This window comes from Streptomyces sp. NPDC030809 (genome assembly GCF_055572195.1).
Genome location: NZ_JBVIDV010000001.1, coordinates 1 through 162,258, shown reverse-complemented (window position 1 = coordinate 162,258; position 162,258 = coordinate 1). Strand labels below are relative to the sequence as shown.

The 162,258-nt window shown below is 75.2% G+C and carries 142 protein-coding genes and 1 pseudogene; 80 read left to right on the top strand and 63 right to left on the bottom strand.

The annotated features are described in order from the left end of the window. Positions 1-349: 349 nt before the first annotated feature. A complete protein-coding gene (locus tag ACZ407_RS00715) occupies positions 350-958 on the bottom strand; it encodes a phosphoribosylanthranilate isomerase (protein ID WP_468124306.1) in 609 nt (202 codons plus the stop codon). Between the two features lie 179 nt (positions 959-1,137). On the opposite strand from ACZ407_RS00715, the gene ACZ407_RS00710 reads away from it, so the two are divergent. The 3 genes and pseudogenes from ACZ407_RS00710 to ACZ407_RS00700 all read left to right on the top strand — a co-directional run. Beyond that, entirely contained in the window at positions 1,138-1,701 is a 564-nt protein-coding gene (locus ACZ407_RS00710; protein WP_468124304.1) for a TetR/AcrR family transcriptional regulator, read from the top strand. A 70-nt stretch (positions 1,702-1,771) separates the two neighbouring features. Next, complete coding sequence (locus ACZ407_RS00705; protein ID WP_468124303.1) at positions 1,772-2,398, top strand: GNAT family N-acetyltransferase; 627 nt, start codon at positions 1,772-1,774, stop codon at positions 2,396-2,398. A gap of 129 nt (positions 2,399-2,527) precedes the next feature. Continuing rightward, positions 2,528-2,749: pseudogene (locus tag ACZ407_RS00700) on the top strand (helix-turn-helix domain-containing protein); the annotation flags it as partial. A gap of 57 nt (positions 2,750-2,806) precedes the next feature. Here the strand turns inward: ACZ407_RS00700 and ACZ407_RS00695 are convergent. Together ACZ407_RS00695 and ACZ407_RS00690 are read right to left on the bottom strand one after the other, a co-directional pair. Beyond that, on the bottom strand, positions 2,807-5,257 hold the full coding sequence (locus ACZ407_RS00695; RefSeq protein WP_468124302.1) for a helicase associated domain-containing protein: 2,451 nt from the start codon (positions 5,255-5,257) through the stop codon (positions 2,807-2,809). 123 nt (positions 5,258-5,380) lie between these two features. Next, positions 5,381-6,289, bottom strand: coding sequence for a helix-turn-helix domain-containing protein (locus tag ACZ407_RS00690; protein WP_468124300.1), 909 nt, complete (start codon positions 6,287-6,289; stop codon positions 5,381-5,383). A 76-nt stretch (positions 6,290-6,365) separates the two neighbouring features. Between ACZ407_RS00690 and ACZ407_RS00685 the strand changes: the two genes are divergently transcribed. The 3 genes from ACZ407_RS00685 (at position 6,366) to ACZ407_RS00675 (ending at position 9,366) form a co-directional block, all read left to right on the top strand. Next, positions 6,366-8,120: a glycoside hydrolase family 35 protein gene (locus ACZ407_RS00685; RefSeq protein ID WP_468124299.1), complete on the top strand. Its 1,755-nt coding sequence runs from the start codon at positions 6,366-6,368 to the stop codon at positions 8,118-8,120. A gap of 76 nt (positions 8,121-8,196) precedes the next feature. Then, entirely contained in the window at positions 8,197-9,069 is an 873-nt protein-coding gene (locus tag ACZ407_RS00680) for a hypothetical protein (RefSeq protein ID WP_468124298.1), read from the top strand. A gap of 48 nt (positions 9,070-9,117) precedes the next feature. Further along, positions 9,118-9,366: a hypothetical protein gene (locus tag ACZ407_RS00675; protein ID WP_468124296.1), complete on the top strand. Its 249-nt coding sequence runs from the start codon at positions 9,118-9,120 to the stop codon at positions 9,364-9,366. Positions 9,367-9,429: 63 nt separating this feature from the next. Here ACZ407_RS00675 and ACZ407_RS00670 read toward each other — a convergent pair whose 3' ends face one another. Together ACZ407_RS00670 and ACZ407_RS00665 are read right to left on the bottom strand one after the other, a co-directional pair. Continuing rightward, on the bottom strand, positions 9,430-10,326 hold the full coding sequence (locus ACZ407_RS00670) for an ABC transporter permease (RefSeq protein ID WP_468124294.1): 897 nt from the start codon (positions 10,324-10,326) through the stop codon (positions 9,430-9,432). A gap of 95 nt (positions 10,327-10,421) precedes the next feature. Then, a complete protein-coding gene (locus ACZ407_RS00665; RefSeq protein WP_468124292.1) occupies positions 10,422-13,157 on the bottom strand; it encodes an alpha/beta fold hydrolase in 2,736 nt (911 codons plus the stop codon). 260 nt (positions 13,158-13,417) lie between these two features. Between ACZ407_RS00665 and ACZ407_RS00660 the strand changes: the two genes are divergently transcribed. The 3 genes from ACZ407_RS00660 (at position 13,418) to ACZ407_RS00650 (ending at position 18,832) form a co-directional block, all read left to right on the top strand. Next, positions 13,418-16,855 (top strand): endo-alpha-N-acetylgalactosaminidase family protein, encoded by a 3,438-nt coding sequence (locus tag ACZ407_RS00660; protein ID WP_468124290.1) that lies wholly within the window; start codon positions 13,418-13,420, stop codon positions 16,853-16,855. 146 nt (positions 16,856-17,001) lie between these two features. Beyond that, complete coding sequence (locus ACZ407_RS00655) at positions 17,002-18,288, top strand: CapA family protein (RefSeq protein ID WP_468124288.1); 1,287 nt, start codon at positions 17,002-17,004, stop codon at positions 18,286-18,288. Positions 18,289-18,340: 52 nt separating this feature from the next. Next, positions 18,341-18,832 (top strand): phosphatase domain-containing protein, encoded by a 492-nt coding sequence (locus ACZ407_RS00650; RefSeq protein WP_468124287.1) that lies wholly within the window; start codon positions 18,341-18,343, stop codon positions 18,830-18,832. 9 nt (positions 18,833-18,841) lie between these two features. Here ACZ407_RS00650 and ACZ407_RS00645 read toward each other — a convergent pair whose 3' ends face one another. Continuing rightward, a complete protein-coding gene (locus ACZ407_RS00645; protein ID WP_468124285.1) occupies positions 18,842-19,057 on the bottom strand; it encodes a dodecin in 216 nt (71 codons plus the stop codon). A gap of 331 nt (positions 19,058-19,388) precedes the next feature. On the opposite strand from ACZ407_RS00645, the gene ACZ407_RS00640 reads away from it, so the two are divergent. From ACZ407_RS00640 to ACZ407_RS00630, 3 genes are all read left to right on the top strand, one after another. Beyond that, positions 19,389-20,648 carry an extracellular solute-binding protein gene (locus ACZ407_RS00640; RefSeq protein WP_468124284.1) on the top strand — a complete coding sequence of 420 codons (1,260 nt, stop codon included), beginning with the start codon at positions 19,389-19,391 and terminating at the stop codon, positions 20,646-20,648. A gap of 239 nt (positions 20,649-20,887) precedes the next feature. Then, positions 20,888-21,730 (top strand): GNAT family N-acetyltransferase, encoded by an 843-nt coding sequence (locus tag ACZ407_RS00635; protein WP_468124283.1) that lies wholly within the window; start codon positions 20,888-20,890, stop codon positions 21,728-21,730. Next, positions 21,727-22,599 (top strand): lysophospholipid acyltransferase family protein, encoded by an 873-nt coding sequence (locus tag ACZ407_RS00630; RefSeq protein WP_468124282.1) that lies wholly within the window; start codon positions 21,727-21,729, stop codon positions 22,597-22,599. The genes ACZ407_RS00635 and ACZ407_RS00630 overlap by 4 nt, the downstream gene beginning before the upstream one ends. Here ACZ407_RS00630 and egtD read toward each other — a convergent pair. From egtD to egtA, 4 genes are read right to left on the bottom strand one after another with little or no spacing between them, the layout of a single operon-like run. Beyond that, a complete protein-coding gene (gene egtD, locus ACZ407_RS00625) occupies positions 22,494-23,456 on the bottom strand; it encodes an L-histidine N(alpha)-methyltransferase (RefSeq protein WP_468124280.1) in 963 nt (320 codons plus the stop codon). The two genes, ACZ407_RS00630 and egtD, sit on opposite strands and share 106 nt — an antisense overlap. After that, positions 23,453-24,211, bottom strand: a complete 759-nt coding sequence (gene egtC / locus ACZ407_RS00620; protein ID WP_468124278.1) for an ergothioneine biosynthesis protein EgtC — start codon at positions 24,209-24,211, stop codon at positions 23,453-23,455. Before egtC ends, egtD begins: the two co-directional genes overlap by 4 nt. After that, positions 24,211-25,515 carry an ergothioneine biosynthesis protein EgtB gene (gene egtB / locus ACZ407_RS00615; RefSeq protein ID WP_468124277.1) on the bottom strand — a complete coding sequence of 435 codons (1,305 nt, stop codon included), beginning with the start codon at positions 25,513-25,515 and terminating at the stop codon, positions 24,211-24,213. The genes egtC and egtB overlap by 1 nt, the downstream gene beginning before the upstream one ends. After that, a complete protein-coding gene (gene egtA / locus ACZ407_RS00610; RefSeq protein ID WP_468124276.1) occupies positions 25,512-26,807 on the bottom strand; it encodes an ergothioneine biosynthesis glutamate--cysteine ligase EgtA in 1,296 nt (431 codons plus the stop codon). Before egtA ends, egtB begins: the two co-directional genes overlap by 4 nt. Before the next feature lie 639 nt (positions 26,808-27,446). Here egtA and ACZ407_RS00605 point away from each other — a divergent pair. The 7 genes from ACZ407_RS00605 (at position 27,447) to ACZ407_RS00575 (ending at position 36,502) form a co-directional block, all read left to right on the top strand. Next, positions 27,447-28,475: a LacI family DNA-binding transcriptional regulator gene (locus tag ACZ407_RS00605; protein ID WP_468124275.1), complete on the top strand. Its 1,029-nt coding sequence runs from the start codon at positions 27,447-27,449 to the stop codon at positions 28,473-28,475. Between the two features lie 838 nt (positions 28,476-29,313). Next, positions 29,314-30,498: a thiolase family protein gene (locus ACZ407_RS00600; protein ID WP_468124274.1), complete on the top strand. Its 1,185-nt coding sequence runs from the start codon at positions 29,314-29,316 to the stop codon at positions 30,496-30,498. A gap of 327 nt (positions 30,499-30,825) precedes the next feature. Beyond that, positions 30,826-32,265, top strand: a complete 1,440-nt coding sequence (locus ACZ407_RS00595) for an aldehyde dehydrogenase family protein (RefSeq protein WP_468124273.1) — start codon at positions 30,826-30,828, stop codon at positions 32,263-32,265. A gap of 112 nt (positions 32,266-32,377) precedes the next feature. Further along, the gene (gene trxA, locus ACZ407_RS00590; protein ID WP_468124271.1) at positions 32,378-32,749 is read left to right on the top strand and encodes a thioredoxin; all 372 of its coding nucleotides are present in this window, start codon (positions 32,378-32,380) and stop codon (positions 32,747-32,749) included. A gap of 54 nt (positions 32,750-32,803) precedes the next feature. Continuing rightward, positions 32,804-34,255: a dihydrolipoyl dehydrogenase family protein gene (locus tag ACZ407_RS00585; RefSeq protein ID WP_468124269.1), complete on the top strand. Its 1,452-nt coding sequence runs from the start codon at positions 32,804-32,806 to the stop codon at positions 34,253-34,255. A 116-nt stretch (positions 34,256-34,371) separates the two neighbouring features. Then, complete coding sequence (locus tag ACZ407_RS00580) at positions 34,372-35,580, top strand: RNA ligase (RefSeq protein WP_468124268.1); 1,209 nt, start codon at positions 34,372-34,374, stop codon at positions 35,578-35,580. A 4-nt stretch (positions 35,581-35,584) separates the two neighbouring features. Then, the gene (locus ACZ407_RS00575) at positions 35,585-36,502 is read left to right on the top strand and encodes a phosphatase domain-containing protein (RefSeq protein WP_468124267.1); all 918 of its coding nucleotides are present in this window, start codon (positions 35,585-35,587) and stop codon (positions 36,500-36,502) included. Positions 36,503-36,577: 75 nt separating this feature from the next. On the opposite strand, the gene ACZ407_RS00570 is transcribed toward ACZ407_RS00575, so the two are convergent. Beyond that, the gene (locus ACZ407_RS00570; protein ID WP_468124265.1) at positions 36,578-37,537 is read right to left on the bottom strand and encodes a LysR family transcriptional regulator; all 960 of its coding nucleotides are present in this window, start codon (positions 37,535-37,537) and stop codon (positions 36,578-36,580) included. A 137-nt stretch (positions 37,538-37,674) separates the two neighbouring features. On the opposite strand from ACZ407_RS00570, the gene ACZ407_RS00565 reads away from it, so the two are divergent. Continuing rightward, complete coding sequence (locus tag ACZ407_RS00565; RefSeq protein ID WP_468124264.1) at positions 37,675-39,864, top strand: M4 family metallopeptidase; 2,190 nt, start codon at positions 37,675-37,677, stop codon at positions 39,862-39,864. A 102-nt stretch (positions 39,865-39,966) separates the two neighbouring features. On the opposite strand, the gene ACZ407_RS00560 is transcribed toward ACZ407_RS00565, so the two are convergent. Together ACZ407_RS00560 and ACZ407_RS00555 are read right to left on the bottom strand one after the other, a co-directional pair. Further along, positions 39,967-41,175 carry a methyltransferase gene (locus ACZ407_RS00560; protein WP_468124262.1) on the bottom strand — a complete coding sequence of 403 codons (1,209 nt, stop codon included), beginning with the start codon at positions 41,173-41,175 and terminating at the stop codon, positions 39,967-39,969. Between the two features lie 97 nt (positions 41,176-41,272). After that, a complete protein-coding gene (locus ACZ407_RS00555) occupies positions 41,273-41,626 on the bottom strand; it encodes a tetratricopeptide repeat protein (RefSeq protein ID WP_468124260.1) in 354 nt (117 codons plus the stop codon). A 134-nt stretch (positions 41,627-41,760) separates the two neighbouring features. Between ACZ407_RS00555 and ACZ407_RS00550 the strand changes: the two genes are divergently transcribed. Further along, positions 41,761-42,726, top strand: coding sequence for a pirin family protein (locus tag ACZ407_RS00550; protein ID WP_468124258.1), 966 nt, complete (start codon positions 41,761-41,763; stop codon positions 42,724-42,726). 90 nt (positions 42,727-42,816) lie between these two features. On the opposite strand, the gene ACZ407_RS00545 is transcribed toward ACZ407_RS00550, so the two are convergent. From ACZ407_RS00545 to ACZ407_RS00495, 11 genes are all read right to left on the bottom strand, one after another. Next, positions 42,817-43,650, bottom strand: coding sequence for a class II fructose-bisphosphate aldolase (locus tag ACZ407_RS00545; RefSeq protein WP_468124256.1), 834 nt, complete (start codon positions 43,648-43,650; stop codon positions 42,817-42,819). Between the two features lie 80 nt (positions 43,651-43,730). Beyond that, positions 43,731-43,976 (bottom strand): acyl carrier protein, encoded by a 246-nt coding sequence (locus ACZ407_RS00540; protein ID WP_468124254.1) that lies wholly within the window; start codon positions 43,974-43,976, stop codon positions 43,731-43,733. Further along, positions 43,973-44,944, bottom strand: coding sequence for an LLM class F420-dependent oxidoreductase (locus tag ACZ407_RS00535; protein WP_468124253.1), 972 nt, complete (start codon positions 44,942-44,944; stop codon positions 43,973-43,975). The genes ACZ407_RS00540 and ACZ407_RS00535 overlap by 4 nt, the downstream gene beginning before the upstream one ends. Further along, entirely contained in the window at positions 44,941-45,216 is a 276-nt protein-coding gene (locus ACZ407_RS00530) for a PqqD family protein (protein ID WP_468124251.1), read from the bottom strand. The genes ACZ407_RS00535 and ACZ407_RS00530 overlap by 4 nt, the downstream gene beginning before the upstream one ends. Beyond that, positions 45,213-47,603, bottom strand: a complete 2,391-nt coding sequence (locus ACZ407_RS00525; RefSeq protein ID WP_468124249.1) for a beta-ketoacyl synthase N-terminal-like domain-containing protein — start codon at positions 47,601-47,603, stop codon at positions 45,213-45,215. Before ACZ407_RS00525 ends, ACZ407_RS00530 begins: the two co-directional genes overlap by 4 nt. 31 nt (positions 47,604-47,634) lie before the next feature. Continuing rightward, the gene (locus ACZ407_RS00520; RefSeq protein WP_468124247.1) at positions 47,635-48,309 is read right to left on the bottom strand and encodes a leucyl/phenylalanyl-tRNA--protein transferase; all 675 of its coding nucleotides are present in this window, start codon (positions 48,307-48,309) and stop codon (positions 47,635-47,637) included. Then, on the bottom strand, positions 48,306-49,154 hold the full coding sequence (locus tag ACZ407_RS00515; RefSeq protein WP_468124245.1) for a hypothetical protein: 849 nt from the start codon (positions 49,152-49,154) through the stop codon (positions 48,306-48,308). The genes ACZ407_RS00520 and ACZ407_RS00515 overlap by 4 nt, the downstream gene beginning before the upstream one ends. A gap of 191 nt (positions 49,155-49,345) precedes the next feature. After that, entirely contained in the window at positions 49,346-50,986 is a 1,641-nt protein-coding gene (locus ACZ407_RS00510; RefSeq protein WP_468124244.1) for a non-ribosomal peptide synthetase, read from the bottom strand. A gap of 65 nt (positions 50,987-51,051) precedes the next feature. Continuing rightward, a complete protein-coding gene (locus ACZ407_RS00505) occupies positions 51,052-51,801 on the bottom strand; it encodes a thioesterase II family protein (RefSeq protein WP_468124242.1) in 750 nt (249 codons plus the stop codon). After that, complete coding sequence (locus ACZ407_RS00500; protein ID WP_468124240.1) at positions 51,798-53,312, bottom strand: MFS transporter; 1,515 nt, start codon at positions 53,310-53,312, stop codon at positions 51,798-51,800. The genes ACZ407_RS00505 and ACZ407_RS00500 overlap by 4 nt, the downstream gene beginning before the upstream one ends. A 90-nt stretch (positions 53,313-53,402) precedes the next feature. After that, positions 53,403-53,762, bottom strand: a complete 360-nt coding sequence (locus ACZ407_RS00495; protein ID WP_468124239.1) for a transposase — start codon at positions 53,760-53,762, stop codon at positions 53,403-53,405. 502 nt (positions 53,763-54,264) lie between these two features. On the opposite strand from ACZ407_RS00495, the gene ACZ407_RS00490 reads away from it, so the two are divergent. From ACZ407_RS00490 to ACZ407_RS00405, 18 genes are all read left to right on the top strand, one after another. After that, positions 54,265-56,499: an FAD/NAD(P)-binding protein gene (locus tag ACZ407_RS00490; protein ID WP_468124237.1), complete on the top strand. Its 2,235-nt coding sequence runs from the start codon at positions 54,265-54,267 to the stop codon at positions 56,497-56,499. 56 nt (positions 56,500-56,555) lie between these two features. After that, positions 56,556-58,397, top strand: a complete 1,842-nt coding sequence (locus ACZ407_RS00485; RefSeq protein WP_468124235.1) for a non-ribosomal peptide synthetase — start codon at positions 56,556-56,558, stop codon at positions 58,395-58,397. A gap of 14 nt (positions 58,398-58,411) precedes the next feature. Next, a complete protein-coding gene (locus tag ACZ407_RS00480; protein WP_468124233.1) occupies positions 58,412-63,070 on the top strand; it encodes an amino acid adenylation domain-containing protein in 4,659 nt (1,552 codons plus the stop codon). Beyond that, a complete protein-coding gene (locus ACZ407_RS00475) occupies positions 63,067-63,390 on the top strand; it encodes an acyl carrier protein (protein ID WP_468124231.1) in 324 nt (107 codons plus the stop codon). The genes ACZ407_RS00480 and ACZ407_RS00475 overlap by 4 nt, the downstream gene beginning before the upstream one ends. Further along, positions 63,387-66,866, top strand: coding sequence for a thioester reductase domain-containing protein (locus ACZ407_RS00470; protein ID WP_468124229.1), 3,480 nt, complete (start codon positions 63,387-63,389; stop codon positions 66,864-66,866). Before ACZ407_RS00475 ends, ACZ407_RS00470 begins: the two co-directional genes overlap by 4 nt. Positions 66,867-66,873: 7 nt before the next feature. Then, complete coding sequence (locus ACZ407_RS00465) at positions 66,874-67,740, top strand: 3-hydroxyacyl-CoA dehydrogenase family protein (protein WP_468124227.1); 867 nt, start codon at positions 66,874-66,876, stop codon at positions 67,738-67,740. 108 nt (positions 67,741-67,848) lie between these two features. After that, positions 67,849-68,139, top strand: a complete 291-nt coding sequence (locus tag ACZ407_RS00460) for an acyl carrier protein (protein ID WP_468124226.1) — start codon at positions 67,849-67,851, stop codon at positions 68,137-68,139. Beyond that, complete coding sequence (locus ACZ407_RS00455; protein WP_468124224.1) at positions 68,132-69,241, top strand: acyl-CoA dehydrogenase family protein; 1,110 nt, start codon at positions 68,132-68,134, stop codon at positions 69,239-69,241. Before ACZ407_RS00460 ends, ACZ407_RS00455 begins: the two co-directional genes overlap by 8 nt. Beyond that, the gene (locus ACZ407_RS00450; RefSeq protein WP_468124223.1) at positions 69,238-70,245 is read left to right on the top strand and encodes a 3-oxoacyl-[acyl-carrier-protein] synthase III C-terminal domain-containing protein; all 1,008 of its coding nucleotides are present in this window, start codon (positions 69,238-69,240) and stop codon (positions 70,243-70,245) included. Before ACZ407_RS00455 ends, ACZ407_RS00450 begins: the two co-directional genes overlap by 4 nt. 2 nt (positions 70,246-70,247) lie before the next feature. Next, complete coding sequence (locus ACZ407_RS00445; RefSeq protein ID WP_468124222.1) at positions 70,248-72,296, top strand: HAD-IIIC family phosphatase; 2,049 nt, start codon at positions 70,248-70,250, stop codon at positions 72,294-72,296. Between the two features lie 51 nt (positions 72,297-72,347). Continuing rightward, entirely contained in the window at positions 72,348-73,907 is a 1,560-nt protein-coding gene (locus ACZ407_RS00440; RefSeq protein WP_468124221.1) for an amino acid adenylation domain-containing protein, read from the top strand. After that, positions 73,904-75,142, top strand: a complete 1,239-nt coding sequence (locus tag ACZ407_RS00435; protein WP_468124219.1) for a tyrosine-protein phosphatase — start codon at positions 73,904-73,906, stop codon at positions 75,140-75,142. Before ACZ407_RS00440 ends, ACZ407_RS00435 begins: the two co-directional genes overlap by 4 nt. Before the next feature lie 4 nt (positions 75,143-75,146). Then, positions 75,147-77,774: an aminopeptidase N gene (gene pepN / locus ACZ407_RS00430; protein ID WP_468124217.1), complete on the top strand. Its 2,628-nt coding sequence runs from the start codon at positions 75,147-75,149 to the stop codon at positions 77,772-77,774. Positions 77,775-77,865: 91 nt separating this feature from the next. Continuing rightward, positions 77,866-78,807: a hypothetical protein gene (locus ACZ407_RS00425; protein WP_468124216.1), complete on the top strand. Its 942-nt coding sequence runs from the start codon at positions 77,866-77,868 to the stop codon at positions 78,805-78,807. Between the two features lie 54 nt (positions 78,808-78,861). Further along, complete coding sequence (locus ACZ407_RS00420; RefSeq protein ID WP_468124215.1) at positions 78,862-79,812, top strand: nucleoside-diphosphate kinase; 951 nt, start codon at positions 78,862-78,864, stop codon at positions 79,810-79,812. Beyond that, positions 79,809-80,564 carry a 4'-phosphopantetheinyl transferase family protein gene (locus ACZ407_RS00415; RefSeq protein WP_468124214.1) on the top strand — a complete coding sequence of 252 codons (756 nt, stop codon included), beginning with the start codon at positions 79,809-79,811 and terminating at the stop codon, positions 80,562-80,564. Before ACZ407_RS00420 ends, ACZ407_RS00415 begins: the two co-directional genes overlap by 4 nt. After that, positions 80,554-81,348 carry a thioesterase II family protein gene (locus ACZ407_RS00410; protein ID WP_468124213.1) on the top strand — a complete coding sequence of 265 codons (795 nt, stop codon included), beginning with the start codon at positions 80,554-80,556 and terminating at the stop codon, positions 81,346-81,348. The genes ACZ407_RS00415 and ACZ407_RS00410 overlap by 11 nt, the downstream gene beginning before the upstream one ends. Positions 81,349-81,499: 151 nt before the next feature. Next, on the top strand, positions 81,500-81,976 hold the full coding sequence (locus ACZ407_RS00405; RefSeq protein WP_468124212.1) for a hemerythrin domain-containing protein: 477 nt from the start codon (positions 81,500-81,502) through the stop codon (positions 81,974-81,976). Positions 81,977-82,040: 64 nt separating this feature from the next. Here the strand turns inward: ACZ407_RS00405 and ACZ407_RS00400 are convergent, their stop codons facing one another. Then, positions 82,041-83,702, bottom strand: a complete 1,662-nt coding sequence (locus ACZ407_RS00400) for an extracellular catalytic domain type 2 short-chain-length polyhydroxyalkanoate depolymerase (RefSeq protein ID WP_468124210.1) — start codon at positions 83,700-83,702, stop codon at positions 82,041-82,043. Positions 83,703-83,913: 211 nt separating this feature from the next. Between ACZ407_RS00400 and ACZ407_RS00395 the strand changes: the two genes are divergently transcribed. Beyond that, entirely contained in the window at positions 83,914-84,369 is a 456-nt protein-coding gene (locus tag ACZ407_RS00395; RefSeq protein ID WP_468124209.1) for a CBS domain-containing protein, read from the top strand. Between the two features lie 140 nt (positions 84,370-84,509). Here the strand turns inward: ACZ407_RS00395 and ACZ407_RS00390 are convergent, their stop codons facing one another. Then, positions 84,510-84,887: a hypothetical protein gene (locus ACZ407_RS00390; RefSeq protein WP_468124207.1), complete on the bottom strand. Its 378-nt coding sequence runs from the start codon at positions 84,885-84,887 to the stop codon at positions 84,510-84,512. Positions 84,888-84,900: 13 nt separating this feature from the next. Next, on the bottom strand, positions 84,901-85,131 hold the full coding sequence (locus tag ACZ407_RS00385; RefSeq protein WP_468124206.1) for a DUF6480 family protein: 231 nt from the start codon (positions 85,129-85,131) through the stop codon (positions 84,901-84,903). 234 nt (positions 85,132-85,365) lie between these two features. Here ACZ407_RS00385 and ACZ407_RS00380 point away from each other — a divergent pair, with 234 nt between their 5' ends. Genes ACZ407_RS00380 through ACZ407_RS00360 form a run of 5 tightly spaced genes read left to right on the top strand, consistent with a single transcriptional unit; the run spans position 85,366 to position 89,638 of the window. Then, the gene (locus ACZ407_RS00380; protein WP_468124204.1) at positions 85,366-85,542 is read left to right on the top strand and encodes a hypothetical protein; all 177 of its coding nucleotides are present in this window, start codon (positions 85,366-85,368) and stop codon (positions 85,540-85,542) included. Between the two features lie 4 nt (positions 85,543-85,546). Next, the gene (locus ACZ407_RS00375; RefSeq protein ID WP_468124202.1) at positions 85,547-86,680 is read left to right on the top strand and encodes a glycosyltransferase family protein; all 1,134 of its coding nucleotides are present in this window, start codon (positions 85,547-85,549) and stop codon (positions 86,678-86,680) included. Beyond that, the gene (locus ACZ407_RS00370; protein WP_468124201.1) at positions 86,677-87,750 is read left to right on the top strand and encodes a glycosyltransferase; all 1,074 of its coding nucleotides are present in this window, start codon (positions 86,677-86,679) and stop codon (positions 87,748-87,750) included. The genes ACZ407_RS00375 and ACZ407_RS00370 overlap by 4 nt, the downstream gene beginning before the upstream one ends. Continuing rightward, positions 87,747-88,745, top strand: coding sequence for a glycosyltransferase (locus tag ACZ407_RS00365; protein WP_468124200.1), 999 nt, complete (start codon positions 87,747-87,749; stop codon positions 88,743-88,745). The genes ACZ407_RS00370 and ACZ407_RS00365 overlap by 4 nt, the downstream gene beginning before the upstream one ends. Further along, positions 88,742-89,638 (top strand): glycosyltransferase family 2 protein, encoded by an 897-nt coding sequence (locus tag ACZ407_RS00360; protein ID WP_468124198.1) that lies wholly within the window; start codon positions 88,742-88,744, stop codon positions 89,636-89,638. The genes ACZ407_RS00365 and ACZ407_RS00360 overlap by 4 nt, the downstream gene beginning before the upstream one ends. Here the strand turns inward: ACZ407_RS00360 and ACZ407_RS00355 are convergent. The 5 genes from ACZ407_RS00355 to ACZ407_RS00335 form a co-directional block, all read right to left on the bottom strand. Beyond that, entirely contained in the window at positions 89,623-90,054 is a 432-nt protein-coding gene (locus ACZ407_RS00355; RefSeq protein WP_468124197.1) for a hypothetical protein, read from the bottom strand. The two genes, ACZ407_RS00360 and ACZ407_RS00355, sit on opposite strands and share 16 nt — an antisense overlap. 101 nt (positions 90,055-90,155) lie before the next feature. Beyond that, positions 90,156-91,121: a helix-turn-helix transcriptional regulator gene (locus ACZ407_RS00350; RefSeq protein WP_468124196.1), complete on the bottom strand. Its 966-nt coding sequence runs from the start codon at positions 91,119-91,121 to the stop codon at positions 90,156-90,158. Between the two features lie 95 nt (positions 91,122-91,216). Beyond that, positions 91,217-91,900, bottom strand: coding sequence for a UdgX family uracil-DNA binding protein (locus ACZ407_RS00345; RefSeq protein WP_468124195.1), 684 nt, complete (start codon positions 91,898-91,900; stop codon positions 91,217-91,219). Further along, a complete protein-coding gene (locus ACZ407_RS00340; protein WP_468124194.1) occupies positions 91,897-92,841 on the bottom strand; it encodes a SigB/SigF/SigG family RNA polymerase sigma factor in 945 nt (314 codons plus the stop codon). Before ACZ407_RS00340 ends, ACZ407_RS00345 begins: the two co-directional genes overlap by 4 nt. Positions 92,842-92,912: 71 nt before the next feature. Beyond that, positions 92,913-93,302, bottom strand: coding sequence for a helix-turn-helix transcriptional regulator (locus tag ACZ407_RS00335; RefSeq protein WP_468124192.1), 390 nt, complete (start codon positions 93,300-93,302; stop codon positions 92,913-92,915). A gap of 130 nt (positions 93,303-93,432) precedes the next feature. Between ACZ407_RS00335 and ACZ407_RS00330 the strand changes: the two genes are divergently transcribed. Further along, positions 93,433-94,266, top strand: coding sequence for an STAS domain-containing protein (locus ACZ407_RS00330; RefSeq protein WP_468124191.1), 834 nt, complete (start codon positions 93,433-93,435; stop codon positions 94,264-94,266). Positions 94,267-94,299: 33 nt separating this feature from the next. On the opposite strand, the gene ACZ407_RS00325 is transcribed toward ACZ407_RS00330, so the two are convergent. From ACZ407_RS00325 to ACZ407_RS00315, 3 genes are read right to left on the bottom strand one after another with little or no spacing between them, the layout of a single operon-like run. Further along, positions 94,300-95,265 (bottom strand): LLM class F420-dependent oxidoreductase, encoded by a 966-nt coding sequence (locus ACZ407_RS00325; protein ID WP_468124189.1) that lies wholly within the window; start codon positions 95,263-95,265, stop codon positions 94,300-94,302. Then, positions 95,262-95,906, bottom strand: coding sequence for a DUF6328 family protein (locus ACZ407_RS00320; RefSeq protein WP_468124187.1), 645 nt, complete (start codon positions 95,904-95,906; stop codon positions 95,262-95,264). Before ACZ407_RS00320 ends, ACZ407_RS00325 begins: the two co-directional genes overlap by 4 nt. A 52-nt stretch (positions 95,907-95,958) precedes the next feature. After that, on the bottom strand, positions 95,959-96,861 hold the full coding sequence (locus ACZ407_RS00315) for an SDR family oxidoreductase (protein ID WP_468124186.1): 903 nt from the start codon (positions 96,859-96,861) through the stop codon (positions 95,959-95,961). Between the two features lie 365 nt (positions 96,862-97,226). On the opposite strand from ACZ407_RS00315, the gene ACZ407_RS00310 reads away from it, so the two are divergent. Further along, positions 97,227-97,679: a hypothetical protein gene (locus ACZ407_RS00310; protein WP_468124184.1), complete on the top strand. Its 453-nt coding sequence runs from the start codon at positions 97,227-97,229 to the stop codon at positions 97,677-97,679. 238 nt (positions 97,680-97,917) lie between these two features. Here the strand turns inward: ACZ407_RS00310 and ACZ407_RS00305 are convergent, their stop codons facing one another. The 3 genes from ACZ407_RS00305 to ACZ407_RS00295 all read right to left on the bottom strand — a co-directional run bounded on the left by ACZ407_RS00305 (position 97,918) and on the right by ACZ407_RS00295 (position 100,564). Beyond that, on the bottom strand, positions 97,918-98,328 hold the full coding sequence (locus tag ACZ407_RS00305) for an STAS domain-containing protein (RefSeq protein WP_468124183.1): 411 nt from the start codon (positions 98,326-98,328) through the stop codon (positions 97,918-97,920). Between the two features lie 555 nt (positions 98,329-98,883). Next, positions 98,884-99,384, bottom strand: coding sequence for a DUF6098 family protein (locus tag ACZ407_RS00300; RefSeq protein ID WP_468124181.1), 501 nt, complete (start codon positions 99,382-99,384; stop codon positions 98,884-98,886). Between the two features lie 37 nt (positions 99,385-99,421). After that, positions 99,422-100,564 (bottom strand): carboxylate-amine ligase, encoded by a 1,143-nt coding sequence (locus ACZ407_RS00295; protein ID WP_468124179.1) that lies wholly within the window; start codon positions 100,562-100,564, stop codon positions 99,422-99,424. Between the two features lie 88 nt (positions 100,565-100,652). On the opposite strand from ACZ407_RS00295, the gene ACZ407_RS00290 reads away from it, so the two are divergent. From ACZ407_RS00290 to ACZ407_RS00275, 4 genes are all read left to right on the top strand, one after another. Further along, positions 100,653-101,129, top strand: a complete 477-nt coding sequence (locus ACZ407_RS00290; RefSeq protein WP_468124178.1) for a cupin domain-containing protein — start codon at positions 100,653-100,655, stop codon at positions 101,127-101,129. A gap of 211 nt (positions 101,130-101,340) precedes the next feature. Next, positions 101,341-101,811: a hypothetical protein gene (locus tag ACZ407_RS00285; protein WP_468124176.1), complete on the top strand. Its 471-nt coding sequence runs from the start codon at positions 101,341-101,343 to the stop codon at positions 101,809-101,811. Between the two features lie 85 nt (positions 101,812-101,896). Then, positions 101,897-102,607, top strand: a complete 711-nt coding sequence (locus ACZ407_RS00280) for a DUF6766 family protein (protein ID WP_468124174.1) — start codon at positions 101,897-101,899, stop codon at positions 102,605-102,607. 86 nt (positions 102,608-102,693) lie between these two features. Then, positions 102,694-105,234 carry a molybdopterin oxidoreductase family protein gene (locus ACZ407_RS00275; RefSeq protein WP_468124173.1) on the top strand — a complete coding sequence of 847 codons (2,541 nt, stop codon included), beginning with the start codon at positions 102,694-102,696 and terminating at the stop codon, positions 105,232-105,234. Here the strand turns inward: ACZ407_RS00275 and ACZ407_RS00270 are convergent. Genes ACZ407_RS00270 through ACZ407_RS00235 form a run of 8 tightly spaced genes read right to left on the bottom strand, consistent with a single transcriptional unit; the run spans position 105,185 to position 109,038 of the window. Continuing rightward, positions 105,185-105,604 (bottom strand): gas vesicle protein K, encoded by a 420-nt coding sequence (locus ACZ407_RS00270; protein ID WP_468124172.1) that lies wholly within the window; start codon positions 105,602-105,604, stop codon positions 105,185-105,187. The two genes, ACZ407_RS00275 and ACZ407_RS00270, sit on opposite strands and share 50 nt — an antisense overlap. Then, positions 105,594-105,836, bottom strand: coding sequence for a gas vesicle protein (locus ACZ407_RS00265; RefSeq protein WP_468124171.1), 243 nt, complete (start codon positions 105,834-105,836; stop codon positions 105,594-105,596). The genes ACZ407_RS00270 and ACZ407_RS00265 overlap by 11 nt, the downstream gene beginning before the upstream one ends. Beyond that, on the bottom strand, positions 105,833-106,669 hold the full coding sequence (locus tag ACZ407_RS00260; protein WP_468124169.1) for a GvpL/GvpF family gas vesicle protein: 837 nt from the start codon (positions 106,667-106,669) through the stop codon (positions 105,833-105,835). Before ACZ407_RS00260 ends, ACZ407_RS00265 begins: the two co-directional genes overlap by 4 nt. Beyond that, entirely contained in the window at positions 106,666-107,037 is a 372-nt protein-coding gene (locus ACZ407_RS00255) for a gas vesicle protein (protein WP_468124168.1), read from the bottom strand. The genes ACZ407_RS00260 and ACZ407_RS00255 overlap by 4 nt, the downstream gene beginning before the upstream one ends. Before the next feature lie 57 nt (positions 107,038-107,094). Beyond that, positions 107,095-107,343 carry a gas vesicle protein GvpG gene (locus ACZ407_RS00250; protein WP_468124167.1) on the bottom strand — a complete coding sequence of 83 codons (249 nt, stop codon included), beginning with the start codon at positions 107,341-107,343 and terminating at the stop codon, positions 107,095-107,097. Positions 107,344-107,372: 29 nt separating this feature from the next. Continuing rightward, positions 107,373-108,089 (bottom strand): GvpL/GvpF family gas vesicle protein, encoded by a 717-nt coding sequence (locus ACZ407_RS00245; protein ID WP_468124166.1) that lies wholly within the window; start codon positions 108,087-108,089, stop codon positions 107,373-107,375. Positions 108,090-108,092: 3 nt separating this feature from the next. Continuing rightward, entirely contained in the window at positions 108,093-108,635 is a 543-nt protein-coding gene (gene gvpJ / locus ACZ407_RS00240) for a gas vesicle protein GvpJ (protein ID WP_468124164.1), read from the bottom strand. A gap of 28 nt (positions 108,636-108,663) precedes the next feature. Continuing rightward, on the bottom strand, positions 108,664-109,038 hold the full coding sequence (locus tag ACZ407_RS00235) for a gas vesicle protein GvpO (protein ID WP_468124163.1): 375 nt from the start codon (positions 109,036-109,038) through the stop codon (positions 108,664-108,666). 203 nt (positions 109,039-109,241) lie between these two features. On the opposite strand from ACZ407_RS00235, the gene ACZ407_RS00230 reads away from it, so the two are divergent. Both ACZ407_RS00230 and ACZ407_RS00225 read left to right on the top strand, forming a co-directional pair. Continuing rightward, the gene (locus ACZ407_RS00230; protein ID WP_468124162.1) at positions 109,242-110,429 is read left to right on the top strand and encodes a histone protein; all 1,188 of its coding nucleotides are present in this window, start codon (positions 109,242-109,244) and stop codon (positions 110,427-110,429) included. Positions 110,430-110,433: 4 nt separating this feature from the next. Beyond that, on the top strand, positions 110,434-111,561 hold the full coding sequence (locus ACZ407_RS00225; protein ID WP_468124161.1) for an SRPBCC family protein: 1,128 nt from the start codon (positions 110,434-110,436) through the stop codon (positions 111,559-111,561). 107 nt (positions 111,562-111,668) lie between these two features. On the opposite strand, the gene ACZ407_RS00220 is transcribed toward ACZ407_RS00225, so the two are convergent. Continuing rightward, entirely contained in the window at positions 111,669-112,328 is a 660-nt protein-coding gene (locus ACZ407_RS00220) for a DUF4360 domain-containing protein (RefSeq protein ID WP_468124159.1), read from the bottom strand. A 383-nt stretch (positions 112,329-112,711) separates the two neighbouring features. Between ACZ407_RS00220 and ACZ407_RS00215 the strand changes: the two genes are divergently transcribed. Genes ACZ407_RS00215 through ACZ407_RS00205 form a run of 3 tightly spaced genes read left to right on the top strand, consistent with a single transcriptional unit; the run spans position 112,712 to position 115,468 of the window. Beyond that, positions 112,712-113,320, top strand: coding sequence for a hemerythrin domain-containing protein (locus ACZ407_RS00215; protein ID WP_468124158.1), 609 nt, complete (start codon positions 112,712-112,714; stop codon positions 113,318-113,320). A gap of 4 nt (positions 113,321-113,324) precedes the next feature. Further along, positions 113,325-114,467, top strand: a complete 1,143-nt coding sequence (locus tag ACZ407_RS00210; protein ID WP_468124156.1) for an NAD-dependent epimerase/dehydratase family protein — start codon at positions 113,325-113,327, stop codon at positions 114,465-114,467. After that, positions 114,464-115,468 carry a DNA topoisomerase IB gene (locus ACZ407_RS00205; RefSeq protein ID WP_468124154.1) on the top strand — a complete coding sequence of 335 codons (1,005 nt, stop codon included), beginning with the start codon at positions 114,464-114,466 and terminating at the stop codon, positions 115,466-115,468. The genes ACZ407_RS00210 and ACZ407_RS00205 overlap by 4 nt, the downstream gene beginning before the upstream one ends. A 16-nt stretch (positions 115,469-115,484) precedes the next feature. Here the strand turns inward: ACZ407_RS00205 and ACZ407_RS00200 are convergent, their stop codons facing one another. Next, the gene (locus ACZ407_RS00200) at positions 115,485-116,555 is read right to left on the bottom strand and encodes an SDR family oxidoreductase (RefSeq protein ID WP_468124893.1); all 1,071 of its coding nucleotides are present in this window, start codon (positions 116,553-116,555) and stop codon (positions 115,485-115,487) included. Between the two features lie 239 nt (positions 116,556-116,794). On the opposite strand from ACZ407_RS00200, the gene ACZ407_RS00195 reads away from it, so the two are divergent. The 3 genes from ACZ407_RS00195 to ACZ407_RS00185 are packed head-to-tail and all read left to right on the top strand — an operon-like array spanning position 116,795 to position 118,439. Beyond that, positions 116,795-117,424: a nucleotidyltransferase family protein gene (locus ACZ407_RS00195; protein ID WP_468124152.1), complete on the top strand. Its 630-nt coding sequence runs from the start codon at positions 116,795-116,797 to the stop codon at positions 117,422-117,424. Then, entirely contained in the window at positions 117,421-117,690 is a 270-nt protein-coding gene (locus tag ACZ407_RS00190) for a hypothetical protein (RefSeq protein ID WP_468124150.1), read from the top strand. The genes ACZ407_RS00195 and ACZ407_RS00190 overlap by 4 nt, the downstream gene beginning before the upstream one ends. After that, on the top strand, positions 117,687-118,439 hold the full coding sequence (locus ACZ407_RS00185; RefSeq protein ID WP_468124149.1) for a metallophosphoesterase family protein: 753 nt from the start codon (positions 117,687-117,689) through the stop codon (positions 118,437-118,439). The genes ACZ407_RS00190 and ACZ407_RS00185 overlap by 4 nt, the downstream gene beginning before the upstream one ends. An 88-nt stretch (positions 118,440-118,527) precedes the next feature. Here ACZ407_RS00185 and ACZ407_RS00180 read toward each other — a convergent pair whose 3' ends face one another. From ACZ407_RS00180 to ACZ407_RS00170, 3 genes are all read right to left on the bottom strand, one after another. Beyond that, a complete protein-coding gene (locus tag ACZ407_RS00180) occupies positions 118,528-118,893 on the bottom strand; it encodes a hypothetical protein (protein WP_468124147.1) in 366 nt (121 codons plus the stop codon). Between the two features lie 90 nt (positions 118,894-118,983). Continuing rightward, on the bottom strand, positions 118,984-119,820 hold the full coding sequence (locus tag ACZ407_RS00175) for an HAD family hydrolase (RefSeq protein ID WP_468124145.1): 837 nt from the start codon (positions 119,818-119,820) through the stop codon (positions 118,984-118,986). 18 nt (positions 119,821-119,838) lie between these two features. Beyond that, positions 119,839-120,369, bottom strand: a complete 531-nt coding sequence (locus ACZ407_RS00170) for a hemerythrin domain-containing protein (RefSeq protein ID WP_468124143.1) — start codon at positions 120,367-120,369, stop codon at positions 119,839-119,841. 168 nt (positions 120,370-120,537) lie between these two features. On the opposite strand from ACZ407_RS00170, the gene ACZ407_RS00165 reads away from it, so the two are divergent. The 3 genes from ACZ407_RS00165 (at position 120,538) to ACZ407_RS00155 (ending at position 123,579) form a co-directional block, all read left to right on the top strand. After that, the gene (locus ACZ407_RS00165; RefSeq protein ID WP_468124141.1) at positions 120,538-121,824 is read left to right on the top strand and encodes a cytochrome P450; all 1,287 of its coding nucleotides are present in this window, start codon (positions 120,538-120,540) and stop codon (positions 121,822-121,824) included. Positions 121,825-121,865: 41 nt separating this feature from the next. Further along, positions 121,866-122,189: a plasmid stabilization protein gene (locus ACZ407_RS00160; RefSeq protein ID WP_468124140.1), complete on the top strand. Its 324-nt coding sequence runs from the start codon at positions 121,866-121,868 to the stop codon at positions 122,187-122,189. A 448-nt stretch (positions 122,190-122,637) separates the two neighbouring features. Next, positions 122,638-123,579: an AAA family ATPase gene (locus ACZ407_RS00155; RefSeq protein ID WP_468124139.1), complete on the top strand. Its 942-nt coding sequence runs from the start codon at positions 122,638-122,640 to the stop codon at positions 123,577-123,579. Positions 123,580-123,594: 15 nt separating this feature from the next. Here the strand turns inward: ACZ407_RS00155 and ACZ407_RS00150 are convergent, their stop codons facing one another. Then, complete coding sequence (locus ACZ407_RS00150; RefSeq protein ID WP_468124138.1) at positions 123,595-124,719, bottom strand: DUF5937 family protein; 1,125 nt, start codon at positions 124,717-124,719, stop codon at positions 123,595-123,597. Positions 124,720-124,849: 130 nt separating this feature from the next. Here ACZ407_RS00150 and ACZ407_RS00145 point away from each other — a divergent pair, with 130 nt between their 5' ends. Both ACZ407_RS00145 and ACZ407_RS00140 read left to right on the top strand, forming a co-directional pair. After that, complete coding sequence (locus ACZ407_RS00145; protein WP_468124136.1) at positions 124,850-125,068, top strand: hypothetical protein; 219 nt, start codon at positions 124,850-124,852, stop codon at positions 125,066-125,068. 43 nt (positions 125,069-125,111) lie between these two features. After that, a complete protein-coding gene (locus ACZ407_RS00140; RefSeq protein WP_468124135.1) occupies positions 125,112-126,155 on the top strand; it encodes a PHP domain-containing protein in 1,044 nt (347 codons plus the stop codon). On the opposite strand, the gene ACZ407_RS00135 is transcribed toward ACZ407_RS00140, so the two are convergent. Together ACZ407_RS00135 and ACZ407_RS00130 are read right to left on the bottom strand one after the other, a co-directional pair. Continuing rightward, a complete protein-coding gene (locus ACZ407_RS00135; protein ID WP_468124133.1) occupies positions 126,143-126,361 on the bottom strand; it encodes a hypothetical protein in 219 nt (72 codons plus the stop codon). The genes ACZ407_RS00140 and ACZ407_RS00135 overlap by 13 nt on opposite strands. Positions 126,362-126,422: 61 nt before the next feature. Continuing rightward, the gene (locus ACZ407_RS00130; RefSeq protein ID WP_468124132.1) at positions 126,423-127,421 is read right to left on the bottom strand and encodes an SMP-30/gluconolactonase/LRE family protein; all 999 of its coding nucleotides are present in this window, start codon (positions 127,419-127,421) and stop codon (positions 126,423-126,425) included. Positions 127,422-127,676: 255 nt separating this feature from the next. On the opposite strand from ACZ407_RS00130, the gene ACZ407_RS00125 reads away from it, so the two are divergent. Continuing rightward, on the top strand, positions 127,677-129,077 hold the full coding sequence (locus ACZ407_RS00125; protein WP_468124130.1) for an NADP-dependent succinic semialdehyde dehydrogenase: 1,401 nt from the start codon (positions 127,677-127,679) through the stop codon (positions 129,075-129,077). A gap of 57 nt (positions 129,078-129,134) precedes the next feature. Here ACZ407_RS00125 and ACZ407_RS00120 read toward each other — a convergent pair whose 3' ends face one another. Then, positions 129,135-130,022, bottom strand: coding sequence for a TIGR03619 family F420-dependent LLM class oxidoreductase (locus ACZ407_RS00120; protein ID WP_468124129.1), 888 nt, complete (start codon positions 130,020-130,022; stop codon positions 129,135-129,137). 159 nt (positions 130,023-130,181) lie between these two features. On the opposite strand from ACZ407_RS00120, the gene ACZ407_RS00115 reads away from it, so the two are divergent. From ACZ407_RS00115 to ACZ407_RS00105, 3 genes are all read left to right on the top strand, one after another. Then, positions 130,182-131,012, top strand: coding sequence for a PP2C family protein-serine/threonine phosphatase (locus ACZ407_RS00115; protein ID WP_468124127.1), 831 nt, complete (start codon positions 130,182-130,184; stop codon positions 131,010-131,012). Between the two features lie 49 nt (positions 131,013-131,061). Next, on the top strand, positions 131,062-132,015 hold the full coding sequence (locus ACZ407_RS00110; protein WP_468124125.1) for an MASE1 domain-containing protein: 954 nt from the start codon (positions 131,062-131,064) through the stop codon (positions 132,013-132,015). Positions 132,016-132,139: 124 nt separating this feature from the next. Next, on the top strand, positions 132,140-132,496 hold the full coding sequence (locus tag ACZ407_RS00105) for a PRC-barrel domain-containing protein (protein ID WP_468124892.1): 357 nt from the start codon (positions 132,140-132,142) through the stop codon (positions 132,494-132,496). A 240-nt stretch (positions 132,497-132,736) separates the two neighbouring features. Here the strand turns inward: ACZ407_RS00105 and ACZ407_RS00100 are convergent, their stop codons facing one another. Further along, the gene (locus tag ACZ407_RS00100) at positions 132,737-133,681 is read right to left on the bottom strand and encodes an ABC transporter substrate-binding protein (RefSeq protein WP_468124124.1); all 945 of its coding nucleotides are present in this window, start codon (positions 133,679-133,681) and stop codon (positions 132,737-132,739) included. A gap of 206 nt (positions 133,682-133,887) precedes the next feature. Continuing rightward, positions 133,888-134,298, bottom strand: a complete 411-nt coding sequence (locus ACZ407_RS00095; RefSeq protein ID WP_468124122.1) for a DUF5997 family protein — start codon at positions 134,296-134,298, stop codon at positions 133,888-133,890. Positions 134,299-134,356: 58 nt separating this feature from the next. Here ACZ407_RS00095 and ACZ407_RS00090 point away from each other — a divergent pair, with 58 nt between their 5' ends. From ACZ407_RS00090 to ACZ407_RS00080, 3 genes are all read left to right on the top strand, one after another. Then, positions 134,357-135,172 (top strand): LysR family substrate-binding domain-containing protein, encoded by an 816-nt coding sequence (locus ACZ407_RS00090; protein WP_468124121.1) that lies wholly within the window; start codon positions 134,357-134,359, stop codon positions 135,170-135,172. Positions 135,173-135,292: 120 nt separating this feature from the next. Further along, positions 135,293-135,688: an STAS domain-containing protein gene (locus tag ACZ407_RS00085; RefSeq protein ID WP_468124119.1), complete on the top strand. Its 396-nt coding sequence runs from the start codon at positions 135,293-135,295 to the stop codon at positions 135,686-135,688. Positions 135,689-135,707: 19 nt separating this feature from the next. Further along, positions 135,708-136,238 (top strand): ATP-binding protein, encoded by a 531-nt coding sequence (locus ACZ407_RS00080; RefSeq protein WP_468124117.1) that lies wholly within the window; start codon positions 135,708-135,710, stop codon positions 136,236-136,238. Between the two features lie 56 nt (positions 136,239-136,294). Here the strand turns inward: ACZ407_RS00080 and ACZ407_RS00075 are convergent, their stop codons facing one another. After that, a complete protein-coding gene (locus ACZ407_RS00075; RefSeq protein ID WP_468124115.1) occupies positions 136,295-137,272 on the bottom strand; it encodes a SigB/SigF/SigG family RNA polymerase sigma factor in 978 nt (325 codons plus the stop codon). Between the two features lie 143 nt (positions 137,273-137,415). Here ACZ407_RS00075 and ACZ407_RS00070 point away from each other — a divergent pair, with 143 nt between their 5' ends. After that, positions 137,416-140,334 (top strand): HAMP domain-containing protein, encoded by a 2,919-nt coding sequence (locus tag ACZ407_RS00070; RefSeq protein WP_468124113.1) that lies wholly within the window; start codon positions 137,416-137,418, stop codon positions 140,332-140,334. Between the two features lie 30 nt (positions 140,335-140,364). Here ACZ407_RS00070 and ACZ407_RS00065 read toward each other — a convergent pair whose 3' ends face one another. Further along, positions 140,365-142,728, bottom strand: coding sequence for a SpoIIE family protein phosphatase (locus tag ACZ407_RS00065; protein WP_468124111.1), 2,364 nt, complete (start codon positions 142,726-142,728; stop codon positions 140,365-140,367). A gap of 163 nt (positions 142,729-142,891) precedes the next feature. Between ACZ407_RS00065 and ACZ407_RS00060 the strand changes: the two genes are divergently transcribed. Both ACZ407_RS00060 and ACZ407_RS00055 read left to right on the top strand, forming a co-directional pair. Beyond that, on the top strand, positions 142,892-143,323 hold the full coding sequence (locus ACZ407_RS00060) for an ATP-binding protein (RefSeq protein ID WP_468124109.1): 432 nt from the start codon (positions 142,892-142,894) through the stop codon (positions 143,321-143,323). A gap of 105 nt (positions 143,324-143,428) precedes the next feature. Continuing rightward, positions 143,429-143,584 carry a hydrophobic protein gene (locus ACZ407_RS00055; RefSeq protein WP_468124107.1) on the top strand — a complete coding sequence of 52 codons (156 nt, stop codon included), beginning with the start codon at positions 143,429-143,431 and terminating at the stop codon, positions 143,582-143,584. Between the two features lie 104 nt (positions 143,585-143,688). Here the strand turns inward: ACZ407_RS00055 and ACZ407_RS00050 are convergent, their stop codons facing one another. Then, on the bottom strand, positions 143,689-144,597 hold the full coding sequence (locus ACZ407_RS00050; RefSeq protein WP_468124105.1) for an ion transporter: 909 nt from the start codon (positions 144,595-144,597) through the stop codon (positions 143,689-143,691). 595 nt (positions 144,598-145,192) lie between these two features. Between ACZ407_RS00050 and ACZ407_RS00045 the strand changes: the two genes are divergently transcribed. Both ACZ407_RS00045 and ACZ407_RS00040 read left to right on the top strand, forming a co-directional pair. Further along, entirely contained in the window at positions 145,193-146,662 is a 1,470-nt protein-coding gene (locus ACZ407_RS00045; protein ID WP_468124104.1) for an APC family permease, read from the top strand. 142 nt (positions 146,663-146,804) lie between these two features. Next, a complete protein-coding gene (locus ACZ407_RS00040; RefSeq protein WP_468124102.1) occupies positions 146,805-148,895 on the top strand; it encodes a SpoIIE family protein phosphatase in 2,091 nt (696 codons plus the stop codon). A 49-nt stretch (positions 148,896-148,944) separates the two neighbouring features. Here ACZ407_RS00040 and ACZ407_RS00035 read toward each other — a convergent pair whose 3' ends face one another. Next, positions 148,945-151,674 (bottom strand): SpoIIE family protein phosphatase, encoded by a 2,730-nt coding sequence (locus ACZ407_RS00035; protein ID WP_468124100.1) that lies wholly within the window; start codon positions 151,672-151,674, stop codon positions 148,945-148,947. Continuing rightward, positions 151,671-153,737 (bottom strand): SpoIIE family protein phosphatase, encoded by a 2,067-nt coding sequence (locus tag ACZ407_RS00030; protein ID WP_468124099.1) that lies wholly within the window; start codon positions 153,735-153,737, stop codon positions 151,671-151,673. The genes ACZ407_RS00035 and ACZ407_RS00030 overlap by 4 nt, the downstream gene beginning before the upstream one ends. Before the next feature lie 197 nt (positions 153,738-153,934). Here ACZ407_RS00030 and ACZ407_RS00025 point away from each other — a divergent pair, with 197 nt between their 5' ends. Further along, positions 153,935-155,596 carry a peptide-N4-asparagine amidase gene (locus tag ACZ407_RS00025; protein ID WP_468124097.1) on the top strand — a complete coding sequence of 554 codons (1,662 nt, stop codon included), beginning with the start codon at positions 153,935-153,937 and terminating at the stop codon, positions 155,594-155,596. A 69-nt stretch (positions 155,597-155,665) separates the two neighbouring features. On the opposite strand, the gene ACZ407_RS00020 is transcribed toward ACZ407_RS00025, so the two are convergent. Further along, complete coding sequence (locus ACZ407_RS00020; RefSeq protein ID WP_468124095.1) at positions 155,666-157,105, bottom strand: Gfo/Idh/MocA family protein; 1,440 nt, start codon at positions 157,103-157,105, stop codon at positions 155,666-155,668. Positions 157,106-157,241: 136 nt separating this feature from the next. Between ACZ407_RS00020 and ACZ407_RS00015 the strand changes: the two genes are divergently transcribed. From ACZ407_RS00015 to ACZ407_RS00005, 3 genes are all read left to right on the top strand, one after another. Continuing rightward, complete coding sequence (locus ACZ407_RS00015; protein WP_468124094.1) at positions 157,242-159,008, top strand: serine/threonine-protein kinase; 1,767 nt, start codon at positions 157,242-157,244, stop codon at positions 159,006-159,008. Positions 159,009-159,105: 97 nt separating this feature from the next. Beyond that, complete coding sequence (locus ACZ407_RS00010) at positions 159,106-160,191, top strand: S-(hydroxymethyl)mycothiol dehydrogenase (RefSeq protein ID WP_468124092.1); 1,086 nt, start codon at positions 159,106-159,108, stop codon at positions 160,189-160,191. 154 nt (positions 160,192-160,345) lie between these two features. Beyond that, a complete protein-coding gene (locus ACZ407_RS00005) occupies positions 160,346-161,650 on the top strand; it encodes an alpha/beta fold hydrolase (protein WP_468124091.1) in 1,305 nt (434 codons plus the stop codon). The last annotated feature ends 608 nt before the right edge of the window (positions 161,651-162,258 follow it).

Here is a 162,258-nt window from a genome sequence, read left to right as displayed (position 1 = left end):
GGGGGGGGGGGGGGCGTGTGGCAGGGAGAATCCCGTTGCCCGGCGCCAGCCGGGTTGCCTTGGGGCTCCGCCCCAAACCCCGCGCCTCAAACGCCGGCGAGGCTGGACTTTGCCCCCGCCCGGTGGGCAGCCGCGGGCCGTCGTGTCGGGGCTCCGCCCCGAACCCCGCTCCTCAAGCGCCGGAGGGGCTGGGTTTGCCCCCGCCCGGTGGGCCGGCGCGGCCCGTTGTGTCGGGGCTCCGCCCCGAACCCCGCTCCTCAAGTGCCGGAGGGGCTGGGTTTGGCCCGCTCCGTGGGCCGCCCCGCGCCGGAGGGGCTGGACTGTGCGCGGGGGCGGATTGCCCGGTGGGTCAGGGGGTGGTGCGGGCCGCGTGGATGAAGGATTCGATGAGGGCGGGGTCCTTGATGCCGCGCGCGCTCTCGACGCCGCTGGAGACGTCCACGCCCCACGGCGCAACCGCGCGCACCGCCTCGGCGACGTTGGCCGGCGTCAGGCCGCCCGCCAGGAGCCAGCGCCCCGCGGGGGCGGTGAAGTCCGGGGAGCCCCAGTTCCACGGCTTGCCCGAGCCGGGGTCGGGGGCGTCGAGGAGCAGCAGGTCCTCGCCGAACCCGCCGCATTCCAGGGGCAGTCCCGTGGTGGCCGTGGCCCGCAGCAGCGTGCGGCCCGGCCGGCGCAGCGCCGCGTAGTACTCGGGGCCCTCGTCACCGTGCAGCTGCACGGCCCGCACCCCGCTCTCCTCCGTGAGCGCGCGCACCTCGTCCAGCGGCTGCCCGCGGAAGACGCCCACGGTCAGCACGTGCTCGGGGACCCGCTTCGCGAGCCGCCGCGCGGTGGCGGCGTCGACCAGCCGGGGGCTGGCGGCGAAGACGAAGCCGACGGCGTCGGCCCCGGCCCGCACGGCGGTGTCCACGTCCCGCTCGGTCCGCAGCCCGCAGATCTTGATGAACAGCTCACTCATGGGGCCAGTCAACCACCCGGGACGGGTCCGGCGGGCCCCGCGTTCGAGGGGCGGGACACCGGGCCGGCGGACGGGGCGGCGGACTGCGGTCCTCCGATCGGTTAACGTGCACGGTGAGTGCCACTGCAAGCGCAGTGGCCTCGGCCCTCCTCCGTACGTCCCATCCCCGAGAGGTCCCCATGCGCCACAATCCGGGCCGCCGTGCCGCGCTCCTCGACGCGGCGATCGAGGTGCTCGCACGGGAGGGCTCCCGCGGGCTCACCCTGCGTGCGGTGGACTCCGAGGCCGGGGTGCCCACCGGAACCGCCTCGAACTACTTCGCCAACCGCGCACAGATGCTCGCCCAGGTGCTGCACCGCACCCGCGAGCGGCTCGTGCCCGACCCGGCGGAGCTGGCCGGCCCCCTCGACACCGGCGCCCTGCTCCGCGGCCTCCTCGCGCGGATGCGCCGGGAGCGGAGCGTCCACATCGCCATGCTGGAGCTGCGCCTCGAAGCCACCCGCCGACCCGAACTCCAGGCCGAGCTGACCGCGTTCCTCCGCCTGGAGCTGGAGGCGAACATCCGGTTCCACCTCGACAGCGGGCTGCCCGGCGAGCGCACCGGGGTGGTCCTCCTGTACCTCGCGATGCTCGGCCTGATCGTGGACGACCTGACCGCTCCCGGCATCCTCGACGCGTACCCCGCGGAGGAGCTGATCGACGCCCTGGTGGCCCGCGTCCTGACGCCCCCCGCGGAGGGCTGAGCCCGCGGGCCGGACCGGCCCCCCGTAAGGTGGCCCCGTCGGGCAGGAGGGCTTGCGGGGGAGGCGCGACATGCCGGAGAACGCATCCGGGACGGACGGGACGGACGGGACGGACGGGACGGACGGGAGGGGCGGAACCGCCGGGAGCGCGGGGCTCGTGCTGGTGCGGCTCGCGGCGGAGCACGCCGCGGCGGTGCTCGCCTTCGAGCGCGAGAACCGGGCCTGGTTCGCCCGCTCGGTGCCCGACCGCGGCGACGCCTACTTCGCGGACTACACCCCGCGCCACGAGGCCCTCCTCGCCGAACAGGCCACCGGACTCTGCCACTTCCACGTCCTGCTCGGCCCCGGCGGCGCCGTCCTCGGCCGGGTCAACCTCGTGGACGTCACCGACGGGAACGCCGAACTCGGCTACCGCATCGCCGAACGCGCCGCCGGCCGCGGCCTGGCCACGGCCGCCGTCCGGCTCGTCTGCCGGCGCGCGTACGAGGAGTACGGCCTGACCGGGCTCACGGCCCTGGTGGCGACGGACAATCCGGCCTCCGCGGCCGTGCTGCGGCGCACCGGCTTCCGGGCCGCCGGACCGGCCGACGTCGGGGGCGCGCCCGGCCTGCGGTACGTACGCCCGCTCGGTCCGCACGACGCGCCGGGACCGGGGTGCGCCGGCGCGGAACTTCATCTTCCGCGCATCGAGCATTAGATGATCTTACGGTCGGGTGCACGCGAGTCCGCTGGTCAGGCGGCACCGGAAGGACTTTGATGGCAGGTGACGTCCGGTCGTACCGGCGTGGCAGGTCTGTCCCGTTCGTTCGCATCAGGGGGAGTACTGATGGACATCGACACCGACACCGACCACTCCACGAAGGACTCCGCTCCCACCCTCATCGGCTCCGTGCAGCGCGCCCTGCGGCTCGTGGAGGCCCTGCACGCCGAAGGCCCGGCCACCGCCAAGCGCCTGTCCCGGCTCACCGGGATCCCGCTGCCCACCACCTACCACCTGCTGAGGACCCTCACCCACGAGGGTTACGTCCGCCGCGAGCAGGGCGCGTTCCGCCTGGTCGCCGGCCTCCCGCTCGCCTCCTGAACCCCCGGCCGCCCCAGCCGCCCGCTACCGCCGCGCCGCCCACGGCTCGGCCCACCGCATGCCGAGCGCATCGAGCTCCGCCACCCGCTCCGGGCTCAACCGGGCGGCCCTGCTGCGGGCGTTGGCGATCCACGCACCCAGCCGGAACGCCTCCCCGCCGACCGTCTCCACATGCGTGCGCGGCACCCGCAGGTGCCCCTCGCGTTCCGCGAACTGCCGGGCCGCCGCGAGGTTCGCCGCCCACTTCTCCGGGTGCGGCACCCGCGGCGGCGGCCGTTCCTCCTCGCTCGCCGGGCCGATGCCCAGCATGTGCCGCAGCAGCCACTGCCGGGCGGGCCCCAGATCCTCCCAGCCCAGCCGCTGGGCCTGCACCCAGGCCCCGAGGTCCTCGCCCTGCACCACGCTCTCCCCGGCGGCCTGCGGCACCCGCCCGCCGGCCTCGGTGTGCAGCCGCACCAGGCGGAAGCAGCGCTGCCAGGAGATCGGCCAGTCCGGGCACCAGCCCGCGTCGATCGCCTCCAGGGCCTGCCGCCGCTCCTCGGACAGCGCCCCCGGGGACTCCGGGTCGCGGCGGGCGGCCGCCCGGTTGTTCTTCAGCCACACCCCGAGCGGGTAGCCGTGCCAGGTCGTGTCGAGCGGTGCCAGCAGGTGGCCGTGCTCGGCGGCCCAGGCCCGCGCGGCGGCCAGGCCCTCCTCGAAGGCCACGTCGAAGTGCGACCAGACCATCCCCAGCGCGTCCAGCCGCGCCACCCGCTCCGTCGAGAGCCGGCCGGTCTTGTGCGCGCGCCGGGCGTCCGCCACCCACTGGCCCAGCGGGAAGCCGGCCGGCAGCCCGGCCGGGGCCGAGGGGCCCTCCGGCGTCCGGTACCCGAACGGCACCCGCAGGTCCCCGTATTCCACGGCGTACCAGGCCGCGGCCGCCAGCCCCCGGTTCCAGTGCGTGGTCTCCGGGCTCAGGATGCGCAGGTTGATGAACGCGGCCAGCGCCGCCGGGTCCCGCGGCACCGAGAACTTCAGCAGCTCGCGCGCCGGCCCGCTGAGCGTCTGCCGCCCCGCCGCGCCCGCCCCGCGGCCCGTGGGCTGGTACGAGCCCGGCGCCTGCGGCTGCGCGAGGGCCTCCACCACCCGCGCGTCGTGCGCCCGCAGCGCCTCCAGCAGGCGGGCCAGGTCACCGTACGCCCGCGAGGTCAGCATGTCGTCCGGCCGCTCGCCGGGGCCCAGCAGGACGGGCACGACCAGCGAGGCCACCTTCCCCTCGCCCGGCCGGATCCGCAGCGCCCGGCCCACCGCCTGCACCAGGTCCGGCATCGAGCCGCGCACGTCCGCCCAGAACACCGAGTCGCAGGACCGCGTGTCCACGCCCTCGCCCAGGACCCGTACCGAGCTGAGGAAGGCGTTCCGGGCGGTCGCGAACTCGTCCAGCACCTCCTTGCGGTGCGCGGGACGGTGCTCCCCGCACAGCCAGTCGGCCCACACCTCGCGGGGGAACCGCGCCCGGTCGGTGCGGTGCAGCCGCTTCGCGACCTCCGGCAGGCCCGCCGCGAAGGCCTCCGCCTCCTTCGTCAGCTGGTGGAACACCAGGGTCCGGCCGAGCCCCTCCTCGGCGGCGGCCTTCACCGCGGCCGTCTGGAGCGCCGCGAGCCGGGCCCCGCGCACCGCGTCCGAGCGGGCGTCCGCCCCGAGCAGCACCGCAGCCTGGAACCCCGGGTCGGTCACGTCCACGCACACCACCTGGTACGGGGCGACGATCCCGCGGTCGATGGCCTCCGACAGGGTCAGCTCGTGGCAGACGCTGCCGAACGGGCCGTTCGGGTCGTCCTCCATCGAGGCCACCAGCTCGCCCCGCCCCGCCCCGTCGGCGCCCCGGCCCGGGCGCCCGGCCCGTCCGGCCGGCTCCTCCTCGCCCGCCTGCCACAGCCGCGGGGTGGCCGTCATGTACAGCCGCCGGGCCGCGGGCACCCGCTCGTTGTCGTGGACCACCGCCCAGGCCTTGCCGATCCGCCCGGAGGTGCGGTGCGCCTCGTCCACGACCACCAGGTCCCACGGAGCCAGCCCGGCGCGGTGCGCCCGTTCGATGGTGCCCAGGCCCAGGGAGGCGTACGTGGCGAACACCGTGACCCGGTCCGCCCCCCGGCACCAGGCGGCCAGCTGCCCGGCGTCGGTCGTGTTCGGGAAGCCGGCGTCCGCCTCCCGCAGGGAGGAGACCCCGAGCACCGGCCCGTGCCGCCCGGCCGCCCGCCAGGAGGCCGCGGACTGGGTCAGCAGGTCCAGTGAGGGCACGAGCACCAGGACCCGCCGCGCCCGCAGCTCCTCGGCGGCGCGCGCCGCCACCAGCGTCTTGCCCGAGCCCGTGGCCATGATCACCTGGGTGCGCAGCCCCCGCCGGGTGTGCGGGGCGCGCGGCGGCAGCGCCAGAGCGCGCAGCACGGCGTCGACCGCCTCCCGCTGATGCGGCCGCAGGTCCATCCGTGCCATGTCGTTCTGCCTTCTCCGTGGACGCTTCTCCGTGGACGCCTCCCGCTCACATTCTGGTGCACGGAGCGCCCGGTTCCGCGCCGGTGGGCTCAAGGGCACCCCTCTTGTCGCAGGTCAGCCCCCTCAGGCCGCCGGGTCGCCGGCCGCCGCGGCGGCCGGGCCCAGGGTCGGCGGCCGGGACGGATCGGGCACCTGGTGGGACCAGCCGCCCGGCACCGTACGGCCCTGCTGCTCGCGGAAGCGCACCGGCGCCACCCCCACCCGGCGCGTGAACAGCCGGGAGAAATAGCCGGGATCGTGGTAGCCCACCCGGCGGGCCACCGCCGCCACCGGCAGGTCCGTGGCGGCCAGGAGCTCCTTCGCGCGGCCGAGCCGGATGCCCAGCAGGAAGTCCTTCGGGCTGCATCCGGAGCCCCGCCGCACCACCGTCCGCAACTCCGCCGGGCTCATCCCGTGCCGGGCGGCGTGCTCGGCCACCGACAGCGGCAGGAACGCGTCCCGGGTCAGGGCCTGGAGCACCGGATGGCCGTCGGGTGCGGTGTCGGCGCGGGCCCGCCGGAGCACCACGAGCAGCTCGTGCACCGCGGCCGCCGACTCCACCTCCAGCAGCGGATTGCCCCGGTGCGCGGCCCGCGCGATCCGGCCGACCACCGCCCGCGCCCCCGCCGCGTCCCCCAGCGGGACCACCGGCCGGTCCGGCTCGATGAAACCGAGCTCGGTGTACGTCGCCGCCGCCGGGCCCGTGAAGTCGACGAAGCACTCGTCCCAGCCGGTCACCGGATCCGCCCCGTACGCGTGCTCCCGGCCCGGGACCAGCCAGATCAGCGCCGGGGCGCGGACCCGCAGCCGGGTCCCGTCGGGGGTGCGGTACCAGCCGCCGCCGGCCGACACCACCACCGCCACGTGGTGGTCGAGCGTGCGCGGCCCCACCGGCGGCAGCGTCCCGTACTGGAGGCCCACCCCGAGGCAGACCAGCCCGAGCCGGTGGTGCACCGGTCCGGGCGTGAAGTACCGCATCCACGTGTGATACACCGGCCCGTTCCTCCGTCCATGCATGGCCGATCTTTGTCCATGGACCCGCGGGCCGCCAGAGGGAGAAGCTGGGGCGGTGAGCGAATTCCGAGTGGGCGAGGAACACTTCGAGCTGGACGGCCGGCCGGTGCGGCTGCTCTCCGGCGCCCTGCACTACTTCCGGGTGCACGAGGAGCTGTGGCGGCACCGGCTCGCGATGCTGAAGGCGATGGGCCTCAACTGCGTCGAGACGTACGTCCCGTGGAACCTGCACGAGCCGCACCCGGGGGAGTACCGGGACGTGGCCGCCGTCAGCCGCTTCCTCGCCGCCGTGCACGAGGCGGGACTGCGCGCGATCGTCCGGCCCGGCCCGTACATCTGCGCGGAATGGGAGAACGGCGGCCTGCCGTACTGGGTGACCGGGGCCCTGGGGAGCCGGGTGCGCACCCGTGACGCCGACTACCTGACCTGCGTGGACGCCTGGTTCGCCGAACTGCTGCCCATGATCGTCCCGCACCAGGCCGACGCGCCCGGCGGCGGCCCGGTCCTCATGGTGCAGGTCGAGAACGAGTACGGCTCCTACGGCTCGGACGCCCGCTACCTGCGCCACCTCGCCGACACCCTGCGGGCCGGCGGGGTGACCGTACCGCTGTTCACCTCGGACGGGCCCGAGGACCACATGCTCACCGGGGGGTCCCTGCCCGGGGTACTTGCCACCGCCAACTTCGGCTCCCATGCCGCGGACGCCTTCGAGACCCTGCGCCGGCACCAGCCCAAGGGCCCCCTGATGTGCATGGAGTTCTGGTGCGGCTGGTTCGACCACTGGGGCGGTGCGCCCGCCCGCCGCGACCCGGCCGGGGCCGCGGCCACCCTGCGGGAGATCCTCGGGCTGGGTGCGTCCGTCAACCTCTACATGGCGCACGGCGGCACCAGCTTCGGCGGCTGGGCGGGGGCCAACCGGGCCGGGGAGTGCCACGACGGCCCGCTCCTGCCGGACGTGACCTCGTACGACTACGACGCACCGGTGGACGAACGCGGGCGCCCCACGGCCAAGTTCGAGGCCTTCCGGGAGGTGCTGCGCGAGTACGCGGAGGAGCCGCTGCCGGAACTTCCCGAGCCCCCACCGGAGTTGGGTGCACCGGCGGTGGCCGGGCTGGCTTCCTGGACCTCGCTCGACGAGGTGCTCGCCTCCCTAGGCGGCACCGAGCGGACCTTCGGGACCCCGCCCACCTTCGAGGAACTCGGCGTGGACCGCGGCCTGGTGCGCTACCGGGCCGCCGTCCCCGGCCCCCGCCGGCCGTACCTGCTCAGCGTGCCGGGGCTGCGCGACCGTGCGGTGGTCTTCGTCGACGGCGAGCCCGCCGGCCACCTCACCGAGGAGCGGCACCGGCTGCCCGCGCCGGTGCCGGGACCGGCCGTGGTCGACCTGTGGGTGGAGTCCCTGGGGCGCGTCAACTACGGCCCCCGGCTGGGCGAGCCGAAGGGGATTACGGGCGGCATCCGCCACGAGCGCCAGTACCTGCACGGGGTCCGCGCCCGCGGCCTGCGCCTCGACGCCTTCGACGACGCCGTCCGGGTTCGCGCCCTGCCCTCCGGCCCGGCCCCCGCCGGCGCCCCCGGGCTGTACCGCGGCACCGTCCGCCTCACCGCGCCCGGGGACGCCTCGCTCACCCTGCCCGGCTGGACCCGCGGCTTCGCCTGGGTGAACGGCTTCAACCTGGGCCGCTACTGGTCCGAGGGGCCCCAGCGGGAGCTGTACGTTCCCGGCCCGGTCCTGCGCACGGGCCCCAACGAGATCTGGATCCTGGAACTGGAGGCGAGCCCGGCCGACCCGTCCGTGCACCTCGACTAGCGTCCGCACCCGGCGGATTCCCCTGTTCCGTACACGCATCAATGCCGGCCCGCCGGGGAGGCGATAGCCTCGGCGGGTGGCCGAAGGGAACGGGCGGAACGAGGGCGAGGCGCGGCGGGACCGCGTGGTGGTCACCGGCCCCGGCATCGTCTCCCACGGCGCCACCGCGTCCGAGATCTGGAACCTCCTGCTCGCCGGCCGCAGCAAGGGCGACGACCGGGAGGCGCCGGCCGCCACGCTCCGGCACCGCCTCTTCGCGGATTTCCTGGACGAGGCCGCCGAGCCCTGGTCCTCGTACGAGACGACCCGTGCCGGACAGCTGTGGAACCGCCACCGAGTCGTCAACTCCTATGAGTCGAGCGTCTTCTGGCTGCTGGGGCACGGCAGGCCCCCGGTCGGACCGGACGACCCGGTCGCCCGCCTGATCACCGAGGCCCTCGGCGCCGCACCGGACGAGCGGCTCATCCACGAGCTGCGGTCCGCGTACGAGGACCCCTGGAAGCCGCGCTTCGCACGCCTGGACGTTCCCGCGGCGCGCCACCTGCCCGCCGCCTTCGCCGGGCCGAAGCGCCAGGACGGCCCCGAGGGCCCGGAGGTCCACGGCGCCTACGTGCTCTGCGCAGGCTTCGACAACGCCCCCCGGGTCGCCGCCCTCCTGCTCGAAGGACTTCGCGAAGCCTGGCCGACGGCCCCGGCCGGCCCGTCCGGTGCGGGGACCCGCCCCGGACTCGCCGAGCTGGCGCACCTGTTCGCCGTCTGGCTGGACGACCTCAGAGGCCTCATCCAGCTCTGCCTGACCCGGTCCTCGTACGCCTACGTGGACCATCCGCCCCCGCACGCGTCCTCGCCGTGCGGGGTGATCCGCATGGCCGCACCGGAGATCCCCCGCGGTCCGCAGACCCGGCTCCACCTCGATGCCCCGGCAAACACCCGGGCGCAGGCTGCCTGACTCCCCGGAGCAGGCGCCGCCGCGCCCGCTCATCGACATGGAGTTGCAGTGCAGATCATCAACACGGCCCTCGCCGCCCTCGCGGAGAACGGCGTGGAAGCGACGGCGGTCGCCCTCGGCTCGGCCGTCTTCGGGCCGCCCGTCGTCAAGCGGCTCTTCTGCGTCACGCGGGAGTTCTGGGGACCCAAGGTCACCCGCCTGCGCAGGGTGATCGCCGACCGGGTGGCGCCCTCCGAGCCGCCGGAGGCCGCGGCGGCCGCCCCCGAGGAGTCCGTCCCCCAGCCCGAGCAGGTCTGAGCCTCCCGCGCCGGCGCCGGCAGCCCCGCACCGCGGGCTGCCGGCGTCCGGCCGCCGGCGGGCTCAGGACGTGATGTCCTTGCGGGCGAACCCGCGGAAGGCCAGGGCGAAGAGGACCAGGGCGTACGAGGCGGACACCGCCGCGCCGCGCACCATGCCGCCCGGCTCCAGCTGCGGCTGCAAGGCGTCGATCCACGCGAACTGCCAGTGCGCGGGCAGGAATTCGCGCCACGAGCCGAGCGCGGTCACGGCGTCGAGGACATTGCCCGCGATGGTCAGGCCCACCGCCCCGCCGACCGCGCCCAGCGGCGCGTCGGTGCGCGTGGAGAGCCAGAACGCCAGTCCGGCCGTCACCAGTTGGGACACGGCGACGTACCCGACGGCGATCGCGAGCCGGGGCAGGGCGGGGGCCTCCAGCGTGCCGCCCGTGGGCAGGTGCAGCGGGCCCCAGCCGTACGCTGCCGTCCCCACGGCCAGTCCCACCGCGGGCAGCAGCACGATCGCGGCCAGGCTGAAGCCGAGCGCCACCACGAGCTTGCTCCACAGCAGCCGGGCCCGGGGCACCGGGGCCGCCAGCAGGTAGCGCAGGGAGGACCAGCTCGCCTCCGAGGCGACCGCGTCCCCGCAGAACAGCGCCACCGGCACCACCAGCAGGAACCCGGCCGACACGAACAGGCAGGTCGCCGCGAAGTTCACCCCCGAGGCCGTGGCCACGTCGATCAGCGTGATCCGCCCGGCGCCCCCGCCCCGGTCGTCCGAGGGCCCGCCGCCCACCGCGAACGCCACCACCAGCACGAACGGCAGGGCCGCCAGCACCCCGCCCATCACCAGCGTGCGCCGGCGCCGCCACTGCCGCAGCGCCTCCACGCGCAGCGGCAGCGTGCGCCGGGCCCGGTAACCCGGCGCCGCCTGCCCGACCGGATCCTGCCCGACCGGATCCTTTCCTCCCGGACCCTGCACCCCGGGATCCTCCACCGCCGGACCCCGTGCGCCCGGACCCTGCCCCGCCACCCCGTCCCCTTCCGTCCGCTCCGTCAGTCCACCGCCGGCCGCGTTCACGCCGGGCCTCCGATCAGGGTCAGGAAGGCGTCCTCCAGCCGCCGGTGCGGGCCCACCCCGGTCACCGGCAGGTCCAGCCGCACGAGTTCGGCGATCAGCTGCGCCGGGCCCGCGCCGTCCAGGCGGACCAGCAGCCCTTCCTCGGCCACCGCCACCGAGGCCACCCCTTCCAGCGCCGCCACCTTCCCGGCCGCCGCCGCGCCGGCCGGCGGCTCCGCCAGCGTCACCAGCAGGGTGTCGCCCCCGCCGGTGATCTCCGCCACCGGTCCCGCCTGCACCAGCCGGCCCCGGTCCATCACGACGAGATGCATACAGGACTGCTCCACCTCGGACAGCAGGTGGCTGGAGACGATGACCGTCCGCCCGGCGGCCGCGTAACGGATCATCACCTCGCGCATCTCGCGGATCTGCGGCGGATCCAGCCCGTTCGTCGGTTCGTCGAGGATCAGCAGGTCCGGCAGTCCCAGCATGGCCTGGGCCAGCGCCAGCCGCTGCCGCATGCCCTGCGAGTACGTGCGCACGGCCCGCTCCAGCGCCTCGCCCAGCCCGGCGATCTCCAGGGCCTCCGCCAGGTGCGCGTCCTCGGCCGGCCGGCCGGTGGAGCGCCAGTACAGCTCCAGGTTGGCCCGCCCCGACAGGTGCGGCAGGAAGCCCGCGCCCTCCACGAACGCCCCGACCCGCGACAGCACCGGCGCACCCGGCCGGACCGCGTGCCCGAACACCCGGACCTCCCCGCCGTCCGGTGCGATCAGCCCCATCAGCATCCGCAGCGTGGTCGTCTTCCCCGCGCCGTTCGGCCCCAGCAGGCCCAGCACCTGGCCCCGCCCCACCTCGAAGGACAGGTCGCGGACCGCGTACCGGTCCGAGCCCTTCGCGTACCGCTTGGTCAGCCCGGTGATCCGCAGCGGCACCCCGGCGAGGTCCGGGTCCGGCGCAGGCACCGGGCCCGCACCGCGCCGGTGCGCGTCCACCAGGAGGGCCGCCGCGAGCAGCACGGCGGCCGCGGGCAGGCCCCAGGTCCACCAGGGCAGGCCGCCGCCCCCGCCGGTCAGCTCCGGCGCGAGCGGCACGCCGAGCGGCCCCTCGACGGCCACCGCGTACCCGGCGGGCTGCGCGGGGGTGGCGTACCCGAGGTCGGTGGCGGCCAGCACCAGCCGCAGCCGGTGTCCGGCCGGTACGGAATGGTCCACGGCGGGCAGCGTCAGGGTGACGGTGCGGCCCCGGCCGGCGTCCGGCACCCGCACGGGGGAGACGAGCTGCCCCGGCAGCACCTGCCCGCTCCCGTCCGGTCCCACGTCGTAGACCTTGGCGAAGAGCACGGCCGCACCGTCGGGCGCGCCGGAGCGCACGCGGACGCGCACCCGGGGCGAGCCGGTGAGGTGCAGGCCCCCGGCCAGCGGGGCGGAGTCGAACCGGGCGTACTGGCCCGGGAAGTCGAGGGAGGGTCCGGGGCCGAACGCCGGGAGCCGCCCGCCGATCCCCGGCAGCGAGGAGACCGCGGGCGGGGCGCCGCCGGGCGGGTTGGCGAACTCCTGCTCCGGCCCGGTCAGGGGAACCTGCTGCCGCCGACTGCCCCCGAGTCCCGGATAGCGGGCGGCGGACGCCCCGCTCAGGCGCACCTCCCCGTCCGTGGTGTCGATCCCCCCGGTGCGCGAGACGCGGAAGGCCGGCCCGGTGTCCGCCGACCGGTCCTCCTTGAGGTGCCGGTCGAACCAGGCGGTCACCCGGGAGGCGACGCGGTCCGACTCGCGCGGCCCGCCGTCGTGCCCGCCGGCCGCCCAGTCCACCGCGACCGGCGCCCCGTTCGCGGAGATCGCCCGGGCCGCCGCGTCGGCCTGGCCGAGCGGGAACAAGGAGTCGCCCTGCCCCTGCACGAGGAGGGCCGGGACCCGGATCCGGCGCGCGACCGCGGACGGGCTGCGGCGCTCCAGCAGGTCGCGTGCGGCCGCATCGGGCCGGCCCGCCACCGCGACCCGCTCGTAGAGGGCGCACAGTTCGGCCCGGAACCGCCCGCAGCGCACGGCCGTCCCCGGGGCCCCGGCGGGGTCCGCCCCGGCCTCCGCCGCCGCGGCCCCGCCGCCGGGACCGGCTGCGGAACCCGGCCCGGACCCCGCCGGGGCCCCGGCCCCGGAGCCGAAGAGCACCCCCGCCCACTGCTTCTTGAACACGCCCTGCGGGAAGAGCGCCTCCGCCAGGTCCCAGTACGCGATCACCGGCGCGATCGCGTCCACCCGCCGGTCGTACCCGGCCGCGAGCAGGGCCGCCGCACCCCCGTACGAGGCCCCCGTCACGCCCACCCGGGGGTCCCCGGCCGCGTCCAGCCGGACCTCCGGGCGGGTGGCCAGCCAGTCGACCAGCCGGGACACGTCCTTGACCTCGTACGCGGGATCGTTGAGGCCGATCTGCCCGCCGGAGGCCCCGAACCCGCGCGCCGACCAGGTCAGGACCGCGTACCCGGCCCCCGCCAGCCGCTCGGCCTGGGCCCGCACGTCCTCCTTGCTGCCGCCGAACCCGTGCCCGAGGAGTACGGCGGGCCGCCGTCCGGGGCCGCCCGCGGTGAAGTACGAGGTGTCGATCGCGGCGCCCGGCATCCGGAGCACCCGGTCCGTGCGCCGCACCTCCGGTGCTCCGCCGGAGGCGGTGGCGCTCCAGGTCCCGGCCCCGGCGGCCAGCAACAGGGCCGCCGCACCGGCGAACAGGCGCCCGCGGCGCCCGGGCAGTCTGATCTGCATGGTCGAACACTAAACGGCCGTCCGGGCCCGGGCTGCGGACCCAGGGCGGAACCGTCCGCCCTCCCCGAGGCGTACGCGGCGGCCCCGGCATACCGCACCCGCGGTAGCCGCCCGCCGTCCACCCCGCCCCACCGGGGCGGAGCCGAGAAGTCCATGACCGCCCGCGGTTTTGTCCATGGGCCTGCGTTCGCGGCGGGGGCCAAGCTGGCTCGCCAAGCAGTGGCCGCTCGTGTGGCCCCGACGTACCGAGGGAGAACCCGATGCGAACCCCCCAGTGGGTCGCGGCAGCGGTGGCGGCCGGCCTGACGGCTCCGCTGCTCGCCGCCGTGCCCGCCTCCGGCGCCCCGGCCGCCGGCCCCGTCACCATCTCCTCCGCCGAGCTGTCCGTCCGCGTGGACCCCGCCTTCCCGCGGGTCGTCGACTACACCCGCACGGCCACCGGGGACGTACTCGGAGGCAACGAGGACCCGTTGAGCACGATCCTGGTCAACGGCACCTCGTACACCCCCGCCGTCACCTCCGCCACCGCCGCGGACCGGGTGGACTACACCCTGTCCTTCTCCGGGGTGGTGATCCGGGCCCGGCTGGCCGTCTCCGGCCCCGTCCTGGAGTTCCGCGTCACCGGCATCGAGGACACCGCCGCCCTGCGGGTGCGGACCCTGGCGGTGCCCGGGCACAACCTGGTGAGCGTGCGCAGCAGCCAGACCGGGGCGGCCCTGGCCACCGCGAAGATGCACACCGCGACCACCGGCTCCGGCGACACGTTCACGAACGTCACCGGCTCCACCCCCGTGGACCCGGCGGCCACCACCGTCATGCACGGCCTGCTCAACACCGGCCGGCTGGCCGCCGCCGTGGACTCCAACTCGTACGAGGACAAGCCCTCCGGGGGCACCGCCCGCGAGAACGGCCGCATCTCCAAGCAGGTGGTGGACAAGGGGACCTACCGCCGCGCCGGGCTGTGGAGCGGGGCCTGGGTGTACCGGGCCGAGGGCGCCGCCGACACCGACACCGAACCCCTGCCGTACGCCCGGGTCGCCGTCACCGGGGACCGCAACGGCGACGCGGCGGTGGACTGGCAGGACGCCGCGATCGCCTACCGCGACATCTGGACCCCGCCCGCCGGCTGGCAGCAGACCGCCGACCGGGTGGTGCAGCGCATCCCGTTCAACTTCGCCTCCCAGGCCACCCACCCCTTCGCCCAGACCCTCGACGAGACCAAGCGGGTCGGCCTCGCCACCGACGGGCTCGGGCAGTTCGTCCTGCTCAAGGGGTACGCCTCCGAGGGCCACGACTCGGCGCACATGGACTACAAGAACATCGGCACCAAGCTCGGCGGCGCCGCCGGACTGCGCACCCTCACCACCGCCGGGCACGTCTGGAACGCCGACTTCGGGGTCCACGTCAACGCCACCGAGGAGTACCCCGTCTCGGCCACCTTCGACCCGGCGAAGCAGACCGGCGGGCTGGGCTGGGACTGGCTGGACCAGTCGTACTACGTGGACACCCGCAAGGACGGGCAGTCCGGGGACCGGCTCCGCCGCCTCCAGGACCTCAAGGCGGCGGCCCCGGGCCTCGACTTCCTGTACGTGGACGTCTGGTACGGCGACGGCTACGTCTCCCGCCGGCTCACCCGCGAGATCAACGGCCTCGGGCTCCAGGTCGCGACCGAGTTCCCGGACTCGCTGACCGACCAGTCCCTGTGGCACCACTGGTCCGCCGACGTGGACTACGGCGGGAGCGACTACAAGGGGATCAACTCCACCATCGCCCGGTTCGTCGGCAACCACACCAAGGACGACTGGATCGCCCGGCACCAGCTGCTCGGCGGCGCCGAACTCACCGCGTACGAGGGCTGGCAGGGCAAGAAGGACTACACCGCCTTCCTGAAGACCACCTTCGCGGTCAACCTCCCGACCAAGTTCCTCCAGGAATCCCCGATCGTGAAGTGGACGGCGGACACGGTCACCCTCGCCAACGGCACGGCCGTCACCAAGTCCGGCAACTCCCGGAAGATCACCAGCGGCGGCCGCACCGTCCTCGACGGCGGGGCCTTCCTGCTGCCCCGTGCGGGGAAGCTCTACCACTGGAACTCCCAGGGCGGCAGCACCACATGGACCCTTCCGCCCGGCTGGCGCACGCCCAGGCTGTACCGGCTGACCGACACCGGGCGGCAGTTCGTCGCCGACCTCCCCGTCACCGCCGGCCAGGTCACGGTCAACGCCGCCGCCAACACCCCGTACGTGCTCTACGACGGGACCGCGCCCGCCACCCCCGACCCCGCCTGGGGCGAGGGCACCCCGCTGCGGGACCCCGGGTTCTACGCGGGCAACCTCAACGCATGGACGGTCACGGGCAGCGGCGCCGCGGTCGCCCGCAACGCGCTGGGGCAGGGCGAGCTGACCTTCGCCGCGAACAGCGCCCCGAAGGTGGCGCAGACCATGACGGGCCTGGCCCCCGGCACGTACGCGGCCTCGGTCTGGGTCTCCGTCCCGGCCGGCCGCCGGGCCACCCTCGCGGTCACCCCGGCCGGCGGTGCCCCCGTGTCCGTGTACGCCGACTCCTCGCCGCTGACCGACTCCCTCGGCGGCAGCGAGAAGAACGGTACGAGGATGCAGCGCATGAAGGTCCTCTTCGACGTGCCCGAAGGCGCCTCCTCCGCGACCCTGGCCCTGTCCGCGGCCGCCGGCTCCGGCACCGTGTACCTCGACGACGTCCGGGTCGCCCCCTCGGCCCGCACCCCCTCCGGCGGGCACTGGTACGCCGAGGACTTCGAGTCCCCGGACGCGGGCTGGGGGCCGTTCGCCTTCGGCGGCGCCGGCGGCTCCGCCACCGACCCGCGCACCCACGTCGCGCAGCGCAACGCCCCGTACACGCAGGCCGGCTGGAACGGCAAGCTGGTGGACGACGTGATCGGCGGGGCGAACTCCCTGAAGTCCCACGAGGAGCGGCAGGGGCTGGTCTACCGGACCCTCCCGCAGACCCTGCGGTTCGTGCCGGGGCACAGCTACCGGGTGCAGTTCCGCTACGAGGCGGGCTTCGGCGACGACTACCGGTTCGTGACCGGCGCGGGCAGCACCGAGAGCGCCACGGCCCTGGGCCAGGCCCGGACCCCCACCGTCTTCACCCACACCTTCACGGCGGGTGCGGACGCCTGGATCGGGGTCCGCAAGGTCACCGGCGAGGGCTCGCACAACGAGGCCGACCTGATCCTCGACGACCTGACCGTGGACGACCTGGGCGACACCGGGAGCGGCGAGAGCACCGTCCCGCAGGCGCAGATGAGCGTCAGGTCGGTGGACAGCCAGGAGACGGCCTACGAGGACGGCCGCGCGGTCAACGTGCTCGACGGGGACGCCGCCACCATCTGGCACACCCAGTGGTCCCCGCCCGCGGCCCCGATGCCCCACGAGATCACCCTCGACCTGGGCGCAGCGTACGAGGTGACCAGGCTGCTGTACCTGCCGCGGCAGAACCAGAGCAACGGCCGCATCGCCGCCTACGAGGTGTACACCTCCACGGACGGGACCACCTGGTCGGCGCCCGCCGCCACCGGCACCTTCCCGGACACCGCGGCCCGGCAGGAGGTCTCCTTCACCCCCCGCCAGGCCCGCTACGTCCGGCTGCGGGCCACCTCCGAGGCCGGCGGGAACCCGTGGACCTCCGTGGCCGAGCTGAACGTGGTGCACCGCTCCTGACCGCCCCCCGTCCGGCGGGAGCCCGCAGGCCCCGCCGGGCAACCCGTGCGACAGTATTTCCCTCTCACCGAACGTACGTGCTCCTGTGCGCCGCGTCGGCAGCGGCGCGGCGCAGCCGGTGAGCGGGGGAAACGGAAGGACATCGCATGGTGCAGGACAGCCACGGGCAGGAACCGCAGCCGGGGGAGGGCGCCGCGCCCGGGCAGCCGCCCCGCCGGCGCATCCGCCGGCCGGCGGCCGTGGCGGCCGTGACCGCGCTCGCCCTCGGGGCCGCGGGCGTGTGGCTGGTGCCGAAGCTGACGGACCGGGGGGCGGACCCGGGGCAGCGGATGGGCTCCGGCCGGGCGGCCGAGGGGGCCGGGCGGGAGTCCGCGGCCGCGGGCGGTCCGCGCACGCCCTTCACCCTGGTCGCGACCGGGGACATCATCCCGTACCCGTCCATCATCGCCAGGGCCGCGGAAGACGCCGCAGGGGGCGGCCAGAGCCACGACTTCCGCCGGATACTCGCGGGGGTCGAACCCCTCGTCTCGGCCGCCGACCTGGCCCTGTGCCACCACGAGATACCGTACGGAAGCCCGGGCGGCCCCTACACCGGCTACCCGACCTTCAAGGCCCCGCACCAGCTGGCCGCCTCCCTCCGGGACACCGGCTACGAGGGCTGCTCCACGGCCTCGAACCACACGCTCGACGCCGGCTGGGAGGGCCTCGCCCGCACCCTCGACCACCTGGACAAGGCGGGCCTGAAGCACGCCGGTTCGGGCCGCAGCGCCGAGGAGGCGGGCAGCCCCGCCTGGTACCGGGCCGGCGGGGCGAAGGTGGCGCACCTGTCCTACACGTACGGCACCAACGGCATTCCGCTGCCCGAGGGCAAGCCGTGGGCGGTCAACCTCATCGACCCGCAGAAGATCGTCGCCGATGCCCGGGCGGCCCGGCGGGCGGGCGCCGAGGTGGTGCTCGTCAGCGTCCACTGGGGCACCGAGTGGCAGACCGCCCCCGACGCGCAGCAACGCGAACTCGCGCAGGCCCTCACGGCCTCCCGCACCGGCGGCCTGCCGGACATCGACCTGATCATCGGGACCCACAACCACGTGCCGCAGCCGTACGAGAAGCTGAACGGCGTGTGGGTGGTCTACGGGATGGGCGACCAGGTGGCCAGCTTCGTCCCCGCCGACAAGAAGCGCGGCAACATGTCCTCGGTGCCGCGGTTCACCTTCGCCCCGCGGGAGGGGCACCCGGGCCGCTGGCAGGTGGCCAGGGCCGAGTACTTCACCCAGTACTCCGACATGGGTCCGCCGTTCCGCGTGGCGTGCGTGTCCTGCGGCCCGGCGCCGGAGGGCAAGCGCGAGGAGTACGCGGCCGTGGACCGGCAGGTGACGGAGGCGGTGCTGTCGCGCGGCGCGGCGGCGCAGGGGCTCACCCGCGCCACGCGCTGAACGGGGGCGGCGGGCCCGGGCGTTGTCGGCGGGCCCGCCTACGCTGGCCGGCATGACCGAGAACAGCAGCAGGCCGCTCGCCGTGTTCGACCTGGACGGCACCCTGGCGGACACCGCGCACCGCCAGCACTTCCTGGAGGCCAAACCCCGCGACTGGGACGGGTTCTTCGCGGCGGCGCCCGCCGACCCGCCGCTGGCCCGCGGGGTGGAGCTGGCCCGTGAGAGCGCCGCGGAATGCGAGGTCGTGTATCTGACGGGCCGTCCGGAACGGTGCCGTCGGGACACGCTGGACTGGCTGGACGCGCAGGGGCTGCCGGAGGGGCGGCTCTTCATGCGCGGGAACCAGGACCGCCGCCCGGCCCGGGTCACCAAGCTGGAGGTGCTGCGGCGCCTCGGGCGCGGGCGGGAGGTGCGGATGCTGGTCGACGACGACGAGCTGGTGTGCCGGGCCGCCCGCGCGGCGGGCTTCCGGGTGGTGCCGGTGGACTGGGCGGCCCAGCCGGCCGTACTGAAGGACGCGCAGGAGCGCGAAGGCCGGACCTGAGCCCGGCGGTCAGCCCTCGTCGTCGAGGCGGAAGCCCACCTTCAGGCCCACCTGGTAGTGCGCGATCGTCCCGTTCTCGATGTGGCCGCGCACCTGAGTGACCTCGAACCAGTCCAGGTTGCGCAGGGTCTGCGCGGCCCGCTCGATCCCGTTGCGGATCGCCTGGTCGGTGCCCTCGTGGGAGGTGCCGACGATTTCGGTCACCCGGTAGGTGTGGTTGGACATGGGGACTCCCCGGTCGGTGGGCTGGTGCAACTGCCTCCACGGTGCCCCACCCGGCCCGGCGGGGCGCGGCGCCCGGCGCGTGGCGGGCGCGCCGTCCGCCGTACGGGCGAGTGCTCGCGCCCGCACACACCCCCCTTCCGCGGATTCTTGTCGTGCGGCAGGAATCACGTTCGGCCAATCACCGCAGCATGGCCGTTAGGTCCCCATTGGCCCATGTTGTGGGCGTGTCGCGTGCGGTTTGTGTGAAGAAATCTCGCGCGAAACCCCTTGACCCGGGCATTGGTCCATGCCAATTTCAAGCCATCTCCGATCAATCCCGAAGGTGACATTCGTGAAGATGCGCTTCCTCGCCGTGCCCACTGCCGTCCTGGCGGCCACGGCCCTGACGGCCTGCGGCCAGCTCCCCGGTTCGGGTGGGGGCGGGACGGACAAGGTCACCGTCTGGCTGATGAAGGGCAGCGCGTCCGACGACTTCCTCGCCCGCTTCACCGAGAGCTTCGAGAAGGAGCACGAGGACATCGACCTGGACATCAGGATCCAGGAGTGGACCGGCATCGTGGACAAGGTCAACCGCGTCCTCGACGGCAAGGAGCACGCCGACGTCATCGAGGTCGGCAACACCCAGGTCGCCCAGTACGCGGAGACCGAAGGCCTCAGCGAACTCACCCTGGAGGGGCTGCGCGACTGGGGCGGCAAGGACTGGCTCAAGGGCCTCGCCGAACCCGGCAGCATCAACGGCGCCCAGTACGGCGTCCCCTGGTACGCCGCCAACCGCGTGGTGATCTACAACAAGGACCTGTTCCGCGACGCCGGCGTCACCACGCCGCCGAAGACCCGCGAGGAGTGGATCGCCGACACGCGGAAGCTCGACGCGGACGGCCGCCAGGGCATCTACCTGGCCGGCCAGAACTGGTACGTGCTCTCCGGCTTCATCTGGGACGAGGGCGGCGAACTCGCCGTCGAGGGCGGCGGCCAGTGGAACGGCGCGCTCGACACCCCGCAGGCCCTCAAGGGCATGAAGTTCTACAAGGAGCTCCAGGCGCTCGGCGACGGCCCCAAGGACGCCGACGAGGAGACGCCCCCGCAGGCGGAGGTCTTCGCCCGCGGCCAGGTCGCGCAGATCATCGGCCCGCCCGGCCAGGCCGCCCAGATCGTCAGCGCCAACCCGGAGCTCCGCGACAAGATCGGCTTCTTCCCCGTGCCGGGCAAGACCGCCGACAAGCCCGGAGCCGTGTTCACCGGCGGCTCCGACCTGATCATCCCCAAGTCCACGGAGGAGCGCCGTGCCGCCGTCGAGGTGATCACCGCCCTGGTCAGCGAGAAGTGGCAGACCGAACTGGCCCGCGAGATGAGCTACGTACCGAACAAGACCACCCTCGCCCACCTGGTCGAGGGCAACGAGGGCGCCGCGACCATGGCCGTCGGCGCCGCCCAGGGCCGCGCCACCCCCAAGACCGGCCGCTGGGCCGAGGTCGAGGCGAAGAACCCCATCAAGCCCTACATGACCTCCGTCCTCCTCGGCGAGGACCCGAAGGCCGCCGCCCGCAAGGCCTCCGCCACCCTCACCAGGGTGCTCAGCTCCGACCGCTGACCGCTGACCGCTGACCGCTGACCGCTGACCGCTGACCGCTGACCGCTGACCGCTGACCGCTGACCGCTGACCGCTGACCGCTGACGCTGGCAGCAACCGCGCGCCCCGCGGACCGTTCAGCAGCCGCACATGTACGGGCCCCCGCACCGTCATGCCGAATCCAGGCGGCGACGGGAGAAGTGGAGGAGCCAGGCCGCACGCCGGCGGACCTGGCTCCCGTGCCCGGACCTGGAGCCGCCATGAGCATCGCGCCCGCCACCCCCGCACCCCTGCCGTCCCCGCTCGCCGCCCCCCTGCCGTCCCCGGCCCCCGTGCCCGCCGCGCCGGTGCCTTCCCCCACCCCCACGCCCCCGGCCGCCCGCTACGCGGTCCGCATCGCCCGCGACGAGCACGAGGTGCGGGCCGCCCAGCGGCTGCGCCACCGGGTGTTCGCCGAGGAGCTGGGCGCCCGGCTCGACGGCCCCGAACCCGGCATCGACTCCGACCCCTTCGACGCCTACTGCGACCACCTGCTCGTCGTGGACCAGGACACCGACGAGGTCGTCGGCACCTACCGGCTGCTGCCGCCCGAGCGGGCCGCCGTCGCCGGACGGCTCTACTCCGACGGCGAGTTCGACCTCCGCCGGCTCGACCCCATCCGCCCCGGCCTGGTCGAGGTCGGGCGCTCCTGCGTCCACCCCGCCCACCGCAACGGCGCCGTCATCGCCCTCGTCTGGGCCGGCCTCGCCCGCTACATGGAGCAGACCGGACACGAATGGCTCGCCGGCTGCTGCTCGGTCCCGCTCGCCGACGGCGGCGGCCTCGCCGCCGCCACCCGCGACACCGTCCTCGCCCGCCACCTCGCCCCCGAGGAGTACCGGGTCACCCCCCTGCGGCCCTGGCCCTCCGAAGGCGTCCCGCGCCCCGCCCGCGCCGAGCTGCCCGCCCTGCTGCGCGGCTACCTCCGGCTCGGCGCCTGGGTCTGCGGGGAGCCCGCCCACGACCCGGAGTTCGGCGTCGCCGACCTGTACGTGCTGCTGTCGCTGCGCCGCGCCCACCCGCGGTACCTGCGCCACTTCCTCGCGCTCGCCCCGACGGCATGAGCGCCTGGCTGCCCACCGCCCCCTGCACCCCGCAGGCGTGCGCCCGCCACGCGGGACGCCCGGCGCCGGTACCGCAGGCCGTCCTGCGGCTCGCGGCCGCCGCCGCCGTCCTGCTGGTCGGTCTGTTGGGCGCCCCGCCGGTCCGGCGGCTGCCCGCCCGGCCCCGGCAGGCGGCCGTGCGGACCTGGTGCAGGCTGCTGGTACGGGCCTTCGGCATCCGGATCCGCAGGTCCGGCGGGCCGGGACCGGACGGCGGGCTCCTGGTCGTGGCCAACCACGTGTCCTGGCTCGACGTCCCGGTCCTCGCCGCCGCCCTCCCGGCCCGCATGCTCGCCAAGAGCGAAATCGGCCGGTGGCCGGTGCTCGGCCCGCTCGCCGCCTCCGCCGGCACCCTCTTCATCGACCGGGACCGGCTCCGGGCCCTGCCCGGCACCGTCGCCGCCCTCGCGGCCGCCCTGCGCGCCGGGGGCCGGGTGGCGGTCTACCCCGAGGGCAGCACCTGGTGCGGCCGCGGCGGCGGACCGTTCCGGCACGCCGCCTTCCAGGCCGCCCTGGACGCCGGGGTGCCCGTACAGCCGGTGCGGCTCGGCTACCGGCTGCCGGACGGGTCCACCGCCACCGCGCCCGCCTTCGTCGGCGAGGACCCGCTCACCGCCTCGCTGTGGCGGACCGCCCGCGCCCGCGGGGTGACCGCCGAGATCCGGCTGCTGCCGCGGATCCCGGCGGGGCGCCACCCCGACCGGCGGGCGCTGGCCCGGGCCGCTCAGGCAGCCGTCGCCAGCGACAGCGCGAACCGGCCCGCCTCGTCGGTCCACCACTGCGTCAGCTCCAGGCCGGCCGCGGCCAGCTCGGCCCGCACCCCCTCCTGACGGAACTTCGCCGAGACCTCCGTACGGATCTCCTCACCCGCCGCGAACGGCACCGCCAGGTCCAGCGAACGGATCTTCACCGACACCTCGTGGCGGGCCCGCAGCCGCATCTCGATCCACTCCCGCTCCCGGTCCCACACCGCCACGTGGTCGAAGTCGTACGCGTGGAAGTCCGCGCCGAGCTCCCGGTCGATGACGGCGAGCACGTTCTTGTTGAACTCGGCCGTCACCCCCTGCGCATCGTCGTACGCGGCCACGAGCGTGGCCTCGTCCTTCACCAGGTCGGTGCCCAGCAGCAGGGCGTCGCCGGGGGACAGCATCCCGCGGACCGCGGCCAGGAACTCGGCCCGCTCCGCCGGCAGCAGGTTGCCGATGGTGCCGCCGAGGAACAGCACCAGCCGCGGGCCGGAGGACGGCGGCAGCACCAGCGGCCGGGTGAAGTCGGCGATCATCGCGTGCACCCGCAGCGCCGGATGCGCGTCGAGCAGGGTCTGCGCGGCCCCCTCCAGTGCGCTCGCACTCACGTCCACCGGCACGTACAGCTCCAGGTCCGGCATCGCCTCGATGAGGTGGCGGGTCTTGTCGGAGGAGCCCGAACCCAGCTCCACCAGGGTCCGGGCCCCGCTCACGGCGGCTATCTCCCCGGCCCGCGCGAGCAGGATCTCCCGCTCGGCCCGCGTCGGGTAGTACTCGGGCAGCCGGGTGATCTCCTCGAAGAGCTCGCTGCCGCGGCTGTCGTAGAACCATTTGGGCGGCAGCACCTTCGGTTGCGCGGTCAGACCGTGCAGCACGTCCGCGCGCAGCGCCTTCTCGGCGGAGTGCTCGTCCAGGGTCCGGGTCATCAGGAAACGGCTCACGGGGTGGGCTCCTTGAGCGGGGTCAGCAGGACGGAAGTGCGGGAAGCAGTGAGCAGGGTCCGGTCCGGCACCTCGGACCAGCGGGGATCGTCGTCGTACGGCTCCGAGGCCACGACCGTCCGGCCGGCCTGCGGGTCCGACAGGTACCAGAGCGAGTCCCCCCAGGCGGTGGCCGCGATCGTCCGCCCGTCGGTGAGCAGCAGGTTCAGCCGGGATCCGGGAGAGGCCGCCGCGAGTTCCCGGACCGGCTCGGCGAGCGCGGTCCCCGGGTCCTCCCCGGCCCGCAGCCGGCGCAGCACCAGCGCCCAGACGAACGCGGAGTCCGTACGGGCGGCCAGCCGCAGCAGCTCGGCCGCCGGCAGGTCCGAGGCCAGCGGGACCGCGGACTCGGGCCAGCCGCGCACCGCCCCGTTGTGGCTGAACAGCCAGGTGCCGTCGGCGAACGGGGCCGCCGCGGCCTCCCCGTCGGCCCCCGGCAGGGTCGCGTCCCGGACGGCGGCCAGCACCGCCTCGCTGCGCACCACCCGGGCCAGGTCGGCGAAGGACAGGTCCCCCCAGACGGGTGCGGCCCGCCGATAGCGGCCGGGCACCGGGTCGCCCGGGGCGTACCAGCCGACCCCGAACCCGTCGGCGTTCACGGTGCCGTAGCGCTGCATCCGCGGGGCCCAGGACTGCCGCAGCAGGGCGTGCACCGGCTCGGTCAGCAGCCGGCCCAGCGGCACGGCCGGCCCCAGGTAGGCCAGGTGACGGCACATCAGGCGTCCCTCGCGGTGCGGAAGCCGGAGAAGATCTGGCGGCGCACGGGCAGGTCCCAGTTGCGGAAGGTGCCCCGGCAGGCCACCGGGTCCACGGCGAAGGAGCCCCCGCGCAGCACCTTGTGCCCGGGCCCGAAGAACACCTCCGAGTACTCCTTGTACGGGAAGGCGGTGAACCCCGGGTACGGCTCGAAGTCGCTCGACGTCCACTCCCACACGTCGCCGATCAACTGCCGTACCCCGAGCGGGGAGGCGCCCTCGGGGTAGCTGCCCGCGGGGGCCGGGCGCAGGTGGCGCTGGCCGAGGTTGGCGCGCGCCGGGGTGGGGTCCTCGTCGCCCCACGGGAAGCGGGTGGAGCGCCCGGTCACCGGGTCGTGGCGGGCGGCCTTCTCCCATTCCGCCTCGGTGGGCAGCCGCCGGCCCGTCCAGCGGGCGTACGCGTCGGCCTCGTACCAGCTGACGTGCAGGACGGGCTCCTGCGCGGGGACGGGCTCGGTGACCCCGAAGCGTCGCCGGACCCAGCCGCCGGGCTCCCGCCGCCAGAACAGCGGGGCCTCGATGGAGTGCCTGCGGATCTGGTCCCAGCCCTCGGCGGCCCACAGCCGCTGCTCGCGGTAGCCGCCCGCGTCGATGAACGCCTGGTAGTCGGCGTTGGTCACCGGGAGGGTGTCGATCCAGAACGGGGCCAGGTCCCGTACGTGCGCGGGGCGTTCGTTGTCCAGCGCCCAGGGCTCGGTGGACGTCCCCATGGTGAACGGGCCGCCGGGCACGAGGACTTCGGGGGCGGACACCGGCGCACCGGTCGGCGGCGCCGGGTCGGGGGCGGACAGCACCGCGGCGCCCTTGCGGAGCTGATGGGTGATCAGCATGGTCTCGTCGTGCTGCTGTTCGTGCTGGGCGATCATGCCGAAGGCGAAGCCCTCGTCGAGCAGGGCGGTGCCCTCGAAGGGGGTCTTCTCCAGCAGGTCGAAGACCCGGCCGCGGACCTCGGCCGCGTACCGGCGGGCCTCCGCGGGCGGCAGCAGCGGCAGCTTGGGCCGCTCCGCCCGGGGGTGCTCGAACGCGTCGTACAGGGAGTCGATCTCGGGGTGCATGGGCTCGCGGCCGCCCACGTTCCGCAGCAGCCACAGCTCCTCCTGGTTCCCGATGTGCGCGAGGTCCCAGACCAGGGGGGACATCAGCGGGGAGTGCTGGGCGGTCAGGTCCCGCTCGTCCACGCAGTCCGTGAGAGCGGCGGTGCGGTCGCGGGCGGCCGACAGGGCGGCCAGGGCGCGCTCGCGCAGGGCCTGCGGTGTGTCGTTCACGTTCTCGGTCCCTTTCCGTGCTCGTCTCGGTGCTCGTGGCGGTCGTACAGCTCGTCGGCGGGGCAGCGGCCGCGGGCCACGAAGCGGTCCGCGTAGGCGGCCACCGCCTCGCGCACCCGCCCGGACGCGCCCAGCCGGGGCAGGGCCTCGGCGGCCGCCCGGAAGCAGGCCCGGGCGGCCGCCCGCAGGTCGGGGTCGGCCGGGCCCTGCCGGGCGGCGGCGAGCCAGAGCGCGTTGCGCGGCGCCGGGCCGCTCCCGCCCCGGTCGGCCAGTCCCTTGACCACGCGGTACGCGGTCTCCGAGGCCTCGGGGTCGTCGAACAGGGCCGCGGCCACCGCCACCGGGACGATCCAGCCGTCCGGGCCGGGCTGCGCGTCGATCATCCGCAGCTCCAGGTGACCGCGCGGCCGCACCGGCGGGAACAGGGTGGTGAGGTGGTAGTCCAGATCGGCCGCGGTGGGGCGCCGGGGCCCGCCGCCGCGGACCCACTCCCGGAAGGTGAGCCCCTCCGGCACCTCCCACGCCCGCCCCTCGGGCCCACGGACGCACATCACGTCCGTGTCCAGGGCGTGCCGCACCCATGCCGTGCGCGGGTCGGCGTCCAGCGGCGGGGCCAGGGTGCGGCGCCCGTCGAGGTCGGTCCAGATGCCCTGCCGGGCCGAGCGCCAGCCCGCGTACGGGCCCTCGAAGGCGGGGGAGTTGGCGAACGCCGAGACGAACACCGCCCCCAGCAGGTGGGCGAGCAGCCAGCGCCTGCCGTGGCCCAGCGGGCCGGGCTCCTCGTACCCCGCGTCCAGGCACACCTGCACGGACGCGGTGGCGCGCATCATCCGCCGGCCGGCCGGGCCGGTGCGGTCGAAGAAGGTCTCCATGGCCTCGTACCGGGGGTGCCGCAGGATGCGCCCGGGGGTGGCCGTCCGGGTGTCGTGGCCCAGGCCGTGGAGGGCGAGACCGCGGGCGTCCAGCTCGGTGCGGACGGCGGTCAGGTCGGAGTCGAGTCCGTCGATGCACTCGGTGAGGGAGCGGGCGGGCAGCGAGCTGAGCTCCAGCTGGCCGCCGGGTTCGACGGTGAGCCGGGAACGCAGGGGCAGGGCCCCCACCGCAGCGTGTGCGGATTCCAGGCGATCGGGGGAGACGGGACGGTCGGGGTGGGCGGCGTCGAGCACGAGCCATTCGAGCTCGGCGCCGGTACATCGGGGCGGGCCTGTCTTGAAACAGATGCCGTGGACCAGCGCCTCGACCTCGGGTTCGCTGACCCCTCGGTCGCGGCCGCCGGGCGACTCCTGTGGCATGGCCGGATCCTCCTGTCGATGCCGTGACCGCCCCACCCAATCCGGTGCACGGGAGCCACGACAAGATCCCTTTGCGCCAACGCGGCCTCCAGCGAAAGGTGTTGGGGCCCCGGTGCGGATCGCCGGTGGATCTTCGGGAGTGGGCGGGGAGCGGATCGGGCGGGGGATTGACGCAGGTGGGCGGGGGGTGGCCGACGATCGAACGGGTGAGCGCAGCAGGCTTTTCGCCGCACGCCGGGCGCGGCTTACATCCGAATATATGGGTCCGAAATCGGTTGTTCCACGTGAAACATTCCCGGCGGGACGGCCAGGGCGGGTCCGCCGCCCGCCCGGGGTGCCCTTGACCCGGTACGACACGTTCCGCCGGTCACGGAGGGTGGCCGCTCCGGCCCGCGGCGTACTGCTCCGGCCGGGTGAAGGGCGGTCGGCGGCCGGGCGGCTTCCCGGGGCGGCCGGCGCCCTGCGGGGCGTACGGTCCCGCCGGTGACGGCCGGAACCCGTCGGTTTCGGCCTCCGGCCGCGGCGGCGGGCGCGCGCTCGGGAGGCGTTCGGCGGCTGCGCGGGGCGGCCGGGCGCCCGTGCCTTTCCGGCCATGTGCCGGACTGGGGCACTCCGCGGTTCTGGAAGGATGCGGCCGCGATGTCACAGACACCGAAACCGCAGGCGGGGGCCCGGCCGTCCATTCCCACCAGCGCGGACGTGGCCCGGCTGGCCGGCGTCTCGCGCGCCACCGTCTCGTACGTGCTCAACGACGCCGAGGCGGTCCGCATCAGCGAGCCCACCCGGCGCAAGGTCCGGGCGGCCGCCGAAGCGCTGGGCTACGTCCCGCACGCCGCCGCGCGCAGCCTGCGCGCGGGCCACAGCCGCATCGTGCTGCTGCCCGCCCCGCACGAGCCCGCCGGCCCGCGCTACGGCCGCTTCCTCGGCGAGCTCCAGCGGGGGCTGCGGCGCCTGGACTACACGGTGGTCCAGTACGGCAGCCTCGGCCTGAGCGGCGACCAGGCGGCCCGGGCCTGGGCCGAGCTGCGGCCCGTGGCCGTGCTGTCCCCGGGCGAGATCGGGCTGTCCGCGCGCAACGTCACCACCCTCAAGCGGGCCGGCGCCCGGGCCGTGATGACCCTGGGCCCCGGGCGGGTGCCCGGGGCGCACGCGCTGGTCATGGACCAGCGGGAGGTCGGGGCCCGGGCCGCCGGGCACCTCCTGGAGCGCGGACGGCGGCGCATCGGCGTGGTGCTCCCCGAGGAGGAGGGGTACGCGGTGTTCGCCGCGCCCCGCCTCGAAGGCGTGCGCGCGGCGGCCGAGGCGGCCGGGGCCGAGGCGGTCGCGCTGCCGCTGGCCTACACGGAGGAGTCCGCCGCCGGCCTTGCCGCGCGCTGGCCGCGGCTGGGCCTCGACTCCGTCTTCGCGTACAACGACGCATACGCGATGCTGCTCATGCGCGCCTTGCAGGATGCGGGCACCGATGTGCCGGGCGGCGCGGCCGTCATGGGTGCCGACGACCTCCTGCTGGGCCGGCTGCTGCGGCCCCGCCTCAGCACCGTCCGCATCGCCCTGCCCGCGGGCGACGACCTGGCCGTCCTGGTGGACCGCCTGGTCCGAACCCCCGCGGAGCCCCCGGAACGCCACCACCTGCTGACCGCCCGAACCGTCCCCCGCGCCTCCACGTAGCCCGCGGGGACGCCACCCCCACGGCCCCCCGCCCGCCGGCCGGCCGGGCGCCCCCGCGGCGCCTTGCCCGCCTGCCGGGCCGCGGCACCCCGCGGTGCTTTGCCCGCGTGCCGGTCGCGGCACCCGCGGGGCGTTGCTGGCCTGCCGGTCGCGGCACCCCGCGGGGCCGCACCCCGCACGGGCCAGGCCCCGCGCCGCGCCGCGCCGCCAACCGGGCGGTGCCCCCCGCCGCGCCGCGCCGCCGACCGGGCGGTGCCCCGCGCCGCCGGACCCGCTCGCGACGGGCCGCACTTCGCGCCTGGCCAGCACCCGTCCCCTACAGGCCTCCCCGTTCCGCACGGCTGCCCACCGGCGGGGCAAATCCCAGCCCCTCCGGCGTTTGAGGAGCGGGGTGTGGGGCGGAGCCCCAAGGCATCCCGGCTGGCGCCGGGCAGGGGGGGGGGGGGGGGGGGGACCCCCCACAACCACCAAGGAGGGGGGGGTGTTTCCCCGGTTCTTCCCCGCTGCCCCCCAGGGGGGGGAAACCCCCTACCCCTTTGGGGGGGGGGGGGGGGGGGTGGGGGACCCCCCCCCAAGGCATCCCGGCTGGCGCCGGGCACCGGGCTCCGCCCGGACCCGCGCCTCAAGCGCCGGCGGGGCTGGGGGTTGCCCCCTCGGGCTCCGCCCGGACCCGCGTCTCAAGCGCCGGCGGGGCTGGGGGTTGTGGATTCGGCCGGTTTGGCGGGCTGCGCCCGGTGGGGGTGGGCGGGCGTTGACAGCGGGGCGCGGGCGGCGGAGACTGCGGGCGCGCCCGCACCAGGGTGCGTCTGACCCGCACGGATCCGCCCAGGAGACCCCGATGAGCATCCGCGACGTGTACATCGTCGACGCCGTCCGCACCCCGATCGGCAAGTTCGGCGGTGCACTCGCCGGGGTCCGGCCGGACGACCTCGCCGCACACGTGGTCCGCTCCCTCGTGGACCGCACCCCGGAGCTCGACCCCTCCCGCATCGACGACGTGGTCTTCGGCGACGCCAACGGCGCGGGCGAGGACAACCGCGACGTGGCCCGCATGGCCGTCCTCCTGGCCGGGCTCCCCGTCGGCGTCCCCGGCGTCACCGTCAACCGGCTCTGCGGCTCCGGCCTGGAGGCCGTGGTCCAGGCGGCCCGCGCCATCGCCCTCGGCGACGCCTCCGTCGCGATCGCCGGCGGGGTCGAGTCCATGAGCCGCGCCCCCTGGGTGGTGCAGAAGCCCGAGCGGACCTTCCCCGCCGGGCACCAGCAGATGTGGTCCACCACCCTCGGCTGGCGCATGACCAACCCGCGCATGCCCGAGGAGTGGACCGTCTCGCTCGGCGAGGGCGCCGAACTCGTCGCCGACAAGCACGGGATCGGCCGCGAGGCGCAGGACGCCTTCGCCCTCGACAGCCACCGCAAGGCCGCCGCCGCCTGGTCCGCGGGCCTCTACGACGGCGAGGTCGCCCCCTACCCGGGCGTGGAGCTCGTGCGCGACGAGTGCATCCGCGAGGGCTCCACCCCCGAGGCGATGGCCAGGCTCAAGCCGGTGTTCCGGCCCGACGGCACGGTCACCGCCGGCAACGCCTCACCGCTCAACGACGGGGCCGCGGCCCTGCTGCTCACCGACGAGGACGGCCTGCGGGCCACGGGCCGCGAGCCGCTCGCCCGCATCCGCACCTCCGCCGTCACCGGCATCGAGCCCCAGCTCTTCGGCCTCGGCCCGGTCGAGGCCGTACAGCGCGCCCTGGCCAAGGCCGGCCGCGGGTTCGCCGACCTCACCACCTTCGAGCTCAACGAGGCCTTCGCCGCCCAGGCGCTGGGCTGCCTCGCCGAGTGGCCCGAGCTGGACCCGGCCGTGGTCAACCCCCGCGGCGGCGCCATCGCCCTCGGGCACCCGCTGGGCGCCTCGGGCGCCCGGCTGGCCGGCTCGGTGGCCCACCAGCTCGCCGCCGCCGGATCCGGCACGGGGCTCGCCGCCCTGTGCATCGGCGTCGGCCAGGGCATCGCCCTCGTCCTGGAGCGCTAGGCCGTGTCTTCCGGATCTTGCCTGACCCGCGACGCCTGGCACCGCGCCCCGCGGCGTTCTCGGGCAGACCAAGTACGTCCGGTACGGCGGTCTACCCTCCGCCTTGCGATGCGCGGCACCGGACGGCCGCGGCTTGACCGGCAATAGCCGAAAGACACGACCTGGACCCACGGCCTTGAGGTCCGCTGCGGCGGCGGCGAGCCGCCGCAGTGGATCATTTCAGGTCATCAACTGCCCAATAACCGAACAGATTTGGCGCTGCTCCCTCGCTAGCATGGCGCGCGATCCCGGACCCCCCGCCGGGCCAGCGAAACCGGAGGCGCCACCATGCCGCTGCTCGACCCGACGACCTGGCAGGACGCCGCCGCCCGTACCGGCGGCCCCGCCCCGGTCACCGAGCCCGCCACCGGCGACACCCTCGCCGAGATCCGCCTCGCCGCCCCCGCCGACGTCGCCCCCGCGGCCGCCCGGGCCGAGGAGGCCCAGCGCGCCTGGGCCGCCGCACCGCACACGGAGCGCGCCGCCGTCCTGCGCAGGGCCGGCGACCTGTTCACCGCGCACGCGGAGGAACTCGCCGCCTGGCTGGTCCGGGAGTCCGGCTCCGTACCCGGCAAGGCCGCCTTCGAGCTGCACGTGGCCGCCCAGGAGTGCTACGAGGCCGCGGCCCTGGCCTCCCGCCCGGCCGGCCAGGTGCTGCCCAGCGAGGCGCCCAGGCTGTCGTACACCCGCCGGGTCCCCGCCGGGGTGGTCGGGGTGATCGCCCCGTTCAACGCCCCGCTGATCCTCTCGATCCGCTCGGTGGCCCCGGCCCTGGCGCTGGGCAACGCGGTCCTCCTGAAGCCGGACGCGCGCACCGCGGTCTGCGGCGGGCTGGCCCCGGCCGCCGTGTTCGCCGCGGCGGGACTCCCCGAAGGGCTGCTGCACGTCCTGCCCGGCGGCGCCGCCACGGGGCAGGCCCTGGTGGCCGAACCCCGGGTCCGCGTCCTGTCGTTCACCGGCTCCACCGCCACCGGACGGGCCGTCGGCGAGGCCGCCGGCCGCGCGCTCAAGCGGGCCCACCTGGAGCTCGGCGGCAATTCGGCGCTGATCGTCCTGGAGGACGCGGACGTGGAGACCGCCGTGGGCCAGGCCGCCTGGGGCACCTTCTTCCACCAGGGCCAGATCTGCATGACCGCCGGCCGCCACCTCGTCCACGAGTCCCGCTACGACGCGTACGTCGAGCTGCTGGCAGCCCGTGCCGAGGCCCTCACCGTGGGCGACCCGCACCGCGACCGGGTGCACCTGGGCCCGCTCATCGACGCCCGCCAGCGGGACCGCGTCCACGCCCTCGTGGAGGCGAGCACGGCCGCCGGGGCCAAGCTCGTGGCCGGAGGCAGCCACCGGGACCTCTTCTACCGGCCCACGGTCATCGCCGGCGCCGACGAGGACACCCCCGCCTACGCGCAGGAGGTCTTCGGCCCGGTGGCCCCCGTCCGGTCCTTCCGCACCCTGGACGAGGCCGCCGCCCTCGCCGCCGCCGGCCCCTACGGGCTCTCCCTGGGCATCGTCACCCGGGACGCGGCCCGCGGCCTGGAGCTCGCCGACCGCATCCCCACCGGCATCGCCCACATCAACGACCAGACCGTCAACGACGAGGCCGTGGCCCCCTTCGGCGGGGTCGGGGCCTCCGGGACCGGGGCCCGCTTCGGCGGCGAGGCCAACCTCGACGCCTTCACGGAACTGCGGTGGACCACGGTCAGGCGCGAGCCCGGCGGGTACCCGTTCTGAGAGAGCCGGAATAGCCGGGGCCGGCCCGCGGTTGACGCGGACGGCTGCCCGCACCGGGGAAAGCGCCCGCATCCGGGGAAAGCACCCGCACACGACGAAAGAGGGACACCCCATGGCCACCGTAGAGCTCACCAAGGACAACTTCGACCAGATCGTCAGCGAGAACGAGTTCGTGCTGATCGACTTCTGGGCGTCCTGGTGCGGTCCCTGCCGGCAGTTCGCCCCGGTCTTCGAGAAGGCCTCCGAGAACCACCCCGACCTGGTCTTCGGCAAGGTGGACACCGAGGCCCAGCAGGAGCTGGCGGCGGCCTTCGAGATCCGCTCCATCCCGACCCTCATGATCATCCGCGACCAGGTGGCCGTGTTCGCCCAGCCCGGCGCCCTGCCCGAGGCCCTCCTGGAGGACGTCATCGGCCAGGCCCGCGCCCTGGACATGGACGAGGTCCGCGCGAAGATCGCCGAGGCCAGCGGGGCGGGCGCCTGACCCGTACGCCCGAACCGGGTGCACGCGCCCGCCGGTTCCCCGAGACTGGTCCCCATGACCGAAGCCGTGGAGTACGACGTCGTCGTCCTGGGCGGGGGACCGGCGGGCGAGAACGTGGTCGACCGCACCCGGGCCGCCGGACTGAGCACCGCAGTCGTCGAGGCCGAGCTCGTCGGCGGCGAGTGCTCGTACTGGGCCTGCGTGCCCAGCAAGGCCCTGCTGCGTCCGGCGCTGGCCCGCGCCGACGCCCGCCGGGTCCCCGGCCTGGCCCCCGCCGTCGGGGGAGCGCTGGACGCCCCGGCCGTGCTCGCCCACCGCGACTGGTGGACCGGGAACTGGAAGGACGAGGGCCAGCTGGACTGGCTCGGCTCCATCGGGGCCCATCTCTACCGGGGCCGGGGACGCCTCTACGGAGAGAAGAAGGTCACCGTCACCGGCCCCGAGGGCGACCACCACATCCTGGTGGCCCGGCACGCCGTGGTCCTCGCCACCGGCAGCCGGGCCCTCGTGCCCGACCTGCCCGGCGCCGCCGCGGCCGGGCCCTGGACCAGCCGCGAGGCCACCAGCTCCCAGCACGTGCCGCACCGCCTCGCGATCGTCGGCGGCTCGGTGGTCGCCGTGGAGATGGCCACGGCCTGGCAGGCCCTCGGCTCGAAGGTCACCCTCCTCGTCCGCGGCCCCGGCCTGCTGCCCCGCATGGAGCCCTTCGCCGGGGAACTGGTCGCCGACGGCCTGCGCGAGGCCGGCGCGGACGTGCGTACCGGGGTCACCGTGGAGGCGCTGGTCCGCGACGGCAGCACCGGCCCGGTCACCGTGGTCCTCGAAGGCGGCGAGTTCCTGGAAGCCGACGAGGTGCTCTTCGCCACCGGCCGCGCCCCGCGCACCGAGGACGTGGGCCTGGACACCGTCGGCCTCGAACCCGGCTCCTGGCTGCCCGTGGACGAGAGCTGCCGCGTGACCGGCACGGACTGGCTGTACGCCGTGGGCGACGCCAACCACCGCGCCCTCATGACCCACCAGGGCAAGTACCAGGCCCGCATCGCCGGCGCGGCCATCGCCGCCCGGGCCGCCGGCACCGAACCCGACACCGCCCCCTGGGGCGCGCACGCCGCGACCGCCGACCACGCCGCCCTGCCCCAGGTGGTGTTCTCCGACCCGGAGGCCGCCTCCGTGGGCCTGACCCTGGCCGCCGCCGAGCGGGCCGGCCACCGGGTGCGGGCCGTGGACCACGACCTCGGCGCGGTCACCGGGGCCGGCCTGTACGCGCACGGCTACCGGGGCCGGGCCCGGATGGTCGTGGACCTCGACCGCGAGGTGCTGCTCGGCGCCACCTTCGTCGGACCCGGGGTGAGCGAACTCCTGCACTCGGCCACGGTCGCCGTCGCCGGTGAGGTGCCGATCGCCCGCCTGTGGCACGCCGTCCCCGCCTTCCCCACGGTCAGCGAGGTCTGGCTGCGCCTGCTGGAGGCCCACCGCGACCACGGCCGGACTCCCGGCAGCGGCTGAGGAGTTCCGCCCCTCCCGCCTGTGACCTGCGACTCCTGTCGCCCGCCGGCCGCAAATTCGGTACCGGCGGGCCGCTCCCGCACGTGAGAATGACGCATCACTTACGGGAGGAACCCATGAGCCAGGACCGCCTGACTCTCCACGACCTGCTGCCCCCGCAGGAGCTGGCGCAGGCCCTCGACGCCGGGCACGTCGTCCGCAAGCGGCACCCCGGACTGCCGCTGTCGCTGTACACCTACACGCGGGTGTGCCAGTACGAGCGGATCTGGAACACCGTCACCACGCGCTGCCGCGGTCTCGTCGCCGACGACGAGACCGGCGCCGTGGTCGCGCTGCCGCTGCCCAAGTTCTTCAACGTCGGCGAGCACGAGGGCGGACAGCCGTACGCCCCCGCCCTGCCCGACGAGCCGTTCGAGGTCTACGACAAGGTGGACGGCAGCCTCGCGGTGGTCTTCCACTACGCGGACCGCTGGCACGTGGCCTCCAAGGGATCCTTCACCAGTGAACAGGCCACCTGGGCGCAGCGCAGGCTCGACGCCGCGGACACCTCCGCGCTGACCCCGGGCGTCACCTACCTCGCCGAGATCCTCTACCCGCAGAACCGCATCGTCGTCGACTACGGCGACCGCCGGGACCTCGTGCTCCTCGCCGCCTTCGACGCGGCGGGCACCGAAGTCCCGCTGTCCGCCGCCGCGGCCGCGTGGCAGGGCATCGGCTCGGTCGTCACCGTGTGGCCGGCCATGCCCCTCGCCGAACTGCTCGCCCTGACGGACTCGAACACGCGGCCCGGCGGCTCGGCGGCCACCGGCACCGACGCCGAGGGCTTCGTCCTCCGCTTCGCCTCCGGGGTGCGCGCCAAGGCGAAATTCTCCGAGTACGTGCGCCTCCACAAGGTGCTGACCGGGGTCACCGAGCGGGACATCTGGCGCAGCCACGGCATCCAGCGCTTCGCCGGCCTGCCCGCCAAGCAGCTCGCCCAGGGCCTGGGCTGCTCCCTCGCGGACATCGAGGCCTCGGGAGGCAAGCCGCTCGACGCGCTGCTGGAGCAGGTGCCGGACGAGTTCGACAGCTGGGTGCGCGAGCGGATCGAGGACATGGAGCGCGCCGCGGCGGCCCGCACGGCCGCCATCGAGGAGGCGTTCCGCTTGCTCGCCCCGCTCGCCGCCGACCGGGGCGCCTTCGCCCGCGCCGCCATGTCCCTGCCGGACCGCGGCATCCGGGCCGCCGTCTTCATGCGCCTGGACGGGCGCCCGACCGAACTCCTGGTGTGGCGTTCGGTACGGCCGGAGGCGTCCGACCCCTTCACCACCGACGAGGAGAACTGACCCCGTGCCCTTCGTACACGTCATGACCGGGCTGCCCGCATCGGGCAAGACCACCGCGGCCCGGCGGCTCCAGGAGGAGTCCGGGGGCCGGATGCGCCGGGTCAACCTGGACGACCTGCGCACCATGCTCGACCTGCCCGCCGAGCGGTACGAGCGCTCGCACGGGCACGAGCAGACCGTGCTCGCCGTACAGGACGCGGCGGTCCGCGCGGCGGTCGAGGACGGCTTCGACGTGGTCGTGGACAACACCCACCTGACCCCGCACATCCCCAAGCGGCTGAAGGCCGCGGTCACCGGCCTGGACGCGGCCTTCGTGGTGCACGACTTCACGGACGTGCCGGTGGAGGAGTGCGTACGCCGGGACGCCGCGCGGGAGCGCAGTGTCGGCGCGGAGGTCATCGGGATCCTCGCGGACAAGCACGCGAAGGCCACGAAGGGCGGCTGGCGGCTCACCGCCGACTGGCTCAACGACCGGCCCTCGGCCGAGCCGTACGTGCCCGATCCGGCGCTGCCCAGGGCCGTCCTGTGCGACATCGACGGCACCCTCGCGCTGCGCGGGGACCGCGGCCCGTACGACTTCACCCGCTGCGGGCTGGACCTGCTCAACCGGCCGGTCCGGGAGGCCCTGGACGCCTTCCGGCGGGCGGACGGGGACACCATCGTGCTGCTGTCGGGGCGCAGCGAGGAGCACCGTCCGCAGACCGAGGCCTGGCTCGCCGAGCACGAGGTGGTCTACGACGAGCTGTGGATGCGCGCGGCGGGGGACCAGCGCAGCGACGACATCGTGAAGGCGGAGCTGTTCGACGCGCACGTGCGCCACCGGTACGCGGTGCGCGTGTCGCTGGACGACCGGGACCGGGTGGTCGCGGTGTGGCGCCGGATGGGCCTGCCCACGTGGCAGGTGAACTACGGCAACTTCTAGGCCCGGAGGGCCTGCGGGCCGTGCCCTGCCGTCGTCGTGCGTACGGTGACGGGGCGCGGCCCCCTTCGCATGCGCTCAGCCGAGGACCGGGTGGAGTTCGGGCCGGGCTTCCCACCAGGCCTGGTGGAAGGCGTTGTTGCCGATGTTGGCCAGGTAGGCGCGGGCGGCCGCCCGGTAGAGCAGTTCGGCCTGGCGGGCGGAGACGGCCGAGCGGTTCCAGGCGAGCCGGATGCGGCCCGTGACCGGGTCCCCGGCGAGCGGCACCAAGGCGGTGCCGGGGGCGGCCGGGGCGGTCGGCTGGCTGAGCGAGACCGCGCGGCCCGCGGCGATCAGGTCGTAGTGCATCTTGCGGTCGGTGATCCGGTAGCGCAGTGACGGGGTGAACCCGGCCTTGGCGCAGGCGTCGACGAGCGCCTCGGGGCCGCCGTCGTCGTCCTCGATCAGGGTCATCCAGGATTCCCCGGCCAGCTCGGCGAGTTCGATCCGGCTGCGCCCCGCCAGCGGGTGGGAGGCGGACATGCGCACGCAGAAGGGCTCCTTCTGGATGAGCGTGCGGGCGGCGGTGCCGGCCGGCAGCGGCACCTCGTGGTCGTTGACCTCGCCGTAGGCGATGACGTCGTACTGGCCGGCGCCCAGCATCCGGGTCAGCGCGGTGACGGAGTTCTCCATTCCGACCGCGATGTCCTGGCCCTCCATCACGGTGTCGATCTGCTCCAGCAGCCCGTCCATGAGCACCAGCAGGATGCAGCCCAGGCGCAGCGGGGAGTCGGTGGCCACCGCCCGTGCGCCGGCGACGAGTTCGTCCATTTCGCCCAGGACGCGGCGGGCCTTGGAGAGCACGAACTCGCCCAGCGGGGTGGGCTGCACGCCGCCCCGGCCGCGGACGAACAGCTCGCCCCCGGCGACCCGTTCGATGCGGCGGAGCTGGGCCGACAGGGCGGGCTGGGACACCCCGAGACGGTGGGCCGCGCGGCCCAGACTGCCCGCCTCCGCGATCCGGCAGACGGCTTCCAAGTGCCTCAACTCCAGCTGCATTTGAGCAGCGTAAGGCCCGTGTCGCGGCAGCACCATAACCCGTGCGTTATGGCCGATGAGATGTCCCTGACACGTCATGTTCACATCCATACTCGGCGCGACCCACCCATCCGTCTCCCCCCACGAACGGAGCAGACGTGCAGTCCACCCGACTGACGGCGACCGTGGCGGCGTTCGCGCTGACCGCGAGCCTGGCCGGCGCCCTCGCCGGCACCGCAACGGCAGCGCCCGCCGCGAACCGGCCCGTGCCTCCCCAGCAGGGCAAGTCGCTCGCTCTCGCCGCCGCCGACCAGGCGGCCGCCAGCGGCCTCGACGGCCTGCGGCACGGCGCCGAAGAAGACCTCGTCCGCACCGGGGTGACCCCCTGGGCGAACGGTCTCTACTACGCCTCCTACGAGCGCACCTACCGCGGCCTGCCGGTCGTCGGCGGCGACGCCGTCGTCCTGACCGACAGCAAGGGCAAGGTCCGCGACATCGCCGCGGCCCCCGCCCCCGCCATCCGCGTCGCCACCAAGGCCAAGGTCAGCAAGGCCGCCGCGCTGGCCGCCGCCCGCAAGCAGCTCGCCCGGGTGGAGAGCGCGAGCGCCCCCCGCCTGACCGTGCTCCTCAAGGGCGGCAAGGCCGTCCTCACCTGGCGCACGACGGTCAGCGGCCGGACGGCCGGGAACGCCCCCAGCGTCCTTGACACCTTCGTCGACGCCCGTACCGGCGCCGTGGCCCGGGCCACCGACAAGATCCTGCACGCGGACGGCCGCGGCTACCACAACGGCAACGTCACCATCGACACCGCCGCCTCCTCGATGACCGACCCCAACCGCTCCGGCTTCAAGTGCGGCGGCCAGAACGGCAGCGCCTACACCGGCTCCTCGCCGTGGGGCAACGGCGGGGCCAACGACCTCGTCACCGCCTGCGTGGACATCATGTACGCGGCCCAGCGCGAGTCCGACATGCTCAAGAACTGGTTCGGCTACAACGGCATCAACGGCCAGGGCGGCATGGTCCCGGCCCGCGCCGGCCTCAGCGAGGTCAACGCCTACTACGACGGCACCAAGACCACGTACGGCCGCAACCAGAACCAGACCAACCAGCTGACCGGCATCGACGTCGTGGCCCACGAGTACGGCCACGAGATCTTCGACAAGACCCCGGGCAGCTCCGGTTCGAGCAACGAGAACGGGGGGATGAACGAGTCCACCGGCGACATCTTCGGCGCCCTGACCGAGCACTACGCGAACAACCCGAACGACACCCCGGACTACACGGTCGGCGAGAAGCTGAACTTCCTCGGCGACAACAAGCCGATCCGGTACATGTACAACCCGTCGCTCGCGAACAACGACCCCAACTGCTACAACCAGCTGACCTCGGGCACCGAGGTGCACGCCGCGGCCGGCCCGCAGAACCACTGGTTCTACCTGCTCGCCGAGGGCTCGAACCCGGGCGGCGGCAAGCCGTCCAGCCCCATATGTTCCGGCGGCCCCTCCTCCGTGACGGGCATCGGCATCCAGAAGGCCGGCAAGATCTTCATGGGCGCCCTGCTGAGCAAGACCTCCTCCTGGAACCACCCGGCCGCCCGCAAGGCCACGCTGGCCAGCGCCAAGAACACCTACGGCACCGCCGAGTGCCAGGCCGTCAAGGCCGCCTGGGACGCCATCCGGGTCCCCGCCCAGTCCGGTGAGACCGACTGCGGCGGCACCAACACCCCGGACTTCTCCCTCGCGCTGAACCCGGCCTCCGGCTCCGTCCAGCCGGGCGCCTCGGTGACCTCCACCGTCAACACCAGCACCACCAGCGGCAGCGCGCAGACCGTGCAGCTCTCCGCGAGCGGCCAGCCCAGCGGGGTGACCGTCTCCTTCAGCCCGTCCTCGGTGACCTCGGGCGGCTCCTCCACCATGACCGTCGCGGCCGCGGCCGGCACGGCCAACGGCACGTACGCCATCACCGTCAAGGGCACCGGCAGTGCCACCCACACCGTCACCTACAACCTGACGGTCGGCACCACCACCCCGCCCACCGGCTGCGACAACGCCGAGTACACCTACCGCGGCACCCTGAGCGCCGGCCAGGCCGAGGCCCAGCCGGACGGCTCGTACTACTACTCGGCCACCTCCGGCACCCACGTGGGCTGCCTGCGCGGCCCGGCCGGCACCGACTTCGACCTCTACCTGCAGAAGTGGAACGGCTCCGCGTGGGCGGACGTCGCGGTCTCCGGCAGCGCCGGTGAGAACGAGGACATCCGCTACAACGGCACCGCCGGCTACTACCGCTACGTGGTGGACGCCTACAGCGGTTCCGGCTCCTACACCCTGGGCCTGACCACCCCGTAACCGGGCCGCGTCGGCGCCGGGAGAGGGGCCCGCGCAGACCGCCCACCGCCGGGCGGCCGGATCATCCGGCCGCCCGGTCGGCGTGCTCGCACGCCCCCTTCCTCAGCCCCGCTTGACCGCCCGCAGCACGACGAACTTCGGGTCCCCCGCGACGAGTTCGCAGTTGCCGAACAGACGCCGCAGCTTCAGGTGGTAGCCGAGGTGCCGGTTGCCGACCACCCACAGTTCGCCCCCGGGCCGCAGGGCCCGCCGGGACTGGGTGAACATCCGCCAGGCGGTGGTGTCGGTCATGGCCTGGTGCGAGTGGAACGGCGGGTTGTTCAGCACCAGGTCGAGCGAGGCCTCGGGCAGCCCCGCCAGCCCGTCGCCGACGAGGAACTCGGCAGCCCCGAACGGCAGGTTGGCCCGGAACGTCGCCTCGGCCGAGGCCACCGCCTGGTACGACTCGTCGGTGAACACCAGCTCGGCGGCGGGGTTGGCCCGCGCGGCCGCGACCCCCACCACGCCGTTGCCGCACCCGAGGTCCGCGATCCGGACCCGGCCGGCGTCGCGCGGCAGGTGGCCCAGGAAGAAGCGGGTGCCGATGTCCAGCCGGTCGGCGCAGAACACCCCGGCGTGGCTGGTCACCGACAGCCCGGCCGCCAGGCCCTCGTCCGCGCCGAGCGCGTACGTGAGCGGCCACGGGCTGCCGTCCCGCTCCCCGGCAGCACCCGCCGTGCCGGGGGCCTCGGGGGTGCAGAAGATCAGCCGGGCCTTGCGGACGGCCAGGGAGGTGCGGGTCGGACCCAGGATCTGCTCGAACAGCTTCAGGGTGGAGGTGTGGATCTCCTTCACCATGCCGGTGCCCACCACGACCGTGTCCGCGTGCACGTGCGGAGCCAGCCGGTGCAGCTGGTCCTCCAGCAGGGCCAGGCTCTTGGGGACCCGGACCACCAGCAGGTCGGTCCGCTCCGGCGGGGCGTCCTGCGTGGTCAGCAGCCGGACCGCGGCCGCCGGCACCCCGGCGCGCGCCAGGTTGGCGCGGGTGGCCTGCCGGGTCAGGTAGGAATCGGTGATCTGGGTGAGCCCGGCCGCGCCGCCGCGGGCGGCGAGCGCAGTGGTCAGCGCACCCCAGCGGTCGCCGAGCACGGTGACGTGGCGGCTCTCCAGGGCGACCGGCTCCCCGTCCCCCACCTCCCCGGCGAGCTGCCGGAGCAGGTACTCGTCGGCGGCGTCCCAGGCGCGCAGCCGGTCGCGGGGGTCCTCGGGGTAGCGGCCGAGGCCGAATGCGCCCCAGGGCGTCGTGAAACGGTTCTCAGTGGTGCCTGTCATCGTGCCGCCCAGGCTATCCGAGGCCGCCCCGGGCCGCGGCACCGAGCCGCCCGGCGCCGCCCGTCACCCCCCCCGGGCCGCGGCGCCGGGCCGCCCGTCACTCCCCGGGCAGCTCGCCCGCCATCGCCGCGGCCAGCCGCAGGTGCGGGGCGGCCTCGGCGGCGCGGCCCTGCCGCTCCAGGGTCCGGCCCAGCATCAGCTGTGCGTAGTCCTCCACCGGCCAGCGCTCCAGGATCCCGCGCAGCTCGGCCTCGGCCTTCCGCAGCTGGGCCGAGTGGTAGTAGGCGCGCGCCAGCAGCAGCCGCGGAGCCAGCTGCTCGGGGGCCTCCTCGGCCAGGCCGTCGAGCACCTTCGCGGCCGTGGCGTACTCCTTCGCCTCGAAGAAGAGCCGGGCCCGTGCCCAGCGCTCGGCTGCCGTCCCGTGCTCGTAGTACGTCGTACGCTCGCTCATGGCGCCCTTCCGGCCCGGCGGTCCGCGGGTTGCGGGCCGTTCGCGGGGTCCAACCCCACGATGAAGTTGAATATTCCACCAATCAGTCCGGCCGCTCGGCTCCGCAGCGACCCCTCCGCCAGTAGGTTGTCGTCATGAGCAATCTCGATCGCCAGGCCGCCCTCTCGGTGTGCGGCGGCCGCGGCTTCGTCGTCGCCGAACCCGTCCGGGAACTCCTCACCCCCCGCCGCGTCCAGCTGGGCGAGTCCACCGAGGTCCGGCGCCTGCTGCCGAACCTCGGCCGCCGCATGGTGGGCGCCTGGTGCTTCGTCGACCACTACGGCCCGGACGACATCGCCGACGAGCCCGGCATGCAGGTGCCCCCGCACCCGCACATGGGGCTCCAGACCGTCAGCTGGCTGCACGACGGCGAGGTGCTGCACCGCGACAGCACCGGCAGCCTCCAGACCGTACGCCCCCGCGAGCTGGGCCTGATGACCTCAGGACGGGCGATCAGCCACTCGGAGGAGAGCCCGAAGCCGCATGCCCGCTTCCTGCACGGCGCCCAGCTGTGGGTGGCCCTGCCCGAGGAGCACCGCCACACCGAGCCGCACTTCCAGCACCACGCCGCGCTCCCGCAGGTCACCGCGGCCGGCCTGACGGCCACCGTCATCCTCGGCACCCTCGACGGGGCCACCTCTCCGGGTGACACCTACAGCCCGCTCGTCGGCGCCGACGTGACCCTCGCCGCGGGCACCGAGACCGCCCTCCCGCTCGACCCCGACTTCGAGTACGCGGTCCTGTCCATGTCGGGCGAGGCCCGCGTGGACGGGGTCCCGGTGCTCCCCGGCGCGATGCTCTACCTCGGCTGCGGCCGCACGGAACTCCCGCTCCGCGCGGTATCCGACGCCGCCGTGATGCTGCTGGGCGGCGAACCGTTCGAGGAGGAGATCGTCATGTGGTGGAACTTCATCGGCCGCTCCGACGAGGAGATCCGCCAGGCCCGCGCCGACTGGGCGGCCGGCACCCGCTTCGGCGAGGTCAAGGGCTACGACGGCGCCCCCCTCCCCGCCCCCGAGCTGCCGCCGACGCACCTGAAGCCGCGCGGCCGCGTGCGCTGACGGGCCTGCTCCCGCGCAGGGCGCGTGCGGCCTGCGCCCCCCCCGAAACCGGGAGGGCGAGCACGCCGGCCTGCGGAAACATGCGGAGGATCAGGAGCCGAGCGAGGTGAGCAGCCTGGTGACTTCGCCCGTGACGGCTTCCCGGGCGGGCTCGAAGCACGTGCGGGAGTCCGTCAGGGCGGGGTCCTGGTCCAGCATGCCGCGGATCGTCGCCGTGAAGACCGTGGTCAGGCGCGAGGAGATGTTGATCTTCGTCATGCCTGCGGCGATCACCCGGCCGAGTTCCTCGTCGGCCACACCCGAGGAACCGTGGAGGACCAGCGGCACCGGCAGGGTCCGGCTCAGGGTCGTCACCAGTTCCTTGTCGAGCACTGCGGTGCGCTCGCGCATGCGGTGCGAGGAGCCGACCGCGACGGCCAGCGCGTCCACCCCGGTGGACCGGACGAACTCCAGGGCCTCGTCCGGATCGGTCCGGACGCCGAAGGCGTGCGCGCCGCCCTTGCCGCCCACCTTGCCGAGTTCCGCCTCCACGAACACGTCGCGCTCGTGGCACCAGGCGGTCAGCTCCGCCGTGGCGCGCACGTTCTCCTCGTACGGCAGGTCGGAGTAGTCCACCATGACCGACCGGACCCCGGCCTCGACACCCGCACGGATCGCGTCCGGATCGGTCAGGTGGTCGAGGTGGACGGACAGGTCCGCGGGGGAGCCCTCGGCCAGGGCCAGCGTCGCGCGGAGCAGCGGCAGCATGCCGCGGTGGTAGTCGATGCAGTTCTTGCTGATCTGCAGGATCAGCGGGATTCCGGTCCGCTCGGCGGCGGCGACGATCGCCTCGCCCGTCTCCAGGTGGATGACGTTGAAGGCCAGCGCCCCGACACCGGCCGAGCGTGCGCCGTCGACGATCGACGCGGTGGGGACCAGCGGCATGGTGCGGATTTCCTTTGCTCTCTTGTCACTTGCTCTCTGGGGCCGGCCGCGGGCCGGGGCGCCGGATGCGCCCCGGCCGGCTATCCCTCGGCCGGGGCGTGCGCGGCGGTCAGGTGGGCCGCCAGATCCGTGACGGTCGGGTGGGAGAACACGTCGACCGCCCGGAGCGACGGCCAGTGCGCGCGCAGCTCGTTGACGGCGCGGACCACCATCCTCGAATCCACACCCAGGTCGAAGAAACCCGTCTCCCAGTCGATGGCGGGCACGCCCAGCAGCTCGGCGAACGCGTGCGCGATGGTCTCGCAGGCGGTTTCTGCGGCGGTCATGCCATCGCCTCCGAGAGCACCTTGCCGGCCCGGGCCACCCGGTCCAGGTCACCGGCGTCGTCCATGTTCACGATCACTCCGTCGATGCCGCAGGCGCGGTACTCCTGGACCCGGTCGGCCACCTCGGCGGGGGTGCCGCACAGGGCGATGGCGCGTACCGCCGACGGCCGGATGCCGTGCAGCCGGCCGAGCGCCTCCATGCCGCGCTGCAGTTCCGCCTCGGAGTCCGCGATGATCGCCGTGCCCAGCCAGGTCTTGGTGATCGTGCCGGGATCGCGGCCGGCGGCCTCGCACGCCCGCTCCAGCACGCCGATCTTGTGCCGCACGGTCGCCGGGCCGCCGAAGAAGTTACAGCCGTCGGCCAGCTTGGCGATCATGGGGATGGTCGTCCGCTCGCCGCTCCCGCCGATCAGGATCGGCGGGCCGCCGGGGGTGATCGGCTGCGGCACGTTCAGCGCACCCTCGATGCGGTACTGCTTGCCGTGGAAGGTGGGCGCGTGCTCGGTGAACATGGCGCGGCAGATCTTCACCGCTTCCCGCAGCTCGCGCATCCGCTGCCCCAGCTCCGGGAACGGCATGCCGTACGCCTCGTACTCCTCGCCGTGCCAGCCGGCGCCGATGCCGACGACCGCGCGTCCCTTGCTGATCACGTCGATGTTCGTGACCATCTTCGCGAGCAGCGCCGGGTTGCGGAACCCGACGGCCGACACCAGCACGCCCAGCTTCGCCTTCGACGTCAGTGCCGCGAGGCCCGCGAGGGTGGTGTACGCCTCCAGCATGGGGTCGGCGGCTTCACCCACGCTGGCGATCTGGTGCAGGTGGTCCATGGCCCAGATGCTGTCGAATCCCGACTCCTCCGCAGTCCGCGCCACCGCGACGACGTGGTCGAAGAGCCGGCTGTCCGGCACCTGGGGGAAGGCGTAGCTCGCGAACTGGAAGCCGACGCGAGTGAACGGTGCTCCGCTCACGCCTGCTCCAGCAGCCGCAGCTCCAGCAGCCGGCCGATGAAGGCCTCGACCGGCTCACGCACTTCGTCCACCGGCCGGCCGGTGTCCTCGGCCACCTGGCCGACCACCTCGCGCACCGAGCGGCGGCCGTCGATCCGGCGCCACACGTCGCGGGCCTGGGAGTCGAACACGTAGCGGCCGATCAGCGTCTCGACCAGCAGGCCGTCGTCCTCGCCGCGGCGCACGGTGACGTCGAGGGTGCGGACGAGCACCTCGTCCATCAGGGTTGTCATGCGTCTGCTCCTGTCAGCTGGTGGTTCTCGACGAATTCCGTCATCGCCGCGATGGTGGGGGTCTGGAAGGCCAGATCGAGGGGCAGCGAGAGGCGCAGCTCCTCGTTGATCCGCGCGCCGATCTCCACCGCCGTGATGGAGTCGCCGCCCAGTTCGAAGAAGTCCGCGTCGGGATCGACCGTCTTCAGTCCGAGCACCTCGCTCCACGAGGCCGCCACCACCTCGGCGATGGTCGCCGCGGAGTGGCCGGCGGGCGCGGCGGGCGCGGACTCCTGCTGCGCGGCGGGCGCCGGCTTCTCCAGCCAGTGGCGCTGGGCGGCGAAGGGGTAGGAGGGCAGGGACACGACACGGCGCGCCTCGGACCCGTAGTACGCGGCCCAGTCGATCGCCGCACCGCGCGCCCAGGCATGGGCGACGGCGTCCGCGAGCCGGTGCTCCGGGCCCAGGACCAGGCGGTCCGGGGCGAGGAACGCCTTCGGCGCCTCGGGCGCGTCCGCACCGGCGTGCAGCGCGGCCCCGAACTCCCCCTCCTCGCCGCCCGCCAGCAGCCAGTCCACGGCCGGGGCCGCGAACGGCGGGGCGTCGACCCGGGCCACGCTCACCCCGGCCAGCTGGAGGGCGCGCAGGACCACGACCACGGCGAGGGCGCCCGCCGCGGGTTCGGGCAGGGTCTCGAACACCGCTTCCCCGGCGGCTGCGCCCAGCAGTGCCGCGTACTCCGCCAGGGCAGCCGCGGTCAGCGGCTCGGCCGCCGCCTCGCGCCGTGCCATCGCAACGAGTTCGGCCCCGCGGCCCTCGACGGCGAGCGACACACGCGTGCTGCGGGCGGTGGCGAGGTGGGGTGCGCGCAGCGCCGCGACCAGGTCCTCGGAGCCGGCGAAGGAGCCGGCCCAGCGCGCGCCGTGGGCCTGCCGGGCGACCGCCAGGGTGTGGGCGGTGTCGGCGAACTCCTCCGCGGACAGCGGGCCGGCGGCCGACAGCCGGTCGGCGAGCCGGGCCTTGGCGCGGGCCAGGGCGGCGTCGTTGCGCGCGGAGAGCACCACGGCCTGCCGGTCCCGGCGCACCGGGTCGGCCCCCGCCTCCTCCGCGTCGGCCACGATCACATGGGCGTTGGTGCCGCCCAGGCCGAAGGAACTGACACCCGCGATCCGTGCGGTGTCCCGCTCGGGCCACGGCTTGGTGTCGGTGTTGACGTAGAGGGGGGTGCCGTCGAACTCGATCGCCGGGTTCGGCTCCGTGAAGTGGAGACTGGCCGGGATCACCGCGTGCCGGACCGCGAGGACGGCCTTGATCAGCCCGGCCACACCGGCCGCGGCGTCCGTGTGCCCGATGTTCGTCTTCACCGAGCCGAGGGCGACCGCACCCGCGCCCCGGTCGTCCGAGGCGAACACCCGGCTCAGCGCCTCGACCTCGATCGGGTCGCCCAGCGGCGTGGCCGTGCCGTGCGCCTCGATGTACGAGACCTCGCGCGGGTGCACGCCCGCCCGCCGCATCGCGCTGCGGACCACGGTCTCCTGGCCCGCCACGTTGGGCACGGTGAAACCGGCCCGGGCACTGCCGTCGTTGTTCGTGGCCCACCCCCGGATCACGCCGTAGCGGCGGTCCCGGTCCGCGCGCGCCTCGCCGTCGCGCTTGAGCACGACGACACCCGCGCCCGAGGCGGGCAGGGTGCCGGAGGCGTCCCGGTCGAACGTACGGCAGTACCCGTCCGCGGAGTTGACGCCGCCCGGGGCGTACACGTAGCCGTCCACGTCGGGCAGCAGCAGGCTGACCCCGCCCGCGACCGCGATGTCGCAGTCGCCGGCCGCGAGGGCCTGGCAGGCAAGCGCGACCGTGGTCAGGCCGGTGGAGCAGCTGGCCTGGACGGTCAGGCTCGGCCCGCGGAGCCCCAGCTTGAACGCGATGCGCGGGGCGAGGAAGTCCTTCTCGTTCGCCAGGGCCAGGCGCATCTCGCCGAGGTTCTCCACGGCGGCGGTGTTCGGCGCGACGTGGTCGCGGAGGTACGCGTTCTCGCCGGAGCCGACGAAGACGCCGATGACGGGTTCCTCCCGCCCCAGGTAGCCGGAGTCCTCCAGGGCGGCGGCGGCCACTTCGAGCAGCACCCGGTTCTGCGGGTCCATCGCGGCGGCCTCGGCCGGCGGGATGCGGAAGTACTCGGCGTCGAAGTTCTCGGTGCCCTCGATCCGGCCGACCGCCCGCACCAGGGGTGCACCGGAGGACGCGTCGGTGTCTGCGCCGGTGTCTGCGCCGCCCTGGCCGCGGGCGATCGACTCCACACCGGCCGTCAGATTGGCCCAGAACTCCTCCGGGCTGTCCGCACCGGGGTAGCGGCAGGCCATCCCGATGATCGCGATCGGGGTCGCGGCTGTTATGACATCGCCAGTCACGGCTTCGGAATCCTCTTTGTTCGAACGGTCATTACTCGGGCAGGACCGGCTTGGACAGCACGGCCGGGGCCCCTGCACCGATGCGCTCGAAGCGCCGGGCCGCGGCACGCGCCACCGCTGCCGGGAACGCCTCCGCGTCGATGGGCTCGAGCCCCTTGGCGGAGAAGCGGCCCAGATATGCGGGCCCGAACTGGGTGTCGTAGACGGAGAAGCCGGCGTCCGCGAGCGTCAGGACGGCCATCCCCGAGAGGAAGTTGCCGGCCTCGTCCGTCTCCGCCCGGTGGAACTTGGTCTCGCAGAAGTACACGCCGCCCGCCAGCACCCCGATCTCGCCGGCGATCAGCTCCTCGCCGTCCCAGACCTCGAAGGAGACGGCCAGTCCCGCCCGGTGCAGGGCCCGGTACTGCTCGGCCACGGCCGGGGTGATCCACTCCGTGTCGTTGGTCCGGGGGGCCTCGGCGCAGCCGCGGATCACCTGCTCGAAGTCGCCGTTGATCCGCCCGGTCCAGCCACGGCGGCGGGTGCGCTTCCACACGGTGTGCGGGAAACGGGCGTGTTCGAGGTCGAGGTAGAAGCGGGGCTCGGGGATGCGCCAGACGATCTCGTCGCCGAGGCCCCACGGCACGTGTCCGCTGAGGTACCCCGCCATGACGGCGTCGAGCGAGGTGTCGGCCGCGCCCCGGCCGTCCGGGTTCGGACCGCTCACCCCAGGGCCGCCTGCTCGAGGTGGGTGACGGTGTTGCGCGCCCAGTGGGCGACGCGCAGCACGCAGTCCCGCTCGGTCTCGCCCGGGCGGGGGCCTTCGAGGACGTTGGTGCAGTAGTCCTCGACCGTCAGACCCGAGGCCGGGGTCTCCTCGATGCGGCGCAGCAGCCACTTGTCGCTGCGGACCAGGGAGCCGGCCAGGACCAGGGCGCCGTCGGCGATCCACTGGGCTGCGGTCAGGGCGGCGATGCGGGCGCTCTTGACGTCGTCGTTCTGCAGCATGCCCGCCACGTCGGTGAGCCGGTTCTCGGCATCGATCTTCAGGGTGCGGGCCAGGGCGCGCTGGTACGAGGAGGAGGCGATCAGCTCGGCCGTCTCCTCGAAGAACTCGGCGCCCTTGAGCGGCTTGGCGATCGAGAGCCGGTAGATGAAGTCCTTGACGAGGGTGCCGGACTCGCAGAACTCCGGCTCCTCCTCGCCCAGGTAGTCGGCCAGGGCCTGGCGCGGCGCGTCGGTCGGCCAGATCTTCAGGTCGATGCGGGAGTCGCCGTAGCGGCCCATCCACGTCAGGGACGTCAGGCCGCTGTCGTCGGTGCTGCGCCACATCTCCATCGTGTCGTCGACCGGCAGGTCGATGTCCACGTCGGCGAAGGCGTACGCGTCCACGTCGCTGAACGGGTTGGCCCAGCCGGCCGCGGTGGAGCCGGTCAGGCAGATCGCCTTCGCCTCGGCGAGGCCGGGGAACTGGGCGAGCAGGCCTTCGAGGGAGACATCGGGTGCGGTCAGGTCGCCGGGCTGGTCGCACAGCACTCTGATCGAGGGGGCAAAGACGTTCTGGTCCGTCATGGGACTGTCCTCCAGGGTTGCCAACGGGGTGAAACCGGCCCTGCCGGGCCGGGGCGCCGACGGCCGCGGGACCGGGCCGCCCGGGCGCAGCGGTGCGGGCCGCCCGGCGACGGGGCGGGGGCGGGGGCCGACCGGAACGGTCCGGTGATCCGCACGTCCGCGGACCGGTCCGCGGATCCGGTGACCTGCGGTCAGGCGGCCTTCAGCAAGGTGTCCACGGCCTGCACGAACTCGCCGAACCGCGGGTTGGCGAAGATCAGCTGCACCGGCACCTTGTGCAGTACGGCATCGGAGAGCTGGGAGCACATGCGGACCGCACCGATGGAGTCGCCGCCGGCGTCGAAGAAGTCGGTCGCGGCGACCACCTCCTCGGCCGGGGTCCAGCGGGTCCAGGCCTGCCGGACGAGGTCTTCGAGGACGGGGCGCCCGGCGGGGGCGGCGGCCCCGCCGGGCGGTGCCGTGTCCGGCGCGGCCGTCCCGGCGGAGCCGGCCGCAGCTGCGCCGAGGGTGCTGAGCTTGGCGCCCTGGACGTGCTCCATGCCGGAGGTCACCTGGATGCGGTCCGGCTGCCAGGCGGGCGGCAGGGCCGCCTGCAGGTGGGCGGCGACCTGCTCGCGGAGCGCGTCCGGTTCCTGCGCGGACTGGACGATGACCAGGAGGGCGCCGGACGTGCGGTCCACCCGGGCGACCGCGCCGAGCACGCCGGGGCACTCGCGGGCGACGGCGGCCAGGGACTCCGCGTTGACGGTGACCCCGCCGCGCTTCAGACGGGTGAGGTCGGCCCGGCCGTGCAGGTAGACGTACCCGTCGGGTTCGAGCGAGGCCAGGTCGCCGGTGTCGTAGGACGGGCCGGGGTCCCCGCCGGGCAGCGGCTGCACGCCCAGCAGGAGCCGCCCGCGGCCGTCGGCCGTGCCGGCCTCCGGCAGCAGCTCGTACCGCATGAACGGCAGCGGGCCGCCGACCGGCACGGACTCGGGGTGGGCGGTGGCCTTGGGGAGTTCGTCGCAGTCGAAGACGAAGCAGGTCGGGGCCAGTTCCGACGTGCCGTACGCGTTCAGCATCCGGACGTCGGGCAGGGCTTCGCGGGCCCACTCGACGACCGGCCGCGCCACCGGCTCGCTGCCGAAGACGACCAGGCGCACCGAGGGCGGCAGCCCGCGCTCGGTCTTGCGCATGAAGTCGGCCACGCCCATCCAGTACGAACCGGGCAGGTTGACCACGGTGATGCCGTGGTCCCGGAGGAAGTCGAGGAAGGCCTCCGCGCTCGGGGCGTGCTCCCAGGGCGGGACCACCACCGTGCCGCCGGCCCGGAAGGTCGGGACGACCTCCTCGACGAACACGTCGAACCCGGCCGGGGCGAACTGCAGCACCCGGTCGGCGTCCGTGAGGCCGAACGCCTCGCGGATGTCCCGGACGTATGCCTCGAAGACGTCGTGGCCGATGGGGGCGATCTTCGGCTCGCCGGTGGTACCGGAGGTGGCCGCCAGGTACACGGCGCCGGGCCAGGCGCCGGCCGCGCCGGCGCCCGTCTCGGCATCGGCGCCGGTGGCGGTGACGGTGAACCCGCCACCGCCGGATCCGGCCACGACGAGCGCCGCCCCGGAGGCCTCCCGCAGCCGTGCCCGCCGGTCGGCGGGATCGGCTGCCGAGCCCAGCAGGGGGACCCCGCCCGCCTCCAGCACCGCCAGCAGCGCGATGACGGAGGGCAGGCCGCGGTCGCACTCCAGCGCCACCACCTTGCGGCCGGTGCCACCGGCCTCGCCGATCTCGGCGGCCAGTTCTTCCGCCCGCGCGACGACATCGGCATGCCGCCACTCGTAACCCGCAGTCACTACCTACTCCTCCACTCACGCACCGCGCCGAGGCGGCCGTTCAGATCGCTGGGCCCGCGAGGGCCTCACCGGCGCAGTGCCGTGCCGAGTTCCTCGGCCACACATGCCGCGAGGCCGGTCCAGTCCGGGCCGGAAAACAGATGGTCGGCTCCCGCCAGCTCGCGGATCTGCACGTGTCCGGTGGACTGGGCGTGCCAGCCGATGACGTCGCCGAGGCCGATCTCCTCGTCGGCCGTGCCCCGGAAGACCGTCACCGGCACGCCGTCCAGGGGCCCTTCGCGGTACCGGTACTTGGAGAGCGCCTGCATGTCGGCTTCCAGCACGGGCAGGAGCAGCTGCACGATGTCGGGCTCGTCGAGCAGTTCCCGGTCCAGGTAGCGCCGGGCGAGCTGCTCGCGGGACAGCAGCTCCTCGCCGGCCGCCTGCGCGGCCTGCGGCGGGGGCAGCTGCGAGGCCACCGACAGGTGCACAACCGCCGGGCCGAGTTCGCGGGCGAGCTCGAAGGCGATCAGGGCGCCCGAACAGTGCCCGAACAGGGCGATGCGCTCATGGGGAAGGTCCGCGATGGCCCGCCGGACCTCCGCGATGACCTCGGCCACGTCGGTCAGGGCGGGCTCGGACATCCGGTTCTCCCGGCCGGGGAGCCGTACGCCGTACACCCCTACCTCGTCCGGGAAGGCGGCCGCCCAGGTACGGAAGACCACGGCGCTGGCGCCCGCCCACGGCAGGCAGACCAGGGCCGGGCCCTCGGCGGTTCCGGTTGCCCAGGTGACGAGAGTGGAGGCGGCGGGCCGCTGCCGCAGCTCGGTGCTCACTTCGCGGCCCCCGCAGTCCGGGCTGCGTCCGCCGTGTCCGATGCGTCCGCCGCGCTGCCCGTCCCGGCCGCATCCGCTGCGCCGGCGGCCTTCGCGACGGCCGCGGCCGAGCGGATCTGCCACACGCCGGGCACGAAGAGGATGCCCACGGTCACCAGCACGAGCAGCCCGGCCGAGCCGAACATGAGGGTGTTGGCGCCCACGGCGGCCGCGACCGGGCCGACCAGCGCGAAGCCGACGGGCTTGAAGACCTGGGAGCCGAAGAAGTCGAAGGAGCTGATGCGGCCGAGCGCTTCCTCGGGCACGTTCTCGTGGAGGGCCGTGTACCAGAGCGTGTCGCCGAGTTCGGAGCAGGCCCACGCGATGACCGCCACCGCCTGGAGCACCCACAGCGGAGCGCCGAGGGCGAACAGTGCGAAGAACAGGCCGACCGGCAGGATCAGGAACTGCCCGAAGACCAGCGGCAGTCTGGGCTGCACCCGGGTGGCGACGAGGGCGCCGAGGATGGCCCCGGCGGAGGTGGCGGCGAGCAGGCCGCCCCAGGCCCCCGCACCGCCCAGGTCCTCCTTGGCGATGCGGGCGCCCAGGACCATGAAGACCGGGAAGACCGCGAGCTGGAAGACCCCGAAGGACGAGACGATCGTCCACACCCAGGTACGGGAGGTGAACTCCTTCCAGCCCCCCTTGAGTTCCTTGAGCACGGACGCGGAGTTCTCGCGCTCGGGCTCGGTGATTCGCATGAGCGTGAAGGCGATCGCGGCAAGCAGGAACGTTCCTGCGTCCGCGGCCATGCCCCACCCCTCGCCGACGGTGGCCACCAGGAGGGCGCCGACCATCGGGCCGATGATGCCGAGGCCGTTGCGCGACAGCGCCAGCAGGGCGTTCGCCTTCTGCAGGTGCTCGGGGCTGACGCTCTGCGGCACCACGCTCAGCGACGCAGGCAGGAAGAGCGCGTTGCCCAGACCGTAGACGACCTGGAGCAGGGCGACGTTCCAGATTTCGGCCGAGCCTGCCAGCACCAGGGCGCCGGAGCCCGCCTGGGCCCCGAACATGGCGAGATTGGCGCCGATCATCAGCTTGCGGCGGGACATCCGGTCGGCCCAGACACCGCCGATCAACAGCATGGCCACGGTGGGGATCTCGCGGGCCAGCAACACCAGGGCGAGACCGCCGGGGCCCGCCAGTTCCAGCATCGCGAAGGTGAGGGCCACCAGTGAGATGCCGTCGCCCAGGGAGGAGGCCGCCCTCGCACTGAAAAGCATCAGGAAATTACGTTCGGCCAGTGGGCCGCGTGGCGGCCACAGGGTCCGTGACGGCGCAGTCAAAACTTCTTTCTCCTCCCCAAGATTCCCGGACGTCGAATTGTGTTCGGCGCGGCCGGGAGGCGCCCGAGAACGATCAACATAGCCCCAGCAGTTGTGGGCCGCCACCCCCGAATGAAGGGATCCGGGAATTCCGGATGGCCTTCCTATGAGCCGCGCCACATTCCGGGAGCGACCTGTCGGTTTCATCCCCCATGGGGGGAGAAAAAGGGATGAAGCCCCCTAGAGTCCGACCATCCCGTCGCGCTGCGGAGCGTTTCGAGAGGGTTTAAGGCCATCTCATTTGGCTGTCTGCAGGGCCTGGGCGCACACCGCATCCACGGCGCGTCGCGACCAGTCGGACCCGGGCCGGCCGCCGAGCCGGTGCAGGACGAGGAAGCCCAGGTCGGTCCAGACGCCGGCGCGGGCCCACTCGGTGAAGCGGCGGTGCGCGGTGGCCCCGGACGGGCCGAACGCCGCCGCCGGGAGCCGCTGCCACGGGCATCCGGAGGTGGCGGCGAACACGATCGCGGCCAGGACCGCCCGGTCGTCGTGGCGCTTCCGCCCACCGCCCTGCGGGCGGCCCGGCGCCTCGGGCACCACTTGCTGGAACAGTTCCCACAGCTCATCCGGCACCAGCCGGTCGACAATCCCCGTCATGGCCGGGCACCTTACCCGCAGCCAAATGAGACGGCGAAGAGCGGGGGCGGATGGCCGGTCTTAAGCGGTAGGGGGCTTTCCGTTTGTTCAGATCCTGTGCGACGGGGGTAGCAGACGGGATTTCCGGCGGCTATCTTGATCGTTCTCAGGCGTGGCTCGATCTGCTCTCAAGCGGACCGGGGTGGCGTCGCGAGACGGGGGAGTGCGGCGCGATCGCTTGTGCCGCAGTCAGACCACACCTGCCATCCGTGCAGGTAGTGGACATTTTTGGCGTGCCGTCAAAGACGGCGCGCCCTGCGGGATGGCCGGCCCGTGTGCTGCCGGCAACTGCCCCGGCTGTCGCCACTGGTGTGCGCAAGCCCCTTCCGGCGTCGTTCGCAGTAGCGAGTAGTGGTTGCGATCCGGTGCGCGCGTTTACACCCTGCGACGCGTCGCCCATCGCTGCGAAGAATCACGTCCGGATCGGTCCTCACAAGGAACTGCGGATCTAGAAGAGGAAGCTGTGACCCCGATACGTTTGGCAATTGTCGGCGGCGGTCCCTATTGCACGTACGCGATAGAGAGGCTGGCCGCCCTGGTGGCCGCGCACGAAGGCCCCATTGAACTCGTCATCCATGTATTCGAGCGCACCGGTCAATTCGGTGCAGGTCGGGTTCACAGCCCTCTTCAGGCCCCCACGAGTTTTCTCAACCGGGTGGCTCGGCACGTTTCCTTCAGCGCCGACGAAAGCGTCGAGGACGCGGGCGGGCTGCTCCCCGAAGCGCTCCGCCCCAGCCTCTACGAATGGGCGCGCCGCAAATTCCGCGAAACGGGCGACGAACGCTTCGACATCGAACCGGACAGCTGGCCCAAGCGTCACCTGCACGGCCTCGCGCTGCGCGAGCATTTCGACGCGTACGTGGAAATCCTGCGCTCCCGCCCCGGCGTGACCGTCACCCTGCACCACCGCGAGGTCACGGACGTGGAGGACCTGGCCGCGCCGGGCACCGACGGCCCGCTGCGCCTCACCTCCGTGCCCGCGGGCAGCACCGCCGAGGACGCCGCCCCGCAGTACACCGAGGCCGACCAGGTGCTGCTGCTCACCGGCCACTCCTACAACGACCCCCGCAGCTTCCCGCGCACCCGCCGGTGGGCCGAGGCCGCGGAGCGCACCGCCGGCGCCGTGTTCCTGCCGAGCGCGTACCCGCTCGAGGAGCGGCTCACCGAGGCGGCCGCCGGCCCCGGCACGGTCGTCGGCTGCGCCGGGACCATGCTCACCGGCGTCGACGCCGTGCTCCACCTCACCGAGGGCCGCGGCGGGCGCTTCACCCGTGCCGAGGACGGCACCCTGCGCTACGAGCCCTCCGGCCGGGAGCCGCGCTCCATCGTGGCCTTCAGCGAGTCCGGGCTGTTCGCCTTCGCCCGTCCCCTCGACCACTCCGGCGGCCCCAAGAGGAAGCATCGCGGGGTCTTCCTCACGACGGGGGCCGTGGACCGGCTCCGCGAGACCTTCGGGAGCGCGCCCGTGCAGGTCGGTGCGGTGTCCCGCCGGCAGATCGACTACGAGCGGCACCTGTTCCCGCTCATCGTCGCCGAGATGGCGCAGCTGTACTACACCACGCTGTTCGGCGCCGACTTCGGCCGCCACCTCCAGGAGGCGTCCGCCGCCGCCCGGGAGGAGTTCCTCGGCCGGACCGCCGGCACCGCGCAGCCCGAGGAGTCCGTCCGCCTCCTCACCGCCCCGCTCCGGCAGGCCGCCGCCGAGGCCGCCGAAGCCGTCGAGGCGCTGCTCGTGGGGCGCACACCGTACGCCCGCCTCGCCGCAGAGCCGCGCGACTGGGACTTCACCGCCCTGCTGCACCGCTACGCGGACGTGGTCCTCGGCGCAGTGAACCGGCAGCGCCTGGAGGCCGTGCTCGACGACCCGGAGCGGACCGCCGCGCTCACCGCCACCCTCGTGTCGCCCAGCCGCCACGCCGTCCTGCCGTCCGGCAACCTGTTCTCCTGGGAGCGCACCCTCGAACCGATCGCCCCCGGCGACCGGACCTCCCCGGAGCAGTACCGCAAGGCCATGACCGAGTTCATGGCCACCGACCACGCATGGGCCCGGCAGGGCGTCTTCGAGAATCCCGCCAAGACGGCCGCCGACGGAGTCTGGCGCGGCCTGCGCCCGGTCATCGTGTACGCCGTCAACGACGGCGGACTGCACGCCGACGCCCACCGCACCTTCCTCGGCACCTGGCTGCGCCAGCACAACCGGCTGGCCTACGGGCCCGTACCGGACGTCATGGACCGCATCCGGGCCCTGATCGAGCACGGCATCCTCGACGTGTCGCCCGGGCCCGGCGCGCGCGTGGACGCCGACGCCCGGGGCCTGTTCGTCACCGGACCGCAGACCGGAGCCGTCCGCCGCATCGACGTCCTGGTCGACGCGCGGGTGCCGGCCTTCGACGCCTCCGCCGACATCGCCCCGCTCTACCCGAACCTGCTGCGCCGCGGGCTGGTCCGCAAGTGGCACAACCCGCACCAGCACGGCGGCGAGGGCTTCGAGCCCGGCGGCCTGGACCTCACCGACGACTTCTGCGTGATCCGCCCGGACGGCAGCGTCGACCGGCGCATCAGCGTGCTCGGCCCCGCCATCGAGGGACAGAAGTTCTTCCAGGGCGGGGCGATGAAGCCCGCGGCCAACCACCACGCCATGCGCTTCACCCTCCGCTGGCTGCGCACCTTCCGCACCCAGGCCGGCCTGGGCGGCTGACGAGGCCGAGCGCCCGCCGAGTCCCTCGTACCCGACGCTGAAGAGACGCCACCGCCATGGACACCCGCACCGACCCGAGCACGCCGGCCCCCCGCCCGGCCGGAGTGCACCACCTCATCGGACAGCACGCCCAGCAACACCCCGGCGCACCCGCCGTACGCGAGGCGGCCACGGGCCGCGAGCTCGGCTACGGGCAGCTGTGGGACCTGGCGGGGGACCTCGCCGCCCGCCTGGCCGCAGCGGGCATCCGCCCGGGCGACGCCTGCGGCATCGCCCTCGACCGGGGTGCCGACCTCGTGGTCGCCGTGCTGGCCGCGGCCCGCGCGGGCGCGTTCTACGTACCCCTGGACACCGGGGCCCCGGCGCAGCGCTCCGCCGCGCAGCTCGCCGACGCCGGGGCCCGCTGTGTGGTCACCACCTCCCAGGACGGCGGCCGGGCCGCCGCCCTGGCGCCCGCCCTGCCCGTGCTGGAAGCGGTCCGCGCCGGCGCCCCCGCCGCTCCCCGCGGGCCGGTCGACGGCGGCGCGGGCGGCGACGACCCCCTGTACGTCAACTTCACCTCCGGCACCAGCGGGCGCCCCAAGGCCGTGGTCGTACCGCACCGCGCCGTGCGACGGCTCGTGGAGAACCCGGCGTACTGCACCCTCGGGCCCGGGACACGGGTGGCGAACGCCGCCAACCCCGCCTTCGACGCCACCACCTTCGAGATCTGGGCGGCGCTCGCAGCCCGCGGCACCGTCGTGGTCATGCCCGCCGTCGCAGCCACCGGACTGGACCGCTGGCTGGAACTGCTGCGGGCGGAGCGGGTGGACGCCCTGTTCCTGACCACCTCGCTGTTCCACATGATCGCCCAGGAGCGCCCGGCCGCCCTCGGCACGCTGGCGACCCTGCTGGTCGGCGGCGAGGCGCTGACCCCGGAGGCGGCCCGCCGGGTGCTCGCGGCGGGCGGGCCGGACCGGCTGGTCAACGTCTACGGGCCCACCGAGACCACCACCTTCGCCACGTACCACGACCTCGGCGCCGACGACCTGGCCGGTGCGGACCGGGTGCCGATCGGCGAGGCCGTCCAGCAGACCGAACTGCGGGTGCTCGGCCCGGACCTGAGGCCCGTTGCGGACGGCGAGCGCGGCGAGCTGTGCATCGGCGGGCCGGGCGTGGCCCTCGGCTACCTGGGCCGCCCCGAGCTGACGGCCGAGCGGTTCACCCTGCTGCCGGACGCCCCCGGGGAGGGGGTGTTCTACCGCACCGGTGACGTCGTGCGCAGGCTCCCCGGCGGTGCGCTGGAGATCTTCGGACGGCTGGACCGCCAAGTGAAGATCCGCGGGTTCCGCGTGGAGCTCGAGGAGATCGAGCGGGCGGCGGTCGCCACCGGCCTGGCCGCCGCGGCCGTCGTGGAGAAGACCGGGGAGGGGTCCGCCGCGGTCCTCGCCGGCTTCGTGCTCCCGGCCGCGGGCGCGGGCCCGCACGACGAGGTGGCGGCCCGCCTGCAGGCCGCACTCGCCGGGGAGCTGCCCGGGTACATGCTGCCGGCCCGCTGGACCGTCCTGGACGCCATCCCGCTCGGGCCCACGGGCAAGGCCGACCGCGCGGCGCTGCTCGCCCTGGCCGCGCGCGACGCCGCGCCCGCCGGGGACCCGGCCGGGGCTCCCGCGGCGGACCCCCGGGACGGGACGTCCGCCGAGGTCCGCCGCCTGTGGTGCGAGGTCCTGGAGACCGCGGACGCCAGGGACGAGGACAACTTCATCGAAGCGGGGGGCAATTCGATCCTCGCGATCCAGCTCGTCGCGCGCATCAACGAGGGCATCGCCGCCGAACTCGGCCCGGCCGACGTCCTGCTGGCCGCAGACCTGGCCGAACTGACCGAGACCGTACGGCACCGCGCGGCGGGCCGGGGCTGACGGAGGGGGCACTCATGAGTGAACACGGCAACATGGAACTCGTCCGGCGGGGCGCCGTCGAAGCACCCCTGTCCGCCGCCCAGGAGAGCCTCTGGTTCATCGAGCAGGCGCACCCCGGCACGGCCGCCTACAACGTGCCGCTGCTGCTGCGCTGGAACGAGGCCGTCGACCGGGACGCCCTGCACGGCGCCCTGCTGCGCACCGTCACCCGGCACGAGGCCCTGCGCACCGCCTACCGGCTGCGCGACGGCCGCCCCGTGCAACTGGTCCTCGAACCGCGGCCCGTCGAGGTCCGCGTCCACCGGGCGGGCGCCCGGCCCGGCCCCGCCGAGCTGACCGGGCGCGCTGCCGCCCCCTTCGACCTGGCCGCCGGGCGGCCGATCCGCTGCGACCTCTGGCAGGGCGCTCCCGAGGGCGACACCCTGCTGATCACCCTGCACCACATCGCCTTCGACGGCTGGTCCCTCGCCACCTTCCTCGACGACCTCCACGAGGGGTACCAGGCGGCCCTCGAACCGGGCACCGCCACCGGCACGCCCGACCCCGTCGTCCAGTACGCGGACTTCGCCCACTGGGAGCGCGCCACCTGGGCGCTGCGGGACGTGGAGGGCCGGGCCGCCGCCCGGGCCGAGGAGCTGACCGAGGCCGGCGACTCGCCGCTGTTCCCCGGCCGGGGCACCCGCGGGGCCGAGGCCCGGCCGGGCGGGCACCTCGAGTTCCCCGTGCCCGCCGAGCTGTGGGAGCGCACCGGAGCCCTGGCCACGCGGCTGCGGGCCACCCCGTTCGTGGTGCTGTTCGCAGCCTTCCAGGAAGTGCTGCGCCGCTGGTCGGGCGCCTCCGACTTCCTCGTCGGCACCGTCATGGCGAACCGGCCCAAGCGCTGCCTGGAAGGTGCCGTCGGCTGCTTCGTCAACACCGTGCCGCTGCGCTGCCGGCCCGACGCGGGGCAGTCCTTCGAGGAGCTGTGCCGCGCGACGCGCACCGAGTCGTTCCGCGCCCTGGCCCACCAGGACCTGCCCTTCGACCGGCTCACCGCCCTGACCGCCGCCAAGCGCGGCAGCGGGCGCGGCCCGCTGGTCGAGGTGGCCTTCGGAGTCCAGAACATGCCGGTGCCGCGGACCGCGGGGCACGGCCGCTGGCAGCAGCCGGAACTGCTGCCCACCGGCGCCGCCCGCTACGACCTGCTGTTCCTCCTGGAGGACCGCCCCGACGGGGTGGCCGGCACCATCGAGTACGACCTCGGGCTCTGCTCCCCGCAGACCGCCGTCCGCTTCCGCGACGCCTTCCTGGCGCTGCTGGCCTCGGCCGTCGACGCCCCGCAGACACCGCTGGCCGCGCTGCCGCTGTCGGTGCGCTCCCCGCAGGTCCCGGTGCCGGGCGTGCTGTCCGGAGCGTTCCGCGACCTCGGCCGCACGGAGCCGCCCGCCGACCGCTCCCTGCTGGGCCTGCTGGCCGCCCGCCTCGCCGAGGACCCCGCCGCCGTGGCGGTGTCCTCGGACACGGACCGGATCAGCCGCGGCGGACTCGACGACTGGTCCTGGTCCGTGGCCCACGCCCTCGGGGCCGGCGGCCCGGCAGCCGCCGGCGCCGTCGTGCCCGTCCTGGCAGCCCGCGGACCGGCCCTCGCGGCCGGCTGGCTCGGCGTCCTGCGCGCCGGACGCGCCTACGTGCCGCTGGGCCTGGACACCCCGGTGGAGCGCCTCGAGTACATCCTCGGCGACCTGGGCGCGGGCACCGTGCTGGCCGACGAGGCCGGGGCCGAGGTCCTGCGCGCGACGGGCGCCGCCGTACGGGTCCTGGACCTCGGGGCGCTGCGGCACGGGCACGGCGGCGAGCGCCGCCCGCCCGAGCCGGCCGGCGGGGACACCGCCGTGGTCGTCTACACCTCCGGTACCACCGGGCGCCCCAAGAGCGTGCCCGTGCCGCACCGCGGCCTCGCCAACACCGTGCTGTGGTGGGCCGAGGACTGCGGGCTGGGACCGGCCGACCGGCTGCTGTGCGTGGTGGGCACCTCCTTCGACCCTGCGACCTTCGAGACCTTCCGGGCCCTGGTGTCGGGGGCCGAGCTGGTCTACGCCGACGACGTGCAGCGCAAGGACGGCCGGGCGCTGCTCGCGCTGCTGCGCACCACCACCGTGGCCGCCATGACCCCCGGCCTGCTGCGCGCCGTACTCGACGCGGAGCACTCCGAGCGGGCCGCGGACGGCGCGCCCGCCGGTGCGGAGCCCGCGGCGGGCGCCCTGCGGATGCTCTACCTCGGCGGGGAGAAGCTGACCCGCTCGCTGGCCGCGGAGTGCCACGCCCGCTGGGGCGTGCCCCTGCGCAACGTGTACGGCCCCACCGAGGTGTCGTGCACGAGCCTGTGCGCGCCGGTGGACCCGGACGACCCGCAGGCGCCTCCGATCGGGGTGCCGGTCTGGAACACCCGGGCCTACGTCCTCGGACCGGCCGGCGAGGAACTGCCGCCCGGCGTGCCCGGGGAGCTGTACCTCGCGGGCCCCGGCGTGTCCGGCGGCTACCTCGGCCGGCCCGACCTCACCGCCGTCGCCTTCCTCGCGGACCCGTTCGCACCGGCGGACGAGCCCGACGCCCGGATGTACCGCACCGGGGACCGGGTGACCGTCCGCGAGGACGGCGCGATCGAATACCTCGGCCGCGCCGACGAGCAGGTCAAGATCCTCGGCAACCGCATCGAGCCCGGGGAGGTCGCCACCCTCCTCCAGGAGCAGCACGAACGGGTGCTGTCCGCGACGGTCACCGCCGAGGGCGACCCCGCGCGCCTCGTGGCGTACGTGGTCCTCGACGGGTCCGGACCCCTGCCCGGCCACGAGGAACTCGTCCGCCCGCTGCTCCGCTGGCTGCCGGCCGCGGTGCTGCCGGTGGCGGTCTACCCGGTGGACGCCCTGCCGATGACGGTCAACGACAAGACCGACTTCCGGGCGCTGCGCGCGCTGCGCGCCGAGCCCCTGCCCCGGACCGGGCACGGCTCCGGGGCCGCCGCCCCGGATCCGGCGTACCGGTGGGCGAGCGACCGGTTCCTGGCGGCCCTCGGGACCGAGAGCCGTACCGGGGGAGCCGCGGCAGGTGCGGACGGCCCCGGACTGCTCGGGCCCGACGACGACTTCTTCGCGCTCGGCGGGCACTCGCTGCTCGCGGTGCGGATGCTCGCCGCCGTGCAGCGCGAGGAGGGCATCGCGCCGGCCCTGGGCGAGTTCCTGGCCCGGCCGACCGTCGCCGGCCTCACCGCGCTCCGGGACACCGCACGGGCGGCCCGCGACGCCGCGGCCGCCGCGGGGCCGCTCAGGGCGCCGGCGGAGGACGGCAGCCACCCGGCCACGCCCGTCCAGCAGCGCATGGTCTTCCTGGACCGGATCGCCGGACAGCGCAGCGCCTATCTCGCGCCGACCGTCCTGGAGTTCACCGGGGCGACGGACCCGCAGCTGCTGGCCGCCGCCGTCACGGAGGTCGTCGGGCACCATCCGGCACTGCGTTCCCGCTTCCGGCTGGACCGGGCGACCCGGCAGGTGGTGTGCACGACGGACGCCGAACTGCCCGCCGTCGAGCTGGCGGACGCGTCCGGCCTGAGCGCGGACGAACTCGACCGGGAGCTGGCCGCATGCTGCTGGACGCCCTTCGACCTCGCCGGACAGGCGCCGGTCCGGGCCCGGATCCTCACGGCCGGCCCCCGCACCCTGCTCGTGCTCGTCATCCACCACATCGTCGTCGACGGGTGGGCGCAGCAGCTGCTGCTGCACCAGCTGGGCGACGCCTACCGGGCGCTCGCCGCCGGCCGTCGCCCCGTGCTGCCGCCCGCCGTGCACCCCGCCGAGCTGGCCGCCGCGCCGGCCGCCCCCGACGCGGCCGAGCGGGCCGGGGCCCTGCTGGCCCGGCTGCGCGGGGCGCCTGCCGACATCGCGCTGCCGCGCGACCGGGAGCGTACGGCGGTCCAGGACACGGCCGCCGACGTCCGGCGGGCGCACCTGCCCGCTGCCACCAGCACCGCCCTGCGCGCCGTGCTGGCCGCGGAACGGGCCACCGCCTCGATGGCGGGCCCCGCCCTGCTGGCCGCGGTGCTGGCCGGGACGGGAGCGCAGCGGGACTTCCTGTTCGCCTTCCCCTGGGCGGGCCGGGCCACCGCGGCCGAGACGGAGGCCGTGGCCATGCTGATCAAGACCCTGCTGCTGCGGGTGGACCTGCGGACCCCCGCCACCTGGCGCGGCCTGCTGGACCGGGTCCGACAGGAGAGCGTCGCCGCCTACCGGTACGCCGACGTCCCCTTCGAGACGCTGGTCGCCGAGCTGGACCCGGGCCGGGGACTGGGCCGTCCGCCCGTCACCCCCGTCCTCGTGACGGCCGTGGCGGACCCGCCCCCCACGCCCGACCTCGGACCCGGGGTCCAGGCCCGGCAGCTCCCGCCACCGGGACTGCGCATCAAGTACGAGCTCGAACTCACGCTGCGCGACACCGGCGGCCCCATCGAACTCGAACTGGCCTATGCCACCGCGCTGTTCGATGCCTCGACCGCAGAAAAGTTGCTGAGCGACCTGGTGCAGGCGGCCGGCCGGATGGCCGCCGACCCGGACTCCCCGGTCCTGCCGCTGCACCCGCACGCCGCCAGCACGCACGCCGACCGGCCCGTCACGGGCCCGGAGACTGGAGAAGTACAGCCATGACGGACACGATGGAGGACGTACGCCGGATCTGGAGCACGGTGCTCGGCGCCGAGATCCAGGACGTGGACGTCAACTTCTTTGACGCGGGCGGCCATTCGCTGCTGGTCATGGTCCTGCAGGAGCACCTGGAGGAACTGGCCGGGCGCGAAGTGGCCATCGAGGACCTGTTCGAGCACCCGACCGTCCGCGCCCAGGCCGGTCTGCTGGCCCCGCGCACCGGGGCCGGTGGCGGGGCCGCCGCGGACGCCGGGCTCGGCGGCCGCGACCGGGCCCAGCTGCTCGGCCGCAGCAACGGCGCCATGGCGGGCGGCCGCGCATGACCCGCGCCACCGACATCGCGGTCGTCGGCACCGCCTGCCGCTTCCCCGACGGCCCGGACACCGCGGCCTTCTGGGACAACCTGGTCGCCGGCGTGGTCTCGACCCGCGAGCAGACCGAGGAGCGGCTGCGCGCCACCGGCATGTCCGACGCGGAGCTGAAGGATCCCGCATTCGTGCCCGTCGCGGCCACCGTGCCCGGCGCGGACCTGTTCGCGGGCGAGTTCTTCGGCTACTCCCCGGCCGAGGCCGAACTGATCGACCCGGCCCACCGCCTCTTCCTGGAAGTGTGCTGGGAGGCCCTGGAGGCCGCCGGGCACACGCCCCCGGGCACCGGCGCCGGGCCCGTGGTCGGCGTCTTCGCCAGCGGCGGCCCCAGCCCGTACACCGTCGCGCTCCAGGCCGCGAAGCTGCTCCAGGGCGGCCTGTCCGCCGCCGTGGACGACCTCGACCTCACCCTCGGCGGCACGGCCGACTTCATCGCCTCCCGGGTGGCGTACAAGCTGGGTCTGCGCGGCCCCTCGGTCGGCGTGCAGACCGCCTGCTCCTCCTCCCTCACCGGCGTGCACTATGCCGTGCTCAGCCTGCTCTCCGGCGAATGCGACCTCGCTGTGGTCGGAGGCGCGGCCGTCAGCGACCCGCTGGTGGGCTACACGTACGCGCCCGGCGGGGTGATGAGCGAAGACGGGCACTGCCGCCCCTTCGACGCGAGCTCCACCGGCACCGCCGCCGGAGCGGGCGTGGGCGCCGTGGTGCTGCGCCGTCTCGGCGACGCCCTCGCCGACGGCGACCCGGTGCTCGCGGTGATCCGCGGCAGCGCGATCGGCAACGACGGCGCGATGCGCTCCGGTTTCACCGCGCCGAGTGCGGCGGGCCTGGCCGGTGTCGTCGCCGGCGCCCTCGCCGTGGCCGGAGCCGAGGCGCACACGGTCCGGTACGTGGAAGCGCACGGCTCGGGCACCCAGCTCGGCGACAGCCTCGAACTCCGCGGGCTCACCGAGGGCTTCCGCACCGCGGCCACGAGCGCCGGCAGCCCGCAGCCCGCCGCCGGGGGCTGCGCCCTCGGTTCGGTGAAGGCCAACATCGGCCACGCCGGCTGGGCGGCCGGCATCGCCGGGTTCATCAAGGCCGTCCACGTGGCCCGGACCGGCACGGTGCCGCCGCACCCGTCCTTCCGGCACCCGCGCGACCCCGGCGTGCTGGCCGAGAGTCCCTTCCGCATCCCCACCGAGCCGGTGTCCCTCGGCACCGCAGGCGGCTGGCACGTCCTCGTGAACTCCATGGGGCTCGGCGGCACGAACGCCACCGTCGTCCTGGCCCCGCCGCCCGCCCCCACCCGTCCGGCCGCCACCCCGGGCGACCGGGTGCGGCTGCTGCTCTCCGCGCGGACCCGCACCGAGCTGGACGCCCTGTCCAGGGCGGTCGCCGACCGCCTCGACGAGGGCGCGCCCGCCGGCGACGTCGCCCACACCCTGCGGGTCGGCCGCCGGGCCTTCACCGAACGCCGGGTGGTGACCGCGGCCCCGGACCGGCTGGCGGCCGCCCTGCGGCTGCCCCGGCCCCCGCACGCCGCGACCGTACGCGCCACCCCCCGCCGGGTGCTGCTGGTCGCCCCGGGGCAGCCGGCCGTGCCCGCCCGGATCCTGGAGCACCTCGTCGCGGCCTTCGGCGGCCGGGCCGAGGTGGTGCCCGCCGTCCCGGACGCCGTGCCCGCCGACGCGTACGTCCTGCAGCTGGGCTCCGCAGACGCACCGCCCGCGGGCCGGCACCCCGTACTGGTCCTCGGCGACCACGGTGTGCCCGAGCCCGACGCCCTCGACGAGGCGGTCACCACCGCCTGGCTGCACGGCGCCGAGGCCGACTGGGAGTACCTGGCCCGCGGCGGCCGCGGCCGCCGGCTCGAGCTGCCCGCCTACCCGTACGAGAGGCGCCGCCACTGGGCCCTCGACCGCACTGCGCTGCCCGCGGCCGGTGCTCCCGCCGAGGCGGCTCCGGCGCCCGCGGCCCGGGTCCGTACCGGATCCGCCACCGCGGACACCCTCCTGGACATCTGGGAGGAGCTGTTCGGCACGCCCGCCATCGGCCTGGACGACGAGTTCGGCGCCCTCGGCGGCACCTCCCTGCTGTCCGTGCGGATGGGCCTGGAGATCCACGCCCGCCTCGGGGTCCTGGTCAACCTGCACCGCGCCGGCGGCAGCAAGGCCACCGTGCGCCGGCTCGCCGCCATCGTGGAGGCCGGGCAGACGGGCGACGGCGCCCACGCCGCCGACGGGCACGACCAGGCCGCCGACGGAGAGGGCGCCCTCGTCGACGCCGACCTCGCGCTGCCGCTCGGCGAGGCCGCCGCGGAGCAGGCCCCCGGCACGGACGTGCTCCTCACCGGAGCCACCGGCTTCCTGGGCGCCTTCCTGCTGCACCAGCTGCTCGACACCACCGGGCACCGCGTGTACTGCCTGGTCCGGGCCGGCAGCGAGGAGGAGGGGCAGGAGCGGCTGCGCGCGGCCGCACGGTCGTACGACCTGCCCGCCCCCGACCCGGACCGGGTCCGGGTCGTCCTCGGTGACCTGCACCGCGTGGAGGAGGCCGTCGAGGGCCACGGCGGCGGCGAACTCGCCCGCCGCGTCGGGCACGTCCTGCACTGCGCCGCCCGGGTCGTCTTCACCGAGCCGTACAGCGAGCTGCGCTCCGAGAACGTCCTTGCCACCCTCGGCCTGCTGCGCTGGGCCCGACGGCACGGCGTACGGGACTTCGGCTTCGTCTCTTCGCTCGCCGCGACCGGCCAGGCCCTCGGGGCCGGCGGCCGCACCCTGGAGACCCGCGAGCAGCCGCTCGACCCCGCCCAGGGCGGCTACGGCGTCGGCAAGTGGGTCTGCGAACGGCTGCTGGAGCGCGCCGAGTCCGAGGGCATGCGGGTACGGGTCTTCCGGCCCGGCCTGATCCTCGGCTCCACCCGCACCGGGGCCTGCAACCCCAAGGACATGCTGTGGCGGATGCTCGCCTCCGGCGTGGCCGCCGGGGTGCACCCGGTCGACGACCGCCCCATGCCGATGGCCCCCGTGGACCTGGTCTCCCGGGCCGTGGTGGACCTGCTGTTCACCCCCGGCGCCGCGGGCCGGGCCTTCCACCTGGTCGCGCCCGAGGGCTACAGCGCCCGGCAGCTGTTCACCCTGCTCGGCGAGGAGGGGCCGGCCACCAGGCCGCTCGGCCGGTCCGAGTGGCTGACCGCCGTGGCCGAGCGGGCCCGCGCGTCCGGCAACGCCGTCCTGACCAGCATGGCGCTCTACGACCTGGCCGGCCACGAAAGCGGCGACGCCACCGTGGAGGCGACGGCCTGGCAGCCCTGGCTCGACGCCGGGGAACGGCACCCCGTGCCCACCGGCCGGCTGCTGCGCTCGGCCCTGGCCCACCTGGCGGAGAAGGACCCGGACTACCGCGAACTGCTCGGCTCCCTCGTGGCCGCACCCGACCGAAGTGAGTGAGGAAGACATGACGGAACAGGAACAGCAACAGCAGGACCACCTGCTCGCCGTGCTGGGCGCCGGTGTGATGGGCGCGGGCATCGCCGCGCTCGCCCTCGGCCACGGAGTCCCCGTGGTCCTGGTCGACGTGGACGACGAGGTCCTCGCCCGCGCCGTGCAGGACGTGCGCCAGCGCATCCGCCAGGGCCAGCTGCTGGGCAAGCTGCCCCGCACCGCGCGGCCCGCGGAGCTGCTGGCCACCACCGACCTCGCCGAGGTCGCGCCCGCGACCGCGGTCGTGGAGGCCGTCGTCGAGCTGCCCCAGGTCAAGGCCGACGTGCTCGCAGCGGTGTCGGCGCTGGTGAAGCCGGGCACGCCGGTCATCACCAACACCTCCGGCATCCCCGTCGACGAACTGGCCGGGCACTGCGCACGGCCCGAGGACGCCGTCGGCGCCCATTTCATGAACCCGCCGTACCTGATCCGCACCGTGGAGGTGATCCGCGGCCCGCGCAGCAGCGGCGAGGCCCTGGACCGCGCCCTTGCGCTGCTGGCCGCCCTCGACCGGGAGCCGATCGTCGTCGGCGACGGCCCGGGCTTCGTCATCAACCGGATCCTCCAGCGGATGATCAACGAGTCCGCGCGCATCGTGCAGGAGGGCATCGCCGGCGAGGAAGAGGTGGACGCCCTGTTCCGCGGCTGCCTCGGCCACGCCACGGGTCCGCTCGCCACCGCCGACCTGATCGGCCTCGACAACGTCGCGGACAGCCTGCGCGTGCTCCACGAGCGCACCGGCGACGCCGGATACGAACCCTGCGAGCTGCTGCTCGCCAAGGTCGCCGCCGGCGACTTCGGACGCAAGACCGGCCGCGGCTTCCACACGTACGGCCCCTGAACGGGCCGCGCGGGCACGGCCTTCCGGCCGGAACCCCGTGCCCGCGCCGCCGGGTCCGCTCCCGGCACCCTTCCCACCGCACCCACGACCGAGAGGCACCCCATCACCGTGTCCACCACGTCCTCCCCCCTGCAGAGCGCCACCGAGACCGAAGCCGAACTGCTCGCCTTCCTGGAGAGCCGCGTGAAGGTGCCCGTGGCCCCCGACACCGACCTGTTCGCCTCCGGCGCCGTCACCTCCCTGTTCTCCCTGGAGCTGGTCGTGCACGTGGAAACCGTGTACGGCGTGACCGTCGGCGGAGAGGAGCTGAAGATGGACAACTTCCGCAGCGTGCGCGCCATGACCGAACTCATCGGGCGGCTGCGCGCCGCCGGCCCGACGGGCGGCGCCGATGCATGAGGCCGGCCGGCAGGCGGCCGCCCGCGTGGCGGAACTGACCGGCGGCCGCGCCGAGGAGTGGGACCGGCACGCCGAGATCCCGCGCGAGGTCATCCGGGAGCTGGGCGCCCGGGGCATCCTGTGCGCGGACGTCCCCGAGGAGTTCGGCGGTCTGGGCCTGAGCAGCCTCGAACAGGGCGAGCTGGTGGCCGCCACCGGCGAGGCCTGCAGCTCGCTGCGCAGCGTCATGACCTCCCAGGGCATCGCGGCCTGGACCGTCGCCCGGTTCGGATCGGCCGCCCAGAAGCGGGAGTTCCTGCCGCGGCTCACCGCGGGGGAGACCGCCGCAGTGGCGTTCAGCGAGCCCGCCGCCGGCAGCGACCTGGCGGCGGTGGCGACCGAGATCGTCCGCGACGGGGACGACATCGTCCTGACCGGAGTCAAGACCTGGGTGACGGGGGCGTACTACGCCTCCCTGATCGTGGTCTTCGGCCGGTACGAGAACGGTGCCGCGATGGCGGTCGTCCCCGCCGACGCGCCCGGCGTGAGCATCGAGAAGCTGCCCGACCCGCTGGGCTGCCGGGCCGCGGGCCACGCCACGGTCCGCCTGGACCGGGTCCGGCTGCCCGCCTCCCACCTCCTCGGCGGCGCCGGAATGCCGGCCGCCATGCTGGTGACCTCCCCGCTCACCCACGGCCGGATCTCCGTGGCCTGGGGCTGCGTCGGCATCCTGCGGGCCTGCCTGCGGGCCGTCGTGCGCCACAGCGCGCAGCGGCACGCCTTCGGCAGCCCGCTCTCCGAACACCAGCTGGTCCGGCGGCACATCGCCGAACTGCACGCGGCCGAGAAGACCTCGGCGCTGGCCTGCGCGCAGGCCAGCCGGGAGTGGGACGCCAGGGCTCCGCGGCACGCGGCCGCGGCCGTGCTCGCCAAGCACGCGGCCGCCGGATCCGCCGCCCGCGGAGCGGCCTCCGCGGTGCAGGTGCTCGCCTCCGCGGGGGCGGGCAACTCGCACGTGGTGGCCCGCGCCTACCGCGACGCGAAGCTGATGGAAGTCATCGAAGGAAGCAACGAGATCAGCCAGCTGCTGCTGGCCGAAGAGGCAATGACGGTGTGGGCATGACCAAGCACGACCAGCAGGGCGGGGGCGGCGCGGCCGCCGGGGCCGCCATCGGCATCGGCGCGATCCACTGCCTCCTGCCCCAGGATGCGGTGAAGGTGGCCGACCTGCCCGAGACCGGGCTCCTGGGCCACGAGGAGCAGGAGTTCGCCCGGGGCTCGGGCATCGAGACCGTCGGCGTGTACGAGGACCGCGACACCGCCGGGCTGGCCGCCGAGGCCGTGCGCGGACTCGGCCTGCCCGCCGCGTCCGCCCCCGACCTGCTCCTGCTCGTCAGCCCCCGCTCCCCGGACGTGCTGCTGGGCTCGGACGTGGGCCGGGTGCAGGCCGAGTCCGGACTCGACGGGGCGTTCTCGTTCACGGTGGACGGCCTGGGCTGCACCGGGTCGAGCGCCGCCTGGGCCCTGGCCCGCGACCTGATCGCCGCCGACCCGCGCCGCTCCGGCGCCGTCATCGCGCACGCCAGCCGCCCCACCGGCGCCGACCGGGTGCGCTACCCGGTCACCGTGATCGGCGACGGCGCGTACGCCATGACCATGGTGCGCGGGGGACGCCCGGTGCTGAAGGCGCACCGGATGGAGAGCGACGGAAGCTTCCACGACCTGTTCCGCGTCGACTACAAGTCCGCGCCCTGGTACGAGTGGCGGGAGGAGTGCCAGTCCCCGGACCGCTACCGCTTCGAGCTGGCCATGCACAGCCGGCAGCGGCTGTCCCGGCTCGTCGACGAGGTGCTCGCCGATGCGGGCATCGGCAAGCGGGACGTCGCGGCCACCCTCATGCAGAACGTCACCGCGGGCGCCTTCGACTTCTACGAGACCCTGCTCGGCCTGCCCGTCCACCCGGTCTGCCGACGCCACTTGGCCGCGTACGGCCACCTGGGCGCCATGGACGTCGTGCTCAACCTCCAGCGGCTCCTCGACGAGGGCGGGCTGGAGCGCGGCGACCACGTGCTCGTCCTGAACAACAGCCCGGTCGCCGCCTGGGCCGCCACCCTCTGGGAGATCTGACGATGTCTGACACCGCCGCCGAGCCGGCGCCGGCCGCCCCCGCCCTGGTCAAGTGCCTGGTCTGGGACCTCGACAACACCCTCTGGCGGGGCACCCTGCTGGAGGACGGCGAGGTCGAGCTGTCCGAGGAGATCCGGCGCACCGTGCTGGAGCTGGACGCCCGGGGCATCCTGCAGTCCGTCGCCAGCCGCAACGACCACGACCACGCCTGGGCGCAGGTGGAGAAGCTGGGCCTGGCCGAGTACTTCCTCGTCCCCCAGATCGGCTGGGGTCGCAAGTCCGACAGCGTGCGCACCATCGCCGCCGAGCTCAAGTTCGCCGAATCGGCCATCGCGTTCATCGACGACCAGCCCGCCGAGCGGGCCGAGGTCGAGCACGAGCTGCCCGCCGTACGCACCTACGAGGCCCACCGCGCGGCCGAGCTGACCGGACTGCCGGAGTTCAGCCCGGCCCACGTGACCGAGGACGCCGCCAACCGGCGCCGCATGTACCAGGCCGGCGTCCGGCGCGAGCGCGCCGAGGCCGCGCACACCGGATCCAGCGAGGAGTTCCTGCGCTCCCTCGACCTGCGCCTGGTCATCGAACACGCCGGACCCGAGCACCTGGCCCGGGTCGAGGAACTGACCCTGCGCACCAGCCAGATGAACGCGACCGGCATCCACTACTCGGACGCCGACCTCAAGGGGCTGCTCGCCGACCCCGGCCACGACGTGCTGGTCATGAGCCTGGCCGACCGCTTCGGCAGCCACGGCGCGGTGGGCGTGATGCTGCTGGAGCGGCTTCCGGAGCGCTGGCACCTGAAGCTCCTCGCCACCTCGTGCCGGGTGGTCTCCTTCGGCACGGGCGCCACGGTCCTGCGCTGGCTGATGGCACAGGCGCACTCCGCCGGGGTCCACCTGACGGCCGATTTCAAACGCACCGACCGCAACCGGATCATGGAAGTGGCGTACCGCTTCGCCGGCTTCGGCCAGGACCCCTGCGGAACCTGCGGCACCGCCGGCGAGGACGGCTCCGGCATCCAGCGGCTGCACCTGGAGCCCACCGCGCAGGAAGTCTCCGCCACCATGCGGGTCACCGCCCCCACCCTGGGCGCCGCCCGCCTGACGTCCGTCCACGAGTGCTACGGCCACCGCGTGGAGGCCGGCTACGACATCGCGGCCCGCGAGGCGGTACGGGACTTCTTCGGTCCGGCGCTGGACGAGGACCTGCCCGACCACGTGCGCACGGTGCGGCTGGAGTTCCACGTGCAGGACGGCCCGGCGACGGAACCCGCGAACCCGCCGCACGACCTCGCGGTCATGACCGGGGACCCGATCGTGATCGACACCGCTTCCTCCTCCTGCGTGTTCGACCCGCAGTCCCTGTCCGGCACGGTCACCCTGGCCCGCGCGGACCTCGGCGACTCCCAGGTGTGGGGACGCTGGATCCTGGAGCGCCTGTTCCTCTACCTGATCTGCCGCAACCCGCGCAGCTACCCGCTGCACGCCGGAGCGGTCGAGGCCGCCGGGCGGACCGCGGTACTGACGGCCGCAGCCGGAGTGGGCAAGTCCACATTCACCGCCTGGGCCCTGCACCGCGGCGCCCGCCTGGCGGGTGAGGACATCCTCGCCCGGAACATGGACGAGCCCGGTGGCGTGCTGTGGGGCTACCCGCGGGCCCTCTACCTCGCCCCCGACATGATCGCCCGCAGCGAGGCCCTGGCCGGCGCCTCCGCCACCGCGATCGAGGGCGGCGCCAAGAGCCGGGTCACCGTGCCGCGGGAGCTGGAGGACCGGCTGCTGACCCGCATCCGCCCGGACGCCCTGGTGTTCCTCGTCCGCGGCGAGGGCCGCACCCTGCGCGAGCTCGACCCCGACGAGGCCCTCGACCGCTGCCGCGAGGACTACGCCACCGCCAAGGACGCCGGGCAGGCCGCCGCCGTGGAGGCGGACCTGCGCAGCCTCCTCGAGGGCGTGGCGCTCTGGGAGTTCGAGGTCTCCGCCGACCTCGACGACAGCTACGACCGGCTGCACGCCGCCCTCGCCGCCCTGCCCGCGCCCGCCGCCGGGTGAAACCGGCCGCCCCCCACCCCCGCCGCCCCCGCGAGTACCGATAGGAAGGCCATGCACGACCTGAAACACGCGGTGTCCCTCTACGAGGTGTTCGCCGGGCACGCCTCCCGCCGCCCGGACGCCGTCGCGATCACCGACGGCCCGCTCGACATCACCTACGGCGAGCTGGAGCGGGCCGCCCGGGAGTACCGGGCGGGCCTGGCCCGCCACGGGGTGCGCCCCGGGGAGCTGGTGGGCATCAGCCTGGAACGCGGCTGGGAGGTCGTCGCCGCGATCCTCGCGGTCCTCGGCCACGGCTGCGGCTACGTCCCGCTGGACCCGGCCTATCCCGCCGACCGACTCGCCTTCATGGCGCGGAACACCGGCACCCGGGTGGCCGTCTCGGCCGCGGACAACCCCGCCCTGCCCCCGGAGGTGGCCCGGGTCGGGCGCGCGGACGGCGGCGGGGCGCCGGCCCCCGAGCCGGCCCCGCGGGCCAGGCCCGCCGACGTGCCGGTCTACATCATCCACACCTCGGGTTCCACCGGCGTCCCCAAGGGCGTGGCCGTGGCCGAGAGCGCCGTCCTGGACCTCTTCCGCTCCTGCACCGACGGGCTGTTCTCCTTCGGTCCGCAGGACGTCTGGACGCTGTACTTCAGCTACAGCTTCGACTTCTCGGTATGGGAGATCTGGGGCGCCCTGCTGTTCGGCGGGCGCATCGCGGTCGTCCCCGCCGACACCGCCCAGCGCCCCGCAGCGTTCCTGGAGTTCCTCGCCGAGCAGCGGGTGACCGTGCTCAGCGCGGTCCCCAGCTTCTTCAAGTACCTGCCCAAGGCCTACCAGCGCCGCCCGGCCGAACTGGCACTGCGGTACGTGGTCTTCGGCGGTGAAGCCCTGGACCGGATCTCGGTGCGCAGCTGGCTGGACCTGCGGCCCGGCGCCGAGACCCTGGTCAACATGTACGGGATCACCGAGACCACCGTGCACACCACCTTCGGGGCGCTCACCCCCGAGCGGGTGGCCTCGGACGGCGGCGGCACCTGGATCGGCAGCCCGCTCGCCCACCACCGGATGGTGCTGCTCGACGAGGACGGGGCGGAGGTCGCCGCGGGCGAGCCCGGCGAGGCGTACATCGCGGGCACCGGCCTGGCACACGGCTACGTCAACCGGCCCGACCTCACCGCCGAGCGCTTCCCGGAGCTGCGGCTCGCGGGCGAGGAAGGGCCCTGCCGCTGGTACCGCACCGGCGACGTGATCCGCCGGCTGCCCGACGGCACGTACGAATACCTGGGCCGCAACGACCGGCAGGTCAACCTGCGCGGCTTCCGCATCGAACTCGGCGAGGTGGAGGCGGCGCTGCGGGCGCAGGACGGGGTGGCCGACGCCGTGGTGGTCACCGAGGAGGCGGCCGGCGGAGAGTCCGTGCTCGTCGCCTACACCACGCTCAGCGGCGAGCGGGCGGCCACCGCGCAGACCGTGGCCGCCCTGCGCCGGGCCTGTGCGGAACGCCTGCCCGCGCACATGGTGCCCAATCGGGTCACCCTCGTCTCCGAGATGCCGCTCGCGCCCTCCGGGAAGCTGGACCGGGCCCGGCTGTCCGCCGACCCGAGCCTGCGGGTGGTCCTGGCGTGACGACCGAGATCGAGCGGAAGTTCAAGGTCGCCGAGGGCTGGCAGCTCCCGGCGGGCGCCACCGCCGAGCGGCTGAGGCAGGCGTACCTGACCCCCTCCGGAGCCCGGGTGGAGTTCCGGGTGCGGGCCGGTGAGGGCACCCGGCTGATGACGGCGAAGACCTTCGACCCGGCGTCCGGCGCCATGGTCCGCAAGGAGGTCGAGTTCCCCATCGACGAGGAGGCCTTCGAACAGCTCTGGGAGCTGGCCGACGGCGAATGCCTCAGCAAGGTCCGGTGGACGGTTCCCCTCGGTGAACACACGGCGGTGGTCGACGAGTACGACGGCGCCCTCACCGGACTGCGCGTGGTGGAAGTGGAGTTCGCCTGCGTCGAGGAAGCCCGCGCGTTCACACCGCCGGACTGGTTCGGCGCGGAGATCACCGGCAGCCCCGCCTGGAGCAACCGGGAACTGGCGTCGTCCTCGCGGACGGCGCCACCGAAAGAGGAAGAGAGCCCGATGAACCGACACGTCGCCTTCGAGCGCCTGCACAACTTCCGCGACCTCGGCGGCTACCGTGCCGCCGACGGCCGCACCGTGGCCTGGCGGACCCTGTACCGTGCCGACTCGCTGGGCAAGCTCCGGGGCGCCGACTGGGAGAAGTTCCTGGGGCTGGGCATCCGGACCGTGATCGACCTGCGCTACCCGTGGGAGATCGAGTCCAAGGGCCGGGTACCGGAGCCGGAGCGCTTCCGGTACGCCAACCTCAGCATCGAGCACCGGCCCTACGACCAGGCGGCGATCGACCCCGACCTGGACCCCTGGCGCTACCTCGCCGACCGCTTCGCCGAGGTCGCCGAGGACGGGGTCGAGGAGATCCGCCAGGTCCTGGAGGAGATCGCGTACGCCCCCGGGCCGGTCGTCTTCCACTGCACCTCCGGCAAGGACCGCACCGGTCTGATCGGCGCGCTCGTCCTCACCCTCCTCGGGGTGGACCGCGCCACCGTCCTGCAGGACTTCGCCCTCACCGAGCTGGCCACCGAGCGCCTGGCCGCGGACTGGAAGGCGGCCAATCCCGACCGCGAGCTGAAGTGGCCCGCGTACGGCCGCGCCCCCGCGGTGATCATGGAGCTGGTCTTCGCGGACCTGGAGGCGGCGTACGGCTCGGTCGAGGGCTACCTCAAGGACCGGGTCGGGCTTTCGGACGACACCGTCGGCGCCCTGCGCGCCCGGCTCCTGACCGACGGGAACGACTGACCACATGCCGGGCACGAACCTGACCGCCCAGGAGGCCGCACTGCGCGCGGCCCGCCTCGCGGTGGACACGTACGACATCACCCTCGACCTGCGGCAGGCCCCGGATGGGGCCGCCGCCTTCCGGTCCGTGACGGAGATCCGCTTCGAGTGCACCGGACCGGCCGCCGAGGTCTTCCTCGACCTGCGCGCCCCCGCGGTGCGCGAAGTGGTGCTCGACGGGCAGGCCCTGGACCCCGCCGAGGTGTTCCACGACTCCCGGATCGCGCTGCCGCGCCTGGCGGCCGGACCCCACCGGGTCGTGGTGGCGGCGGACTGCGCCTACAGCACCACCGGCGAGGGGCTGCACCGCTTCACGGACCCGGTGGACGGCAGCACGTACCTCTACAGCCAGTTCGAGGTGGCCGACGCGCGCCGCGTCTTCGCCTGCTTCGACCAGCCCGACCTGAAGGCACGGTTCAGGTTCGAGGTCACCGCCCCCGCGGACTGGACCGTCATCTCCAACACCCCGCCGGCGGACGTGGCCGACCACGGGCACCCCGACGGGGCGCGGACCTGGACCTTCGGCCGGACCGCGCGGCTGTCCACCTACGTGGTCTCGCTCGCCGCCGGGCCCTTCCACGGCGTGCACAGCGAGCACCGCGGGGGCGGCCGGACCCTCCCGCTCGGCCTCTACTGCCGGCAGAGCCTGGCCGGGCACCTCGATGCGGAGGACATGTTCGCCGTCACCCGGCAGGGCCTGGACTGGTTCCCCGAGCGCTTCGGCCACCCCTACCCGTTCGAGAAGTACGACCAGATCTTCGTGCCCGGCTTCAACGCCGGCGCGATGGAGAACGCAGCCGCCGTCCACTTCAGCGAGAAGTACGTCTTCCGCTCGAAGGCCACCGAAGCCGCCTACCGCAAGCGCGCCGCGACCGTCCTGCACGAGCTCAGCCACATGTGGTTCGGCGACCTCGTCACCATGGCCTGGTGGGACGACCTGTGGCTGAACGAGTCCTTCGCCACCTACAGCTCGTTCGCCTGCCAGACCCTCGCCCCGGGGTCCCGCTGGGCCGACTCCTGGACCACCTTCGCCAACCACCAGAAGGCCAAGGCCTACCGGCAGGACCAGCTGCCCTCCACCCACCCCGTGGCCGCGGACATCCGCGACCTGGAGGACGTGCTCGTCAACTTCGACGGCATCACCTACGCCAAGGGCGCCTCCGTCCTCAAGCAGCTCGCGGCCCACGTCGGCACCGACGCCTTCTTCGCCGGAGTGCGCACCTACATATCCGCCCACGCCCACGGCAACACCCGCCTGGGCGACCTCCTGCACGCCCTGGAGCAGGCCTCCGGCCGGGAACTGGGCACGTGGGCGAAGCAGTGGCTGGAGACCGCCGGCATCAACGTGCTGCGGCCCGAGATCGACACCGCCGCCGACGGTACGATCACCGCCTTCCGGGTCCGCCAGGAGGCCCCGGCCCTCCCGCCCGGTGCCGCCGGCGAGGCAGTGCTGCGCCCGCACCGCATCGCCATCGGCTTCTACCGCCAGGACGCGGACGGCACCCTCAGGCGCGTCCACCGCACCGAGACCGACGTCCTGGCCCGGGAGCTGACCGACGTACCGCAACTGGCCGGGCACCCCCGTCCGGACCTGGTGCTGCTCAACGACGACGACCTGACCTATGCCAAGGTCCGCTTCGACGCGGCGAGCCTGCGCACCCTCACGCGGAAGCTCGGCGCCCTCGCCGACCCGCTGCCCCGGGCCCTGTGCTGGGCCGCCGCCTGGGACATGACCCGTGACGGCGAACTCCCCGCCCGCAGCTACCTCGACCTGGTCCTGGCCGGCGCTTCGGCCGAGACCGACATCGGGGTCGTGGAGTCCCTGCACCGCCAGACGGCGTACGCCCTGCGCCACTACACCGACCCCGCCGCCCGGGAGCAGCTCACGGCCCGGTGGGCCGCGGCCGCCCTGCAGCGCAGCCGCACTGCCGCACCGGGCGGCGACCACCAGCTGGCCTGGTTCCGCGCGTTCATCGCGTCCGCCGCCACCCCCGGCCACCTCGACCTGCTCGCGGGGGTCCTCGACGGCGCCGAACCGGTCCCGGGCCTGGCCGCTGACGCGGACCTGCGCTGGGCGGCCGTGATCCGGCTCGCCGCGGCGGGCCGCCTCGGCGCAGACGCGATCGCGGCCGAGGAGCGGCGCGACCCCACCCCCGCCGGCGCCGCGCACGCGGCCACCGCCCGCGCCGCCCGCCCCGGGGCCGCGGCCAAGGCAGAGGCCTGGGAGGCCGTGGTCGGCCGCGGGGACCTGGGCAACCAGCTCCAGAAGGCGGTCATCGCCGGATTCGCCGAGAGCGCCGGCGGTGCCGGGGCGGCCGCCCTCGCGCCGTACACCCGGCGGTACTTCGACGCGATCCTCGGGGTCTGGGAGACCCGCAGCCACGAGATGGCCAAGCAGATCGTCCTCGGGCTCTTCCCGCCGCTCGCCGAAGCGGCCACGGCCGAGACCGCGGCCCGCTGGCTCGACGCCCACGACGACGCCCCGCCCGCCCTGCTCCGCCTCGTGCGCGAGCAGTACGACGACGCCTGCCGCGCCCAGCGGGCCCAGGCTGCCGACGCCCTCCGCCCGGACGGGCCCGACACGACCGCCTGAGGCCGCATCCCGTACGGCACCCACCGGCCGCGGCGCCCCGCGCGCCGCGGCCCGCCCCGATCCGGGGCAGCGCGGATTGGACACAGCACACATGCACCAGAATCTGTACGAGTTCTACGGCTACCGGGTCGTCTGCACGGCTCCGGAGGAGGCCCGGCCGGTGGTCACCCGCCTGTTCGGCCCCCCGCTGCCCTCGGGCAGCGACGGCCCCTGGCCCGGCGCACCCACCGTGCACCTCACGGTGGAGGTGACCGGTGTCCGCCGGGAGACCGTGCCCCCTCCGTACTTCCCGCCCCACTGGGACACCCTCGACGAGGTCGTCATCGACACCGGCGGCTCCACCGCGGCCATCGCACCGGCCCGGCACACCGTGCACGTGGCGCTGTCCCGGGCGGACCTGGACGACCCGATCGTGTGGGGCCGCTGGCTGGTCGAGAAGGCCTTCCTCGTCCTGACGCTGCGCTCCGGCCGCCACTACGGGCTGCACGCCGGCGCCCTGTCGGTGGCCGGCCGGTCCGCCCTGGTCACCGCGGACAGCGGGGTGGGCAAGTCGACCTTCGTCGCCTGGGGCCTGCTGCACGGGGCCCGGTTCGCCGGGGAGGACGCGATGATGCGCCACCTCGACGACCCCGAGGGCCGGTTCTGGGGCTACCCGCGGGCCGGCTACCTCGACCCGGCACTCGTCAAGAGCCGGCCCGAGCTGTCGGAGGCCAGGACCGCGCCGGTCCCCGCCCGCGACAAGCACCGCATCGAATGGCCCGCCTCCTTCGAGGACCGCCTGGCCCCGGCCGTCCGCCCGCAGGCCCTGCTGATCCTGACCCGCGAGCACGTCGAGGTCCGGCCGGTGCCCGCGGACGCGGCCGTGGAGATGCTCCGCAGCGACTTCTCGGCCGGCAAGCAGGACCCCGGGGTGCTGGCCCGCGTCGAAGACGACCTGCGCCGCCTGCTCTCCGGCCTGGCCGTCCTGCAGTTCGGGCTCTCGTCCGACCTGGATGCCAACCACGCCCGCCTGGCGGCCGTACTGCACGGCTGACACGACCCCGGCACCACCACCGCGTACGAGAACCGAAGAAGAAAGCGAACCACCATGGGCACCGTCAACTGGAGCACCCTCACGCGTATGCCGGTCAAGGCCTACCACTACGAACTCGACACGTGCTTCCGCGAGGGGTACGCCGAGCTCAGCGCCGCCTTCGGCCGGCAGACCACCGAGGTCCTGCACCGCTCCGCCCTCATGCTGGTCAAGCCCGACGGCATGGCCACCGGCAAGCTGAAGCCGATCCGCGACTTCCTGGAGGGGCACGGCTTCTCCGTGATCGGGGCGGAGATGTTCCGCTTCGACCGGCACACCGGCCGCGAGCTGTGGCGCCACCAGCACACCCTCGCCACCCTGGACCGGCTCGCCGTCAACGACATCGTGCTCCAGGCGGGCCCCACCCTGCTGCTCCTCCTGCGCAGCCGCGGCGACCACGCCGTGCCCGCGACCGTGCACCTCAGCTCCCTCAAGGGCAAGGCGGACATCACCCAGCAGGCGCCGGACAGCCTGCGCGGCGTGATCGGGCGCCCCAACCGGCTGTGCAGCATGATCCATTGCGCCGACGAGCCCGCGGACCTGGTCCGCGAGCTCAACCTGCTGGTGGACCCGGAGCCCCGCAAGCGACTGGTCGCCCGGCTCGCGGCGGGTGCCCCCGAGGCCGCCGACGAGGAACTCCTCGACCACGTGCTGCACTCGGGCGAGTTCGGCACCGCCGTCCTCGACCGGGACGGCGCCGTGCGGCGCATCGCGCAGGCCGTGCGGGACCGGGCGGCGCAGCAGCCCGACCTCGGCGGGCCGGCCGCCCGGATCCTGGCCTGGCTGGAGGGCACGGACCGCGGCGAGGTGCTGCCGTGGCGGGAATTCGCCCGCGTGCTCTCCGGCCTCGGCCTCGATCTCGACGTCTGGGACGTGGCCATGCTCGGCAGCAGCCACATCCAGGAGGACGAGCCCGACGCCGTCAAGGTGATCGGCAACCCGGCTCCGGGCTCCTGGCTCGCGTGAGCACCGCGGCACTGCACCTCCCGGCCGCCGTGGAGGCGGCGGCGCAGGACCGCACCGCCGCGGCGGGCGGTCCACCGGACGCCCGCCCCCGGCCCCGGCTCTGCCTGGTCCGTGCGGCGGACCTGGCGCAGGACTGGGGCCGGGACCTGCCCGCCCTGCTCGGCGTGGAGGAGCGGCAGCGGGCCGCCCGCTTCCATCGGGAACGGGACCGGGACACGTACGTGGCCGTCCACGGCGCGCTGCGGCTGATCCTCGGAGCCCTTCTCGGAGTGCCGCCGGCCGGGGTGCCGTTCGTACGGCATCCCTGCCCCGGGTGCGGCGGCCCGCACGGGCGGCCGGGCGTCGCGGGCGACCCCCTGCACTTCTCCGTCAGCCACAGCGGCGGCACCGGGCTCATCGCCGTCCACACCACCCCCGTGGGCGCGGACGTCGAGGAGATCGCGGACGCCGCGACCACGGCACGGGTCGGCCGGCACCTGCACCCGGCCGAGTGCGCCGAACTGGACGAACTGCCCGAGCCGGCGCGCCCGGCCGCCTTCACCCTCCTCTGGTCCCGCAAGGAGGCCTACCTGAAGGGCCTCGGCACCGGCATCTCGCGGCCGGTGTCCCTGGACTACGTCGGTGCCGGGCCCCGCCCCGCGGCCCTGCCCGGCTGGGACGTCACGGACGTGCCCGTCGGCCCCGGCTTCCGCGGCGCCGTAGCCGTCCGCCACCCCGCCCGCCCGAACCGAAAAGGCTGTCATGGCAACTGAAACCCGCTCCCTGCACGCCCCGGCGGCCGCGCGGCCCGGCGGCGCGCGATGGTGGTCGCAGCTGCGCCCGCGCCCCGCGACGGTCCCCCCGCCCGAGGCCCGGCTGATGGTCCTCCCGCACTCGGGCGGTGGCCCCAACCGCTACATGCGGCTGCTCGACGGGCTTCCGGAGACCGTGGAGGTCCTCGGGCTGACCCTGCCGGGCCGCGAACGCCGGCTGGCCGAGTCCGCCGGGGCGACGCTGGACGACGTGCTGGGCAGCCTGGCGACGGTACCGCGGCTCGACGTGCCGACCGTCGTGTTCGGCCACAGCCTCGGCGCGACCCTGGGCCTGCACGTGGCCCGGGCCCTCGGTGCGCACTGCACCGGCCTGATCGCCTCCGGCCAGGTGCCGGGGGAGCGCGACGGCTGGCTCCCCGAACACGCCTCGGACGAGGAGATCCTGAGGATGCTCGACCACGGCGGCAGCCTGCCGCGGGCGGTGGCCGAGGATTCCGCCTGGCGCACCAGCCTCCTGCGCTGCATGCGTGCGGACCTGCGGCTCGGCGCCGAGGCCTCCCACCGGGGCGCGGAGGTCCGCATCGAGGCGCCCGTCACGGTGCTGTGCGGCCGCGAGGACCGTCTCATCGACGTGGCCGCACTGGGAACGTGGGGCCGGCACTCGTCCGCCCCCTGCACCGTGCACGTCTTCCCCGGCGGTCACTTCGCCCTGTTCGACGAGGCCAACCGCGCCGTCGTGAACCGGGCCGTCGCGGCCCGGCTGGCCGCGGGCCGGACCGTCTGACCGGAGACCGCGCGGCCGCGTGCACCGGCGGGCCTGCTCCCGCCCGGGGCGCGTGCGGCCCGCCGGGCGGCCGGTGGAAGCCGCCGCGCGCGCATCTCCGGCCGTCGGCCGGGCATACGCGGGACGACCACTGCACCGACGGGAGGCGACGATGGACGCCATAGTGCTGCTGCGGGAGGACCACAAGACGGTCGAGAGGCTGTTCAAGCGGTTCGAGAAGACCGGCGACGAGGACGTGGAGGAGCGGCGCGGCATCGCCGACGAGGTCATCGGCGAGCTCACCGCCCATGCCTGGATCGAGGAGCAGCTCTTCTACCCCGCCGCCCGGGAGGCCGCACCGGACACCTCCGACCACGTCCTGGAGAGCGTGGAGGAGCACCACGCCGTGGTGTGGATGCTCTCCGAGCTCAAGGACATGGACGCGTCCGACGAGCGCTTCAAGGCCAAGATGACCGTGCTCATGGAGAACGTGCGCCACCACGTCGAGGAGGAAGAGGACGACTGGTTCCCCGACGTGCGCAAGGCGATGGGCCGCAACCGGCTCGTCGAGCTCGGCGAGCGGATGCAGCTGGCCAAGGAGCAGGCACCCCGCGACCCCCTGGCCGTCCCCAGCGCCGAGGCCGCCTGACCCCCGCGCCGGTGCCGCCCGCGCCCGCCGGTACGCGGCGGGCGCGGGCCGCACCGGCCCCGGCCTAGCGGTACTCGACCGTGAGGGTGGCCCGGGCGTCCCGGTTGAGGAACGCGTACGCCGTCGTCGCCTGGTCGAAGGCGAAGCGCAGCCGGACCTGGGTGGTGCCGGAGCGGTCGAGCGCGGCCAGGCCGGCCGCCGAGAAGGGCGTGGAGTCCCGGGTCCCGGTCCCGGCCGGGAAGGCGCCGATCTCGGCGGCGCCCGGGGCGGTCGGGGCGGCGGCCCAGTCGGCGCCTTCGAGGGCGCAGCCGCCGCCGAAGCAGCCGGTCCGCACGTCCGCCAGCAGCCGGTTGCCGGCCGGCACGGCCCACGGATCGCCCGATCCGCTGCTGCGGGTCACCGTCACCCAGGCCCCGGTGACCTCCTTCCCGGCCGGAATCCGCGAGGTGTCGAAGGACAGCACCGCGCGGTTGAACCGGCCGTCGCCGCCGCGGCCGACCGCCAGCCCGTACGCGTCCTCCAGGGTGCCGGGCGCCGCCCCCGAGCCGTCGGCGGCCGCCTTGACGTAGCCGTCCTGCGCACCGGTGCTCGCGATGACCAGCCGGCCCGCGGCGGGCGGCGGCGCCTCCCCGCGCAGCACCCGGACCATGTTCACGATGGCTTCGAGCTGCTTGCCGCCGTGCCGGGCGTAGGCCCCGTCGCCGAGGTAACCCCACCAGTTCCAGCAGCCGTTGGGATTGTCCGCGGTCGTGGTGGGGACCGCCTGCGGGTACAGCACGACCAGGCCGTTGGTGTCCGCGTACTCGTTGAGACGTGCGTTGTCCACGAAGCGGGTGCCGAACCCCTGGTACGCGTAGCCCTGCTTGCAGCCGTGCAGCGCCACGAGCACCGTGCAGGAGGCCCCGCCCGCACAGCCGGGGGGCACGTACAGGAAGCCCTGCTCGTCCATGGACAGCGCCCTCGCCGCCCCGCCGGGGGCGTACGGGTTCTGGTCGAAGCGGATCAGGGAGCCGCCGGGGCTCGCGGCGGGCGCGGCCGCCGAGCCGAGCAGATGGCCGAGCAGGTCCCGCTGGGCGTCGAAGCCGCAGTCGTTGATCCACGGGCTCCGGGTGGCGGTGCAGGAGTTCGGGCCCAGCGGACTGATCCACGCGTGCCCGGCCGCGGTGCTGCGGTCGTAGCGGGTACGCGCGCCGAACCGGGCGTAGAAGCCGGCCAGCGCGTCCACGACCGGGCGCTTGACGGTCGCGTCCCCCGAGCCGCTGAACAGGTAGACCGGGTCCCCCGCCAGCTGGGACACCGGATCGACCAGCCCCTGGGCGGACCAGTCGCGGGCGGTCTGCTCCAGCCGGTCCAGCTGGAGGTCCTGGACGGTGTCCATGCACGCGTACAGCGCCTTGGACAGGTCGTTCTGCGCACAGCCGTAGGGGCCGGAGGCGAACACCGCCGAGCCGGAGAACGTACCGGAGTACGCCACGTGCAGCTGCGTGGCCATGTACCCGCCGGAGGAGACCCCGGCGCTGTACACCGCGCCGCCGGCGGCGTACGGCCCCAGCTCACCGGGTACCGGGGCGGGCGCGGCGGTGATCGCGGTGGCCGGGGCGTCCGGGGCGGCCGGGGGCGGGTCCGCCCCGGCGGCGGCCGGAGCGAGCCCGACCGCCCCGGCGATCAGCAGGAGAGCTGCGGACCGCCGGACTTTCCGGAACCGGGCAACGGGGGACGATCGCATGGATCCCTCCGAACTGGCTGGAGCATGTCGCTCTGGATTCCGGGAGGTTAGGCAGCCGCCCGCCCCGTGCCCAGGTGGCCGGGCACCACACCGGGGGGCTCCGGCATGGGGGCCGCGCCCGCTGCGCAGCATGGCGGCGGCCGGCCGGGGTAGCCGCGGGTCAGCGAGCCCGGACGGGCCGGGCCCCGAACCGTCGAAGGGATGAGAAGAGATGACGGTGTTCGTCCAAGACGTGATGACTCCGGGCGCGTTCACCGTCCGGCCTGCCGCCTCCCTCGTGGAAGCCGCCCAGGCCATGCGGGACCGCGACATAGGCGATGTGATCGTGGCCTACGGGGAGCAGGTGATCGGCATTCTGACCGACCGGGACATCGTCCTGCGGGCCGTGGCCGAGGGCTTCGACCCCGCGCAGGTCACGGCGGGCCAGACGTGCACTCCGGGACCCGTCAGCGTCCGCCCCCAGGACCCCGCGTCCGCCGCCGTCGAGCTGATGCGGTCCTTCGCGGTCCGCCGCCTGCCGGTGATGGACGAGGGCCACATCGTCGGCGTGGTCAGCCTCGGCGACCTCGCGATGGAGAAGGACCCCGCCTCGGCCCTGGCCGACATCAGCCGGGCCGCCCCCGACTCGCCGCCGATGGACCGCCGCGTGGACCGCCGGGCGGGCTGATCCCGGCGCCCGGGCGGGCTGATCCCGGCGCCACCGCGAGGCGCGAGCTGCGCACCGGATCGACCGGCAGCAACGGATGCAACCGGATGCACCGGGCCCACGGGCCCCGGTGCATCCGGTGCGTTCACACGCCGCGTGCGCTACGCCAGGTCCCGCGCCCGGATCCGCAGGTGCACGTCCTTCTCCTGGTCGCCCGCGGCCGTCCCCTGCGCGTCGATGACGAAGGCCGTGCCCAGCTCCGCGAGGAGCCGGTCCACGGCCCCGTAGCCGCCCTGGGCCTCCACCGTCACCGGGTGCCGCAGCCGCACGGGCTCCGGCGGTGCCTGCCCGTGCGCCGTGCGCCCGCGCGGCTCGGCCACGTCGAACACGGAGGTCCAGACCGTGGCGCCGCCGCCGTGCGGACGGTCCGCCTCCGGCCCGGGCTCGCCCGCGAAGGCCTCGCCCAGGGCGGCGAACACGGCGCGCGCGTCCTCCTCGGCGCAGTCGCTGACCACGACCGTCACTTCCGTGCTGGTCATCACCGATTTCCTTTCAGAGGGCGACCACGATGCCGTACGCCAGGAAGAAGAGGGCGACGAGCACCGCGAGCGCGATGATCACGGCAAGCGGCCCCTTGGCCCAGCCGCGCGTGAGCGGACGGTACGGACCCGCGCCGCCACCGGTACTCGACTCGCCGGGCGGGGTCTCTCCCGGCGGCACCGAGGCGCCGCCCTGCAGCCCGGGAGTGGTTCGGGGGTCGGGGTCCGGAGGGTTGGTGTTCATGCGGAGCGTCTCCCCGGGATCCTCCCGGGCATGCGCGCCGGCCGGCGCCCGGCTCCGCCCCCCGTCGGCGCCTTCCGCCGCGCCCGGCTCCGCCCCCGTCGGCGCCCTCCGCCGCGCCCGGCTCCGCCCGGCGGGCATGCTCGCTCCCCCCGCGGGTAGCCGCCGCAGACCGAAGCCAGTCCGCGGTGCCACCGGCGGTCCGCGGGGGGTCCAGTCAGCAGGGAGGTGCCGGCCGTGGAAACACAGGCGGACACCCAGCCGATCAGCAGCCGCATCGCGGCCGAGCAGCGGGTGCGCACGTGCCGTCCCGCAGTGGTCGTCCGGCCGGGACGCAGCCCGGTCCCACGGGCCGCCGCGCCCGAATCCGTGCCCGACGGCGCCGAGTGGAACATCGTCCGGGGCGAGGACTAGGGCCGTGCCTTCCGCGACCCCGCCGGCCGGCCCGGCCCCGCACCCCCTGCTGCGCCCGCTCGGCACCCCGCCGCCGCCCCCCGAGATCCGGGTGGCCTCGGTGCCCGCCGGCCACGTCTACGTGCGCCACATCCACGCCGCTGACGGCTCCGACGGCGTACGGCTGCTGCCGGACCCGCACCCCAACGGCGCCCCCAGCACCTCCCAGCAGTGGTGGCCCCCCGTGATGCTGGACCCCGGCTGGGTCCGCGCCCACCACCACACCTTCGACGTCTACCACCTGCACTTCGGTTTCGACGCCCAGAGCCCGCAGCAACTGGCCGAGCTGGTGAGCCAGTTGCGCAGACACCGCAAACCGCTGGTGCAGACGGTCCACGACCTGCGCAACCCGCACCACCCCGACCGGCGGGCGCACGACGCCGCCCTCGACGTGCTGGTGCCCGCGGCCGACTGCCTGATCACCCTGACCCCGGGTGCGGCCGCGGAGATCTCCGCCCGGTGGGGCCGGACCGCCCACGTGCTGCCGCACCCCCACGTGGTGGACGAGCCGGACCTCTCCCGCCCCCGCGGGCGGCGCTCCGGGTTCGTCGTCGGCGTGCACGCCAAGAGCCTGCGGCCCAACATGGCACCCCTGCCCGTGATCCGGGCCCTGGCCCGCACCACGGCCGCACTGCCCGGCGCGCAGCTGCGGGTGGACATCCACCCCGACACCCACGACCCCGCCGCCCGCGCCCACGCCCCGGAGGTGGTGGCGGGGCTGCGCGCGCTCGCCGACGACGGACTGGTGGACCTGCGGGTGCACGACTACTTCGACGACGACGCCCTGTGGGCCTACCTCCGGTCCCTGGACCTCTCCGTGCTGCCGTACACCTTCGGCACCCACTCCGGCTGGCTGGAGGCCTGCCACGACCTGGGCACCGCCGTGGCGGCCCCCGACTGCGGCTACTACGCGCAGCAGCGCCCCTGCCACAGCTACCGGCACGGCCCCGGCGGACTGGACGAGGACTCCCTCGACCGGGCCGTCCGCGAGGCCCACGCCCACCGGCCAGCCTGGCGCGCCCACCCGCGGGCCCGGGCCGTCGAACGCCAGGCCCTCGCCGCCGCCCACCGGGCCCTGTACGAAGCCTGCCTGTCATGACCGCCCGGCTGCGCATCGCCCTGATCGCCTCGGCCCGCCACCCCATCCGGGAGCCCTTCGCGGGCGGCCTGGAGGCCCACACCTGGACCCTGGCCCGCACGCTGCGCCGGCGCGGCCACCACATCGCCCTGTTCGCCGCGCCCGGCTCGGATCCCGTCCTGGAGGCCCGCGAGCTGCCCGTGCACACCCCGCGGCTGAGCGCCGCCGCCCGCGCCGACGTGAGCATGGCCGATCCCGCGGTCCTCGCCGAGCACCACGCCTACCTGAGGCTCATGCTCGACCTCTCCGGGGCCCGCGGCGACCTCGCGTACGACGTGGTGCACAACAACAGCCTCCACTACCTGCCGGTGGCCATGGCCCCGGCCGTGCCCGCACCCGTCATCACGACCCTCCACACCCCGCCGACCCCGTGGCTGGAGTCCGCCATCCAGACCGACACCTCCCGCTCGGGGGTCTTCACGGCCGTCAGCGACCACACCGCCCGGGCCTGGCAGCCCCTCGTCCGCTCGGTGCGCGTCGTGCGCAACGGGGTGGACGTACGGCGCTGGCCGGTGGGGCCCGGCGGCGGAGAGCTGGTCTGGTACGGGCGGATCGTCCCCGAGAAGGGGCCCGCCCTCGCCATCGCCGCCGCCGAAGCCGCAGGCGCCCCGCTGACCCTCGCCGGGCCGGTCGCGGACCGCCGCTACTTCCGCGAGAGCGTCGGACCCCGCCTCGGCGGCCGCGTGCGCTACGCCGGACACCTCGACTCCGCCGCCCTCGCGGCCCTCGTCGGCTCGGCCTCCGCCACCCTCGTCACCCCCTGCTGGGACGAGCCGTACGGGCTGGTGGTCGCGGAGTCCCTGGCCTGCGGCACCCCCGTCTGCGGCTTCGACCGGGGAGCCCTCGGCGAGATCCTCACCCCCGAATGCGGCCGGCTGGTGCCCTATCCGGACATCACCGCCCTGGCCGGGGTGATCGCCGAAACGCGTGCGCTCGACCGGCGGGCCTGCCGGGACCGGGCCGAGACCTTCTGCTCGGTCGACCGCATGACCGACCGCTACGAGGCCCTCTACCGGGAGCTCCTGTCGTGATCGGCTACTACGTGCACCACCACGGCCTCGGCCACCTCCACCGGGCCCTGTGCATCGCCGAGCAGGCCCGTACCGCCATCACCGGCCTGTCGAGCCTGGAGGCCCCCGCCGGCTGGCCGGGCCCGTGGATACGGCTGCCGCTGGACACCGGGCCCGGCGCGGTGCTCGACGTACGGGCCCACGGACGGCTGCACTGGGCCCCGCTGCGGCAGCCCGGCTACCAGGCCCGGATGGCGGCCATCGCGGACTGGATCCGCCGGGCGCACCCGTCCCTCTTCGTCAGCGACGTGTCGGTGGAGGTCACCTGCCTGGCCCGGCTGCTGGGGGTGCCCGTGGTCGTGACCGCCATGCGCGGGCGCCGCGGCGACCCCCCGCACCGGCTCGGACACGACCTGGCCGTACGCCTCCTCGCCCCCTGGCCCGCGGCCTTCCCCGAACCCGGCTGGCCCGCCCGCTGGTACGACAAGACCGTGTACGCGGGCGCGTTCTCCCGCGCCGACGGCAGGATCCCGCCGCCCCTCCCCGGCCGGGACTCGCACCGGGTGCTGCTCATGCTGGGCGCCGGGGGCAGCGCCGTCACCCCCGACCAGGTGGCGCAGGCCCGCGCCGCGACCCCCGACTGGGAATGGGACCTGCTCGGCGGCCCGTCCGGGCCGTGGACCGGCGACCCCTGGCCGCGGATCTGCGCCGCGCGGGTGGTGGTCACCCACGGCGGCCAGAACGCCGTGGCCGAATGCGCCGCCGCCCGGCGCCCCGCCGTCGTCCTGCCCCAGCCGCGGCCGTACGGGGAGCAGCACGCCACCGCGCGGGCCCTGGAGGACGGCGGCCTCGCCGTCGTGTGCACCCGCTGGCCCGCGCCGGGGGAGTGGCCCGCGGTCCTGGACCGCGCGGCCGCACTCGACGGCAGCGCCTGGGTGCAGTGGGCCCCCGGCGACGGCGCCCGCCGCGCCGCCCGCACCCTGGACGAGCTGGCGGGCACCCCGTGGGAGGCGTGAGCGGCGGCGGACCGCGGCGGGCGGGGCCCGCCGGGGACCGGGTGGCGGTGATCACGCTCGTCTCGGGCCGCCACCGGCACCTCGCGCTCCAGCAGACCGGCCTCGCCCGCGGCACCCGCAGCCCCGACCACTACGTCGTCGTCACCATGGACGACCCGGAGGCGGGCCGGCGGGCCGCCCGCGGCCGCCCGCCGGGCGACCCCCTCGCGGTGCCCGTGCCCCCGTCCGGCGCGCTGCCCCTGGCCGCCGCCAGGAACGCGGGCGCCCGCCGCGCCCTCGACGCCGGGGCCGGCGTCCTGGTCTTCCTCGACGTGGACTGCGTGCCCGGGCCCGGCACCGTCGCCCGCTACGCGGCGGCGGCGTACGACGGCGCCCTGCTGTGCGGCACCGTCGCGTACCTGCCGCCCCCGCCGCCCGGCGGATACCGCCTGGGGACCCTGCCGGGGCTGGCGGAGCCGCACCCCGCCCGCCCCGCACCCGGCCCGGCGGAGCTGCGGCCCGGCGGCGAGCCCGACCTCTTCTGGTCGCTGTCGTTCGCGACCACCGCCGCCACCTGGGAGCGGATCGGGGGATTCTGCGAGGAGTACACGGGCTACGGCGGCGAGGACACCGACTTCGGCCGGCTCGCGCAGCGCGCCGGCGTGGACCTGTGCTGGCTGGGCGGCGCGCCCGCCTACCACCAGTACCACCCGGTGGAGGACCCGCCGGTCGGGCACCTGCCGGACATCCTGCGCAACGGCGCGCTCTTCCGGCAGCGCTGGGGGGAGTGGCCGATGCGCGGCTGGCTGCGGGCGTTCGCCCGCCTGGGGCTGGTCCGGGAGGACCCGGCCACCGGCGACTGGCGGGCCGTCCGGACCGCCGGACGGGCCGGCGGTCCTCAGCCCGCGCGGTGAGGCAGCGGCGGGTGGGGGACCACCCGGATGCGGTGGTGCTCCTCGGCGAGCACCCGGCCGGCGGCGTCCGTGAAGACACCCGTGACCTCGTACGCGACCTCCTCGGTACGCCCGTTCGGGATGCGCTCGGGCGGCAGGTGGATCTCGTACGGGCCCCCGGTCCGGTAGCTGCCGAGGGCGGTGCGCGCGGTGGACAGCACCACGCCCTCGCGGGCGCGGGTGTCCGTGAAGGTCAGGCCGTCGATGTCGGCGGCCGCCCGGAAGGTGAGCGCGACCGTGATCACCGCACCCGCGGGGACGTCGAGGGGCTCTCCGCCCGGCACCCCGTCGAGCGGTACGGAGATCCGGCCCGATCCGCTCACGAGCAGGGCGATCTCCTGGAGCTCGAACGAGGTGGCGGTACGGATGGTTCTCATGCTCCGCGTCTGCCCTGGCCGGAGGCGGTCAATGCCGTGGACCGGAAGCGGGCCGGACCGGGGGGCCGGCGGGCGGGCCGCGGCCCGGGCTCCGCGGGGCCTCACCGGCGCAGCGTGGTCCCCGGCGGTACGCCGTAGGCCCGGCGGTAGGCGGCCGCGAACCGGCCGCCGTGGGCGAAGCCCCAGCGGGCGGCGATCTCCGTGACGGTGGCCCCGGCCCTGGGGTCCGCATCCTGGAGGTCCGTGTGCGCGTGGTCCAGGCGCACCCGCCGCGCGTAGTCCAGCGGGGTGGTGCCCAGGTGCTTCCGGAAGGCGTACTGAACCGCCCGCGGGGTCACGCACGCGGCCGCCGCCACCTGGGCCAGGGTGATGTCGTTCTGGGCGTTGGACTCGATGAAGGTCCGGGCCCGGCGCAGGGTGTCGGGACCGGCGTCCCGCGAGTCCGCGGCCAGCACGTCGGTGTCCACGTCGTTCGGGAAGACCACCAGCGCCGTGGCCGCCAGCAGCCGCCCCGTCTCGGCCGCGACCAGGGGGGACGTGCCCCCCGGGGCCAGCATTTCGCCCCGTGCGAAGTCGGCGGTCCGCTGCCACAGCGCGGCCGTCCCCGCGCCGGTGGGGGCGAGCGAGGTGAAGTGCACCGGTCGGCTGCGCCGCGGCGAGGCGTCCTGGGCGGCGAGGCCCAGGAGCACCATGGGCAGGAGGAACGAGCACATCCCGAGGTCCTCGGTGTACAGGGTCCGGCCCTCGCCCGGCATGCCGTCCAGGCAGACCGAACCCGCGTCGAGCCGCTCGTGGCGGCTGCCGCTGAACAGGTCCGCGCCGCCGGCGGACACCCAGCTGACCGACAGCAGCCCGGCGGGCGCGAAGGCCAGCCGCAGCCGGCCGGGGAGCAGGGAATCGGCGACCGCGAAGGCTCCGGCGTCGGTCTGGGTGATGCGGTACGCCTCGGCGGCCGCCATGCGCACCTCCATGCGCACCTCCACCCCGAAAGCCGACCGGAGCCGGTTCTGCGCGCGCAGCGGGTCGAGCGTGCTGCTCGCCGTCCGCTCCGGTCCGTGGAGAGCCATGTCCTCACCGCCTCACCAGGCCTCTACCCCCGACACGGGCATGCACCTCCGGGGCCGGGCACCGGTTCCGGAGGTGCCCGGGCGACGGGCGCGTCTCACGCGGCCGCGGCATCCGTCCCTTCCAGAGCGCGGGCGGCGGTGCGCAGGTCCGAGAGCAGCCCTCGGTACAGCTCCTCGCGGTCCCGGCTGCGGAGCACCGCCGAGGGGTGGATCGTGGCCAGCCCCCGGCCGTGGTGCGGCCCGCCGTCGAGCGCGGGCAGCGGGACCAGCAGGCCGCGCCGCTCGCCCACGCGGAAGCCGGGTCCCCACAGGGCCTTGCCGGCCGTGCCCCCGAGGGCCACCACGAGCTCGGGATCCACCAGCCGCAGCTCGGCGGCCAGCCACGGCCGGCAGGCCGACAGCTCGCGCAGGGTGGGCGGCTTGTGGATGCGCCGCTTGCCGGCGCCGGGCTGCAGGACGTACTTGAAGTGCTTGACGGCGTTCGTGACGTACGCGCCGTCCGCGTCGAGCCCGGCCTCCGCCATCGCTCGGTGCAGCAGCCGGCCGGCCGGGCCCACGAAGGGCTCGCCCCGGCGGTCCTCCTGGTCGCCCGGCTGCTCGCCGACGAGCATCAGCCGCGCGTGCCCCGGCCCCGCGCCGAAGACGGTGCCCGTCGTGCCCTCGTACAGGGGGCAGCCCCGGCAGTCCGCCGCGGCCCGCCGGTGGGCGGGGAGACCGCCGCGGGCGGGCAGGAAGGGGGCGGCGTCGTAGCGCTCGGCGGCCGGGTCCACCGCGCTCACCGCCCGGGGGGCCGGGGGCCGGGGCGGGCGTCGGAGAGCAGGCCGCTGCGGAGCCGGCTCAGGTTCCGGCTGAGCAGGCGCGAGACGTGCATCTGGGAGATGCCCAGGCGCTCGCCGATCTCCGCCTGGGTCAGGTCCTCGCCGAAGCGCATCGAGAGGATCTCCCGGTCCCGCTCCGGCAGCGCGGCCAGCAGCGGTTTGAGGGACTCCAGGTCCTCGATCAGCTCGTACGCGGGCTCCTCGCGGCCCAGCGGGCCCTGCGGGCTGCCGGTGCCGGGCTCCTCGGGCTCCGCGTCGAGGGAGCGCGCCGAGTACACCCTGGCTGCGTGCCGGCCTTCGGCGAGCTCCGCCTCGGTGATGTCCAGGTGCTCGGCCAGCTCGGCGTCGGAGGGGGTGCGGCCGAGGCGCTGCTCCAGTGCGTCGGAGGCCTTGGCCAGGTCCTGACGCAGCTCCTGGAGCCGGCGGGGGACCCGCACGGCCCAGGTCGTGTCCCGGAAGAAGCGCTTGATCTCGCCGGTGATGGTGGGCAGTGCGAAGGAGGTGAACTCCACCTCGCGCGCCACGTCGTAGCGGTTGATCGCCTTGATCAGGCCGACGATGCCGACCTGCACGATGTCCTCCTGCGGCTCGCTGCGCCCCCGGAACCGGCGGGCGGCGAACTTCACCAGGCTGACGTTGAGTTCGACGAGGGTGTTGCGGACGTACGAGTACTCCGGCGTGCCCTCGTCCAGCTCGGCCAGGCGGCGGAACAGCACCCGCGTCAGGGCCCGCGCATCGGCCGTGCCGGCTTTCAGGGGCTCGGCCAGCGGGCCGGCGTCCTCGAGTCCCTCCAGGAACTCCGCGCCCAGGGCCGCCGCCTGCCAGGGCCGCTGCGGCCAGGTGCCGCCGGGGGGCTGCGGGGGGTCGGGAATGTCCGGGGAGTGTGCCGTGCGTGGAGTCATGGGTCCGCCCATCCGACCTGAGTCCGGTTCCGTCCCGCACGCCTCGTGCGGGGACAGATGTGGAACCGCGGCTACCCGTTCGCGCCCGGTCCATGCCCCGGACCCTCGGCTTCGCCCGGACCGCCCGCCCCGTCCGGCCCCTCCGGTCCGGCGGGCGGCGGACCCGCGGAGAGCAGGCCCAGCAGGCCGGCGATCTCGTGTCCGAGCTCGGCGGGATGGCGGAACCGCGATCCGGGCAGGATCGCGTAGTGGTTGCGGCGCCCGTCGGCGGCCCGGTCGCGGCGCAGGTACCCGTCCTGCTCCAGGTCGGTGACGATGGCCTGCACGGTGCGCTCGGTCAGGCCGCAGGCGGCCGCCACGTCCCGGAGCCGCACCCCGGGGTCGCGCGAGATCGCGAGGAGGACCCTCGCGTGACTGGTGAGGAAGGTCCAGCCGGGTCCGCGCGCGGCGCCTGCTGCCATGCGTCCCATTATGTCGCTTTTTTCGTGTAGTGGATCGCCTGAAATTCGTTTCCTGTAAATCTTGACGCATAAGGGCGTTCTGTCGACAATCTCAGCCAAAGAGGTGTCGAGGTAGTCCCGGGAGAGTCCCATGGCCGCCTACTCCAACCGCGAAGAGCCCGTCACCGCCCGGTACCCCACCCGCCACAGCGGACCGCTCGACGTGCAGGTGACCCGCGAAGGCGGGGGCAGGGCGGCGGTCCGCGTCACCGGGGAGATCGACCTCGGCTGCGCCGAGGAACTGCGCCGCACCCTCGACGCCGCCCTGGACTCCGCGCCCGGCGGCATCAGCCTGGACATCGCCCAGGCGGCCTTCCGCGACTCCTCCGGCCTCAGGATCCTGCTCCACGCCGAGCGCCGGGCCGCCGAGCAGGGACGCCCCCTGACGCTGTCCGCCGCCGCCCCGGCCGTCCGCAGGCTGCTCGCGGTCGCGGGCTCAGGACAGGCGACCGGAGAACCGGCCGGAGCGCCGGCGCCCCGGCCCGACGCCGCGCCGCGCGGCCGGCCCGGTCCCCGCCCCGACGGCGGACCCCCGTTCACGCTGCACAAGGTCTGCCTGGAACCACCGGAGGCCGCCGACGGCTGCTGGGTGGTGTTCCTCAGCGGCCCGGTCGGGCCGGAGGACCGGCAGGCCCTGGAGGACGCACTGCGCGCAGCCGACCCGGGCACCCCCTGCTACGTCCTGGAACTCGGCGGCCTGGAGGCGCCCAACCCGGCCGTGGCCGCGGCCCTGGCCGGGCTCGGCCGCGACCTGGCCGCACGCGGCCGGCGGCTGCTGGTCGCCGGCCCCCACCGGCTGACCGACCCGCTGGTGCGGCACGGCCGCACCTCCGCTCCCTACCTGGTCCTCCCGCTGCTCGACGACGCGCTCGCCGCGGCCCTCGCCGGGGAGCGCGAGGCCGACCCGGACCCGGACCCGGCCTGACCGCCCGGTCCGGGGCCCCGGACCGGGCGCCCCTCACAGCCCCCGCAGCGCCGGCAGCAGCCGGGACTCCGCCCACTCCAGGAACGGCTCCTGGTGGTCCCCGCCGATCTGCACCAGCGCCACCTCGCCGAACCCGGCCTCGGCGAACGGGCGTACGGCCTCGACCACGGCCTCCACGTCGTCCCCGCACGGAATCGAGCCGGTCAGGTCCTCCGGCCGGGTGTGCTCGGTGGCCCCCGCGAAACCGGCCGGCCCGGGCAGCTCGGCATTGACCTCCCAGCCTCCCGAGGACCAGCGGAACTGGTCGTGCGCCCGGGCCACCGCCGCGTCCCGGTCCCGGTCGTAGCACACGGCCACCTGCCCCACGCAGGGCTTGCCGGTACCGCCGTGCTCCCCGAAGGCCCCGACCAGCTCGCGGTCCGGCTCGATGGCCACGAGCAGGTCCCCGTACCGGCCGGCGATCTCGCAGGAGCGCGGACCGGAGGCGGCGATGCCGATCGGCGGCGGCTCGTCGGGAAGGTCCCACAGCCGGGCGTTCTCCACGTCGAAGTGGGGGCCGTGATGGCTGACGACCCCGCCCTCGAACAGGGCGCGGACGATGCCCACCGCCTCCTCCAGCATGTCCAGCCGGACGTGCGCGGCCGGCCAGCCGGCGCCCACGACGTGCTCGTTGAGGTTCTCCCCGGAACCGAGCCCCAGCCGGAAGCGGCCGCCCGACAGGATCTGCATCGTGGCCGCCTTCTGCGCCACCACCGCCGGGTGGTAGCGGAAGCTCGGGCAGGTCACGTACGTCATGAGCGGGATCCGGCGGGTGGCCTGCGCGGCCGCGCCGAGCACGCTCCACGCGTACGGGGCGTGCCCCTGCGAGTCCAGCCACGGGAAGTAGTGGTCCGAGACGACGGAGAAGTCGAAACCGGCCCGCTCGGCGCCCACCACGTGGTCCACCAGCTCCCGGGGTCCGGCCTGCTCGGTCATCATCGTGTAGCCGATGCGCGTCATGCCCGGCGCCTTGCCGCGGCCGCTGCGCCGAAACCCACCGTCCCGGCGGCCCGGCGCACCCGGCGCGCACCGGGGGCGGGGCCGCGCCGCCCGGCGGCCGGGCGCGCCCCGTGCCGCAGCTTGAGCGGCAGCACGTACCAGCACAGCACGAACCACACCATCACGGCTCCCACGACGACCAGCGCGAGGGGGCCGGGCAGGACCACGTCCAGGATGAGCAGGAGGGTGCAGGCGATGGTCAGCGCGAGCAGTACGATCCCGCAGGCCATCATGCGCCCGGCGGCCTCCACCACGTCGTGCTTGCGGCGCAGCCCGTGCAGGCAGCGGTGGATGGCGACCGGGGCGATCAGGGAGGCGGTCGAGGAGGCCGCGAACACCACCGTCACCACGTACAGGCCCCGGTCGAACGGCGAGAGCGCCTCGAACCGGGCGGTGAAGGCGATGCTCAGCAGCAGGCCGAACAGGATCTGCCCGCCGGTCTGCGCCACCCGGGTCTCCTGGAGGATCTCGGCCCAGCGCCGGTTCACCCGCTCCCGGGGCCCCTCCGGCCGGCCCCCGTCGGCAGCCGCCCCCGGCGGCGCGTCCCGCTGCCCGCGGCCGGCTGCGGCGATCGTGGTCCGGTTCGGGACGGCGGCGGTCATCGGGTCCTCCTCGGCAGGGGTGCGGTGGGGGGTGCGGGCGGCGGGCCGCCGCTCAGGGCAGCGGGGTCCCGCCGGTGGCGTTCAGCACCTCCGCGGTGATGTAGCTCGCCCTGGGCGAGGCCAGGAACACGTACGCGGGCGCCATCTCGGCCGGCTGCGCGGGCCGCCCCAGCGGGCTCTGCTTCCCGAATTCCCTCGTGTCCGGCATGGTCGCGGGGATCAGCGGGGTCCACACCGGGCCCGGAGCCACCGCGTTGACTCGGATCCCGTCCGCCGCCAGCATCTGCGCCAGCCCCTGGGTGAACGTGACGATGGCGCCCTTGGTCATGGCGTAGTCGAGGAGCGGCGGGCTCGGCTTGTAGGCCTGCACCGAGGTCGTGTTGATGATGCTCGCGCCCGCGGACATGTGCGGCAGGGCGTGCTTGCAGAGCCAGAACATGGCGTACAGGTTGGTGCGGACCACCCGGTCGAACTGCTCCGTGGTGATCGCGGAGATCCCCTCCGGCTGGGCCATCTGGTAGGCGGCGTTGTTGACCAGCACGTCGATGCGTCCGAACTCCTGCGCCGCGTGCCCGATCACCTGCCGGCAGGCCTCCTCCTCGCGGAGGTCGCAGGGCACGGCCACCGCCTGCCGGCCCGCGTCCTGCACCAGGCGCATCGTCTGCTCGGCGTCCTGCGCCTCCTCCGGGAGGTACGTGAACAGTACGTCGGCCCCCTCGCGCGCGTAGGCCAGCGCCACCGCCCGCCCGATCCCGGAGTCCCCGCCCGTGACCACGGTCTTGTGGTCCGCCAGCAGACCGCTGCCGCGGTACGAGCGCTCCCCGTGGTCGGGCACCGGGTCCATCGCACGGGTCCGGCCGGGCGGCTCCTGGTCCTGCTCGGGGAAGTCCGGCCGCGGATACAGGCCGGTGGGGTCGGGGGCGGCCCCGGCGGGGGTCGTCGCGTTGCTGTCCACGGAAACCTCCTGCGTCGAGGGGTACGGCGGACACCGTGGCCCATGGAGGGCGCGTACCCGGCGGGCGGCCCGGTAGTCGGGTCGGGGGACCGGAGGAGTCCGCCGTCCGCCTCAGGCGGGCCCGGCACGTCACCGGTCCGGCCCAAGGGGCGGATTCCGGCCGGAAATTCGCTGCACGGACGGCCGGGCCCCCTGACGAGCCGACGCGGCGCGCGGATGTCCGCGCAACGAAGCCGCCGCGGGCCGGTGCGCCGCCGGGGCGGGGCTCGACCGGCCGGATGCGGGGTACACCCGACTCGTACGGGGTGTGTGCCCCGACCCGGCACCGGGCCCGGTCCGTCCGGCCGGGGAGTGAGGTGGCGATCATGACACCGCGGAGGACGCCGCACGACGGCGCAGGCCGTGAGCGGCTGCCGGAAACCCGGGGCGGGCCGGAGGCGGGCAGCATCACGGCCCCGCTGCCCGAGATCTGCGACCTGTGCCACGGCGCCGTCCCCGAGGGGAACGCGGTGTACGGCCGCGTCCGGGACTCCTCGTTCGCCCACCCCGTCGATGCGGGGCAGGACGGACAGCGCGACATCGCGGCCTGCTCGCCCGCCCACCTGGCCGACCTTCAGCAGCGCTACCGGCAGCGGCCGTTCGTCAACCCCGAACTGTGGTCGATGAAGATCGACCGGGCGATGCGCGGCCATCCGGAAGGGCTGAGCCTCGGGCAGCTCGCCGCCGAGACGGGGCTCAACCTGATCCAGCTCGAAGCGGCCGCCGCCTGGCGGTTCCAGAACCACGGCCCGCAGGACGGCCGGCCGGAGCCCTCGTAGCGGAGCGTCGGCCCGAGGCATGCGGGGGAGCAGGGGCGGGCAGCCGCCCCGTCCCCGGCCACCGGGCCCGGAACCCGAAAGCGGAACGACGCGTTGCGCGGGCGGTATGCAGTACCCCGGAACGTGCGGGCGGCAGGCAGGCCCTGCCTGGAGCGGACAGGAGGCAGGCCCCGGCCCGGACGGGCGGACGGACCCCCGTACGCAGGCGGCACCCGCCCGGCGCCGGAGGAGCTCAGGATCAGGCCGCTCGGGAGGCGGGCGGGGCGCCGAGCGCGGCCGCGAGGTCGGCGTGCACCGGCAGCACCGTGTCGGCGGCGGTCAGCCGCAGCATCCGGGCGACCGTCCCGGTCACCCCGATCAGCTCCACGCCCCCGCCCTGCCCGCGGGCGTCCTGGCGGGCGCGCAGCAGCACGTTCAGACCGGTGGAGTCGCAGAAATCCAGGTCCCCGCACTCGATCAGCACCCGGGTCGGGCCGTGGGCGGCGAGGGTGCTGTCCAGCACCTGCCGCAGGGGCTCGGCGGTGTCGAGGTCCAGCTCCCCGGTGAGGCACAGCAGCACCGCCCCCCGGCACGGGCGCACCTCGACGGCGAACTGCTTGTCCTGTTCGTCGGGCCCCCGCTGCTGCGGATCCGGCGCCGTCGCGTCCATGACGAGAACCTCCCACGCATCGCCTGCCCGTGCGGCGCGACGTCCTTGCGGTGCACGCCCCTGCTGCCGGACTGCCGGCCCTGTCAGGACCGCGTTCACGCTGCCCCTACCCGCGGCGCGCCCCGGTATGCGGGGCGCCGCGGCCTCTGCGCAACCGCGGCACGAGCCGTTCGTCTCCCGGACGACGGACGACGGGCGCCGCGACCTGCGGCGCTGCCGGGCGTCCGGGCCGCGGCGCGAAGCAGCGAGTGCCCGTTGCGTTCGGCGGACACTCCGGCGAGGGTGTGGCGGCGCCGGCGGCGGGCAGACGGAGGGCACCTCCAACAGGCCATCGCGAAGGGGCCGCCCAGGCAACCGGGAAACCCCTCTCCGGCCCGGGCGACCCGGGCGGGCTCTGCCGCATCGGGCCGGCACCCCGCCCCTTCCCCGACGGGTGGCGCCGTACGAAGACGTACGGCGCCACCCGTTCGTCGTGCGCCCGACGCCGCGCGCCCGCCTGCGGAGGCGGGCGCGACCGGTCCGGTGCGGCCCGGGTCGGCGAGGCGGACCGCCCGCTCATCCGTGCCGGTTCAGCGGACCCCAGCGCCCCTGCTGCCGTGCGATCTCCTCCTCGGCTTCGGCGATCACCCGTTCGTCGATCCAGCCGAGCGGCTCCACCGCCCGCACGAGGGGCTCGTTGTCGGGCCCGCGCCCCGCTTCGGACCCGCGCAGCAGCCAGGGACGCACCCTGCGGTCCTTGACGCGGGGCAGGTGCGAGTAGTCGTGCAGCCTCCGGGCCACCCACGTGCGCAGCGGCCGGTCGCCCCACCAGGGCTCCACGTCCAGGGGGCTGGCGGACAGGCCCGGCAGGGCGACCCCGGTCAGGTCGTCCCGGCTGGCCAGCGCGGGCAGGTCCGTGCCCGGGCCCATCGACCAGCGCACGTACAGCCCGGGCCCGGAGGCCAGCAGGCCGGCCAGGGCGTCCAGGGATCCGATCGTGGGCAGGGCGTGCCCGCGCTGCTGCCCGTGCTCGCCGGCCACGGCGGTGCCCGGGTGCTTGCGGTTCTCGCGGCTCATGCCCGGGCGGCTACCCGGTCCGTCCCCGGCCACGCCGTCAGGCGGCCGCCAGGAGGCCGGGGTCCGCGCCCGAGGTGGCCAGGGCCAGGGCGTCCACCACCGCGCCGAGGCTGCCCCAGCGCTGCCGGACCGCGCGCTGCCGGGCCGCCCCGCCGCCGCTCACCCGGACCCGGCGGACCAGGTCCTCCACGAGCGGCAGGTCGCCCGAGGCGTCGAGACCGGGTGCCGCCCGCTCCACCAGGCGGTCCAGCACCCGCCCGACGGGGGCCTCCACGCGGGTGCCCGGGTCCAGCGCCGGACCGGACAGGCCGTGCACGGCGGCCCCGGCGTGCGCCCGGTCCAGCCATCCGTCGGGCAGTTCGGGGGCCGGCTCGCAGGCCAGGACCGCGGGGAGCAGGGCCGCGGCCAGCCCCCGCACCAGCAGGGCGAGCAGGACCACGGTGTCCAGGTCCGCGTTGGCATCGGGCACGCGCACCTCCAGGGCCGGGAGCCCGTCGGCCGGGCGCGCGTACCGGGCGGGCGTCCCGACGCCCGGCAGCCGCCCGACGAGTGCGCGCATCACCGCCTCGTACTCCGGGGTGGCGAGCACCGGCACCGGACCGGCCCCCGGCGGCCGGCGGAACCCGACCGAGCGCCAGCTCGCGAACCCGGTGTCCCGGCCGTACGCGTACGGGGAGTTGCCGGCCAGCGAGACGATCGCGGGCAGCCACGGCTGCATGTGCCGGGCCAGCTCCGCGGCCAGGATCCGGTCCAGCGGGCCCACGTGCACGTGGCAGCCGCAGACCAGGCCGCCGTCCGGCGCCCCGGCCGGGGCCGCCGAGGCCGCCGCGCAGCGCCCCCGCGGACGGGCCGCGCCCGGCGGCACCGGGGACCCCGGCCCGCCCTCGGACGGGAGGACGGAGGTCCCGGACGCGATGCTCCGGCAGCCCGCCTCCTCCGCGGCCGCCGCGACCGTGCGCCGCAGCCAGTCCAGCTCCCCGCGCAGCGAGGCGGAGTCGGCCGTGGGGCCCGTGGCCACCCCGACCTGAGCGGTGTGGAGGTCGGCCCGTATCTGGTCGCCCAGTTCGGGCCCGGCGGCGGCGAGGACCCGGTCCGCCCGGTCGGCGGGCATCCGGGTCCGGGTGTCGACCAGCAGGTACTCCTCTTTGATTCCGACGGCCAGCCTCTTGATCGCGTCCATCGCGCACTCCTCGGTCTCCCCGGCGGATACCCCCCGCCCCCCGGCCCGATGCCCGCTTGCGCGGCCCGGATCGGGGCAGTGGCAGCCCATGGAGCGACGACTGAGCCTGTCCGCTTCCGGGCCGCTGCCCGCCCCGGAAGACCTGCTGGCGATCGCCCGGGAAGTGGGCCGGGACTACCCCCGCTGGCGCGCCCGGCTGACCGATGCGGAGACCGACGGGAACTGGATCCAGCTGTACCGGGCGGACCGTCTCGGCGTGTGGGCCGTCGGCTGGCACCACATGCCGCCGGGAACCTGCTACCTGGACCACGAGCAGGTCCGGGGAGCCGTCTACGTGGCCCGCGGCACCCTCACCCACGAACGCGTCCGCCTCGGCAGTGCCCCGCACGTCCGGGCGGTCTGCGCGGGCAGCGGCTTCTGCTTCGACGAGACCTTCTACCACCGCATGCACGCCACCCAGGACGTCGGGCCCACGGTCAGCGTCCACGTGTTCGCCTCCGACCCGCTCCCCGGGGACCTGGGCGCCGCCGGGCCCTGGGGCGTGTCCGCAGACTGCGCGGCGTGACCGGCCCGGGCTCCTGGCGCCGCCGCCGGCCCCGCCGCGCTCCCTCGCCCGATCCCGCCCCCTCCGGGCCGCCCCCTGCGCCGTCCGCGCCGCACCGCGTCCCGCGCACGGGTGGTTTCCCGCCCCGCGGCGCCGCATCGGGCGCGGACCGGGGAACACCCCGGCAGCGGCCCGCCACCGGGGTCCGGCCGCCCGCAGGAACGAGGAGCACATGGCCATCACCGCGGCGCCGCCCGCCCGCCCCCCGCGGCGACCACCGCGGCGGGCCCGGCGTCCTGCACGCGTCCTGGCGCGCACCCTCGCCGGCGCGGCGGCAGCCGCCCTGCTGGCGGGCTGCGGGGCACCGGCCGCCCGCCGGGACGCGGCCCGGGACGCCGCGGAAGCCTTCGAACGCGCCCTGGCCGCCTCGGACCACACTGCCGCCTGCGCCCTGCTCGCCCCCGCCACCCGCGACGAGCTGGAGCAGCAGGAGGAGAAGCCCTGCCCGGAGGCGCTCGCCGGACAGGACCTCCCGCGCGGGGGCGGCGTACGGGCCACCGAGGTGTACGGCCGGCAGGCCCTCCTGAGGCTGGCCGCGGACACCCTGTTCCTGTCGCAGTTCCGCGGCGGCTGGAAGGTCGTCGCCGCCGGCTGCACACCGCGCGGGGAGCTCCCGTACACGTGCACGGTCAAAGGGGAGTGAGTGAGATGCGGGGCCTGTTCATCACCTGCCTGCTCGTCACCGTCGGAGGGCTGGGGTACTTCATCGCGGTCGGGGCGATGCACCGGTGAGCGCGGCGGAAGGCGGCCGCCGGGAGGAGGGGCGCCGCGGCTTCTGGCACGACAACAGCCTCACCCTCGCCTTCGGCACCGGATTCCTCCTCGTCCTGGCCGGACAGGCGCTCGCCGGGCACGCCGAGTTCAACGAGGCGCTCGCCGTGGACGGGCTCCAGCAGCTCTCCCTCGGCGAGTACCTGATGTCCTCGGACTTCGCCGTCGACGTCACCGAGAACTGGCAGTCGGAGTTCCTGCAGTTCTTCCTCTACATCTTCGGCACGGTGTGGCTGCTCCAGCGCGGCTCACCGGAGTCGAAGGAGCTCCACAAGGCGGGGCCGGAGACCGAGCGCGAGCAGCGCATGGGCGACCACGCCACGGCCCGGTCCCCGCGCTGGGCGGGCACCAAGGACTGGCGCCAGGACCTGTACGCCCATTCGCTCGGCACCGTGATGGCCTGCCTGTTCCTGCTGTCCTGGCTCGCCCAGTCCATCAGCGGGGCGGCCGCGTACGGCGAACAGCAGCTGAGGCAGCTCCAGGAACCGCCGGGCTGGGGCGCCTACCTCGCCTCGGCCGACTTCTGGAACCGGTCCCTGCAGAACTGGCAGTCCGAGCTGCTCGCGGTGGCGGCCATGGCCATCCTCTCCGTCTACCTGCGCCAGCGCGGCTCCCCGGAGTCCAAGCCGGTCGGCTCCGCCCACTCCGCCACCGGCGTCGAAGGCTGAAGGCCGGCGCGCTGCCGCGGCGGGCTTGGCCTCGGGTGCGCCGGGCAGACGCCTGGGGGCAGCCGTACCGCGGAGGGAGAACGGCCATGGACAGCCCGGAGTCCCAGGGGCGCGCGACCGACCGGATCGCCCGCCCGTGGGGTACCCGTACCCCCTACGGCAGCGGCGGGACCTGGCCCGCCCGTACGGACTGCCACCTCGCGCCCGGCGTGGCACCCGCCGAGGTCGAGGCCTGGGTGCCGGCCGCCTCCCTGCTGCACTCGAACGGGGACGCCATGGACATCGCCGTGCGCGGCGGCCGCATCGTGGGGGTCCGGGGCCGGGCCGGAGACCGCGTCAACCGCGGACGCCTGGGCCCCAAGGACCTCTTCGGCTGGCAGGCCAACCACTCCGCCGACCGGCTGCACACCCCGCTGGTCCGCCGCGGCGGCCGCCTCGAAGCCTGCTCCTGGGACACCGCCCTCGACACCCTGGCCGCCCGAACCAGGGCCCTGCTGGCAGAGCACGGCCCGGAGTCGGTCGCCTTCTACACCAGCGGCCAGCTGTTCCTGGAGGAGTACTACACCCTCGCCGTCCTCGCCCGCGCGGGCATCGGCACCAAGCACCTCGACGGCAACACCCGGCTGTGCACCGCGACCGCCGCCGAGGCCCTGAAGGAGACCTTCGGCAGCGACGGGCAGCCCGGCTCCTACACGGACGTGGACCACGCCGACACCCTCGCGCTCTTCGGGCACAACATGGCCGAGACCCAGCCCGTGCTGTGGATGCGGGTGCTCGACCGGCTCGACGGCGCCGACCCGCCGCGGCTGCTGTGCGTGGACCCGCGCCCCACGGCCGTGGCCCGGCGCGCGGACGTGCACCTCGCCCCGCGCCCGGGCACCAACCTCGCGCTCCTCAACGCGCTCCTGCACGAGGTGCTCCGGCGGGGCCCGGTGGACCACGCCTTCCTCGCGGAGCACACGGTCGGTTTCGAGGACCTGGTGCGGGAGACCGCCGCGTGCACACCGTCCTGGGCGGCCGGCATCTGCGACGTGCCCGCCGCCGCGATCGGCGCGGCCGCCGAACTCCTCTGCGGGGCCCGGCGGCTGCTGTCCACCGTGCTCCAGGGCGTCTACCAGTCCCACCAGGCCACCGCGGCCGCCGTCCAGGTCAACAACCTGCACCTGGTGCGCGGCATGCTCGGCCGGCCCGGCTGCGGCATCCTCCAGATGAACGGGCAGCCCACCGCCCAGAACACCCGCGAGACCGGGGCGAACGGAGACCTCCCCGGCTTCCGCAACTGGCAGAACGACAGCCACGTGGCAGAACTCGCCGAGATCTGGAACGTCGCCCCCGGCACGATCCCGCACGACGGGCCGCCCACGCACGCCATGGAGATCTTCCGCCTCGCCGAGGAGGGCGCGGTCCGGCTGCTGTGGATCAGCGGCACCAACCCGGCGGTCTCCCTGCCCGAACTCGGCCGGATCCGCAGGCTGCTGGGCCGCGAAGGCCTCTTCACCGTGGTCCAGGACCTGTTCCTCACCGAGACCGCCCGGTTCGCGGACCTGGTCCTGCCCGCGGCCACCTGGGGGGAGAAGACCGGCACCTTCACCAACGCCGACCGCACCGTCCACCTCGCGGAGAAGGCCGTGGAACCCCCCGGCCTGGCCCGCCCCGACCTCGACATCTTCCTCGACTACGCCCGCCGCATGGACTTCCGCGACCGCGACGGCCGCCCGCTGATCGGCTGGCGCACCCCGGAGGAGGCCTTCCGGGCCTGGCAGCGGTGCAGCGCCGGGCGCCCCTGCGACTACACGGGACTCTCGTACGAGCGGCTGCGCGGCCCGACCGGCATCCAGTGGCCCTGCACGCAGGACCGGCCGCAGGGCACCGAGCGCCTGTACACCGACGGCATCACCTGGGCCGGGCCCGACACCTGCGAGACGTACGGCAAGGACCTGCTGACCGGGGACCCGGTGGGCCCGGAGGAGTACCGGGCCCTCAACCCGGCGGGCAAGGCGGTCGTCAGGGCCGCACCGTACGTGCCGCCCGAGGAGCAGCCCGACGGGGAGCACCCGCTGCTGCTCACCACCGGGCGCACCCTCTACCACTTCCACACCCGGACCAAGACCGGCCGCGCCCCCCAGCTGAACGCGGCCGCCCCCGAGGTGTGGGCGGAGCTCAGCCCGGCCGAGGCGGCCGCGCAGGACCTGCACGAGGGCGACCTCGTGGAGGTCTCCAACCGGCGCGGGCGGATCAGGGCGCGGCTGCGGATCACGGACATCCGCGACGGGGTCGTCTTCCTTCCCTTCCACTACGGCTACTGGGACCGGCCCGGCGGCGGCACACAGGAGGGCCGCGCCGCCAACGAGGCCACCGTCACCGACTGGGACCCCGTCTCGAAGCAGCCCCTCTACAAGGTCACCGCGGCCCGGGTCGAGCTCGTCGAACGCGGCGACGGCACCCCCGCCCCCGCTCCGACCACGACGGCCTCGGCACCCGCCGACCCGGCCGGGGTGCCCGCGACCGCCGGCGGTCGCGAAGCCCTGGCGACCGAGGCCCTGGGGGCCGAGGGTCCGGGGGTCAAGCCGACGGGGGTCAAGGCGACGGGGGCAGCAGGGGGCCCAGCGGGCCGAGGTCGATGTTGAGGTCGGCGGGGGTGCAGCCGTGCCGGGCGCAGAGTTCCTCCATGGCCTCGCTGAGGGCCAGGAGGGTGGCACCGAGCTCCTCCTCCTGCTCCTCGCTCAGGTCTCCGGCGTCCACGCGCCGCAGCGCCTGCCGCTCGATGAGCTGGCGCAGCAGTTCGACCAGGGTCAGGACCAGCCTGACCAGGTCCTCCGCGGCGGTTTCGGGGCCCGTGTGCATCCGGTGCCCGGGGCCGGCGGTCCCGGCGGCGGCCGTCTCGGCCGGGGTGGCGGGCAGCAGCCGTACGGCGTCCGCCATGGCGCGGCCGACGCCCCGCAGGTCCGGCCGGGGCGGCTCGGCGGGGTGCGGCGGGCCGGGGGTCTCAGCGGGCATGGGGCGGGCCGTCCGGTGCGGGCCGGAGGTCGTCGGCGGTGCCGACGGAGCTGATGAGGGCGCGCAGGGAGATCCGGACCAGGTCGATGCCGGCGATGGACAGGACCAGGTCGCCGGTGAGGACCACCCCGCCGGCCAGCAGCCGGTCGAGCAGGTCCACGAGGGCGACCTGGCGGCCGGGCAGGGCCGGGTCGCGGGAAGCGGCCGTGGCGGGGACGCCGGGGGTGTTCACGGCGCTCCCGAGGGGGCGGGCGGGGCGGCGAAGGAGTAGGGGGCCCAGGGCCCGGTGACCTCCACGCGGATGCCCGGCAGGTCCTGCGCGGCCGCGCGCAGGGCCGCCCGGAAGCCCTCGGCCTCCGCATCGGGCACGAGGTACGCGTCGTTCAGCACGTTCTCCTCGGCCGTGCCCGCCGCGAGCGGGCCGCTCTGGACGGGATGGCGGGCGTGTCCCGCCGTGCGGCCGCGGGCGAGGCCGGCGATGCGGTCGGCGGCCAGCCGGGCCTGCGCGTAGTGCTCTTCGAGGGCGTGCCGCCGGCTGCGCCGGGACTGCAGGTACGCCCTGCCGGGTCCGGGCTCGGGGCCGCCACCGGTTCCGGGCGCCGTTGCGGACGGCCCTGCGGGCGGCTCCGGGACCGGGCGTACATAGATCTTGACTCCGTACTCGGTGCGGCCGCGGAGGCGGTCCAGCTGGGCCGCGAAGTTCCCGCCCTGCTCGCGCAGGCACTCCAGGGCCCGGTCGTGGTCCTCGTACAGCGTGGCCATCCGCAGCGGCAGGACGGTGTGGGAGGCGGCGAGCGACTCGACGACCCGGTGGTGGGCGCGCGCCGTCTCCTGGAGCCACCCGAGGTCCTCGAAGCGGGTCCGGAGCGCCTCCGCGTCCCAGTCGGCGCGCGGCACGTCGCTGATGGCGAAGGCCACGGGCCCGGGGTCGGGACCCGGCGGGTGCAGGAAGGCGACGGTGCTGCCGCCGACTCCGGCGAGTCCCGGGTCGGTGGGCAGCGCTGCCGCGGGCAGGACGGCGTAGACGTAGGTGAGCGGGGCGGCGGGGGCGGCGGGCGTGCTCATGGCCGGGGCCTGCGCTGCTCCGGGCCGGGGGAGCGGCCCTGCCGCAGGGCTTCGATCTCGGCGCGCAGCCGCCGGTTCTCGGCGGCCAGCGAGCGCTGCCCGGCCTTCCCGTCCCCGGAGGACAGCGAGGGGTCGTGCTCCCACCAGTCGATGCCCATCTCCTTCGCCTTGTCCACGGAGGCGATCAGGATCCGGAGCTTGACGGTGAGGAGCTCGATGTCGAGCAGGTTGATCCGGATGTCGCCCGCGATCACGATCCCCTTGTCCAGGACCCGTTCGAGGATGTCGGCCAGACTGGCCGAGGATCCGGACGGGTAGCCGGCCATCGCGGGGCGCGAGTCGAACGGCCGGGCCGGGTAGTCGCTCACGGCCGCCGCCCCCTCCCGGCGGGCCGGCCGCTCCCGGCGCCCTGGCGGCGGGCCCCCTCACCGGCGGCCACGGCGGAACTCCTCGATCGCGTCCAGCCGGTCCAGCAGCGCGTCCTCCTGCCGGTCGAACTCCTCCTCGCCGATCTCCCCGGCGGTCAGGCGCCGTTCGAGCAGGACGAGCTCCGCCAGGACCGGGGCCGGATCGTAGTACTCGGCCTCCGCCCGCTCCGCCACCCGCTGCGCGGCCCACACCACGGCCCGCACCGGGAGCAGGGGTGCGGTGACGAGTGCGCTGAACAGGCCCATGGTCTCTCCTCGGTACGTTCCCGGCCCGGCTAGGGCACGAAGCTGTACGGCGGCAGGGGTCCGGCCACCCGGGTGCGGATCCCGGCGTCGTTGTCCCGGGCCAGCAGGGCGTGTTCGGCCAGGAAGGCGCCGCCGCGGTCCCGGGGGACGAGCAGCGACAGGTTCAGGAAGTCCTCGCCGGCGGGCGGATGGACCACGTGCTCGTCGGCCATCGGCACCAGCGCCTGGATCAGCGCCCCGGAAGCGTTCGTACGCCGGAACTCGACCTCGGCGGCGACCAGCCTTCCCAGCTCCAGCGCCAGCCGCGGATCCGAGGCCCCGGCGACGATCTCCCTGTTCAGGCGGCGCGCGCGGGGGGACTCCTCCAGGATCTCGCGCAGCAGGAGGTCCTGGTCCCGCCAGGCCTTCACGTTGTACTCGGCGCGGCCGCTGACGCGGATCAGGGCGCCGAGGTAGGTGTCCGACTCCTCGCGCAGGACCTCGCGGACCGCGTCGTCGTCGGGGGCGGTGTAGCCGAACCGCACCGGGAGCGGGGTCCCGTCGGCCATCAGGCGGTCCAGGACCGCCTGATGGGCCGCCACGTCACGCCGCTTGGGCCGGATGTCCTCGGTGCAGTCGCTGACCACGGCGCGCAGTTCGCCCGCGCGCAGGACCCGTACGGGGGCCGGGTCCGCGCCCATCCCGGTCAGCCCGGCCACGTTGCAGGGATGGTCCCGCAGGGTGAGGGCGTGGATGTGGACGGCCATGGGTCACTCCCTGTCCCGGCGGGCGGTCCGGCGGGCGGACTGCCGGCGCCGCGGCCTCGGTCGTTCCTCGTACTCCTCTTCGGGCTCTTCGGACTCCTCGTCCCCGCCCTGCTCCTCTTCCTCGTCCTCGTAGCCCTGCTCGTCCTCGTCCCCGCCTTCGTCTTCCTCCGCGTCCTGGTCGCGGCGGCCGGTCAGCGACTGGGTGACGGCCTCCAGCGCCCCGCCGAGGGCGCCCTTGGCCTTGCCCTTGCTGCCGCCCTCGACCACGTTGCCGACGACCTCCGGCAGCTGGGCCGGGGCGCCGGGCCCCGCCTCAAGGTCCAGCCGGTTGCACGCCTCCGCGAAGCGCAGGTAGGTGTCCACGCTGGCGACCACGATCCGCGCGTCGATCTTCAGCAGCTCGATCCCGACCACGGAGACCCGGACGAACGCGTCGATGACCAGTCCCCGGTCGAGGATGAGTTCCAGGACGTCGTAGAGGCTGCTGGTGTTGCCCCCGCCGCTGCGGCTGAGGGACCCGCCCGCTCCCTGCGGCACCATCGTCATGGCGCTTCCCTTCCCGTCCCGTACGGCGTCAGCCTCCGGGCCGGTCGATCATGCCCCGGCTGTACCTCCGGGTCCTCTGGTAGGAGACCAGTTCGCCGTCCTCGTCGAGGGTGACGGTGTAGCTGCCCATGACACTGGTGGTGTCGGGGATGCGAGGCAGCTCGACCACCTCCACCACCGCCTCCCAGCCCTCCTCGGTCGGCCTCAGCGAGGACACCGAATCGGGTCTGCGGCCCAGCAGCTCCGCCAATTGCTCGACGGCGGCCCGCAGCACGGGGGCCGCGGTGCGGACCCCGTGCCGGCGTCCCGCCGCGGTCCGGCGTGCGGAACCTGCGGCGGGCTCTCCGCGTACGTCGTCCCGTTCCGGACGGCGTCGGCGGCGGGCGGGCTCTGACGCGGTCATCTGCTCCCCTCGTCAGCCGGATCTCCATGGACTTACGCCACTCCCCACCCGCGGGCCGGGCATGCGCAGCCGAGGCAATTTATTGGCATATGCGTGCATATCGGGCGCCGGTGCGAGCAGCCCTGTAGGTAACGCCCGGCCGGCCCGGCACGCAGCCGACGGTCCGGCCCGGGCGACCCGTAGCCGCTGGAAGGGGCAGGCTGATGCAGGACACGAGCAGGACCGCCCTGGCGGTGGCACTTGCGGGAGGCTACTTGCTGGGCCGGGTGAAGAAGGGCCGGATGGCCCTGTCGCTGGCCACCTATCTCGCCGGGCGCAGGTTCGGGCTCCGGCCCGGGCAGCTCGCGGCCCAGGGGCTGCGCAAGCTGGGCGAGATGCCGCAGGTCGCCGAGCTCGGCGACCAGGTCCGCGGCGAGGCCCTCCAGGCGGGCCGCAAGGCCCTCGCCGCGGCGGCGAACCGCGAGCTGACCGGCCTCGCGGACGCCCTGCACGAGCGGACGCGCGAGCTCACCCGCGGGACGGGCGGGCGGCGCGATTCCGACGAGCCGGAGGACGAGGACGGGGAGGAGCGCGAGGAGCGGCAGGAGGAGGACTGGGAGGAGGAGCCCGAGGACGAGCGCGGGGACGAGTCCGGGGGGCCGGAAGACGAGGGCCCGGAAGACGAGGAACCTGAGGAGGGGGAGGACGAGGAGCCCGAGGACGAGGAGGCGGAAGGCGCGGAGGACGAAGAGCCCGAGGGCGAAGAGGCGGAGGACGAGGAGCCGGAGGACGAGGAGCCAGAGGAGCCCGAGGACGGAGAGGCGGACGGGCGTCGGCCGCGGCGGGCGCGCAAGCCGCGTGCGGACCGGGAGGAACGGGAGGACCGGGGCAGGGCCCCGGCGAAGCCCGCGCGGAAGGCCGAGCGCCCCGCGAAGAAGACCGCGGCACCGGCCGGGAGGGCCGCACCGGCCAAGAAGGCCGCGGCTCGGAAGACCGCCGCACCGGCCGGGAAGACGGCGGCCTCGGGCGGGAAGCCCCCGGCGCGGGCCCGGAAGACCGCGGCGCCGGCGAAGAAGACGGCCGCCCCGGCCCGGAAGCAGGCCGCGTCCGCCAAGAAGTCGGCATCGGCCGGAAAGACCGCTTCCGCGCCGAAGTCCGCGGCGCCGGCGAAGAAGACCGCGTCGGCGCGGAAGTCCGCGGCGCCGGCGAAGAAGACCGCAGCCCCGGCCCGGAAGTCCGCGGCGCCCGCGAGGAAGACGGCAGCCCCGGGCCGGAAGTCCTCGGCACCCGCCAAGAAGACCGCGTCGGCGCGGAAGTCCGCGGCCCCGGCGAAGAAGACGGCCGCGTCGGCGCGGAAGTCCGCGGCGCCCGCGAAGAAGGCGGCGGCCCGCAGGCCGTCGGCACGGAGGTAGCACCATGGCCACCACCCAGCGCGCCCGCTCCGCGGGCTCCAAGGGCTCCCGAGGGGGCGGCACCACCCGGTCCGCCTTCGAGGAGCTGCTCGACGAACTCTCCGGCTACCTGTCCGCCCAGGCCGACCAGTTGGCCGACAAGGCGGCCGGCAAACTCGACGACCTCACCGACCAGCTCTACGACGCCGCCGAGAACGGCGGCTCGCTCGCCGGCATCGGCGGCCGGATGCTCCAGGGCGACTCGCCGCTCAAGGCCGCCGCGGGCAGCATGCTCGGCGGTCTCAAGGACAAGGTGAAGGAGGCCGGCGGCCGCGTCCTCGGCGGCGGCGGCAAGGGCCGCAAGAGCGGCTCCAAGCCCACGCACATCACGGAGGCCGTCGACGTCGGCGTACCGCTGCGCACCGCATACGACCACTGGACCCGCTTCGAGAAGTTCAGCTCGTTCACGAAGGGCGTGCGCAGCGTCTCCCAGAACGACGACACCACGACCGACTGGAAGGTCAAGGTGGGCCCCTCCACCCGCAGTTGGAAGGCCACCATCCAGGAGCAGGTCCCCGACGAACGGATCGTGTGGAGCTCCGAGGGCCCCAAGGGGACCACCCGCGGCTGCGTCAGCTTCCACGAACTCGCCCCCTCCCTCACCCGGGTGCTGCTCGTCGTCGAGTACTACCCGTCGGGCCTCTTCGAGAGGACGGGCAACCTCTGGCGCGCCCAGGGCCGCCGCATGCGCCTGGACCTCAAGCACTTCCTGCGCTACGTGAGCCTCTCCGACGAGGAGCCCGAGGGCTGGCGGGGCGAGATCCGCGACGGGGAGGTCGTCCGCACCCACGAGGAGGCGCTGGAGGAGGAGTCCTCCGAGGAGCAGCCGGAGGAGTACGAGGACGAGGAAGCCGAAGAGGACGAGGACGGGGAGTACGACGAGGACGACGACGGCGCCGGCGGGGACGAGGAAGACGAAGAGGCCGGCCCGGAGGAACCGGACGAGGAAGAGGACGAGGACGAAGACGAGGACGAGGACGACCAGGCGGACGCCGGATACGAGGACGAGGACGACGAGGAAGAGGAAGAGGAGGAGCCCGAGCGGCCCAGGCGCCGCAAGCCGGCCGCCCGCACCCGCCGTTCCCGGGCCTAGCCCGGACCCGGCCCGGGCCCGGGAGCGGAGGTGGGATCGTGTCGGGATCGGGACCGGGGGGCGGGGGGGGGGGGGGGGGGGAAAACCCCCCCCCCCCCGGCCCCTGGTCAGCGGTCCGGGCACTCGCGCCAGGCGAGGTGGTAGACCGTGTTGATGTCACCGTCCGTGGAGTCCATGGTCATGTAGCTCGCCGACCCCGGGGCGGACGTGCCCGGGTCCACCCGGATCTCCGTGTTGATGTTGAAGTTGCGCTGCACCCCGCACGGCGCCCACACCCACTGGGCCCAGTCGGTCTCGTCCGTGGCCTGCCAGTTGTCCTCGTAGCGGCCGTTGAACCGGTGGGAGCGGGCCGCGGTCTGCGGGGAGCCCTGGAAATAGTACGAGGCCTTCTCGGTGCCGCTCGCCCCGGGCGCGAGCGAGGCGTAGCCGCGGTAGTCGGCGCTGGCGATCGCGTACGTGAACCCCTGGGGCACGTGCACCACCAGGCTGAGCTGGCAGTTGCGGCGGGCGGCCGTGGGCGGTGCCCCGCCGCCGGTCTGCGCGAGGTACTGGCTGTACGTCACCGTGAACGCCGTGTTGTCCGCGGACACGGCGACGGCCGCCGTGCCCCGGGGACAGCCCGAGCCGTTGACCGTGGCCACGTCGATGACGATGCGGTCCGGCGGCGGGTCGACGATCGACGAGGGGCCGTGCTGGGCGGGCAGAGCGGGCAGGGCGGCGGTGAGCAGGGCACCGATCGCCCCGCTCACCAGGAATCCACCGGCCATGGGTGTTCTCCCATCCGTGCATCGCGGCGGACGGCACGCCGGAGCCCGGCGTACCGACGGGTGGGGGAGGGGTGCGGCCGGCGAACGTGCGGCCGGACGACGTCGGCCCCCGGGCGGGCGGGGACCGGGAACGGAGCCGAACGGGCAGGGGTGTGGTGCCGGGGCGCCACGGGGGAGGCCGGCCCGTGCGGAGCGGGTGCCCGGAATCCTAGGAGGCCCCGCCGGGACCGGACCAGGGCGAGGTCCGGCCAAAACCGGGCGATCTTCTGCGGCCCGCCCGCGCATGCCCGCGGGCGGACCGGGCAAGCGCGTAGCCGAAGGGCCGGACGGGCACGCCCACGGGCGGCCGGCCGGCACGGAACGAGCGGCAAGGGAGCAAGGCCATGGGGCACGGCGGAGACGTCATCGCGGAACTCACCGCGGACCACGACGAGGTCAAGGACTTCTTCCGGCAGATCCGGCAGACCACGCCCGGTGACGAACGGCGGACCCTCGCGGACAAGATGACGATCGAGCTGGTGCGCCACTCGGTCGCCGAGGAGGAGTACCTCTACCCGGCCGTGCGCGAGCACCTCGCCGGCGGCGACGCGCTCGCCGACAAGGAGATCGAGGACCACACCAAGGTGGAGGAGCTCCTCAAGAAGCTCCAGGACCTCGACGCCTCGGGCGCCGAGTTCACCGCCCTGATGCGGGAGATCGAGGACGAGGTCCTGGCCCACATCCGCGAGGAGGAGACCAGCCTCTTCCCCGCCCTGCGCCGGGCCTGCTCGGCCGACGTGCTCGGAAACCTGGGCGACAAGGTCCGTACGGCCAAGAAGACCGCACCCACCCGCCCGCACCCCGGCATGCCCTCCGAACCGCCCGCCAACAAGCTGCTGGGCCCCGGAGTCGCCCTCGTGGACCGGGTCCGCGACCTGATCACCGGACGCGGCAAGGACCACCGGGGCGACGAGGGCGACTCCGGCGGCGCGGGGCAGTCCCGGGCGGCCTGATCCCATGAAGGCCGTCATCGTCGGTGCCACCGGCAACGCCGGGACCAGCCTCGTGCGGCACCTGGCCGCCGAGCCCGCCGTGACCGAGATCCTGGGCCTGGCCCGCCGGGTGCCGGACTGGCGCCCCGACGGAGTCCGCTGGGCCGCCGCCGACGTCGCCCCCGGCGGCCCCGCCCTGGAGCCCCATTTCGAGGGCGCCGACGCGGTGGTCCACCTCGCCTGGAAGTTCCAGCCGACCCGCGACCCGGTGGAGACCTGGCGCACCAACGTGCTGGGCTCCCTGCGGGTGTTCGAAGCGGCCGCCGCGGCCGGGGTGCCCGCCCTGGTGTACGCCTCCTCGGTCGGCGCGTACTCCCCCGGCCCGCAGGACGGGCGCCCCGTGGACGAGACCTGGCCCACCCACGGCTGGCCCGGCGCCGCGTACACCCGGGAGAAGGCGTACGTGGAACGCTGCCTCGACGCCTTCGAGGCGGCGCATCCCGGTGTGCGGGTGGTCCGGATGCGGCCGGCCTTCCTCTTCAAGGAGACCTCCGCCTCCGAACAGCGGCGGATCTTCGCCGGCCCGCTGCTGCCCGGGCGGCTGGTCCGGCCGGGCCTGCTGCCGGCCGTGCCCGACCTGCCCGGCCTGAGGTTCCAGGCCCTGCACACGGACGACGCGGCCGCCGCCTACGCCGCCGCGGTGCTGCGCCCCGTCAGCGGGGCGTTCAACCTGGCCGCCGACCCGGTCGTGGACGGCGAGGCCCTCGCCCGGCTGCTGGAGGCCCCCACCGTGCGGCTGCCCCGGGCCGCGGTCCGGGCCGCCCTGGCGGCGGCCTGGCGGCTGCACCTGGTGCCGGCCGAGCCGGGTCTGCTCGACGCGGTCCTGCGGCTGCCGCTCCTGGACACCGCCCGGGCCCGCACGGAGCTCGGCTGGCAGCCCCGGCACACCGCCACCGAGGCCCTGGCCGCCTTCCTGCGCGGCCTGCGCGAGGGCGCCGGCCTGCCCACCCCGCCGCTGCACGCGGACGCCGGGCGCGGCAGGGCGCGCGGACCCCGCGGCCGGGCCGCCGCCGGAGCCGGGGGAGTACGCGAAGCCCGCCGCGGCAGCGGGACCCCCGCGGGCGGGGCCGGTCCGGGCCGGGCCGAACCGCCCGGCCGGGCGGCATGACCCGCCGCGGGCGGCTGCGCACCAGCGACCCGACGGGCCCTGGCTACCGGCGGATCCGGTGCGGCCGCGGCTTCCGCTACACCGGTCCGGACGGCCGCGCGGTGCCCCCCGGGCCCGAGCGCGACCGGCTCACCGCCCTCGTGATCCCGCCCGCCTGGCGGGACGTGTGGATCTGCCCCTGGCCCAACGGGCACATCCAGGCCATGGGCACCGACGCCGCCGGGCGCCGCCAGTACCTCTACCACGAGCGGTTCCGCGAGCTGCGCGAGGAGGCCAAGCACGCGCACGTGCGCGAGGTCTCCGCCGCCCTGCCCCGGCTGCGCCGGGCCGTCGCCCGCGACCTGGACGGCCGCGGACTGTCCCGGGCGCGGGTCCTGGCATGCGCCGCCCGCCTCCTGGACCTCGGGTTCTTCCGCGTCGGATCCCAGGCCTACGCCCGCGAGAACGAGACCTTCGGCCTCACCACCCTGCGCCGCGAGCACATCGCCTGCACCCGCGGCACGATCTGCTTCACCTACCCGGCGAAGAACGGCACCCGGCGCACCTGCCGGGTGTCCGACCCGGCCGTCCACGCCGTCGTACGGGCGCTGCTGCGGCGCCGGGACCCGGACCCCGCCCTGTTCGCGTACCGCGAGGGCGGGGCCTGGCACGAGCTGCGCGCCGAGGACCTCAACGCCTACCTGCGCGAACGCTCCGGCGCGCAGCTGACCGCCAAGGACTTCCGCACCTGGAACGCGACCGTGCTCGCCGCCGTCGCCCTCGCGGTCTCCGGGCGGGCCGAGGCCCCCCGGAAGGCCGTGACCCGCGCCGTGAAGGAGGTGAGCGGCTACCTCGGCAACACCCCCGCCGTGTGCCGGGCCTCGTACATCGACCCGCGCGTCGTCGAACTCTACGAGGAGGGCAGGACCATCGCGCCCGCCCTGGAGCGGCTGGGCGCCGCCGAGGACCGGCCCGCCACCCACGGCGCGGCCGAGGAGGCCGTCCGGCGCCTGCTCGCCTGACCGGCGCGGCCCGCGCTCACCGTCGCCGGGTACGGCGCACCAGCGCGGCCCCGCCGGCCGCCGCGGCCGCGCCGCCCGCCAGCAGGAGCCGGTGGCGGGCCGCCCAGGCCTCCGCGGAGCGCGGGTGGGAACGCGCGTCGAAGACCCCGTGCGCCCCGTAGTCCCGGCCGCCCTCCCCGTCGAGCGGCTGCCAGAGGTTGTGCGGGCGCTGCCCCGGGTCCGGCTCCCCGGTCTGCTGGGAGGCGAACCCGGTGCGTGCCAGGTAGCGGTCCAGCAGCCCGGGGGCCAGCCGGTTGGCGAGGACGGTGGCCAGGGTCGCCGCGCCCACGCAGTACTCCCGGCGCCCGGGGTGGTCCGCGGCGTACACGACGGCACGGGCGGCCACCTCGGGCTGGAAGATCGGCGGCACCGGCTGCGGGCGGCGCGGCAGCCGGGACAGGCCCCACGTGAACTGCGGGGTGTTCACGGCGGGCAGCTGCACGACGGTGATGCGCACGCCGCTCCCGCGGTGCAGCAGTTCCGTGCGCACCGCCGAAGTGAAGCCCTGCACCGCGTGCTTGGCCCCGCAGTACGCCGACTGCAGCGGGATGGCCCGTTCCGCGAGGGCCGAGCCCACCTGCACCACCGTGCCCGCCTCCCGCGGCACCATCCGGGCCAGCGCGGCCCGGGTGCCGTTGACGTAGCCGAGGTACGCGACCTCGGTGACCCGGCGGAACTCCTCGGGCCGGACCTCGTCGAAGGGGGCGAAGACGGTGGTGAAAGCCGTGTTCACCCACACGTCCACCGGCCCGAAGGCCGCCTCGGCGGCATCCGCGGCGGCCTCCACCTGCGCGGGATCGGACACGTCCGCGGTCAGCACCAGCGCCGTCCCGCCTGCCTCCGCCACCTCGCGCGCCGCCGCATCCAGCCCCGCCCGCCCCCGCGCCACCAGCGCCACCCGGTCCCCCCGCGCCCCGAAAGCCCGCGCCACGGCCCGCCCGACCCCCGCACTGGCCCCGGTGACCACGACCGTCCGGCCGCCCCTCCGCCCCGGCCGCGCCCGGTTGCGTCCCGAGGGGTTCCGGCCCGCGCTGCGGCCCGGTCGCATGCGTTCCATGAGAGGTCCTTTCGGTTCCGGCCCCGGGGGACCGGCCGACGGCAGTCCTTGTGCCCCCGGAGGGCGCCGGCCCCCCATGCCCCCGTGGGCCTGCACGCCCCGTCCCCCGCCCCGCGCCTGCCCGCCCGGCCCGCCCGCATGCCGTGCGCGGGCGGCGCGGGGGCGGATGCGTTTCCGGGTCCTCCGAAGGGGCACCCGCTATCCGTCGAAGGCGACAGGAAGGCCGATCCGTGAAGAGACCCGTGCACGAGGTGGCCGGGCCGCCTGCGGGCCGCTCGGAGCACGATCTGCCGCACGACCACACTCAGGCGATCCTGGAGACCACCAAACGCGTGGCGAGCCTGCTGAAGGCGTCCGGCGAGCGTTTCGCCCTGGCGGGCAGCGTGGCCGCGTTCGCGCACGGCGTCCCGGCCCGCTTCCAGCACGACACCGACTTCTGCGTCCGCCGCGAGGACGCCGACACCGTCGTCGCGGCCCTGGAGAGCGGCGGCATCACCATGCGCCGAGCCCCGGAGGACTGGCTCATCAAGGGCCGGGACGGGGTCGAGGAGATCGACCTCATCTTCGAGCTGGCCGGACGCCCGGTGAGCGACGAACTCCTCGACCGGGCCGAGATCCTCCCCGTGGACTCCGTACGGATGCCCGTCCTGTCGCCCACCGACCTCATGGACAGCCGCCTGGCCGCCCTCACCGAGCACTACTGCGACTTCGGCGACCTGCTCCCGATGGCCCGGACCCTGCGCGAGCGCATGGACTGGGACGCCCTCTACGCGGCCCACGGGCACGCCCCGCTGCCCGATGCCTTCTTCTACCTCCTCGAACGCCTCGGCGTCATCGCCCCACGGGAGCGCACACCATGACCACCCCCGGCACCCCCGGCCCGCGCCTGGTGGAATACCGCATCGAGAGCCTGCGCGACCGGCTCGCCCACGACGACGTGGGCGAGCTCGGCCTGCTGGTGGAGCTGCACGGCGGCACCGCCGTCCTGCGCGGCCGGGTGCCGGACCCCGGCAGCCTGGACGCCGTCCTGCGGATCGCCGCCGAGGTGCTCGAGGGCATGAGCTGGCACCACGACGTGCAGGTCAGCTGCGCGGATCCGCCCGAGCGGCCGGAGGCCGTCCCGTGATCCGGGTCGCCGCGGTGGGGGACATCCACCTCGGGCCGGGGGCCGAGGGGCGGCTGCGGCCCGCCTTCACCGCACTGCCCGAGTACGCCGACACCCTCCTGCTGGCGGGGGACCTCACCCGGCACGGCACCGAGGAGGAGGCCCGGGTGGTGGCCGCGGAGGTCGCCGGACTGCCCGTCCCGGTGGTGGCCGTCCTCGGCAACCACGACTACGACAGCAACTGCCAGGACCGGGTCACCCGCGTCCTCACCGACTCCGGGATCACCGTCCTCGAAGGGGACGCGGTCCGGCTGGACCTCGACGGCAGCCGGCTCGGGGTCGCCGGGACCAAGGGCTTCGGCGGCGGGTTCGCCGGCCGCTGCGCCACCGAGTTCGGTGAGCCGGAGATGAAGGACTTCATCCGGCTCACCCGGCGGTGCGCTGACGGGCTGAACCGCTCGCTGCGGGAACTGGCCGCGCAGGGCTGCTCCGCGCGGATCGCCCTCACCCACTTCTCGCCCGTGCCGGACACCCTGGCCGGCGAACCCCTGGAGATCTACCCCTTCCTCGGCAGCTACCTGCTCGCCGAGGCGATGGACGAGGCCGGCTGCGAGCTCGCGGTCCACGGGCATGCCCACATGGGGACGGAACGCGGCATGACCGCCGGCGGGATCCGGGTGCGCAACGTGGCGATGCCCGTCATCGACCGGGCGTTCGCCGTGTACCTGCTGGACCCCCCGGCGGACCCGCCCCGGCCCGCCGGCGGCTGAGACCGCAGGCGGGCCGGGGCGGGTCCGGGCCGGGGCGGGGCGCGGTCCACGGGGCCGTCCGCGGCCCGGGGCCACCGGCCGAAGGCGGTCACCGCCCGAAGCGGTGGCGGAGCCGGCCCGTGCGGGTGGTACGGCGTCCGGCCCGGTCCGCGTAGTCCGCGTCCACCCCGGCGTCGGCATCGGCGTCGGGGTCCGGCCCCCGGTCCCAGGCGCGGTGCCGGGCGGGCGGGTGGTACCGGCGGCGCGCGGCCGCGCCGGACACCAGCGCCAGCCCGGCACAGAACAGAAGGGCCAGGCAGATGCCGGCCGCGAACACGCCCAGGGTGTTCAGGGTGGCCAGCGGTTCGTCGAACAGCATCACCGTGTAGTCCGGCCCGCCGGAGAGGTTCTCGCTGATCACCAGGCCCACGAAGGCCCCGGTGGCGGCGAGGAGGAGAAGTCCGAGCAGCAGCATGGCCACTCCTTTCGTTGCCGTACGCGCCTGCCCGGGTCCCGGCCGTTCAATCGCCGGACCCGGGCGTTCCGGTGGGCTGGCGCAGCGTCCTCAGGCCGCCTCGGCCGCCGCCCGTCCCGTGCCGCAGACCACCTCTCCGGCGGGCTGCGCGGCGCCGAGGAGCCCGGACGCGCCCGAGGCGGCGGCGGGCCGCGGGGCGCTTCCGTCCGCCGCCCCCGGCCCGTGTCCGGCCGCCGGCCCGTCCCGGTGTCCCGCCAGCGGGCTCGCGTCGAGCCCCTGCAGCAGCTCCAGCGGGCCTTCGTAGACCGTGACCGGTCCGGCCGCCTCCAGCTCGGCACGTGCGATGCCGCCGGTGAGCAGCCCTATGCAGGGGACCCCGGCGCGGTGCGCCGCCTTGACGTCCCAGACGGTGTCACCGATGAACACGGCCTCGCCGGGCTCCGCTCCGGCGAGCGACAGCGCCTGCTCCACCAGGTCCGGTGCCGGCTTGGTGGCCTCGACCTCGTCGGCGGAGGTGGCATCGGCGATGACCTCGTCCGCGTCCAGGGCCCGCCGGATCGCCGCCACCTCGTCGGCCGAGGCGGAACTCGCCAGGACGATCCGGATGCCCCGGGCGGCCACCGCCCGCAGCAGGTCCGCAGCCCCCTCCAGCACCGGCAGCGCGTCGAACCAGGCCGCGTACAGGGCGTGGTGGGCGGCGTCCAGGGACTCGTCCTGCCGCCGGTCGCGGCCCTGCCCCAGCAGGCGGTCCAGCAGCTTGTCGGCGCCCATGCCCACCGTCCGGTGGATCTCGGCCATGGCCACGTCGTGGCCGTGCTGGTGCAGGGCCTGCCACCAGGTCAGCGTGTGCAGGTAGTTGGTGTCGACCAGGGTTCCGTCGAGGTCGAACAGGGCGGCGCGCGGCCGCCCTCGGTGCACGGTGCCCATCACTGCTCCCGGCTCCCGCTACGCGGCGACCGCATCGGCGAGCTTGTGCAGCAGCGGTGTGCGCGGGCGCTGCGGGGCGCGGTCGCGCATCTCGGCCATCCGGGCGCCGATGGACCGCAGGGCGGTACGGCCCAGCGCCGCGCGCACCTGCGGGAACCACTCGTTCTCCTCGGTGTCCATGTGCCGCACCACGGCGTCCGTCAGCACGCGCGCCTTGGCGCCGTACGACTCGTCACCGGGGTCCAGGTCCGCCAGCTCCCGGGCCAGGACCTCGGCCACGTGGTGCTCCTCGTGGAACTCCAGCACCATCGGCAGGGTCTCGGGGGCGAGCAGCCGCACCCGCGGGTACATGACCTCGTCCTCGACGAAGGTGTGGACGGTCAGCTCGTGGAGCAGCTCGTCCATGATCTCCCCGCCCCGGCCGGTCTCCGCCGCCGGCCCCTCGGCCGGGCGTGCGGACCCGCCGTTCTGCGCCGTCCGGTAGGCGCGGATCAGCTTCCGGATCCGCTTGTGGTCCTCCCGCAGCATCACGATCGCGTCGGTGGACATGGCGTTCTCCTCTGCCTCGCCGGAAGTGCTCTGCCCCGCGGCTGCCCGCTGCACGGGGGACTCACGCCGCCTGCACGGGGGACTCACGCCGCGCGGAACGGCATGCGCACCGGGGACGTACGCCGCGCGGAACGGCATGCGCACCCGCCCTCCGGGTACCCGCGCCGCATGACCCTCCTCGACCGGACCATTCCGCTGCTGCTGCGCGGGTACGCCTGGCTGCCCTCGCAGCCCCGCGACCCCGCCGGGCTGGTGCACACCAGACTGCTGGGGCGGCCCGCGGTGGCCTTCAGCGGCCCCGACGCGGTGGCCTTCTTCTACGACGAGGAGCACGTCCGCCGACGGGACGCGCTGCCCGGCCCGGTGCTGGACACCCTCTTCGGGCGGGGCGCCGTGCACACCCTCGACGGCCCGCCGCACCGGGTCCGCAAAGGCCTGTTCACCGGCATGCTGATGGACGCGGACGAGGTCGAGCGGCTCACCGCCCTGGTGCTGCGGCACTGGCGCGAGGCGGCCGCCGGGTGGGCGGAGCGCGGGCCGGTCGTCCTGTTCGACGAGGCGGCCGTGGTGCTGGCCGCAGCCGTCGGGGAATGGGCGGGTGTGCCGCTGGCCGCCCCCCTGGCCCGCGGCACCGCCGAGGACTGCGTGGCCATGGTCGATGGCTTCGCCGCCGCCGGGCCCCGGCACGCGCGGGCCCGCCGGGCCCGCGCCCGCCAGGAGGCCCGGCTCGCCGCGACCGTGGCCCGCTGCCGGTCCCGGGCCGGCACCGCCGTCGGGGCGGGCTCCGCCCCGGCAGGGGCGGCCACCGTGCTGGAGCGGATCGCCGACCACCGCGACGCCGACGGCCGGCTGCTCGACCCGCACACCGCGGCCGTCGAACTGCTCAACGTCATCCGCCCCACCGTCGCCCTCACCTGGTTCGTCACCTTCGCCGCCCACGCCCTGCACCGGGAGCCCGAGCTGCGGGCGGAGCTCCGGGCCGCCGACACCCCGGCCCACGAGACGGCCTTCGCCCACGAGGTCCGCCGGTTCTACCCGTTCGCCCCGTTCACCGCCGGGCTGGCCGCCGCCGACCTGGACTGGCACGGCCGGACGATCCCCGAGGGCACGCTGGTCCTGCTCGACCTCTTCGGACAGAACCACGACCCCGCCCTGTGGCCCGACCCGTACCGCTTCGAGCCGGCCCGCTTCCTCGGCCGCCCGCCCGCCCGCGACGCGCTGGTCCCGCAGGGCGGCGGAGACCCCCGCCACGGCCACCGCTGCCCCGGCGAGGCCATCGCCGTGCGCGTCCTGGCCGCCCTGAGCACCGAGCTGGCCCGTACGGAACTCCGGGTGCCCGCCCAGGACCTGCGGATCCCGCTCCGGCGGGTCCCCACCCGCCCGCGCAGCGGCTTCCTCTGCACCCCCCTGACCACCACCGGCCGTGCCCGCCATGACCGCGGCCGGACCGGGTAGCCGCCGGACACGGAGTACCGGCGCGACGGAAGGAGAACACCATGCCCCGAGGCTCCTCCCCGAAGAGGGAACGACAGTACGAGCACATCAAGGAATCCGCGCGCGACCGCGGCGAGTCGGAGAAGCGCGCCAAGGAGATCGCCGCCCGGACCGTGAACAAGGAACGGGCCCGCTCCGGCGAGTCGAAGACCGCCAGCCGCTCCTCCACCCAGGACATGTCCTCGTCCAAGCGCGGCGGACAGCGCTCGCACAGCGGCTCCGAGGGACCGACCAAGGAGCAGCTCTACAACGAGGCGAAGCAGCGCAACATCAAGGGCCGTTCGCAGATGGACAAGGCCGAGCTCAAGCGGGCCCTGGGCCACTGAACCCCCGCTCCGCACCGGCCGTTTCCGGCCGGTGCGCGGGCCCGCCGCCCACAACCCCCCCAAACGGGCGGCTGTACCCCGGCGGGCCCCCGCGGTACCGTCGGCAGCCGGTGGTGCCAGGACGGCCCGCCGGGGGGAAAGGCCTTTGTTCCGTGTCCGGTCGGCGCTGCCGCAGGACGCACACCGCCCGCTGGGGAACGGGCGGCGGGAACGGGCGCAGGACGTGCCGAGAAGGCGGGCCCGCGGGAACCGGGCCCGCCCGGCCGGCGGTCCGTGCACGCGTGGGGACGCGTGCGCGGAGCACCGGCCCGCGCGGTGCAGGGGACCGGCCGGGGCCCGTGGGGGCGGGCCACGGCCGGCCCCCTGCACCCGCCCGACCCGGGGTGCGGTGTGCGACGGCGCACCGCCCCCCGGCCTGCCTCCCCCTCCCTGCACTCAGGAGTGGCAGATGACCAAGCCGAACCCGCGCACCGCCCCCGACTTCGACGGCTGCCGGCACGTGCACCGGGGGCAGCCTCCTGCCCGGGAGGCCGAAGCGGCCCGGATCCGGACCGCCCTGGCCGCTGCCCGCGCCGGGCGCGGCGGCGCGCTGCTCGTCACCGGCGGGCCCGGGGCCGGCAAGACCCGCCTCACCACCGGGGCCCTGGGCGCGGCGGCTGCCGCGGACATGGTCACGGCCCGGGGCGGCGCAGGCGCGCCGGGGCCCGTGATCGCCTACCGCCCGCTGATCGAGGCCCTGCTCTCGCTGGCCCGCGCCGGGCTGGCGGCACGGCAGCCGGAGCACGACAGCGCGCCGGCCGGGCCCGCGGACCCGCCGGCCCGCCTCCACGACCTCATGGCCGGGCTGCTCGCCGACCAGCTGAACCCGGGCAGCGCCAGCCCGCCGCCCGCGGCCGTCGCCGACTCCCTCCTCGGCCTGCTCGCCGCCGCCGGCCTCGGGCGGGGCTGCCTCCTCGTCCTCGACGACCTGCACGAGGCCGACCCCGGGACGCTGGTGAGCCTGGACCGCCTGCTGGAGCAGGTCGGGAGCCTGCCGGTGCTGCTCCTGCTCACCGCCCGCACCGGCCCCGGGGCGGCCGCCGCCCTCACGGCCCGGGCCCGGCGCCGCGGGGCCGGGATCCTCGAACTGCGGCCCCCCGGCCGCCCCGACCCGCCCCGGCCTGCGATCCGGCGCACCCGGTACGAGGCCGCCGTGCCACCGGGCCGCGCCGCGGACCGCACCGGCCCGGCCGGGACCCCGGCGGGCCGGGGCGTCCCGGCCGACTGGCTGCGGGCGGCGGAGGAGTACGTCCGCACCACCGGCCTGCCGGCGGTCGCCGAAGCCTGCCGCGGACTGCTCCGCGCCGTCCCCGGCACCCCCGGCCGCACCCGGCTCCCGGGCCCGTTCTGAGCGGGCCCCGGGCGGTCAGCGCAGGATGCCCTCGATGAAGTCCGAGCCGATCCGGGCCACCGTGCCCAGGTCCAGCTGGTGCTGCACGTACCGGCCGCGGCGCCGGGTGTGCAGCAGCCCCGCCTTGCGCAGCACGGTCAGGTGCCGGGACACCTCCGGGGCGCTGATCCCGTACACCGAGGCCAGTTCGCTGGTCGTGTACGGCGAACGCGCCAGGGACCGGCACAGCATCATCCGCATCGGATGGGCCAGCGCCTCCATCCGCCGCTGCATCTGCTCCACCGAGCCCGGCTCGCGGGTCAGCTCCGGCACGCCCAGCGGGTAGTGCACCACCGGGATCCACCCCGGCGCGTGCAGCACCAGCAGGTGCGGCCACCCGAAGTGGGTCGGTACGAAGACCAGGCCGGGCCCGGCCTCCGGACCGGTGGCGCTGGTGGCGCCGTGGACCATCTTGTCGGCGGTGATCACCGTCTGCGCCTCGTCCACGCCGAGCGCGGCCGACACCTCCTTGAGCACCGCGGGCAGCCCCTTGTGCCGCAGCACCCGGGTCTTGTGCCGGGCGTCGGCCGCCTGCTGCGGCGCGATCCGCCGCCAGGTCGCCCCGAAGAAGGCCTCCTCGCAGTCCTCGAACAGCCGCCGCAGCCACGCCCGTACCCCGGCCGGATCGTCGAGCAGCCACAGCGAGAAGTCCCGCTCGCGCGGCCCGCGCGCGGCCGCCGTCTCCAGGGCCCGGGCCCGCGCGTCCGGGTCCGTGAGCGGCGAGGCGGCGCCGCCCCCGTTGTACTGCACGGGCTGGCAGTGCTCCAGGGCCGAGGTCACGAACCGCGCGTCGTCCATCCGGTCCAGTACGTCGAGCTCCTCGGCGAGCGTCGCCCCGGGCAGGCCCGTACCGCCCGGCACGCCCGCGAAGGGCATGAAGATGTCCGAGAAGGTGCTGCGCCACATGAACTCGGCTTCCAGCAGCCGGTCCGCGAGGCACGGGTCGAGCGCGGCGGAGGTCTCCGCCGCCCAGGAGGCGAGCCCGGGGTGGTGGGCGGGCTGCGCGAGCGCGTGCAGCGCCATGCAGAGCTCGCCGAGCGGCGAGGGCGCGAAGGCGATCCGCTCCTGCGGCAGCCCGGCGATGTCGATGGTCACGCTCATGCGCCCATTCTCGGCCACGCAAGGTCCGGCACGGGCCCCGGGGGGCCGCCCGGCACTGCGCTGACCTGGACGATTGACGCCGATCGTCAATCGGCGGGCGAGCCGGGGAGGACCGGTCCAGGCTGGAGTCATGAGCGCGATCGAGCAGTACCTCATCGACACCTACCGGTCCGCACAGCACCGGACCCCCATGCCCCCGCAGCCCGGCTGCGAGGACCTCGCGGCCCTGCGGTCCCTGCGGACCTACCGCCGCTTCCACGCCGTCCTCGAAGGCCGGCCGGTCACGGGCCGCGGGGCCTGGCGCACGGCCCTGCACCGGCTGCTGCCGCCCCGCCGCCCCTGCGCCTGACGGGCCGCGCGGCCCGCCCCCCCCTCGTCCTCACGGAGGCACCATGGACCCCGTGGCCGCCCTGAGCCGGATCGCCTTCCTGCTCGAACGGGCCCAGGCACCCACCTACCGGGCGAAGGCCTTCCGCACCGCGGCGGAGCGGGTGGCCGCCATGGCGGAAGGGGAGGCCGCGCAGCGGGCCGCGGCCGGGACCCTCGAATCGGTGTCCGGCATCGGCCCCAAGACCGCCGCGGTGATCGTGCAGGCCCTCGCCGGCCGGACCCCCGACTACCTCGCGGCCCTGGAGGCCGAGGCGGACGCGCCGCTCGACAACGGCGCCCTCGGGGCCGCGCTGCGGGCCGCCCTGCGCGGCGACTGCCACCTGCACTCCGACTGGTCCGACGGCGGGGCCACCATCGAGGACATGGGCCGCGCCGCGGCGGGACTGGGCCACGAATGGGCCGTGCTGACCGACCACTCGCCCCGGCTCACGGTGGCCCGCGGGCTGTCCCCGGAACGGCTGCGCGAACAACTGGACGCCGTGGCCGCCCTGAACGCGCAGTGGGCGCCCTTCCGGCTGCTCACCGGCATCGAATGCGACATCCTCGACGACGGCTCCCTCGACCAGGAGCCCGAACTCCTGGAGCGGCTGGACCTCGTGGTGGTGTCGGTGCACTCCAAGCTCCGCATGGAGCGCCGTGCGATGACCCGGCGGATGGTCGCCGCGGTGTCCGACCCCCGCGCCGACGTCCTCGGCCACTGCACCGGCCGGCTGGTCACCGGCCGCGGACGGCCCGAGTCGGACTTCGACCCGGCCGAGGTCTTGGCGGCCTGCGCCGCGTCCGGGACGGCCGTGGAGATCAACAGCCGTCCCGAACGCCTCGATCCGCCGCGCCGCCTGCTGCGCGAGGCCGTCGAGGCCGGCGTGCTCTTCGCGATCGACACCGACGCGCACGCACCGGGCCAACTGGCCTGGCAGATCAACGGCTGCGCCCGCGCGGAGGAGTGCGGGGTGACCGCCGACCGGGTCGTCAACACCTGGCCGGCGGACCGCCTCACGGCCTGGACCGGCGGCGGCCCGCCCGCGGGCGGGGATCAGGGCCGGTAGCCGCCCTGCCGGCCGCCGAACTGGCTGTTGTGCACCGCCGCGGAGTTGTACTCGGCGCGGGCGCGCGCCGCCAGGGCCGTGTGCTCCAGCTCGACGAGGGTGCCGTGCCCCTCGTCGTGCCGCCGGCGCCCGCGCCTCAGCACGGCCACCACCAGGACCACGACGGCCAGCCCCAGCAAGCCGAACAAGATCCCCAACTCGGTCATGTGCTCTCCCCCGGACGACGGCACGGACCGCGAGCGTAGCCCACCGGCCGGCGTTTCCCGATCAGTTGCCGGAGCCGCCCGCCGGCAGCGGCACCGCCACCACCGTCGAGGAGGTCGCCGGATCGCTCCAGTCCGCGTCGAAGCGGGCGTTGACCACGTACAGCCGTCCCGCGTGGACGGCTGCCGTGGTCGGCTCGTCGAAGCGCGGATCGGTGATCCGCCGGACGAACTCCGCCCGGCGGCCGTCCGCAGCGATCCGGAACACCTCCACCGCGTACTCCCAGTTCCGTACGACGTACAGGGTGCGCCCGTGCACCACCAGGCCGTCGCCGAACCCGACCGCACCCCCGTCCAGCACGGTACGGGTGGCCTCGCCGGTGCGCGGATCCACCCGGTACAGGGCCTCGGCATGGTCGGACACCACCAGCAGGGCGCGCCCGTCCGGGGTCTGCGCGATCCCGTTCGCCCCCCAGTACTCCCCGCCCGGCCTGGTCGGCGCCCAGGCGCCCGTCAGCGGCAGCGCGGTGACCCCGGCCCGCCCGGACGCCGCTCCCGGCATCAGCGGCAGCCGGTACAGGACGTCGTTGAAGGAGTCCGTGAACCAGGCGGCCCCGCAGCCGACCACCACGTCGTTGACGAAGGCGGTGCCGGTGGCGGCCTGGTGGGTGGCGAGCACCCGGCCGGTCCGGGTGTCCACCACCCGCACCTGCCCGCTGGCCCCGCCGGCCACGAGCAGCCGCCCGTACGGGTCGGTCTTGAGGCCCACCGAGGCCGGGCCGGTGCCCCTGGTGAGCAGCCGCCCGCGCCCGGTGCGCAGGTCGAAGCAGTAGAGGGAGCCGTCGATCAGGGAGCCGGTGTAGGCGAGGCCGCCGCGGCCGACGGCGATGCCCTCGGGCTGGAATCCGGGCGGGGTGGCGATCTCGGCGGGCGGGGCCTCGGGTCCGGGGCCCGCCGCCCGGGCGGCGGGGGCGGGCAGCGGGCCGAGCGGGCCGAGGAGTGCGGCGCCGCCGACGGCTGCGGCGGCGCCGAGCAGGAAGCGGCGGGACGGATGCTGTGCCACGGGAGGTGTTTCCTTCCGGCGGGGGACAGGGACCGTGCGCATGACGGGGCCACTCCAGCACACGGCCCCGGCGGACACCGGCATTCCGCCGGTTCTGTCCGGGAGCGGACACCGGACCGCAGCCTTCCGCCGGTTCCGTCCGGGAGCGGACACCGCAGCGCGGCCTTCGCCGCACCCGCCCGCCCCGCCGCGTTGCGGGGGCGGCGGCGCGGGGCGAGGGTGGTCGAGGCGACCGACCCCGAGCAGGAGGCGTCCATGGCCATCGCGACCGTGAACCCGGCGACCGGCGAGACAGTGCGCACCTTCGAGGCGCTCGACCCCGCGGGCATCGAGCAGCGCCTCGCCGAGGCGCACTCGGCCTTCCTCTCCTACCGCACCACCGGCTTCGCCGAGCGCGCCGCCCTCCTCGAACGGGCAGCGGACCTGCTGGAGGCGGACGGCGAGGAGATCGCCCGCACCATGACCCTGGAGATGGGCAAACCCCTCGGGGCGGCCCGCGCCGAGGCCGCCAAATGCGCCAAGGCCCTGCGCTGGTACGCGGCCCACGCGGAAGCCCTGCTCGCCGACGAGCACCCGGACCCCTCCGACGTGGCGGACTCCGGGGCCTCGGCGGTACGGACCCGCTACCGGCCGCTCGGCGTGGTCCTCGCGGTGATGCCGTGGAACTTCCCGCTCTGGCAGGTCGTACGGTTCGCCGCGCCCGCCCTCATGGCCGGGAACACGGGCCTGCTCAAGCACGCCTCCAACGTCCCGCAGACGGCCCTCTACCTCGGTGAGCTCTTCCACCGGGCCGGATTCCCGCGCGGCTGCTTCCAGACCCTGCTCATCGGCTCCGGCGCCGTCGAGGGGGTGCTGCGCGACCCTCGGGTGGCGGCGGCCACCCTGACCGGCAGCGAGCCCGCCGGCCGGGCCGTCGCCTCCGTCGCCGGGGACGAGGTGAAGAAGACCGTCCTGGAACTGGGCGGCAGCGACCCGTTCATCGTCCTGCCCTCGGCGGACGTGGCACGCGCCGCGAAGACCGCCGTGACCGCCCGGGTCCAGAACAACGGCCAGTCCTGCATCGCCGCCAAGCGCTTCATCGTCCACACCGACGTGTACGAGGAGTTCGCCGAGCGGTTCACGGCGGGCATGGCCGCACTGCGCGTCGGGGACCCGATGGAGGAGGGCACCGACGTGGGCCCGCTCGCCACCGAACAGGGCCGCGCCGACGTGGAGGAGCTCGTCGACGACGCCGTACGGCAGGGCGCCGAGGTGCTCTGCGGCGGACGGCGGCCCCCGGCCCTGCCGAAGGGCTGGTTCTACGAGCCGACCGTGCTCGCCGGGGTGACCTCCGCCATGCGCGTGGACCTGGAGGAGACCTTCGGCCCGGTGGCCACCCTCTACCGGGTGGACAGCCTGGAGGCCGCCGTGGAACGCGCCAACCACACGCCCTTCGGGCTGAGTTCCAACGTGTGGACGACCAGCGCGGAGGACGTGGACCGGTGCGTGCGCGACCTCCAGGCCGGCGGGGTCTTCGTCAACGGCATGACCGCCTCGCACCCTGCGTTCCCGTTCGGCGGGGTCAAGCGCTCCGGATACGGCCGGGAGCTCTCCGGCCACGGCATCCGCGAGTTCTGCAACATCACCACCGTCTGGCACGCGGCCGACCCGACCTGATCCGGACGGGCGCCCGGGGCCGGGGCCAGGCCCGGCGCCCCGCCCCGGGCCCCCGGATCAGCCCGCCCGCAGCCGCTCCAGGACCTCGGCCCCGAGGGCGAGCGCCTCGGCCGGCTCGGCCACGCACTGCTGGAAGTCCAGGAAGCAGCCGTCCGCCCCGCCCTCCCGCACCCCGGCCACCACCGCGGCCAGGCCGTCCGCCGTGTCCTGCGGCCGCGCGTTGTGGCGCAGGTGCCGGCGCAGGCCCTCCGGGTCCCGCCCGGCCGCGTCCGCCGCCCGCCGGGCCACGTCCCACAGCGCCGCCATCGGCTCCGGGGGCAGGACCACCCCGGCCCAGCCGTCCGCGCGGGCGCCGATCCGGCGCATGGCCGCCGGGCTCAGCCCGCCCAGCAGGACCGGCGGCCCGGCCGGGCGGGCCGGGCGCAGCCCCACGTACGCCCGCGGGATCGTCCAGGTCCGGCCCTCGTGGCCGAACTCCTCCTCCGTCCACATGCCGTGGAGCACGTCGAGGGCCTCGTCCAGGAGGGCCCCGCGGCGCCCGAAGTCTGCGTTGACCGCCGTGTACTCGTCCCGCAGCCAGCCCAGTCCCAGCCCGGCGACGAGCCGGCCCCCGCTGACCCGGTCGAGGGAGGTCAGGGAGCGGCCGAGGAGCAGCGGCGGGTACCACGGGGCGTTGAGCGTGCTCGTGCCCAGCTGCACCCGGGTCGTCGCCGCGGCGGCGACGGTCAGCACGGTCAGCGGGTCGAGGAAGGTGCGGAAGCCCGGCGGGTACGGGTCCTCGCGGGTGTGGCCCGGGTAGAGGTCGCCCGGGTCCACCGGGGCGAGCGAGCGGTCGCCGACCCACAGCGACCCGAACCCGGCCTCCTCGGCGGCGCGGGCGAACGCGGCTATCTCCTCGGGCCGCGCGTGGCTCCCGTACTGCGGCAGTGCGATTCCAAGATCCATCCGGCCAGTCTGCGGGCCGCCCGCCCGTCCGGGCGAAGGTTTCCGCCACCCGGGCGCGCCCCCGCCCGGCCGGTGCCCGGCCCGCCAGCCGGTGCGCGGGTCCACGAGCGGAAATACCATGGGGACGGCGGGGGAGCCGGACAGCCATCGGAGCGGTACATGACCCCGCGTCGTCCTCCCCGGTCGGCGAGCGCCGACGACCTCCTGGCCACGCTGGGGCTGCTCACCGCCCAGGCGCGGGAGGGCGCGGAACTCCAGCGGGCCCGCGTGGAGCTGGCCGAGGCCCTCCAGCGCGAGATGCTGCCGAAAGCCCTGCCCGGCATACCCGGACTGCGGACCGCCGCCCGCTACGCACCCGCCCGGGACGGCCTCGACATCGGCGGGGACTGGTACGACGGATTCCTGCTGCCCGAGGGGGCGCTCGCCTTCTCCATCGGGGACGTCCAGGGCCACGACGTGGAGGCGGCCGCCTTCATGGGCCAGATCCGCTTCGGCCTGCGGGCCGTCGCCGCGGCCGCCGGCGACCCCGGCGAGGTGCTCAGCCGGGCCAACGAACTGCTCCTGTCCATCGACTGGAGCCTCTTCGCCACCTGCACCTTCCTGCGCTTCGACCCCGACACCTGGGAGCTCCAGAGCGCCCGCGCCGGCCACGTGCCCGCGGTCTGGGCCACCGTGGACGGCCGCTACGGCATCGTCGAGGACGAGGGCGGCCTGCCCCTCGGCATGCTGCCCGGCGGCGGCTACCCCGTCACCCGCCGCCGCCTCGACCGGGCCGGGGCCTGGGTGCTGATCACCGACGGGGTGGTCGAGGGCCCGGACTTCCCCATCGACACGGGGCTCGCCGAGGTGGCCCGGGTGGTCCGCGAGGGCGCCGGGGAGGACCCCGACGAACTGGCCGCCGAGATCATGAAGGTGGCCGACTCCACCGGCCACGCCGACGACGCCGCGGTCCTCGTCCTGCGCCACGACGCGGCCGCGCCCGACGCGTAGCGCGTGTCACGCCCCGGTCTCGGGCGGGGCCCGGTGTCTCATACGGTAGGTGCCCACCGAGCGGTGGCGAGGCCTCGCCACATCCCTGCTGTGGATCTGCGCCGTCGCCTTCGCCTACGCGGTGACCGGCCTGCTGGGCCTGCTGCAGCGGGTGGAGGTCGCGGGTGCGTCCGTCACCCCGCTCTGGCTGCCCACCGGCATCGCGCTGGCCGCCCTGCTCCGGCTGGGCCCCCGCGTCTGGCCGGGCATCGCCGCGGGCGCGGGCTTCGTCATCCACACCCTCAGCGCCTTCGAACCCGTGGACCTCGGCATCGTCGCCGGGAACACCCTCGGCCCGCTGTGCGCGTACGCCCTGCTGCGGCGGACGGGTTTCCGGGTGGAGCTGGACCGGCTGCGGGACGGGCTGGCGCTGGTGTTCCTCGGCGGGCTCCTGCCCATGCTGGTCAGCGCGAGCATCGGCACCTGGGTGATCGTCCTGGACGGCGGACTGCCCCCGGACCAGGTCTGGCCCGTCTGGTGGGCCTGGTGGGCCGGGGACGCCATGGGCGTGCTCGTGGGCACCCCGCTGCTGCTCGTGCTGCCGCGGCTGAGGCCATCCCGGGACCACCTCCGGACCGCCGAGGGCGTCGCCCTGCTGGCCGCCACGGCCCTGGTGGCGGCCTTGGCCACCCGCAGCGAGCTCTCGATCCTCTTCCTCGTGTTCCCCCTGCTCATCTGGGCCGCGGTGCGCTTCCAGCTGGCCGGGGCGGCGCCCTGCGTGCTGCTGGCGTCCGTCCTGGCGATCTCCTCGGCCATCGACCACGACGGCCCGTTCGCCCGGCACAGCCTCTTCGAGGTCATGGTCAACCTCCAGGCCCTCAACGGCTCCGCGGCGCTCACCGCCCTCCTGCTGTCCGCCCTGGTGACCGAGCAGAACAACATCCGCCTGAAGGTGGAGAAGGCCTGCGAGGAGCTCGCCGAGCTGGTCGCCACCCTCCCGCGCGGCAACCGCGACACCTCCTGAACCGCGGCCGCGGTACGCGAGGCCCTGGCGGGCCGCCGCAGCAGGTGTGGCGCACGGGATCCGGGGCAGACGCGGGACCCGAGGACGGGCGATCCGCACCCCGAAGGGAAGGTCCCCCATGTCCATGTCCGCGAACATCTGGGCCTACCGCGAACTGCCCGGAGGCCTGGCAGCCGGCAACCTCACCGGGTACAAGGCGGAGGCGGAAGACGGCGGCATCGGCAAGGTCGTCTCGCACTTCGACGAGCCCGAGGGCTCGTACATCGTCGTCGACACCGGCCCGTGGATCTTCGGCAAGGAGGTCCTCCTGCCCGCCGGCACCATCTCCCGGATCGACAGCGAGGCGAAGAAGGTCCGCATCGGTCTGCTCAAGGACCAGATCAAGGCGGCACCGGAATTCGACCGGGAAGTGCACCTCCACAACGAGGAGTACCACCGCGCGGTCGGCGGTTACTACACCGGGATGGAACACCGCGCCTGACGGCGGCGCCCCGCCCGCGAGGGCGGGGCGGCCGCGGGGGAGAAGGGGCCCGGGGCCGGAACACCGGCTCCGGGCTCTCCCACGCCCGCTACAGACATGCGACCGACGTGCCGCCGTCCCCGCCGCACGGCGGGGCCTGCGCATGCGCCCGGCCTGCGCGGCGGGTCCGGCGCGCACGCAGCGCGCCGCGCCGGCCGGCGTACGCGCCCCGGCCTGCCGCGGCGCCCCGGCCGTGCGCGCTCAGGCCGCCCCGGTCGGGCCGCCGGCCGGCGGCCGGGTGCCCGCCCGCTTCGAGCCCAGCAGTTCCAGTGCCTCCGCCGTCCTGGCGAAGAAGGCCGCGCAGGCCGCGGCGCTGCACGGCACCTCCGGGTTCCAGGGCTCCACCGGGGCGTGCTCGGCCAGGGCCCGCCAGCCGGGCGCCTGCGCCAGGTCGTGCGGCTGCGCCGCGCTCGCCCGGGAGTCGGCGAGGACGAGGTCGGCGCCCAGCGCGGCCGCCGCCGCCCAGTCCGTCGTCAGCCAGTTGACCCCCGCGCCCTCCGGCGGCTCCACCATCCGGACCCCCAGCCCGGCCAGCCGGTCCAGGTCCGGCCACGTCGAGGGCCGGGCCAGGTGCACCAGGTCGGGGCCCGCCGCCGACAGGGCCAGCACCCGCAGCGGCTCCGGGCCCGCGGCAGCCGCCCGGACGGCCGCCTCGGCCGCCGCCAGCCGCCGCGCCCCGGCCTCCGGGTGCGCCTGCTCCGGTACGGCCCCGGGACCCCCGCCCAGGGAGGCCGCGAGCTCCGCGAACCGGCCGAGGATCCCCTCCAGCGGCCGCCCGCCCGCCACCGACAGGGCCACCACCGGCACCCCCAGCCGTCCGGCCGGGCCCTCGGGCAGCGCATAGGGCCGCCGGCCGTCGTACGTCACGTCCACCAGCAGATCGGGCCGGGCCTCCCGGAGGGCCGCCTCGTCCAGGTCCGCACCGCCCCCGGCGTACCACGTCCCGGCGGGCAGCCCGCCCGCCTTGGCCGGGTCCAGCCGGTCCCCGTCGTGCCCCGACCCGTAGACCGCGACCGGCCGCACCCCGAGATCCCACAGTGCGGCCCCGGCGCGCACGTACGCCGCCACCCGCAGCGGACGTCCGTCCGCCGCCGCCGTCACGCCCCTGTCATCGGTGAACCGCCATGGTGCTCCAGCGACTGCCATGCAGATCCGCCCCCTCGCCCCGGCTCCCGGACCCTGTCCGGTTTTCCGCCCCCACCTTGGAACCAGGGCGCGGGCGGGCGCAAGGGCCCGGAGGGCAGTCGCGGGGGAGGGGAGCGGGGGACGGAAAAGAAGAAGTCCCGCCGCGCAGTCGCGACGGGACGGGCGGCCGCCGCAGTCCCCTGCGGCGGCACGGCGCGGGCCGGGTGTCAGCCGCGCGGTCCGCGGCCCTCGGCCTTCGCCGCGCGCGCCGCGTTGCGCTCCTTGATCCGGACCGTCTCCTTGCGGACCTCGGCCTGGGTGGCGCGCTCCTTCTGCAGCCACTCGGGCTGCTCCTGCTTCAGGGCCTCGATCTGCTCGGTGGTGAGCGCTTCGGTCACCCCGCCGCGAGCCAGGCCCGCGATCGACACGCCGAGCTTCGCCGCGACCACGGGCCGCGGGTGCGGGCCGGTGCGGCGCAGCTCCACCAGCCACTGGGGCGGGTCGGCCTGCAGGGCGTTGAACTCGGTGCGGGAGACCACGCCCTCCTGGAACTCGGCAGGGGTGGCTTCGAGGTACACACCCAGCTTCTTCGCCGCGGTCGCGGGCTTCATCGTCTGGGAGGTCTGGTGCTGCTTCATGCCCTCAAGGGTATCGAGCATGTGCGCGACCTCTGACCACGCCCGGTAACCTGGGCGGGTGACAGGCTCGGAAGCGCCCCCCTCGTCGTTCCGGCTCGCGTACGTCCCCGGCGTGACGCCCACCAAGTGGGTCCGGGTCTGGAGCGAGCGGCTGCCCGACGTACCGCTGACCCTCGTTCCCGCGACCGTGGCCGAGGCCCCCGGCATGCTGCTCGACGGCAGTGCCGACGCCGGGCTGCTGCGGCTGCCGGTGGACCGCACCGCCCTCAGCGCGATCCCCCTCTACACGGAGACCACCGTGGTCGTGGTCCCCAAGGACCACATCGTGGCGGCCGTCGACGAGGTCTCGGCCGAGGACCTGGCCGAGGAGGTCCTCTTCCACCCGCTCGACGACACCCTCGACTGGGAGCAGCCGCCGGGCCGCCCCGCGTTCGAGCGGCCCGCCACCACCGCCGACGCCATCGAGCTCGTGGCGGCCGGAGTGGGCCTGCTGGTCGTCCCGCAGTCCCTCGCCCGCCTGCACCACCGCAAGGACCTCACCTACCGCCCGGTCACCGGCACGCCCGAGTCGCGGGTCGCGCTGTCCTGGCCGGAGGGCGAGCCCAGCGACCTGGTGGAGGAGTTCATCGGCATCGTCCGGGGGCGTACGGTCAACAGCTCGCGGGGCCGCCGCGCCCAGGCCGAGCAGGAGAAGGCCAAGGCCGGCTCCGGCCGGTCCGGTACGAAGCCGGGCGCCAAGGGCGGGGCCAAGACCGCGGGCCGGACCGGCGCCAAGCCCGGGGCCAAGGGCGGGCGCGGCGGTGCCTCCGGGGCCGGCGGGGCCCGCGGCGGCAAGGGAACCAAGGGCGGCGGCAGGCCCCGACGGTCGAGATAAAGCGCGAGGTGACGGGCGAGCGCCCGCCCGTCGGCGTATCGTCGCCGGTGGAAGGGGCCGGGACCGACCGGTCCCCCGGCCGGGAGCGGCCGGACGCGACAGGGGAGGCCGGAGCACCGGATGGCACCAGACGATGCCGGCGGCCGGGCCGGACCGGGCGCCGGAGCCGGGCGGCAGTTCGCCGCCGAGCTGCGCCACCGCGACGGCACGGCGGTCGTCGTGCTGCACGGGGAACTCGACCAGGACGATCCCGGGCCGCTGCGCACCGCCCTCGCCGAGGCGCTGGGCGGCGGGGCCCGCCGGATCGTCGTGGACTGCGGCGGGCTCACCTTCTGCGATTCGACCGGCCTGAACATCCTGCTGAAGGCCCGGCTGGAGGCGGCCGGGGCGGGCAGCCGGCTGGAGCTCGCAGCCCTGCGGCCCCCCGTGGACCGGATCTTCGACATCACGGGCGTGCGGGAGCTGTTCACGATCCACGCGGAGATGCCCGCCGAGCTGGCCGAGGAGGACCGTTGACCGGCAGGCGGGGCGCACGATGACCGAACCGGTCCGCTTCAGGGGGCAGGCCAGGAGGCTCGGCCTGTACGGCGGCTCGGGCCTGGCCCGACGCTGCCGCGACTTCTGCCGGTCGGCGCTGGCCGACTGGGACTGGCCGGGCACCGCCGGGCCCGGCGGGCTCACCCCGGAGGAACACGAGGCCGCGGTGGAGGACGTACTGCTGCTGGTCTCCGAGGCGGTGACCAACGCCAGCCTGCACGGCGGCGGGCCCACCGAGATCGTGATCAGCCTGGCCCCCGCCGACCCGGCCCGGCCGGGGCGCAGCGGGGACCTGCGGATCGAGGTGGGGGACCTGAGCCCGCAGCTGCCGGTGGTCCGCCCCGCGGGCAGCCCGGGCCAGCCCGGCGGCCACGGACTGATGGTGCTGAACCGGCTGGCCCGCAGCTGGGGGGTGACCCCCCGGGAGACGGGCAAGTCCGTCTGGATGGAGGTGGCCGCCCCGGCCCCGGCCGGGGCCGCCGGTCCGGGCGGGGCGGTCCGGCCGGGCGAGGCCGACCGCCCGGCGTGAACGCACCCGGCCCGTCCCTGTGCAGGGACGGGCCGGCGGTTGTGCGGCCGCGGCGGTCAGGCGGCGCCGGCGGGCCGCGGCTCGCGCGGCTCCTGCCCGGTCAGCCCGGTCCGTAGCCGGCCCAGGATGCGGGCCAGCAGCCGGGAGACGTGCATCTGCGAGATGCCCAGCCGGGCGCCGATCTCCGCCTGGGTGAGCTCCGAGCCGAAGCGCAGCGAGAGGATCGTGCGTTCGCGGTCGGTCAGCTCCGCCAGCAGCGGCTTGAGCGACTGCAGGTCCTCGATGCGCTCGAACGCGGCGTCCTCGGAGCGCAGCCAGCGGTCCGGCAGGCCGCCGCCCTCCGCGTCCTCGCCCGGAGGCAGGTCGAGGGAGTGCCCGGCGAATCCGTTCGCCGCCAGCCGGCCCTCTTCGACCTCCTCGGGGCTCACCTGCAGCCGTGCGGCGAGCTCCGGGGTGGTCGGCGGACGCCCCAGCTCCTGTTCCAGCGCGTCCCCCGCCTTGGCGAGGTCGATGCGCAGCTCCTGGAGCCGGCGGGGCACCCGTACGGCCCAGGTCGCGTCGCGGAAGTGCCGCTTGATCTCGCCGAGGACCGTCGGCAGGGCGAAGGACATGAACTCGCAGCCGCGGTCCGGGTCGAAGCGGTTGATCGCCTTGATCAGGCCGACCGTGCCGACCTGGATGAGGTCCTCCAGCGGCTCACTCGTACGGCGGAACCGGGCGGCCGCGTACTTCACCAGGCTCAGGTTCAGCTCGACCAGCGTGTTCCGTACGTACGAGTAGGCGGCCGTGCCCTCCTCCAGTGCGCGCAGGCGGCGGAACAGCACCGGGGACAGCGCGCGTGCGTCGTCGGTGCTGACCGACACCGGATCGGCGATCTCGGGCAGGCCGGCGAGCTCGGGGAGGTCGGCCGGGCGCTGCGGCCGCTCGTCCGCGCCGGGTCCCGCGGGGCCCGCGGCGGTGGCCTGACGGCCGGTGTCCGCGGACCGGACCGCGGTGGCGCGGCCGGTTTCTCGGATGCTCGGGTGATTCGTCATTGGACCCTCTTCGGAGATCCCCTAAGTGGAATACCCGATTCCGATGCGGCCCAAGCAGAGCGGTCCGTGCCCGGACGGCCACCGCGGGTCAGGCCGGGATGTCCGGGCCGCGGCCGCGTGCCACAGTGGAGGCGGAGGAGGCCATGGACGATGCGGGGCGGCGGCCCGAGCTGAACGACGCGGCGCTGCGGCGCCTGCTGGAGGGACTCACCGCCGTACGGGATGGCGACTTCACGACGCGGCTGCCCGAGGGGGCCGAGGGCCTGCTCGGCGAGATCGCCGCCGTCTACAACGGCATGGTCGAGCAGCTGTCTCTCGTCACCTCCGAGGTCACCCGGGTGGCTCAGGAGGTCGGCGGCCAGGGGCTGCTGGGCGGCCACGCCCGGGTCCACCGGGTCAGCGGCATCTGGCAGGAGCTCGCCACCGGCGTCAACACGATGGCCGACAACCTCACCTCGCAGGTCCGCTCCATCGCCCAGGTCGCCACCGCCGTCGCCAACGGCGACCTCACCCGCAAGATCCGGGTCGAGGCCAGCGGGGAGATCCTCGAACTCAAGGAGACCATCAACACGATGGTCGACCGGCTCTCCTCCTTCGCGGAGGAGGTCACCCGCGTGGCCCGCGAGGTCGGCACCGACGGCAAGCTCGGCGGCCAGGCCACCGTCCAGGGGGTCTCCGGCACCTGGAAGGACCTCACCGACAACGTCAACTCGATGGCCGACAACCTCACCAACCAGGTCCGCAACATCGCCCAGGTCACCACGGCCGTGGCCGGCGGCGACCTCACCCGCAAGATCGACGTCTCCGCCCGCGGGGAGATCCTGGAGCTCAAGACCACCATCAACACGATGGTCGACCAGCTCTCCTCCTTCGCCGCGGAGGTCACCCGCGTGGCCCGCGAGGTGGGCAGCGAGGGCAAGCTCGGCGGCCAGGCCGAAGTGGAAGGTGTCTCCGGCACCTGGAAGCGGCTCACCGAGAACGTCAACGGCCTCGCCGGGAACCTCACCCGCCAGGTCCGCGCCATCGCCGCCGTCACCAGCGCCGTCGCGGAGGGCGACCTCACCCGGTCGATCACCGTGGAGGCCCCCGGCGAGGTGGGCGAGCTCAAGGACAACATCAACGCGATGGTCGAGTCCCTGCGCATGACCACCCGCGCCAACCAGGAACAGGACTGGCTCAAGACCAACCTGGCCCGCGTCTCCGGCCTCATGCAGGGCACCCGCGACCTGACCGACCTGGCCCAGCTCATCACCAACGAGGTGGCACCGCTGGTCGGCGCCCAGTACGGGGCCTTCTACCTGGCCGAGTCGGACGCCCGCGGCCCCTACCTCGTCATGCGGGCCGCGTACGGGTCACCCGACGACCCCACCGAACCGCCGCGCCGCTTCCGCTTCGGCCAGTCCCTGGTCGGACAGACCGCCGGCACCCGCCGCACCCTGTCGGTGGACCGCCTGCCCCCCGGATACGCGACGGTCCTCTCCGGGGCCGGCTCCGCCGAACCCGCCGCCCTCACCGTGCTCCCGGTCGTCGTGGAGGACCAGGTGCTCGGGGCCCTCGAACTGGCCTCGCTCGCCCCCTTCACCCCCATCCACCACGACTTCCTCGACCAGGTCGTCGAGACCATCGGGCTCAGCGTCAGCGCCCTCATCGCCAGCGCCCGCACCGACGAACTGCTCGAACGCTCCCAGAGCCTGACGGCCGAACTCAGCGCCCGCTCCCGCGAACTCCAGGCCCGGCAGGGCGAACTCCAGCGCTCCAACGCCGAACTGGAGGAGAAGGCGGCCCAGCTGGCCGACCGCAACCGCGACATCGAGCGCAAGAACCTGGAGATCGAACAGGCCCGCCGGGAACTCGAAGTGCGGGCCCAGCAGCTCTCCCGCACCTCCCTGTACAAGTCGGAGTTCCTGGCCAACATGAGCCACGAGCTGCGCACCCCGCTCAACAGCCTGCTGATCCTCGCCCAGTTGCTCGCCCAGAACCCCGACGGGAACCTCACCGAGAAGCAGGTGGACTACGCGGAGGTCATCCACTCCGCCGGCTCGGACCTCCTCCAGCTCATCAACGACATCCTCGACCTGTCGAAGGTCGAGGCGGGCAAGATGGACGTGGAGGAGGAGGTCTTCCCGCTGCGGCAGCTGCTGGAGTACTGCGACGCGACCTTCCAGCCCGTGGCCGCCGCCCGCAGCCTCGAATTCCGCGTGGTCACCGGCGAGGGGCTGCCCGAGGAGCTGTTCACCGACCAGGGCCGGCTGCGCCAGGTCCTGCGCAACCTGATCGCCAACGCGCTGAAGTTCACCGAGCACGGCCACGTGGAGCTCACCGTGGAACCGGCCCGCCGGGAGGAGCTCCCGGCCGGGGTCGTCCACGACGGCCCGGTGCTCGCCTTCCGGGTCTCCGACACCGGCATCGGGATCGCCCCCGACCGGCTGGAATCGGTGTTCGCCGCCTTCCAGCAGGGCGAGGGGACCACCAGCCGCCGGTACGGGGGCACCGGCCTGGGGCTGTCCATCAGCCGCGAGGTGTCCCGCCTGCTGGGCGGGGCGATCGGCGCCGATTCGGTCCTCGGCGAGGGCAGCGTCTTCACCCTCTACCTCCCCGTCCGGCAGCAGCCGGAGCCGGACACCGCCGCCGGCCCGCACCCGGCCGCGGCGGCCCCCGAATCCGCCGCGGGCCCGGCCGGGCTGCACCCCGTGTCCGGCCGCACCGTGCTCGTGGTGGACGACGACGCCCGCAACGTGTTCGCACTCACGGAGATCCTCCGGCGGGAGGGGATGCGCGTGCTGCGGGCGGAGGACGGGCAGGCGGGTCTGGACCTGCTCGCCGAGCACGAGGACATCGACCTGGTCCTCATGGACGTGATGATGGCCGGCATGGACGGGTACGCCACCACCGAGGCCATCCGCCGGCTGCCCGCCCACGCCCACGTGCCGATCGTGGCCGTCACCGCCCAGGCCATGCCGGGCGACCGGGACAAGGCGATCGCCGCGGGCGCCGACGACTACGTCACCAAGCCCGTGGACGCCGACGACCTCACCGCCCGCATCCGCAAGTGGCTGCACTGAGCGTTCCGCGGCTGCGGGGCCTGCCGCCCGTCACGTGACCTGCACGAGCACGAGGCTGGTGTCGTCGTCCGTGTCCCCCTGCATCTCGGCCAGCAGCCGGTCCGCCAGTGCGGTGACCCCGCCCTCCGCCCGCCGCTCCACCGCCCGGGCCAGCGCCGCGAGCCCCTCGTCCAGGAGCCCGTGCCGGCGCTCGACCAGTCCGTCGGTGTAGAGGACCAGCAGGTCGCCGGGGCGCAGCGGGGTCTCCGTCTCCGTGTACTCCACCCCGGGCAGCGCGCCCAGCAGGAGGTCGTGCGGGGGTTCGAGCAGCTCCGCCTTCCCCTCGCGCAGCAGCACCATCGGCAGGTGTCCGGCACTGGACCACTGGAGCACCCGCCGGTGCGGGTCGTACAGCGCGCACACCGCGGTGGCCGTGGGGTGCCCGGACGTGTCGAGCGCCACCTCGTTGAGCCAGCCCATCAGCCGGCCCGAGGAGTTGCCGGTGACGGCCAGGCCGCGCAGCGCGTTGCGCATCGCCACCATGGCGGTGGCCGCCTCGACCCCGTGCCCGGCGATGTCGCCCACGGTCAGCAGCACCCGTTCCCCGGCGAGCGGCAGCACGTCGTACCAGTCGCCGCCCACCCGGTACTCCTGGGCGGCCGGCCGGTACCGGGCGGTGACCAGCAGCCCGGCCAGGGGAGCCGACTCGGGGGTCTCCGGCATGATCGCCCGCTGGAGCCGCAGCACCAGCTGGTGGCGCACCACCGCCTCCGCCTCCATGGCCGTCAGCTGGTCGTACGTGGCCCCCAGCGCCACCTCGGTCCGGTGCTGGGCCGACATGTCCTGGTAGACACCGGTCACCGCGACCGTGTCGGTGCCGTGGATCAGCGGCTCGGCGGCGATCCGCACGTGCCGCAGGCTGCCGTCGTCGCGGACCACGCGCACCACCGCCTGCGCCCCCTCCTGGCGGACGGTGAGCGCCTCCAGCAGCCCGGCCAGCCGGGGCACGTCGTGCGGGTGCAGCCGGGAGCCCAGGTCGCGCAGCGGCACGGGCGCGGCCGTCCGGGCCAGCCCGAACACCAGGTACGCCCGCTCGCTCCAGCGCGAGACCCCGGCGACCAGGTCGTCCTCGAACAGGGCCAGGTGGTCCAGCCGGTCCAGCACCTGGGGGAGCAGCAGCCCGGGCTCGGCCGCGGTGTTCCAGAGCAGGACGGTGCGCCCCGGTCCGATCGGCAGCGCCCGTACGTTCAGGAGCGTGTGGCCGCGCTCGTCCGAGATCCGGTCGGACCGGCGCGGCGCGGCGGCCGTCCGGGCCTGCACCAAGAGCCGCTCCAGCGCGGCGGCGTGCGAGGGGAAGGCCTCGGACAGGGGGCGCCCGGCCGGCTCGGGGACGTCGGACAGCTGGCGCACCGCCACCGGGTTGGCGTGCCCGATCCGCCAGGAGGAGTCCGCCTCGTCGAAGACGAGCACGAGCGCCGCGTGGATCAGGTTGTCCAGCAGGGCGCTGAGCACGCCGGGGACGGCGGAGGCGGGGGTGGCGGGGAAGCCGCGGGGGTCCGGTTCCGCGTCCAGCACCCGGGCCGCGGTGTCGCAGATCCCTTCGAGTGCCCGGCGCAGCGTCGTGTCGAACTCCATCGGGCCCCGCGGCCAGACCGCCAGCAGCACCCCGGTCGCCACGCCGTCCCGGCGCAGCGGGAGCACGGCCCGCGCCGCGTCGGTAGCCGGGCCGGGCAGCGGCATCCCGTCCTCGGGCCCGCGCGGCAGCCAGACCGGCGCACCGTCGGCCAGCGCCGTCCGCAGCGGCCCGGGGACGTGGGACGGGAGCCACTGCCAGTGCGTGGCCTGCATCGCGTTCCCGCCGGCCTGGGCGGCCAGCTGGAGGCAGTCGGTGGCGGTGCGCCGCCACAGCCACACCTCCGCCGCGCCCCACTGCCGCAGTCCGCCGTCGAGGAGGGCGTCGGCGGCCCGGCGGGCGTCGGAGGCGACGGCCACGGCGGCCTCGGTGCGCCGGGCCCGGCGGGCCTCGCGCAGGCGCAGCGGGTCCCGGTCGCCCGCCGGCAGTGCGGGCGCGGCGGTGGCGGAGGCCGCGGCGGCGTTCACGATGTCGGCGGCCACGTCCACCGGACTGGTCCGGGTCCGGGAGGCCAGGCGGCGCAGGTGCTCGGCGGCGTCCGCCGGGGGAGCGGACAGCTGGGCCACGAGGACCCCGGTCGCCAGGTCGAGCAGGTGGCGGTCGGCCAGCTCCGCCTGCACGGTGGCGATCTCGTCGGTGAGGGCGCGGACGGCGGCGACGAGCTCGGCGGTGGCTCCGGTGGCCCCGGCTCCGGTGGGCCCGGTTCCGGTGGGCCCGGTTCCGGTGGCGGACGCGACAGCCGGGACGGGTGCCGGACCCGGTCCCGGGACGGGCTCGGTCATGTCGGCTCCGGAGGGCTGAGAACCGTACGCAACAGGGGGGAGGCAGGGTGTTTCGCATCATACCCGCGCATGCCGGACGGGGCGTGGGGTAGCGGCCGGATGAGCGGTCCCGTGGCCGGGAAGGAGGTGCGGGACGCCCGAGAGCTCCCAGGGGGTGAGTGGTGTGGCCGCTGAAGCCCGGGCACTGCACCGGTCCGCGGGGCCGGCCGTGCCGGGCGGCGCGGCCGAGGCCCGGCGGCGGGTGCGCAGCCTGCTCGACGCGGCAGTGGCCGGCGGGGCGCAGCGGATCGGCGAGGCGGCCCTCGCGGACATCCTCCTGGTCACCTCCGAGCTGGTGGCCAACGCCCTGCTGCACGGCGGCGGGCTGACGGGCTTCGCCGTGGAGCTGGAGTGCGGGGCGGTGCGGATCAGCGTGAGCGATGCGAGCAGCGGGGTGCCCCGGCCCGCGGGCCGGGGGAGCAGCGCGGGCCACGGGGGCTTCGGCTGGCCCCTGGTCCGGAAGCTGTCGCAGGAGGTGACGGTGACCCGGACTCCGGACGGCGGCAAGTGCATCCAGGCCCTGCTGTCCCTCGCCGCCCGTCCCGGGCTCTCCTGAGGCGCAGGGGGCCGCGTGCGGTCCCGGGGCCCTCGCGGGGCGGCCGGGGCGCCGGGGGTGTGCCGGGGCGCCCGGCGGGCAGACGCGGTTGCGGAGGTACTACCCATGATTGCCGTGATTCTCGTCCTGCTGGTCATCCTCGCCCTGTTCGGCGCGGGGTTCGCCGTCGACTTCCTGTGGTGGATCGCCTTGGCGCTCCTCGTCATCTGGCTGCTCGGCTTCGCCGCCCGCTCGGGCAACGGCCGCTGGTACCGCTGGTAGGCGAAAGCCGGTGGCCGAAAGTCGGCAGCCGGAAGCGGTCGGCCCCCGCCCGCACGCCACCGGAGGCCCGACCCCCCACCGCGGGGAGCGGGCCTCCGGCGTGCTCATGAGGGCCGCGCATGCTCCAGCGGCCGGGCCGGTGCCCCCGGGGCGGGTACGGGGACACCGCGGAGCCCCGCCTCGACCTCGTCCAGCGCCTCCCGGGCCGCGGCGATCCGGCGCTGCACCTCCGCGAGCGTGTCCCCGGACGCGGCCAGCCTGCGCTGCGCCTCGGCCTCCCGCTCCGTCTCGCGCGCCTCGTCCAACGAGGTCAGGACCACCCCGATGAGCACGTTGACGAGTACGAACGAGGCCAGCAGCACGTACGAGGCGTAGTACAGGAGGGTGAAACGGGAGATCGCCAGCCCGGCGTGCACCGCGTCGCCGAATCCGTCGAGCGTGGTCAGCAGGAAGAGGGTGAGCGCCGCCCGGCCCACCGAGCCGTAGTGCTGCGGGTCGGACTCCGCGAAGCAGAGCCAGCCGATCATCGCGTAGACGTACACCACCAGGGCGCCGACGAAGAGGAAGCTGACCGTGCCCGGCAGGCTGCGGCCCACCGCGACGAGCAGCACCCGCAGCTGCGGCAGGAAGCGCGCACTGCGCAGCACCCGGGCCAGCCGCAGGATCCGCAGCACCGTCGTGTTCTCCCGGACCAGAGGGAGGAACGCCGCGGCCACCACGGCCAGGTCGAAGAGGTTCCACGGGTCCCGGAAAAAAGCTTTCGGCCGGTCGGCGTGCGCCCCGAGCCGCAGCGCCATCTCCGCCGTGAACAGGACCAGGCAGCAGGTCTCGGCCGCGCCCAGGGCGTCCCGGTGCGCGGCCGCCAGCCCCTGGTAGGTCTCCACGCCCTGCAGGGCGGCGTTGAGGAGGATCAGGGCGAAGACGAGGACCGCGAAGGCGGGATCCTCGGTGACGGCCCGGCAGCGCACCGCCAGCTGTCGGCGCAGGCGGCGGGTCGTGGTGGGATCCATCATCGGAGCTCCTTGGTACGTGGCGCCGGCCCGGCGTCCGCCCCCGGGCCGGGCCGGCCGGAGCCCCGGCGGGACCCGGCAGGGGAGGTCCGCGGGGCGTGCGGGCGCGGCCCCGCGGCGAGCCGACTCGGCCGCGGGACAGGGGGGATCGGGGTGCCGGTGGTGGCGATCATGGCAGGGCGGCGGCCCCGTCCCGGCCCTTCCTCACCCGCCCGAGGGACAGCGGCCCGGCAGGGCCATCCCATCGGGGGACCCGGGGCGGCCCGCCGCTCGCACACGTGTCAGGCGGCCGATGGCCCGCAGCACTGACGGCCGGTCCGCACTGCGGTACCCGCACGCAAAGCCGGAGGAAAATCTGCGGCCCCGTGATGCGGTTCCCGCACCTGCCGATCCCGCGGTATTAACGCAATGTTTACGCCGGGATGGCCAGCCGGGGCGTGTCGGAACGACGGAATCCGCAGCTCGTCCGCTATTGACCGGTCGCCCCCCGACCGCTTCCATGGCGGCCCGGGAGCAACCGAACCGCATCACCACCCGCCTCGGAGGCGATACCGCTCCCGCCCTCAAGCACCGCACCAGCCGATCGGAACACGCCCTGATGACCGACACGATCAGCGCGCCCCAGGCGCTCGCCCCCGCCACCGGGCCCGTACCCCAGAAGCTCAAGCGTTCCATCGGCGTCGTGGGCGGCACCCTGCTCACCCTCTCCTGCGTGACGCCCGCCTCCACGCTCTTCGTGGTCGTGCCGGACCTCTTCGCCGGCCTCGGCACCCACACCGCGCTGACCATCGCCATCGGCTCGCTGCTCTGCATCGGCGTGGCCTTCTGCTACTCCGAGCTGGGCACCCTGATCCCCAGCGCGGGCGGCGAGTACGCGATGGTCTCGACCATGGCCGGGCGGCTCGCCGGCTGGCTCGTCTTCGTGCTGTCCCTGCTGGTCGTGATGATCGTCCCGCCGGTGATCGCCATGGGCACGGCCGACTACCTCGCCCCGCTGGTGCACGTACCCGCCCCGCTCGCGGGCGCCGCGGTCATGCTGCTCGCCACCCTGGCGGGCCTCCTCGACCTGCGGGCCAACGCCTGGATCACCGGGGTCTTCCTGGTCCTCGAAGTGGTGGCCGCGGCCGTCGTCGCCGTCCTCGGCTTCGCCCACGGGCAGCGCGGCGCCGGCGCCCTGGTGCACGGCGAGGTGGCCGCCGGGACCCACGGCAGCTCCGGGGTGACCGCGATGATGGTGGTGTCCGGCCTGGCCATCGCCCTCTTCATCACCCAGGGCTTCTCCACCGCCGTCTACCTCTCCGAGGAGCTGGAGAACCCGCGGCGCAACGTCGCCCGCACCGTGCTGGCGACCCTGGCCATCTCCACCGCCGTGATCCTGGTCCCGGTCATCGCCATCACCGTCGGCGCCCCCGACCTGGCGGCCCTCACCAGCGGGGACCTCGGAGGCATGGTGACCGCCTGGTCCAACTCCGCCGTCGGCACCTTCGTCAGCCTCTGCGTGGCCCTCGCGATCGTCAACGCGGGCATCGTCATGGTGATCCAGAACTCCCGCGTGCTGTTCGCCTCCGCCCGCGACAAGGCCTGGCCCGCCCCGGTCAACCGCGCGCTGTCCAAGCTGGGCCGCTACGGCTCCCCCTGGGTCGCCACCCTGGTCGTCGGCGTGCCCGGCGCGGCCCTGTGCTTCGTCAACCTCGACACCCTCTACGGGGTCACCGGGGTCTCCGTCACCGGCATGTACCTGCTCGTCGCCGTGGCCGCCCTGTCCAGCCGGCGCGGCGCCCACCGCGACGCCCCCGCCTGGCGGATGCCGCTGTGGCCGGCCGTCCCGGCCGTGCTGATCGCCGTCATGGCGTACATCCTCTGGATGCAGGACGCCGAGTACCTGCTGTGGACCGGCGGCATCGTGGCCGCGGCCACCCTCTACTGGGCGCTGTACCTGCGCCCCCGCCAGGACACCCGCTGGCTGGTCACCCTCCCCGAGGACGTCGAAGGCGCGGAGGAAGCCGAGGACACCGAGGGCACCGGGGCCGCCGAGGACGTGCACGGCGCCGAACGCGCCGCGGTCTGAGGCCCGCGCCCGGCCCCCGTACGAGCCCCTGCCGGCCCCTGCCCGGCAGGGGCTCCGCCGTGTCGTGACGCAGCGCCCCGCGCCGGTGCCTCAGATAGGGTGATTCGGTAGGAAATGCCCGGTACGGCGTGAGGTCGTTGCCTTGGACACTTACCCGTCGGAGAGCCGGTCCCCGTCGGAGCACGAGGCCCCCGAGCCCGCGGCCGCCGTGGTCGGGTACGCCGGGGTCCTCCGCGAGCTGCTGCCCATCGCCCTGTGGCGGGAGGACGCCGAGGGCCGGATCGTGGAATGGTCCCTCGCCGCGCAGGACCTCCTCGGCCACCGGCCCGAGGAACTCCTCGGACGGCCCGCCTCCGGCTTCCTCGTGCCCGACGCCAACCGGGCCCTCGCCGACCAGCTCACCCGGCGGGTCCAGGACGGCGAGACGGTGGTCGGCACCCTGCCCGTGCGCCACCGCGACGGCCACCAGGTCACCATGGAGATGTGGATCGTCCCCGCGAAGGACCCCCAGGGCCGCCCCGGCGCCCTGCTGATCGCCGTGGAGACCTCCGAGGTCCTCCACATGCGGGACTCGCTCGCCGCCCTCCAGAGCCTCTTCACCCAGTCACCCATCGGCCTGGCCACCCTCGGCCCCGACCTGCGCTTCCTCCGCGTCAACGACGCCCTCGCCCGCATGAACGGCGTACCCGCCGGCGAGCACCTCGGCCGGCGGCTCACCGAGGTCGTGCCCGGAGTCAACGCCGCCGCCCTCGAAGCCACCATGCAGCAGGCCCTCGACCGCGGCACCGCCGTCGTCGACGCCCGCCGCACCGGCCGCACCCCCGCCGACCCCGACCACGACCGCACCTGGTCCTGCTCGTACGCCCCGCTGCTCGACGGCTCCGGCCGCAGGCTGGGCCTGATCGCCTCCATCATCGACATCACCGAGGGCCAGCGCGCCCAGGTCGAGGCCGAACGCGCCCGGGCCCGCTTCGCCCTCCTCGCCGAGGCCGGCACCCGCATCGGCACCACCCTCGACCTGCGGCAGACCGCCGAGGAAGTGGTCCAGGTGCTCGTCCCGCAGCTCGCCGACTCCGCCGACGTGCAGATGCTCGAATCCGTACTCGACCCCGACGAGGCCGGCGCCTCCACCCAGGGCGTCCTGCGCCGCCTCGCCGCCGCCTTCCCCGACCCGGCGGCCCCCACCGCCGCACTCGCCGTCGGCCAGACCCTGCGGATACCGCCCGGCTCCGTCTACGAGCGGATCATCGCCGACGGCCGGCCCGTGAACCTCTACCAGGCCGACGTGCCCGCCCTCATCAGGGACCCGCGCGCCGACGCCCTGCGCAGCTACCTCGTCAACAGCATCGGCTCGGCCCGGCTGATCCCCCTCGTGGCCCGCGGCAAGGTGCTCGGCGCCGTGGCCGTGACCCGGCTGCGCACCCGCGAGCCCTTCGACGAACAGGACTGCGTCCTCCTCGACGAGGTGGTCGCCCGCGCCGCCCTCAACATCGACAACGCCCGCATGTACACCGACCAGCGGTCCGCCGCCCTCACCCTCCAGCGCAGCCTCGCCAACCACGCCCTGCCCGAGCTCCCCGCCCTGGAGCTCACCGGCCGCTACCTGCCCGCCAGCGACCACGACGTGGGCGGCGACTGGTACGACGTCATCGCCCTGCCCGGCGGCCGCACCGGACTGGTCATCGGCGACGTCATGGGCCACGGGATCCACGCCGCGGCCGTCATGGGGCAGCTGCGCACCGCCGTGCGCACCCTCGCCCGCCACGACATCCCGCCCGCAGACATGCTGCGCTCCCTCGACGCCGTCGTCGCCGACCTCGGCGAGGACGAGATGGCCACCTGCGTGTACGCCGTCCACGACCCGGCGGCGGGCGCCGCCGTCATCGCCCGCGCCGGACACCCGCCGCCCGCCGTGGTCGACTCCCGCGGCCGGGTCGGCTTCCTGGACGGGCCGCCCGGCACCCCCCTGGGCAGCGGCGGCGGGGAGTTCCGCACCGAGGAGGTGGCCCTGCCGCCGGGCAGCCTGCTCGCGCTCTACACCGACGGGCTCATCGAGGCCCGCAACCGGGACCTCGACCAGGGCATGCAGCAGCTCGCCCGCGTCCTCGCCCCGGCCGGGCGGCCGCTCGGCGAGGTGTGCGACGGCATCCTGGCCAGCCTGCTCCCCGGCGCGGCGCAGGACGACGTGGCCGTCCTGCTCGCCCGGGCCCGGCTGCACGCCCCGCCCGCGTGACCCGGGCGCACGGGGCGCCCGCCCGGGCCCGCGGCGGGGCGCCGCTCGCTCACCAGGCCAGGTCCTCGAAGGCGTCCAGGTCCGGCTCCGGCTCCTCCTCGTCCGCCCCCGCCTCCGGCGCGCCCTCCGCCGTCAGCGGCAGCTCCGCCCAGATCACCTTCCCGCGCTCGGTGTACCGGGTGCCCCACCGGTCCGCGAACTGGGCCACCAGGAACAGCCCGCGGCCGCCCTCGTCGGTGGTCGCCGCGTACCGCAGGTGCGGGGACGTGCTGCCGGCGTCCGCGACCTCGCAGATCAGCGTGCGGTCCAGCATCAGCCGCACCCGGATCGGCTCGGCCCCGTACCGGATCGCGTTCGTGACCAGCTCGCTCAGCACCAGCTCCGTGTTGAACGCCACCCCGTCCAGTCCCCACCTGCCGAGCTGCGCCGCCCCCGCATTGCGCACCCGCGACACGGCGGCCGGATCCGCCGGCACCTCGAACTCGGCGATCCGGTCCGCCGGCAGCCGCCGGGTCTCCGCCACCAGCAGGGCGATGTCGTCGTCCGGCGCGGGCACCAGCACCGCGGCCAGCACGTCGGCGCAGGTCTGCTCCGGGGTCCGGCCGCCCGGCCGGTCCAGCGCCCGCCGCAGCAGACCCAGCCCCGTGTCGAAGTCCCGGCCGCGGTCCTCCACCAGCCCGTCCGTGAACATCACCAGCCGGCTGCCCGCCGGCAGCTCCAGCTCGGTCGACTCGAACGGGATCCCGCCCACCCCCACGCCCAGCGGCAGCCCCGCGGACAGCTCGGGGAACTCCACCCGCCCGTCCGGGTGCACCACCGCCGGCCCCGGATGCCCGGCGCTCGCCACGGCACACCGCCCCGAGGCCGGGTCGTAGACCGCGTACAGGCAGGTCGCGCCCGTGATGCCGGACCGCTCGCCGTCGGCCCCGCCCTCCGCCGTGTCACCGGAGTCGATCCGGTCGCTCAGCTCGTCCAGGTGCCCCAGCAGCTCCTCCGGGGGCAGGTCCAGAGTCGAGAAGTTGTGCACGGCGGTCCGCAGCCGGCCCATCGTGGCCGCCGCGTGCAGCCCGTGGCCCACCACGTCCCCGACCACCAGCGCCACCCGCGCCCCCGGCAGCGCGATCACGTCGAACCAGTCCCCGCCCACCCCCGGCTTCGCCGGCAGGTACCGGTACGCGACCTCCACCGCGCTCTGGTCCGGCAGCACCCGCGGCAGCAGACTGCGCTGGAGGGTGACCGCCATCGCGTGCTCCCGCGTGAACCGCCGCGCGTTGTCGATGGACACCGCCGCCCGCGCCGCCAGCTCCTCCGCGAACGACAGGTCCTCCTCGGCGAACGGCTCCTCCGTGTCCGCACGCCAGAAGTTCGCCATGCCCAGCACCACCCCGCGCGCCTGCAGCGGCACCGCGATCAGCGAGTGCAGCCCGTACCGCAGGGCGTCCGAGGCCCCCCTCGGATCCTGCACCCGCCAGCCCTCCGCCGAGGTCAGGTCCGCCTCCAGCACTGCGTGCCCGGAGCCCAGCGCCGCCGCCATCGGCGTGTCCGCCCCGAACAGGATCAGGTCCCCGACCGGCTGGAGCGGATGCGCCGCCCGGATCCCCGTCAGCGCCGCCCGCCGCATCTCCGTGTACGGCCCGCCCGCCGGCTCCTCGCCCCGCAGCACCGGCTCCAGCAGCTCCACCGTCACGAAGTCCGCGAACCGCGGCACCGCCACCTCCGACAGCTCCTCCGCGGTGCGCCCCACGTCCAGCGTGGTCCCGATCCGCCCGCCGGCGTCGTAGAGCAGCTCCAGCCGGCTCCGCGCCCCCTCCGCCCGGCCCGTCAGCGCGGCCAGCTCGGTCGTGTCGCGCAGGGTCATGACCGTGCCCGAGGGCCGGCCCCGGTACGGCTTCGTCGGCCGCACGTTGACCGCGAGCAGGCGGTCGCCCGACAGGTGGACCTCGTCCGTCGCCACCCGCCCCGAAGCCAGCAGCTCGGCCGTGCGCGGATCGAGGCCCAGGTCCGTGACGTGCCGCTGCTCGGCGTCGGCCGGCAGGTCCAGCAGCCGCCGCGCCTCGTCGTTGGCGAGCACCAGACGCCGGTCGGCGTCGATGATCAGGACCCCCTCGCGCACCGCGTGCAGCACGGCCTCGTGGTGCTCGTTCATCCGGGCCATCGCGGCCGCGTCGAGCCCGCGGGTCTGCCGCCGCAGCCGCCCGCTGATGAGCGCCGCCCCGGCGGTCGCGAGGACCAGCGCACCGGCGGCCGCCCCGATCAGCAGCGGCAGCCGGCCCTCCACCGCGTCCCCGACGTTCGCCACCTCGATCCCGGTGCCGACCAGGCCGACCACGGCGCCGCTCGCGTCCCGGACCGGGACCACCGCGCGCACCGCATCGCTCGGCTCCCCGGTGAACACCTCGGTGAACGCCTCGCCCGCCGCGGCCCGCGCCAGGTCCCCGCTGGCCCGCTTGCCGATCAGCTCGGGCTGCGAGTCGGTGTAGCGGATCCCGTCGGGGGTCATCACCGCGATGAAGTCCAGCCCGGACGCCTTGCGCGCCGCCTCGGCCCGCGGCTGGAGCACCGCCGTCGGATCCGGCGAACGCAGGGCCTCCGGCAGCCCCGGGGCCTGCGCGAAGGCCTCGGCGGCGGCCAGGGACCGGTTGCGCGCGTCCTGCTCGCTGTCGCTGCGGGCCTGCAGCACCAGCGCGAGCACGGCCGCGGCCACCAGCAGGACCACGACGAGCGCCTGGAGGGCGAACACCTGGCCGGCGACGCTGCGCGCCCGCGCCCAGGCCGTCACGGCAGGCTCCGGGCCACGAGCAGGGCCACGTCATCCGGGTCGCCCGGGTGCCGCAGGGCGTGCAGGAGCAGGTCGCAGGTCTCCTCCAGGGGCCGCCCCGGCGCGCCCAGCAGTCCGAGGAGGACCTCCAGCCGCTCGTCGATGGGGTCGTTGCGGGTCTCCACCAGGCCGTCCGTGTACAGCACCAGCTGGTCGCCGGTGCCGAAGTCGATGTCGATGGCCTCGAACGGGACCCCGCCCACCCCCAGCGGCGCCCCCGTCGGCAGGTCCACCAGCCCGGCCCGGCCGTCGGCGCGCAGCAGTGCGGGCGGCAGGTGCCCGGCGTTGGCCAGCCGGCAGCGGGCCCGGGCGGGGTCGTAGACCACGTACAGGCAGGTGGCGATGTAGTGCTCCAGGCCCTCCGTGATCCGGTCCAGGTGCCGGAGCACCTCCGCCGGCTCCAGGTCCAGGTCGGCGAAGGCGCAGGTCGCCGTCCGCAGCCGGCCCATCGTGGCCGCCGCGTCGATCCCGCTGCCCATCACGTCCCCCACCACCAGCGCCGTCTTGTCCCCGGTCAGCGGGATCACGTCGTACCAGTCCCCGCCCACCTCGGTGGACGCCTGCGCGGGCTGGTACCGGGAGGCCACCTCCAGCCCCGCGGGCTGCGAGGGCCGGCCCGGCAGCAGGCTCCGCTGGAGGGTCACCACGTCGTTGCGCACGCTCTGGTACCAGCGGGCGTTGTCGATCGCCACCCCCGCCCGCGCGGCCAGCTCCGAGGCCAGCACCACGTCGTCCGCGTCGAAGGGCAGCGGATTGTCGATCCGCTTCAGGTCCAGCGCCCCGAGCACCTCCCCGCGGGCGATCAGCGGCACCGCGAGGTACGAGTGCACCCCAGCCCGCTCCAGCTGCGCGGCGGCGCGGGCGCTGCGCGCGATGTACGGCAGGTCGGCGGGCCCGACCTCGGGGACCAGCACCGGGCGCCCGGTGTGCACGCAGCGCGTCACCAGCCGGTCCGCCCCGTACATGGCCATCCCGCCCACCGGGTCGGCTGCGTCGAGGGCCTCGGTGGGGGAGCGGGCCTGCACGGCCAGCGCCCGGAACAGCTCCGGACCGCTGTCCGGGGCGCCCGGCCGGCGGCAGGACAGGACCGAGTCGAGCACGTCCACGGCCGCGATGTCGGCCAGCTCCGGCACGGTCACCTCGGCCAGCTCCCGGGCGGTCGTGTCCACCTCCAGGGTGGTGCCCACCCGGGCGGAGGCCTCGGCGATCAGCGCGAGCCGGCGGCGGCTGCGGTCCGCCTCGGTGGTCGCCCGGTGCCGCTCGGTCACGTCGACCACCGAGGCGGCCACCCCCAGCACCCGCTGGCGCGGCCCTTCCAGCCGGAAGAACGACACCGACCAGGCGTGCTCCACCTCAGGGTCGGACGGGGTGATGCCGGTCGTGTAGTGGTCCAGGACCGGTGTCCCGGTTTCCAGGACCTGCCGCAGCGCCCGCTCCAGGGCCGCGCTCTCCAGCGAGGGCAGGATGTCCCCGGGCCGGCGGCCGATGTGCTCCTCGGCGGACACCCCGTTGATGCGCTCCAGGGCCGGGTTGACCAGCACGTACCGCAGGTCGGAGTCCAGCACCGCCAAACCGATGGGGGACTGGGACACCAGCCGCTCCGACAGTGCGAGATCGGTCTCCACCCGCTGCACCGCGGAGTGGTCGGCGGCGATCCCCAGCGCGTAGACGTCCCCGTACGCGTCCACCAGCCGCATGTTGCGGAACTCCACCACACGGGTCCGGCCGTCCTTGTGGCGGATGGGGAAGGCCCCCGACCAGCTGTCCCCGCTGCCCAGGACCTCCGCGAAGAGCTGCATCACCAGCTCCAGATGCTCCGGATGGGTGAGCAGCGGCCCCGCGAACCGGCCCAGCGCCTCGGCGGCGCTGTACCCGAACAGCTCGTCGGCCTGCGGGCTCCAGAACACGATCCGGCCGTCGGCGTCCAGCACCACCGCGGCGATGCCCAGCACGTCCAGCAGGCCCCACGGGGGCAGTGGCGCACCGGACCCGCCCTCCTCGGCCCGGAAGGATTCGGCTGTCACCCGTCACTCCCTCCGCCCGCCGCCGTGGGGCACGGGCCTGGCGTGCCAGATCCGGGGCCCGCCGCCGGGTCCCCTCCCCTTCCATGCTGCCCCCGTACGGCCCTGTGCCGCAGCCCGTGCGGCGGCAGACGGTTGTCGGCCGGGGGCCGGCCGGCCGCTCTGGTGCCCGTCCGGCGCGGCCGCTTCACTGCGGGGCCATGAGACGACAGAGGATCATGCGCACGGCCGGCGGGCTGCTGCTCGCGGCGGGACTCCTGGCCGGGGCGGGCCCCGCCGCGGCGGCCGGAGCCGGAGCCGCCGGAACCGGAGCGGCCGCAGCCGCCGGCCCCGCACGGGCGGCCGCGGCGAGGGCCGGGGACCCGCCCGCCGAGTTCGGGAGCGACTGGCACGATCCGCTCACCGCCGCACCGGAGGTCGGCAGACCCGGCACCCGCTCCTGCGAGCTCACGCTCGCCGCGGCGCAGTTCCGCGACTTCACCCCCTACCGCGGGGACTACGCCCCGCCCCGGGACTGCGGCACCGACTGGAGCAAGGTGGTCCTCCGGCTCGAAGGCAGCGTCAAGGGACGCCAGTACGACCGCCTCGGGCACCTCTCCGTCGGCGGGGTGGAGATCCTCCGCACCTCCACCCCCCAGCCCTCGCCCGACGGGATCACCTGGTCGGTGGAGAAGGACGTGACCCGCTACCGGGACACCCTCGCCCGCCCGCAGCCGGTCGAAATGCTCATCGGCAACGTGGTGAACGAGACGTACACGGGGGTCATCGACGTCCGCGTCACCCTCACCTTCTACGCCGCCGGAGACCGGACCCGCCCCGCCGCCGTCCCCGACCGGGTGCTGCCCCTCGGCGACGGCCCGCTGACCACCCCGCGCAACTCCGAGCGGGTCCTCGCCGAGGTGTACGCCACCGGCTCCGGCGGCGGCTGCGAGGAGTACTGGTACATGACCGCCCCGGACCCCGCCCCCTACTCCTGCAAGGCCGCCGGCGGCCCGTACCGCGAGGTGCAGATCTCCGTGGACGGCCGGCTCGCCGGGATCGCCGCCCCCTTCCCGACCGTCTGGACCGGCGGCTGGTCGAACCCCTTCCTCTGGTACGTCACCCCCGGCCCGCGCGCCTTCGACGTCGAACCCGTCGTCTACGACCTGACCCCCTTCGCCGGGATCCTCAACGACGGCCGCCCGCACCGCATCGAGGTCTCCGTGGCCGGGGTCCCTGCCGGCCGGCCCGGCTGGAGCACCCCCGCCAACCTCCTCCTCTGGCAGGACCACGGCCGGGCCGTGGTCACCGGCGCCCTGACCCGCCACGAACAGAGCGATCCGGCCAACTCCTCCGCGTACACCCCCGGCACCGAGCACCGGGTGGACACCGCGGCCGGCCACCGGCTCACCCTGACCGGCCACCTCGACACCTCGCACGGCCGGGTCACCACCACCGTGACCCGCACCCTCGCCCACACCTCCGCCCACCGCTGGACCGAGGGCGAGGACCGGGACGCCCTCACCGCCTCCTGGACCGACCGCGAGACCGTCACCACCGGCCGCACCACCACCCGCACCCACCGCACCTACACCATGGACGGGGAGACCACCCTCGGCCCCGACGCCCGGCTGCGCACGGTCCTCGCCCTCGGGGACCGCGTGGACACCGCCGCCGAACAGCCCGGCCGGCCCCGCTCCCGGACCCTGCGCGACCACCGCTACACCGGGGACGCGACCTACACGACCGGCGTCCCGCGCGACCAGCGGCACGCCGTGGGCACCACCACCGAGCGCTACCGGCTGTACGGCACCGACGGCTGCCACGACCGCACCGTGAGCACCGCCCAGGGCACGGTCACCGAGGACCGCCGCCGCTGCTGACCGGCCCGCCGCAACCCGCGGGGTCCGGGGCACCGCGCCCCGGACCCCGCCCGCCGCACCCGCGGCCGGTCAGGCCGGCCTGGGCGAGTCGATCCCGGACCGGGGCCGGCGCCACTCCCCGCGGGTGAAGTCCGGGAACGGCTGCGGGGCTCCCTGCGCCCGGACCGAGGCGTGGCTCAGCGGCACCGGCGCCGACCAGGTCGCCGCGTCGTACACGTCGAAGTCCGGCACCAGCCCGAGCCGCATGCACTGCACCAGCCGGAACAGCATCATGTAGTCCATCCCGCCGTGCCCGCCCGGCGGGTTCGCGTGCTCCTTCCACAGCCAGTGGTCGAACTCCTTGGCGTAGGCGCCGAAATCGCCCCACTTCTCGTTCTTGTGGTCCGGCTCCAGGTAGATCCGCGCCGGATAGTCCTCGAACACCCCCCGGGTCCCGCCGAGACTGTTCACCCGGCTGTACGGGTGCGGGGTCGACACGTCGTGCTCCAGCCGGATCAGCCGCCCCCTCGCCGTCTGCACCAGGCTGACCGTGCGGTCCCCGCCCACGTACGTCTCCCCGCGGCTCGGGTCCCCGGCCGGGGTGTGCGCCTCCCGGTAGTCGGCCAGCCCGCGTGCCGGACTGCCGAAACTGCTGATGGACACGGCCCGGTCGCCCCGGTTCACGTCCAGGTAGTTCGCCACCGGACCGAACCCGTGGGTGGGGTACAGGTCCCCGCGCAGCCGGGTGTGCCACTGCCGGCGCCACGGACCCTCGTAATACGTCGGCGAGAACATCAGCTCCCGCAGGTCGTGGTGGTACGCGCCGGCCGCGTGCAGCAGCTCGCCGAACTTCCCCGCGCGCGCCATCCGCAGCACCCGCAACTCGTTGCGGCCGTAACAGCAGTTCTCCAGTTGCATGCAGTGCCGCCGGGTCCGCTCCGACAGGTCGACCAGCGCCCACAGCTCCTCGATCTCCATCGCGAGCGGGCACTCCACCCCGACGTGCTTGCCGTGCAGCATCGCCGACTTCGCCATCCCGAAGTGGAACTCCCACGGGGTGGCCACGTACACGAGGTCCACGTCCCCCCGCGCGCACAGGTTCTCGTAGTCCTCCTCGCCGTTCGTGTACACCGCGGGCGCCGGCTGCCCGGCCTTGACCACCTTGCGCGCCACCCGCTCCGCCTTGCCGCGCACCGGATCGCACAGGGCCACCACCTGCACCCCCGCCAGGACGAGGAAGAGATCGGCCATCATCGCCCCCCGGTTGCCCAGGCCCACGATCCCCACCCGGACGGTGCTGCGCGGGGTGAACGGCACCCCGGCCATCGTCGTGCGGCGGGCCTCCGGCGCCGCCCCCCGCTCCTGCGCGCCCGGCTCCGCCGCTGCGCCCCCCGCGGCCGCCTCCCCGCCCGCGGCGGCCGCCGCCGGCGCCGGGGAGCCGAGTCCGAGCCCCGCGGTGCCTGCCGCCCCGGCCGTGGTCCGCAGGACCGTCCGCCGGCTCGGCCCGCGCTCCGTGCCCTCGTCGTTCATCGCACCTCCAGTAGCTCCGCTGGTCCTGTGCTCTACAAGGCGTCCGGCAGCCGGAAGGCGGCATCCGGCACGCTCGGCACCGGCTCCGGTCCACCCGGCTGGAGCAGCCGATCCTCGCCTCATACGATGGCCAGCCATGAACACGAGTGAGGCCGGCAGACAGCTGGTCGACGGACGATTCGAACTGATCTCCCCGCTGGGCAGCGGGGGCATGGGCACCGTGTGGCGGGCCCGGGACATCGCCCTCCAGCGCGAAGTCGCGCTCAAGGAGGTCCGCCCGCCGGATCCGGCCCTGGCCGAGGCCCGCCCCGACCTCGCCGCCCAGCTGCGCGCCCGCGCCGTCCGGGAGGCCCGCGCCCTCGCCCGGCTCTCCCACCCCCACGTGGTCACCATCCACCACATCGTCGAACCCGCCGACGGCTCCCACCCGTGGATCGTGATGGAACTGGTCAAGGGCGGGTCCCTCTACGACCGCCTCGCCCAGGGTCCGATGCCGGTCGCCGAGGTCCGGCGCCTCGGCCTGGAAGTGCTCTCCGCCCTCCGCGCCGCGCACGCCGAGGGCGTGCAGCACCGCGACGTGAAGCCCGCCAACGTGCTGCTGCGCGCCGACGGCAGCGCCGTCCTCACCGACTTCGGCATCGCCGCCCTGCGCGAGTCCACCAGCCTCACCGCCACCGGCGACCTCATCGGCTCGCCCGAGTACATCGCCCCCGAACGCGTCCGCGGCGAGGAGGGCAACCCCGCCTCCGACCTGTGGTCCCTCGGCATGATGCTGTACGTGGCCGCCGAGGGGGTGCACCCGCTGCGCCGGGCCACGAGCCTGGCCACCGTGGTCGCCGTGCTCGACGAGCCGATCCCGTACCCGGTGCGCTCCGGCCCGCTGGCCCCGCTGCTCTCCCGGCTCCTGGTCCGCGACCCGGCCGCCCGGCCCGACGGGGCGGAGCTGGAACGGCTGCTGCGCGAGGCGGGATCCGACGGCCCCGGCACGGCCGCCCCCGCCGCCCCGTCCGCCGGGACCCCGGTACCTGCCGCCGTGCCCCCCGGCCACCCCACGCCCGCCCCCGGGCACCCCGGCGGTCCCACCGTCCCGACCAACCCGTACGCGGCGCAGCCCTCCGGACCCGCCACGCCCCCGCCCGGCACCCCGGCCCCGGGGTACTTCGGCCCGCCGGCCACCGCCCCCGTCCCGTACCCGGACATGGAGCGCGTCCGCCGGTCCCGCACCAACGCGTTCATCGGCTTCGCGGTCGCCGCGGCCCTCGTCGGCGGCGGCTTCGGCGTGTACCGGCTGCTCCCCGACGGCGAGGACGGCGCGAAGCGCACGACGGCGGGCGGGACCTCCTCCTCCTCCTCGTCCGCGGGCCCGAGCGGCGGTGCGGCGTCCAAGAACCCGCAGGCGCAGGAGCCGACGGCCTTCCAGGGCGGCGAGGAGGGAGAGCCGCAGGACGCTCCCGGAGACCTGCTCACCACGGACGGGGCCCGCACCGCCGTGGAGGCCCTGCGGAAGAAGACCGGCACCACCGTCTTCGTGGACCTCAAGCTCTACCCCGAATACGCCCTCGCCTCCATCCCGACGAAGCCGGGGGCGGACACCGTCGACGCGTGGGAGTACCGCGACGGTTCCGTCCGCCGCACCGGGCCCGACGGGACGGTCGAAGACCAGTCGGCCCTGATCGACATGGCGAAGGTCAGATGGGACCGCCTTCCCGCACTGGTCGCCCGTGCGCAGAAGGACCTCGGCGTGGGCAAGCCCGTGTCCCGCTACGTGATCGTCGAGCCCTGGGTCTTCGACGGCAGCAACGACCCCTCCATGCGCCCCTATCTCACCGACGAGTACGGCCGCGGCGGCTACGTGTACGCCGACACCGACGGCAAGGTGAAGAAGGTGTACAAGCTGAGCTGAGGGGCGAGCTGACATTGCGTCGGCCCGGGCGGCGCCACCCGCCGCCCGGGCTGCTACGTTCGAACTCCCTGGTCGGACGACTTAAGGCGGTTTGACTGTGACGCATCACGTTCGCGGAGTCATCGCGCGCGCCAAGGGCGCGCCGGTGGAGCTGACCACCATCCTGGTGCCGGATCCGGGCCCGGGGGAGGCGCTCGTCCGCGTCCAGGCCTGCGGGGTCTGCCACACCGACCTGCACTACCGCGAGGGCGGCATCAACGACGAGTTCCCCTTCCTCCTCGGCCACGAGGCGGCGGGCGTGGTGGAGTCCGTCGGTCCGGACGTCACCGACGTGGCCCCCGGCGACTTCGTGATCCTCAACTGGCGTGCCGTGTGCGGAAGCTGCCGGGCCTGCCGGCGAGGCCGCCCCTGGTACTGCTTCGCCACGCACAACGCCACCCAGCCCATGACCCTGGAGGACGGCACCCCGCTCGCCCCCGCCCTCGGCATCGGGGCCTTCGCCGAGAAGACCCTCGTGGCGGCCGGCCAGTGCACCAAGGTGGACCCGGCGGCCGCCCCGGCCGCCGCGGGCCTGCTCGGCTGCGGGGTCATGGCCGGACTCGGCGCGGCCGTCAACACCGGCGGGGTCGGCCGCGGGGACTCGGTGGCCGTCATCGGCTGCGGGGGAGTGGGCAACGCGGCCGTCGCGGGCGCCCGGCTGGCCGGCGCGGCGAAGATCATCGCCGTGGACCTGGACGACCGCAAGCTCGAACTCGCCCGCGGCCTCGGCGCCACCCACACCGTCAACGGCCGTTCCGAGGACGTGGTCAAGGCCGTCCAGGCCCTCACCGGCGGGCACGGCGCGGACGTGGTCATCGACGCCGTCGGCCGGCCCGAGACCTACAAGCAGGCCTTCTACGCGCGCGACCTCGCCGGCACGGTCGTCCTGGTCGGCGTACCCACCCCGGAGATGCAGCTCGAGCTGCCGCTGCTGGACGTCTTCGGCCGCGGCGGGGCCCTGAAGTCCAGCTGGTACGGGGACTGCCTGCCCGAGCGCGACTTCCCGGTCCTCATCGACCTGTACCTCCAGGGCCGGCTGGACCTGGACGCGTTCGTCTCCGAAACCATCCCGCTCGACGGCATCGAGGCCGCCTTCGCCCGCATGGAGCGCGGCGAGGTCCTGCGGTCGGTCGTCGAACTCTGACCGGCCCCGGCGCGGAGCCCCCGGTTCCGCGCCGGACCAGCCGCAGCCCTTCCCCGGGACCGGACCCCCGGCCGGCCCACCTCCCGGCCGGTCCCCGGCGGCCGTGCATAGACTCGTGCCACCGCCGCATCACCGACACCCTCAGGGAACCCCCGTGACCAGCAGCTACCGCCAGCCCGGCGTCGTCCTCACCGACCACCGCTTCAGCGTCCCGCTGGACCACGGGAACCCGGCCGGGGAACAGATCGAGCTCTACGCCCGCGAGGTGGTGGCGAGCGGCAAGGACCCGCAGCGGCTGCCCTGGCTGGTCTACCTCGAAGGCGGCCCCGGCTGCGCCGCCCGCCGCTTCGTCGGCGCACAGGCCTGGCTGGGCCGGGCCGTGGAGGACTACCGCGTCCTGCTGCTCGACCAGCGCGGTACCGGCCGCTCCACCCCGGCCACCCGGCAGACCCTGCCGCTGCGCGGCACCCCCGCCGAACAGGCCGCCTACCTCTCCCACTTCCGCGCCGACTCGATCGTCCGCGACTGCGAGAGCATCCGGAAGACCCTCACCGGCGGTGCGCCCTGGACCGTGCTCGGGCAGAGCTTCGGAGGCTTCTGCACCACCCACTACCTCTCCACGGCCCCCGAGGGCCTCGAAGCCGCCCTCATCACGGGCGGGCTGCCCTCCCTCGACGCCACCGCCGAGGAGGTCTACCGGGCCGCGTACCCGCGCATCGAGCGCAAGAACCTCGCCCACTACCGGCGCTACCCCATGGACGTGGAGCGGGCCCGCCGGATCGCCGCCCACCTGGCCGAGCGCCCCGCGGTCCTCGGCAACGGCCACCGCCTCACCGCCGAGGCCTTCCAGTCCCTCGGGCTGCTCCTCGGCTCCGGGGACGGCAGCCACGAGCTCCACTACCTCCTGGAGAACGCCTTCGTCCGCACCCCCGCCGGGCACGAACTCTCCGACGCCTTCCTGGAGTCCGTACAGGGCCGGCTCTCCTTCGCCGCGAACCCGCTGTACGCCGTCCTGCACGAGGCCATCTACGCCCAGGACCCGGCGCAGCCCACCGGCTGGGCCGCCGAGCGGGTCCGCGCCGCGTTCCCGCGCTTCGACGCGGAGAAGGCCCTCGCCGGCGAGGAGCCGCTGCTCTTCTCCGGGGAGACGATCCACCCCTGGCACTTCGAGACGGACCCCGCCCTCGTGCCGCTCCGCGAGACCGCCCACCACCTCGCCGAGCGCACCGGCTGGCAGCCGCTGTACGACCGGGCCCGGCTCGGCGCCAACGAGGTGCCGGTGGCGGCGGCCGTCTACCACGACGACATGTACGTGGACACCGCCCACTCGCTCGACACCGCCCGGGCGATCCGGGGTCTGCGGACCTGGGTCACCGACGAGTACGAGCACGACGGCGTCCGCGCGAGCGGCCCCCACGTCCTCGACCGCCTCCTCACCCTCGTCCGCGACGAGGCCTGACCCCCGCCCACGAGGCGCGCCTTTCCAGCCCCTTGCGGCACGTCCCGCCCCTCCGGCACACCCGACTCGTCCGGCACACCCGACTCCTCCGACGCATCCCGACCCGTGCGGCGCATCCCAGCCCCTCCGGCGCTTGAGGAGCGGGGTTCGGGGCGGAGCCCCGACAGGACGGCGGTCGGCTGCCCACGAGGCGGGCCAGTTCCAGCGCCTCCGGCGTTTGAGGAGCGGGGTTTGGGGCGGAGCCCCGAGACGACGGCGGTCGGCTGCCCACGAGGCGGGCCAGTTCCAGCCCCTCCGGCGTTTGAGGAGCGGGGTTTGGGGCGGAGCCCCGACAGGACGGCCCGCGCCGGCCCCCCGGCGGGGGCAAAGTCCAGCCTCGCCAGGGGGTACCTCCCAGCCCCCTGGGGCTGGGGGAGTTTGAGGAGCCGGGTTTGGGGCGGAGCCCCGACAGGACGGCCCGCGCCGGCCCACCGGCGGGGGCAAAGTCCAGCCTCGCCAGGGGGTACCTCCCAACCCCCTGGGGCTGGGGGAGTTTGAGGAGCGGGGTTTGGGGCGGAGCCCCGACAGGACGGCCCGCGCCGGCCCACCGGCGGGGGCAAAGTCCAGCC

Excerpts from the sequence above, each read along its gene's own strand:
- ACZ407_RS00540 (WP_468124254.1), bottom strand. The coding sequence starts at position 43,976 with ATGACCGCCGCAGAAACCGCCTGCGAGACCATCGCGCACGCGTTCGCC.
- ACZ407_RS00075 (WP_468124115.1), bottom strand. The coding sequence starts at position 137,272 with ATGACGAATCACCCGAGCATCCGAGAAACCGGCCGCGCCACCGCGGTC.
- gvpJ (WP_468124164.1), bottom strand. The coding sequence starts at position 108,635 with ATGACGATGGTGCCGCAGGGAGCGGGCGGGTCCCTCAGCCGCAGCGGC.
- ACZ407_RS00320 (WP_468124187.1), bottom strand. The coding sequence starts at position 95,906 with ATGACCGCCGCCGTCCCGAACCGGACCACGATCGCCGCAGCCGGCCGC.
- ACZ407_RS00710 (WP_468124304.1), top strand. The coding sequence starts at position 1,138 with ATGCGCCACAATCCGGGCCGCCGTGCCGCGCTCCTCGACGCGGCGATC.
- egtA (WP_468124276.1), bottom strand. The coding sequence starts at position 26,807 with ATGCCACAGGAGTCGCCCGGCGGCCGCGACCGAGGGGTCAGCGAACCC.
- ACZ407_RS00300 (WP_468124181.1), bottom strand. The coding sequence starts at position 99,384 with ATGAGCCGCGAGAACCGCAAGCACCCGGGCACCGCCGTGGCCGGCGAG.
- ACZ407_RS00295 (WP_468124179.1), bottom strand. The coding sequence starts at position 100,564 with ATGGACGCGATCAAGAGGCTGGCCGTCGGAATCAAAGAGGAGTACCTG.
- ACZ407_RS00400 (WP_468124210.1), bottom strand. The coding sequence starts at position 83,702 with ATGCGATCGTCCCCCGTTGCCCGGTTCCGGAAAGTCCGGCGGTCCGCA.
- ACZ407_RS00230 (WP_468124162.1), top strand. The coding sequence starts at position 109,242 with ATGCAGGACACGAGCAGGACCGCCCTGGCGGTGGCACTTGCGGGAGGC.
- ACZ407_RS00595 (WP_468124273.1), top strand. The coding sequence starts at position 30,826 with ATGCCGCTGCTCGACCCGACGACCTGGCAGGACGCCGCCGCCCGTACC.
- ACZ407_RS00120 (WP_468124129.1), bottom strand. The coding sequence starts at position 130,022 with ATGGATCTTGGAATCGCACTGCCGCAGTACGGGAGCCACGCGCGGCCC.
- ACZ407_RS00455 (WP_468124224.1), top strand. The coding sequence starts at position 68,132 with ATGCATGAGGCCGGCCGGCAGGCGGCCGCCCGCGTGGCGGAACTGACC.
- ACZ407_RS00270 (WP_468124172.1), bottom strand. The coding sequence starts at position 105,604 with ATGCCCGCTGAGACCCCCGGCCCGCCGCACCCCGCCGAGCCGCCCCGG.
- ACZ407_RS00175 (WP_468124145.1), bottom strand. The coding sequence starts at position 119,820 with ATGGGCACCGTGCACCGAGGGCGGCCGCGCGCCGCCCTGTTCGACCTC.
- ACZ407_RS00465 (WP_468124227.1), top strand. The coding sequence starts at position 66,874 with ATGACGGAACAGGAACAGCAACAGCAGGACCACCTGCTCGCCGTGCTG.
- ACZ407_RS00200 (WP_468124893.1), bottom strand. The coding sequence starts at position 116,555 with ATGCGACCGGGCCGCAGCGCGGGCCGGAACCCCTCGGGACGCAACCGG.
- ACZ407_RS00570 (WP_468124265.1), bottom strand. The coding sequence starts at position 37,537 with ATGCAGCTGGAGTTGAGGCACTTGGAAGCCGTCTGCCGGATCGCGGAG.
- ACZ407_RS00310 (WP_468124184.1), top strand. The coding sequence starts at position 97,227 with ATGACACCGCGGAGGACGCCGCACGACGGCGCAGGCCGTGAGCGGCTG.
- ACZ407_RS00580 (WP_468124268.1), top strand. The coding sequence starts at position 34,372 with ATGAGCCAGGACCGCCTGACTCTCCACGACCTGCTGCCCCCGCAGGAG.
- ACZ407_RS00475 (WP_468124231.1), top strand. The coding sequence starts at position 63,067 with ATGACGGACACGATGGAGGACGTACGCCGGATCTGGAGCACGGTGCTC.
- ACZ407_RS00470 (WP_468124229.1), top strand. The coding sequence starts at position 63,387 with ATGACCCGCGCCACCGACATCGCGGTCGTCGGCACCGCCTGCCGCTTC.
- ACZ407_RS00070 (WP_468124113.1), top strand. The coding sequence starts at position 137,416 with ATGGACGATGCGGGGCGGCGGCCCGAGCTGAACGACGCGGCGCTGCGG.
- ACZ407_RS00020 (WP_468124095.1), bottom strand. The coding sequence starts at position 157,105 with ATGAACGACGAGGGCACGGAGCGCGGGCCGAGCCGGCGGACGGTCCTG.
- ACZ407_RS00220 (WP_468124159.1), bottom strand. The coding sequence starts at position 112,328 with ATGGCCGGTGGATTCCTGGTGAGCGGGGCGATCGGTGCCCTGCTCACC.
- ACZ407_RS00250 (WP_468124167.1), bottom strand. The coding sequence starts at position 107,343 with ATGGGCCTGTTCAGCGCACTCGTCACCGCACCCCTGCTCCCGGTGCGG.
- ACZ407_RS00445 (WP_468124222.1), top strand. The coding sequence starts at position 70,248 with ATGTCTGACACCGCCGCCGAGCCGGCGCCGGCCGCCCCCGCCCTGGTC.
- ACZ407_RS00190 (WP_468124150.1), top strand. The coding sequence starts at position 117,421 with ATGACCACCCCCGGCACCCCCGGCCCGCGCCTGGTGGAATACCGCATC.
- ACZ407_RS00650 (WP_468124287.1), top strand. The coding sequence starts at position 18,341 with ATGACCGAGAACAGCAGCAGGCCGCTCGCCGTGTTCGACCTGGACGGC.
- ACZ407_RS00245 (WP_468124166.1), bottom strand. The coding sequence starts at position 108,089 with ATGGCCGTCCACATCCACGCCCTCACCCTGCGGGACCATCCCTGCAAC.
- ACZ407_RS00155 (WP_468124139.1), top strand. The coding sequence starts at position 122,638 with ATGACCAAGCCGAACCCGCGCACCGCCCCCGACTTCGACGGCTGCCGG.
- ACZ407_RS00135 (WP_468124133.1), bottom strand. The coding sequence starts at position 126,361 with ATGACCGAGTTGGGGATCTTGTTCGGCTTGCTGGGGCTGGCCGTCGTG.
- ACZ407_RS00305 (WP_468124183.1), bottom strand. The coding sequence starts at position 98,328 with ATGGACGCGACGGCGCCGGATCCGCAGCAGCGGGGGCCCGACGAACAG.
- ACZ407_RS00420 (WP_468124215.1), top strand. The coding sequence starts at position 78,862 with ATGGGCACCGTCAACTGGAGCACCCTCACGCGTATGCCGGTCAAGGCC.
- ACZ407_RS00485 (WP_468124235.1), top strand. The coding sequence starts at position 56,556 with ATGGACACCCGCACCGACCCGAGCACGCCGGCCCCCCGCCCGGCCGGA.
- ACZ407_RS00450 (WP_468124223.1), top strand. The coding sequence starts at position 69,238 with ATGACCAAGCACGACCAGCAGGGCGGGGGCGGCGCGGCCGCCGGGGCC.
- ACZ407_RS00180 (WP_468124147.1), bottom strand. The coding sequence starts at position 118,893 with ATGCTGCTGCTCGGACTTCTCCTCCTCGCCGCCACCGGGGCCTTCGTG.
- ACZ407_RS00140 (WP_468124135.1), top strand. The coding sequence starts at position 125,112 with ATGGACCCCGTGGCCGCCCTGAGCCGGATCGCCTTCCTGCTCGAACGG.
- ACZ407_RS00285 (WP_468124176.1), top strand. The coding sequence starts at position 101,341 with ATGGCCATCACCGCGGCGCCGCCCGCCCGCCCCCCGCGGCGACCACCG.
- ACZ407_RS00065 (WP_468124111.1), bottom strand. The coding sequence starts at position 142,728 with ATGACCGAGCCCGTCCCGGGACCGGGTCCGGCACCCGTCCCGGCTGTC.
- ACZ407_RS00045 (WP_468124104.1), top strand. The coding sequence starts at position 145,193 with ATGACCGACACGATCAGCGCGCCCCAGGCGCTCGCCCCCGCCACCGGG.
- ACZ407_RS00555 (WP_468124260.1), bottom strand. The coding sequence starts at position 41,626 with ATGAGCGAGCGTACGACGTACTACGAGCACGGGACGGCAGCCGAGCGC.
- ACZ407_RS00425 (WP_468124216.1), top strand. The coding sequence starts at position 77,866 with ATGCACCAGAATCTGTACGAGTTCTACGGCTACCGGGTCGTCTGCACG.
- ACZ407_RS00335 (WP_468124192.1), bottom strand. The coding sequence starts at position 93,302 with ATGGCAGCAGGCGCCGCGCGCGGACCCGGCTGGACCTTCCTCACCAGT.
- ACZ407_RS00410 (WP_468124213.1), top strand. The coding sequence starts at position 80,554 with ATGGCAACTGAAACCCGCTCCCTGCACGCCCCGGCGGCCGCGCGGCCC.
- ACZ407_RS00325 (WP_468124189.1), bottom strand. The coding sequence starts at position 95,265 with ATGACGCGCATCGGCTACACGATGATGACCGAGCAGGCCGGACCCCGG.
- ACZ407_RS00225 (WP_468124161.1), top strand. The coding sequence starts at position 110,434 with ATGGCCACCACCCAGCGCGCCCGCTCCGCGGGCTCCAAGGGCTCCCGA.
- ACZ407_RS00085 (WP_468124119.1), top strand. The coding sequence starts at position 135,293 with ATGGCACCAGACGATGCCGGCGGCCGGGCCGGACCGGGCGCCGGAGCC.
- ACZ407_RS00600 (WP_468124274.1), top strand. The coding sequence starts at position 29,314 with ATGAGCATCCGCGACGTGTACATCGTCGACGCCGTCCGCACCCCGATC.
- ACZ407_RS00235 (WP_468124163.1), bottom strand. The coding sequence starts at position 109,038 with ATGACCGCGTCAGAGCCCGCCCGCCGCCGACGCCGTCCGGAACGGGAC.
- ACZ407_RS00055 (WP_468124107.1), top strand. The coding sequence starts at position 143,429 with ATGATTGCCGTGATTCTCGTCCTGCTGGTCATCCTCGCCCTGTTCGGC.
- ACZ407_RS00095 (WP_468124122.1), bottom strand. The coding sequence starts at position 134,298 with ATGAAGCAGCACCAGACCTCCCAGACGATGAAGCCCGCGACCGCGGCG.
- ACZ407_RS00715 (WP_468124306.1), bottom strand. The coding sequence starts at position 958 with ATGAGTGAGCTGTTCATCAAGATCTGCGGGCTGCGGACCGAGCGGGAC.
- ACZ407_RS00605 (WP_468124275.1), top strand. The coding sequence starts at position 27,447 with ATGTCACAGACACCGAAACCGCAGGCGGGGGCCCGGCCGTCCATTCCC.
- ACZ407_RS00495 (WP_468124239.1), bottom strand. The coding sequence starts at position 53,762 with ATGACGGGGATTGTCGACCGGCTGGTGCCGGATGAGCTGTGGGAACTG.
- ACZ407_RS00205 (WP_468124154.1), top strand. The coding sequence starts at position 114,464 with ATGACCCGCCGCGGGCGGCTGCGCACCAGCGACCCGACGGGCCCTGGC.
- ACZ407_RS00015 (WP_468124094.1), top strand. The coding sequence starts at position 157,242 with ATGAACACGAGTGAGGCCGGCAGACAGCTGGTCGACGGACGATTCGAA.
- ACZ407_RS00385 (WP_468124206.1), bottom strand. The coding sequence starts at position 85,131 with ATGAACACCAACCCTCCGGACCCCGACCCCCGAACCACTCCCGGGCTG.
- ACZ407_RS00480 (WP_468124233.1), top strand. The coding sequence starts at position 58,412 with ATGAGTGAACACGGCAACATGGAACTCGTCCGGCGGGGCGCCGTCGAA.
- ACZ407_RS00370 (WP_468124201.1), top strand. The coding sequence starts at position 86,677 with ATGACCGCCCGGCTGCGCATCGCCCTGATCGCCTCGGCCCGCCACCCC.
- ACZ407_RS00705 (WP_468124303.1), top strand. The coding sequence starts at position 1,772 with ATGCCGGAGAACGCATCCGGGACGGACGGGACGGACGGGACGGACGGG.
- ACZ407_RS00275 (WP_468124173.1), top strand. The coding sequence starts at position 102,694 with ATGGACAGCCCGGAGTCCCAGGGGCGCGCGACCGACCGGATCGCCCGC.
- ACZ407_RS00560 (WP_468124262.1), bottom strand. The coding sequence starts at position 41,175 with ATGACAGGCACCACTGAGAACCGTTTCACGACGCCCTGGGGCGCATTC.
- ACZ407_RS00695 (WP_468124302.1), bottom strand. The coding sequence starts at position 5,257 with ATGGCACGGATGGACCTGCGGCCGCATCAGCGGGAGGCGGTCGACGCC.
- ACZ407_RS00160 (WP_468124140.1), top strand. The coding sequence starts at position 121,866 with ATGCCCCGAGGCTCCTCCCCGAAGAGGGAACGACAGTACGAGCACATC.
- ACZ407_RS00050 (WP_468124105.1), bottom strand. The coding sequence starts at position 144,597 with ATGATGGATCCCACCACGACCCGCCGCCTGCGCCGACAGCTGGCGGTG.
- ACZ407_RS00395 (WP_468124209.1), top strand. The coding sequence starts at position 83,914 with ATGACGGTGTTCGTCCAAGACGTGATGACTCCGGGCGCGTTCACCGTC.
- ACZ407_RS00340 (WP_468124194.1), bottom strand. The coding sequence starts at position 92,841 with ATGACTCCACGCACGGCACACTCCCCGGACATTCCCGACCCCCCGCAG.
- ACZ407_RS00080 (WP_468124117.1), top strand. The coding sequence starts at position 135,708 with ATGACCGAACCGGTCCGCTTCAGGGGGCAGGCCAGGAGGCTCGGCCTG.
- egtC (WP_468124278.1), bottom strand. The coding sequence starts at position 24,211 with ATGTGCCGTCACCTGGCCTACCTGGGGCCGGCCGTGCCGCTGGGCCGG.
- pepN (WP_468124217.1), top strand. The coding sequence starts at position 75,147 with ATGCCGGGCACGAACCTGACCGCCCAGGAGGCCGCACTGCGCGCGGCC.
- ACZ407_RS00405 (WP_468124212.1), top strand. The coding sequence starts at position 81,500 with ATGGACGCCATAGTGCTGCTGCGGGAGGACCACAAGACGGTCGAGAGG.
- ACZ407_RS00355 (WP_468124197.1), bottom strand. The coding sequence starts at position 90,054 with ATGAGAACCATCCGTACCGCCACCTCGTTCGAGCTCCAGGAGATCGCC.
- ACZ407_RS00210 (WP_468124156.1), top strand. The coding sequence starts at position 113,325 with ATGAAGGCCGTCATCGTCGGTGCCACCGGCAACGCCGGGACCAGCCTC.
- ACZ407_RS00215 (WP_468124158.1), top strand. The coding sequence starts at position 112,712 with ATGGGGCACGGCGGAGACGTCATCGCGGAACTCACCGCGGACCACGAC.
- ACZ407_RS00515 (WP_468124245.1), bottom strand. The coding sequence starts at position 49,154 with ATGACGGACCAGAACGTCTTTGCCCCCTCGATCAGAGTGCTGTGCGAC.
- ACZ407_RS00125 (WP_468124130.1), top strand. The coding sequence starts at position 127,677 with ATGGCCATCGCGACCGTGAACCCGGCGACCGGCGAGACAGTGCGCACC.
- ACZ407_RS00530 (WP_468124251.1), bottom strand. The coding sequence starts at position 45,216 with ATGACAACCCTGATGGACGAGGTGCTCGTCCGCACCCTCGACGTCACC.
- ACZ407_RS00150 (WP_468124138.1), bottom strand. The coding sequence starts at position 124,719 with ATGAGCGTGACCATCGACATCGCCGGGCTGCCGCAGGAGCGGATCGCC.
- ACZ407_RS00290 (WP_468124178.1), top strand. The coding sequence starts at position 100,653 with ATGGAGCGACGACTGAGCCTGTCCGCTTCCGGGCCGCTGCCCGCCCCG.
- ACZ407_RS00350 (WP_468124196.1), bottom strand. The coding sequence starts at position 91,121 with ATGGCTCTCCACGGACCGGAGCGGACGGCGAGCAGCACGCTCGACCCG.
- ACZ407_RS00585 (WP_468124269.1), top strand. The coding sequence starts at position 32,804 with ATGACCGAAGCCGTGGAGTACGACGTCGTCGTCCTGGGCGGGGGACCG.
- ACZ407_RS00630 (WP_468124282.1), top strand. The coding sequence starts at position 21,727 with ATGAGCGCCTGGCTGCCCACCGCCCCCTGCACCCCGCAGGCGTGCGCC.
- ACZ407_RS00145 (WP_468124136.1), top strand. The coding sequence starts at position 124,850 with ATGAGCGCGATCGAGCAGTACCTCATCGACACCTACCGGTCCGCACAG.
- ACZ407_RS00100 (WP_468124124.1), bottom strand. The coding sequence starts at position 133,681 with ATGGCAGTCGCTGGAGCACCATGGCGGTTCACCGATGACAGGGGCGTG.
- ACZ407_RS00550 (WP_468124258.1), top strand. The coding sequence starts at position 41,761 with ATGAGCAATCTCGATCGCCAGGCCGCCCTCTCGGTGTGCGGCGGCCGC.
- ACZ407_RS00660 (WP_468124290.1), top strand. The coding sequence starts at position 13,418 with ATGCGAACCCCCCAGTGGGTCGCGGCAGCGGTGGCGGCCGGCCTGACG.
- ACZ407_RS00655 (WP_468124288.1), top strand. The coding sequence starts at position 17,002 with ATGGTGCAGGACAGCCACGGGCAGGAACCGCAGCCGGGGGAGGGCGCC.
- ACZ407_RS00330 (WP_468124191.1), top strand. The coding sequence starts at position 93,433 with ATGGCCGCCTACTCCAACCGCGAAGAGCCCGTCACCGCCCGGTACCCC.
- ACZ407_RS00170 (WP_468124143.1), bottom strand. The coding sequence starts at position 120,369 with ATGTCCACCGACGCGATCGTGATGCTGCGGGAGGACCACAAGCGGATC.
- ACZ407_RS00440 (WP_468124221.1), top strand. The coding sequence starts at position 72,348 with ATGCACGACCTGAAACACGCGGTGTCCCTCTACGAGGTGTTCGCCGGG.
- trxA (WP_468124271.1), top strand. The coding sequence starts at position 32,378 with ATGGCCACCGTAGAGCTCACCAAGGACAACTTCGACCAGATCGTCAGC.
- ACZ407_RS00115 (WP_468124127.1), top strand. The coding sequence starts at position 130,182 with ATGACCCCGCGTCGTCCTCCCCGGTCGGCGAGCGCCGACGACCTCCTG.
- ACZ407_RS00545 (WP_468124256.1), bottom strand. The coding sequence starts at position 43,650 with ATGCCGCTGGTCCCCACCGCGTCGATCGTCGACGGCGCACGCTCGGCC.
- ACZ407_RS00645 (WP_468124285.1), bottom strand. The coding sequence starts at position 19,057 with ATGTCCAACCACACCTACCGGGTGACCGAAATCGTCGGCACCTCCCAC.
- ACZ407_RS00500 (WP_468124240.1), bottom strand. The coding sequence starts at position 53,312 with ATGAAACCGACAGGTCGCTCCCGGAATGTGGCGCGGCTCATAGGAAGG.
- ACZ407_RS00635 (WP_468124283.1), top strand. The coding sequence starts at position 20,888 with ATGAGCATCGCGCCCGCCACCCCCGCACCCCTGCCGTCCCCGCTCGCC.
- ACZ407_RS00260 (WP_468124169.1), bottom strand. The coding sequence starts at position 106,669 with ATGAGCACGCCCGCCGCCCCCGCCGCCCCGCTCACCTACGTCTACGCC.
- ACZ407_RS00665 (WP_468124292.1), bottom strand. The coding sequence starts at position 13,157 with ATGCAGATCAGACTGCCCGGGCGCCGCGGGCGCCTGTTCGCCGGTGCG.
- ACZ407_RS00165 (WP_468124141.1), top strand. The coding sequence starts at position 120,538 with ATGACCCTCCTCGACCGGACCATTCCGCTGCTGCTGCGCGGGTACGCC.
- ACZ407_RS00025 (WP_468124097.1), top strand. The coding sequence starts at position 153,935 with ATGAGACGACAGAGGATCATGCGCACGGCCGGCGGGCTGCTGCTCGCG.
- ACZ407_RS00105 (WP_468124892.1), top strand. The coding sequence starts at position 132,140 with ATGTCCGCGAACATCTGGGCCTACCGCGAACTGCCCGGAGGCCTGGCA.
- ACZ407_RS00390 (WP_468124207.1), bottom strand. The coding sequence starts at position 84,887 with ATGACCAGCACGGAAGTGACGGTCGTGGTCAGCGACTGCGCCGAGGAG.